The sequence below is a fragment of the Lactobacillus apis genome (assembly GCF_003150935.1).
Taxonomy (GTDB): Bacteria; Bacillota; Bacilli; order Lactobacillales; family Lactobacillaceae; genus Lactobacillus; species Lactobacillus apis.
The window spans coordinates 758,701-989,386 of record NZ_CP029476.1 but is presented as its reverse complement, the minus strand read 5'-3'; the positions used below and the strand labels follow the sequence as shown (position 1 = coordinate 989,386).

Sequence of the window (230,686 nt, the reverse complement as noted above, 5' to 3'; positions counted from 1 at the left end):
ATTAAGTCATCCTAATATTGTGATGGTTTTAGATGTGGGCACTGATCAGGGCTTGCCATACATGGTAATGGAGTACGTAGATGGACCTGATTTAAAAGACTATATTATTCAGAATTCACCACTTAATTTGCATGATGTGATTCGAATTATGGATCAAATACTTAGTGCAATGACATTGGCGCATAAGCATAATGTGATACACCGTGATTTAAAGCCACAAAATATTTTGATGGATAAACACGGTAATATTAAAATCGCCGATTTTGGCATAGCAGTTGCATTAAACCAAAATTCAATTACGCAGACAAACTCTGCGCTCGGTTCAGTGCATTACATGTCTCCTGAACAGACACGTGGTGGGTTAATTACTAAACAATCAGATATTTACTCACTTGGAATCATTCTCTATGAGCTGATAACTGGCTCAGTTCCATTTAATGGTGACTCTGCAGTCGCGATTGCTCTTAAACATGCCCAAGAGCCAATTCCATCGATTAAAGAAAAAGATGCGAAGGTTCCGCAAGCTCTAGAAAATGTTGTGTTAAAAGCAACCGCTAAGGATCCGCGGGATCGCTATGCTTCAGCGAGCGCAATGCGTGCAGATATTGACACTAGCTTGGATCCTGCTCGAGTTAATGAACCTGTTTTTGTACCAACACATGGCACAAGTGATGATGAAACTATAATTTTACCTGATTTTAAGGCTAATCGTCAGCGAGAAGATAGTAATCAAGTAAAAGAAGAGACATTAGACGATAAAAATAATAAGTCCTCAACAAAAGGCAATTTTTTGCAGACATTAAAAACTCATAAATGGTGGTGGCTTTTTATGGGTCTGGCAGCTGTTTTAGTGGTTGGTTTATTGCTTTTAGTTGTTACCAATAACAGTCAAAGTGAAGTAAGAATTCCAGATGTTACTAATTTATCCGAAGAATCTGCGCGCCAAAAAATTGAACAAGTCGGTTTGAAGGTTGGTAGAATAAGGCATCAAAATTCAGAGCGAATTGGTCGAGGTAAAGTTATTTCAACATCACCACCAGCCGGTAGAATGACAAAAAAAGGCAGATTTGTTGACTTAAAAGTTTCTGATGGCGTTGGAATGGCTAAAGTGCCGGATGTGTCAGGCGATTCGTATCAAGTAGCGGTTGCTAAACTAGAAAAAATGGGTTTTGACGTTATCCGCGAAAACCAATTTTCTGATAGCGTTCCAATTGATCATGTGGTTTCGCAAAGTATTGCTGCTGGAGTAGAAGTAAAGCCAGCGGAAACAACGATCACCTTGGTCGTTTCAAAGGGACAAGATGATCACGAAAAAAATGATACTGTTAAGCTTCCAGATTTTAAAGATTACACTCTGCGAGAAGTTCAAGAATATGTTCGTCGGCATGATTTGATTTTGCAAGTCAGTCCTGCTTATTCAAAGAAAGTAAAGAAGGGCATGGTTATTTCCATGAGTCCTGCCCCTGGAACACATGTCCCTCACGGAAGTACAATAATGGTTAGTGTTTCTGAGGGTCCAAAAATTGAACGAGACCATACTGCGATTAAAACATTTACAGTAACGTATCAAGATAATGATGATGATGATTCGCCTAACAGAAGAGGTAATCACATTCAAATCTATGTTTCTGATGACGATCACTCAATTAATAATATTTACCGTGATTTGTACATAAAAAGAGACATGAACTTCTCAATTCCATTTTCGTTAAAGGATGGAGCAGGTGAATTACGTGTTGTCAGGGATGGTCAAACTATACTAAACGAAAAGGTAAATAGATGATTAAACAAACTGATGGGATAGTTGTTGGACTAATTTCTGGTTTTTATGATGTTCAAACTGGAAACCAAATTGTTCGCACAAGAGCGCGAGGACTTTTCCGTAAAAATAAGGAAAAGCCCACTGTTGGTGACCATGTAAAAATTCAAGTAGACGAGCAGGGTACAAGCTATTTAACAGAAATCCTGCCTCGAGTTAACTTGATTGGCCGTCCTGCACTAGCAAATGTAGATCATGTTTTACTGGTGATTTCAGCTGTTGAGCCTGATTTTTCGCTTCAATTATTAGATAGGTATCTAACCTTCTTTTCTTGGCAAAAAGTTGCAGTTAGTATTTATCTTTCAAAAAGCGATTTGGTCGATGAAGAAAAATTGGCCGAAATTAAAGCTAGTTTGTCTTACTACGTAAAAATAGGCTATCCAGTTTTTTACCAATGGGAAGAACTGGCAAAGAAATTGCCGTCAGCAATTGAGTCTCAACAAATTTGGACTCTGGCTGGTCAATCTGGTGCTGGAAAATCAACATTGATTAATCATCTGAAACAAGATATAGAGCAGGAAACTGCTGCAATTTCTACCAGTTTGAACCGTGGTAAGCATACTACTAGAACAGTTCAACTGTTCCCACTTGGTGAGGGCTTTTTAGCTGATACACCAGGCTTTTCTGCGATTGACTTTACACCAATTAAGATTAATGATTTATGTAATTACTTTGTTGAATTTAAACGAGCAAGTGTTAAATGCAAGTTTCGTGGCTGCCAACATATCAAGGAACCTAAATGCGAGGTCAAAAATCTGGTTGAAAAGCAGGAAATCACACAAAGCCGTTATGAGAATTATTTACAGATGCGCTCAGAAATTGAGAATGGTAGGATGCCAGAGTATTTAAAATAAGGAGACAATAATGATTGCACCATCAATTCTAAATATTAATAATTTGAATTTGAAGGATGATATTGCCACTGCTGCTGAAAATGGGATTACGCGTTTTCATATTGATATTATGGACGGCCATTTTGTACCAAATCTGTCATTTGGCCCGCAGCTAGTTAGTGATTTTAAAGCTGAATTTCCTGATTTAGAAGCAGAAGTTCACTTAATGAGTAATAATCCTGATGTTTTGGTACCAGAATTTGCTAAAGCAAAAGCAGATTTAATCTTGCTTCATTATGAAGCAATGACTGAAGAAAAGCTGAATCACTGGATTGATTTTTTACATTCAAATGGGATAAAGGCCGGCATCGTTCTTAATCCTGATACACCTGTTTCAGTTTTAGAAAAATTCCAAGCTAAAATAGATCAGGTCTTAATGATGACTGTTTATCCGGGATTTGGTGGACAAAAATTTATTTTGGACTCATGTGAGCGAATTAAAGAAGCGAATGAACTTTTAGCAGGAAGGGTTCCGATTGAGGTTGATGGTGGTATTAATGACCAAACTGCTCAACTGGCTAAGGAAGCAGGAGCTAATATTTTTGTTGCGGGGTCGTATTTATTCTGCCAAAAGAGTATCCAATTCCAAATTGAAAAATTAGAAAAAGCTGTTGAAGAATAATGAAGGCTATTGCACTATTAGGCGGTCCAAATATTTCTTGGCCTATTGATATAAAGGATAAACTAGTAAAAGCTCGTGAAAAAGGAACTTTTATTATTGGTGTCGATCGAGGAAGTTTGTTATTGGAAGAATTAAATTTAACTCCTGATCTTGCGGTAGGTGATTTTGATTCTCTGAAAAAAGAAGAGCTATTGCGGATTAATCAGACTGTTTCTGATATTCGTTACTCAGTGCCTGAAAAAGACTTAACCGATACCGAACTTGCTTTGCATTATGCTTTTGATGATTATTGCGTCGACTCACTATCTTTAATTGGTGCAACTGGTGGAAGACTAGATCATTTTTTGACTAATTTATTCATGCTGCTAAAACCTGAATTCAGGCAATATGCTGAAAAGGTACAAATAATTGATCAGCAAAATTATATTTCATTTTTAAACCCAGGCAAGCATGTTGTTAAACGTATAGAAAATTACACTTATTTTGGTGTCGCTCCATTGAATGAAGTACAGGAACTGAATATCTCAAACGCCAAGTATAATCTTGCTGGCTATTCAAATACTAATCCAGTTTCCCTCAGTTCAAACGAGTTTTTGCATAAACAGGACACGTTTAATGTATCATTTAAGAAGGGGTTAATTGCAATAATCCAATCGCGTGATCTTGACCGTTTTCAAAACATTCAAAAATAAAGAAAAAGCCACTTACTCAGCTTAAAAGAGAAAGTGGCTTTTTAAGTACAAAAAAAAGACCGACAAACTATTTGTCAGTCCATTTATTAGGCACGAGTAACTTTACCAGACTTTAAAGTCTTAGTTGATACCCATACGCGCTTTGGTTTACCATCAACAAGAATACGAACTTTTTGAAGGTTTGGCTTCCACGTACGACGTGATGAATTCAGTGAGTGTGAACGTGTGTTACCAAAAGTGGTCTTTTTACCAGTGATATAATCTTTTGCCATTTGCTAAACCCCCTTTATTTGTGTTTTCATACTTAGTTAAGATAGCATATTCTCTAAATCATTGCAACCTGAAAAGTATTTTTTATAAATGGATTTTTGTATTATTACTTGATTACTATGATAAAATAGATTCATAATATTGAGAACAATGATTCGGAGGATAAACATGGCTGTTAAAATCAAAACAAAAGATGGTTTGATTGATATTTCAAACGGAGTAATTGCAACTGTTGTTGGTAGTGCAGCTACATCCAATTACGGTGTTGTTGGGATGGCATCTAAGAATGCCATTCGTGATGGCTTTGACGGAATTCTTAATCGAGCAAACTATAAACGTGGTGTTGTTGTTAAGTCAGAAGATAATAGTATTACGGTTGATGTTTATATTATTGTGGGCTACGGACTAAAAATTTCTGAAGTTAGCCGCAACGTACAAACTAGCGTTAAATTCAATTTGAAGAATCAACTTGGAATTGATACTAAGGCTGTTAATGTCATCGTTCAAAGTGTTAAAGTGCTTGACGAATAACTCAAGCGGAGGTTATAAATTTTGGTTTTAAAGGAAATAGATAGTAAAAAGTTCAGAGACATGGTTCGTGTGGCAACACACAGACTTGGTCGAAATGCAGAGTTTATTAACTCCTTGAATGTTTTTCCAGTTCCTGATGGTGATACTGGAACAAACATGAATTTAACTATTGAAAGCGGAGCAAAGGCAGTTAGCGAAAACCCAAGTAATAGTGTCGGAGATCTAACCGAAAGCTTAGCTAAAGGGATGCTAATGGGTGCCCGTGGTAACAGTGGTGTTATTTCTTCCCAGCTCTTTAGAGGTGTGTACAAAGCTACTCAAGGAATGCAGACTTTAAACGCTCAAGAACTTGCAAATGCCTTTTCTAATGGTGTTGCTACAGCTTATAAGGCTGTGATGAAGCCAGTCGAAGGTACAATTTTAACTGTTGCCCGTGTAGCAGCTCAAGAAGGTGCTAATAAGGCCAATGAGACGGACGATGTTGAAGAAGTAATGAAGGCGATTGTCGAAGGTGCCAAAGCAGCTTTGAAGACAACACCTGATTTGTTACCTGTTTTAAAACAAGTTGGTGTAGTTGATTCTGGTGGACAGGGCTTGCTCTTTATCTATGAGGGATTTTTGGAAGGACTTCTTGGCGAAGATTTTGCAGATCGCTACCAACCAGATGAAGGTGAAATGGATGAAATGATTAATGCCATGCACCATCAATCCGTTCAATCACAATTAGCTACTCAAGATATTGACCATGGTTATTGTACAGAAATTATGGTTGATTTGACTGCTGATATACCTGATAAAAAGCCATTTAACCTTGAAGAATTTAGAGATCATTTATCTAAATTAGGTGATTCGCTTTTAGCTGTTTCTGATGATGAAGTAGCTAAAGTTCATATTCATACTGAGCACCCAGGTGCAATTTTTGAATATGGCAGCCAATTTGGGCAATTAGGTAAAATCAAAATTGATAACATGCGTATTCAACACGAGACGATTGTTAACAATAGCGAAGAACAGCAAGAAAGTGTTGACTTTGCTGTAATCGCAGTTGCTTCTGGTAACGGTATCCGTAAGCTGTTTGAAAGTGAAGGGGTAAACCGGATTATTTCTGGTGGACAAACAATGAATCCCTCTACTCAAGACATTATCGATGCAATTAAGAAATCAGGAGCCAAGAAGGCAATCGTTTTACCTAACAATGGCAACATCGTAATGGCAGCAAAACAAGCAGCAGAAGTTAGCGATATTCCAGTTGGCATTGTACCTACTAAGACAATTTCGCAAGGACTAACTGCAATGCTGTCTTTTGATGCAGATGATACATTGGAAAACAACGTTGATAATATGACTGATTCACTTGAAGATGTCGTTTCAGGAGAAGTTACTAAAGCTAACCGTGATACAACAATCAATGGTATTGAAATCCATGAAAATGATTTTTTAGGTATTATTGATGGTGATATTCAAGTTGCTGAAAAAGATCTAGTTCAATCTACCGTTGATATGGTTGAAAAAATGCTTGATGAGGATTCAGAAATTATTACTGTGATGTTTGGTCGTGATTCTAACAAAGAAGAGGCCAATCAAGTTGTTTCTGCGCTAGAAGAAAAGCACGACGATCTTGAATTTGAAGTGCACAATGGTGGGCAACCAGTTTATAATTTCTTGATTTCTGTAGAGTAAAATGGATGCAAACAAACTATTTGCTCCTGTGACCAATTTAAAAGGCGTAGGAACAAAAACTGCTGCTGCTCTTGGTAGCTTAGGAATATATAGCATATATGATTTGTTATTTTATTTTCCATTTCGCTACGATGAATTGCAGACGATACCACTTGATCAGATCATGGATGGTCAAAAGGTAATGCTAAAAGGGATTGTTGCGACTGATGCCTTTGTTAGCAGATTTGGTTACAAAAAAAGCAGACTTAGTTTCAAAATGAGAATTGACCATGATGTAATCTTGGTCAATTTTTTTAATCAGCCATGGCTAAAAGAGAAAATTGAAGTTGGAAAAGAAGTAGCAGTTTATGGCAAATACAACCTTGCAAGGCAAAGTTTGGCTGGCTTTAAATTTGTTGCTGCAAAGGAAAATGACAGCGGAATGGCTCCGATATATTCGGTTAACCATCATATTAGGCAAAAGAAGCTCGTTGAGTTGATAGATTTAGCTTTGGAGGATTTTTTGCCAGACGTAATGGATATCGTTCCCAAACCAATTCGTCAAAAGTATCGCTTACTTCCCGAGCAACAAATAATTTTGCAAATGCATCATCCAAAAAATGGCCGTGAAGCAGAATTAGCGAAAAGAAGCGCAATTTTCCGCGAATTTTTTATTTTCCAAACAGAACTTGCTGAATTAACTAGACATAATTCTAAAAATACTGGAATAGCAAAAAAGTATGATTTGGAAGAAATCAATGAACTGACCAAAGCATTGCCATTTGATCTTTCAGATGATCAAAAAAGGGTTATAAATGAAATCTTTGCTGATTTGCATTCTACTAAGCAAATGAATCGCTTGCTGCAAGGGGATGTTGGGTCAGGTAAAACGATTGTTGCAATCTATGCGATGTATGCAGCTGTTACTGCGGGGTTTCAAGCAGTTTTAATGGTGCCAACAGAAATCTTAGCTACGCAACATTTTAAGAAGATAGATGATCTTTTGCGGCCGTTTGGAGTTAGGACAGCACTTTTAACTGGAACTACTAAGACACTCGAGCGTCGAGAAATATATCGTGAATTGACTGATGGCACTATCAATGTGGTTGTTGGAACTCATGCATTAATTCAACCAAGTGTTATTTTTAAAAGCCTAGGACTCGTAATTATTGATGAGCAACACCGCTTTGGAGTTGGACAACGTCAAGCTCTGATTAATAAGGGTAATGCACCTGATACTTTGGCAATGACTGCAACTCCAATTCCAAGAACCCTAGCCTTAACAGTTTATGGCGAAACTTCTGTTTCAGAAATTCGTCATCTTCCGGCGGGCCGAAAGCAAATTAAGTCCTTTTGGAAGACTGGCAACCAGATGAGTGATGTTTATCGTCTAATGCGCGAGCAGCTGGAGCAATATTTTCAGATTTACGCGGTTACTCCACTGATTACTGAATCTGAAGCGCTTGATTTAAAAAATGCAGAGGAACTTTTTGAAAAGCTAAGCCATGATTTTCCTGATCAACGTGTTGAACTTCTTCACGGCCAAATGCCGGGAACAAAAAAAGAAGAAATTATGTCAGAGTTTGCAGCTGGTGAGATTAACATTTTAGTTACTACTAGTGTGATTGAAGTTGGAGTCGATGTCGCCAATGCAAATTTAATGATTATCTACAATGCCGATCGTTTTGGAATTAGTCAGTTGCACCAACTTCGTGGCCGAATTGGACGTGGAAAAACGCAAAGCTATTGTGTCTTTTTAGCAGATCCAAAAACGGAAGCCGGGAAGGCGCGAATGAAAATAATTGCATCAACAACCGATGGCTTTAAACTGGCCGAAGAAGACTTAAAGCTTCGTGGTGAAGGTGATCTTTTCGGGCGTGCACAATCTGGTTTGCCAGAATTTCAGGTAGGAAATGTGGTCAACAACTACGAAACAATGGTTGTGGCTCAACAAGTAGCCAACAATATAGTTGAAAAAGATCCAGAATTATCTGATAGTGAGCACAAAAATTTAAAACAAGTGATAGAATATAAAAAATTACAGCAAGAACGTACTTAGAAAAGATTGTGGAAATAAATGAGAACAATTGCAATTGATGCAATGGGTGGCGAAAATGCGCCAGAAGCCATTGTCCAAGCCGTTTTGCAGGCAAAAACAGAATTAAAAGAAACCAAATTTATTTTATTTGGTGACCAAGCAAAAATTAAAAAACTGGTCGGTTCCGATACTGACCAAATAGAGATAGTTGGTACAACAGAAGTTATTAATGATGAGGATGAACCTGTTAAAGCAATCAGGACAAAGAAAGATTCTTCTTTGGTTGTCGCAGCGCAGTATATTAAGCAGGGAAAAGCGGACGCACTTTTATCATTAGGAAATTCTGGTTCAATTCTGGCTAGTGGTATTTTTATTATTGGTCGGATTAAGGGGATTGCTCGTCCAGGATTTATGCCAACTTTACCTGTTAAAAATTCAGACGATGGTTTTAACATGATTGATGTTGGGGCAAATGCCAAGACCAAACCTGAGTACATCCTTAATTGGGCTAAAATGGCATCATATTATGCTGAAAAAGTACGCGGTATTAGAAATCCACGCGTTGCCCTTCTTAACAATGGGTCTGAAAGTGATAAGGGTGATGATGTTCATCAAGAAGCCTATCAATTATTGCTTGATAGTGAGTTAAACTTCATTGGTAATATTGAAGGAAATGAACTTTTAGATGGTAAAGCCGATGTTGTCGCAACAGATGGTTTTACAGGTAATGCCGTCTTAAAGAACATTGAAGGAACGTCTTCAGTTCTAATTCATTTATTAAAAGACAATTTGCTAAATAGTGGTTTTTTGGTTAAAATTGGTGCTTTATTAATAAAAAATGCCTTGAAAGGTTTAGTTTCAAAATTTGACGTTGATAAGTACGGTGGAGCAGTTTTACTAGGCCTGGATGCCCCTGTAGTAAAGACTCATGGACGTTCAGACCAGCGAGCAGTCTATTTTACAATTAAACAGGTCGATAAAATATTAAAAGAGAATATTATTGACAAATTTAGGGCTGAATTTGCTACTGATAAATAAAAAGTAATAAAGGAGAATTGATAATGACTGAACAAGAAATTTTTACTAAAATAAAGGACATTTTAGCCGATAATTTTGAAGTCTCTAAAGACAAGATTACAGAAGAAACTAATTTTACAACTGATTTAGATGCTGACTCAATTGACTTAGTAGAGTTCATTTTACAATTAGAAGATGAATTTGGTGCAGAAATTTCTGATGAAGATGCTGAAAAGATAAAAACAGTTGGCGATGCAGTTAGTTACATTGCTTCACATCAAAATTAATTTCAACAAATTTCAGGTTGATATTTGCATATAGCCATTTTGATGTATATAATTAGAAATTAAATAAATTTATTAAGTATCTTTAATAAACTTGTTGAAAAATTGAGAGGGGAAATGGCCTTTGGAAAAACAAAGTGATCTCTTGCTAGATATCCAGCATCTTCATACTGCTTATCGTCTAAACGGAAAGTTTTACGATGCAGCAGACGATGTCAACATTACTCTGAAGCGAGATGAAATTTTATCAGTCGTTGGTGAATCTGGCTGTGGTAAGAGTACAATAGCCGCAAGTATTATTGGTTTATATGACCATAAAAATACAAAAGTAACTGGAGATATTCTATATAATGAATTAAACCTGGTCGGTTTAAATGAATCTCTATTTGATAAGATTCGTGGAAATAAGATTGGTATGATCTTCCAGGATCCACTAGCCAGTTTAAACCCACTTATGCGTGTAGGCGACCAAGTTGCAGAAACTCTATACTACCACACCGATATGAATGAAAAAGAACGTCATGAACGCGTTATCGAATTGTTCAATCAAGTTGGTATGCCAAAGCCGGAAGAAACATACTCAATGTATCCCTTCGAACTTTCAGGTGGCTTGCGTCAACGTATCGTGATTGCCATGGCAATTGCCTGCAAACCAGAAGTTATTATTGCTGACGAGCCGACTACAGCCTTGGATGTAACTATTCAAGCACAAATTCTTGATTTACTTGAAGATATTCAAAGACAATCTCATTCAGGCATTATTTTGATTACGCACGACTTGGGTGTTGTGGCAGAAACAGCTGATGAAGTCGCTGTTATGTATGCCGGTCAAGTAGTTGAAAAAGCAGACGTTAAGACAATTTTCAACAATCCGTTACACCCATATACACGTTCATTATTGAACTCTATGCCTCAATCTGATGATACAGATGAAGATTTACACGTTATTCATGGAACCGTTCCATCATTGATAAACATGCCACGTGAAGGGGATCGTTTTGCGGATAGAATTCCGTGGATTCCTGCGAGTGCCCATGAAAAGGAACCAGTCATGCATGAAGTTGAGCCAGGTCACTGGGTAAGATGTACATGCTGGAAGACGTTCCACTTTGATGATTCTGAAGCAAGTGGGGAGTAATTATGGCAAAAGAAATTATTCAAGTAAAAGATTTAAAGGTACACTATCCAATTAGATCTGGTTTTTGGAATCGTATTACTGATTATGTTCGTGCGGTTGATGGTGTCAGCATCACTATTAACGAAGGTGAAACATATGGCTTAATTGGTGAGTCAGGTTCCGGTAAGTCAACAACTGGAAAAGCAATTGTTGGTGTTGAACCAGTAACAAGCGGCGAAATTATTTATCATGATGTTGATATTACAAAGTCTAAGAATCGTCGTAAGTTAAACTATAACAAAGATGTCCAAATGATCTTTCAGGATTCAATGTCTAGTTTGAATCCCAGAAAGCGAATCGAAGACATTATTGCTGAACCAATTCGTAATTTTGAGAATTTAACCACTGATCAAGAACGTGATCGTGTACAAGAGTTATTGGACATCGTTGGTATGCCAAGTGACTCAATTTATAAGTACCCACATGAATTTTCTGGTGGTCAGAGACAAAGAATTGGTGTTGCACGTGCGGTTGCAACAAATCCAAGGTTGATTGTTGCCGATGAGCCAACAAGTGCTTTGGATTTGTCGGTTCAGGCGCAGGTTTTGAACTTTATGAAGCATATCCAACAGCAATATAACATTGCATATTTGTTTATTTCTCATGACTTAGGTGTTGTTAAGCACATGTCTGAAAACTTGGCTATTATGCACCGTGGTCGTCTAGTAGAAATTGGTAGTCGTGAGGACATCTACAACCATCCAATGCATATCTATACTAAGCGGTTGCTTTCAGCAATTCCTGTTGTTGACGTTGAACACCGTGCAGAAAACAAAAAGCATCGTGAAGAAGTCGATCAAGAATTTCAAAATGACCAAAGTAAGTGGTACGATCAAGAAGGTCGTGTCTTCCCACTGCAACAAGTTTCAGGTAAGCACTGGGTTGCTTTGCCAAAAGATGAACTTGAACGTGAAGAGCTAAAAGAAGAAGGGAGAAATTAATAATGTGGAAAACAGTCTTAAGACGAGTATTAATCATGATTCCTCAGGTGATTATCTTGAGTATTTTGATCTTCTTCTTAGCTAAAATGATGCCTGGAGACCCATTTAGTGGCCAAATTAATCCTAATACTGATCCAAAACAACTTGAGGCTTTAAAACGTGCTGCTGGTTTGTACGATCCGATACCAGTGCAATATGGTCGCTGGGTTGGTAACTTATTTAAAGGTGACTTAGGTACTAGTTATATCCAACATGTTCCAGTAACTTCACTAATTGCTGACCGTGCTGTAAATACTTTTTGGCTCGCGCTGTTAACTACTACCATAAGTTATGGAATCTCAATTCCTTTGGGCATTACCGCTGGTCGTCACCAAGACGAATGGCAAGATCAAGCAGTTCAAATTTTTAACTATGTAACTTTTGCGGTACCACCATTTGTCTTCTACATCTTAGGAATTTGGCTATTTGGTTTTACTTTAGGTTGGTTCCCAATCTCAGGTTCTGTGTCACCTAATGCTTCTGGTTTCTGGGGTACTTTAGGTAGTCAAATCTATCACATTATTTTACCTGCTTGCTTGGTTGCCTTAATTACAACCACTTCAATTGTACAGTATTTAAGAACTGGTATTGTTGATAATAAGGTTGAAGATTACGTTCGTACAGCCCATAGTAAGGGTGTTCCAGAAAATGTTGTTTTCCGTAAGCACATTTTACGTAACTCACTTTTACCAATTGCCTCTTCATTTGGTACAACAATTACTGGATTATTAAGTGGGTCAATGATCGTTGAGTCAGTCTTCAGTTATCCAGGAATGGGTAAATTGTTCCTTGACTCAATTGGTCAACGTGATTACACAACCTTAACAGCATTAATTTTAATCTTTGGTATTCTTACTTTACTCGGTAATTTATTATCAGATATTATTATGAGTATAGTTGACCCACGAATCAGAATTAAGTAAGGAGGAAAAGAAATGTCTGAAAAGAAAGAAAACACTTCAACCGAAGAAGTTAACAAGAAAAAAGTTTCTGCTCCTGCTTCAAGCATTAAAGTGATTGCGCGAGAAATTTTTAAAGACAAAGTTGCTTTAACTGCATTTATTGTTATAATTGCAATTTTACTATTTACCTTTGGTGGTTCACTTTTCTTGAACGCCGAAAAGGTTACTGAAACTAACATTATTGATGCCTACTATGGTTGGGGAACCAATGGACACTTATTAGGTACTGACGACGGTGGTCGTGATATTGTAAAACTATTGATTATGGGTGGACGTAACTCAATTCTTATTGGTATGGGTGTTACTGCTATCTGTGAAGTTGTCGGTTTGGTTGTCGGACTAGTTTCAGGTTATTATGGTGGTTACATTGATGCAATTATCATGAGAATTGTTGATTTTATCCAAGTTTTACCTGTAATGCCAATCGAAATTGTTTTGGTAACAGTTATTCCTCACTATAGCCCGTTGAGTTTGGTTTGGATAATTTCAATGTTTGGTTGGACTGGAACGGCAAGGTATTTTAGGGCCTTCATTCTTTCCCAACGAGGTCGTGATTATGTGTTAGCGTCAAAGACTTCTGGCTCGTCTGACTTTAAGATTATGTTCCGTGAAGTGTTACCTAACATTACCTCAATGATTATCATCGACGTTGTTATTGCAATTGCAAGTAACATTGGTGTTGAAACAACTCTTTCATTCATCGATTACGGTTTACCATCTTCTGTGCCTTCACTCGGTACATTAATTGGCTTTGCAAATGACCCAGTTAATGTTGTTAGTCGGCCTTGGTTGTGGCTTCCAGCAACGGTTATGCTGTTAGCTATTTCACTTAGTATTAACTATGTAGGTCGAGCATTACAACGTGCAGGTGATGCAAGACAACGTGAAAACTAAAAATAAAAAGACTTGTGAGAGCAAGTCTTTTTTGTTGCAGTGAAAAAGAGTAGGAAGTGGTCACATTTAAAACTAGCGGTAAATATGTTAAAATTATTACATTAGCTTATTCCAAGAACATACGGGAATTTATTATTCATTGATTAGATAGGAGTTTTTAAATAATTATGAATAAGTCAAAAATTCTTCGTTCCATAGGTTTAGTGTCTGCTGCGGCTTTGACACTAGTAGCCTGTGGTAAAAGTAATAATACTGCTAATGATGAAAATGCTAAGACGGCAAGTAAATTTCCTCAAGCAGTGCCAGAAAAAGAGGCTAAGCAAGGTGGTACTTTAAAGTACGCTATTAAAACAGATACACCATTTACTGGTATTTTTTCAGATGAATTATCGACTACTGCAATTGATAGTTCAGTAGCTGAACCTGGTGAGGAATCATTATTTGATACTGACGACAGCTACAAAATCACTAATAAAGGTCCAGCAACTTTTAAACTAGACCGAAAAGCTAAAACAATTACAATTACAGTGAAAAAGGGTGTGAAGTGGTCTGATGGTAAGCAAGTAAATGCTAAGGACCTCGAATACCCATATGAAATCTTAGCAAACAAGAAAACAAAGGCACAAAGATATAGCAGTCAATTTGAAGAAATTGTTGGTATGAAAGAGTACCATGATGGAAAAGCCAAAACAATTTCAGGAATTGAAATGCCAGACGGTGAGTCAGGTAGAACTATTGTTTTGCACTTCAAAGAAATGAAACCAGGGATGCTTTACAGTGGTAATGGTTACTTCTGGGAATCAGCAGCGCCATACCACTATTTGAAGGATATTCCTTTTGATAAATTACAATCATCTGATCAAATCAGAAAGAAGCCGATGTTCTTTGGTCCGTTTAAAGTTCAAAAAATTGTCCGTGGACAATCAGTTACTTGGGTTCCTAATAAGTACTATTGGCGTGGTGAACCAAAACTAGCAAAAATCGTTTCACAGGTAGTTTCCGATAACTCAATTTCGCAAAGTATTAAAAGTAATAAATTTGATGTTACAGAAGTAGTTAATTCACAATGGAATGAAGTTAAGGATACTAAAAATGTTAACTTTGTAGCGCAAATCCCTCTTAGCTATCACTACTTAGGCTTTAAAGTAGGTAAATGGGACGATAAGCAAGGCAAGAATGTTACTAATCCTAAAGCAAAGATGAATAACAAGGCATTGCGTCAAGCTATGGGCTATACAATGAATGTTTCATCTGTTGATCAACATTATACTTCTGGTTTAAGCTTCCGCATCCCAACTCTAATCCCTGCTCAATTTGGTGATTACTACGATAAAAGTGCCAAAGGTTATGATTATAACTTGAAAAAGGCAAATCAGCTACTTGATAAGGCTGGCTATAAGAAGAAAGGTAAATGGCGTGTTCAACCTAACGGTAAGCCATTAACCATTAACTTCTTGGCAATGACCGGTAGTTCTGTTCAAGAGCCAACCGTTCAAAACTATATTCAACAATGGCAAAAAGTTGGCTTGAATGTAAAGCTTGTCGGTGGCCGTTTGAGTGAATTTAATTCATTCTATGATAAGATTCAAAACGACAACCCTCAAGTTGATGTGTTCATGGCTGGCTGGAGTTTAGCGAGTGAGCCATCGCCAGCAGCGCTTTATGGTGAAACTTCTCCAATGAACTACACTAGATTTGTTACGCCAAAGAACAATAAACTATTGAAAGAAATTGATTCGCAAAAATCATTCAATCATAGCTACCGTGTAGATAAGTTCCATGAATGGCAAGATTACATGAATGACGAGGCTTACGTAATTCCTCTAGATAACTCATACAAAGTAATAGCTGTTAATAAAAAGATAACTGGCTACTCAACAAATCCATCTGAAAATTCAAATGGACACCAATTATGGTATAAAGTTGGCTTTACTAAATAACTAAGTTTATGGCAATACCTCAAGATATTATCTTGGGGTGTTTTTATTTGCTATTTTATTTTAAAAACAGAACTACCGGTTGACATTTTTAATAAAATTAAAATAATATTAATAAAAGTGATTGACACGTTTAATTTATTCATATAATTTTAACAAAACTAATTTTAATTCTGAATTTGAAGGAGTACTTTTATGAAAAGAGCAAAACTAGCTGGATCGGCAGGAATGTTGAGCCTTGCTGCGTTGACTTTGGTAGCATGTGGCAAAAACAATAATGCGGACAACACTAATAATGCAAAAACAGCAAGTCGTTTTCCTAGTGCAATGCCCAAAAAAGAAGCTAAACAAGGCGGCACTGTACGGGTGGCATTGGAAACAGATACCCCGTTCACAGGGATTTTTTTAGATGAACTGTCTGTCACTAGTTTTGATGCTCAAGTTGCTTCTCCAGGTGAGGAATCATTATTTGCAACTGATGACTACTACAAGATAACTGATGACGGTCCTGCTACAATGAAATTGGACAAAAATAAAAAGACCATCACCATTACAATCAAAAAGGGCGTTAAGTGGTCAGATGGTAAGCAAGTAACCGCTAAGGACATGGAATATTCATATGAGATTTTAGGTAATGCAAAAACTAAGGCACAACGATATTCAACCAAATTAGAGGCTCTTAAAGGGCTGAAAGAATACCATGAGGGAAAAGCTAAAACAATCTCCGGAATCGAATTACCAGATGGTGAAAACGGTAGAACAATGGTTTTACACTTCGATTCCATCAAGCCCGGCATGGCGTATAGTGGAAATGATTATTATTGGGAAGGCGCTGCACCGTATCATTATTTGAAAAATGTTCCTTTTGACAAACTTGAATCTTCAGATGAGGTCAGAAAAAAGCCTTTGTACTTTGGCCCTTATAAGTTGGACAAACTAGTTCGTGGACAGTCAGCAACTTGGGTTCCTAATAAGTACTATTGGCGTGGTAAACCAAAATTGGATAAGATTGTTTGCCAAGTCGTTTCAACTAATTCCACAACTCAAGCAATTAAGAGCCATAAGTTTGATGTTGCTAAGGTAATTAACTCTCAATGGAAGCAAACCAAAGATGCTAAAGGTGTTAATTTTATAGCAAAGATTCCATTGTCATATAGTTATTTGGCTTTCAAAGTTGGTAAATTTGACGCTAAGACAAGTAAGAACGTCATGAATCCAAAGAGCAAAATGAGTAACAGGTCTCTTCGTCAGGCTATGGCATATGCCATGAACATAGATCAAGTTAACAAGAAGTACAATAGTGACTTAAACTTCCATATTCCAACTTTGATTCCAGCGCCATTTGGCGATTACTTTGACAAAGATGCTAAAGGTTATAACTACAACCTTAAAAAGGCAAATGAAATTTTGGACAAAGCTGGCTATAAGAAGAAGGGTAAGTGGCGTGTTCAACCAAATGGCAAGCCTTTAAAGATTAAATTCTTAGGTATGGCAGGATCAGCTGTCCAAGAACCAATCATCCAAAACTATATTCAACAATGGCATAAAATTGGTTTAAATGTTAGCTTGTATAATGGACGTTTAATAGAAATTAACTCATTCTATGATAAGGTCCAAAATGACGATCCTGGTGTTGATATGTTTATGGGTTCTTGGAGTTTGTCAAGCGAACCTTCACCTGCTGATATTTACAATGAAGGTGCACCATTTAACTTCAGTCGTTTTGTAACTCCTGAAAACACTAAGCTTTTGAATGAAATAGATTCACAAAAAGCATTTGACCACAAATACAGAGTTGAAAAATTTCATGAGTGGCAAGAATATATGAATAAAGAAGCTTATGTAGTTCCAGTTAACAATTCGTATGAAATTACTGCTGTTAATAAGAAGCTGACAGGGTACACATTAAAACCTTCACATTCTAATTCAATTTGGTATGAAGTTGCATACGCTAAATAAGCAAAAAACTCGAGTAAAACTCGAGTTTTTTATTGTTTTTGAAAAAGAATAATATAAAAAGCTTAACTTTTAATTAACTAAATTATTGCAATTATCATTTTTAATGCTAAGATAAAATTATTAACTTGTTTCGAGAGCTCAGTTAAATTCTTATTTATTTAAGAAGGAGAATCTCGCTTATGAAAAAGAGTAAGTTTTTAAGTTCGTTAGGAGTTGTTACTGCTGCAGCCCTAACACTGGTTGCATGTGGTAAAAGTGAAAGTTCAAACAATGAAAGTGCCAAAACAGCAAGTAAGTTTCCAATAGAAACTAAGAGTTCAGCTGTTAAAAAGGGTGGCACTATCAAGGTTGCTGAAGAAACAAATACACCTTTTACAGGTATTTTCAATGAAGAATTGCAAATGAGTCAGCAAGATGCTGATGTTGCAAGTCCAGGTCAAGAATCACTTTTTGATACAGATGATCATTACAAGATTAATGATAAAGGTCCAGCCACTTTAAAACTTGATCGTAAAGCTAAAACAGCTACAATCACGATTAAAAAAGGTGTAAAGTGGTCAGACGGTAAACAAGTAACCGCAAAAGATGTTGAATATGCTTACGAAATTATTGCGAATAAGGCTACTAAGTCACAACGTTATGCATCACAATTCAACATTATCAACGGCATGGAAGAATACCATGAAGGTAAAGCAAAGACCATTTCTGGTATAGAGATGCCTGACGGTGAAGATGGCCGAGTAGTTGTATTGCACTGCAAGGAATTAAAGCCAGGTATGTATTACAGTGGTAACGGCTATATTTGGGAAATGGCTGCACCATATCACTACTTAAAGGACATCCCATTCTCTAAACTTGAAAGTTCAGATGAAGTTAGAAAGAAACCTTTGTACTTTGGTCCTTACAAGGTTCAGAAGATTGTTCGTGGTCAATCTGTAACATGGGTACCAAACAAGTACTACTGGCGTGGCACTCCTAAACTAGATAAAATTATTTATCAAGTTGTTTCACCTAACTCTGCTTCACAATCAATCAAGAGTGGGAAGTTCGATGTTACTCGTGTTATCAACAGTCAATGGAAGCAGGTTAAGGATACTAAGGATGTAAACTTTGTAGCACAAATTCCTTTAGGTTATCGTTATCTTGCCTTTAAAGTTGGTAAGTGGGATGCTAAGAAGTCTAAGAATGTCATGAATCCAAATTCTAAGATGCATGACAAGTCACTTCGTCAAGCTATGGCTTATGCAATGAACACAGATGCTGTATACAAGCACTATACAGATGGTCTTAGTTTCCAAATCCCAACTTTAATTCCAGCACCATTTGGTGACTATTTCGATAAGAGCAATAAGGGTTATACATATAACCTTAAGAAAGCTAACCAAATTTTGGATAAAGCTGGATACAAGAAGAAGGGTAAGTGGCGTACAACTCCAGAAGGTAAGCCTTTAACAATTAACTTCATGGCAATGTCTGGTCAAGCAATCAACGAACCAATTGTTCAAAACTTTATCCAACAATGGAATAAGATTGGTTTGAACGTTAAATTGCTTGGAGGTCGTTTAACTGAATTCAACTCATTCTACGATAAGGTTCAACATGATGATCCTAAGGTAGATGTCTTTATGGCTGGTTGGACGTTATCAACTGAACCATCACAAGAGCAGATGTTCAGTGAAGGTACAATGTCGAACTACTCACGTTTTGTAACTCCTGAAAACACTAAGTTGATTACGGAAATGGATTCACAAAAAGCCTTTGATCACAAGTATCGTGTTGACAAGTTCCATGAATGGCAAAAGTATATGAATGATGAAGCCTACGTCATTCCAATGTACAATGAGTATCAAATTGATGCTGTTAACAGCAAGTTAGTTAACTACTCATTGAAGCCTTCTAAGTTAAACAATGGTCACCAATTATGGTACAACGTTGGTTTTGCTAAGTAAAAAATCAAATAAGCCTAATATATGAAAAGAGTTAAGAAATCTAGATTTCTTAACTCTTTTTTTGTGGTAAATTTTTATCAAAAACGTCCTTATTAACGATAATTGCTAAAATGATAAAAATAAATGAAATAAATATTAGTTTTTTATTGATTTTATAATTTTTGATGGTATTATTTTATTATTAACTTGTTTCTAATACTCAATTAAAATTTTACGAATTAAGGAGGAACACGCTTTATGAAAAAAGGTAAATTTATCAGTTCCCTTGGTATTGTGTCAACAGCTGCTTTAGCACTAGTTGCTTGTGGTAAGAGCGGTAATGGAGGCAATGAGGGCGCTAAGACGAATAGAAAGTTCCCAATTGAGTCTCCCAATAAGACTGCTAAGCAAGGCGGAACAGTTAAAATAGCGTTAGAATCTGACACACCATTTATTGGAATTTTTAACGAAGAGTTGCAAAATGATCAGCCTAGTGCTGATATATCAAGTCCTGGTCAAGAATCTCTTTTTGATACGGACGACCATTATAAAATTAATGATAAGGGGCCAGCAACTCTAAGACTTAACCGCAAAGCGAAAACTGCTACAATCACAATTAAAAAAGGTGTAAAGTGGTCAGACGGTAAACAAGTAACCGCTAAGGATGTTGAATATGCTTATGAAATCATTGCTAATAAGGCCACTAAATCGCAGCGTTATTCCTCTCAATTTAATATCATCAATGGTATAGAAGAATACCATGAGGGCAAAGCCAAGACAATTTCTGGTATTGAAATGCCTGATGGTGAAGATGGTCGAGTAGTTGTAATACACTGCAAGGAATTAAAACCAGGTATGTATTATTCAGGTAATGGATATATCTGGGAAAAAGCTGCACCATATCATTATCTTAAAAATGTACCTTTTTCTAAGCTAACCTCATCTGATCAGCTTAGAAAAAAGCCACTATATTTTGGACCATATGAAGCGCAAAAAGTTGTTCGTGGTCAATCAGTAACTTGGGTGCCTAACAAGTACTATTGGCGTGGTAAACCGAAATTAGACAAAATCGAGTATCAAGTGGTTACTACAAATTCTGCTTCACAATCTATTAAGAGTCATAAATTTGATATTGCGCGGGTTGTGAACAGTCAATGGAAAGAAGTAAAAGACACTAAGGATGTAAATTTTGTTGCCCAAATACCATTAGCCTATTTCTACATGGCGTTTAAGGTCGGGAAGTGGGATGACGCAAAGTCTAAGAATGTAATGGATCCTAAAGCTAAGATGGGTGACAAGTCACTTCGTCAAGCAATGGCATATGCATTAAACACGGATTCTGTATATAGGCACTATACTGACGGCTTAAGTTTCCAAATTCCGACCTTGATTCCTGCGCAATATGGCGATTACTTTGATAAGAGCAACAAGGGCTACACTTTTAATCTTAAAAAGGCTAATCAAATTTTAGATAAAGCTGGTTATAAGAAGAAGGGAAAATGGCGCACAACTCCTGATGGTAAGCCGTTAACAATTAACTTGTTGGCTAAGGCTAAGACACCAATTGACGAGCCGATTATTCAGAACTATATCTTGCAGTGGAAAAAGGTTGGTTTGAATGTTAAGTTAGTAGGAGGTCGTTTAGCCGAGTTCAACTCATTCTATGACAAGGTTATACATGATGATCCAAATGTTGACGTCTTTTTAGGGGGATGGACACTTTCATCTGAACCGTCACAGGCCGAATTGTATAGTGAAGGAACCATGCAGAACTATTCCCGTTTTGTAACTCCTGAAAACACTAAATTGCTAGAAGAAATGGACTCTCAGAAAGCCTTTGATCATAAATATCGTGTTCAAAAATTCCATGAATGGCAAAAATATATGAATGATGAAGCATATGTTGTTCCAACATACAACGTGTACCAGATTGATGCTGTTAACAGTAAGCTGACTGGATATTCATATAAGCCATCTAAGATGAATAATGACCATCCATTGTGGTATCGAGTAGCTTTTACTAAGTAAAAGTATCTTGCTTAAGGTAGATAGGCCAAATATTTATAGAAAACTATTACATGAATTTGATGTAATAGTTTTCTTTTTCATTTTTGAAGGTAAAAACTGGTATAATCTATAAAGAAAAAGGGGCTGAAAAGATGGTCAGTACAAAATTTATTAATCAATTAAAAACCAAATACAAGATTAGCTTTAATAACCCAAAATTATTGGAGGAAGCTTTTACACATTCATCGTATGCCAACGAGCATCCGAACGATGGCGTTCGTGATTATGAAAAGCTAGAATTCTTGGGCGATGCAGTTCTTGAATTAGCCATTTCAGATTATTTGTATCGTAATTTCCCTCAACTTAATGAAGGGGAACTAACACGGATGCGGTCAAATATTGTGGATACCGAGGGCTTTGCTAGGTTTGCACAAGAATTTGGCTTTCCAGCTGAAATTAATTTAGGTCATGGTGAGGAAAAAGCAGGAGCAAGAGCCAGAAAAACGCTCTTGGAAGATGTTTTTGAAGCATTTAACGGTGCACTTTTTCTTGATCAAGGCATGAATGCAGTTGAACACTTTCTAAGATTGACGGTTTTCCCAGAAATTGATGCCGGTCATTTTGACGCATCGCGGGATTACAAAACAGACTTACAAGAATTTTTACAACAGGACGGACCGGTTAAAATTGAATATCAAGTAATAAAAGAAGTTCAGACACCTTCTAGTTTTACTGTTCAGTTAGTTGTAAATGGGAAAGTGATTTCTCAAGGTAATGGGCATAATAAAAAAGCGGCTGAACAAGAAGCTGCTAAGGTTGCCTTAAACGAACTCAATTAGGAGGATAAGTGTTTGCCATTAACAGAACTTATCATTGATGGTTTTAAATCATTTGCTGAAAAAACTAAAATTGAATTTGACACTGGTATTACCGGAATAGTTGGCCCAAACGGTAGTGGAAAAAGTAACATTACTGAAGCAATACGTTGGGTAATGGGTGAATCAAGCGCCAAGTCGCTACGTGGGTCAAATATGAAAGACGTCATCTTTGCAGGTAGTGAATTTCGTAAGCCCGCTAATCGCGCTGAAGTTTCAATGATTTTTGATAACAAAAAACGTGAACTTAATTTTGATGATGACCACGTAATTGTTACCAGAAGAATACTGCGTTCCGGGGATAATGAGTACTTAATCAATAAGCGTAGTGTTAGGCAAAAAGATGTCCGTGCTTTATTTTTGGACTCAGGAATTTCTCAAGATAGTCTTGCAATTATTTCGCAGGGGCGAGTAGATCAGATTCTAAATTCCAGACCGGAAGAAAGACGAAGTCTATTTGAGGAAGCTGCTGGAATACTCCATTTTAAAAAGCAAAAAGAAGAAGCCAGTGCTCAATTAGACCAAACTACTGAAAATCTAATCAGAATTAACGATTTGGTCAAGGAACTGGAACAACGAATTGAACCGCTACATGAGCAAAGTTCACTTGCTAAGGAATATCAGTTTCAAAAAGATAGTTTAGATGAAGATTTAAAAACCCTATTAGCATTTGAAATTGAAGACTTAGATGAACAAAAAAAGGCAGTTCAAGAAAAAGCTGATCAAAACCAAGTTCTTTTATCAAAGCTTGATAGTGAAGTGAAAGAATCTCAAGCAGCGGTTGCTGCCAAGCGTTCAGAGTATAAAGCTGCAAATGATGAACGCGAACAAATTCAGGAAAAACTACTTGCTTTGACAAAGAAACTTTCTGATTTGAATACTGAATTGCAGGTTGCTGAGCAAAGCAAACAGTATAGTGAAGCAACAAAGAAAGAGTATCAGAAAGAGCTAGCAGATCTAAAAAAGCAGATTGCTGACTTACAAGAAGAATCTGCGGCGCTACTTCAGCAAAAAAAGGAACTAGCTGAAGAACAAGCTCAGCTGAAAGATAAAAGAACTAAGCTAACCGAGCAATTGGATGAAAATCCAGAGCAATTAAATAAGAAATTAGACGATCTAAGAGCAGATTATATTCAACTTTTGCAAGATCAAACTTCTAATAATAATGAAATTGTTTATTTAAATTCAGAACTTAAGCGCACTAGCGATGATAGTGATTATCAGAATGATGATGTAGTTAATCAGCTTGAAAAAGCGGATAGTGAGCTTGAACGGCTACGTGAGCAAGGAAAAAAATTAAAAGAAAAACACCAAAAGGCTAGAGCCGATGTAAAGCAATTGACTGACAAACAAGCTAGTCAACAAGCAACTTTAGCTAATTTGCGTCAAGTAGTCAGTGATAATAACCAGCGCTATAGTCAGGTTAATGCTAGGTATGAAGCACTTAAAAACATTAGAAACCGGCATGAAGGCTATTATTATGGTGTAAAAAACGTGCTTAATAATTTAAGTGATTTTCCAGGAGTTATTGGTGCGGTTGGAGAACTAATAACTTTTTCGGCTGAATTTGAAGCGGCAATGACTACTGCTTTAGGCGGAGGAGTTCAAGATCTTGTGACCACTTCTCGCACTAGTGCGCGTGATGCGATTAATCGATTAAAAATGAATCATAGTGGTCGTGCCACTTTTTTACCACTCGATGGTTTAAGAGTAAATGAAATACCTTCCTCAACAGTTAAGATTGTTGAATCTTATGACGGCTATCAAGGGGTAGCAAGCCAGCTTGTCAAAAGCTCTACTGAAGAAGATATTAGTGCTGCAATCAATTATTTGTTAGGCAGCACAATTGTGGTTGACACAATCGATAACGCAATGAAAATTAGGCAACGAGTTGCTCGGTATCGTATTGTTACACTCGATGGTGATATTATTTCGCCTGGTGGTTCAATGACAGGAGGAGCGCGAAATCAAAAAAATAATTCCCCGCTTCAGACTGTTTCTGAACTTAACCAATTAAAGAAAACACTTGCTCAACTGAAAGAGCAAATGGCAAAAGATCAAGTGCAGTTTACTGAATTATCTGATTCTAGTGATTCTTTAACTGAAGAAATTACTCAGCTACAAAACAAGGAACGAGAATATAGCAGAGACTTAGGTGAGGCCGTTCTTTCTTTTCAAAATCAGGAGAAGGAAGTTAATCGATTAAAGGCTGCCAAACGTTTGCTGGAAGCTCATCAACAAGAACGTGACGAGCAAATTGCAAAGATTAAAGAAAAGATTTCGTCAGCTGAAAAACAAAAAGCTGATTTTGTCAAAAAAATTGACCAACAAAAAGAATTAATTAGCAAGATACAAGATAGAATCAAAAACTTTACCGAGCTTAATCAAAAAGTTCAGGCGCAGCTTTCTGAATTAGATCCGCAAATTGCTGTTTATACTAATAAGTTGGAAAACCTAACTAGACAAGAAAATGACAAGGCCGTAGGCTTGAAACAGCATCAAGCTCAGCTCAAGTCTTTGTCCGAAAAATTATCTTCCCTCAGTCATAGTGGCGAGCTAGACCAGGCTAAGAAAAAGCAAATGGATGAAGAAATTAAGCAAGGCTCTGTTGAAAAAGAAGAATTACAAGCTAGTTTAAATAATCTTAGTTCAAAGCTGGGACAATTTGATGCTAAGATTAATCAGCTCGATCAAGTGGCAAGTAGAAACTATGATTTGCGCAAAGATGCAGCAAGTGAACAAGAAGACTTCTCAGTTAAGATTGCTCGTCTAACTAGTCAAATTGATCAGCGACTTGACCAATTAAGTAAAGATTATTCTTTGAGTTTTGAAGCTGCTTTGAATCAGGCGCAAAGCCCAAATAGTCAAGAAACCCGTGAACAACTTCAAAAGAGTGTAAAATTACACAAAATGTCACTTGAAGATATTGGGCCAGTTAATTTAAAGTCAATTGAAGAGTATGAGAACGTTAAGAAACGGTACGACTTCCTTAACAATCAACAAAATGACTTAATCAAGGGTCGTGACAATTTGCGCGAATCGATGGCAGAATTGGATCAAGAAGTTAGTTCAAGATTTGAAGCGACATTTACCGCAGTTGCTGAGAGCTTTAGTCAACTATTTCCAGTAGTTTTTGGCGGCGGTAATGCTAAACTTGTTTTAACTGATCCGGACGATATGTTAACTACTGGAATCGAAATCATGGCAGAGCCACCTGGTAAAAAGTCACAACGTTTAAGCTTACTTTCCGGTGGTGAGCGTGCTTTAACTGCGATTACGTTATTGTTTGCGATGCTAAAATATAAACCTGTTCCGTTCTGTGTTTTAGATGAGGTTGAGGCCGCTCTTGATGATGCTAATGTAACTAGGTTTGCCAACTTTTTGGAAGAATATGATATGCATACTCAGTTCATTGTTATTACGCATAGACGTGGAACGATGGAACGCGCGGATCAGTTATATGGGGTAGTAATGCAGGAGTCGGGAGTTTCGCAGGTACTTTCGGTTTCATTGAAAGAACTAAAAGATGAGGTGAATTAACTTTGGGTTTATTTGATAAGATAAAAAAATCTTTATTTGGTGAAGATGAAAATACAGATAAAGAAACGAAAAAAGATGAGAAAGCCGAAGAAGAAAACGCTGAAAAAACAGCTGATGGTGAAGAATCGGCACAAGACGAAAGCATAGAAGAAGCTGAAACAGCAGAAGAAAATCTGGAAGATGATTCTTCGAATCAATCTAACGATGTTGAAGAAGATACTGCCCAAGAAGATGTTGATTCTGACTCAACAGATAATGAGGAAAATGAAGTAGAGGATCAAACATGTTCTGAAGAACAACAATCTGAAAATCAAACTGAGTTATATGAAAAGGGATTAGAAAAGACGAACAAAGGTTTTGGTGCTCGTTTGAATCGCTTTTTTGCTCAATTTAGAACGGTTGATGAAGATTTCTTTGATGATCTAGAAGAGCTGTTGATTGAATCAGATGTTGGTTATGAGACAGCAGAGCAGTTAACCGATGCTTTGAGGGATGAGGCTAAACTACAAAAGGCTAAATCTCGCGATGATCTTAAAAAAGTTATTGTTGAGAAAATGGTTGAGCTATACGATCAAAATGGTGACAGCGAAAACGAAAAACTAAGTCATCATGATGATGGCAAGACTAACATCTATCTTTTCGTTGGTGTTAATGGCGCTGGTAAAACTACCACAATTGGAAAATTGGCCAAACGTCTTAAAGATGAAGGTAAATCTGTTTTACTCGCTGCTGCAGATACTTTCAGAGCTGGTGCAGTTGAACAATTAGTTGAATGGGGTAAACGTGTCGATGTTCCTGTTGTTACCAGTAAAGAGCAAGCCGATCCAGCCTCGGTAGTTTATGATGCAACTAAGAGAGCAATAGACGAACAAGTTGATTACTTGCTAGTTGACACTGCTGGACGCTTGCAAAACAAAAAGAACTTGATGAATGAGCTTGAAAAAATAGAGCGAACAATTAAAAAATTAGCTCCTGACGAACCAACAGAAACGTTGCTTGTTTTAGATGGTTCGACTGGTCAAAATGCATTACTTCAAGCAAAAGACTTTGACAAAACAACTAAATTAACGGGTTTAGTTTTGACTAAATTAGATGGTTCCTCTAAAGGTGGGGTTGTTTTGGCAATTAGAAACGAAATGAAATTACCTGTGAAATTGGTTGGTCTTGGTGAAAAAGCAAGTGATTTAGCCGATTTTGATGCCGCAGACTATGCAGTTGGTCTTTTTCACGATTTGGTTTAAGATAGAAAGATAGAACAAAAAGAGGAGATACTTGATGAAAGAATATAGCGCATGTACCACAATTTTAGTAGGTAAAAATGCTTCTGTTGACGGTTCGACTATGATCTGCCGAAACGATGATACTTTTCGTCCAATAACACCACAGAAGTTCATTATCGAACCTGCTGCAAAAGGTGAAAAGGGCCGTAAAATTAAGTCTTGGCTAAACAAATTTGAAATGGATTTGCCAGAAGATGCTCAAGCAGTTCCAGCAGTTCCTAATGTTGATTATAAAAATCGTGGTTACTACGATGAAAGTGGAATTAATCAAGAAAATATTGCAATGTCGTGTACTGAATCAACTTATGGTAATGAACGTGCATTGGCCTATGATCCACTTGTAAAAGATGGTCTTGATGAAGATTGTATGCAGACAGTTGTTTTGCCATACATTCATTCTGCTAGAAACGGTGTAGAGTACTTAGGGAAATTAATTGCTAAATATGGTTCACCAGCTGGAAACTCTGTTCTGTTTGGTGATAAGGACGAAATTTGGTACATGGAAATAGTTACCGGTCATCATTGGGTAGCTGAACGTATACCAGATGATGCATATGCTGTAGCAGCTAATCGTGTTTCAATTGAGCAAGTTGATTTTGAAGATACTGACAACTTCATGTGGAGTGACGGTATTCGTGAGTTTGTTGAGGAACATCATTTGAATGTCGATCATGAAGGCTGGAACTTCCGCCATATTTTTGGTACTTACAGTCAACAAGATCGTTTTTACAACACTAACCGTGTTTGGTATGGTCAAAAGTACTTTAATCCAGAGATTGAACAAGATCCAACAGACGGTGATTTGCCATTTATTAGACGTGCTGCTAAAAAAATCACTCGTGAAGATATCGAATTTGTTTTAGGTAGTCATTATCAAAACACTCCATATGATCCTTTTGGTAAGGGTACAGAAGAAGAAAAGCATCGCTTCCGTCCAATTGGACTTAACCGTACCCAAAATGCACATATCTTACAAATAAGAAATGATGTACCAGATGACAAGGCTGCTGTAATGTGGCTTTGTATTGGTGGTCCAACTTTCACACCATTTGTTCCATTTTTTGCTAATATGAATGATACTGATCCTTCATATAACAATACTTCAATGGATTACAATATGGATGACGCTTGGTGGTACTACAAGTCACTTGCAGCGTTGGTAGAGAGTCATTACCCACAATTTGTTCAGTTAGATACTGATTACTTGAATGAACTGAACCAATACTATCGTCACCGTGTACATGACATTATTGAAGGTGCCGGTGAAAAATCTGGAGCTGAATTGACTGCTTACTTAACGAAGGCAAATCAAGAGACCGTTGCGTATACTAGAAAACGTTCAGAAAAATTATGGGCACAAATGATGATTGATTCTATCAATATGTCTAAGCTAACCTTTAATATGGATGCTAATCTATAAGTCACTTTTAGAGATAAGTGAAAAACCTCCTAGTTTTTACTAGGAGGTTTTTTAATGCTGTTTAATTTCGTTTATCCATCGTTGAGTGTCTGATTCCGTAAAAGCAATAAATAATAAGCCCAATAATGGTCCAGAAGAACATGTATTTTTTAGCTTGCATGTCTAATCCCCAGAAAACGGCGAAAGATCCCAAAAATGCTAAGAACGGTAAAACCGGATACCATGGCATTTTAAAGGCTGGATCAGTAATATCTTTTCCTTCACGCGGACGTAAGCGATAAATTCCGATTGAAACGAACATAAAGGCAATTAAAGTTCCTGCAGATACCAATTGCGTTAAAAAGGTAAACGGTATGAAGGCAGAAATAAAGATAGCAATAATTGCAACTGTCCATAGCGAACATGTTGGACGACGAGAAGCCGATAATTTTCCTAATTTTTTAGGTAGCATCCCATCACGACCAAACGAATATATCAAACGTGAACTAGCCAAGCAAAGGCCAATCAAGGCGGTAAACATGCCTAAAACCGCGACAGATTGGACAATTACTGCGACCATCCCATGACCCGTTTGCCTTAATGCGTAGCCAACTGGTTCTGCTGAATTAAGATATTGTTGATAAGGTACCATTCCTACTAGAACTAGACTAACAGCAACAAATAATGCAACTGAAATAAGCAAGGAACCGATAATTCCACGCGGCATTGTCTTTTGCGGATTGACTGCTTCAGCTGAATTTGAAGCGATTGTGTCAAAACCTAAAAAAGAAATGTAAATCATTGAAACGCCAGCATATATTCCTTGCCAACCACCAAAAGCACCGTGGCTAGTAGGCCGGTATGAAGGAACAAAAGGAATGAAATTAACTTTTTGTACTGCGGTTAGACCAACAACAACAAATAAAAGGATTGCCAGAACCTTTGTTACAACTAAAACATTTTCAATTTTTGAAGCTTTAGATACACCGCAGCTAACAATCAGAGCAGCTAGTGTAATCGCAATTAAGGCAATAAGATCAAAGAAGCCGCCGTTTACTCCTAAAGGGTTAGCTAACGCATTTGGTAGTTGCCACCCAAGTGGAGCAATTAAAGCGCGGAAATTGGCTGAAAGCCCTGAAGCAATAAAGGCCATTCCAATAAGATATTCAGCAAGTAGTGCCCAGCCAGAAATCCAGCCCCAGAATTCGCCGAAGATAACATTAATCCATGAATAAACTGAGCCTGCAAATGGCATTGCTGCTGCCATTTCAGCGTAGGCAAATGCAACCAAACCAGCAACGATTGAAGCAATTACACAGGAAATCGCGACAGCAGGACCAGCGTGCAGGGCAGCAACTTCACCAGGCAGGGTGAAAATTGAGGTTGAAACAATTGTTCCAACACCTAAAGCTAAAAAATCTCGGACTTTTAATGTGCGGATTAAGTGACCATCTTTTTTTTGATAAATGGCCGGATTTTCTTTCCGATTCATTTTTTTCCAAAAGTTCAAACAAAAATCTCCTTAGTGTTATGTTAAATTTAACAAGCAAAAGCTTGTCATTACTGTATTCTTACCTTTTAGTCAAAATAGCACCGTAATGATACAAGCTATTATCTTTGAATGCAAGAAACTTTAATTGGATTTTTTAGGTAAACTCATCTTTCTAGATCGTCAAGTACGCGCATTTTTGCTATACTGGTTCAAGGTGAACGCAATGGATGAACTAACAAAAAATGAAGTCCTAGGTGATTTATACGCCTATTATGGAAAATTATTGACTAAAAACCAGCAAAGTTATTTTGAAGATTATTATTATAATGATCTTTCTTTGGGTGAAATTGCTCTGAATCATCAAGTTTCGCGGCAAGCAGTTTATGATAACTTACGGCGTTGCCGCACGCTGCTAGTCAATTATGAGGAAAAACTGCATATGCAAAAAGACTATAATGAAATTGAAGAGAAGCTAGGTCAAATTTCCATTGCAATTAAAGAAAAACAGCAAAATCAAGCTTTAAATGATATTAACGAGTTATTGCATAAAATGAGGGGAGAATAATTCATGGCGTTTGAGAATCTAAGCGAAAGAATTCAAAAAGCTCTACGCAATTTATCTGGTAAGGGTAAAATTTCTGAAGAGGACATCAATAACGCTAGTCGTGAAATCAGACTAGCTTTACTCGAAGCGGATGTTAACTTTAAGGTTGTCAAAGACTTTATTAAAAAGATTAAGCAAGAAGCCTTAGGAAAAGAGGTTCAAGAAAGCTTAAATCCGGGTCAACAAGTCATTAAGATTGTTAATGATGAATTGACTAAGATGATGGGCGAGAGTGCTACAACACTCAACAAATCTAAGCACATTCCTACTATTATTATGATGGTTGGTTTGCAAGGTACCGGTAAAACAACAACTGTTGGTAAGCTAGCCAATCGCTTGATTGAAAAAGAAAAAGCCCGTCCCTTATTGATTGCAGGCGATATCTACCGTCCTGCCGCAATTGATCAGCTTGAACAAATAGGTGATCAATTAAAGGTTCCGGTTTATAGTCAGCGGGATGAAAAAGACGTTGCGCAAATTGTAAAAAATGGTCTGCAGCAGGCTGATCAAAATAAAAATGACTATGTCATTATCGATACGGCTGGTCGACTAGAAATTGACGAACCATTGATGGAAGAGCTTGAGCAAGTTAAAGCAGTTGCACATCCAGATAATATTTTGCTTGTAGTTGATGCAATGACTGGTCAGGCAGCAACAGATGTAGCAAAGGGGTTTGATAGTCGCTTAGACATTACCGGCGTCATTTTGACCAAATTAGATGGTGATACTCGAGGTGGTGCAGCTTTATCAATTAGAGCTGTGACTGGAAAGCCAATTATTTATACTGGGCAAGGTGAAAAATTAACTGACCTTGAACAATTCCATCCTGACCGGATGGCCTCCAGAATCTTGGGCATGGGTGACATGCTGACTCTGATTGAAAAAGCTCAGCAAGATTACGATGCCAAAAAAGCTGAAGAAGTAGCAGAAAAGATGAAAGAGAATACCTTCGACTTTAATGACTTCGTTGATCAGCTTGAACAAGTTGAAAAGATGGGACCACTTGACCAAATTGTTAAGATGATTCCTGGAATGGCTAACAACCCTCAGCTAAAAAATGTCAATTTTGATAAAAAGCAAATCGTCTATGTTAAAGCAATTATTTCTTCAATGACAGAAGAAGAGCGTGAAAATCCTGAATTGTTAAATCCAAGTCGCAGAAGGAGAATTGCTGCTGGATCTGGTAGACCGATTGTTGAAGTTAATCGAATGATTAAGCAGTTTAAGCAAGCTCGTGACATGATGAGTAAGATAACCAAAGGGAATTTAAAAGGAATGGAAAATATTCCTGGTATGGATTCACCAATGGGAAGAATTGCAATGAGAAGAATGGGTAAGAAATTTAAGAAAAATAAGAAGAAGCGAATGAAGGTCAAGCGTTATCATTCTTAGTTTTTACCTGTTAAGGGAAAAAGCTTTACACCCTCAAAAAAACATGCTATATTATTATTCGTAAGTTTTAGGAGGATATTAATTTATGTCAGTAAAAATTCGTATGCGCCGTATGGGTGCCAAAAGAAAACCTTTCTACAGAATAGTTGTTGCAGATTCAAGAATGCCACGTGATGGTCGTTTTATTGAAGAAGTAGGTTACTACAATCCAGTTTCAGAACCTAAGGAATTGAAGCTTGATGAAGACAAGATTTTTGAATGGTTGAAGAAGGGTGCACAACCTTCAGATACTGTACGTTCACTTCTTTCAAGCGCTGGCTTAATGAAGAAGTTGCACGAATCAAAATTCAACAAATAATTGAATTTGTTAGAAAAAGTTTGGAGTAGTTTGCTTCAAACTTTTTTCTTGGTTTAAATTTAGGAGAAAAGATGCAGTTTTATGACGTTGCGCGCATATTGACGACACATGGTTTAAATGGAGAAGTCAAAGTAACGCAAATTACCGATTTCCCAGATGAACGGTTTGCTCCCGGGAGCAAGTTATCACTGAAAGATGATCTGCAAACGGAATTAACAATTAAGAGTAGCAGACCGTTTAAACAATTTTGGCTTATTCAATTTGAAGAGATCAATCAAATTGAGCAAGCAGAATTACTCAAGGGAAAAATCTTGGTTGTTAGTGAGACTGAACAGCATGAACTGCCACAAGGCTACTATTATTACCGTGACATTTTAGGGTGTTCGGTTATTGATAATCAAGATGGTAGTGATTTGGGTAAAATCACTGGAATTGAAACCCCAGGAGCCAATGACGTTTGGGAAGTTACTGAAGAATCAGGCAACGAGTATTTAATTCCTTATATTGATGATGTTGTTAAAAAAGTCGATGTCGACGCAAAAAAAGTTTATGTAGAACTATTGGAGGGGTTGCGAGATGAAAGTTAATATTCTGACACTTTTTCCGGATATGTTCACTCCTTTAACAACTTCAATGCTTGGCCGTGGTCTTGAAGACGGTAAATGGGAATTAAATTTAGTTAACTTTCGTGACTTTACTTCTGATGTTCATCATCATGTTGATGACACGCCATACGGCGGCGGCGCAGGCATGGTCTTACAAATTATGCCAATTAAAAAGGCACTTGATTCACTTGCCAATAAAGGTAAAGTAATTATTACTGCACCACAAGGAAAGACTTTCAATCAGAAAATGGCACAGGAATGGTCAAAAGAAGATAATTTGACTTTTATTTGTGGCCATTATGAGGGTTTTGATCAGCGTGTTTATGATTTAGCGGATGAAACTGTTTCAATTGGAGATTATGTTTTAACTGGTGGAGAATTGCCAACGATGAGTATGGTAGACGCAACTGTACGGCTATTACCTGGTATTTTAGGTAACGCAGCCTCTCCAGTTGAAGAAAGCTTTGCACATGGCTTATTAGAATACCCGCAGTATACTCGACCAGAAGATTTTGAAGGGATGAAGGTCCCAGCTGTTTTGACTTCAGGTAATCATCAAAAAATTGATGAATGGCGTCATAAAGAGTCGCTACGAGCAACGTATTTGCATCGGCCTGATTTACTGGAAAATTATGAACTTAGTTCTCAAGAAAAAACCATGTTAGAAGAGATTAAACAAGAAGACACAAGAGCTTGATTTTACAAGCTTTCTTTGCTAAGATAACAAAGGTGCAATTGTAATGTACTAATAGTTATGGGTGTTCCGCTGGCGTAGATAATCGTTGATGAATGCCGAAGAAGGAGAAAAATATGGATCCATTAATTCAAGAATTAACTAAAGAACAATTACGTGATGATATTCCTGACTTCCGTGCTGGTGACACTGTTCGTGTTCACGTACGTGTTGTTGAAGGTTCTCACGAACGTATTCAGATGTTCGAAGGTGTTGTAATCAAACGTAAGGGGGCAGGTATTGCTGCAACTTATACTGTACGTAAGATTGCTTCTGGTGTTGGTGTTGAACGTACCTTCCCAGTAAATGACCCTCGAGTAGCTAAGATTGAAGTATTACGTCACGGTCGTGTACGTCGTGCTAAGCTTTACTACTTACGTGAACGTCATGGTAAATCTGCAAGAATCGCAGAAAAGCGTCGTTAATTCACGCTTAAATAAAAAAGAATCACTCCGTAAAGGAGTGATTCTTTTTTGTTTATGTTAAAATATTCATTAAAATATTTTTAATGAGGAAAAGAATTATGAAAGAACCATTTTTGTTAGAATTTGATCCTGAACCGCGGGCGGTTTTAGAACCAGATCATGAAAAAAAGATTAATAACTTTCGCTTTCAGCCTAAGTTACTGTTTGCATTCCTAACTCCTGATGTGATTGGTGATTTCTTGGCTCGTCATCCTCATAAAAAAATTGGGTTCTTTGACTGTTTTGAAGGAGAAACTCCAATTTATGAGGTTGATTTGGACGAAGAAAAAATTACTTTTTGTCAAGCGAAGATAGGTGCTGCAGCTGCTGTGATGCTATTGGATTGGTTAATAAGTTACGGTGTCAAGCAAATTTTAGCAATAGGATCAGCAGGCTGTTTAATTGATTTACCAGAGAACTATTTTCTAGTGCCTACAAAAGCTATTAGAGACGAGGGCACATCCTTTCATTATATGAAACCAGGAACGTATATTGACTTAAAGTCAGAGTTTTTAATTAAGACCAAAAAATTGCTGAATGAAGAAGGTCTTAAGGTTGAAGAAGTAACTACCTGGACTACTGATGGCTTCTTTAGGGAAACTGTCAAGAAAGTAAAGCAGGCTAAAGAGTTGGGAGCCTCTTGTGTAGAGATGGAATGTGCAGCAATGGCTGCGTGTGCACAATTTAGAGAGGCAGATTTTGCACAAATATTATTTACGGCAGATTCTCTTAAAGACATAGAAAAGCATGACGAAAGAGGTTGGGGCAGTGATGCTCGTGAAAAAGCCATCAATTTAGCAGCAAATATTATAGCCAACATTTAATTTCCAACTTTGTGAAAAATGGAAGTGTGAAACCGATGTGAAACTATGCTGCATTTCACAAAGTTTAAAACAAATATTGATATAACAGCATTCAATACCGAAATAACTTCAAAAATTTGTGAATTACATTTTAATAATTGCTGTGGAAAGATAAAAGGACAAATTTTGCATTTCTGCTTTATTTAGATGCGACTCAAAAATGTAGAAAAAAACCATTGAATTCCGAATAAAACTAGTTCGTAAATTTCAATGGTGTAATAAATAGTTTCTAAATAATGTTGTTTCGATATAAGCCAACAACTTTACCTAAGATATGAACGCTGTTCAAGAGTATTGGTGCCATACTATCATTTTCTGGCTGTAAACGGTAATGATCTTTTTCTTTATAGAACCGCTTGACGGTTGCTTCATTTTCATCGGTCATTGCAACAACAATCTCACCGTTAGTAGCAGAGCTTTGTTTACGGACAATTACATTATCTCCGTTTAAAATACCAGCGTTAATCATGCTTTCACCGTGAACTCGTAGCATGAATAAGTCGCCAGCATCATTAGCTAAATCAGGGGGAAGTGGGAAATAATCTTCAATATCTTCAACGGCTAAAATAGGCTGACCTGCTGTGACATCACCAACAACGGGAATATCAGTAGGCTTGACACCAAGTGCCTTTTTGCCTTCTTCTGTTATTTCTAGTGCTCGAGGTTTAGTTGCGTCCTTAACAATTAAGCCTTTTCTCTCTAGTCTAGAAAGATGACCGTGAACCGTAGAAGTTGATGAGAGTTCAACTCCTTGGCAAATTTCTCTAACAGTGGGAGGGAATCCGCGTTTTTCAACGGTATCATATATATAACGAAGAATTTGTAGTTGCTTAGAACTTTGCTTATTGGTCATTTTTTTCTCCCATTCGTTAGTTAATTCTTTGTATTAACTACATTCTAACAAATAATGTTGCCTAATACAAACAGGCGTTCTAAATAATTATTCTTTTTTTTATCCAAAAAGTAAGGTAGACTTTTACAAATGAGAGGTGCAAAAATGACTGAAAACAATGAACAAAGATTAACTGAAGAGCAAGAAAAAAAACTAACTGATAGAATCAATGAGTTATACCATAAGAAAGAAGCTCAGGGATTAACTAAAGAAGAGGAAGAGGAGCGACAAAAGCTTCACAAAGAATTTATCAGAAATTTCCGTGCTGGCTTTAAACAAGACGTCGAAGACTTGGTTATCGTAGATAAAAATGGTAAAGAAGTAACTTCCGAAAAAGCAAAAAAGGCACAGCGTAAGAAAGGCTTGAGAAAAGACTGATTTATAGCTTTTAATTTACTTATTTTTTAGGTAAGATATAACTATTGGACAAATTGAGGTGATTATTTTATGAGTTTAGGATTAGCAATTGTATTAATTATTGTAGCGCTGCTAATAGGTCTTGTTGGCGGATTTTATGGTGCTAGAGCATACATGAAGAAATATTTTAAAGATAATCCACCAATCAGTGAAGATATGATTGTTGCCATGATGTCACAAATGGGTCAAAAACCTTCTGCTAAAAAGGTAAACCAAGTGATGAACATGATGAAACATCAAAAATAAAATCTTAACTAGATTGACATCAGACGGAGGATTATTTCTTCCGCCTTTTTATTTTGAAAGACAGGTGAAAAATGGGTATATTTTTTAAGTTAGGCTGGTTTTTTAAAAAGGAAAAGAAACGCTATTTAATCGGTGTTGCTTTTCTAGCACTAACTTCAATAATTAACTTAGTACCACCAAGAATTTTGGGTTTAATGGCTGATCAATTAGATAAAGGTCATATTTCTTGGCAAGAATATGCGACTTTAATCTTAGCCATTGTACTAGCTGCGTTAGTTTTATATGCTTTCCGCTATTTTTGGCGTCGTCAAATTTGGGGTGGTGCAGCCGAATTAGAATTGCAAATGCGCTCTAAACTGTTTGAGCACTTTATGGAAATGGATCGTACATTCTATCAACGCCATAGAACAGGTGACCTAATGGCACACGCCACTAATGATGTTTCAGCGATTCAGGAAGTTGCGGGTGAAGGTGTATTGACATTAGTTGATTCACTTTTGATGAGTGTAACAACAATGGTCGCAATGATAGTATTTGTTGATTGGCGGTTAACAATCGTTGCACTTATTCCATTACCATTTCTTGCCTGGGGGGCATGGAAATTAGGCGATCAGCTATACGGTGCGTTTGATGAATCACAGGCTGCTTTTTCTCGTTTAAACAATAAAACTCAGGAATCGATTTCTGGGATTAAGGTTCTAAAAACCTTTGGTCAAGGAAAAGAAGATACTGAAGCCTTCAATGACATGGTTAATGATACGATTAAAATCAATAAACGTGTCTTTAAGTGGGATTCATTATTTGACCCATTGGGAACGCTTCTTATTGGACTGACCTATACAATAACTATTATTTATGGTGGATTGTTGGTTAGCCACAAGGCTTTATCAATTGGGCAACTTGTATCATTTATTGCCTATATCGGGAATATGGTTTGGCCTATGTTTGCAATTGGTTACCTATTTAATATCCTTGAGCGAGGTAGCGCAAGCTATGATCGAGTTGAAAAACTACTTGATGAAAAACCTGAAATTACCGATCAACATGCTGATCAAAGTCTCCAAGCTCAAGATATTGCAGGTGATTTGAAATATCAAGTAAAATCTTTTGCTTATCCTGATGAGCCACAAATTCCAGTGCTGCACAATATTGATTTCACTCTAAAAACAGGGCAGACACTTGGACTAGTTGGGAAGGTCGGAGCAGGTAAAACTACGATTATTCAGCTGTTGCTGCGTGAATTTGATAAATATGATGGGAAAATAACATTAAATGGTCACGATATTAGAGAAATACCATTAAATGTTTTATTGCGTCAGATTTCATATGTTCCGCAAGATAATTATCTTTTCTCAACAAGTATTCAAAAGAATATTGCTTTTTCAGATGCAAATTCAGATGAGAGTGCGATTGTGTCAGCTGCTAAAAAGAGTGATTTGCACAATGATATTTTGCAAATGCCTGGTGGCTACAACACTCTTGTTGGTGAAAACGGCGTTTCTCTTTCTGGGGGACAGAAACAAAGAATGTCAATTGCACGAGCTTTGTTGAAGCAAAGTCAAATTTTAGTCCTAGATGATGCTTTATCCGCTGTTGACGCAAAAACTGAGATGGCAATTTTGAAATCACTAAGTAAAGAGCGTGAAGGTAAAACTACTTTAATTGCTACGCACAGACTGACCTCAGTTATGAATGCCGATTTAATTTTGGTTCTAAAGGACGGTCAAATTGTTGAAAGAGGAACACATGATCAGCTTTTAGCAGAAAATGGCTGGTATGCAGACATGTGGCAACGCCAAGAATTAGAAGCAAAGGTAGGTGAATAGGATGGACGAACAAAGTAATTATGAATCTGTTTGGTCAAAGGAAATACCTGTAAAAGAACAAATCAGTATCTTCAAGCGTTTAATGCGTTTTGTAATGCGGTTCAAAAATGAAATGATTATTGCAGGTATCGGAGCATTTTTGGTTAGTGTAATCAACATGCTTCTACCATATGGATTGCAGTTCTTTTTGGACAATTACTTAGTTAAAGAGAGTGTTACAACCCAAATCATCTTATTTGCTGGTTTCTTATATGCTTTTGGTTCGGTTATCAAAGCGGTTTTGCAGTTTACTTACGAGTACTTTTTTGCTTTAGGTTCTGAAAAATCGCTTGAGAGTTTACGGTCAGCATTATATAAGCAATTGCAAAGCTTGGGAATGCGCTATTTTGATCAAACTCCAGCCGGGTCAATCGTTTCGCGTGTTACTAACGATACGATGACTTTGAGCAACTTCTTAGTTGTACTTTCAAGTGTAGTCATGTCATTCTTCTCAATTATTTCCGCTCTAGTAGCGATGTTTACGACTAACTTCTATGCTGGTTTAATTGTTTTGGCATTTTTACCCATTTTATTGCTAATTATTTGGCAATATTCTAAGAGAAGTTCAAAGTTATACCGAAATTATCGCGAGCGCTTAAGTCGCATTAATACGAATTTAAACGAATCAATTGAAGGGGTTTCTTTAATTCAGCAATTCAAACAAGAAAAGCGGATGACTGATAATTTTGAACATGAAAACACTTCTTTAATGAAGACGCGTTTTAGTATGATAAACCTTAATTCATTACTTTTATCACCGTTAACGAGTATGCTTTACTCGATAGCACTTGCTTTAACCTTGATGTACTTTGGTTTTCCACTACGTGAGACTTTTGTTCCTGCAGGTGTGGTTTATGCATTTTCACAATATATCTCGCAATTCTTCAATCCAATTGCTAATATGATGGATCAAATGACCTTCTTTCAAGATGGAATTGTTGCAGGAAAGAGAATTTTTAGAATTCTTGACAATACAGACTTTGAACCTAAGCAGCAAGCTGAAAAAGGCTTAACAATTACTAAAGGTAAAATTGAATTTAAGCACGTAAGCTTTTCATATGATGGTAAAAATGAAATATTGCATGATATTTCTTTTACTGTTAATCCAGGTGAAACCTTGGGAATTGTTGGACACACTGGTTCCGGTAAGAGTTCAATTATCAACGTAATGATGCGTTTTTATGAATTCTACAAGGGGCAAGTACTAATTGATGGTGTAGATATAAAGAAGTATCCAAAAGAAGAGCTTCGCAAAAAACTGGGTCTAGTTTTACAGGAGCCATTCATGTTTTATGGTGATGTGAATTCTAATATTAGACTTTATAATAAAAATATCACTGATGAGGAAATTAAGGATGCAGCTAAAACTGTTCAAGCAGACGGCTTTATCGAAAATCTACCTGGTAAATATCATGCCAAGGTTGGTGAAGGCGGTAGCGAGTTCAGTCAGGGACAACGACAACTGATTTCCTTTGCACGTACTTTAGTCACTGATCCGAAAATTTTAGTTCTTGATGAGGCAACGGCTAATGTTGATACTGAAACTGAAACATTAATTCAAACTGCCTTAAAGAGTTTAAGAAAAGGCCGAACTACTTTGGCCATTGCACACCGATTGTCGACAATTGTTGATGCTGATCAAATTATCGTTTTAAACGATGGAAAAATAGTTGAACATGGAAATCATGAACAATTATTAGCTCAAAAAGGTTATTACTACAACTTATATAAGTTGCAAAACAGTCAAAAATAAGTTTATGCACGGGTTATTTAATTATCCCGTGCTTTTCTTTTACACCAATTGTTGACAGCGGTTACATAAAGATGTAAATTAATTATAATAACAATTAAAAATATTTATGTTTTAGAAATAGGAAGTTTGAAATGGAATACCATCAAATTAATGATACTGATCGTGAAAATTTACGTAAATTTATTTCAGAACCTGAGCGTTTTGTTACAGAGCCAACTAAACATTGGGATCATGACCAATTTAGAACAGTAACAGCAATGCCAGAATTAGTAATTCAACCAGTTACTAATCAAGAAGTAGAAAATGTTGTTAAATATGCGAGTGATCATCATATTCCTTTGGTACCACGTGGTAATTCAACTGGGTTAATGGGTGCCAATTTATCTGTTGATGGTGGTATCTCACTCGATATGGTTAAAATGAACCGTATTTTAGAATATGATCCGGATGGGTTAACTATGACAGTTCAAGCAGGAATCAGATTAAAGGATATTGAAGAATATCTTGCTGATAAGCCATTTACTTATATGCCTGCACCTGCTATGCACTGGGCTACAATCGGTGGTAATGTTGATACAAATGCCGGTGGTTTAAAAGCAATCAAGTATGGTGTTACAAGAGAGCACATCCGCGAATTGAAGGTTGTTTTAACTAACGGAAAATTGTATAAGTTTGGCTCTAAAGCAGTTAAATCTTCATCAGGTTATTCTCTAAAAGATTTGATTATTGGTTCAGAAGGTACGCTTGGCGTTGTTACTGAAGTTACATTGAGATTGTATCCAAAGCCACGCAAATCAATTAATGCAATTATTCCTTTCCCAACTTTGAATGATGCAATTAGATCAGTTCCAGCAATTCTTGCTTCCGGTGTTGTTCCAACTACAGTTGAATTCATGGGACGTAAAGTGATTAACTTATGGGAAAAATACGCAGACGATGAATTCCCAATTAAAAATGGTGATGGTTTTATTATCATGGGCCTCGATTCATTTACTGAAGAAGAGTGGCAAGCAGAACTGAAACAAGCATTGGAAGCTGTAAAAGAATTTAAAGCTGAAGATGCAGTTATCTTAAGTGCCGATTCAGAAGAAGCTAAGAAAATTTGGAAATGTCGTGAAGAATTACTTCTTGCAATTCAAAAGTCAACTCCAAAGATGGATGAAATCGATGTCTGTGTTCCGATTAACCACATTCCAGAGGTTTTAGATCGTATTGAAGAGCTTGAAAACGAATTGAATATTAGAATTCCAAACTTTGGACATGCTGGCGATGGAAACCTACATATTTATCTTTGCTCTGACGACATGTCTGATGAAGAATACGCCAAGACAAGTGATAAAGTAATTTCAGAATTATACAAGACAGCTAAATCACTTGATGGTAATATGTCCGGCGAACACGGTATTGGTTATGCTCGTGCTGGTTACTATGAAGATTTCTATGGTCACGACTACACTGAACTTTTACGTCAAGTTAAGAAGTTGTTTGATCCTAATGAAGTTGTTAACCCTGGCAAAATCTTTAAGATGTAAGAATGTAAAAGTTAAATAGTTTATAAAGCAACTTTCGATATCATAATTGAATTCGAAGGTTGTTTTTATTTTTAGCAAAAATTTCTAATTCAAAATAAAAAAGACTAGTTACGATGAAATACGTAACTAATCTTTTAAAAATTGAGTTATAGCTCATTTGTTTTAATTTTTAAGCATGTAATCACGAGTCATTGGTAAGTTTTTACCAGACGGCCCTTTGGTTAGGAGATATTGAACTACATCAATATTTCCCGATTCAAAGGAGGCAGCACATGCTTGTAAATAAAGGTCCCACATTCTAGTGAAGCGTTCACCCATGTTTTTTTGAATAACATCACGATGATTGTTAAAGTTTTTATCCCAAATTTCAATTGTTCGTTGATAATGGCGTCTTAACATTTCAATGTCATCAATTTGCATGCCATTTTCGACAATATGATGAACATTTTCATCTAGTCCTGGGATATAGCCACCTGGGAAGATGTACTTATCAATCCAAGCATTGCTAGCGCCACCTTGTTGGCGGGTAATTCCGTGGATTAGGGCAACGCCGTCTTTTTTAAGGTATTTTGCAACGTCATTAAAATACTGACCAAGATTTTCTTTACCAACATGCTCAAACATGCCAACTGAAGTAATGTAATCCCATTGTTGATCGCCAAGTTCGCGATAGTCTTCTAGCCTAACTTCTACCTGATCCTGTAGATTTTCATCGTAAATTTTCTTTTGAACAAGTTTATATTGTTCTTCGCTTAAAGTTACACCAGTAACCTTAAGATCATATTCTTTGGCCGCAGTCAACATAAGCGTTCCCCAGCCACAACCTATATCTAAAAGAGTTTTACCTTTTTGTGGATGTAGTTTATCAAGAATGTGATTGATTTTATCAATTTGAGCCTTTTCAAGGTCGTCTTGATTACCTTCCTTGAAGTATGCACATGAGTAGGTCATCGTAGGGTCAAGCCACAACTTATAGAAATCATTACCGATATCATAGTGACTTTGAACGTCTTTTTCACTCTGTTGTTCAGTATGATTTTGCTTAGGCATAAATTTGCGGAATTTACTAGACCGCATAAAACTGTTTGGGCTTTCATAAGCTCCAAGGATAAGTTCCTGTATACTGCCCTTGATTTCAATCTTTTTATCCATGTATGCTTCGCCGAGTGCTAATGAAGCATTACGGGTGATTTCATTAACTGGAATTTTTTCATTAAAAATGATTTCAATGTTTGGGTTGCCATTGCCATAAACTTCACTCTTACCATCCCAATAGGTTACTTTCACTGGGAAAGGAAAAGATTTACTTAACATCATTTTATAAAATGTTTTCTCTAACAATTTTTTGACTTCCTCCATTCAATTACAGTCGTAATTATTTTAACACTACAAAAAAAGATTAAACTTATTAAAGTTTAATCTTTTCATTTTGTCTGTTTTTACTTTGGTTGATAATGAAAATTAGGATTCTGTTCTTGATCAATCTTATTCCAAGCTTCTTTAAGCTGATCATCTAACATTGCTTCATTTTCATGTGTTAGTTTGATTTTTCGATCAACTTGAATAGGGTCGCCAAAGCAAACCTCAAGTGGTTTTCTCTTTAGAAGTCCTGTAAAGGTCAGAGGACCTTGATAAACAACGGGAACAATTGGCTTACCGGATAGCTTTGCAATTGCAATAGTTCCGCCTTTTAGTTCGGCGGAATGTCTGGTTCCAGATGGAAAGATAATTAATGAATAATTCCCATTTCTTAGGCCCTTGATAGGTGTCTTTAGAGCAGATGGACCAGGATTTTTACGGTCAACTGGAAAGGCATGTGCATGCTTTAAAATGAAATTTAAAACAGGATATTTAAATAATTCAATTTTTGTCATAAACATGAATTCTTTCGGACTTGCAGCTAAAGCAAACAAAATCGGTTCCCACCACGTGCGATGCGGAGCTGCCAAAATATAATTCCCATCTGGGATACGTTCTTTATGATTAACATGTAAATGCCCATTTAGTAGCCAGACAATAAAGCGGGCAATTGGGCGAATGATATGATAAAACATTATTTCCTCCAATGATGTAAAATATTATAACAGAGCTTGAGGAGAGGAAGAAATTTTTATGGTAAATTTGTCAAAAAATGAACGAATTGATTATATGTATAGCGATAATCTTAAAATTGTTCAGGACAAAGATGCCTTTAGCTTTTCGTTAGACACATTATTACTGGCGTCAGAAGCTAAAGAATCAATTAAAGATAGTTCGAAAGTTGCTGATCTCTGTGCAGGAAACTGTGCTGCAACAATTTATATGGCATATTTTAATCGAGCTAAGTATGATGCAATTGAAATTCAAGATGAGGCTGCTTCACAAGCTAGGCGATCGGTTGAATTAAATCAAATGGAAAACCGTATTCAAGTTCATCAAAAAAATGTTAAGGATGCACCTAAATTTTTACGTAAAGATTCTTATGATGTAGTTGTGGTTAATCCACCATATTTTAAAGTGGCAAAGAATCATAAAGTAAATCCTGATCCTAAAAAAGCAATTGCACGTCATGAATTGTTAATTAACTTAGAAGAAATAATTATGGTTGCCAGTGATCTTCTTAAGATGAAGGGAAAAATGTATATGGTACATCGACCTGAACGTCTTAACGAAATTGCATATTTTTGCATAAAGCACGATTTAAGTATCAAATTTGTACAGCCGTATGTATCTCATCGTGGAGATGATGCAAATTTAGTTATTATTGAAGCTGTTAAGCACACGGCAACAGATGGCTTGGTTTTGAGGGATGCGATTGAAGTTCATGATGAAAACGGTGATTTTTTACCTGTGATTCAAAAAGTAATTCGTGAAACTGAGGAAGAGCGGCAAAAACATGATGAAGGAAAAAGTTACTATTTTTATGTTTTGTTGTGCAATGACGGTAGTTTTTATGGCGGCTTTACAAATGACCTACAAAAACGGTTAACTGCACATAACACTGGTAAAGGGGCAAAATATACTAAGACTAGAAGACCTGTCAAAATGATTTATCACGAAAAATTTCAAGATAAGCAATTAGCATTGAAAAGAGAGTACTGGTTTAAGCATCATACACGCCAGTGGAAGGAAAATTTTTTGCGTGAACGATCAGTTGATTTTTAGCCTTGATTCTTAAGCCTAAATTTAGTATTATTTTACTTGTGTGTTAAACACACAAGTAAGAAACATCAAGAGTGATCAACGTTTTGGTGCCACACACTGGTGAAACGTTGAAATGATCGCTTGAGAGGTATAAAACCATAGGAGGAAGTTAATTATGTCAGTAGTTTCAATGAAACAATTACTTGAAGCTGGTGTCCACTTCGGTCACCAAACTAGAAGATGGGATCCAAAAATGGCTCCTTACATCTTTACTCAAAGAAATGGTATCTACATCATTGATTTGCAAAAGACAATCAAGATGTTGGATGACGCATACTCATTCGTTAGAGCAGTTGCTCAAGACGGTGGTGTAATTCTTTTTGTAGGTACTAAGAAACAAGCTCAAGACTCAATTGCTGAAGAAGCAACTCGTGCTGGTCAATATTACATTAACCAACGTTGGCTTGGTGGTACTTTAACCAACTGGAAGACTATTCAAAGTCGTGTGCAAAGATTAAAGGACCTTAAGAAGATGTCAGAGGATGGTACTTTTGATGTATTACCAAAGAAGGAAGCATCTTTATTAACTAAGGAAAAGGACAAGCTTGAAAGATTCTTAGGTGGTATTGAAGACATGCCTAGAATCCCAGACGTAATGTTTGTTGTTGATCCTAAGAAGGAAAAGATTGCTGTTCACGAAGCAAACGTTCTTGGTATTCCAGTTGTTGCAATGGTTGACACTAACACTGATCCAGATCCAGTAGATGTTGTTATTCCTTCAAACGATGACGCTATTCGTGCTATTCGCTTAATTTCAGGCGCGATGGCAGATGCTGTTATTGAAGGTAAGCAAGGTCAAGACGACAATAACGCTGACGTAGAAGCTGAAATGACTAAGAATGCTGCAGCTGATGGTGCTGAAGAAGCAACTGAAGCTGAAGAAACTTCAGACGAAGACTAGTTAAATATCTTTTATTTGAAAGGATACATCAATGGCAAATATTACTGCTAAACAAGTTAAAGAGTTACGTGATCGTACTGGTGCCGGAATGATGGACTCCAAGAAAGCTTTAGTTCAAGCTGATGGAGACGTTGAAAAGGCAATTGATATTTTAAGAGAAAACGGTGTTGCAAAAGCTGCTAAGAAGAGTGGTCGAATTGCAGCTGAGGGTTTGGCTGAATTTGCATTTTCTGGTAACACAGCTGCATTAGTTGAAATTAACTCAGAAACTGACTTTGTTTCATCAAACGATAAGTTTATCAAATTAGTTGATGATGTAACTAAGGCAATTCTTGCTGCAAAGCCTGCTAATGTAGAAGAAGCTTTAAAGGCTCCAATGGCTGGTTCAACAATCGGTGAAGAAATCACTAACTTAACTGCTGTTATTGGTGAAAAGATCACTTTAAGAAGATTTGATCTAATCAGCAAGAACGACGATGAAGTATTTGGCGCTTACAAGCATAATGGTGGATCAATTGTTGCTGTTGTTACTTTGAAGGGTGACAATGAAGAAGCAGCTAAGAATATTGCAATGCACGTTGCTGCTATCAATCCTGAGTACTTAGATAAAGCTTCTGTACCAAAGGCTGATTTTGATCGTCAAAAGGCAGTCTTCACTAAGGAAACTGAAAACGAAGGTAAACCTGCAAACATTATCCCTAAGATTGTTGAAGGTCGTGTTAACAAGTACTTAAGCGAAATTTGCTTGGTTGACCAACCTTACGTTAAAGATGGCGATATGACTGTTGCAGAATACGCAAAATTTGAAGGTTGTGAAGTTGCTGCATACACTCGCTACGAAGTTGGCGAAGGTATCGAGAAGAAGCAAGAAGACTTTGCTGCTGAAGTTCAAGAACAAATTAAATAGTCGTTAAAATCAAAAAACGATTTTCTAAAAACCTTATCCATTAGGATAAGGTTTTTTATTCTTAAAGAAAACTAAAGTTACTAAAGTAATTCTAAAATAAAACTAAACGAATTTACTGGCTAATTTCTATATGGAAAAATATAATTAGATGAATTTTAAAGCGAGGTAAAGTATATGGGCTTTGACATAATGATGATTGCAGTGGTAGTTGGAACAATATGTATATATTTAAGCGTTGAAAAGTCCTTTTCTAAGTTAAGCAATAATTTAGTTTTTGTTATGGGTATCATTCTAGATGCGCTAGCATTTTTCTTAGCTGTCGGATAAAATTTTTGTCTAAAATAGAAACGTTTTTCATAAGATAGAGAAAAAAGAACCCTCCTTAAAGGAGGGCTCTTTTTGTACTACAGTAGTTAGATATTAGTTTCTATGAGTAAGTTCATGAAGATAAGAATAAACGTGATCCACAAAGTAAGATTGCGATTTTTAAATGCAGTTTTTGAAGATTTATGATACAGTAGAATTCTTGATTGTCTAAAAGTAATGCAATCAAAAATTGAGTTTTAGTTTATAATCTTTTATGTGGCTCTTATGGCTGTAACTTTTAATTTATCTATTGGTGAAGGATGAAGATGAAAAATTATTTAAGTATTGATATTGGCGGAACAGAAATTAAATACGCACAAATAGACCAAGCTGGTAATATTATTGAAAAGGGTAAAGTAAGTACTCCTGACAATAAAGCTGACTTTTTAGTTGCAGTAGATAAAATTGTTAAAAAATATACAGATAGAATCAAAGGCTTGGCAATTTGTGCTCCTGGAAAAATCGAAGGAACAAAAATACGTTTTGGAGGTGCAATTCCTTATCTTGATGGCATTGATTTTGGAGAAATCTATCAAGATAAGGACTACCCTGTAACTGTTCTTAACGATGGTAAAGCAAGCATTCTGGCAGAAAACTGGCTAGGAAGTTTAAAAGGAGAAACTAACTGTGCAGCACTAACATTAGGCACGGGTGTTGGCGGTGGCATCATAGTTAACGGTCATCTTTTACAAGGCTCCCATTACCAAGCTGGTGAATTGAGCTTTATGATTGTTGATTTGACCCACCCGGAAAAAATGCAAGGTAGCGTCGGTAATCTATGCTCTGCTGTCAACTTCGTTAAGCATGTAAATAAAAAAACAGGTTATTCTGAAATCAATGATGGAATTCATGCTTTTGAAGAAATTAAAAACGGCAATGAAGACGCAATTAAGATTTTCAACGATTATTGTTTAAACATTGCAGCTTTAATTTTAAATATGAATACAGTAGTTGATATAAATAAAGTGGCAATCGGTGGCGGCATTAGTGCTCAACCAATTCTACTTTCTGGCATCAATCAGGCTTATGATAAGTTAGTTGGCAAAATGAATTCAATCATTGGCCAAACATTAGTCAAACCGAAAATAGTTGCAGCCAAGTTTAGAAACGACTCTAATTTATATGGAGCCTTATATAACTTGTTATTAACTGTAGATAACGAAACTGATTATTAATAGTAAAACCTCACTTAATTTTAAGTGAGGTTTTTTATTAGCTTAAAAACTGATGGATTAATTTTTTCTTTTCCGTATTCTTTTGATAAATAGCTTGGACATGGTAATTTTGCGCACTGTTGTTGCCTTCCAATGGTAAGTACTTAATTTTTTCATTTGTAGAGTTTGTAGGTTGAAGTAAGCCATCTGGATAATATGCATTAGCTTGATTAGAGGAAACAAGAATTTGCATTTGTTCAATAGTTGAAATTCTAGCGACCGGTAAATTTTGATAAGCTTCAGGTAAGGTGGCAAGAAAGGCATGCTTTAAATAATTGGTTTTCTCAGGTCCATAATATAAAATAGGTTTTTCTTTAAGAGCAGTTAATGGAAAAACAGAGCCGCTACTTAAAGGATTGAGTTTACTGACGCCAATCACCATTTTGCTTTGAAAAATACTCTTGTTAGTTAGGTTCTTAGTCAAAAATTCTTGTTCTCCATAATCTAAGATAAAAGCTAAATCTAATATGCCGAGAGAAACGTCTGATATTAAGTGTTCAATACTCTCCTCGGTTATCTTGATTTTTAATTCAGGCTGTTTTTGATTTGCATCAAAGATTTTTTGTAGCAACAATGCCCCTTCAAAAGGAGAAAAGTAGCCAACTTTTAGTTCTTGATAGGTGGTGGCAGCTTCATGCCGCAGAGAATTGATTTCTACAGAAAAGCTATGTAATATTTCCTTAGTTTTCAAGAAAAATTCCTGTCCTTGAGAGGTGATTGAAATCTTGTTTTTGCCGCGCTCGAACAATTTAAAGCCTAGTTCGTTTTCAAGCTTGCTAATTGACTGTGAAACTGCGCGTTGACTAATGTACTGTGTTGCAGCAGCTTTTTGAAAACTCCCTGTTTCGACTACCGTAATGAAAGTATTTAATTGAGTGAAATTCATCTTTATCCGAACCTTTTACTTCTAGTGTTGAAAAATAAAGTGTCTATATTTTTTATTTGTAAGCACTTACTATTAAAGCATAAATAGTTTTAAAGAGGTACACGGTTATGAAAATTTCAAAGAAAGAAAATTATGATGTTGTAGTTGTAGGTTCGGGTGCTGCTGGTCAAGCTGCTGCATTAACTGCTGTCGAGAACGGTAACAGTGTTTTGATGCTTGAAAAAGGGCGTCACACTGGTGGTTCTGCAAATTATAGCGAGGGTCTTTTTGCAGTCGGTTCATATTTACAAAAAGAAAAAGGAATTAATGTTTCAACTTTGGATGTTTTAAAAGAAGAAGTTGAGTATTCTAGCTATAAAGCTGATTCGAGGATTTGGCGTAATTACTTGGATACTAGTGCCGAGAATATTAAGTGGTTACATGATGAAGGCGTTGAATATGAAGGCGTTCAAGCAATGGGTGCTGGTGAAGCAACATGGCATATTTATAAAGGATACGGCGATGGCGCAATGCACAATGGTTTGGAACCTCGTTTCAAAAAATTGGGAGGAGAACTTTTAACTTCTACATCAGCAATTAACCTAGAAATTGATTATGATGGCAATAAAAAGGTAACAATCAAAAATGAAGCTAATGGTGACATTGAAACAATTACAGCCAAAGTAGTGATCCTGGCAACAGGAGGCTATTTAAACAATGACGAAATGATGGCAAAAGAAACCAATTATGATTTATCCAGATTGATTACAGTTTCATGTGGCAAAGGCACTGGTGATGGTTTGAGACTAGGATGGCATGTTGGTGGTCAAAAATATGGCATGGGTACAGCAATGCTATTTGGTGGCTATCTTAAAGATCCAGGCCAACCATCGTTCAAGATGATGCGGAGTCAGATGAATGTGGCTGCAGGACAACAACCTCTTTTATGGGTAAATGAAAATGGTGAGAGATTTGTTGATGAATCAGTCGTTTATAACTTTTCATATGCTGGCAACGCTCTGTACAGTCAAAATAAGGTTTACAGCATTTTAGATAAAAAGATCATTGATGAAATGGCTGAAAAGGGTAACTTTATGGGACTAGGTGTTTACATTGAACGTGGACACAAGATGGATAAGTTACAAGAAGAAATTGATCAAGCAATTAGTGAAAACAAACCATTTATCTTTAAGGCAGATACGCTAGAAGAATTAGCAGAAAAAATGAACTTGCCAAGAGATAAGTTTGTTCAAAATATTGAAAAATTCAATGAAGATGTAAAATCTGGTGAGGACAAGTCATTTGGCAAGGATCCAAAATATTTAAGAACTGTTGAAGACGGTCCATTTTATGGCTTTAAGTTAACAGTTGGTGCATATTGCACGATGGGTGGTCTAAGAATAACCCCTGATAATGAGATTGAAGATGAAAAAGGTCAACCAATTAAAGGTGTATATGCAACAGGTAATGATGCAAGTGGTTTAACTGGAGATACATATGGTCCAAATATGCCAGGAACTTGTGCCGGATATGCATTTTATTCTGGAAGAAATGCAGCGCAACATGCACAAAAATATTTGAAATAATAATAGATTAAAAAGCTCTGTTTAATACGACAGTGCTTTTTATTTTCAACAAAAAATAATAAATAAGTAGTGCGTTTTTCTTCTATTAAAATAAGCTTTTAAAGAGAAAATAAATTTCTTGATAAAATTCTGCTCTTTTGTTTTGTAGTCCTACATTTGCCATTTTTATATGGTAGAATAACTAAAGTTAATAGAGGAGGTTGTCATGACTCAAGTTAAATATAAGCGAATTGTTTTAAAGATTTCTGGTGAAGCATTGGCTGGTAGTCAAGGTACTGGAATTGATCCTACAGTTATCAGCCATTTAGCCGAAGAAATTAAATCAGTTCACGACCTAGGCGTTGAAATTGGAATCGTTTGCGGTGGCGGTAACATGTGGCGTGGTGAAACTGGTGAAAAACTGGGAATGGAACGTTCACAAGCAGACTATATGGGTATGCTAGCAACTATCATGAATGGTTTAGCTCTTCAGGATGGTCTAGAGCATGTAGGTGTGCCAACAAGATTACAGACATCAATCGAAATGAGACAAATTGCTGAGCCTTACATTAGAAGAAAGGCAATTCGTCACCTTGAAAAAGGCAGAGTAATAATCATGGGTGGTGGAACCGGTAACCCATACTTTTCGACTGATACCACTGCAGCTTTACGTGCAGCTGAGATTAATGCAGATGTCATTTTAATGGCTAAAAATGGTGTTGACGGAGTTTACTCCGCTGATCCAAAAATTGATCCAAGCGCTAAAAAGTACAATGAGTTAACTCAACTTGATGTAATCTCCAAAGATTTGAAAGTTATGGATAGAACTGCTAGTTCACTTTCAATGGATACAAATATTCCGTTAATTGTATTTAACGTCAATACAGAAGGAAATATTAGAAAAGTCGTTATGGGTGAACATATAGGAACTGTAATTGAAGGTGGAAAATAATGAATAACGAAACGATTAAAAAAGCGCAAGATAATATGGAAAAATCTATCAGCGTTTTTGAAAAGAATCTCGGCTCTATTCGTGCCGGTGTTGCCAATGCAGCCTTGCTTGATGGCGTTCAAGTTGAATACTATGGTGCGCCAACCCCATTGACTCAAATGTCGAGTGTGACTATTCCAGAACCTCGTGTTCTCTTGATTACACCATATGACCAAAACAGTGTCGATGATATTGAGCATGCTCTTCTTGCCTCAAATCTCGGCTTAACACCAGCAAATGACGGTAAAGTTATTAGACTAGTTATTCCTCAATTGACTGGTGAAAGACGTCAAGAAATTGCCAAAGAAGTAAATAAAATTGCCGAAGAAGGAAAAATTGCTGTTAGAAACGTAAGACGTGATGCAATGAACTCACTTAAGAAGCAACAAAAAGATGATGAAATAACTGAGGACGAGCAACATAACCTTGAAAAAGAAGTTCAAAAGGTAACGGATCAAGCAACTAAGAAGATTGATGAATTAGCTGATAAAAAGCGTAAGGAAATTACTCAAGGCTAAAAATGGCAGAAAAAAGAAATCAATTAAATCATCTTGCAATTATTATGGACGGTAATGGTCGTTGGGCTACAAAGCAAGGTAAGCCACGTGTGGCTGGTCATTACGAAGGGATGAACAATGTTGAGAGAATCACTCTAGCAGCTGATCAACTTGGAATAAAAGTCTTGTCTCTATATGCTTTTTCAACTGAAAACTGGGCAAGACCAAAAGAAGAAGTTGCGTATTTAATGAACTTGCCTGTACGCTTTTTTGACCACTTCATGCCGACGTTAATGGAAAACAATGTAAAAGTTAATATTATGGGCTATTTGGATGAATTACCTCATAAAACATATGATGTAGTTCAACGTGCAATGGCAGAAACTGCGCAAAATACTGGTTTAATATTAAATTTTGCTTTTAATTATGGCTCAAGAAGAGAAATAACCACAGCGGTTAAAGAAATTGGTACGTTAATTGAGACTGGGCAGCTTACCAGTGATCAAATCACTGAAGAACTAATTTCGAATCGACTAATGACCGCAAGTTTCAAAGAATTTAGGGATCCTGATTTGTTAATTAGAACCTCTGGAGAACAACGCATCTCTAATTTTATGCTCTGGCAATTGGCCTACTCTGAACTTGCATTTAGCCCTAAAAATTGGCCTGATTTCACAAAAGAGGACTTGCAAGAATTTGTTAGTGATTTTCAAAATCGTCATCGCCGCTTTGGCAAATTAGATGAAACGGATAGTTAGGTAGTTATTATATGAAACAACGTGTAATTACAGCAGTTATTGCTTTGATTTTATTTATTCCAATCGTCATTGCGGGCGGTTTGTGGATGGATTGGCTGACAGTCGCTTTTGCTGCAGTTGGAATAAGTGAAATCTTTTTAATGAAAAAGCAGATTTTAGTTTCTGTTAACTTTTTGCTAGCTTTATTGGCAACAATCACTTGGGCAGTTCCCGATAGTTTTATCAAGAGCATGCCGTTCCACTGGACTAAATACGGTATTTACTTTGCTCTAATTATGTTAATGCTAACTTGGACAGTTTTATCAAAGAATAAGACAACTTTTGATGATGTTTCAGTGTACACACTTGGTTCACTGTATATCGGCACCGGTTTTCACTACATGGCAAGCATCAGAAATAGTTCAAACGGCTTAGCTTTACTTTGCTATGTTTTTGTTGTCGTTTGGTTGACTGACACAGGTGCTTACATGATTGGACGTAAAATAGGTAAACACAAGTTATGGCCAGTGATTAGTCCTAATAAAACATGGGAAGGGTCAATTGGCGGAACTATTTGCGCGGTCATTTGTGCAGCTATCTATGTATATTTCGTCAATGTCGATTATCCGCTATGGCAAATGGTTGTTTTTGCCCTGATTCTATCAATTGTTGGTCAAATGGGTGACTTAGTTGAATCCGCATATAAACGCTATTATGGTGTTAAAGACTCAGGTAAGATTTTACCGGGTCACGGTGGAATTTTAGACCGATTTGATAGTATGCTATTTGTTTTGCCGGTATTCGCGGCATTACTAGGAATTATACATTAGGAGTATTCCATGAAAGGTATACTGATTTTCTTAGTAGTTTTTGGCTTATTAGTGTTTGTTCACGAATTCGGGCACTTTATTGTTGCAAAAAAGTGCGGTATTTTAGTTCGTGAATTTTCTATTGGAATGGGTCCTAAGCTATTTCAAGTAAGACGGAATCCAACCACTTATACTATTCGCTGGCTACCTTTAGGTGGGTACGTTCGTTTAGCAAGTAAGGACGATGAAACTGAACTTTCACCTGGAATGAATGTAGTTCTTCAACTAAATGATCAGAATAAAGTGGTCAAAATTGATGCCTCAGAATCAGATATTCCGGTGGAAGGAATTCCAGTTCAAGTAATAAAGGCTGATTTGGTAGATAAACTGGTAATCGAAGGCTATGAAAATGGTGATGAAGAAAAACCGGTTAGGTATTCGGTTGACCATGATGCAACTGTCATTGACCAATCAAAAACTGAGCTAATAATCGCACCTCGTGATACACAATTTCAAGAAGCAAATGTTTGGCAAAAACTTGCTACTAATATTGCTGGACCCTTAATGAACATCTTGCTTGGCTTTGTGGTTTTCATGATTTGGACGTTTACAATTCCAGGTCCTGCAACTACAACAATTCAATCAGTGTCACCTAATTCACCAGCTGATATAGCTAAGATTGAAAAGGGATCAAAGTTTGTTTCGATTAATGGTCACAAGACGAGTTCATTTGAGGATGTCTCTAATATAATTGCTCAAAGTAAGGGCCAGAACTTAAAGATAGTTCTGGAAAAAAACAATCAGACTACTACAGCTACGGTAAAGCCAAAGGTTGTAAAAGTCAGTGGTCAAACGGTTTATCAAATAGGAATTAAAGCTCAAAGTGACGATCGAGCTATTTCAAAAGCTAAACGTGGATGGAATACAGCTGTGTCAACCACAGGAATGATTTTTAACGCTTTAGGTGGTTTAATTAGAAACTTTAGTCTGAATAAATTGTCTGGTCCTGTTGGAATTTACTCTCAGACGGCACAAGTTTCGCAAATGGGCTTTTCATACCTTTTGGCATTTTTAGCAATGATTTCAATTAACTTGGGAATTGTGAACTTAGTACCGATTCCTGGACTTGATGGCGGAAAGTTCTTACTTAATATTATTGAAATTTTCCGTGGGAAGCCTATTTCTGAAAACCATGAAGCTATTGTTGAATTGGTTGGATTTGGTCTGCTCTTACTTTTAATCATAGCAGTTACTGGTAACGATATATATCGCTACTTTATTAAATAAAGAATTTGGGGAGAATTTAATGCGACAATCTAAAATATTTATACCTACTTTAAAAGAAGCACCAACAGATGCGGTTGCTGAAAGCCATAAGTTAATGCTTCGTGGTGGCTATGTAAGACAAGTTACTGCCGGAGTTTATGCTTATTTGCCATTGGGTTTTCGAGTTTTAAATAAAGTCGAAAAAATCATGGAAGAGGAAATGGAAAAAATTGGTGTTCCAGAAATGGAAATGCCTGAGCTTTTACCAGCAACTCTGTGGGAAGAATCTGGTAGATGGCAGAAGTATGGTCCTGAAATGTTTCAGTTAAAAGATCGCCATGGACGTCAAAGCCTCTTAGGACCAACCCATGAAGAAACTTTTACCGAAATTGTTGCTAAAAATCTCAAGAGTTATAAGCAAATGCCAATTGCGCTTTACCAAATTCAAACTAAGTTCCGTGATGAAAATCGTCCTCGGTTTGGTTTGCTTCGTAGCCGTGAATTTATTATGTTAGATGCATACAGTTTTGCTGCTACTAGCCAACAATTAGATGAGCAGTTTGATGATGAGAAAAAGGCATTTGAAGCGATTTTTAATCGTTGCGGTGTCAAAGTAACCCCAGTAATTGCTGATTCCGGCACAATGGGTGGTAAAAACTCAATGGAATTCCAAGCTCCAGCTGCAATTGGTGAAGATACCATTGCAACTAATGAAGCAGGTACTTATTCCGCAAATCTGGAAATGGCTCAAAGTATTGATACATTTAAACAAGATCCAGAACAGGTTGCCGAACTAGAAGAGGTTGCAACTCCTGGTCAAGAAACAATTGCTGATTTAGCTGAATTTTTGAAAGTACCAGAAACAAAAATAGTAAAAAGTGTTTTATACATTATTAATGAAAAAGAGCACGTTCTAGTTTTAATTCGTGGTGATAAGCAGATAAATGAAGTTAAGTTAACTCATTTGTTAGATGCTGACTCTGTTCGTGTTGCTACTGATGAAGAATTAAAGGAAATTACAGGTGTTGGCAAGGGTAGTGTTGGTCCAGTTGAAGCAAATTGGGCTGATAAGATTATTGCAGACGATACTGTTAAAGACTTGGCTAATGTAATTGTCGGGGCAAACAAAGATGGATTCCAATTTAAGAATGCTAATCTGAATCGTGATTTTAAAGTTGAAGAATTCAGTGATTTACGTGTTGCAAATGAAGGTGAACCAGATCCTGTTGACCATTTACCATTAAAATTCACTACTTCAATTGAAGTTGGTCATATCTTTAAGTTAGGAACCTACTATACCGATAAAATGGGCGCAAGTTTCCTTGATCAAAATGGGAAGGCTCAACCTGTTATCATGGGTTCATATGGAATCGGCGTAACCAGAGTTCTATCTGCAGTTATTGAACAACATTTAACTGAACGAGGAATTTCTTGGCCTAAAGAAATTGCTCCGTATGATCTTCATATTGTTCAAATGAAGATGAAAGATGACGACCAAACAAAATTGGCTGAAAGTCTTGAACAAAAATATAGTGCTGACTATGATGTTTTATATGATGATCGTAACGAACGCGCAGGAGTTAAGTTTGCTGATGCAGATTTAATTGGTGCGCCTCTTAGAATCACAATTGGTAAAAAAGCTAGTGATGGAATTATTGAGGTTAAGCGTCCAACTGATGAAAAATCAATAGAGCTGAATGTTTCTGAACTCGATGATTTTGTAAATAAAGAGTTAGGATAATTTCTGTGGCTAATAAAAACGAACTTTTCTTAAGACTGTTAGACCAAATTCATTTTCCAGATCAATTTGAAGACAATGCCTTATTAAGGAAAGGTGAAATTAAGAACGTGGATGTATATGCTAAAGAACATAGATGGGATATCCATGTTCTTTTTGCTACTCCGCTTAAATTTGAAACATATGATGCTTTAAATAAAGCAATAGAAGCAAATTTTTCATCTTTTGTAAAAACCAGGCTTTTTGTATCTACTCAAGATGGACTTGATGACTATTTAACCGATTACTGGAAGTATGCCGTTCAAAATTCTGATATTTTACAGCCAGTTGCGCGCGAATTTATTTCTAGTCATAAACCAAAAAAAGAAAATGGGCGTTGGATTATTCCAGTAGATAACTTGGTGGTTGATGGCCTTATTGAACAAAAGATGCTGGACCAACTTGCAGAAGAAATGCGCGATTATGGTTTCTTCAATTTGAAGTTTGTTACTGAAGTTGATGATGCCAATTCACTAAGTAATTTAGAGAGTTTGCAGCAACTGCAAGAACAGCATGAGCAAAGCATGCAGGAAGTATACGAAGCTGCGCCGGTTAAGGAAAGACCAAAACAAACTACTTACCAGACCAAAAAGACTCACTATGGCAATCGTAAATTAGATGAAAGTTTACCTATTACTCAGATTAAGGATGTTATTGATGGTACAAGAAATGTTGTCATAGAAGGGAACATTTTTAATACTGATAGTAAAGAGTTAAAAACAGGTACAATCATCTTTACTGGAGAAATAACTGACTATAGTGATTCAATTTCCTTTAAAAAGTTTATTTCAGATAAAGATCAATTGGAATCGATTAAAGCTTTAAAATCAGGAACTTGGGCTAAAATGCAGGGTTCTGCTGCAGAAGACCAATGGAGTCATGATGTCGTATTCAACATTAACAGTTTTGAAGCAGTTGAGCATATTGGAAGACAAGAAAAATATGAGGGTGATGAAAAGCGCGCTGAGCTTCATCTTCATACTAATATGAGTCAGCTAGATGCGACAAACACAGCCACTGATTTTGTTTTAGCTGCTAAAAAGTTTGGTCAAAAAGCAATTGCAATTACAGATCACGCTGATGTACAAGCCTTTCCTGAAGCATATAATGCCGGCAAAAAGAACGGTGTTAAGATTGTTTATGGTGTTGAAGCAAATATGATTGATGACCACGCCATGCTTGTTCTTAATCCGGCACCAATGAAATATGAAAATAGAGAGTTTGTTATCTTCGATGTTGAAACAACTGGTTTGTCATCAGTTTACGACACAATTATCGAAATTGGTGCAGTCAAAATGAAGGATGGCGAGGTACTTGAACGCTTTGACAAGTTCATTAATCCTCATCATGCGCTAAGCGAACAAACAATCAATCTAACTTCAATTACTGATGAAATGGTAAGTGCTGCTGATGATGAAGCAGTTGTCATTAAGCAGTTCCAAGATTTTTATGGTGACCGACCATTGTGCGGACACAATGTTCAATTCGATGTGGGCTTTGTAAATGCTGCGCTAAAAAGAGCAGGGTTGCAAGAAATCACACAACCAGTAGTAGATACACTAGAAGTATCTCGTTTGCTTCATCCTGAGCAAACAAGACATACTCTAGATTCTTTAGCTAAAAAGTACAACGTTGTTCTTGAACATCACCATCGTGCTAATCAAGATGCGGAAGCAACTGGCTATTTAATGTTCAAACTACTTGAAGCCTTTACCAAAAAATATGGTGAAGATGATATGGGTAAGATGAATGATTATGCGGCTCATGGACAAGTTTTCAAAAGAGCTCGTCCGCAGCATATGACTATTTTGGCTAAGAACCAGGCTGGCTTAAAGAACATGTATCGGCTAGTTTCAATTGCTAATACAAAGTACTTTTACCGTATTCCGCGTACCCCTAAATCCGATTTAACTGATAATCATGAAGGATTGTTATTTGGTTCCGGTTGTTCAGAGGGGGAAGTCTTTGTTGCAATGATGCAAAAAGGCTATGACGAAGCTCGTGAAAAAGCTAAATTCTATGATTATTTAGAAGTTCAGCCACCAGCAAACTATTCGCAGCTAATTGAAGACCATTTAATTGCGGATGAGGCTGAATTAGAAGAAATATTAACTAACATATACAAGTTAGGAAAAGAATTAAATAAGCCTGTTGTTGCAACAGGGGATGCACATTATGTTGAAGAGCATGATGCAATTTATAGAACAATTTTGATTTCAGCGCAGCGTAGTAATCCAGATCGCAATAAAAAGCAACCTGATTTACATTTTTATACTACACAGGAGATGCTTGATGCATTCAGTTTCCTAGGTGAAGATGTTGCAAAAGAAATTGTTATTACTAATCCAAACAAAATTGCAGAATCGGTTGAAGAAATTGCTCCAATTAAAGACGGTTTATATCCACCTCATATTGAAAATTCAGATGAGGAAATGAAAAAATTGACTTACGATAAGGCTTACGAGCTTTATGGTAATCCTCTTCCTAAAATTGTTCAGGATCGTTTGGATATGGAACTAAATTCGATTATTTCAAACGGTTATGCAGTCATTTACCTGATTTCACAACGTCTTGTTGCCAAGTCAAATAAGGATGGCTACTTGGTTGGGTCTCGTGGATCTGTTGGGTCTAGTCTGGTCGCTACTATGTCTGGAATTACTGAAGTAAATCCACTAGCACCTCATTATCGATGTCCAAAATGTAAATATTCGCAATTTTTTGAAAATGGTGAGTATGGCTCAGGTTATGACCTTCCTGATAAAAAATGTCCTGAGTGTGGGGCAGACTTGGTGAAAGATGGTCAGGATATTCCGTTTGCTACTTTCTTAGGCTTCCATGGAGACAAAGTTCCTGATATCGATTTGAACTTCTCAGGTGACTATCAACCTGTTGCTCATAACTTTATTCGGGTTATGTTTGGGCCAGGTAACTCATATCGTGCTGGTACTATTGCGACTGTGGCTGATAAAACTGCTTATGGTTATGCGAAACACTATGATGAAGAAAAAGAACTGAACTTAAGAAAAGCTGAACTTGATCGTTTGGCTGCCGGAGTCAGTGGGGTAAAAAGGACTACGGGGCAGCACCCTGCTGGTATCGTTGTTGTGCCTGATGATATGGACATTTACGACTTTACACCAGTCCAATATCCTGCCGATGATGTGGATGCTGCATGGAAAACGACTCATTTTGATTTTCATTCAATTCACGATAACATTTTGAAATTCGATATCTTAGGTCATGATGATCCGACGATGATCAGAATGTTGCAAGATTTATCCGGTGTTGATCCATTGACAATTCCACCCGATGATCCTGGCGTCATGTCATTATTTTCCAGTCCGGATATCTTGGGTGTCACGCCAGAACAAATTCAATCTAAAACTGGTACTTTGGGTGTCCCAGAATTTGGAACTAGATTTGTCCGCGGAATGCTTGAGGAAACTAAGCCAACTACTTTTTCTGAACTACTTCAAATTTCTGGCCTTTCGCATGGTACTGATGTTTGGCTCGGCAATGCAGAAGAGCTGATTAATAACGGTACCTGCAAGTTGAAGGACGTGATTGGTTGTCGTGACAACATTATGATGGACCTTATCCACTGGGGTGTAAAACCAGAGGTTGCCTTCTCAACGATGGAATCTGTTCGTCATGGTCGCGGAATTAGTGATGAAGACATGGAAGTTTTGAAGCAAAATGATAAAATTCCAGACTGGTATATTGAATCTTGTTTGAAAATTAAATACATGTTCCCTAAGGCACATGCAACAGCCTATATCCTAATGGCTTTACGGATTGCTTGGTTTAAGGTTTACTATCCTGAAATATACTACACTGCATACTTTTCTGTGCGTGCTGATTTGTTTGATCTTGTAGCAATGAGTCACGGTAAAAATACTGTGAAAAAAGCTATGGCAGACATTCAGGAAAAAGGAAATGACGCTTCTGCTAAAGATAAAAGTTTACTAACTGTTTTAGAAATCGCTAATGAATGTTTAGAGCGAGGTATAAAAATTAGGATGGTTGACATCAATGAGTCAGAAGCGACAAACTTCAAAATTATTGATCAACATACTATTTTAGCCCCATTTAATGCCGTTCCTGGCTTAGGAAATAATGCAGCTAAGCAAATTGTTGCAGCTAGAGCAGAGCAAGAATTCCTATCAAAAGAGGACTTGGCTAAAAGGGGTAAGGTTTCGCAAACAATTATGGATTATCTGGAAGAAAATGAGGTCTTGGAAGGGATGCCAGACCAGAACCAGTTATCACTTTTTTAATTTTTTGCAGCAAGAATATAAATATGGTATACTGTTAAAAGAAGTTCGAATAAATGATTCGGAGTGAGCAAGTTTTGCTCACTCTTTTTATTACGGAGGAAAGTACTTGGCGAAAGTTGAAGATTCTGTACTTGCAGAAATCAAACCAATCATTGAACAACGCAATGATGAATTTGTTGATATTGAATATGTTAAAGAAAAGGGTCAAAATTATTTAAGAATATATGTTGATCGCGAAAATGGAATTGATATGGATGAAATTGCTGGCCTTAGCGAATTGATTTCTGAAAAACTCGACGAAATCACACCAGATCCTTTTCCTGATCCATATATTTTAGAATTATCATCTCCTGGTATTGAGCGTCCTATCAAAACTGAAAAAGATTGGCAAAAGGCGCTTAAAAACTATATTCATGTCGGCCTTTACCAAAAAATTGAGGGCGAAAAAGAATATGAAGGTACTCTGAAAGCCTTTAGTGACGAAGAAATCGAACTTGAAGTAAAGGTAAAAACAAGGCGGAAACAGTTAACTATTCCCCGGAAGTTGATTGCAAATATTCGTTTTGCAATCGAATTTTAGAAAGGCTGATTAAAAACTTATGTCTAAAGAAATGCTAGAGGCCTTTGCGACTCTAGAAAAAACCAAAGGTATAAAACAAGATGTGATTGTTGAGGCTATCGAAGCAGCACTTGTTGCAGCCTATAAGAAAAACTATAATCAAGCAACTAACGTGGTAGTTGAATTTGATGAACGTAAAGGTGATTTTAAGTTAATGACTGAAAAGGAAGTTGTCGATGAAGTTCACGATGACCGACTTGAAATCAGCTTAAAAGATGCTTTGACAATTAATAAAGCTTATGAAGTTGGAGATAAAATCCGCTTTGAAGTTGCGCCAAAGAATTTTGGTCGAATTGCCGCACAGACTGCTAAGCAAGTTATTATGCAACATTTACGTGAAGCGGAAAGAAATCATATTATTGATGAATATTCGCAATATGAAGATGAATTGATTACTGGTACCGTGGAAAGACGTGATAATCGCTTCGTTTATGTTAAAATTGGTAATGTCGAAGCTGTTATGCCACGTAATGATCAAATGCCAAATGAAAATTATAATCCGCAAGATCAGATACGTGTTTTGGTAACTCATGTTGGCTCAGACACCAAGGGAGCACAAATTACGGTTTCACGTACTGCTCCAGACATGGTTAAACGTCTATTTGAACAAGAAGTTCCTGAAATTTATGATGGGACTGTTGAGATAGTTTCAATAGCTCGTGAGGCTGGCGATCGAACAAAAATTGCGGTAAAATCTAACGACCCTAATATTGATCCAGTTGGTACTTGTGTTGGTCAACGTGGTGCTCGTGTGCAAAACGTTGTTAACGAACTAGGCGGCGAAAATATTGACGTTGTCAAATATGAAGAGGATCCTTCAGATTTTATTGCCAATGCGTTAAATCCAGCAGAAGTTATTGCTGTTCAGTTTGGTAATGAAGAAGACGAAAAGAGTGCACTTGTGATCGTTCCTGATTATCAATTGTCACTTGCTATTGGTAAAAAAGGTCAAAATGTTAGATTAGCTGCAAGATTAACTGGTTACAAAATTGACATTAGACCAGAATCTGAAGTTGAATTTGTTGATGAAAACACAACTGAAGCAAACCAAGAAAATGCTGAAGTTGAAACAGAGGAAATTGTTGATTCAGTTGCTGACGGCATAGATGAAGATATTTCGGCTGAAGCTGTTGATCAAGATGATGTTGAAATTGAAGACTCTGCCGATAGCGACGAAGAGGCTGATCAAGAATAAAGCGAGGGGTGAGTTCTTTTGAAAAAAAGAAAAATTCCAATGCGCAAAGATCTATTAACAAATAGTATGCAACCGAAAAAAGAATTAGTCCGTGTCGTAATTGATAAGGAAAAAAATATTTCGGTTGATCCTACTGGGAAAAAGCCAGGCAGAGGTGCATACGTATCTTTAGATCCGAGCAAAATAAAATTTGCCCAAGAAAAAGGGTTATTAGATAAGAGCTTAGGTACAAAGGTTCCTGAGTCCTTTTACGAAGAACTCTATTCTTACGTTGATCATCAAAAAGCAAGAAAAGAATTGTTTGGTGATAAATAAATTTGCAAAATAGAACAAAAGCATTAAATTTACTTGGACTATGTGAGCGAGCTGGAAAACTGGTTTCTGGTGTAGATATCGTTCTTGCTTCACTTAAGTCGAAAAAAGTAAAAGTAGTTATTTTGGCTAATGACAGTCATGCAGACACCTGCGAAAAAGTCACTAGAGCTGCTAAGCAAAATGACGTAACAGTAATAGATGATTTTAGCAGCGATGAAATATCACATGCGGTAGGCAAAAACCGAAAAGTATTGGGAATTACTGATACAGGTTTTGGTAAAGCACTAATACAAAAAATACATAAAGGAGTGTGATTTGATGACTAAGAAAAGAATTTATGAAATTGCAAAAGATTTAGGCATCGATAATAAAGACGTGGTCAAAAAGGCGAAAGACCTTGGCTTTGATGTAAAAAATCATATGTCATCACTAGAAGATTCTCAGGTGAATCAATTGAAGGGTAGTTTTAGCAACCCCGCTCCCGCTAAAAAGCAAGAGAAGCAAGCCAATAAAAAGAGCAGTAAAATCAAAATTTCTGTTACTTCAATTCGTAAAAACGAAAAGAATCACGAAGAAGCCAAAAATACTAATGGCCCTCGACGTAGCAATAATCGTAAAGCGAATAACCGTAGTCAACAAAATCAAGACCGTTCTAAGCAAGCTACTAATCAGAATCACGCGCAAAAAGTTACCAAACCAGCTGCTCAAGATTTGCTTAAACAGTTGAAACAAAAGCAAAGAGTTGAACAAAGTTCATTAAACAAGCAGACAGAAAAAGCGCGCGAGTCATATCATAAAGATATAAATAAGCCTGATAGTACAAAAGAAGAAAAGAAATCAACTGAAAAAACAGAATCTACTGTTTCAAAAGTAACTAAGGTGGAGAAAACAACGTCTACAGTAACTGGTCCAAAAATCATTAAACCATCACCAGCCAGATTGAAGCAAAATCAAGAAACTTCTTCTAACCAAGTTAGAAAAATTGACAATGCTGCAGCTCCTGAACCTGCTAAAGATGAAAAAAGACGCGGTAACGGTCATAATTCTCGCAACGCAGGAAAACCAGGACGTAAGGGTAAAAATCAGTCATTTGGCAATAACAGCAATGGTTTCTCAAAACGTCAAGAGAAGCGCAAGAATAAAAATAAAAAACATCAGGTTGAGCAAGTGCCTAAAAAGCAGCCAACGCAAAGAAAAGAGCGTCCATTACCAGAAACTCTTGTATACGAAGTAGGAATGAATGCCCAAGACTTAGGTAAAATTTTACACCGTGAACCTGCTGAAATTGTTAAGAAATTGTTCATGCTTGGTGTGATGACCAACCAAAATCAATCATTAGATAAAGATGCAATTGAATTAATTGCTGCAGAATATGGTATCGATGCTGAAGAGAAGGTACATGAAGATATAGCTGATATCGACAACCTTTATAGTAAGCGGATGGAAGCTTCTAAAGAGTCGAAACATCAACACAAACGTCCACCAGTTGTCACAATCATGGGTCACGTTGATCATGGTAAGACAACTTTACTTGACCGTTTGCGTCATACTCATGTTACTGATCATGAAGCAGGTGGTATCACGCAGAAGATTGGTGCATATCAAGTCAGAATCGATAACCAACCAATCACATTCTTGGATACCCCAGGACACGCTGCATTCTCAAACATGCGTGAACGTGGTGCTGAAGTAACTGATATTGTTATCTTAGTTGTTGCTGCAGATGATGGTGTAATGCCACAAACTATTGAGGCGATTGACCATGCCAAAAGTGCTAAGGTTCCTATTATTGTAGCCATCAACAAGATGGATGCTCCAGGTGCAAATCCACAACACGTTACTGAACAGTTAATGAAATATAATTTAATTCCTGAAGATTATGGTGGCGACACAATTTTCGTTAACATTTCTGCTAAAACTGGTGAAAATGTTGATGAATTGTTGCAGATGATTTTATTGCAAGCTGATATGATGGAATTAAAGGCTGACTCCACACAGATGGCAATTGGTACTGTAATTGAAGCACGTTTATCTCGTGGTCGTGGTCCTGTAGCCGATGTTCTTGTTCAACAAGGAACTTTGCGTACAGGTGATCCAATTGTTGTCGGTAACCGCTTTGGTCGTGTCCGTGTAATGACAAATGACCGTGGTCGTCAAGTAGAAAAAGCAACACCGTCAATGCCAGTTGAAATCACTGGATTGAACGATGTTCCTGAATCAGCTGATAAGCTTGTTGTCTTTGAAGATGAAAAGACTGCTCGTAGTGTTGGTGAACAAAGAGCTCAACAGGCATTGCAACAATCACGTGAAAACGTTCAACATGTCACTCTTGATAACTTGTTTGATACAATGAAGAAAGAGAACATGAAGGAAGTTGATGTTGTTTTGAAGGCTGATGTTCAAGGTTCGACAGAAGCATTACAACAATCACTTGAAAAGATTGAAGTTGAAGGCGTTCGCGTTAATATTATTCACGCTGGTGTAGGTGCTGTTAATGAATCAGACGTTACACTTGCTGGAGCTTCTAACGCATTTATCATTGGGTTCAATGTTCGTCCAACGGCAACTGCCAAATCACAGGCCGAAGCTGATGGTGTTGATATTCGTTTGTACAGTATTATCTATAAAGCAATTGATGATGTTAAGGCCGCTATGCAAGGTATGCTTGAACCAACATACGAAGACAAGGTTGTTGGTAATCTAACTGTTCGTGAAACTTGGAAGGTTTCAAAGGTTGGTACAATTGCCGGTGCATTTGTTGATTCAGGTTACGTTTCTCGTGATGCTGATGTCAACTTAATACGTGATGGCGTGGTTATTTACTCAGGTAAAGTAGCTTCTCTGAAACACTTTAAAGATGATGCCAAAATTGTTAAGCAAGGATTTGATTGTGGTTTAACCATAGAAGGCTACAATGATATTAAAGTAGGCGATGAACTTGAAGCCGTTGAGCAACAAGAGGTAAAGCCTAACAACTAGTTTAACTAGGAGGAAAACATGAAACACAGAGTAGGTCGTGTTGAAGGAGAAATCCTCCGTGAATTAACTAAAATTTTGCGGAAAAATATTCGTGATCCGCGTGTAAGTGATGTTACAATTACAGCAGTTGAATGCACTAATGATCTATCATATGCAACTATTTATTACAGTATTCTTTCTGAAAGTGTTAAAAAGGAAGAGGAAGCTGCAGCTGGTTTAGAAAAAACAAAAGGGATGATGAGACACCTGTTAGGACAAGTGTTGACAGTCTATAAAGTTCCTGAGCTGATTTTTAAACGCGATAATTCAGTTAAATATGGTAGTAAGATTGACCGTTTGATTGCTGAAGTAAAGAAGCAAGATGAGGATCGCAATAATTAATTAAGAAGCGCTTGCGAGCGCTTTTTTTATGGAATAGGAAAATATGATAAACGGAATTTTAGTAATCGACAAAGATAAAGGCATGACAAGTGCTGATGTTGTCTATCATTTGCGAAAAGCATTACATATCAGAAAAATTGGTCATGCTGGTACACTAGATCCAGATGTGACAGGTGTACTGCCAATTGCAATTGGCCAAGCTACTAAGCTAATTGAATTAATGCACACACAGAATAAAAAGTATGAAGGCACAGGAATTATTGGTTATGCGACTGATAGTTATGATGTAAGTGGGACAGTTTTAGAAAGTGAAAAAATCACAGCCCCAATTTCAAAGGAAGCTATCCAACAAGCAATGCAAAGCTTTGTGGGAGAAATTGAACAGGTTCCGCCAATTTATTCTGCTGTTCGCGTTAATGGTAAGCATTTATATGAATATGCCCGTGCTGGTATTGAAGTAGAGCGACCAAGGCGGCAGGTGCAAGTTTATCAATATGATATTAAAAATGATCCAACCTTTGATAAGGAAAAAGGTGAGGAAAGTTTTGACTTTCAGATTGAATGTAGTAAGGGCACATATGTCAGGTCTCTGGTCAACGATCTTAAAACTGAATTGAATGTTCCTGCAGTTATGGAATCATTGAGAAGAACTGCTAGTTCAGGTTTTGATTTGAGCCAAGCAGTTAAATTGGATGAAGTAATTAATGCACCGGAAAAGATTGCCGATTTTATTCAACCAATTGATGCCTTTTTCAAGGATTATGAAAGTATCAACTTGAATGATCCGCAATGGCTTAAGGTGAAAAATGGTAATGCAATAGTTTTGAAAACGAATGCAAAAAAAGTTGCGTTAAGGTACAATAATAGCATTAAAGCAATATACGAAAAGGATGACCATATGTATCATCCGTTTTTAATGCTATTACAAAACCAATAAGATGAAATGAAGGCTTTATTGTGCAAATTATCCATTTAACTTATCCAATTAAGGAGAATATTTTCCCTACTAAGATTGTGCTTGCTTTGGGCTTTTTTGATGGCGTACATCGTGGTCATCAACATTTAATTAGAACTGCTAGAGAAAAAGCAACTGAGAAAAAGCTTCCTCTTGCAGTGATGACATTTGACCGTCATCCCAAGTCAGTTTATCAAAAAGCAGATGTTAGCTATATCGATAGCTTAGACGAAAAAGCATACAAAATGGAAAAATTGAATGTCGATTATCTTTTGGTAATGCACTTTAGTGATGCTTTTTGTAAGTTAAGTGCTCAACAGTTTGTTGATGAAATTATTGTAAAACTTGAAACAGATACAGCCGTAGCCGGATTTGATTATACATATGGTCCAAAAGACGTAGCAAATATGGAAAATTTTTCTAAGTTTGCTAAAGGCAGATTCGATATCGTCAATGTGCCACAGCAGTCATATGGTGGACAAAAAATTGGTTCTACTGAAATAAAAAAAGCCATTGTTAATGGTGACATGGAACTAGCTAATGAACTTCTTGGCTTTCCATATATGATGTCTGGAAAAATTGGTCATGGTTTGCGCAACGGGCATAAGCTCGGTTTTCCAACTGCTAATTTGGTTTGGCAAGATAATAAGGTTATTCCAAAAATTGGTGTTTATGCCACAAAAACAAAGATTGATGGGCATTGGTATGATTCAATGACTAGTGTTGGATACAATGTAACTATCGGCGATGGAAAAAAAGTTTTAATTGAATCAAATTTATTTGGCTTTGATGAAGAGGCCTATGGCAAAAAAATGACTATTAAATGGTACAAGTATACACGTGGTGAAATTAAATTTGCTAATTTGGATGATTTAAAGAAACAAATGGAAGCAGACGAGACCGAAATTAAGGCTTATTTTGCTCAGCAAAGTTAATTTTAGTTAAACAGTAATTCAAGTTAAAATTAATTGCGGAAAAATTAGCACTCAGCTTGACATTCTGCTAAAAGCTAGTATCATAATAATTGTTAGCACCAAAAAAGTATGAGTGCTAAAAGTGAGGGCGATATTTATGTTGACCGAACGTCAAGAATTAATTTTAAAAACAATTATTAATGATTTTACTCAGACGCATGATCCTGTTGGCTCAAAAACAGTGATGAATCAGTTACCGATGAAAGTCTCAAGTGCGACAATTCGAAATGAAATGGCTGTGCTTGAAGATAAGGGTCTTCTTGAAAAAACACATCTTTCAAGTGGACGAATTCCGTCGATGGACGGTTATCGGTACTATTTAGACAACTTGCTTGAGCCACTTAAGATACCATCCTCTGTTTACAAGAGAATTGTTAGTCAACTTGATCAACCATTTCATCAAGTTAATGAAATTGTTCAAGAAGCAGCAAAGATTTTATCTGATTTGACTAATTACACAGCTTTTGCAGAAGGGCCAGAAAATAATGATATCACAATAACTGGTTTTAGAATTGTCTCTTTAATTAATAGACAAGTGATGGCAATTTTAGTTACTAGTGATGGTGATGTTCACAACCAAGTTTATAACTTGCCACGTAACATCAGTGGTGATGAAATTGAAAAAGCAGTCCGAATGATTAACGATGAGTTAATTGGCAAAACGCTAAATGAGGTTACATCATCTTTGCTTAATCGAACTTTGGGTAAGAAGCTTGCTAATTCTCATGCAAGTGACTTACTTGAGTTGGTTGAAGACGTCATTAAAGATGCTACAAGTGAGCAAATGTATGTTGATGGTCAGATTAATTTACTTAATAATACTTCTTTGGATGATGTCTCAAGTTTACGCTCTGTTTATGAGTTAATTGATCACAATGATTTGATTTCAGATATGGTTGATCAATGTATGAACTCAGACAGTGGTAAGTATCCAATTCGTGTTAGTATGGGTTCAGATTTGCCAAGTGATTTACTTAAGGACTATAGCCTGCTCACTGCGGAATATAGTGTTGGTTCACATGGTAAAGGCGTAATTGCTTTACTTGGTCCTAACAATATGCCATATTCGCAAGTAATTGGTCTTTTGGAATATTTTAGAAATGAACTTGCTAAGAAACTACTTGAGTATTATGGTAGATTCAAATAAAGGAGGTTAGCCGTGAGTAAAGAAAAATATGCTAGTGAAAAAGATCTAAACAAAGATCAAACTAAAGCTGAAGAAAAAAAGTCTGATACAAAGGCTAATACTACAGATAAAAGTAAGAAACCTGAGACTTCGAAGAAGCTTGAAACAGAATTAGCAAAAATAAAAGAAGAACAAAAAGAACTAGAAGACAAGTACCTTCGTAGTCAAGCGGAAATGCAGAATATGCAAAATCGCTACAACAATGAACGTGCTCAATTGATTAAGTATGAGTCACAATCCTTAGCTAAAGATATTTTACCAGCGATGGATAATTTAGAAAGAGCATTGGAAACTAAGGTAGATGATGAGGCTTCGCGTCAACTTAAAAAGGGTGTTCAAATGACTTTGGATGCGCTTGTTAAAGCCATGAAGGATCATGGAATTAGCGAGATTGATGCTGAAAAAGCACAGTTTGATCCGAACTTACATCAAGCAGTTCAGACTGTTGCAGCTGAATCCGATGATCAAAAAGATCATGTCGTTCAGGTTCTACAAAAGGGATATTTATATAAAGATCGCACATTAAGACCAGCAATGGTTGTTGTTGCTCAATAATTGAAAGGATGATTATTAATGTCAAAAGTTATCGGTATTGACTTAGGAACTACTAACTCAGCAGTTGCAGTTCTTGAAGGAAAAGAACCTAAGATTATTACTAACCCAGAAGGTAATCGTACTACTCCATCTGTTGTTGCTTTTAAAGATGGTGAAATTCAAGTTGGTGAAGTTGCTAAGAGACAAGCAATCACCAACCCAAACACAATTTCATCAATCAAGCGTCACATGGGCGAAGCTGACTACAAAGTTAAAATTGGTGATAAAGCTTATACTCCTCAAGAAATTTCAGCAATGATTTTGCAATACATTAAGAAGTTTTCTGAAGACTACTTAGGTGAAAAGGTTACTGAAGCTGTTATTACAGTTCCTGCATACTTCAATGATGCACAACGTCAAGCAACTAAGGATGCTGGTAAGATTGCTGGTTTAGATGTTAAGAGAATCATCAACGAACCTACTGCTTCTTCACTTGCTTATGGGCTTGATAAAGATGCAGAAGATGAAAAAGTTTTAGTATACGACCTTGGTGGTGGTACTTTCGATGTTTCAGTTTTGCAATTAGGTGATGGCGTCTTCCAAGTATTGTCAACAAACGGTGATACTAACCTTGGTGGTGACGACTTTGATAACAAGATTATCGATTGGCTAGTTCAAAACTTTAAGGATGAAAATGGTGTTGATCTTTCTAAAGATAAGATGGCTTTGCAACGTCTAAAGGATGCTGCTGAAAAGGCTAAGAAAGACTTATCTGGAGTATCTTCAACTCACATCTCACTTCCATTCATCTCAGCAGGCGAATCAGGTCCACTTCACCTTGAAACAGATTTAACTCGTGCTAAATTTGATGAATTAACTGCTGATTTGGTTGACCGTACAAAGATTCCATTTGATAATGCCTTAAAGGATGCAGATTTAACTGTAAATGACATTGACAAAGTTATCTTAAATGGTGGTTCAACTCGTATTCCAGCTGTTCAAGAAGCTGTAAAGAGATGGGCTGGCAAAGACCCTGATCACTCAATTAACCCTGATGAAGCTGTTGCCCTAGGTGCCGCAATTCAAGGTGGTGTCATTTCAGGTGACGTTAAGGATGTTGTTTTACTTGATGTTACTCCACTTTCACTTGGTATTGAAACCATGGGTGGTGTCTTCACTAAGTTGATCGAAAAGAACACAACTATCCCAACTTCAAAGAGTCAAATCTTCTCAACAGCTGCTGATAATCAACCAGCCGTAGATGTTCATGTTTTACAAGGTGAACGTCCAATGGCTGCAGATGACAAGACTTTAGGTCGTTTTGAATTAACAGATATTCCTGCAGCTCCTCGTGGTGTTCCTCAAATTCAAGTTACTTTCGATATCGACAAGAACGGTATCGTTAACGTATCTGCTAAGGATATGGGTACTGGTAAGGAACAAAAGATTACTATCAAGAGTTCATCTGGTTTGTCTGATGAAGAAATTCAAAAGATGCAAAAAGAAGCTGAAGAGCATGCTGAAGAAGACAAGAAGAAGAAAGAAGAAGTTGATCTTCGTAACGAAGTTGACCAATTAATCTTCTCAACTGAAAAGACTTTGGAAGATGTTAAGGATAAAGTATCTGAAGAAGATACTAAGAAAGTCAAAGATGCTCTTGAAGTTTTAAAGAAGGCTCAAAAAGATAACAACTTGGACGAAATGAAGACCAAGAAGGATGAATTATCTAAGGTTGCTCAAGACTTGGCTGTTAAGCTTTACCAAGCTAATGGTGGTGCTCAAGGTGCTGAAGGCCAAGCTGGTCCTCAAAACCCTGGTTCACAAGATGGCAATTCAACAGGTGGTTCTGCTGACGAAGGTGAATTTCATAAAGTAGACCCAGACAAGTAAAGGGTTTATAATTAAATAAATTAGAAAAGAACTGCCGCAATAGTAGTTCTTTTCTTTTGTAAAGTAAGGAGCTTTTAGATGGCACAAGAAGATTATTATGACGTGCTAGGTGTTAGTCGTGATGCCAGTGATAAAGAAATCAACTCTGCTTACCGTAAATTAGCTAAAAAGTATCACCCTGATATAAACCATGAGCCAGGTGCTGAAGAAAAGTATAAGAAAATTAATGAAGCTTATGAAGTTCTTCATGACCAACAAAAGCGCGCACAGTATGACCAATTTGGTTCTGCTGGTGTAAATGGTCAAGGTGGCTTTGGCGGTGGAGCAGGTCAGGGCTATGGTGACTTCAGTGGTTTTGGTGACTTTAGCGATATTTTCGGTGATATCTTTGGTAATGGTGCGCGTCAGCAACATGTTGATCCAACTGCACCTACTAGGGGCGAAGATTTAGATTATACTTTAACCATTGATTTTATGGATGCAATTACTGGTAAGAAGACTCAGGTTTCATATACTCGTAGCGAAACCTGTTCAACTTGTCAGGGTAGTGGCGCTGAAAAAGGAACACATCCAACAACATGTGACAAGTGTCAAGGAACTGGTTATATGACCATTACGCAACAGTCTTTAGTTGGTGTTGTACGAAGACAAACGACATGTGACAAGTGTCATGGCCGTGGTGTAATTATTGAGCATCCATGTCAGACATGTCATGGTAATGGTGTTGTTGATGGCAAGAATACGATTGAAGTTAATATTCCTGCAGGCATTGATAATGGCCAACAATTGCGCTATGAAGGTCAAGGTGAAGCTGGTAAAAATGGTGGACCTTACGGGGACCTATACATCAGTTATCGAATTAAGCCTTCAAAAGAATTTGAACGTAGTGGTAACACAATTTATACAACAGTACCGATTTCATTTGCACAAGCTACTTTGGGTGATGAAATTAACGTTAAAACCGTCCATGGTGAAAAGAAGTTGAAGATTCCAGCTGGTACTCAGCCAAATAAGAAGTTCACTTTACATGGTGAAGGTGTACCATACTTACGTGGCAACGGTAATGGTGACCAAGTAACCACGGTTCAGGTTCAGATTCCTAAGTCAATTAATGAAAAGCAAAGAGAAGCACTGGTTGAATTTGTCAAAGCCGGTGGAGGATCAATTACCCCACAGGAGAAGGGTTTCTTTGAACGCTTAAAAGATAAATTACAATAAACTATCAAAGCAATGAGTTTAATAACTTGTTGCTTTTTTGTTTAAGCGGGATTAAAAGATTAGCTGAGATGGCAATTAAAAGTTTTATCCCTTTTAGCGAATTTGCTATAATAGGAAAGATAGAGTAAAGGGTGCAATTTATGGATATTAAAAAATTACAAGATTATCAAGAACACATTCGCAATTTTTCTATTGTGGCACATATTGATCACGGAAAATCAACAATTGCTGATCGAATTTTAGAGCTGACTGATACAGTTTCGGAACGACAATTAAAAAATCAAATGCTGGATGACATGCCACTTGAGCGTCAACGTGGTATTACCATCAAAATGAACTCCGTAGAAATTAAGTATCATGCTAAAAATGGTGAAGACTATATTTTCCACTTAATTGATACACCAGGACACGTCGATTTTTCTTATGAAGTTTCGCGTTCTTTGGCCGCCTGTGAAGGAGCACTGCTGGTTGTAGACGCTTCTCAGGGGGTTCAAGCACAGACGTTAGCTAATACATATTTAGCAATTGATGACGATCTGGAAATTTTGCCAGTAATCAATAAAATTGACTTACCTTCCGCAAATCCAGAGCAGGCTAAGGAAGAGATCACTGAAATGCTAGGTCTTGACGCTTCAGACGCTGCCGAGGTTTCTGGTAAGACTGGACAGGGAATTGACGAATTACTTGAACGGATCGTAAAGGATATTCCTGCTCCGTCAGGTGACTTAGATGCTCCTCTTAAAGCATTAATTTTTGACTCAAAGTATGATGATTATCGAGGCGTAGTTCTTTCCGTTAGAATAGAAGAGGGAACAGTAAAACCTGATGATCAGATTAAGATTATGAATACCGATCAAGAGTATGAAGTTACTGAAGTTGGTGTCTCAAGCCCTTATCCAGTTAAAAAAGATTTATTGATTGCTGGTGATGTTGGTTACTTAACGGCTAATATTAAATCTGTTCGAGAGACACGAGTGGGTGATACAATTACTTCAGCTGAACAGCCCACTGCAGAATCTCTTCCTGGCTATCGGCAAATACCACCAATGGTATACTCTGGTATGTATCCAGTTGACAATGCTAAATATGACGACTTAAAAGAAGCTCTCCAAAAGCTGCAGTTAAATGATGCTGCATTGGAATTTGAACCAGAAACTTCAACTGCTTTGGGATTTGGATTTAGATGTGGTTTTCTTGGCTTACTACACATGGATGTGGTTCAAGAACGGTTAGAACAAGAATTTGATTTGGATTTAATTATGACCGCGCCTTCGGTTGATTATCATGCAATTATGAATGATGGTTCAACCAAAGTAATTGATAATCCAGCCGATTTGCCATCAGCAGGAGAATATAAGGAAGTTCAAGAACCTTATGTTAAGGCTGAAGTAATGGTTCCAAACGATTTTGTCGGACCAGTAATGGAACTTTGTCAACGTAAGCGTGGCGAATTTGTCACAATGGATTATCTTGATAAATACCGTGTCAATGTGATTTACAATATGCCACTTGCTGAAATAATCTATGACTTCTTTGACGATTTGAAATCTTCGACTAAAGGTTATGCATCACTTGATTATGAAATTACGGGATATCGTGCAACTGATTTAGTTAAAATAGATATTTTGCTTAATAAGCAGGTAATTGATGCATTGAGTTTTATTGCGCATAGGGATGAGGCACAAGATCGTGCACGTCAGATGACCTCTATGCTTAAGAAGCTGATCCCGCGGCAAAATTTTGAAGTTGATATTCAAGGAGCAATTGGTGCAAAAATTATTTCACGAGCTACAATTAAGCCTTATCGAAAAGACGTTACCTGGAAAATTCACACGGGTGACCCAGACCGTCGTGCTAAGTTATTAGATAAGCAAAAACGTGGTAAGAAACGAATGAAAGCCGTTGGTCGTGTAGAGGTACCACAAGATGCTTTCATGGCTGTCTTACGAATGAATGATGACGATTTAAACTCTAAATAATAAATTGTTTAACAAAATAAGCAAGGCTGCGACTCTATTATCTGATGGATATTAATCCTTATGTATTTTTAGAATATAATCAGATAATGGCGTCGCAGTTTTAATCTGGTATTTTTTATCAAGCAGATAAAGATAAGTGTAAATAGAAAAAGGCTTAATTAATTTAATGATAGATTGGAAACAGCGCACAGGAGAAGAGCTAGCTCCTGAACTAGTTGAAAAATACCAACTTGGCAATACTGAGGCAAAATTATTTTCTTTACGTGGTATTAACACTGATGAAAAACTGAATTTTTGGTTTAATGCAACAGAAGAAGACTTAGCGGATCCCAGCTTAATGCACGACTTGGATAAAGCAGTTGCAAGAATCAATGATGCAATTGACAACGGAGAGAAAATAACAATCTATGGTGACTACGATGCTGATGGCATTACTGCAACCAGTATTATGATGGAAACCCTTGCTATCTTAGGTGCAGATGTTCATTTTTTCATTCCTAATCGTTTCCGTGATGGTTATGGTCCCAATATGGCAGCTTATGAAAAAATCGTTGCAGACGGAACCAATTTAATTATTACTGTAGATAATGGGATAACAGGGGTTGAAGAGGTAGCTTACGCTAAGTCTCACGGGGTCGATACGATTATTACTGACCACCACAAAATTCAAGAAGATGTACCGGATAGTTATGCAATTGTGCATTGTAATTTTCCTGGACAAGATTATCCCTTTGACGACTATTGTGGTGCCGGTGTAGCTTATACAATCTGTCGGCAATTAATGCAAGATCCAATGCCGGAACTATTAGAACTTGCAATGATTGGAACAATTGGTGATATGGTAAAAGTTTCTGGTGAAGGTCATATCATCGTAAAAAGAGGACTCCAGCAGCTTAATCAGACTGAGCGGCCTGGATTACGTGCTTTAATTAAAAATTCTGGCTTAAATTTTGGACAAATCAACGAAACAGATATCGGTTTCAATATTGCTCCACGACTTAATGCGGTTGGTAGACTGGCTGATGCAAGCTTAGCTGTAGAATTATTACTAAGTGAGGATGAAGAAGAAGCCCAAGAAATTGCAGACCAGGTTGAGAAGCTAAACGATGAACGTAAAGAACTAACGGTCGAGGTTTATCAAAATTGTTTGGAGCAAATCAAAGCAAAGGGCTGGCAATCCAAAGGGACACTAGTAATTTATAATCCTGAATTCCATGAGGGCGTTTTGGGCCTTGTTGCAAACAAGGTTGCTGAGCAGGTGCATAAACCAACAATCGTTTTAACTAAAAATGATGATGGAATTATTAAGGGATCTGGACGCTCTATTGCAGGTTTCAACCTATTTAATGCTCTCGATCCGCTTAAAAAGGATCTATTCTTAAAGTTTGGTGGCCATGATTTTGCCTGTGGTCTTTCTATGGAAGAGAGTAAAATTGAGGCGCTAAGAAAGGCATTTGAAGATAGCTATCATGGCGTTCATGAGCAAATTGTAAAGCCATATGATATGGAATTGCCTTTTGAAGAACTTACGATTGATTTAATTGATAAAATCGATCAAGTCGGTCCATTTGGAACGGAAAATCCGCAACCCATTTTCTGCATATCTCAACCACAAATTAGTGGCTGCTTTTATATGGGCAAAGAGAAAAATCACATTAAAGTAACGGTAACTAAAGGAAATGGAAAACTTGAGGTTGTTGGCTTTAACAAAAAATATCTGACAAAAGTTCTGTTGCCGTACATTGATCAGATGTTTATTCAACTCGGCAAGAACACTTATCGTAATCAAGTTAAGCTGCAAGGCATTATGAAAGGGATGACTTTTGCTGCACCTAAACTGGCTATTCCTGCTCCAGTAGTTGATTTAAGGCAAGAAAAATATGTCATGGGTTTTGCTGACCGCTACCTGTTATTCGATAAGAAAAACAAGTTTGCAGCAATGAATAATTTCGACCTAGATGAAACCAAAATTACTTTAGCCAGTGAATATGATGAAGATGGAGAAGTGGTCGTTTTACTTGATGCTCCTCACAATCAGAATGAGTTAGATTTTGCGCTTAGCAATAACTTTGAGCAACTGTACTTGCGCTTTTTAATGGATCAGCTACCTGTAAAGAATATTCCAGATAATAATGCATTTGAGAGTGTTTTACGCTATGTTTATTCCCATCCTGGACTAAGTGCAGAAGATTACCGTCAGGTAGGGCCATTTCTCAATCTAGACTATAATAGTATTCTATTCATTCTTCGGGTACTTTTTGAACTTAATTTCGTTGAAATGAAGCAAGGCAAAATTGTAGGCGTTAAAAATCCGGCTAAGAAACCTCTGATTGCTTCTAAATATTATAATGGAATTAACTCACAGTTGAGCTTTATTAAACAACTTCGACAAATGCCAAGCAGTCAATTGCTAATGTACGTGAATAAGCAATTAAAGCAGCATTAAGACAGATGCGCAAATGTGCAAAAAATGGTAGAATGAGTAAGTAAAACAGCTTAAGTTATAAGATTGTATTTTTGGAGGTTTTTCTTCTTTTGGCAAACGATTTTAAAGAACACATTGCAAGTGTTAATAATTTCCCTAATGAAGGTATTGTATTTCGCGACATTACCCCGATTTTACAAGATGGAAAATTATTTCGAGAGGCCACTCATGAGTTGGCTGAGTATGCTAAAAATAAGGGTGCTGACGTCATTGTTGGCCCTGAGGCGCGAGGATTTATCGTTGGTTGTCCAGTTGCAACTGAATTAGGTATTGGCTTTGTTCCAGCCAGGAAGCCGCATAAATTACCTAGGGATGTTGAACGTGCTTCTTATGATTTGGAATACGGTTCAAATAGTTTAGAGATGCATAAAGATGCCCTTAAGCCAGGGCAAAAAGTGGTGATTTGTGACGACTTACTAGCGACTGCAGGAACACTAACTGCTTGCAAGCAGTTAATTGAAAACCTAGGAGCTGAACTAGTTGGCGCTGCTTTCTATATTGAATTACCTGATTTGCATGGTAGAGAAAAGTTACCTGATTTGGATGTCTTTTCATTAGTTCAATATCACGGTGCTTAAAAAATAAAAAGATTGCACTTTCATAAGTACAATCTTTTTTTGTACTCTTTTTAGAGCAAGATTTTTAACATCAGTGAAAAAGCAAACTATACTAAATATGTCTGAATGAAAAAGTGCTAGCAAGGAAAATGCCATGATCTTTTCATTTAATTTAGGTTGTCAAAATGCTGTTAAAAAAGAATTAACCAGCAAAAATAATTCCTAAATGAAAATAATTTTAAGTTCCAAAAAAAGTGTTCAATTTTTTTTACAAGTGAGACTTGAGTGGATATAATGGTACGGTATTTCAAAAAAGGGGATAGAGTAATTTGCAATTAAGAAAAGCAACAATGGCCGATTTTGACCAAATTATCACTATTTTAAAAGACGGTGCTAACCAGTTAGCCGAACGTGGAGTCAATCAATGGCAAGGTGATTACCCTTCAAAAGGCCAAATTGAAGAAGATATTGAACACGGTTGGGCTTTTTTAGCTGAATCTGATGATCATGAGACAGTTGGTGCTATTGCAATTGTTGATGGTCCAGATCATGTTTATGACCATTTAGATGGCAAGTGGATATGTGATACTGATAACTACGTAGTAATTCATCGTGTTGCAATTAAATCGAACCATGCTGGAAAAGGCTATGCTACTCAACTTTTGCAAGCTGTAATTAACGACATTAAGGACAATCGTGACGAAATTGATTCCGTCAGAATAGACACACACGAAGATAATAAGGCAATGCAACATTTAATAGATAAAATGGGCTTCACCAAAGTTGGTCTCCTTCATGGGGTTTATCGGCCAAATGAAACCTCATACGTCTATGAATTGAAAAAGTAAATAATTAATTTTGATTGAAGACTCTCAAGTATTTGGGAGTCTTTTTTCTACTAGAAATAAAAAACGCACCGAATTAACTTGGTGCGTTTAAAAAATATGTATTTAAATTTGCTTACTCTTATCTATTCTTCATTATTGGTTGGTAAAAGAGGTCAATGACAATTGCAGCTACTAGTGCCACAAAAAATGTAATTGCCAGATTAGTCCAGCTAATCTTATCCATTGCAATCCCCAAGATTGCTAAGATGACTGTTAGGATGATGTCACCTAACTGAGTTAAACCGACAGCTTTGGAAGGATAATCTTGCCAAAAGTAACGTTTTGTTCTTGTAATTAAGATCAGGAACATTGCACTCAAAACAAGATATACGTAAACCATAGTTGAAATCGTCCCATGATTCCAGCCATGAGTATTCAGATAGGCAACGGCTAGGATACCAATTAAAGTCCAACCAGAAGCTAGTGAAAAAGCAATTTTTGCCAATCTAGCCATATTCCAATTTTCTGGTTTGTAGGTAATATGAGTTCGGTCAGTACCAATCATCATCGTTACCATATTATTCATAATAGTATAAATAACCATTGCGTTTAGAGCCATTGGAATGTAACCAAAGAAGAGGTAGCCAAAAGTTAGTAACATGGTCAGTTCAGCTGTTCTTGCGAGCTTGGTAAGAGACCAAGTAGTCATTCGTTGGTATACGCGATGTCCCGCGTCGAGAATTTTAACGATTGAAGTTAGTCCATCCGTTAAAAGAACCATTTTACCAGAGCGTTTTGCAACGTCGGCTGCATTTGAAACAGCAATTCCGACTTCGGCCTGTCTAAGGGCAGGTGAGTCGTTCACCCCATCGCCAGTCATTCCGACAATATAACCTTTTTGCTGGAAAAACTTAACCATTTTTAGCTTATCTTCTGGTAAAACGTCTGCGATTCCGGCTAACTTGCTGGTATCAGTTTGATCAGTAAAATCATGAATTGAAATTACTTCTCCTTCTAAGCCAACTTCTTTAGCAACCGCCTCAGCAGTTTTTTGGTTGTCACCAGTTAACATAATAGGCATAACACCACGTTTTTTAAGTTCAGCCAAAGCTGCTTTTGAGTCGGAGCGAACTTTGTCTTGTAAAATAAAGACACCGGCTAACTTGTCATCAATTAGTAAGGCAACGGAACGGCCTGCACCAAAATCAATGTCCTTAACTTTATCAGTAGCGGATACATCAATAAGTGACAGCTGCTTAAAAGAACCTAATTTGACATTATGTCCATCAATATTAGCCATTGAATAACCAGTACTTGAAGTAAACGGTGTAAAGTCATCAGGTGCTTTAACCTTTAGGCCAAGACTAGAAACGTAATCATCGATTGCAGAATCAATGATTTTTTTATTACGTTGGTCAGTTGCAGCAGCAGCTAGTTCTAGAACTTCGCTATCAGTCATCTGACTAAAATTGGTCCAATTGGCAACTGCAGTCTTGTTTTCAGTAATAGTTCCAGTTTTATCAAGTAAAATTAGATTTAAGTTGGCAGCATCTTGAATACCAGTTAAATCAGCTGTCAAGACACCTTCTTTACTTAGTCGAGTTGCTTCAAATGAGTTCGAGAGGGCAAAGGTTGAGGGCATTGCAACCGGAATAGAGGCAATAAACATCATTGCCAAGAAAGGCAACATTTCAATAAAATTGCTTATCTTTCCACCCTTAAAGAAGAAAGCAATGACTATTACTAGGGTCAAGATACCATCTAAAATACACAAATAATAAATAATTTTGGTTAAGAGCTGTTGTAAGTGTCCTGGAGCAGCAGAGTTGTTAATTAGATTAACGGTCTTGCCTGAGCGGGAATTAGCACCAGTTGCAGTTACTGTTGCCAAGCCGCTACCTTCTACAACCGTGGTTCCAGCATAAGCAGTGTCTTTTACCTGCTTTCTAACAGTTTTTGCTTCACCTGTAATTGAGCTTTCATCTGTAGAAATTTGTCCGTCGATTAGCTTCACATCAGCTGCAAGGACGTCTCCAGCTTGAATACTAACTAAGTCACCAGGTACAAGGTACTTTGAATCAATATTTTGCCATTTACCATCGCGCATTACGGAAACAGTTGGAGTTAATTTATGCGAGATATTATTTAAAACGCGTCTTGACTGTTTCTTTTTAGATGCTCCGTTCCAAGCCGCAAATAATAGCATGAGTAGGACAAAGAGCGACTGAATCCATTTGCCTAAAATGCATTCTAGTAACAATGCTGCTTCCAAAATCCATGCCGATAAATTCCATAATTTTGATAAAAATTCCTTGAAAAAGTTGAATTGAGGTTCGAGGACTTCATTTAAACCATTTTTAGTAAGGAGTTCATCTGCTTTGGCTTGAGTTAAACCTTTAATATTTTCAGACATAATTTATCCTTCCTTAGTTTTTAAATACTTATCTAAATTAGCATAAAAGGGGCTTTTTTTCTAGCTAAAGGGTTAGCTCATATTAGTTTTTTACCGACATTATACATAACTGAAAAGTAATTTTATCTGCATACAAAAAGCCTGCATTGCTGCAGGCTTTTTTCAGGTTAACAAATTAGTCTTTGTCAACGCTGTCTGGGAAAGTAGCTAAACGCTCGCCTTCACCAAGTTCTTCTTCGATTTCAAGTAAACGGTTGTACTTTTCAACACGTTCTGAACGAGCTGGGGCACCAGTCTTCAATTGTCCACCGTTGATAGCAACAGCGAAGTCAGCGATGAATGTGTCACCAGTTTCACCTGAACGGTGAGAAATCATAGTGTTGTAACCATTCTTACGTGAAAGACGAATAGTTTCCAAAGTTTCAGTAACAGTACCGATTTGGTTCAACTTGATCAATGATGCGTTACCAGCACCTTCCTTGATAGCTTTAGTTAAAAGCTTAGGGTTAGTACAAATAAAGTCATCTAAAACAATTTGAATTCTGTCTTTGTGGCTTTGAGTGAACTTGATCATACCTTCAACGTCGTTTTCGTCGTAAGGGTCTTCGATAGAAATTAATTCTGGGAATTCATCAAGTAACTTGTCGTAGTATTCAGCTAATTGATCATCATCGAATACTTTGCCTTCAAAGTGGTACTTGCCATCTTCTTTGTTGTAGAAGTATGAAGCAGCACAGTCACAAGCAATAGCAATATCTTCGCCAGGCTTGTAACCAGCTTTAATGATAGCTTCGTGTAAAGCTTGTAAAGCTTCTTCAGAGTTCTTCATGTTAGGAGCGAAACCACCCTCATCACCAAGGCCAGTTTCGTAACCCATATCTTCAAGAACTTTCTTCAAAGTATGGTAAGTGTTAACGATCTTTTCAAAACCATCACGGAAAGAAGTCTTCTTAACTGGAGTGATCATGAATTCTTGAACGTCAATACCGTTGTCAGCGTGCTCACCACCGTTAATAACGTTGTGGAAAGTTTGTGGCATTTCAAGGTCAGTACCGCCAAGGTATCTGTACAAAGGTTGGTTGCTGTCCTTAGCAGCAGCGTCAGCTGTAGCCATTGACACACCTAAAATTGCGTTAGCACCAAGTTCAGCCTTGTTTGGTGTACCGTCTAATTCGATCATTACACGGTCAATGTTAGCTTGGTCATGAGGGTCTAAGCCTTTCAAAGCTTCAGCAATCTTAGTATTAACATTGTTAACTGCTTTAGAAACACCTTTACCACCAACGCGATCGCCACCGTCACGTAATTCAACAGCCTCATTTTCACCAGTTGAAGCACCTGATGGAACTTCAGCTTTACCTACGACACCGTTTGAAAGGGTAACAAAAGCCTCTACAGTTGGGTTACCACGTGAATCATAGATTTCCAGTGCATGAACATTTTCAATGACTGATTTTAACATCTAAAAACCTCCTAAATAATACATGCTGTACCAAGTAGGTACATACATTAAGAGGAGCAAAGGGCTCCATCTCTACATGACAAATTTTAGCCTAAGTTTGTGATTATGTAAACATTTGTAAACGATTTCTAGCATTAAAAAAATTTAAAAAATAATTAGTCGCTTTTTTAATTCAATTGAATTATTATTTAGCTATACATTTTTTAAAAAAATCAGTTTATTTTCTATACAAGGTGTTTATTATGGAAGAAGTAAAATTAATAATCGATTCTGGTGCCAATGAAAAAGCCAGTGAGAATTTAACCGTTGTACCATTGACAGTTACTATAGCGGGTAAGGATTTTCTTGATAATGAGGACCTTAACATGGAAGAATTTCTTACTAGTATGGAAGAAAACACTGAGGGAGGCAGAACCTCTTGTCCAAGTATTGATGAATGGCTAAAAGCCCTTGAAGGAAGTAAAAGAGCGGTTATGCTAACTATTACCAGTGGACTTAGCGGCAGTTTCTCATCCGCCTATCAGGCAAAACAAATTTATGAAAAGGACAATCCGGGTAGTAAGGTAATTGTTGTTGACTCAAGAACTGCGGGTCCAGAAATATCGGTTATTCAACGTGAAATTAAACGCTTAGTAGAAGATAAATCAGTTCGTTTTGTAGATATTGATCAAAAAATTTCAGAGTATAAAACCCATACTCACTTATTGGTTATTTTGCAATCATTACACAATTTGGCCTTAAACGGTCGGGTCAACATTGCTGTAGCTAAGATGGCAAAAATGTTGAATATTGATGTTGTCGGCACTGCAAGTGAAGAAGGTAAGCTAGAACCAATTTCAAAAGTGCGAGGAATGAAACGAGCTTTTAAAGAGCTTTTGAAGTTAATGGATGAACGGAAATACAAAGGTGGACCTGTCATTATTGACCAGTGCAATAACGAAAAAGATGCCAATAGTCTTAAAGAAAAAATTCTTGCTATATATCCCCAAGCAGAAATAGTCATTCGTCCAATGCGTGGTTTGTGTGCATTCTATGCTGAGGAAGGAAGTCTGATGGTTGGCTTTGATGATCTATAAAGTCCTAATAGCTGCTTACCAATTTTGTAATTGCACATAAAATAACAGCATAGTAATAGCCCTAATTATGATAAACTAGGGCTTTTTGTCAGGAAGATTATTTATTTCTTATGATATTTCAAAAAATTGTTCTTAATTATCTTTATAGTTGGTAAGCTACTTAGATATCTTTAATTTTAAAAAAGAATAATAAAAATACCGCAGTATTGTTGTAATGACTGCGGTATTTTTTTACAAACTTAAATTACTAATAATAGAAATTGTTGACAAATACTAAAACAAAAAACAGCCAGAGAAGTTGCCCCTAGAATATCAGAAGGAAAGTGGGCTTTTAAACTAATACGAGAAATTACAACCATCATCCAAATTAAAATAAGAATCAATAATAATTTGCTACCTAATGTATCTGCAAAAAGTCGCCAAACGATTAAAGCCATGATTGTCGTTCCCAAAACGTGTCCGCTAGGGAAACTATAACCGTCTTCTAAACTAGAATGCATGATTGGTCTTTTTCGGTGCATCCATTTTTTTAAAACAATGCCGACAAAGTCGGTAAAGCCAAGAGTAAATAAAGCCCAGAATGCTAATAAAGTTTCATTTTTACTCATTAAAAAGCTAGCAAGAAATACATCCCAAACCACTAATAATTTAGGATCATTAATGAAAGCAACGATTTGCCAACTAATTCCGTCACGCTGTCTGACCAATTTGTGATGTAGCCAATGATCTAACAGGTTAAAGCGCCGTGAATTTCTAACATTGAAAATAAGTAACAGCAGAATTAAAGCGGATAAGCTGGCAAGCCAAATATAAATATCCAAATTACAACCCTACTTTCAGATAAATACCGATTGTATTTTATCAGCTTGATAGTGTTAGTTCCAACTAGTTACATAGCCTTGAACAAAATTTAAGAAATAAAAACCTTGTAACTAAATTGGATAGTTTCAAAAAACTTTTGTTGTGTATTCTATTTAGTAATATAATTTCATAAGAAAACATTTGATAGTGGGGTATAGAATGAAGAAGTTTATTAAGAAAAACCAAGTGGTAATCATTGCAATCTTTTTTTCAATTGCTATACCACTAGTTATCTTTTTATTTGTTGGTGATAAAACTAGTATAGGTGACTGGTTGGGATTCTTAGGGTCTTATATTGGAAGTATTATCACAATTATCTTTTCTTACGTGAATACGCAATATCAATTAAAATCAAGTGAACGGCAAAAGGACATGCTAGCTTTGCGCGGTTTGTTTAATTCCTCTAAAAAATTGTCATTAAGATTCACACGCTATATAGTTCTATTAAATCAACTAATGCAAAAATCAGATAAGCCGTTAGATAAAAAAGTTCTTGCAGTCTTTTTTGAGCAGTCAGAAAAATTCTTTGATGAGTCAAAAGATTATCTTGATAACTACAATTCTGCAATCATGGCAACAACCGAGGAAATATCTGGAGAATTGAAGTCTTACAATAGTAATTTTAGTAAAGAAGCTGGCAAGACATTTCTGACATTTACAAAAATGCTTAGTGCAGGAGATAAGAAAAATACTCAGGGTAATAAAGATGTAGTTGAAGTAAGAAAAGACTACTTAGAAGAAGTAAAACGACTAGAGAAGGAACTAACAATAGTCCATAGAAAAATTAGGAAGCTATATAACCAACTTAAGTCAGGCAAATAATAGTATAAAAATGGGATTGGAGTATTAATAGTAATGAATAAAGTTTATCGATTTCAAAAGCAAAAAGGGAATACAACAATAAAAATAAAAATAGATTTGAGAGTAAAGACAATTTTAAAAACGATAATCATTAGCATGATTGCAGTAGCTGCGATTTTCAGTTTGGTTAAACTGTAGGGCTAGTTCTAAATGATTTTGCAAATATAATGAGAGAGCTCAATTTGATTAGATCGCAAGTTTAGACAGATTAAGAAAACAATAGAATTGCTTTTTACTCTTGGGCAAATTTTACTGCCAAAGAGTAAATGAATAGAACCAAGTAGATAATAAACTACTTGATTTTTCTTTTGCCGTAATATAATAGGAGATTTTTAAGGATAATAATGTTTACTTGACATTAATGAAGGAAAAATTAGAATAACTGTATAGAATAAAATACTGAACAAAAGGAGATAGAAATTGAATAATAAAACAAACAAGCATGAAACTGTTGGTGAAGCTTTACGTGATATTGCACATCATGAACATGCTTTTGCGCTTGCAGACAATTCTACTAACCACATGGGAGATTTGGTTATATATGGACTTACCTATCTTTTCTTAATCCTATTACCTACTGATATCTTTGAAGTTGGCTGGCTATTTATTCTTGCAACACTCGTAGCAGCTATTAGTTTGGTTCGTTTTCAGAACTTTTTAAAGCATAAAATAGCTTCTGGTAAAATGACGACTTTTTGGGTAAATGCTAGCTTGCTTTCAACAGGAATTCGAAGTTTTGTAGTTGTTAATGCTCCTTTAACTTTTTTGAGTATTTCTATGAAATCAAGTGCTAGCATGTTTTTTTCGTTAGTCATCGGTTTAATTACCGGATTTGGCGGAATAGCACTACAGTACCACTATTTAGTAAGGAATAAAGTTATCGACAAACAGAAGGAGTCAAGAAGACAAACGGCCAAAAATTTAGGCAACTATATCAGTGAAGCTGCTAAAAAGAGTTATGCTGATCGCTTTTATTTTTTTGATCTTGTATGTGGCTATGTGATTTGCCTGAATTATTATTCATATTATAGTATCAACGTAACTAGTTATAAAGTCTGGCAGTTTGGCTTCACAACAGTCATAGTGCTTTTAGGTACTTGGTTATTTCAAAAGTTCCTATGTTACCGAATTAGCAAAAACCAAATTAGTAAAAGTTTTAAGTGGTGTTCTTTATTAATGACAGGAGCACGTGGTTACTTGATAGTCACAGCACCCTGGATTGAAATTTGTTTACTTACAAATGCTTCGATCAATCAGTTGATGGTTAATCTCTTTGGTTGTCTTGCTGTAATAATCGGAGTAGGTTTACAGTATTTATTTTTATTAAAAGTAGGAATATTTAAAGGCTTAGTTTAAAAAATCAGTAAAAGTAATTTCTTTTACTGGTTTTTATTTGATGAATGAAGGCAAATCCCCTTCGAGTCCTTATACCTTTACATTTTTCAGGTTAATGTATACACCAAAGTAATGATTGCTGACTATTTTAGCAAGGCAATTGACGAAGCGGTATATAAGAGAATTATGGGTGATGACTACGTGGCACCGTTTGCTTAGTAATATTAATGAAAATTTAGAACAAACATTAACGGAAGAGTCAATTAGTAAAATTGGCCCTTCTCTTTGGTTTGAGCATGGTTTTTTCTAGCAGCTCGAACTCGCATTGCTTACGGTGCCGGTAGGACATATTTGTTAAAAAAACAGCTAAAAGTGCCGACAACAAGTCCAACAGTCTTTAAAAACCGAAACCTTTAGTTTAGGTAAAGCATTTAAAATGCACACTTCACCATATATTTGTGCACCTGCGATTGCTAAATTGCCCAAGGGAGTGCAAAAAAACGATGACGCATTACAAGTTGTCAAGCGTCTATGGTTAAGGCAGCCACGAGCAAGCGGATACGGCTATATTGTTGGCGGGGACAAGTGCTGTAAAGTGGGACATTTTTAGATAATATATAATTACGCTACTCAGATTTAATTTCTTAGAGACTTCTTTTGTTGGATTAAAGTATTAGATTTACAGACTTTTAACAGTATACACACTATATATAGAGGGATATTTTAAATAGTCTACTATATATTCCAATGATTTAAAAAGTAATTGACTTCATTAAATTAATACTATTAAATTAACTCAGATTAAATTACATTAAGGGAAAATGAAACACATGAAATATTATAATCAAGAGGATTTTCCAGATTCTATCGAATATCAATGTCCACCTAAAGAAGCTAAGCAATTTCAAGGAAAAATTTATAGATTTTCTAAAAAAGTCAATAATAAAACTGATAGCAAAGATTGGATATCAGACTCAAAAATTAAAAATGCATACAATAAATGGAGCTCTGTTAATAATTATGAACTAATGTGTCAGTCATCAGGGTATTCGTGCTTTCTCTCAGAGAAACAAGCTAAAACAGCATTTAATGAAATGACAAAAAAAAATAAAGCACTTAAAAAGAAATTTAAAAGTTTATACTATGTAGCGGTGAACAAGACTGACGGTGTTCTACTTGATACCACCAATCCAAAAAAAGAGTATGAACATTTTACATTCTGGATGTCATGTAAATCAGATATAGCTACACATCATTTTCAAGTAACCAAATTACAGGCATAATTATGAAAAAAATAAAATATACTCCTTTTAAACAAATTAATATTTATCATATTTATGACTATTATGATGAACCTATTCTTTATTCTTTTACTAGTGATACTGGGCAACTTTATATCGCTAATTTTATAGATTATGAAGAAAAAAGCGATACTGATGTGTGGGCTTTTTTACCAGTAACATTTGATAAGTTACGTCATTTGGAAAATAGTGATATTTCTTTACTTGATTTATATAAGAATCCAGTTTCAAAAATTACTTTTATTGAAAAGAAAAACACTGATCAAGATGAATTTTTTATTCAAGAAACATCTGAAATTAGCTCAAGTTGTTTACCAGATGAAGATTCTTTTATAGAGTATGAAGACATTTCAACATTAAAAAATTCAATGGTATCTGATCAAATTAATACAGATAATAGATATGGCATAGATTTTTCTATTCAGCCGATCCAGTATAAGCATGAAGTTTCTATTGGTATATACACAAGATTGTTAAATGAAATTCAAAATTTATTGACTGCTATTAAACAGCCCAAAAAATCCAAAACTTTGTTAAAGAGCTATGTGGAAGATAGCACAACACAGCTTCAAGTTGTAGGAACTTATCCTGGATCTTTTGGTACAAAATTGCTATCAAGTGGTATATCTTCATTAATAAATGACGATGAGGCATTACCATATAAAGAGCTTGTAGAGCTATTTCAAGACACACAAAATGGCAATGAAATAGAGCCCAATGAGATAGTAGAGAAATATGGCTGGCTTGTTCTCGAGCATCTAAATAAATTTTCTGAATGTATTACAGGAGTGAAAGGAGGCAAGATTAAGGCAGAAATACCACGACCAGGAGAAAATACTGAGATTGTGAATTCACATTTTACCCCTAATAATATTAGTAAATTTATAAGTAAAATTGATAAATTATCTCATACTATAAACGAAGAAACTAAAAATTTGAGCGGATACTTAACACGTTATGATTTTAACCAAAAGAAGTTTACTTTAACTGTTATAGATGGGAATGATAAATCTTTTAATTATAATGGAATTGTAAAAACAGAGAGAGAAAAATTTGTTATCCCAGCTTTTGGTCATGCAAAATTAAAAGTAACTGTAAGTTCAGATCATCTTAATAGGGTTAAAGAACGTGTTACATATGAGCTCTTATCATGGGAAAGTAGCGACGATTCAGATTAATATAATTAAAAGCCACTTCAGTTTTAACTAAAGTGGCTTTTTTGAACTTTTAATCAGTGTATTATATTTATATAGGGTGGTGAGTCTTGGGTAGCAAGAAATAAAAAATGATTTCAACGATAGCCGAATAAACAATTGCTAAATATGACAATACCGGCCGTATTAGCAGCTTAATTCATGAAATTATTAAAGTATTTTTAAAATAAATGAAGATGTGGATCCATATTCCACTTTCTGCTATCTATTTTTATAATATGAGTAACAAAGAAAAGAAGTACTATAAATTAGCGATAATTGCTATATTTCTTGGAATATTGGTGTTTGCAATAGGGGAATTAATATGACGCTAAGTGATGCGCAGATACGTGCGAACAAAAAGTGGAATGATAAAAACAAAGATAAAATGAACTACTTTCGAAGAAAATCTGACTCTAAAAACTTCATTTTGAAGTATGCTAATGAAGAAGATCTAGACAAGACACTAGAATATATTAAGCAACGAAGAAATGAATTAAAAAGTTGAAGTCATTTAGCATAATAGACTGGCACGAGCAATGGTTAAAACACTCTTAGACTAATAGTTTAAGGGTGTGTTTTAGTAACTAACAAATAAATATTGTTTCTTGCCTTTTTACCTTTATGCTATGTTTTTACCGAGCAAACAAAAAAAGACTGTAACATCAACTGTTACAGTCTTTTTAAATAAATACAAGGAGAGTACAGGATTTGAACCTGCGCGCCAAGGAAAACTTGGTTCGCCGGATTTCGAGTCCGGTGCATTACCACTCTGCCAACTCTCCATAACGAATATCATTATACCTTATTTAAATGTTTTTTCAACTTACTATTTTGAATACTAGCCAATACCAAAAGTACATTTGCTTAGCATTTTACTAGTATAAGGTACGAATTTTGCTTCACCCTTGCTCAATTATCAGTGTATAATAAGAACGTATGTTTGCTGTGGAGGCGGAAAAGTGAAAAAAAGACACGATCAAAAAGAATTTGATCAAGTTTTAGACGATTTTTTTAGAACATATCAAGACCGTGGAATGAAAAAATGGCAAGGCTTTATGCTAAGCGACTATACATCAACCGTTAGTAAGATTGATAAAAAACGCGCTCAAGTTTATGAAAAAAAGCAACCAATGTCCCAGGAGGCAATTAGTGAGTTGCTTCTTAGTGCATACGCTAATCATCATCCCGTATCAGTTCAACTTAAAGTCATCGATAGTGAAGATGATTTTTTGCCTAATCTAGTTGGTCTAGTTCAAGGCTATCAAGCAGATCATATTGTCATTTCAGATACATGGGTCGAATTAGAAAATATCAATCACGTTGAGCTATGCTAGTACTTTTATAAGTTCAAGGTGTGATAAACGTGATGGTACAGGGAAGGTATGCTCTTATTCTTTTAAATCCCCAAGGGTCTTAAGATATGTTTTGATTTTTCCCTCTATAAAGGCAATACTATCATCAATTTCTTTTTCTTGCTTATGCAAATTATCTAACTGATTAAATAGCAAAACAAGCCTGTCAGGAATAGTTTTATCACCTTCATAGCGCAGCTTTGCATATTTTTGCATCTCTTTAATACTCATATCTGTCTTTTTTAAGCGCGAAATAAACTTAATCCAAGCCACATCTTTTTCATAATAACAGCGACGATTATTTTCATCCCGACTTGGAAAAAGTAGTTCTTGTTTTTCATAATAGCGTAGCGTATCAATTGAAAAGCCACTAAGTTCAGAAAACTGACCAATTGAATATTTCATCTTATTTCCTCCAGCAATAACTCTATTTCAGTATAGTACTTTATCATATTTTAGCATGACAAAATATTTTTAAAATAGCGGTTGACATGGACTACACTCCAGCAATTATTCTATTAACTATTAAAAATAAGTTTGTAAAACGAAAAGGGGAAAGCTATGGAAAATAATGAACGCTATAAAAAGGGCTTAGAAAATTTGGAAAAAGTTGACGGTGAAGGCGGTAAGTCAGTTATTGATTCATTAGCTGGTTTATCCGAAGATGTGGGTCGTTACATCATTGAATTTGCCTTTGGCGATGTATATGATCGTGGTGTCTTAGACCTTAAGCAAAGAGAAATGATTACAATCACATCTTTGCTTTCACAAGGCGATACTGAACCTCAACTAAATGTTCATATTAATGGTGCCTTGAATGTAGGTCTAACACCAGAAGAAGTAATTGAGACTTTTATTCAAACTATTCCTTATGTAGGATTTCCAAAAGTATTGAATGCGATTAATGTTGCTAAAGAAGTATTCAAAGATCGTGGAATTGATTTTACAAAATCAAGTAAAGATTAATAAGTAAAGTCATAAATAAAACTAGTTGCTATAGATGGGCAACTAGTTTTTTAGTTCAATGCTTTTAGCGTCTAACTTAAATTGGACCTTATTAAACGATGAATGTAAATTTGCTTCGATTTATTTTAAATTAATATTTATAGCTAAGGAGGCGTAAGGTGGACAATTCATTAACTAAGCGAGCTGCAGTAGTTGATACTCTTCCAACAGTTTTTGGTTACTTAGGAATTGCTCGTGCCTCGGGATTTTCGACCATTACAGTAATTTTAATGTCAGTCATAATCTATGCCGGTTCAGCACAATTTACCACTGTTAGTATGCTGGCAGCGGGTAGTCCGATTGCTTCAATCGTTTTTGCTACCTTTATGGTTAATTCAAGAATGATTTTAATGAGTACAACCGTTGCACCATATTTTAAGAAAGATAGCTTGGGTAAAGGGATGCTAATTGGTACGCTTTTAACTGATGAAAGCTTTGCTCTAGCAATGAATAAACTTAATTATACTAACGGGAAAATGAATTTTAGCTGGTTCAATACCAAAAATATTATTTCTTATTCAACTTGGGTAATTGCCACAATGATTGGTGCCTTGCTAGGTAACTTTATCGAGGATCCAAAGAAATTAGGGCTTGACTTTGCAAATGTAGCAATGTTTATTGGCTTGCTATATTTACAGGTAAAGAGCGATAAAGATTTAAATAAGTTATTACAAGTAATAGTAGTTTTATTGACATTGGTATTAACTTACATTTCAACCATAATTTTGCCAGCTAGTCTAGTTATTATTGCTGTAACACTTATTGGATGTATATTGGGGATGGTAATAAAACATGTCTTCTTCTAATTATCTATTTTTAACTATTGTCGGCTGTGGAATTGCGACGTGGTTATCACGTGTACTTCCATTTATTTTATTAAAAAAATTCACTTTGCCTAAAGCAGTGGTTGAATTTTTATCCTTTGTACCAATTGTTATAATGTCTACAATGTGGTTTAGCAATTTATTCACTGCTCAACCGGGGCAGTTGCCAGAAATTAACATGGAATACCTAATTGCTTCAGTACCAACATTGGTATCAGCGGTTATTAGTAAATCACTTTTAGTAATCGTTATTGTAGGAATAGCTTCTTTAGCTTTGCTGCGATTGTTTTAATAAAATAGCTAGGCTAAGAGTTTTCCGTCTTTCAAAGTTTGTATTTAAAAAATTGTGAGTTATACTAATAAAAGTTGCCAATTTATGCTGATAAAGTAAATTGGTCATTAAAAAGAATCAAATAAAAATTTGGTTGGAGTCTAAGACTTTCAAGAATTGTCCTCAGGTTTGGGTTGCCTGAGCAATTTTGAAAGTCTTTTTTGTTCATTTCAGAGAGTGGAATTAATAATGCAGATTATGGGAATTTTATGTTTAATTTTGCTATTTGCCTTAATTGGCGGACAGATTGCTAATCGCTGCGGTTTACCAGCTGTAATCGGAGAATTGCTAGCCGGAATTGTTATTGGCCCAGCTATGCTTAACTGGGTACAGCCTAGTGGTTTAATTAAAAGTTTTTCCGACATTGGAGTTGTCTTGCTAATGTTTTTAGCTGGACTTGAAAGTGATCTAGCGATTTTGAAAAAATTATGGAAACCTAGCTTCCTTGTGGCCACTTTTGGAATGATCGTGCCAATTGTAATTGCTTATTTAACGGGGATTGCTTTTAAATTCTCGCAAACAGAAAGTCTCTTTTTAGGTATTACGTTTGCCGCCACTTCAGTTTCAATTTCTGTCGCTGTTTTGCAAGAAATGAAAAAGTTAGAAACTAAAGAGGGGATGACGATTCTTGGAGCTGCTGTGATTGACGATTTGCTGTCAGTTATTCTCTTAAGTGTTGTAAGTAGCGTTACGGGAACCCACACGGACTCCGCGAACGCGAATCTTGGTCTAGGACTGACTTTATTATTACAGCTAGTTTATTTAGTCGTATTACTAGCTGCAAGTATTTGGTTATTTCCACGCATACTTAAACTGAGTGAACGCTTTTTACTACCAGCGGCTAAACCACTTGTTACGATAATTATTGTTTTACTGGCAGCGTTTGGAGCAGAAAAAGTGGGCCTGAGTAATGTCATTGGCGCTTTCTTTGTAGGATTAGCTTTCAGTAGATTACCTGATAAACAAAAACTGCAAAAAAGCTTTACGGATATCGGTTATAGCTTATTTATTCCTATCTTTTTTGCCAGCATCGGTCTAGAAATGTCAATTACTGGAATTTTTAAGGATGGCTTATTATTTATCGTCCTATTTGTAGGAAGTGTTATCTCTAAATTAGTGGGTGCAAGTGTAGGAGCTAAAATGGCTGGTTTTTCTAGTAGTAGTGCTTACCAAGTTGGAACAGGGATGATTTCGCGTGGGGAAATGGCACTGGTTGTAGCACAAATTGGCTTGTCCAATCATTTGCTCGCTCCTGCTGCTTATTCAACTGTAGTTGGAGTAATAGTTTTAACCACACTAATCGCTCCAATAATGCTAAAAGGGGCGCTAATGAAAAAGAGATAAGGAAAAGCTGACAACAAGGGCTATTAATTGATTTGTATGATAAAAATGCTATGATAGAAAACGTGTTTTTGCACAAATTAAGAAAAATGGTGGGATAGTGGATAATGAATTTTCAACCAAATACCGACATCTTTAAGCCTAAATGGTATTTAGAACAAATGAGAGGATGGAGCTTTAAGACTTATATGCTTCTGATGCTAGGAATTGGAGTTATTATCGGAACAACAATTTCTACGCCGGTTAATCAAATTAGTTTAATTACGATGGTTGCTGCAATAATGGGTTTTACTTGTACGCTCGCAATTACTAATGCCAAACCGATTAATGGAGTTTTAGGTTTACTTTCTTCAATCATCTATGTAATCGTATCGATTTACGCACAAAATTATGCAAATGTTGTCTTGCAAGTGTCCTATATCTTCTTACTCGACTTACCGGTATTGTTGCTACCGGCATGGTCTAAAAACGCTGAAAAGCACATTAAGGGGCTTAAATTTAAACAATGGTGTTTTACTATGATCTTCTTTTTATTTGTGACAGCCATGCTTTATCTGATGGACACAAGAATATTTATTAGTCCTCGTCCGTGGATCGATGCAATTGCTGGAGCAATTGGGATTACTGGCTCTGTGTTATGTACTTTTAGATTTCGCGAGCAATATTATTTCTGGACGATTCAAGGGATTATGTCAATTATTTTGTGGGGTGTAACTGCATTTCAAGGAGACACAAATCTAACGTTATTTTTTACATACATCCTATACTTGAGTAATGACGTTCTTGCATTTACTGACAAGCATACGCATTGGTTCCATTAATTTTGATATAACTAAAAACAAGGTTCAATCATTTGAAACCTTGTTTTTTATTTTGCTAAATGTGCTTTAACTATTTTAATTAAGATCTTAGTTGCGCCTTTTCCTGCTTTATCATCGTAATATGACTGATAGCGCTCGTCTGTCTCATAGCCGTTAACAATACCCAAATGTATTTCTGGAGTATAATTTGGCATAATTATTTTAAGCCATTTTTGGTGGTTTTGGAAAATCGTATCGCTTAGTTCAGTTTCCTTACTAGGATCTTTTACTACTTGTTGCAGTTCCCGGACTAAGTCAGCTTCAGTTGCTTTCATTTGGTTAAATTTCTCTTCGGAAAAATTGTCAGCTTTACTATTCATTATCTTCTCCTTTTCCTTATTGATTTTATTTAACCACTATAGCAAATTAAATTACAGTATTTTTGCATGAAATGATTAGTGAAAAGGATTATTTAAAAATATGAGAATAAAATTGGTAGAGCTGTAAGCAAAGACTAGCCTTAAATGCGTAAAGCGCGCTATAATGGAGTTGGAGATGAAGTAATGATTACATTTATTTGGGCTGAAGATGAACAACACAAAATTGGTCTAGATGGACATTTACCGTGGTATATTCCTGAAGATCTGAAGCACTTTAAAACCTTAACGATTAACCATCCGATTATAATGGGACGAAAGACTTTTAATAGTTTGCCACGTATTTTGCCTCAAAGACGGCATATTGTACTATCACAAAATCAAGTTTTTAAAGAAGAGTATAAACATAATCCGCAAGTGGTAGTTGTTTCATCAGTTAACAGTTTAAATAAGTGGATTAATGCGCATCAAACAGAGCAACTGTATGTAATTGGTGGAGTTTCAGTCTTTGAAGCTTTAAAAGACCGCGTAGATTGTCTTGAAAAAACTGCAATTGCTGCAACTTTTCCTGCCGATACTGTAATGCCAGATCTTAATTATGATGATTTTAAATTAAGTAAAAAAGTGCATCATCAAGCTAATAACAAATGTCAATATTCATATGATTTTTTAACTTATCTAAGGAAGAAGGATTAGAATGAAGAAGATGATTATCGCTGCTATTATTCTGTTAATTTGTGTGTTGGTTTTGATTAGTAGCATTATACAAGCAGAGAGTATTAACCATAACTTTTGGTGGCAAGCTATTGGTATGGCTATTGTTACCTTTTTTGTAGGAAGAGTTAATGTCGACTTATTCCATAATTTAAAAATCGACCATCTTAAGTAATTTTTAAAATTTGTAGTTGACAGAACAAAAACTAGGTGCTAAATTAATAAACAATTAAATAATTAATACATCTTGAAAAGCAGAGTAACTATTATGATTACTGATAAAGAGAGCTGGGATTTTGGTGAGACTCAGCCAGTTAGTAGTGGTGAACATGGGCTGGAAATGATGACCGTTAGTGATATTTAGCTACCGGCGGAGTTGCATCCGTTAGCATTGCAAGCTATTGATTGATAGCTATTGAGAGATTTATTACGTGAGTAATAAATAATTTAAAGGTGGTAACGCGAAGCACTCGTCCTTATAGATAGGACGGGTGCTTTTTTAGTTTATTTTGGAGGTTTTTTTAATGTCGAAGAAGAGAAATAGGAATATTATCATTGGGGTAATAGTCGCAATTATCGTTGTCGCGATAGGTTGGTTTAGCTTTGGTCCTAAACCAAATAATCAAAAGAGTAGTAACCATGTTGTAACGGTCGGAATTGTCAGTGAAACAAAACCCAAACAGGATATTTGGAAGCACGTTGCAGCTACAGCAAAAAAGAAATACGGCGTAACTGTTAAAATTAAGAATTTTACTGATTATACTCAACCTAATAAGGCTGTCAAAAACGGTGATATTGATTTGAACGCTTTCCAACACTACGCATTTTTAGATGCTTGGAACAAGTCAAACCATGGTGGTGTTGTAGCAATTGGTCGAACAGAAATTAATCCAATTAGATTATATTCTAAGAAGTACCATAAACTTAGTGAACTGCCAGAGGGTGCAACAATTGCGGTTCCAAATGATGCAAGTAACGAATCTCGTGCACTTTTCGTTTTAAAGAATGCTGGTTTGATTACTTTACCTAAGGGTAAGAAATTACCAACAGTGGCTGATATCGTTAAGAACCCTAAGAAACTTAAGGTTAAAGAAGTAGCAGCAGACCAATGTGGTCGTGTAATTGATTCAGTTGACGCAGCGGTCGTTAACAATGACTTCGCTCGTCCTGCAGGCTTAGGTAAGAAACAGACAATTTTCGTTGAACCAGTTAATAAAGACTCATTAAAATGGGTTAACATCATTTGTGCTCGTAAAGGTGAAGAAAAGAAGAAGGATTACTTAGCAGTTGTTAAGGCTTACCAAACCGAAGAAACAAAGCGTTTGGATAAGAAATATTACGGTGACATGCAAAAAACTGCTTGGGATATCAAGTTTTAGTCATCTTTAACGAATGGAGAAGATTTGTATGGGTATTATTGAATTACAGCATGTTAATGTGGATTTTCCTGATAAGAAAAGAGAGGTTGTGCACGCTGTTCATGATGTCAATTTGACAATAGAAAAAGGCGATATATACGGAGTCGTTGGCTTCTCTGGTGCTGGTAAATCGACATTGGTTAGAACAATTAATCTGTTACAAAAACCAAGTGGCGGCAATATCAAAGTCAATGGCACTGATTTTATTAAAGATGGTAAACAAGTTATTTCTAATAAGGACTTGCAATTAGCTCGAAGAAAAATTGGAATGATTTTTCAAAATTTTAACCTTTTAAATGAAATTACTGTTGTTGAAAATGTCGCTTTTGCCTTGAAGCATTCTGGTTTAAAAGACAATGAGGTTGAAGAAAAATCATTGAAATTGCTTCAATTGGTTGACTTAAAAGAAAAAGCTGAATTCTATCCAGCTCAACTTTCTGGTGGACAACAACAGCGGGTAGCAATTGCTCGCGCATTAGCCAATGAACCAGATATTCTGATTTCTGATGAGGCAACTAGTGCACTTGATCCACAAAATACCCAACAAATTTTGGATTTACTAAAGAAATTAAAAGATGAACTTAATTTAACAATTGTTTTAATCACTCATGAAATGAGTGCTGTCAAGAAAATATGTGACAAAGTTGCGGTAATGCAACAAGGCAAGATTGTTGAAAAAGGTAACCTAAGAGACGTAGTTCTTCACCCGAAAAATTCTCTAACCAAGAGTTTTGTTGGTGGATCACTAGAAGTAATTAATACTCTTAAATCACTTAATTTAAGTAATTTAAATGATGAAGAGGCAATTTACCAACTTATTTATAGTGTCGCTAATGTTACCAAAACTATCATCATTGATCTTTACCGAGAAATTGGCGTTGAAGCAAGTATGCTTTATGGTAACGTCGAATTGTTAGACGATGAGCCAATTGGAACATTGCTGGTCTTAGTTAAAGGAGACAGTGAGAAGCAGCAACAAACTGTTCAATTTCTAGAGAAAGAAAAGGTTGCAGTTACGCGGTTAAATGAGAAAGGTGACTTATATGAGTAGTTGGTTTAATAAAGTTTTTCCAAATGTAATTAATTTAGGTTGGACTGGAGATACCGGCTGGGCATCCAGTATATATCAAACTTTGTTCATGACATTTTGGTCAGCAATTTTTGGGGGAATTCTAGGTATTGTCTTTGGGGTAGTCCTAGTTTTGACCAAAGAAAATGGTGTTAAGCCAAATAAATTCTGGTTTAATCTCTGTGATAAGATTGTCTCCATCTTTCGCGCAATCCCGTTTATTATCTTGCTAGCTTTTATTGCTCCAGTAACTCAAATAATTGCTGGAACCCAAATTGGAATGAATGCTGCACTTGTGCCATTATCTTTAGGAGTTTTTCCTTTTTATGCTAGACAGGTTCAAGTTGCTCTAGAAAGTGTAGATCAGGGTAAGATTGAAGCTGCACAAAGTTTAGGTGCAACAACTTGGGATATCATTTTCAATGTTTATCTGAACGAAGCGCGCTCTGAGTTAGCCAGAGTCTCAACTGTAACTATAATTAGTTTAATTGGTCTAACGGCAATGGCAGGTGCAATCGGTTCAGGTGGGCTAGGGAACACAGCTATTTCTTACGGTTATCAGAGGTTTAATAATGATGTTACATTCGTTGCCACTTTGCTAGTCGTAATCTTGATTTTTATTGTTCAAATTATTGGTGATTTCTTAGCTAAACATTTAAACCACCAAAATAGATAAACTAACTATAAATAAAAAACTAACAACAAAAAAACAACAGGCAAAACTGCCTGTTGTTTTTTATTTAAGAAATAAGTAATTATTTTACAGCATCCTTTAAAGCTTTACCTGGCTTGAATGCAGGAACTTTAGTAGCTGGAATAGTTAAAGTCTTACCAGTTTGTGGGTTACGACCTTTTCTTTCAGCACGATCACGAACTTCAAATGAACCAAAGCCGATGATTTGAACTTTTTCACCTTTAGCTAGGTTATCCTTGATTGATTCGATTAAAGAATCGATCACTTTTTCTGCGTCTTTTTGCTTAAGACCAGTTTTTGCTGATACTTCTTTAGTAAGTTCAGATTTGTTGATTGAAGCCATATTTTCTTCTCTTTTCTATAAAATTTTTTAAACAATTCGACAATTTTGAAAAAAATCATACATAAATGACGAAATGCTTTGTGTCGCTTGATATTTCGCAACTTTTTATATTTTAGCACAGTTCCTGTGTCCTTCAATAGTAAAAAATAAAATAATGTATCAGTTTATTTTATTTAGAACTCGATTAGTCATTTGTTGGTAGTTTAAGTACAGGGCTTTGAATCTTGAGTGCTTTTCTTTTTGCCATGGTTTAGGTTTACCACAAAAATGCAAAATACTGGTGTTTTCCATCACCCACTCGGTATTGTATTCGCCTGTACTTCGCGTGAGATACACAGAATAGGCTCTCGCGTCATAGTTCCAACGCGTTTCAGGAATCTTCAAAATATCCTCACCATAAAGATAGTTTAGAATATCCTGATCAGGTAAGATTAAAGAATCATGATGCTCTTCGATTGCCTGCGTAATATCTTCAATGTTCACTTTGTGACGCATCAGATCTAAATCCATTAGCATAATGCCAGAATTAAAATAGCCAGTTGTTGTCCCAAGTCTAATGTTATTAATTGAACTCATGATATCTGTTAGTCCTTCATGGACAGATGCAGCAAACATTTTATTCTGAAGATCTAAATCCCATAAAGGCTTAATTGAATTAATAACCAAGATATCAGGATCCAGATAAATAACTCGATGTAGATTATCTGGTAAAACTTGTCCCGAGAGAAGACGGAAGTACATTTCTTTAGGATAATCATGCAAGTTAAGTAGTGAATCTGGAAAAGTAATATTTTGATTCATTGCTACGGTTTCGAGCTTAACATTAATTTGCTCACAAAATTTTTCGAGTCCAGTTAGGGCAGAATCATCGATGTTATCGTGAATTAGCCAAACGCGGAAATCTTGGTCTAAATTGTTAAGTCTTACTGAATACATCATTACCTCAAGAGGCTTAAGATAGTTTTGGTCAATTGTGACCAAAATTTCAATTGGACTGGATTTTCGCTGTTTCATATAAATCTTCCTTAATAAAAAATATAAATGAGTTACCTTTCTAGTATAAAACAAAATAATAAGAGATACATTCATAGTATAAAAATTTTAATTACTCTAAATACAAGAATTAATTCCGTTAATGTAGTAAAATTAATTCTAATAAGATTATTTTATTAATGAGGTGTAAATATGAACAAGAAAACGCTATTTAGCTTAGTTGGTGCAGCTTCAATTGCTGTTAGTTTAAGTGCAACTGCTCCAGTTTTGGCAGCAGAAACTACTAATCCAAACACAACATCAACTACTACTAATACAGATCAAAAGGATACCACTACAACTACTCCTTCAGCAGGTCAAACTGGAACAACAGATACTTCAAAGACTTCTACTACAGGTCAAACTGGAACAACTGATACTTCAAAGACTTCTACTACAGGTCAAACTGGAACAACTGATACCTCAAAGACTCCTGCCACCGGAACAACTGATACAACCAAGCCAACAACTTCGAAGCCTATTAACACCGCGGACTTAAATAAGGCTATGAACCTAAATGGGAAGCTTGCTAAGTTGACTAAAAACTCCTATGTATATGATGCAAAGGGTAAGCGTATTAAAAATGCCAAACTAAAGAAGGGGACAATTATTCCCGTATCTGGTGTTACAACTCCAGATAACAAAGTTCTTATTGGGTATAACAAAAAGGGTAAGTACATTAAGGTTAATAATGTTGAACTTTTTAAGGCTGTTCAGTATAAAGTAAAAAAGAACGCCTATGTATATGACAGTAAAGGTAAGCAGAATATGAGAGTTTACTTACCTAAAGGGAAAAAGGTAACAGTTTTCAGAACCAAAAAAATTAAGGGCGTTAAATATGTTGCGGTTTCAGATTCACTGTATATAAAATGGTCAGTTTTAGATCATAAGAGTGGTAAAGTTGTTTCAGGCTAATCTTTCGCTCTTGAAAAGGGTACCTATCCAATAGGCACCCTTTTTTATTCTAAATTTGTATAGAATATGCATTTGAATTCCAAGTACATACTTTCACAATACAAAATTTTGTTTACAAAGTAACGGCAATGCAATACTATATATTTGTGAAGTATATTATTCTATAAATTTTATTTATAGAAATAACAAAAGTGGGAGAAGAAAAATGAATAATAGTTTGTCTATGCAGTTAATAGGGGAATTTCTAGGAACTGCAATGCTTGTTTTGCTTGGTGACGGTGTTTGTGCTGGAACTAATTTAAACAAGTCTAAGTCAAAAGGAGCAGGTTGGATTGTCATTGCTTTTGGTTGGGGTTTTGCTGTAGCATTCAGCGTTTATAGCGCACGTTGGTTGTGTTTAGGCCACTATAATCCTGCAGTTACTTTTTCAATGGCAATTGCTCATAAGTTACCATGGTCTTCAGTCCTACCTTATTTTGTGGTACAAGTACTAGGTGCATTTGTTGGAGCTATTTTAGTATGGTTAACTTATTACCCACACTGGAAAGAAACAACAGATGATCAAGAAGCAATTTTAGGCTCTTTTGCTACAGTTCCAGCAATTCGAAGCTATGCATGGAACTTTTTCACTGAAGCAATTGCTACTTTCGTTTTAGTATACGGATTGCTAGCATTGACTAATGGTGACTTAGCTGCCGGTTTAAATCCTTTACTAGCTGGTTTCTTAATTACATCAGTTTGTTTATCACTTGGTGGACCTACTGGTGTTGCTTTAAACCCAGCCCGTGATTTTGGTCCTAGATTGGCTCATCAGTTATTGCCAATCGCTAACAAGGGACAATCAGACTGGGCTTACAGTTGGGTTCCAGTTGTAGCACCATTAGTTGGTGGGGCACTTGCTGCTTCATTATTTAATGTGTTAGCTTAACAATCAAAAAAAGCACATGACTTAACTAGTCATGTGCTTTTTGTTTGCTTTATAAAAACTAAGGTTTAAAGTGCCGCAATATGTCAATTCCTTTTTTCTGATATTTGTTTGGTACGAAGCTCTTGCGCATTGCAATTTGCATATAGGCATATAATTTTTGTCCTGGCTTCAGTCTGATAACGTGTACACCAGTTTGGTCCTTAAGACTACTTTCCATCACAAGTGCGATACCAACATTTCTTTTAACTAAGTCTATCACCGTTTGCATTGTTTGCGCAGTGTATATGACATTAGGAATAAAATCACCTAATTTACCGACTTCTTCAAGACATTCTCTAGTTAAGAAACCACGACTACGTGCAACAAATTTTCTATTTTTAAGATCCGCCGCACTAATTTGATGAATATCTTTCCACTGATTTGTTTCACTGGTAATAATTACTAATTCAGTTCTGTTTAGGTTATGGATAAAATACTCAGAATCGTTAATTGGAACCATCCAAGAATAAATAGCGACGTCAGCATTTCCATTTTTTAATTCAGCGAACGCATTAGTGGAACGCTCAATATTGGTATCAATTAAATCAGTTAAGCCTGCCTGATAAAACTTCATGATAATGTCAGCAATGTAAGAATTGCCAGCTTCACCTGAAAAGGCCAGACGCAGTTTTTTATCGCTGGCGTGTCTAACATCATAATTGATATTAGACATGTCCTGCAATAATATTTGAGCTTTTTCATAAAGCATTTCACCCGCGGCTGTTAGTGTAATTTTACTTTTTCTGTTTTTCTGTAAAATTAGTGGATCATCAAACTTTTCAGATAGACGTTTGATTGCCATTGAGATAGTTGGTTGAGTTACATCAAAGAGAGCAGCGGTTGCTGTGTAATTACCAGTCTCTACTAGTTTACAAAAGTATAGAAGATCTTTTTCGTTCATATATATCTCCTAGTTATAATCAATAACTTTTATAATTCTCTATCTTTTCTGATTATATTAAACTCAAGTTAAACTTGCAAATATTCCTTACTAGACGCTTTATTTGACCTTTTTTGTCTTTAGCTTGTCACAATTTTAGGCCTAGTATAAGATTAACGATAAGAAATGGTAAAGGAAGGAAAAATTATGACCTGGGCAGCAATATCAACCTGGAGAATGTCATTTGATGGCTTAAGTGAAGCTAGTGTACTTTTAGATAAAGGAATTAATGCTGGTGATGCAGTTGAAAAATTAATTAATGTTGTAGAAAACAATGAACACTACAAATCTGTTGGTTTTGGCGGTTTGCCGAATGAAGAGGGCATAGTGCAAATGGATGCTGGCTTTATGGATGGCGATACATTTGCGCAAGGATCAGTTGCTGCAATAGAAAATGTTAAAAATGCCGTTTCAGTGGCGCGGAAATTAAGTGAAAATAAAACTAATAGTTTCTTAGTTGGTGATGGCGCAACGAAGTTTGCTGCCAAAAATGGTTTTGAAATGACTAATATGCTAACAGAAAAAGCCAAAAAAGAATGGCAAGAGCGTCTAAATGTTAATCAACAGGAGCAACTCCATGCCTACGATGGCCACGATACAGTTGGTGCGGTAACGCTTGATCAGCAAGGCTCGATGGCAGCCGCAACATCTACATCTGGTTTATTTATGAAAAAAGATGGGCGTATTGGAGACTCACCTTTATCTGGATCAGGTTTTTATGCTGATAGCCAAGTTGGTGCTGCTGCAGCAACTGGACTAGGTGAGGATATTATGAAGGGATGCTTGTCCTACGAGATTGTTCGTAAAATGGCCGAGGGACAGTCACCTCAAGATGCATGCGATCAGGCACTGTTTTCTTTTGCTAAAACTTTAAAGAATCGTTATGGAAGTTGTGATGCCATTTCGCTGATTGCCTTAAACTCTAAAGGAGAATGGGGAGTTGCAACAAATGTTGAGTTTGCTTTTTGTGTTTCTGATAATAAACACGAGGCAAAAATCATGATTGCTCAACAGGCGGCAAAAGATAAGACTGAAATTTTCCCAATGACGGAAAAGTGGTTGGCAGATTACCAAAAGAGAACAGAGTCGACAATTGATTAAGCAATATGGAAAAAGATTAAAAATGTTAAAAGAAGCTTGCGTTGAAAATTTTACTAATGTACCTAAAGTGATTGCCGAAGGAGCCAACCGAATTGAACTTAATAATGATTTGGCTGCTGGTGGTACGACACCCTCATTTGGAGTAACTAAAAAAGTCGTGGAATATGCGCATAACTTGAATATCCCAGTGGTGGTAATGATTAGACCTAGAGCAGGTAATTTCGTTTATACAAAAGATGAAATAGCCATTATGCTTTCAGATATTGAAATGGCTTCACTGGCAGGAGCAGACGGTGTTACTTTTGGGTGTATTGATATGAATGGTGATTTGGATCAAGAAAATATGAGTAAATTGATTCAACTAGCTCATGTCCTTGATTTAGAAGTTGTTATGCACATGGCTTTTGACGAGATAGCTGAGAATCAGCAACAAAATGCTATTGATTGGTTAAGTTCTAAAAAAGTTAAACGCATTTTGACGCACGGGGGCAGTTTAGAGCAAACTATTTTCGATAATTATCCTCACTTAAAAGAAATTATTAATTGGGCTAAAAATAAAATTGAAATTCTTCCTGGTGGTGGAATAACTGCTCAAAACATAGCTAAAGTAGCTAGAGACCTCGATGTTACTCAAATGCACGGGACGAAAATCGTGAGCTAACGCCAAAAAATTATTGACAAAAAATAAGACAATAATTAAAATACAATTAATATAAAAAGCAATGAAAAGAAGAGTAAGATTATTTAAAGCGTATTAGAGAGTTCTGTTTGCTGAAAATGAACCGTGAGAGTAGTCTGAAAGTAACTTTGAGCTATATGGTGAATTTTAGTAGCTAATATTGGTGACACCCATTATCGTGTTAGCGTATCGCAGTTATGCCGTACGTGAAGTGACCTAACGACATTTTGTTCGTTGGTAAAATAGGTGGTACCGTGCTAAAGCACCCTTGATGAAAATCAGGGTGCTTTTTTTATTGGTTTTTACAAAGTTCAAAGCTAAAGTACATGCTAGAAAGTGAGAGAAATGAAAAGTATTTTTTAAAGTAGAAATCTATTGAAGACATACAGAAATATGAAAAGGTAGGAGAGTAAAATGGAAGAATTTAAAGACGATATTAATAAAAAGCCATTAAGTTGGAAGGATTACTTAGTAGTCGCATCTTTATTATTTGGTTTGTTTTTTGGAGCTGGAAATTTAATTTTTCCAATCCATTTGGGCCAATTATCTGGAGCAAATTGGGGGATGGCAACTTTTGGCTTTTTAGTGACAGCGGTTTTGTTGCCATTACTGGCTGTCTTAGCGATTAGTGCTAGTCATGCTAAAGGTGTTTATGATATTGGAAAGCCATTAGGGCCTAAATTTGCATTGATTTTTATGGTTTTAATTCATTTGACGCTAGGACCATTATTTGCAACACCACGTACTGCGAGCATTTCTTTTTCAGTCGGGTTAGCACCAGTGCTGCCACAAAAGTATGCGAAAATTAGTTTATTAATTTTTTCGGCTATTTTCTTTATTTTAGCTTTTATCATTGCATATAAGCAATCAACCATTTTAAGCAGTATTGGAAAAGTTTTAAACCCACTATTTCTAGTCTTATTATTCTCGGTATTTTTACTTGCAGCTCATTCGCCAATGGGTGCTGCTAAAAATCAAAGTGCTACGGCTGCTTATCAAGCAATGCCATTTTTTAACGGCTTCTTGCAAGGATACAACACAATGGATGCTTTAGCTGGTCTTGCTTTCGGTTATACGATTGTGTCTGCCGTTAATCAATTAGGTAAGACATCTGCTAAGAGTAATGCTAAGGTAACCGCGAGAGCAGGTGTGATTGCTACAAGTGCGATCGGGGTTATCTATATCGGCTTAATTTGGTTAGGTGCAACTACATTAAATCACTTTAAAATTGCGCCCGAGGGTGGAACAACGTTTAATCAAATCGTTACTTATTATTTAGGGGATGTTGGCCATGCACTTCTTGCAACTCTAGTTACACTCACATGTTTGACTACTGCTGTTGGTTTAATTGCAGCATTTGCGCAAGACTTTCACCGTAGTTTCAAAAAGATTAGCTATCACGCATGGCTTGCTATCATGACATTTGTTTCCTTTATCACGGCTAACTTTGGCTTAGATACGATTATTGCTTGGTCCACACCAATGTTGATGTTTTTATATCCAATTGCAATGGTTTTAATCATTTTGTCAATTTCAGGTACTCTTTTTGATTATGATCCAGTTGTTTATTATTGGGGAGTGGGGTTAACACTAATTCCAGCTATTTTTGATATGCTTGCGTCATTTCCTCCAGCAATTAGTCAACAGGGCTGGGCATTAGCACTAAAATCGATTCAATATCGTTTCTTACCATTTTCAGACATTGGTATGGATTGGGTTATTCCAACTGTTCTTGGGCTGGCAATTGGTTTTGCTGTTCACTTTTATCACAAAGCTAAATTGCAAGATGCTTAACCATTCATATAGTTCAACTTTTAGAGCCTCTTCTTTGACATCACTGCTTGATAAAAGTAGATTTAACTTAAAGAGTTAATTAAATTGATGTAAAAAGAAGTGGGGGCTAATTATTTTGAACGATATGAATATGGGCAAGCAAGGTAAAAATAAAAGTGCTCAGTCTGGGACAAAAATGCACCACTCATCAATGCAAATGAGTGGTGGCAACATGATGATGCACGGAAATCAGATGATGGACATGGGAAATCTAAAACAAAAATTTTGGATTTCTCTAGTGCTTGCATTACCGATACTGTTTCTATCACCAGCAATGGGAATTAGTTTGCCTTTTCAATTTTCTTTTAACGGTTCTGAATGGATAGTAGCTCTTTTTGCAACTATCCTATTCTTTTATGGTGGCGAACCATTTTTAAAAGGTGCTTTTTATGAGTTAAAAGCAAAAAGACCTGAAATGATGACCTTAATCTCCCTTGGTATTGTTACGGCGTATGTTTATAGTATCTATGCTTTTGTGGAAAACAATATCTTACATAATCAAAATCAGGTAATGGACTTTTTTTGGGAATTGGCAACCCTAATTTTAATTATGTTATTAGGTCATTGGATTGAAATGTCTTCCATGATGAGTGCAAATAGTTCAGTAAATGACCTAGCTAAATTATTACCAGATAAGGTCCATCTTCAAGATAATGGTCAGACAAAAGATGTTTCAATTAACGATGTGCAAAAGGATGCAATTGTTTTAGTTAAACCAGGTGAGAGCATACCATTAGACGGAATTATCATTAATGGTTCCAGCGATATTAATGAATCCTTGGTTACAGGTGAATCACAAAGTGTAACACGCAAAGTTAATGATAAAGTGATCGGTGGTTCAATCAATGGTTCCGGCACAATTGTAGTTAAGGTATCCAGTTCAGCTAACTCAGGCTTTTTGGCAAACGTAAACAAGTTAGTTCAGTCATCGCAAATGAATAAATCTAATTTACAGAATTTGGCAGATCGCGTGTCCGGTTGGTTGTTTTATGCAGCACTAATTATTGGTGTCATTGCTCTAATTGTCTGGACTAGTTTAAAAGGAATAAGTAACGGACTGGAGCGGATGGTTACAGTGCTAGTCATTGCCTGTCCACATGCATTAGGTTTAGCTATTCCCCTTGTAAATGCAAAAAGCATGTCAATTGGTGCAAAAAATGGACTGTTGATTCGAAACCGCAATGTAATTGGTATTAGTCAAAAAATTAAATATGTTGTAATGGATAAGACGGGTACACTTACTGAAGGAAAATTTCAGGTTCGTCAGTTTGATACACTAAACCAAACAATCAATAAGGAAGGTGTATTAAGATTAATTGCCTCGCTTGAACAAGATTCAACGCATCCAATTGCAAAGAGTATTTTGCAATTTGCCGATGAAAAGAAAATTAGTCTTTTACCGTTATCAAATAGCAAAACTGCTTCGGGTAAAGGTGTTACTGGAACAATTAATGGCAAGGATTATCAATTAGTCAATGAAAAAACCGCTCGTTCTTTAGTTAATAATTTTCCTAGAATATCTGCTGCTGATTATACGGTAAGCTATCTTTTACAGGACGCAAAACTGCTCGGTTATGTTGCAGTTGGTGATCAAGTCAAGAAAACAGCAATTTCACTAATTAAAGAACTTAAAGCCCAAAACATTATTCCAGTAATGTTAACTGGCGATAATGAAAATGTTGCGGATAGTATTGCAGAAAAGCTGGGAATTACAGAAGTTTACTCAGGGCTTTTGCCAGAAGATAAACAAAAAATTATCGGAAAGTATCAAGCTAATGGCAATAAGGTAATGATGGTAGGGGATGGAATTAACGATGCTCCTAGCTTAGCAAAAGCTGATATCGGTGTAGCTATTGGTACAGGAACAGATGTTGCAATTGATTCTGCTGATGTCGTTTTGGTTAATAGTAATCCAATTGATATCATCAATTTTTTAAAGCTAGCTAAAAACACACAGAAAAAGACAGTTGAAAATTTATGGTGGGGAGCCGGCTATAACATTATAGCCTTACCACTTGCTGCAGGTGTTTTAGCTCCAATTGGAATTCTTCTCCCACCAGCAGTTGGCGCAATCTTAATGTCGCTTTCAACTGTGATTGTGGCTATCAATGCGGAAACAATCCGAATATAAAACTATTAAAAGGCATCTAAAGAAAGGTGCCTTTTGTTTTTTATTAACTTTTTAAATAATTAAAATGATAGCACTTTGATTTTAAAAATATTGAACAAAAATTAAATAACGCGTATCATAAATAGTGAGGTCGCGAAAGAAATATTTTTCAGTTAGAATAGAAATATAAGTTAAAAAGGAGAAGCAAATGAGCGAAGAAAAATACCGTGTTGAAAGTGACACTATTGGTCCTGTAAAAATTCCTAAGGACGCATTATGGGGACCCCAAACAGAAAGAAGTCGAAATAACTTTCCAAGTGGAGAACTCATGCCGCTGGCAATTATTCGTGCATTTTTAAACCTGAAAAAGGCTGCTGCTGAGTCAAATGTCGAAGTAGGCGATGAACCAGAAGAAAAAGGTGCAGCAATTGAAGATGCAGTTGATCATCTTTTACAATTAAATGATGAAGATTTGCGTAAAGATTTTCCACTTCACGTATTGCAAACAGGTTCTGGTACTCAAAGCAATATGAATGTTAATGAAGTTGTTGCCAATTTAGCTAATAAATTACACCCTGGCTTAAATATTTTGCCAAACGATGATGTTAACCGTGGTCAATCTTCTAATGACACTTATCCTACTGCAATGAATATCGTAGCTGTTGAAGCACTTGATAAGTTAGAGCCAGCTATTCAGCATTTAATTGACGAATTAAAGATTAAGCAAGATAAATACTGGAAGACTGTAAAAGTAGGACGTACGCACTTGCAAGATGCAACTCCAATTACCTTTGGTCAAGAAGTCTCTGGCTATATTTCTGCTCTGAAACATGACTTATTATACATTCAAGAGTTAAAACCTACTTTATATGAATTAGCAATTGGTGGTACGGCTGTTGGTACTGGACTGAATGCTGCTCCAGGTATGACAGAAAAAATTGTTGCTAAATTATCCGAAGTTTACGGTCATGAGTTCAAAGTTAAGACCAACAAATTCTGGGGCTTAGCTCATCATTCTGGTATTGATGTTGTTCATGGAGCATTAAAGACTCTAGCAGCAGATATGTTTAAAATTGCGCAAGATATTCGCTTCTTAGCTTCGGGTCCAAGAGCTGCTTATCATGAATTAAACATTCCTGCTAACGAACCAGGTTCTTCAATTATGCCTGGTAAAGTTAACCCAACTCAAGCTGAAGCAGTGACCATGGCTGCTGCTAAAGTTTTTGGTAATGATACAACAATCACTTTCGCTGCTTCACAAGGAAACTTCGAAATGAATGTCTTTAAGACAGTCATGATTGCTGCATTTTTAGATTCATGCGATATTTTGACAGGTACAATTGAAGGCTTTGCCGACAAGATGGTTGCTGGCTTAACAGTTAACTCAGAAAAGATGGATGAATTACTAGAAAATTCATTGATGACAGTTACTGCATTGTCACCTCATATTGGTTATCATGCTGCGGCTAAGATTGCACAAGCTGCAGATAAAGAAGGAACAACGCTTAAAGAAGCAGCTTTGAAGAGTGGCGAGTTAACAGAGGAACAATACGATCAATGGATGGATTACATGCAAATGACTAATATTGATCGAACAGAACCAGAAGATTAAATTTACAGGAGGAATTTGATGGCTAAATTTGTTTTTACACCCAATGATAGTTCTGAGATTGCCAATGAGTACGATGCTGTAATTATTGGCGCGGGTGGAGCAGGACTTACTGCTGCAATTCAAGCAAATGAATTAGGATTAAAAGTAGCCGTTTTTGAGAAAAACCCTGAACTTGGTGGTAACACTAATCGGGCTTCATCTGGAATGAATGCTTCTGAAAGTCTTGTTCAAATCAATGAAGGTATCATTGATAACAAAGAAGACTTTTATGAGGAAACGTTAAAGGGTGGGGGACGTTTGAACGATCCAGAACTACTTCGCTATTTTGTTGATCACTCAGCTTTAGCAATTGATTGGTTAAGTGATCATGGAATTGAATTAACTAATCTGACAATTACAGGAGGAATGAGTAAAAAGAGAGCTCATCGTCCCGCTTCAATGGCTCCAGTAGGTAATTATCTTGTATCAGGTGCGCTTGAACAGATTCAAAAAGAAAATATTCCTGTGTTTAACAATACTAAAGTGACGAAACTGATCCGTGCTGATAAGCAAAGAGTTACTGGTGTTGAAGTTGAAACACCTGCGGGTACTAAAACAGTAAATGCTAAGGCAATTTTACTAGCAAGTGGTGGTTTTGGTTCTTCTAAAGAACTTATCAAAAAGTATCGTCCTGATTTGGTTGATTTTAAAACTACTAATCAGCCTGGAGCAACAGGCGATGGCTTAAAACTAGCTGAAGAAGTTGATGCACAGCTTGAACAAATGGACTTTATTCAAGTTCATCCAACTGCACAGACCGATACTGATCACGTGTATTTAATTGGTGAAGGCTTACGTGGTGAAGGAGCAATTTTGGTTAATAAATCTGGTAAAAGGTTTGTTAACGAAATGAATACTAGAAAAATTGTTTCCAATGCAATAAATGATTTGCATGAAGGAGGAGCATATCTAATATTTGATCAAGGCATCAGAGAAAACTTTACTGCAGTCGAATTTTATGATCATGTTGGTCTGGTTAGCCATGGAAATACATTACAAGAAGTTGCGCAAGCAATTGATGTTGATGGTGATAATCTTCAGACAACTGTCGATACTTGGAATGATGCTATTAATCAAAAGAATGACGCTCAATTTGGTAGAACTACAGGAATGGATCGCTCAATTACAAAGGGACCTTTCTTTGCTATTCACATTAATCCTGCCATTCACTACACCATGGGCGGAATTCATATCACTCCGAAGACTGAGGTCTTAGATACTGACGGTAATGTGATTCCGGGCCTATATGCAGCTGGTGAAGTTTCTGGTGGGCTTCATGGAAATAATCGAATTGGTGGAAATTCAATTGCTGAAACAGTGATTTTTGGCCGCCAAGCGGGTATGCAGATGACTGATTACGTAAGAAATAATAAATAGTTTATTTAAACCAAAAAGTGCTTAGCCTAGTGCTAAGCATTTTTTACGAAGTTAGCTCTATACATCATATTTTGTAAAGAGCTATATAATACATATTTGAGAGGAATACAAGTTATGTCGAGAAAAGTTTTACTAGTTGGTGATGGAGCAGTCGGTTCAACTTTTGCCAACGACCTTTTGCAAAATACTCAAGTTGATGAATTAGTGATAACAGACGTGGTTAAAGAAAAAACAATTGGAGATGCAATGGATCTTGAGGATATTACTCCATTTGTTGGTTCATGTAATATTCATGCAGGCGAATATACTGATGCAAAGGATGCAGATGTTGTAGTTATTACAGCCGGTGTGCCACGAAAACCAGGTGAAACTAGGTTAGATTTAGTCAATAAGAATGTTAAGATTTTAAAGAGCATCGTTCAACCCATTGTGGAATCTGGTTTTGATGGTATATTTGTCGTTTCTGCGAATCCTGTTGATATATTGACCACCATAACGCAAAGACTTTCCGGTTTTCCTAAGAATAAAGTTATTGGTACAGGTACTTCACTAGACTCAGCTCGACTAAAAGTTGAGTTGGCAAAAAGACTGAATTTATCTGTCAAAGAAATTACTTCTATTGTGCTGGGAGAACATGGTGACACCTCATTTGAGAATTTTGACGAAACGGTTGTTGATGGTAAACCATTATCCAAATTTAGTGAACTGACTTCGTCAGATTTATGTAATATTGAAAGTTACATTCGTCAAAAAGGTGGGGAAATTATCAAAAACAAAGGGGCAACTTTTTATGGCATAGCAATGATGCTAGCGAAAATTGTTGGTGCTATTTTGGAAAATAAGGCAATTGTTTTACCTTTATCAGCGCCAATAAATGGTGAGTATGGTATTAAACATGATTTGTATTTGGGAACTCCTGCAGTGATTGATGGTACTGGAATTAGTAGCGTAATTGAAACCAAACTATCTGAAAGAGAATTAGCAAAAATGGTCGATTCTGCTGATAGAATGCAGAAAATTTTAGATGGTATTGAACTATACTAATACAGCTGATTATGAAACGTAAGTAAAAACTTTTAATGCAGGAAAATGATTAAAAGTTAAACAAAAAAGTGGGGACAAGCATCGCCTGTCCCCACTTTTGTTATAATGACTTGCTAAAAGGCTTCAACTAAAGCTTTTATTTTTACGTAAAACTTGTTCAGCGATTCCACTATTGGTTATCAGATGCGTAATCATGTCGCCTCTGAGTGCTCCAAGAAGTGCATCTTCTTTGAAATGATTTTTTACGATGATAAAACGATTAGGTACCTGCATTAAAGTATCTAAATTAATGCCGCAAATATGTGGTTCAATTGGTTTGTAAAAGTTACCATTAATGTCATAGGGACGACCGAAAACAATCCCTGCCACTTGATGACTATCAACATTTTGCAAGACGCTTTTAGCATAATTATCCATAAAAAACTCGTTAGAATCAAGAGATTGCATAGTTCCAAGGCTTGCACAGACCATGTCAAGTTGGTCAAACATTTCTTCGGCGTGGATATAAAATGGTTCTTTCTTTAATTCTGTTACTGTACTTGTATTAACAGAATAAAGTGGAGCAGGAAAAGTTAAACATTTAGCATTAAATTTGTCTGCAGCTTCCTGCACCAATTGATTTTTCCTTTTTCCTGCATTGACAGCTTGACCTAGGAGCTGCACGAATGTTAAATCCTCACGATTAACTTCAGAAAAGTCGTTAATAACATCGCGTAAAAGTGCGCCCCACGTTAAACCAACTACGTGCGCAGACTTTGTATAATTTTGAATTTGCTTTGCAGCATAGCTAACAATTACTTCATTATCTTGGTTTTTGGTTTCCAGATCTTCTAGGATGTAAACTTCCTTTAGATTGAATTGCTTTCGAAATTCACTTTCCAGTTTTTGCGATCTTTTTGGTGTTTGCGCGATACTAATTTTTACAATGCCCTTGTTTCTTGCGTCTTCAAGTGACTTTGTAATCAAATAACGCGATAAGTTATATTTCTCTGATATATCTGCAATATTCATTTGACTTAAAAAATAGTCATGTGCAATATTGGCAAGCTGGTCATCTGTTAATAATGTCATTTTTAGATTCCTCATCTTTGATCTTATTTTTAAATTATATTCGAAAAAAGCGCTTCATTCTAGATTAAAAACGGGATTTGGCTTAAAATAACAATTTAAAAAAATACATTTAATACTCTTATTTTCTATTCGAGTATATCACAGAAGGTTCCAGCGGTAATTTTTTGTAAATCATTTGGATTTAAAAAAACACTCCTGCCAATTTTTCCACTCGAAACCGCAATTTCCGTTTCTTTTTCCATACTTGAATCAAGAAAAATTGGAAAATGATGATTAAAATGGATTCCAATTGGCGTATTGGCACCGTGAACATAACCGGTAGTTTTCACAAGATCCTTTAAAGGAAGCAATTCGCATTTTTTGTTACCTGAATTTTTAGCTAGCTTTTTCATGCTTAAATGCTCAGTAACAGGAATAACCCCAACTAGAGGACCGGTCTTATTGCCTGAACAAACAAGTGTCTTATAGACCAAATGTTCATTCTCGTTTAAAATAGATGTATCCATTTGCGCTACACCACCAGAATCTTCGTGTGTAGCAAATTTTGCTGGACGATAAGATATATTGTTGCGTTCAAGTATTTTTTCTACTAACGTTTTTTCAATATTATTTTTCTTCTTAGACATAATTATCACCTTAGTTAAATATTAGCATTGATGAGGGTGGTTGAAAAAGGGAGTTTTGTCATGAAATTATTAGTTATAAAAATAGAAACAAGCCATGAAGTCGAAGATGCGCTTACTGTATTTAGTCAAGACGAATTGAAATGCCTAGGCACTGAAACACGTAAACGCTCTGATTTTGAAAATGCAGGTGAGCAGAGAGATTCAACCGTTGTACAACTTGATGAAATTGAAAATTTGCCTGAGGATTTAGAGTTCTTTTCATATTTTAATGAAGATGCGGACCGCGATAGTTTAATTGAAAGTTATCAAGCTAAATTAACGGAGTTAAAGTCTTATGGTTTAGACATAGGCTTAAATCAAATCAGTTCTTCTTATATTGAAGACAAAGACTGGAATACGGTTTGGCAAAAATTCTATCATGTAATCAATTTTTCGCGTCATTTGGCAATTGTTCCAGAATGGGAAAATTATCAACCAAAATTTCCTGATCAAAAATTAATCAATTTGGATCCAGGCTTGGCTTTTGGTACTGGCGGACATAAGACAACTCAGCTAGCAATGATGGGCCTAGAACGTGCGCTTATTGAGCCTAAGAGTGTGATTGATGTTGGAACTGGATCTGGAATTTTAGCAATTGCTGCTTCACTTCTTGGCGCAAACAAAGTTGAAGCAACAGACATTTCAGATGAGGCAGTTACATCAGCACAGACTAATATTGCACTTAATCACATAGGTAATATTGAGGTTAGAAAAGCAAGTTTATTAAAAGACGTCCATGGAAAATTTGATATTATCGTTGCTAATATTTTAGCGGAAATTTTGCTCGACTTAATCCCGCAACTAGATGAACATTTGAATGAAAATGGGCAAGTAATTTTTTCTGGGATTGATTATTTACAATTAGATAAAATCAAAGAAGCACTTATTAAAAGCGGCTTCCACATTGTTCTAACAATGCAACAGGATCGTTGGGTTGGATTGGTAATCGAGCGTATCGAAAAATAAAAGTTAAATTTAGATAAAAAGTACTATAATATTTAATTAAGTTAAGTAAGGAAAAAGAATTGATTGATAAATTAGAACAAATAGCACTAATTAAAAAAATGAATCAACATAAACCGATGCCGATTATTTGGTGGACATGTTTAGTACTTGTTTTGCCTCTCTTATGTAGTTTATTAAGAATTCAAACAATTTGGCGTGTAGGTTTATTATTTGGAGTTTTTAATTGCGCGGTCAGCTATCAAGTAGGAAAGTTAATTAAAACACTTACCCTGAAGCCATATTGGCTGCTTTTTTTACCGGTTTGTTTTTGTTTACTAGTATTATTAAAATATGCAAAATACAACCTGTTATTTGGACTAATTTATCTAATTTTTGAAGTCTTTGGCTTGATGGATAGACAAATCTATAAATAGAAGGGGCGGATTCGATGTCAAAATACGTTGAAATGACGCATGAGCAGGTAATTGATGCCTGTAAAAAATATCTCGATGATGAGCAGATTGCTTTTATCGAAGAGGCATATCAATTTGCAAAGAAAGCGCACGCAAACCAGAAACGTGCTTCTGGACAACCGTATATTGTCCATCCAACTCAGGTAGCTGGTACATTAGCTAATTTAGGTCTTGATCCAGATACAATCGCTGCAGGTTTTTTACATGACACTGTTGAAGATACAGATGTAACTAATGATGAATTAAAAGAAAAATTCGGAAAAGACGTTGCTTTTATTGTTGACGGTGTGACCAAGCTAAATAAATACGAGTACAAGTCTCACCAAGAGTTTTTAGCCGAAAACCACCGAAAGATGTTAATCGCAATGGCTAAAGATATTCGTGTAATTATGGTTAAACTAGCCGATCGTTTACACAATATGCATACGCTTGAGCATTTAAGACCTGATAAGCAACGGCGTATTGCTTCAGAAACGATGGACATTTATGCGCCACTTGCTGATCGTTTGGGTATTGGAACAATTAAATGGGAACTTGAAGACTTGAGTTTTCACTATTTAAATCCTAAGGAATATTACCGCATCGTTAATTTGATGAGTTTAAAGCGAAGTGAACGCGAAAACTATATCAATGATACGATAAATACCTTGAAAAGTAGTTTAGATAGCTTAGGAATCAAGTACGACATTCAAGGACGTCCAAAACATATTTATTCCATTTATAAAAAAATGGTTAATAAGCATAAGGATTTCAATGAAATCTATGACTTACTAGCTGTGCGCGTTATCGTGGATACTGTCAAAGATTGTTATGCTGTTCTGGGTGCAGTTCACACTAAATGGAAGCCAATGCCAGGACGCTTTAAAGACTACATTGCCGTACCTAAGGTTAACGGCTACCAGTCACTCCATACCACAATTATTGGGCCTGGTGGGCGTCCACTTGAAATTCAGATTAGAACTGAGCAAATGCATGAAGTTGCTGAATACGGTGTTGCCGCACACTGGGCATATAAACGTGGCAACTTTAACGGAGTTGAGCAAACCGATTCTAATGAAAAGCTTGACATGGTGCGTGAAATTCTTGAGCTTAAAGATGAAACTCAAGATGCCAGTGAATTCATGAAAAGCGTTAAGAGCGAGATTTTTTCTGATCGTGTTTATGTTTTCACACCAAAAGGTGAGGTATACGAATTACCAAAAGGTTCTGTAACTCTAGATTTTGCCTATGAAATCCACACTCAAGTTGGTAGTCATGCTGTTGGCGCTAAGGTTAACGGCAAACTTGTTCCACTTGATTACAAGTTGAAAAACGGCGACGTCATTGACATCATGACTCAGTCCAATGCCAGCCCTTCACGTGACTGGATTGATCTTGTAAAAACATCTCGTGCACGTAATAAGATTAGACGCTACTTTAGAAACCTTGACCGTGAAAATAGCATAGAACAAGGCGAGCAAATGGTAGCCGACAATTTGCGTGAGCAAGGTTTTGCCCCTAAAGAATTTATGGATAAGGAACATATCGATAAATTATTGGAAGACATGAACTATCACACGGTCGATGAAATGTACGCTTCTATTGGATTTGGTGATCTTTCGGCAATCAGTGTCGTCAACCGGTTGACTGCTGATATACGGCATGAAAATGAGCGAAAACGACAAAAAGAGCTTGAAGAAGAAATTTTAAATTCCGGTCAAAAGGCAGTTTCAGAGTCAAATGCCAAAAATAGTTCTGCGACAATGAAAATCAAGCATAAAAATGGTGTGATGATTCAAGGAATCAGTGACCTAATGCTTCATTTAGCCAAATGCTGTAATCCGGTTCCAGGAGACGACATAGTTGGTTACGTTACTAAAGGACGTGGAGTTACTATCCACCGAAGTGATTGTCGCAACATTGCAAATAATAAAGATAGTCAAGGGCGCCTAATTGAAGTTGAATGGGAAAACGTAGAAGAAAGTAGCGCACAATCATTTAACGCAAATATTGAAGTTTTTGGCTATAATCGCAGCAAATTACTTAGTGATGTGATTACGATGCTAAACTCATTGACTCCAAATATTAATAATCTTTCTGGTAAAGTGAATGAGGACAACATTGCCCATATTTATGCTACAGTTGCGGTTAATAACTCAGCTAAGTTAGATCGTATTTTAGCCAAATTACGCGACATTCCAGATGTTTATGAAACTAGAAGGGCAGATAATTAATGCGAGTTGTAATTCAAAGAGTTAATCATGCAGATGTTAAAATTGACGGAGAATCCGTTGGTAAAATTGAAAAAGGTCTTCTTTTACTCGTTGGCCTAAAAGAAGGAGATAACCTAGAAACAGTCAAAAAAGCAGCTGCTAAAATCTCTAAAATGCGTATTTTTGAAGATGAGAATGGCAAAACAAATTTAGGCATTAACGACGTTGACGGTAAAATTTTGAGTGTTAGTCAATTTACTTTACTTGCGGATACCAAAAAAGGAAATCGTCCGAGCTTTATTGAAGCTATGCGACCGCCAAAATCCAAAGAACTTTGGGAAGCTTTTAACCAAGAACTTGAAGATAATGGTTTAGAAGTTGCAACCGGAGAATTTGGTGCAGATATGAAAGTAAGCCTTGAAAACGATGGTCCGTTTACTATTGTTTTAGATTTATAAGAAGTTCAACCTAAATCTAGTTGACATTTTTACAGCAAAAATATATTCTTAAAAAAGAATTATCAATGACAAAGACTGAAGATTAGCATTTTTATTGACAGAGACCGTGGATTGAGCTGAAAAAACGGATAAAAGCTAACTGTGACCCCTTTACCAGATAATAAATCGTTTCGCGAGCGTTATTCGCAGCAGGTAAAAGGTGGTACCGTGCTAACTCAGAGCGCCCTTGATTTTATTCAAGGGCGCTTTTTTTATTAGAAGGATGATTAAATGAAAGTACAAAAGCCGAAAGGAACAGTTGATATTCTACCAGACCAATCTGGTTCTTGGGAAAAAGTAGAACAAATCCTGCGTGATTTTTTTAAACAGGCAAATTACCGTGAAATTCGTACACCTAGTTTTGAAAACTACGAAGTTTTTTCTCGTTCGAGTGGTGAAACTTCCGATGTAGTTGAAAAAGAAATGTATGACTTTAATGATAAAGGTGGGAGACATATTGCCTTAAGGCCAGAGGGAACTGCCGGTGTAGTTAGAGCTTACGTCGAAGATAAGCTTTATGCACCCGAGGTTGTTAAACCGCTTAATGTTTACTATATTGAGTCAACATTCCGCTATGAACGACCACAAGCAGGACGTCAGCGCGAGTTTCATCAAATTGGTATTGAAAGCTTTGGCTCCGACAATCCATTGGCAGATGTCGAAACAATTGTATTAGCTCATGATTTGCTAGCTAAATTAGGTGTGAAGAATTATGAATTGCACCTTAACACACTAGGCAATGAAGAAGTTCGTCAAAATTATCACGATGCTCTTGTTAACTACTTTGAACCATTAAGAGATCAATTATCTGATGATTCAAAAAGAAGATTGGAGAAAAACCCTCTTAGAATTCTAGATTCAAAAGATGAGCAAGATCAACAATTTTTGGATGACGCTCCTAAGATCATCGACTATCTCAACGATGAGGCAAAGGAAAACTTTGACAAAATTCTGGCAATGCTGGATCAGTTAGACATCAAGTATGTAATTGATAATGATCTAGTACGTGGGCTTGATTATTATACTGGCGTGATTTTTGAATTCATGGTTGAGGACAAGAGTATTTGGCAATCTAAATCAACAATTTTGGGTGGCGGTCGCTATAACCACCTAGTTGAAGAATTCGATGGCCCTGCTACACCAGCTGTTGGTTTTGGTATAGGCGAAGAGAGACTAATGCTTGTACTTCAAAAGCAAAATCCAGCACTATTTACTGATGAAGGAATTGACTTTTTCATTACTAATATTGGTGAAGGGACTGAAATTAAGACAGTAGAAATTGCACGTGCACTACGCAAGCAAGGCTTTAAAGTGCAATACGATGTTGACCAAAAGAAGCTTAAAGCTCAATTTAAAAAAGCTGATCGAGTTCACGCTAAATATGTAATTACCCTTGGCGAAAAGGAAGTTGAAAACGAAACTTTGAATATTAAACGCCTACAAGATGGTAAAACACTAGATTTAAAGTTTAGTGATATTGAGAACATGCAAGAAAATATAGCAAAATTAAAGGACTAATATAAATAATGGAAAAAAGAACAAATTATTGTGGCAACATTACCGCTGACTATTTAAACCAAGAAGTTAATCTTTATGGCTGGGTTCAACGCGTTCGGAACTTGGGTAACCTTGTTTTCATTGATTTACGTGATCGGGAAGGAATTGTTCAAGTTGTTGTTAACCATGATTCTGGTAAAGAATTAATGGAAGCAGCAGACTCACTTGGTAACGAATACGTTATTCAAGTTAAGGGTAAAGTGGTTAAGCGCTCCAGTGTTAATCCCGAAATGAAAACTGGTGAAGTTGAAGTTGATGCCAGTGAAATCATTGTTTTAAACAAGTCACAAAACCCACCATTTGAAATTAAGGATAATATTGAAGTAAGCGAACAAACTAGATTAAAGTATCGTTACTTAGATTTGCGTCGTCCTAACTTACAATCAGCAATTATTTTGCGGGCAAAAATCTTACAAGCTACCCATGAGTATTTCGATCAAAACGGATTTATTAATATTGAGACTCCTGTATTAGGTAAGTCTTCTCCTGAAGGGGCACGTGATTATTTAGTTCCTTCACGAATTTATCCTGGAAGTTTTTACGCTCTACCTCAATCACCACAATTATTCAAGCAACTATTAATGGGTGCAGGTTTTGATAAGTATTACCAACTAGCAAGATGTTTCCGTGACGAAGATTTACGAGGAGATCGTCAACCTGAATTTACCCAAATTGATATGGAAACTTCATTTACTGATGAGCAACAAGTACAGGATTATACTGAGGGCTTGCTCAAAAAGATCATGAAAGATGTTATGGGAATTGATTTGAAGACTCCAATTGACCGTATTTCATGGACTGACGCAATGAATAATTATGGTACTGATAAACCTGACATTCGCTTTGATATGTTAATTCATGATTTAAGTCCTATTTTTAAAGATAGTGATTTTAAGGTCTTTTCAGGTGCAATCGCTGATGGCGGCTTTGTTAAGGGAATAGCTGTTAAAAATGGTGCGCAGGCATATTCGCGTAAGCAAATTGAAAAGAAACAAGATTACATCAAACGCTTCCATGCTAAAGGTCTAGCTTGGGTTAAATTTGAAGATGGCGAATTTTCTGGTCCAATTGCACGCTTCTTGAATGATGAAAATCAGAGTGCACTAATTAAGGAATTTGGCCTTGAAGGTGGAGAGCTTCTTGTCTTCGTAGCTGATAAGTGGAAGGTTTGTTGTGACTCACTTGACCACTTGCGTCGTGAGTTTGCTAAAGAAACAGATATTATTCCTAAGCATGAATTTGATTTTGTCTGGGTGGTTGACTGGCCATTATTTGAATATGATGAAGGAATTGGTAGATGGATTGCTGCTCACCATCCATTTACGATGCCTGACGATGAGGGTATTGAACTACTTGATACGGATCCACATAAGGCACATGCGCGTAGTTACGATATCGTAATGAATGGTGATGAACTTGGCGGTGGTTCAATCCGTATCCATAAGCGTTCAATCCAAGAAAAAATGTTTAAAGCACTGGGCTTTACTAAGAAGCGTGCCTATGAACAATTTGGCTACTTACTTGAAGCCCTAGACATGGGATTTCCTCCACATGCTGGTTTAGCAATTGGATTAGATCGTTTTGCAATGCTCCTTGCCGAAAAAGATAATATTCGTGATGTACTTGCTTTCCCTAAGAATGCAAATGCCTCTGAACCAATGATGCATGCACCGGCACCTGTAGCCGAACAGCAGTTAACTGACTTAGGTGTTAAGGTAGAAGATCAGTACCGTGAAGCTGCTGCCCAAATTGATGCCAAGCTGCAAGAACAGGCAATGAAAGACTATGCATCTCATTCAACTTGGGAAGAATAAAGATTAATGAAAAGCATGAAAATGTACTTCATGCTTTTTTGTTACTTAAAAAAAGGAGGATTAGATTAATGACTGAAAAATATCATCGTGCATTTGGCTGTTACGGTATTATTGGTAATAAAAAGGACTTAGTTGTAATAAAGAAATTAGGAGGGCCTTATATTAATCGCTATGACTTACCCGGTGGTAGTCTTGAAAATGGGGAAGAATTAAACCATGCCCTTGTTCGTGAGGTGAAAGAAGAAACGGGACTTAGTGTTTTAGATTTTCACCAAATTGGAGTAACTTCATTCAGATATCCATGAGATTACGAAAAATGGCATTTCAATCAACATATTTGTGTTTTTTATGAAGTAACTAAAACTGATGGTAGTTTAGCAGCAGAAGTTGACCAGTTTGAAGGTCAAGATGCATTGGGTGCAGTCAGAGTGAGTCTAGATCAGCTTAACTTGGAAAACTCTTCGCCATTAGTATTGAAGGCTAAAGAATATTTACTTAAAAGAAATTCGTTTAGTCTAGCAGATCAAACATTTAAAAAATGGCCAATACTTAAAAAAGCTGTTTTTTAAAGCACAAAAAAATCAACTTGCTAATGCAGTGATCCCCAAAATTTAGGACAAATTTAATTTGCATTTTTTATTCCTTAATAAGCATGCCTTTTTCACCTAATTTTACTTGTACTGAAATCAAGAAATCTTGTGTTTGCAACAATATATAATTATTAAACCAAAATAAACTATAAATTGCGGACTATTTAACAAAATGATAAAATTTTTTATATGAATTATTTAGAGAGAATACAGGACATACTGAGTTGTGAGTCAGCAGAAGAAGATATTTATTCATCCTGCTACAAAGATTCTAATTAGATGGTCTTTCTAAGAATATCATAGTTGATTATGTCGATAGTGGACCGGAAGTTTTTAATCTTTTTGGTAACTATAAATACTATATTGCAAGTGTTATAACAAAAATATCCGAATTAAAAATAGAGGTAAAACAACTATGAAAATAAATAAAGTTTTAGTCACAGGTGGAACAGGATATATAGGCTCCCATACAGTTTTAAGACTGTTGGAAAGTGGTTATGAAGTTACAGTTATAGATAATTTGAGCAACTCTAGTGTTGAAGTATTAGATAGTATTAAAAAACTAACGAAAAAAACTGCAAAGTTTTATAGAATTGATTTGTTAAATAAAGCAGAGCTAGAAAATGTATTTGCTGAAAATAAATTCGATGCAGTAATTCATCTTGCTGCATACAAAGCCGTTGGTGAGTCAGTAAAAAATCCTTTAATGTATTATGATAATAACTTGATTAGTACATTGAATGTATTGAGCGTAATGAAAGAATTTAATATCAATAATTTTGTATTTGCTTCATCAGCAACTGTATATGGAGACCCTAATAAAATTCCTATTACAGAAGATGAAGCGATAAAGCCTGAAAGCCCTTATGCTAATACCAAGGCTATAATTGAAAGTATTATGAAAGATTTGTCAAAAGAAAAACTAAATTCAATTAGTTTACGCTTTTTCAATCCTTTAGGTGCTCATCCGAGTGGAGAAATTGGGGAAGAGCCTAGTGGAATTCCAAAAAATTTAGCTCCTTTTATTGCTCAAGTTGCTATTGGAAAAATTGAAAAATTGAAAGTATTTGGAAATGATTATCCTACCAAAGATGGCACTTGTATTAGAGACTATTTGCATGTAATGGATTTAGCGGAAGCCTTTGTGTGTGCACTTCGAAAATTAGATGAATCTCCTAATGGTTATGAGGTTTTCAATATAGGCAGTGGGTCAGGATATAGCGTATTTGATATTGTTCATGCGTTTGAAAAGTGTACTGGTAAAAAAATAAACTATGAAATTATCGGAAGAAGACCAGGGGATGTTCCAGAGTTAAGAGCTGATTCTAAAAAAGCCAATCATTTATTAAAGTGGCAGCAAACAAAGAATTTAGATGAAATGTGTAGAGACACATGGAAATGGCAATCAAGCCATCCTAATGGCTATGAAAGTAAATAACTATGATTGAATCAAATGTAGATTTTGATGATTTAAAATGGTAAAGTAACAAAATAAAAACTGTGAATTGACACCTTATCCTTTATGAATAGCGGAAATGGACAGAATGTCTCTAGCAAATAGGGGGTATTTTGTAACATATCCAAAATTTAATACGTCTGTTAAATTTTGGATTGTTATTTCCTATAATGACTTAAAAAATGCCGCAAGAATTTGATATATTTCTAAATCTAAGACAAGCTTAATATTATAAATGAAGACTAACACCTGATATTCAGATTGTGTTAGTCTTTTTAGTTTTATCTTAAATCCCTAATTACTTTTAAAGATGACGAAGAAAACGCTTGCTAGCTCGTTATCTTGCTCAAAACGACCATTTTCCTAATTGATTAATCCTTCACTTTTGTACTTTTGTTATGAGGCGTTACATTTTTGAGTTTAACATCATGATATCCATTTTCACAGCTCAATTAGCCAACGCTTAGGGGATTTCTCTATGAATCGCTGTGTGGTTTGATTGATGTTATCATAATAAGTCGCTCCTCAAGGTCACCAGAATTAAAATTAATCAACAATCAAGCTAAAAGGACTAACTTCGATTGAATATCGTAGTTAGTCCTCAGTTAACAGCTAATATAAAATGTCCTAATTTAGGGTTCACATCAATAGCAAGTTGCTTTTTTCTTACTTCAAATTATCTAAGAAAGCTAAAGCGGCGCTGTAATTTGGCTCATTAGTCATTTCTTGAATCAGTTCTTGATAGATAACTTCTTGATTGCCATCAACAATCCAGATGCTTCTAGAATCAACACCAGCTGACTCAATGTATAATCCCATCTTCTTACCAAAGTCAAGCTGTTCATCTGATAGTAGCTCCATTTTAGCAACACCTTCAGCAGCACACCAGTCTTTTTGTTCTTCAGGAGTATTAGTAGAAACAGTATAGAAGTCAATGCCTTCATACTTATCTACTTCACCATTAAAGCGCTTGGTTGAAATACTGCAGACACTAGTGTTAATGTTTGGCACAACACTAATCAAAGTTGGCTTAGTAATTAAATCAGCCATCTTAACTACTGATCCATCAGCCTTTTTAACTTCAAAATCAGGTAACTTTTCACCAACAACAGGTGGTTGACCATTAGTAGTTAATGGCTCATTTTTTCTTGTGATTTTCATTAATAAATCTCCCTTATATAAATAACATAACACCACTTATTTTAACTCAAAAAAGAGGAGATACCCAAACAATAAGTTTATTCTTTATCTAGAACGTCGTCCACATAGTTGGTAATTCTGTCAACTGCTGTTCGCAGATGTTCTTCAGAAGAGGCATAGGAGAGACGAACATAGCCTTCGCCGCCTTCACCAAAATAGCTTCCCGGAACAACACCAACTTTTGCTTTATTTGCCAAATCAGTTGCAAACGCGACATCATCTGAACCAAAATGTTCAGGAATTTTGGCAAAAATGTAGAAAGCACCTTCAGGTGTTGCCATTGTAAAGCCATTTTTTTCAAGACCCGTTTGAATGATGTGAAGACGCTTTTCGTAAATTACGCGTGCTTCTTCATAGTCTTGCTCACCATCTTCTAATGCTTTGGCAGCTGCAATCTGTACGTTATCTGTTACAGAAGTAATTAAGAAGGAACTTACTTTAACAACTGTCTTCATAATTTCGGCTGGACCAGCAATATAGCCAATTCTCCAACCAGTCATTGCAAAGCTTTTTGATAAACCAGAGAGTATAAGAGTACGTTCTGGAATAATTTGCGAAAGTGAATAGTGCTTCTTGTCGTTATAGGTTAATTCCGCATATATTTCGTCACTAAGTGCAAACAAATTGTAGTCTGTAATAACCTTAGCCAACTGCTCAAGTTCTTCTTTATCATATACTCGACCAGTTGGATTTGAGGGATCAGTAATAACTATTGCCTTAGCACCTTTGCCCTCATTTTCCATTACTTGCTTTAAATGCTTAGCCGTCAAAATGAAATTATCTTCTGAAGTTTCAACTTCAACCGGAATACCACCAGCCATTTTAATAATTCCAAAATAAACGCCCCAAACGGGTGTTGGAACAATTACCTTGTCGCCAGGGTTAAGTACGGACATCAATGCAACATTCAGTGCTGCTGTAACTCCGACAGTAGCACAAATTTCATTATCTGGATTATAGTAAACACCTAGACTATCATCCAAATATCTACTTACAGCGTTTAAATACTCTTTCTTACCAGCCTCAGGTGCATAGTGTGAGTCATCACTTTTTATATCTTCAATCGCGGCTCGTTTTATGCGTTCGGGTGTTTGAAGATCTGGCTCACCGACAGTCAGTTTAATAATTCCTGGAATCTGTGAAATTTTATTGCTGAAGGCACGAATTTCTGATTTTGGAATTTCATTAATCTTTTTGTTAATTGTATTGGATAAACTTTTTGCTAAAGTTGGCATAAAAACGAACCTTTCTTAATTTTTTTATTCAGATACAATTATAACCTAGTATCGTTCGAGGAAAAGTATAAATTAACATTAATTTATTAAGCTTTATGACTGGTTATTAAAAGAAACTTTGTTATAGTTGATTTAGAAGGTGAAAAAATGGATCAAGAAAAGAAAAACGAAAGACTAAAAAACCTGTCAAAAGACCAATTTGAAGTTACTCAACACGCCGCAACTGATTATCCTTTTAAGGGCAAGTACGATGATTTCTATCAAAAGGGCATTTACGTTGATGTCGTTTCCGGAGAACCTCTGTTTTCTAGTGAAGATAAATATGATGCTGGCTGTGGTTGGCCAAGTTTTACAAAGCCAATAAAAAAATTAGTTTACAATCGCGATCAGTCGCTAGGTATGGAACGTACAGAAGTAAAGAGTCCAGACGCTGACTCCCATTTAGGACACGTATTCAATGATGGGCCAGTCGACCAAGGTGGTTTGAGGTACTGCATTAATTCATCGGCTTTAACTTTCATTCCATATGATGAACTTGAAGAAAATGGTTACGGTGAATACAAGAGGCTTTTTGACTAAAAAGGCAATAAAAAACTGCATTTCAATTATTGAAGTGCAGTTTTTAGTTTAAACAATTTCTTGTTCCTTAAAGCTACCATATACTTTTTCTACTTCAGTGACACTCATGAAAGCATAGGGATCACTTTTCTTAACGATTTGTAAAACGTCGTACATATCGTAACGATCAATGACTGTAATCAAAACTTTTTTCTCAATATGACTATAGGCTCCTTCAACATCATGAAAAATTGTGATCCCACGGTGCATCTTTTCCTGAATACCATCAATAATTGCCTGAGGCTGATCAGTGACAATTGTAACTTGCAATTTTTGATGTTGGGTATAAATTGCATCTATTACTCGTCCGTTGATAAAAATTGTCAAAGCAGAATATAAGGCGCGATTCCAACCAAAAGCAAAGCCCGCCGCAGCAATAATAATCAAATTGATCATAATGCTAACCTTACCATAGCTTGCACCGGTTTTTTTCCGAATCACAATGCCAATAATATCTAATCCACCAGTTGAAATTCCGTTCTTTAGTGCAAATCCGGTTCCCATACCATTGATCATGCCACCAAAAAGTGCACAAACTAATGGGTCAACATGCATATCTATTGGATGAATTACACGCATCATAATCGAGCCCAAGATGACTGTGATTATTGTAAACAAGGTGAATTTATGACCTATTTTAAGCCATGCAATTAAAAGTAATGGCAAGTTTAACGCAAAGTACATTACAGACGTTGATAAAGTGAAAGGTAAAAAACGTGAACTCAGCGTATTAATCAACTGTGCAAAACCGGTAATTCCCGATGAATACATGTGGCCAGGCTGCCAAAAGAAATTTAAGGCAATCGCAACTGCTAATGAATAGAAAAAAGAAGCGGAGATTTTGGAAAGTAGGCTGTAACGCCTATTGAAAGTATCTAGTTTGTCCATTAAATTTTGAGTCCTCTATAGTTTATTTCATAATCTGGCAACATCAATTCAGTCATAATATCAGTTTCAGCAATTAATTTTAACAAAAAAGCAACCAGGTTTTAGACTGATTGCTTGATAAATGCAAAATTGCTTTTAGCTTAAGCTCACTGAACTTTATCTAAACCGTTGCACTTTATACTAACACTATTATTACTTGAAATAATCTCAATTTCTAAGATTTTAAAATTAATCTTGCCAATGTTCTTTTATAAAGGCATCACGACCACCGGATTCTTCTAGTTGGTATCTAAGTGGATCTTTTTTATAAAAGTCTTGGTGATATTCTTCAGCTGGGTAAAAGGGACTAGCCGGTTCAATACTTGTGACAATCGGATCAGAAAATTTATTACTATTTTGTAAATCGGCCTTGGATTTTTCAGCTGCCTCTTTTTGCGCAGGAGAATTATAAAAAATTACCGGACGATAATTATCACCACGATCTTGAAATTGACCGGAAGCATCAGTAGGATCAGTTACTTGCCAATAGTATTGTAGTAATTGATCATATGGCATAATTTCAGGATCAAAGGTAATCTCTACCGCTTCAGTATGTCCAGTTGTTCCAGAGCAAACTTCCTCATATGTTGGATTAGCAACGTGGCCACCAGTATAGCCAGAAACAACTTTTTTGATTCCAGGTAAGGAGTCGAATGGCTTTACCATACACCAAAAGCAACCACCAGCAAATATTGCTGTATCAAAGCCATGATTATCAGATTGTTTGTTAGTCATATGTCCACACTTTCTTTTTGAAAAGCACTTAAATCGATAATTAGACTAATTGTATTTCAAGGAGCAATAGTCCGCAACCAATACGGTTTAGGTAAGAATTCAAAATAGCTTCAATATTAATTAGTCTTCGATACCCAAGTGGTCTAAAATTAAAGCAGCAGTTTCTTCTATTGAACGATGAGCAACATTGATGACAAAGCAGCCCAATTTGTCGTAGAGCTTTTGAGCAGAGTCAAGCTCAGCCTTAATCGCATCAGTATTTGAATAAGTGGTATCTGGGTTTAAGCCATAAGAAATCATTCGTTGACGTCTAATTTCGTTTAGAACAGATAAATCATTTGTGAGACCGATGATTTTCTTTGGATCCACCTGATATATTTCCTTAGGAATATGAGTGTCAGGAACTAAAGGAAGATTAGCAACTTTCAAATTTTTATTTGCTAAGAACAGGGAAAGTGGGGTTTTGGAGGTTCTTGAAACGCCCAATAGCACAACGTCAGCTTCCAAAAATCCTTTCGGATCTTTACCATCATCGTACATAACTGCAAATTCCATCGCAGAAATACGATCAAAGTATTTTTGATTCATTTTATGTTGCGCACCAACTTTCATTTGTGGACGAAGTCCAGTAACCTTTTGGATTGCTTCGACAGCAGGGGAAAGAATATCGATGCTCTCAATATGATGTTCACGTACAAACCTAATAACTGGAATCTGCATTTCGTCTTTTACTAAACTGTAGATGAGAATTAGATTTGGATATTGCTCAATTTCTTTAAATGTTTCTTCAAGCTTTTCCTTGCTAATAATAAATGGGTATCTACGATAGTTGATTTCTGCATCAGGGAATTGGGCTGCAGCAGCAACTGCATTATTAAACGCTGTATCTCCCGCAGAATCGGAAATAATTACTATGTTAACTTCTTTTTTTGGTGTATTTTCAGCCATTATTTGCTCCTTTTTTATTTTAATTATACATTTTAATAAAAATCTTTTACAGATTTAGTAGAAAAAAATAAGAAATCGCAAAAAATATTGCTCTTTTGTATTGACCGTGGAGGATGGTTTGATATAATTGATGTAAATGTATGGCGGTAACGTCAAGAAATGGAAGGAGGGATCACATATGGCCAAGACAGTCGTTCACGAAAACGAGTCTATTGATGATGCTCTTCGTCGTTTCAAACGTTCCGTTTCAAGAAGTGGTACTTTGCAAGAATACCGTAAACGTGAGTTTTATGAAAAACCTAGTGTCCGCAGAAAGCTGAAATCTGAAGCAGCTCGGAAGCGTAAGCATTATTAATAACCAAAAACTTCTATCAAGCTGATAGAAGTTTTTTTGTGCCACAAATACTAGTTTTATTGCTAATTTGCTAATCATTACTTATAGAATTTGGTATAATTTAGCTATACTTTTTAGAAAGAGGGAGTTTACTTTGAGTTTATCTGAACAAATAATGTCTGACATGAAAGAAGCAATGAAATCTCGCGATAAGATTAAATTGAATACCGTAAGAATGATTAAGTCTGCTTTAATGAACGAAAAGATTAAGGTTGGTCATGATCTTACCCCAGATGAAGAACTAACAGTTCTCAACCGTGAGAAAAAACAACGTGAAGAATCAATCGAAGACTTTACAAAAGCTAAACGTGAAGATTTAGCTGAAGATACTAAGAAAGAACTTGCTGTTGTTGAAAGCTATATGCCAAAACAACTTTCAAAAGAAGAACTTGAGGACCTTGTTACTGAATCAATTAAAGAAGCAGGTGCAACAAGTAAATCTGAATTTGGCAAAGTAATGAAAGTGCTCATGCCAAAAATTAAGGGTAAAGCTGATGGTAAAGTAGCTTCTGACGCAGTTCGCAATCACCTTAACTAAAGAAAAGGAGCAATTATTTGGCTCAAACTACTTTTATTCCTAAAAATGCTGAAAATATTCAAAAACTTGTAGGGGTTAATGATAGAAACTTAAGCATACTGGGCGAAGGATACGATGCAACAATTGTTGATACCGGAAATCAAATCGTGATTGAAGGCAATGACGATAGTATTAAAAAGACGCTGGCTGTTTTGAAAGCTCTTGACAACATTGTTAGTGCTAATATTAATATTAGTGCTCCAGATGTTGTTAGTGCAATGAAAATGGCTGAAAAAGGCACAATTGAGTATTTCCCTGATCTTTACAAACAAATTCTAATTCGTGATGCTAAAGGTAAACCGATTAGAATCAAAAATATGGGACAGAAACAATATGTTGAAGCGATTGAAAAGAATGACGTTGTTTTTGGTATCGGCCCAGCTGGTACTGGAAAGACTTTTTTGGCAGTTGTTTGCGCAGTAGCAGCTTTTAAAAAGGGTGAAGTATCTAAGATTGTTCTTACTAGACCTGCCGTTGAAGCAGGGGAATCACTTGGCTTTTTGCCTGGTGATTTGAAAGAAAAAGTTGACCCGTATTTGCATCCAATCTATGATTCTCTCTACTCAATTTTGGGAACAAACACAACAGATCATTTAATGGAGCGCGGAGTAATAGAAGTTGCACCTTTGGCCTATATGCGTGGCCGTACACTGGATGATGCTTTTGTAATTTTAGATGAAGCACAAAACACGACTGACGCACAAATGAAAATGTTTCTAACTAGACTTGGCTTTAATTCAAAAGTGATTGTTAACGGTGATATGACGCAAGTCGATTTACCCGGTCGGCAACGTAGTGGCTTAATTGATGCGCAACATATCTTAAAGAATATTAATCAAATTAAGTTTATTCATTTCTCAGCTAATGACGTTGTAAGACATCCAGTTGTTGCTAAAATTATCAGTGCGTATGAAAAGGAAGAAGAAAAACATTGATTACACCAATCGATATTACCTATAACGATGAGGTTGGCTTTTTAAAAGATAGTAAAGAAAATTGGGAAGATTGGATTTCTAAACTTTTATTACTTGCTAAAAAGGAAATTGGCAAAAACACCAATTTGGAAATGAGTATTAATTTTGTTGATGAGGAACGTAGTCAAGAAATTAATAAAAAATATCGTGGAAAAGATCGCCCAACTGATGTAATTTCATTTGCTATTGAAGATGGTGGCGATAATTTGGATTTGGCTATTTTCAGCGACGATCCTGAATTTCGCGAAGACATCGGTGATCTTTTTATGTGTCCTAGTGTAATCAAGCGTCATAGTGAAGAATATGGCACGGGCTGGAATCGTGAATTTGGCTATACACTTGTTCATGGTTTCTTACATCTTAATGGTTTTGACCACATCGATCCAGCGGAAGCAAAAGAAATGTTTGGCATTCAGGGCAAAGTTTTGGAAACTTATGGCTTGCCATTATACCCTGATCAATTGGATGAAGGCAGAGGTAAATAATGTCTCAAGAAACAAAAAATAAATCAGGTTTTGTGGCCCTAGTTGGGCGACCAAACGTTGGCAAATCGACTTTGATGAACTTTTTAGTTGGTCAAAAAGTGGCAATTACTTCTAATAAGCCGCAAACAACCAGAAACAAGATCTCCGGTATATATACTACAGACGATATGCAGGTTGTCTTTGTTGATACACCAGGAATTTTTAAGCCACATTTAGAACTTGACGACTATATGGATAAGGCAAGTCTTTCAAGCCTAAAAGATGTCGACTTAATCTTGTTTATGGTGGAACCAGAAAAAATGGGGCGCGGTGATGAGTATATTATCGAACAGCTTAAAAAAGTAAATGTTCCGATCCTTTTACTTATCAACAAGGTTGATCAAGTTAATCCTAATGAACTTTTGCCAATAATTGATGAGTATCACAAGCTTGATGTATTCAAAGAGTTTTTACCAATATCTGCTACTCAAGGCATTGGAATTGCTGACTTAATCGAAGTATTGCGTGAATATTTGCCTGAAGGACCAGATTATTATGATCCTGAACAAATTACAGATCGCCCAGAGTACTTCATGGTTGCTGAACTGATTCGGGAGCAGATCTTAAAATTGACTGCTGAAGAAGTTCCGCATGCTGCAGCTGTTTGGGTTGAACGAATGAATCAACATGAAAATAACAAGCTACAAATTGAAGCAACAATTTATGTTGAAAAAAGTGGACAAAAAGGCATCATTATTGGTAAGGGTGGTGCCATGTTAAAACAGATAGGCATTAAATCTCGCAAACAAATTGAAGAACTCCTAGGTGAAAAAGTTAATCTTAAGCTATGGGTAAAAGTTCAGCGAAACTGGCGCTCTGATCCAAGATTTTTGAAGCAAATCGGTTATAATTCCAAGGATCTTTCATAAAAATGAGTAAAGAGCTAAAAGAAGTACAAGGAATCATCTTTAAACGTCAAAAATTTCATGAGGCAGACCTTTTAGCTAAAATAATAACGAAAAATAGCGGGATTATTACAATGATTGCTCGTGGTGCACTTAAGCCTAAGTCTAAATTAGGTGCGAGTCTGCTTAACTTTTCTTACGGTACATATGTGATTGTTTCTTCTGGACAAGGACTAAGCAATCTCCGCACCTATAAAAATGTTAAGCAGTTTGACGGCATCTTTAATGATCTAACCAAAAATGCCTATGCCTCATTTATTTTGGATTTAGTTGACCATGCTTTTGTCGAGTATCAGGATTTAGGTAAGTACTATGAATTAACAAGTCTAGCTCTCACAAAGATCAATGATGGTGAGGATGCTGAAATGATTACTCAGACAATCCAAATGCAACTTTTAGCAGCTTATGGAGTTGAACCTGAACTGCGTCATTGTGTAATTTGTGGTAAAGAGACTGGTGACTTTGATTATTCAATTGTTAAGGGTGGAATCATTTGTAGCAATCACTTCTATACTGATACTACCCGATTACATTTGCAGCCAAAAGAAACTGCAGTTCTAAGAACGATCGGCTTAATACCATTTTCACGTTTAGGCACAATAAAAATTAATCAGGATACAAAAAAAGCTACACGAAGAGCAATTGATCGAATATATCAAGAAACTATTGATTTAAACTTAAAGACAAAAAAGTTTCTTGATGAGCTTAATTTATTTACCTAATCCTTTAGATTAAAATATGATTATGGTAAAATACTATTGTATTTTGACGAAGATGAGGATTAAAAAAAGTACCAGCAAAGCGAATGTTAGATAGTGGAAGGACATCTGGGAAACGGCACCTCTAGTCAAACTAATTAAGAGCAGGGAAATATCCCTGAATTAGGGTGGAACCGCGATAAATCGTCCCTATGCAGTGTTGCATAGGCTTTTTTTATGGCCTGATGCAGGGAGGAAGAAAAATGGCACAGAAAAAAATAACAATTCAAGACATGATTTTTAAATTAGAAGAGTTTTGGTCTTCTAAGGGATGTATGGTAATGCCATCTTACGATGTTGAAAAAGGTGCTGGTACCATGAGTCCATATACTTTCTTAAGGGCTGTTGGGCCTGAGCCATGGGCCGCATGTTATGTTGAGCCTTCTAGACGTCCCGCTGATGGACGCTATGGTGACAATCCTAACCGTTTATTTCAACACCACCAATTCCAGGTAGTTATTAAACCTGCTCCTGACCAAATTCAGCAATACTATTTAGATAGTCTTAAGGTTTTGGGTATTAATCCATTAGAGCATGATATTCGTTTTGTTGAAGATAACTGGGAAAACCCATCAATGGGTTGTGCTGGTGTTGGCTGGGAAGTCTGGCTTGACGGAATGGAAGTAAGTCAATTTACTTATTTCCAAACTGTTGGTGAACTTGATGTTAAACCAACTATGAGTGAAATTACATATGGTGTTGAACGACTTGCTTCTTATATTCAAGATGTAAACTCCGTTTTTGACTTGGAATGGGGAAATGGAGTTTTATATCGCGACATCTTTAAAGAAGCAGAATACGAAAACTCTAAATACGCTTTTGAAGAATCTAATCAAGATGACTTGTTGAAGTTCTTTGACGTATACGAAAGAACAGCAAAAGAACTAATCAAGTTAAATCTAGTTCAACCAGCTTACGATTATATTTTGAAGTGCTCACATACCTTTAATTTGCTAGACGCTCGGGGAGCAGTCTCTGTTACAGAACGTGCAGGATATTTAGCTAGAATTAGAAATATGGCCCATGAAGTGGCTGTATGCTTTGTTGAAGAACGAGAAAAAAGAGGCTTCCCTTTACTGAAAAGCGCAGAAGACAAGAAAGCGGGGCTTGAAAATGACTAAAGACTATTTATTTGAAATTGGAACAGAAGAAATGCCAGCACATGTTGTTGCAAAAAGCGTTAAACAACTTGCTGACAGAACTAAAAAGTTCTTGAAAGAAAATGGCTTAAAGTTTAAGGATATCAAAACTTTTTCTACACCACGTCGATTAACTATTTTGGTTGAGGATTTGGCTGAAAAGCAAGAAGATATTGATGAAATAAAAAAGGGACCTGCTAAGAAAATTGCTTTGGATCAAGATAAAAATTGGACCAAGGCAGCTCAAGGTTTCGTTCGTGGTCAAAATATGACTACTGATGATATTTACTTTGAAGAACTAAAAGGGACAGAATATGCATATGTCCACGTCCAAAAAGAAGGTAAGAAAGCTACTGACATTCTTTTAGGTATGAGTGACATTATTAAGGCAATGACTTTCCCAACTAAAATGCGTTGGGGCGGTTCAAATGACTTTGAATTTGTTCGACCAATTCACTGGTTGGTTTCTTTGCTTGGCAATGAGGTCGTTCCTGTTCAAATTCTTGATATCACTGCAGGTCGAAAGACTGAAGGTCACCGCTTTTTAGGTGATTCAGTTGTTTTAGCCAATGCCGATGATTATGAAGATGCTTTAAGAGATCAATTTGTCATTGCTGACGCTAAAAAGCGTAAAGAAATGATAGTTGATCAAATGAATGAGCTAGTTAAACAAAACAATTGGAAAATCAAGATGGATGCTAACTTACTTGAAGAAGTAACCAATTTGGTTGAATATCCAACTGTCTTTGCTGGCTCCTTTGATAAAAAGTATCTTGAAATGCCTCAAGAAGTATTAATTACTTCAATGAAAGATAACCAACGTTACTTTGAAGTTTATAATCAAGATAACCAATTAATTAATCATTTTATTTCTGTACGAAATGGAAATAAGGATTACTTAGAGAATGTTATTTCTGGGAACGAAAAAGTTTTAGTTGCTAGATTAGATGACGCACAATTTTTCTACGATGAAGACCGTAAATATCCTCTTAGTCATTTTGTTGACAAGCTTAAGAATGTTTCTTTCCATGACAAAATTGGTTCTATGTCTGAAAAAATGGAACGTGTACGTATAATTGGTGACTACCTCGCAAAACAATGGAATCTTGATGAACAAACTATCAAGGACTTTGATCGTGCTAGTGAATTGTATAAATTTGATCTTGTAACCCAAATGGTTGGTGAATTTGCTGAATTACAAGGTGTAATGGGTATGCACTATGCAAAACTTGCCGGTGAAAAAGATGATGTTGCGGTTGCAATCAAAGAACATTACATGCCAACCACTTCGGAAGGTGAGTTGCCACAAACTGTAGTAGGTTCATTACTTTCAGTTGCTGACAAACTTGATACAATCATCACTTTCTTTGCTGTAGATATGATTCCAACTTCATCTAATGATCCTTACGCATTACGTCGTTACGCCTATGGAATTGTACGTATTTTAATTAATCAAAAGTGGTCATTAGCTTTCAACAAAGTTTTGCCTGAACTTGTTTCTGCATTGAACGGAAAAACACCGGCTAAATTACCTAAGTCGGATGAAAAAGAAGCAGAAATTGCATCCTTTATCCGTGACCGGATTAACCAGTATCTGACTAAAAACAACTACAAATATGACATTATCGATGCAGTACTTGCATCAAGTCAACAGGATCCAATTCAAATTTTGGCAGCGGCTAATGTCTTGCAGTTACATCATGATGATGAGCAGTTTAGACCTGTTGTTGAAAGTCTAATTAGAATCAATAATATTTTGAAAAAGGCTAAGCATAAAGGAAATAATGTCGTTAATCCAGACTTGTTTGTTAACGAGAGTGAAAAAGAACTTTACTCTGGCGTGAACAATTTGCAAGACTTAACTGATTTAACGCAGCTTTATGATGGTTTTGTTAAATTGCAACCGATTATCAATTTCTACTTTGAAAACAATATGATTTTGGATAAGGATGAAGCGATTAAGAATAACCGATTAAATCAATTAGGTGCAGTGGCACAACTTGCTGAACATTTAGGTGACTTAAGTAAGTTAGTCATTAAATAATTTATCAAAGTAGGTGAAAAGATGGCTGGATTGATACCTGAAGAGACGATTAGCAAGGTACGTGAGAACGTCAATATTGTTAATGTCATCAGTCAATACGTTTCACTAGAAAAAAAGGGGAAAGATTATATTGGTCTTTGCCCATTCCACGAAGAAAAAACACCTTCCTTTACAGTCAATGAAGGAAAACAATTCTTCAAGTGCTTTGGTTGTGGCAAAGGCGGCAACGTTTTTACCTTCTTAATGGAAAAAGAAAATTTAACTTTTCCGGAAAGCGTGCAAAAGGTTGCTGATTTTGCACATATTGAAATTGGTGAATATGGTCAACAAAAGCCAAAATATTCTAATATTTTAATTAAAATAAATGAGGAAGCTGCTGATTTTTATCATCGGGTTTTAGTTTCAACTAATGCTGGTAAACGTGGGCTTGAATATGCACGTGAAAGAGATTTGAGTGATGAGATTCTAAATCACTTTCGTATCGGGTACGCACCGAAACAGAATAATCTTCTCTTAACGTATTTACGTGGTAAGGACTATCGCGATGAAGATTTATTAGCAAGCGGTTTATTTGTTCAGTCTAAGAGTGGTGAGATGTTCGATCGCTTTAGAGATCGATTAATGTTTACTCTTACAAATGAGGGCGACTATGCAGTAGGCTTTTCAGGTAGGCGACTATCAACGGATAAAACTGAGGCAAAGTATATCAATAGCCCCGAAACTAAAGTTTTTGAGAAATCACAAGTCTTATTTCATTTTTCTGAGGCGAAAAAGGCGGCTAGATCTGAAAATCATTTAGTTTTGTATGAAGGATACATGGACGTAATTGCAGCTTATAAAGCTGGGGTAAAGTCAGGTATTGCGTCAATGGGTACAAGCTTAACTGACCAACAAGTTTACATGTTGAAACGAATCACTAAGAACATCATTATTAATTATGATGGTGATGATCCAGGAGTGCATGCGGAAGAACGGGCAGTTAAACTGTTTAATAAAGCTGGAGGTTTTGACTTGGGTGTCGTTGTCCTACCAGAAAAACTTGATCCTGATGAATATGTTCAAAAATATGGCGTTGAGAAATATCAAGAACAGATCAAAGGCGCATTAACACCGACTGACTTTTTCTTAAAGCGACTTGCTAAGAAATATAACTTAGATAATGATCGCCAGAAGCTTGCATATCTTGACGAAGCTATGCAAGAAATTGCACAGCTCTCAAATCCAGTTGAACAAGATTTATATCTGGATAGAATTGCTCAGCAGCAAAATGTTTCTAAAGATTCATTAAAAGTGAATTTGCTAAAATATCGTCGTCAATTTAATACTGCTAAGCAACATACAGGCGGACAAATTCCAAATGAAACAGAATTTCAACAAGATGAAGGTCCAGCACCAGAGTATCATCAAGATATTGCTATTAAGAATGATCCAGTCCAAACAAGGCTATTGTACTTATTCATTCATTCGGAGCATGCTCGCGATTATCTTTTACAGAACAAGTTCTTATTTCCTGATTCCGATTATCAAAAATTAGCGGAATTATGGTTAAATTTCAGCGAAACTCATGAAAAACCGACAGTAAATAGTTTTTTAAATTTTATTCCTGAACAACTTCAAGGTATAATAGTTAATGCCGAAATGGCAGATATGCCGCAGGATTTTTCAGACCGTGAGATTTGTGAACAAATCTATGCTTTAGAAATGCGTCAAGTTGACAAACAACTGAATAAGTTGATGAATGAACTTCAAGATGCAAAGAGAACTATGGATACGGACAAAATAATGTCTATTACGCAACAAATTTTACAGTTAAAGAGAATTCAAGGGCAGAGGGGGGCTTTATAGTGACAGAAAAGAAAAGCACTAGCGAAAAAGAACAACCATCTTTAGATAAAGTAGTACAAGAGGTTGTTAAAGCGGTTAAGAAAGATAAATCAATTACTGAAACTGAATTTGTTAATCGTTTGGTTAAGCCCTATGATTTAGAGGGAAAAGCAGTCGATCAATTAGTTCAAGAGTTTGAAGATAACGGCATCAGTATAGTTGATGAAAATGGTGATCCATCCAAACTAGCTTTGAAGAAGCAAAAAGATGTTGAAAAGGCTGAACTAAAAGATATGTCAGCCCCTTCAAGCGTCAGGATGAACGATCCAGTAAGAATGTACTTGAAGGAAATTGGACGTGTTCCACTTCTTAACGCAGATCAGGAAATTGCTCTTGCAAAGCGAATTGAAAAAGGCGACGAAGAGGCTAAGCAAGAATTAGCTGAGGCTAACTTACGTTTAGTTGTCTCAATTGCAAAACGCTATGTTGGTCGTGGTATGTCATTCCTTGACTTAATTCAAGAAGGAAACATGGGTCTAATGAAAGCCGTTGACAAGTTTGATTACAGTCTTGGCTTTAAGTTTTCGACTTATGCTACTTGGTGGATTCGTCAAGCCATTACTCGTGCAATTGCTGATCAGGCTCGAACAATTAGAATTCCAGTTCACATGGTTGAAACAATCAATAAGCTGATTAGAATTCAAAGACAATTGTTGCAAGACTTAGGTCGTGAGCCAACTCCAGAAGAAATTGGTGCTGAAATGGATATGCCAACTTCTAAAGTGCGCGACATCCTAAAAATTGCTCAAGAACCTGTTTCTTTGGAAACACCAATTGGTGAAGAAGATGATTCCCATTTAGGTGACTTTATTAAAGATAAAGATGCAACTAGTCCTGAACAACATGCTTCATATGAGATGCTCAAGGAGCAGCTAGAAGAGGTACTTGATACTTTAACAGATCGTGAAGAAAATGTTCTACGCTTGCGTTTTGGTCTTGATGATGGTCGGACAAGAACGCTTGAAGAAGTTGGTAAAGTTTTTGGCGTCACAAGAGAACGAATCAGGCAAATTGAAGCAAAAGCACTACGTAAGTTGCGTCATCCGAGTCGTTCAAATCAGTTGCGTGATTTCTTAGATTAAATAGCTAAACAAAAAGACAAGTTTTTTTGAAATCTTGTCTTTTTTATTATAACCTTATACTCCATAAGTATCAGCTATCAGCTAATCCCCATTGCTTCATGTTGTATTCAATAACACTTTTGCGTTTACCTGATAATAAGAAAACTGAAAAAGCTAGATAAACTAAGGTTGTTAAGATTAAATACTGCCATTCAAAATCAGTGGGGTTAGTCATGACAGTAGTACCTGAAGCCAAGAAAACTAGGATATCAAAAACTGCATGGTAGCCTATATTTATAAAAAAAGATCCAGTATAAAGATAAATTGCTGCAAAAGCAATACCAGCTATACTTGCATCAATCATTTGTAAAATTGTAGCCAGTAGGGGCTGATCTATTAGGTTAACAATATGGAGTGCTCCAAAAATCAAACCGTCTAATACAACCGCCCATGAGATTTGATGTTGCGCATTTTTAAAAGTTCTGAGTAAAATGCTTAAAATACAAAAACGCATCAACCATTCTTCAGCTATACCGGCTTCTATGCCTCTGCAAACGAGCTTTATCATATGTTTTGTAGTAATCTGAAAATTCCAGCTCGTGAGCAGTTGCCTCCAGTTATCTGCTTCATTAAAAGCATTAAACACGCAGTCAGCAAAAATAAATAAAGATATAAACGCTAGAACTGCATATTTAGCTCTTGAACTCAATCCCAAGCCAGGAGCTTGATAGCCCCATTTATTCATGACAACCACTGAAGTGATTACAAAACAAATTGCCCCAGTAACTTCAGTTTTATTAAGCATTTGTAGCAAAGAAGGGGAGCTGTTCATAGTCAACGTTCCCGGTATAGCAAGTATCAGACCTGAGAATAATAATAAAGTTATGATTTGCCCAATTACACTGCTTATTTTTCCCCAGGAAAGTTCTGCCATAGGAACCAGCAGAACTAGTTCATACAGAGTAAGTGGAATTATCAGCCAGATAAGGTTCTTAGTATTAAAAACTTTGATAAAATCTGCTCCGATTGCGAGGAGTACTAAAAAACATATTTGGATATTAACGGCTTGAAAATAATGATTAAATTGGACTATTTTTCTCGTAGGATGTTTTTCGCACAGAAGAGTTAGTTGTAGAGATACCAGTATGAACAAAACTGATAGAACTACCACTGCCTCATTTTTACTTTTGGTCAGGGGCTTGATTTTAAAAAATAGCACAAACGCCACAATGATCAAAATTTCTTGAACTATTATTTGTCCTAGGTGCCAACGCTTAATTGCTTGTTCAGAAGGCATTTCAAATTCTCCTTAAAATAATTCATCTCGACTATCATCCAAGATATGCTCATCAATATCGTCGTTAAAGTATACAAGTAAGTCACGATCAAAATTATAGGCCAATTGATGATTTAACAGTTCTTCTTTCGTCATCCAAACTAGGTTTCCTTCATGAGAAGCTTTTACAGTGCCTGTAAACTCTGTAGCAATATAGAAAAAAACTAAATAACGATGATCATTTTCATCGAAAAATTGCTTAATACCACTAAGACGTGGATTTTTAATGTCGAGATTGGTTTCTTCTTTAACCTCACGAACAACAGAATCATAAAAAGACTCATGTGCTTCAACATGTCCACCCGGAAAAGTTAAACCCGGCCAGGAGGGATCATTTCGATCAATGACTAAAATTTGTTCACCTTTTTTAATCATACACATATTTGTTAAAGTAACTGGTTCTGTTCGATCCAAATTTAAAATCCCCCATCTTTTTAAAACTATTTAACTTAAAACTATTTAACTTTGTGTTCTTTAAAGCTACTTCCCAAAAGGATGAAATGGAAAGTTTTTACCATTGATATTAATTGTTTGGCTGTTGCTGTCACTGATAATCTTTCCTTTTACAGTATTGGATGTGGACAGGTCAGATTTTTTCAAAGGAACATTAGTCCAAATTGCCCTTAAATCCGCTCCGTTATCAGTGCTCTGCAGATTATTTCTGAACAAATCAGGCTGTAGAATTTCTGGAGGTACAGCCACGTTAACCGAAGTTGGCATTACCGGCTGAATTAGTTCTCTATTTAGCTGATCTCGAATAAAGGGCTTGAGTTTATGAGTCTCTGATTTATTCATTAAAAAAAGTCCTCTCATTACAAAATTACGATATTTTTATTATAAATCTTTTATCAGTGAAAAATACAGCGGTTTCTAACTATTTTGAACAAAGAGCGGTAAGTGTATGCTAAAATTTTATACATGGAAAGTAGGTCGAAAAGTGAATTTACGTTTAAACAAACTCGCAACCATGGTGGATCAAGACGCGCGAATTGCAGATATTGGTACAGATCACGCATATTTACCAATTGAATTGGTCAAATCAGGCAAGGTCAATTTTGCAATTGCTAGTGATATTGGAAAAGGACCGCTTGATAATGCAAAACAGGATATTAAAGAGGCTGGCTTAGAAGGAAAAATAGAAACTCGTCTAGGCGCTGGACTCGAAACCATCTCAACCAAAGACAACATTGATACTGTAGTGATTGCTGGCATGGGCGGCAACTTGATGAGTCAGATTTTAAATGATGCCTTAGTTAACAAAAAAATGAGTTTCGACACCTTAATTCTTGAACCAAATGTTGGAGAATATGGTGTTCGTAAATGGTTGATGCAGCACAGCTATCAGATTGTCGATGAACAAATTGTGGCTGAAGCCGGTCATATATATGAACTGATTAAGGCTAAAAAAACTGAATCAAATATTCCATTAACTGAAAAAGAATTATATTTTGGTCCAATCTTAATTAAGACTAAAAATCAGATTTTTACTAGTAAATGGATGGGGCAGCTAAAGTACCAACAAAATTTGTTAGTCAATTTAAATAAGGCAAAAAGCAAAGATATATCCCATATCAAACAGGTTCAAGAACAGATTGAAATGATCAAAGGAGAATTAAATGACTAAAGTTAAAAACCTAGTGAAAGTTTTAAGCGATTTTTTTCCTGAAAAAATTGCAAGTGCTGGTGATCCCGTTGGCATTCAAATTGGTTCTTTAGAGCAACCAGTTACCAAGGTTATGACCACATTAGATGTTCGACCACAAGTTGTTGAAGAAGCAATAAAAGAGCATGTTGATCTAATTATCAGCCATCATCCTTTAATGTTTAGGCCTGCACCTAACTTAAACTTTGCTGACCCACAAAATGAAATGTATGGCAAAATAATTGCTAACGGCATTACTGTCTATTCAATTCATACTAATTCTGATAAAGCTCAAGATGGGTCTAGCGATTGGCAGGCAGAAGAATTAGGTTTGACTGATGTACAGCCTTTTTGTCTAGATAGTGACGGCATTGCTATTGGACGAAAAGGCAAGCTGCCTGAACCGCTCTCTGCAATTGATTTTGCATATTATGTAAAAGAGAAAATGAATATCAAAATGGTTAGATTGATTACTGCTGATAACCAGCAACAAATTTCAACTGTTTCACTTATTTGCGGAGATGGGGGTAAGTACTGGCACCAAGCGGTTAATGAAAAGATAGATGCCTTTATAACCGGAGACGTTTATTATCATACTGGTCACGATATGATTTCTTCAGGAATAACAGTAATTGATCCTGGGCACTATACAGAAAAATTATTTAAGGATAAAATATATGAAAAGTTAATTAAATGGAATGAAGAAAATAATTGGAATGTTAATATCATTAAGTCACACGTTTCAACTAACCCATTCCAAGATTTAGTTTAAATAGAGGAGTTTTTATGGAATACCCAAATTTATTACCCAGATTTTTAAAATATGTAAAAGTTAACTCGCGTTCGGATGAGCACTCAGACCGTTTTCCATCCACTAAGCGTCAAGAAGACTTCCAGAAAGAAGTTGTAATGAAGGATTTAGAGGATTTGGGCTTAAGTGATGTACATTACAACCAAAAATCCGGCTGTGTAATCGCTGAAATTCCTTCAAATATTGATTATGAAGTTCCAGTAATGGGTTTTCTAGCACATTGTGATACGGCAGATTTCAATGCGGAAAATGTTCGCCCACAAGTCCATGAAAACTATGATGGTAAATCAAAAATTCAATTAGGTGATTCTGATTTTTATTTGGATCCTGAGGTTTTCCCTAATCTCAAAAAATATGCCGGTAAAACGCTTATTACTACATCAGGTGATACATTGTTAGGTGGAGATGACAAGTGTGGTGTCAGTGAAGTAGTAACTCTAGCTGAGTATTTGATGAATCATCCAGAAGTTAAGCATGGAAAAATTCGTTTGGCCTTTACACCTGATGAAGAAATTGGCACTGGTGCGCCTCACTTTGACATTGATGAGTTTGGTGCAGACTTTGGGTATACACTTGATGGGGCTGCTCCAGGTAAGCTTGACTGGGGAACTTTCTCAGCAGCAACATTTACACTTAACATTCAAGGAGTAAACGTTCACCCATCAGTTGCTAAAAACCAGATGATCAGTGCAATTCAAGTAGGTATTAACTTCCAAAATCAACTTCCAGTAGACGAAGTACCAGAAAAAACTGATGGACGACAAGGCTTCTTCCATTTAACTGATTTCCAGGGAACCGTTGATAATGCATACCTTGAGTACATTGTCCGTGACTTTGAACGTGATGGTCTTGAGCGTCGTAAAAACTTGGTTAAAGACATTGTCACTAAAATGAATGATGAATTTGGTACTGAGCGAATCAAATTAACAATGAGAGATCAATATTACAACATGGCAGATGAGCTTGAAAAACACATGGATGTTGTTAACTTAGCAAGAGATGCATATCGTAAAGAAGGATTGACCGAAATCGACGAGGATCCAATTAGAGGTGGTACAGACGGTAGTCAACTGACTTATCGTGGTTTACCATGTCCAAACCTATTCTCAGGTCAGGAAAACATGCATGGTCGTTACGAATACACTGTTTTAGAATCAATGTACAAAACAGTTGACGTTATGATCAGAATGGTCGAAATGAACGCAACAAATAATAAATAGTGAAACAAAAAAGGTTAGAAAAGCACTTTCTCTAAAATTAACTTAAATGAGATAAGTGCTTTTATATCAATGATAATTACTGTTGGGTAATACCGGCTTAATTATGCACATCTACTCTAATAATCAAAAAATGCCGATTAAAACGTTGCTATTAATGAGTTAATCGGCTTTTTTGTTTGAAATCAAGTAAAAATGCAGAGTCGTGGAACACTGAAAAAATAATAAGACTCTTATAAATGATCAATAAGAACATAAAATTGCTTTTTAGAAGTATTTATTAGGAAGAAATAAAAAAGATTGCACTAACATATAAACTGCGGTATTATTACAGTGTATTAGAAATGTGATACAGTAAAAGGATGGTGGATTTGTGGAATTCAAGGATAATATTCCCATTTATCTGCAAATCAAGCAATATCTATATCGTCAAATTGTAACCGGCGAATTAAAGCCAGGGCAGAAAATTCCTTCTGTACGTGAACTAGCAGTTCAATTGACTGTTAATGTAAACACGGTACAAAGAGCTTTGCAACAAATGAACGTAGAGGGGATTTTGTATACTAAGCGCGGAGAAGGTAATTTTGTTACCGAAGATACAGACTTGCTTGAAAAGACAAAACAGGAATTGATTAATGATGAGCTAAATAAATTTGTTCAAAGTATGAATGATTTGGGTGTGTCAAATGATCAAATTCATGATATCTTATCAGCTTATTTAAAGTAGGGGAATAGTTAATGAGCAATCTCTTAGAAATTGAAAATTTAACATATAGAAAGAACCTAAAAGTAATTCTTAAAGATATCAATTTAAACTTAAAGCATGGCAAAATTGTTGCTCTTTTAGGCGAAAATGGAGCTGGTAAAACAACATTGATGCGCATAATCGCAGGAATTAATAAGAATTTTCGCGGTATGGTTGCGATTGATGGAGTTCAATCTGTTGCGGACCGTAAAAGGGTCATTTCTTTCTCTGACAGTTTATCAGGATTTAAGGAAAGTACTAAAGTTGCGAAAATAATTAATTTTTACGAATATCTTTATGATGATTTTGACAAAAATAAATTTAAGCAGCTACAAAAGTTCATGAGATTAAATGAAAACTTACGTCTGTCTGAAATGTCAAAGGGTATGCGTGAAAAGCTAATTATTGCTTTGACTTTTTCACGTCAAGCAGAACTCTATTTACTCGACGAACCTTTCTCTGGAATTGACGCGATGGCTCGAAAAAAAATTATTAGTTCAATTATTCTATGGAAAGCGGATGAAGCAACTATTCTAATCTCTGATCATTTCGTTAACGAAATTGCTTCTATGCTTGACGAAGTTGTTGTTGTAAAAGATAAAACAATCTACTGTCACAAATCAACTGAAGAAATACGTGAGAATAATCAAAGCATCGAAGAATTTTATGAAAACATATATGGAGAGGGTGACGAATAATGTTCGGTCGGCTTTTTGCTACTTTATTTACACGAAAAATTAAGAAGGCTAACTACGTACTGCTTGTCCAATTAATTGCAGCCATAGCAATTACTGTACTTAGTTTTACTACAAGTGGACATGTTTATTTTGGAAGGCAAGATTTAGGGGTTTTTCCATCGTTTTTCATGTTTGTCCTCTTTTTCTCCTTTATTGCAGCATTGGCTTTATACTGCATAACTTGTAATGAAAATGAGTCAATTAACGTGAACCAGTCTTTGCGGTTATTACCAATCTCTGATTCAAAGTATTATTTGGATAATATCTTCACTTCAATTGCAACATTAGCATATTTTGCATGTATAGAAGCCATTGGTATAGGCATTAGTTTTTTGTTGGCCTTTCAATTTGATGGCACATTTCATTCAGAAGTTATGACATCGTATGAAAAAAGTAGTTTTGTTTTCAATGTTGAAGATTTTATTGTTGTTATCCAGTCACTGATCTTACTTGTTTTATTTTGTCTACTTTTTTATTTAATGCTTAGTTTTTTAAACTTCTCAAGCCAAGCAATTATTAGTTTTTTACCAGGATCAATTAAAAACAAGTCTTTGTTGGGCTTCATCCGCGTTTTTCTAGTGTTCATTCTCATATGGGCATTAGTCAAAGGAATCCGAGCTCTAACGCCTATTTTTGATGCACCATTTGCAGTCTTTTTTCAATCAACGTCGTCAAATGATTTATTGGAGCCAATTTCAATATTCATTTGCTTTGACTTGCTTTTCATTGCCATTAATTTGTTCTTGTTCAATCAATATATTGAGCCAAAAGAAAAGAAATAACTATCAAACTACTCATTAAGAATATTAGTGAGTGGTTTTTTGTTAAAAAGGATTGCATGGCAGATTTTTTTAGTCTATCATAATAGTGTAATAGAAATATAATACAGTATAAACAGCTGATTTGATCTCCAAATTGAATTATCTCAGGGTATGATGATTGACAAACGTACTCGTATAAAGCAAAAGATTTAGTTGTTAATAAAGTGTATTAGAACTAGGAGCGAACTTAATGGGAAATCTACTAGAAATCAAAGATTTGACGTATCGAAAAAATCAAAAAACGATCTTAAATAATGTCAATCTAACATTAGGACCAGGAAAAATTGTTGCATTATTAGGAGAAAATGGTGCAGGAAAAACTACTTTGATGCGTATTATTGATAGCATGGCTAAAAATTATCATGGCACTGTAATGGTAGCAGGAGAGGATAATGAAGTTGAAAGGAAAAAGCACATATCCTTTACTGATAATTTATCTGGATTTTCTGAAAATACAAAAGTAGAACAAATTAGCAAATTCTATGAAGTTATTTATCAAGATTTTGATGTAAATGAATTCGAACAGCTACGTGGTTTTATGAAAATTGATTCTGAGATACGCCTTTCTGAAATGTCAAAAGGTATGCGTGAAAAACTAGTTATTGCACTAACATTTTCGCGTAAAGTAGATCTATATCTATTAGATGAGCCCTTTTCCGGAATTGATGCGATGGCTCGAAAAAAGATTATTAACTCAATTATTTTATGGAAGGCTAAGGAATCTACTATTTTAGTTTCTGATCACTTTGTTAACGAAATTTCTTCCATGCTAGATGAGGTTGTGATTATTAGAGATCATACTGTATATGAACATTTATCAGCGGATGATATTAGAGCTAAAAATCAGAGCATTGAAGAATACTATGAAGGACTTTATCAGGAGGAAGAAGAATAATGTCACTTTTTAATTGCTGCTTTACTGAACTATTCAAATTAAAAACTAAGAAGCTTAACACCTTGATGCATTTTCAGATTCTAACTTCAATGGCAATAACCTTTTTTTCTCTGTATAAATTTGAAAATAATCGCTTTATCCGCAATACTTATGTAAATGATTTTAATTTCATAACCAACTGGATGACGTCTTTCTTCTTTCTTGTTCTTGCTTTTGGATTTATTGCTGTTTGCTTGATAGCAATATTTGCTCAAAGGGTAAACCGCAGTCAAACCTGGCGGCTAATTCCAATGAGCAGCACCAATCTTTATCTTGATAATACGCTTAGTTCATTTGTCTCAATTGTTTATCTCGGAATCTTAGACGTAATTGGGCTTTTGCTTTTATTCGGGATGTCGGTACTAACGGATAGTCGTTTCAAAAAGAACGTGATTACAGGTTTCTCCAGTCCTTCAAATGCTATGTCTCAATTATTCAATGAACGAGCTTTCAAAATTTGGGGCTCTATATTACTATTGATTTTAATTACTCTTTTTGTCTTTTTTGTAGTTGATTTTTTAAACTTTTCAAGTCGTGCAATTTTAGAATTTTTACCCACTACAAGCGGTCAAGCTTTTCTCAGAGTCATTTTTATCATAGTCCTAATTGTTGCTTGTTGGGTTGCCTTTAGTGCTAATAGCTTCTTAGCGTCACTTATCGACTTCCCGATAAACTTTCTGTTTAGTAGTATTTTTGGCTATGAGTATAATGATAGGTATATAGACTTTGGTATTTCACTTATCATCATGTTAATCTTTGATATCTTTTTATTGGCAGCTAATACTTTGATATTCAACTACTTTTTCGAAGCAAGGGAAAAGAAATAGTGTATTTCTCTTCAAACAAAGAAAAATGACCCCAAGCAAGACTTGAGGCCATTTTTTATATTTATTTCAACTTAACGCTTGGTAGCAAGAAAGTCATACAGTTGATTAATTTCTTCAGGAGTGAATTCACCTTCACCAGCCTTCATTGCATGAATTTTCTCTACCGACAGGTGACTAGCAAATGCTAAATCTGTATCTGTAGTATGATGTTCTGTCTGGTAAGTAATAATTGCATCGGATAATTCTTCTATTTGCTGATTCATAATAAAATCTCCTTTACAATTATTTTAGCCAAAAAACCAAAAAATTCAAAGAAAAGTACTGCTAAAATCCTTGAATTTTATTAAAAGGCCAATATCTAAAGGTAACTTTACCGACTAGATTTTCTCTTTTTACAGGTCCAAAAATGTGGGAGTCTTTTGAGATATCACGATGATCACCCATTACCCAATAATAGCCTTTAGGCACTTTATAAGTAAAATTAGTGGTGTATGTATGTCCAGCATCATTGTCCGCTTTTTTGTATTTGTTATTAAGGTATGGTTCAGCTAGTCTCTTGCCATTAATATACATTTTGTCGTTTTTAGAAACGATTTTATCACCCGGCAAACCAATAACACGCTTAATATACATTGCTCCAGGAGTGTCGTTTGCGGCCTTAGGAGCTAATAAAACTACCACATCGTTACGTTTAGGCGTAAAGTTCCGTACCGAAATCAAGCGATCTTTATCTTCAAAAGTTGGCTGCATTGATGGACCAGAAACTTCATCATTTGAAAGAACGAAGTGGAAGACAAGATAGAAAGCACCAAGAATTACCACCATCATTATGACAACGTCTAAGATGAATTTTCCAAGACTTTCTTCTTCGTTATCTTGCTTTTTTGTTACATTTTTTGCCATAAAATATTCTCCTTTATTCAGTTACTTTTTATTATAACTGAAATCTAGTCATATGAATGGTAAAATCATTGTAGGTATTTGAAATGACAGATTATTTAAAGAAAATTAATCAATTAGATGCTCAGCTTGATAACCCAATAATTCATGACCAAGTTAAAGAAGTTAATCGAATTGATCGCTACATGAAAGAAAAGAAAATTTTACCGATTGCTCCTAAACGACTTGGTTTTTATCCAAATGAAGTTGAGAAGCTTGAAAGTTGTATGCCAAGGCTACAAAAGGACAATATAAAAGTTACCAATCAGCTTCTTAATAGCATGAGGCAGTACCTATCAATCAATTACGGTGTTTGGTCATTGCCAAATTTGGAAACTGCCAAACTAATTAAGGAGCAGTTTAAAATTAGCTCCGTTTTAGAAATTATGGCAGGAAATGCATATTGGTCTAAAGCTTTAACTGAAGTAGGTTTAAAGACAATTGCAACAGATTCATTAGAATGGTCAAAAACTTCAAAAACTGGAAGCCAGCAGGCTACAAAAGTTTTGAATTTAGCTGCACCTGAGGCAATTCAAGCGTTTCCTGACGTTCAACTAATTATTTGTGCATGGGCACCTAATTTTGACGAGAGTGATTTAAGTGCGATAGAAGCTTGGCAAAAATGCAATTCAACTAGTCGTTTGCTATTTATTGGTGAAAAAAATGGTGTAACTAACTCTGCTACTTTTTGGCACCAAATCCATTTCACCCATTCACCGGAATTACAGACAATTAATCATTCGTTTACAAGTTTTGATTTTATTGAAGAACAAATATTTGAGATAAAACATGAGATCTAAAAAAATCCTCTTACTATTTATTATTTTTTTGACATTACTTGGTACAGGTACAATGCTTTCAAATGTCCAGTCCCAAGAAGCTAACCAATTGCTTGAAGCTTATGGCTTGAGCAACAATACGCGCAGCTTTGAAATCAAGAATAACCAAAGTGTTAGCGACTTTTTAAAATATCTAGAGAAAACCTTTCCCCAAAATAAAATCCAACTTCACTTAACGAGTAAAAGAAGGGACAATCAGACATTAGTTTGGTCTAATCATGATGTTTTAACATTACCAACGGAATCTGGACGATATTTTACTTTAGATGACTTTAAGGGACATGTTTCATTTGGAGTTTTAGGCTTAAATGCTAAGGTTCCAACATTAAAAACACAAAATAATGAGTACATTATTTTAAATAATACTTATTATTCTGTGATTGGTACCCTGAAGCACTACCGCCGGATGAAACAAAATGGTTATTATTTAACAACCGGTACCAAGCAGCCTACAGGTAAATTCAAGCTTAAAGACTATACCATTATTATTGATAGCTCTAATAAGGTAATTAGAAAAATTGCCCGTCATTATGATGTTAAAGTTAAAACACCAGTATTTGTAAGAAAGCATCAAAAGCGTCAACTTTCCGTAATTAAAGAATTTCTATTCATCATTTTGCTAGTCTTTGTGGCCACTATTGCTAACATCATCTTGGCTTACTTGGATTGGCAAACCGTTAAGGCGACTCACTTAAAAGGTAGTTTATTACGCAATTGGCTTGCCAATCATGGCTTTAGAATAATATTAGTAGAGCTATTATTATCACTTGGAGCATATTTCTTCCTTTGCTGGCGTGCTTTTTATTCAAATCGAGAGCACCTTTTAATGCTTCTTTTGGGCAGTTGGGGCGTAGTTGCGCTTGTTTATAGCTTCTTCATCTTTTTATGTTGGCGAAAGGAAAACACACATGCTTAATTTACCAGCTGAATTTATTTCTAAATATCAAAAATTACTCGGTCAAAAGCAAGCACAAGAACTATTTGATGCGATGAGCCAACCCGCCAAAAAGGCATTTAGAATCAATACTTTAAAAGGGCAGCGAGAAGTCTCTTATTCTCTCGATCAACCGATTCCTGGACTTAAAAATGCATACTACGGCCAGATTAATGGTCAAGACCCGGAAGCTATCAGTGGCTTAGTTTATTCTCAAGATCCTGCAGCAATGTTTCCTGCCATGATTGCTGATATTCACCCAGGAGACAAAGTACTCGATTTATGCGCTGCTCCTGGAGGAAAAAGCACATTTATCGCTGAACAGCTGAAGGGTAAAGGACTACTTGTTGCAAATGAAATTTCTAATACACGAGTTAAAGCCTTAAGAGAAAACTTAGAGCGCTGGGGGGTAATTAATGCACTAATAACTTCTGCAAGTCCAGAAAAGTTAGTTCAACCGTTTACGCAATTTTTCGATAAAATCATTGTCGATGCCCCGTGTAGCGGGGAAGGGATGTTTCGAAAAAATCCTGAAGCAATTTCTTATTGGTCACAAGACTATGTTGTGACTTGCCAAAAAAGACAACAAGACATTCTGACCGAAGCAGTAAAAATGCTTAAACCTGGTGGCGAATTGGTTTACTCAACTTGTACTTTTTCGCCAGAAGAGGATGAAGAAATCGTATCCTGGTTAGTCGAGCAATTTGGCTTTAAAATTCTCCCAATCAAAGTAAATACCTCTGCTGTTGAACTAGGACATCCAGATTGGGCCAATAACGATCCTGCAATAAAGGGGACATTACGTTTTTGGCCAAACGATAATTTAGGTGAAGGGCAGTATGTTGCCAAATTACAATTAGCTGAACGAGAAAAAAGTACTAATACAAAAGTTAAAAAGCGAAGACCTCATCAAAACAAAGTCAAATTGACGAGGTCAGAAAATGCATTAGTTGCAGAGGTTTTAAAACCATTTAATTTACCCTTAGAACTTGCTAACTGGTCAGCATCTTGTTTAGTAAGTCAAAATCATGTTTATCTTCCTGCAATCGAGACTGACAACATGCATTTTAAAATTATTAGTAACGGATTAGAGCTAGGAATTTTAAAGAAAAAGCGCTTTGAACCGAGTCATCAATTAGCGCTGGTATTAGGACAAAGAAAACAAAAACAGGTAGTAAATTTAACTAAAGAAGATTATGCTAAGTATATTCATGGTGAAACTATTCGCCTAGAATCAGCTTTACACGGTTTTGTGCTAGTTAGTTGCCAAAGTTGCGTGTTCAGTTTTGGTAAAATAACTAATAATGTTTTAAAGAATTTTTATCCAAAGGGATTACGGAAGTAAAAGAAAGTAACTATTAAAGATGATTAAATTAATTGCCACTGATATGGACGGTACATGGTTAACCGATGAAAAAACCTATGATGAAGAACTATTTTTGCGCGAGTTTGCTTTAATGCAGGAACAGGGAATTAAGTTTGTAATTGCCAGTGGAAATCAATATGAGAATATTTATTCTCGTTTTCCTAAAACAGCTCAGCAAATGTATTTTATTGCAGAAAATGGGGCACTGGTTGCTAAGGGAAGACAAGTTCTTCATGTTGACAGCTTATCCGATGAAGATTTTCAAACCATTTTGGAAATTGTTCAGACATACTCAGATGAAAAGGTCACTGTTTCTGGTCTTGCAAGTGCATATGTTTTAGAAAAAGATGGTCAGCACTATGCAGAAGAGCTTAAAAAGTACTACCAAAAGCTGCGTATTGTCGAGGACTTTAACCATTTAGACGATCAGATTTTCAAGGTAACATTAGATGTTCCCGAAGACAGAATGCCGAAGTTGTTAAGTAAACTTCAACGCGATTATCCGCAAATTGGCTTTGTCTCTGGTTCATCGACCTCAATTGACATGTCAACTAAAGGAATGAACAAAGCTGTTGGCCTAGAATACTTAAGCAAAAAATTCCATATTAATTCGCGCGAAATGGTTGCGTTTGGCGACAGTGGTAATGACGTTGGGATGCTAAAATATGTTGGCCGGAGCTTTGTTACCGCCACCGCTTTGCCAGTTGCCAAAAGTGCAGCGGACCAAGTGATCGGATCAAGTAATGAAAGCGCCGTTCAAAAAGAAATATGGCATCTATTAAATTAAGACAAAAAAATATGCAAAGTAGAATTCTACTTTGCATATTTTTAATTATGTAAAATTAATTCAATTGATCAATTAAATTCTTCAAGGGCAGGTCGAAGTAATGCTTGATTTTACTTAAATTTGTTAAATCATTTTGACCGTAAATAGCTAACAAACTAGCTAATTCTTTTTGCCACGCCAAAATCGTTTGTAATAATGCATCTTCGCCTTGATCCTGATATGTCTGCAAAAAGACATTGGAAATGCCGATGTATTTTCCTCCCAAGCATAAACCTTTAAAAATATCTAATGGATTACGAACACCACCTGACACGATAAAGGTAACCTTTTCTTCAGCCGCCATTAAAGCAGAAACAACAGTTGGCAATCCAATCGTTTCAAGATAAGAAAGGTCATTTTGGTTTCGTGCATTTTCAATCTTAGCAAAATCCGTTCCGCCACTGCCAGCAACATCAAATAGCTCAAAACCTTCATTTTTTAGTAAATGAATTGTCGCTTGGTCTAAACCGCAGCCGACTTCTTTTATAATTATCGGAACGGTAACATTTTGACGTAATTCAATTAAGTTATCTAGCCACAAAAAATCGCGATCGCCTTCAGGCATAGCAATTTCCTGAACTGTATTCAAATGAATCTGTAAAGCATCAGCATTAAGTTCATTAACAATTTTTTGAGCATCCATAGCCTCAGTCTTCGCATTCACGTTTGCAATTATGACACCGTCAGGATTTTTTTCACGTGCAATCAAAAAGCTGTCAAGTTGTTCAGCTTCTTTAACTAAGATACTTGCAGAACCCAATGCAAGACCTATTTTAGCTTGCTGAGCAATTTTACCAAATGCTTGGTTAATAGAGAATGATTTTGCAGAACCACCGGTCATTGCGTTAATAAAAAAGGGCGCATTGACGTTTTTGCCAAACATAGTTGTTTTAATCGAACTTAAGTCAACTTTTGCTTCTGGCAAAGCAGGTCGTAAAAGTCCCATTTGGTCAAAGCTATTTGGCTTATTCGGTTCATAAAATTGGTTTGCTAAAGAAAGGTGTTCTTCCTTACGTTTTGATCTAATTGACATTTTTCTTCTTACTGCATTAGCTTTACTTGATGAACGTGAAGGTCAAGGGGTAAAACATTGTTTTTACGCCATTGCTGTTCAAGCTCATTAACATTAGTTTGTTCATCGGTTATAACGATGCCACAATCTCCGTTACCCGCACCTGATGTTTTTGCCGCACCACCAAATGACTCAGCAATATTGATCAATTTTGACAAACGGGGAATCTCAATTGCAATTTGATTTATTTGAGCAAAGTGCTGTAACAGTTTCCTGTTTTCTCGAATTTGCATCTTTATTAGGTCAATATTGCCTTGTTCAAAACCATCAATCATGCGTAATACGCATTTTCGCGATTGTTGTAAAAATTGTTTATATTCGACATTTAATGCTGCTTTATTGGCATTAGTTTCATCAACTAGGCGTGAAGTTGATGCAGGTTTTTGACTCCATCCAATCAATAAGTTCATCCCTTCAGGAGGGGTCAATAATTGAATTTTTAGCCCTGGCCATGCTTCATCAACAACTTCAGAAAGTGACTTTTGTGTTAATTCGCGTTTCAGCCATTTTTTATCAAATGTTTGATAGGCAATCCAGCCACCATAAACACTCGCAGCAATATCTCCTGCAGAGCCGTTTCCTTGAACAGAGTAGTGGGAAATAGCGGACAGTTTATAAACTAGTTCGTTACTAAAAGGCACGTTATAAAAACGTAGAATCGCTTTAACCGTGGCTACTGTGACTGCCGCACTAGAACCTAGACCATATTTTTTTCCGTCAGCTGAGTCAAGATCAGAATTGACGTGCAAATCATATACTCGTAATTTGATATGTTGTTCGAGGCAAAAACGTTCAGTTAAGTTAATTGCCGACAAAATATATTCAAAAGGATTATCACGGTTGTCAATCACCATTTGGGCACCGCGTCGTACCCAGTGAATTGAATCCTGCGAATATTGTTTGGAATGAATCGAACCAGTAGATGACTTAGATTTAGTAATCGAAACCCGGATAAATTGATTAACTGCGACCAAAATTGCGGGACAATCCTGTTCTAAAACTGCATATTCACCGGCGATGTATAACTTACCGGGCGCTTGTTCTGTTATCAAAGAATTTAATCTCCTAACCAATTTAAATACATTATTAATCCAAATATTTGATACCTGGACCAAAACTTGCATTTACTATCTTAACATTGTCAAATTCTGATATGAAACGCTTAGTAATTTCTTTTACATTTTTTAACCGAGTCATAACTTTTACATTTGGACCAGCGTCGATTGTATAGTAACATTCTATTCCTTCTCTTCGCAGCTGCTCAACAAGTTTGATTGCTCTAATCGTATCCGGCTCAAAATAGGTAAATCCAGGTTGAGCCGTTAAGTTAACAGCATGCATCTCATTAGCATTTAATTCGGCTAATTGACCCAAAGCCGTAAAGTCGTTTTGTTCAATTGCTTCAATCATTTTATCTATTTCTGCTTGATTGCGTTCTAGCCAAGGCTGGAAAAAGGGCGAGGTTTTGGCCAACTGCATTCCGTTAGTTGAAGATAATTCTTTGGGGTTAGGATTAAGTTCAACCGCTAATAAATGTAAGTCCATTTCAGGTTGCTCATTTATTGCATACGCATAAGAGGTCAAATCGCTATTTCCTTTCTGCCACATCGCAAAGCCACCAAACACTGAACGGCATGCCGAGCCTGATCCCATTCTTGCCAAACATGAAAGTTCTTGACGGTTAATTTGCAGATCATAGTACGAGCTAAATGCACCTGCTAAAGCAGCAAACGCCGAACTAGAAGAGGCGAGACCAGCTGCAGTTGGAACATGATTGGTAGATTCAACTTGCAAGTGTCCACTTAAACCAAATCTTTCTTGTAAAAATCTAAGATACGAAAAAACGCGCTGGGCACTTTTACCAGTTTGCTCAGTACCATTTAAAATGAAACGGTCTTTTTCACTATCAGAAATTTTGGTATCAGTATAAAATTCATCTAGTGTCATTGAAATACTCGCCATAGCAGGCAAGCGCATAGCCTGGTCTTCTTTTCCCCAATATTTTATTAGAGCAATATTTGTGTGTGCACGAACAGTTTTTTCCATTAAATTTCCTCGATCCAACTATTAACAGCAACATTTTGACATTTTTTTGCAATTGACTTTGCTACTTCAACTTTGTCGCAAAGTACAATGACGATTCCACCTAAACCACTTCCAGACAGCTTAAAGCCCAAGGCTCCATTTTCAAGAGCAAGTTGTTGTAACTGTTTAATTTTACTCGTGGCAAGGCCAAAAGAATCTAGTATTTCTTCAGCTTCATTAAAGATTTTGCCAACACTAACGCGGTCTTGGTTAACCCAAGCTTGTTTTGTATCATCGGCCAATTGACCCAACTGCTTAATCTTTTCATTAGCCACTGGGGATGACTGGACTTGCTGTTGAACTTGAGCAACAGCTTTTTTTGTACTACCTAATTCCCCTGTATCCATAATCAAGAGGGTGGCATTTAGCTTGGCGCGTAAAACACTGGGACCTGACTTTTTATTAAAAAAGATAAGGTAATCAGAATTAACGGTCGCAGCATCTAACCCTGACGCTTTTCCATGATTAATTGTTTCAGCATGATTCGTAACTTCAATTATTTCATCATTTGACAAGTTTAAATTAAAGTAGTCGTTCATTGCCTTGGTTGTTGCAAGGGCAACTGTTGCACTTGAGCCTAGTCCACGCTCGATTGGAATTTCTCCTGTATAAGTTATCCTTAAATTTTCGTTACTATTAGCTTTTGTAAGCATTGTTTTAACGACATACTTCAAACCGTCGTATTCATCTGGCGCCATAAAAAAAGGCCCATGATATGATGCAGTATCCATCCACATTTGTGGGCCCGGTTCTACGGTTGCTTTAATGTGTAAAGACATGATTGGCAAGGCTAGGGCATTATAGCCATAAACCACTGAATGTTCACCAATCAAAATCACTTTTCCGTGCGCTAAATAACTCGATTTCATTTTATTTAAGATCCTTAATGTTTGTGAAAAAAGTTTAGCTCCTATGCTAAAATATGTAGCAAAGGAGAAGAGAACAAATGATCAAAATTCTAGTCGGTCGTCAAACCGATCCAATGCAGGAAAAAGTTTTACAAGCAGCAGTTGAAAATTATCAAAAATTTCCAAAGCAACAAACTTTTGTCATTGTTCCCAATCACATTAAGTTTACCACAGAAATCAGAGCAATAAATAGGCTTGCTATTAGTCAAGGCAATACTGAGCAATCAGTTAAGAACTTGCAAGTGTTATCTTTTTCACGACTTGCGTGGTTTTTCCTAAAGGATTCAAAGCAGGTAATGCCCACTCAGCTTGACAACACTGCGGCAGCAATGATTTTAGCTAAAGTCATTGAACAAAAACGTGATCAGCTCCACCTCTTCAAAAATGTCAATGTTAGTCCTGGCCTAGTTAAGCAGCTTTACAGTACTATTTTGCAAGTTAGAGAAGGTAATCTAGACTTAGATGACTTTGATCAAGATAAGTTAGACCTTGAAACTAAAAACAAAGTGGCTGATTTGAAAATTCTTTATGAAGCTTTCATTGACACCATTAAAGATAAGTTTTCAACTTCTAACGAAATTCAGTTACAGCTAAATGAATTTCTGGCTAGTGGGATTGATTTGAGTAAGACTGACTTTTACTTTAGCGATTTTTCACACTTTTCCTTGCAGGAATGTTTGACTGTCAAATTATTGATGAAGCATGCAAATAGTGTAACTCTGGCTTTTAAAACAAAAACCGGTGAGCTTGACGCTAAAGCAGAACCCGGTGATTATGACTATGTCATTCAAAGAACGATTAACCAATTAGTTAAATATATCGAAGCAAACGAACTAAATTATCAGGTTGAAACAACTAAACCCTCGGCAGCGCCAACTAACCGAGAACTACTTAACTCATTTTGGACAGGTACCGTCCCTGAAGTGGGAAAATTAAATAATATCCAGCTAATTCGTGCCGACAACCGTTATGCTGAAGCATATTTTGTTGCTCGAACTATTTACCAGCAGGTGGCGCTTAATAATTACCGCTACCGCGATTTTTTAGTGCTTGCGCCAAATCTGCACGAATACGAAACCTATCTTTCGCCAATTTTACGGCAAAATGACATTCCATTTTTTAATGATTTACAACAGGAAATGAAGTATCATCCCTTAGTTGTTTTAATTGAGAATATCGCTCAGCTGTTAACTAGGCCACTTCAAACACAAAATATGCTTGCGATTATGAAGACACACTTAATTATTCCGGATTGGTATAAGGATGAGACTTCATACATTCATGATGTTGATGAGCTCGAAAATTTTGTTTTAGCCCACGGCATTAATCATAACTTGTGGAAGCGCGATTTTACAGATTATATTGCTGCTGAAGTTATTCGACTAGACAGAGTTCCAGATGAAGTTGCCAAAATTGAAAAACTAAAGGACTTTTTTGTTAAAAAGATTACTTCTTTGTTAAAAAAACTAGCAGAAGAAACAGACACGCAAAAGGCAATTACCATTTTCTTCAACTTTTTAGTTAACAATCACGTGCCCAAAGTGCTAGAAAAGTGGCGCCAAGATGCCCAAGAAGAGGGTGACCTTCAACAAGCAAGGCAATCAGAACAAGTTTGGGATTTGTTAATTACACTGCTTCATGACTATCTATTAATCAATCCTGATGAGTTTGAGCTTGATAGTTTCTTCAATGTACTAATCAATGGCTTTAAAGAAGCAACATTTGCCCAGATTCCTTCTACACTGGATGCTGTCAACATTTCTGAAACGGGAATTGTTCAACTCAGTGGCTACAAGCAGGTCTTTATCTTGGGCGCCACCAATACAGGTTTGCCTAAGATTCAAAATGTACCAGGCTTTTTGAGCTCTGAAAATTTACAAACTTTAACTAACAGTGGTGCATTTAAAGAAGATTCTTATATTGAAGACCAGCAACAAACCAGTAACCTTGATCAAAATTATCAATTTGGTCTGCTACTGGCGCTTGGTAGTGATATGACCTATGTTTCATACTCTGTAGTAAACGCAGAAAACGAGTCGGTTCAACCTTCTATTTATTATGAACGACTTAAACGTGTCGCAGGTGTCGATACCAGCGTGCAAAAAGCAGCTAATAAAAAAGAGACTGAAGAAAAGGAAAGAGTTGAATTTGCCCAACATAATCTTCCAGAAAAGCTAAATGATCTCTTGTCTTTTTTAACCAATCCGCAAGCTAGTCTTGGATATTTAACATACCTAAAGCAGGCACATCCAGAAGTTAATATTGAACACTTATTTGAACTGACTAAGGAGCGCATCCCTAAAAAGACTAAAATGGTGCTTGACGCAAGTCAGTTTGACAATCACCCACAAGATATCGGTGCAGAGCTTGCTCAGCAATTATACGGAGAAAACCTAAACTCTTCAGTTTCGCAACTCGAAACTTTTTATGAAAATTCTTATGAATACTTTTTAAATTATGGTCTTCGTTTACGCAAACGATTTGATAATGAATTTGATGTAATCCAAGCCGGAAATTATTTCCATGAAACTTTTGATCGTTTAGTGAAAGAGCTGAATAAGGAAAAGCTTGATTTGGCCGAAATTGATGATCTGAAGCTGAATCAATTGCTCGAAGTTGCTCGCGAAAAAATGAAGAGCGAAGCAAAATATAAACAACTTCGTAATGATCCATTTAATGTGTTCCTCTTTAAGTGTCTCGATCAAACCACTACTAATGTGGCTGTTAATTGGCATCGCGCGGTTAAAAAGACTCCATTAAGAGCAAAGTACTCTGAACTTAGCTTTGGCTTTGGTGAAAAAGTACCTGGACTAGACTTATTAGTACCAAATCTAGATGGGAAGCATTATGTCAATTTACGAGGAAAAATGGACCGGGTCGATTTGGCAAAGGTTAGTGATCAAAACGAGTACATTGCTCAAGTTATCGACTATAAGTCTTCCGCCAAAAAGTTTAATTTAGGACTGTTTTATCAGGGAATTTCACTGCAAATGGTCTCGTATATGGATGTACTAATGCGAAATCAACAGTTTTTTACTGGTAAAGAGCCGATGTCATTACTCGGAGCATTTTACCAAACCATTACCAGACAAACTGAACGTTTAAATGGTAAAGATCTATACGGCAATAACTTACAACTTAAGCAAGCTAACTTAGATGGAAAAACGAAGCTCAAGTATAACGGTCTTATTAACTATGATCAGGCCGTTATCTTAGACGCCGATCCTGCACTAAGTAATGGTGGAACTACTTCGGAAATCTATGCTGGGGTCAATAGTAAGAAAGATGGTTCATTGAGTTTTCGTGGCAACGCGTTTAATGATGAAGAAATTGAACTTCTTCTAAAATATGATGAAGAATTAATCAAAGATGCATCTAGTCAAATTCTCTCCGGTAAGGTTCAGCTCAATCCCTATAAATATGGCCAGCAAGTCACTGCTTTGACATACTCTGACTATCGGGATATCTTCTTCTTTGATGCAATGCTAAAAGAAAATAAATACCATCAAATTGATAATTTGAGTAAAACAGAATTAATGAACAAAATTAAAGAGAAACTGGGAAAGGAGGAATAAGTGATGCCAGATTATACGAATGAACAACAGCAAGCAATAGACGATCGTGACCTTGATATTCTGGTTTCTGCTTCTGCTGGGAGCGGAAAGACAACTGTTTTAGTAGAGAGACTTATGCAGGAAATTCTCACTGGAACGGGTGTAAATGAGTTATTAGTCGTGACCTTTACTAAAGCCGCTGCTCAAGAAATGAAAGCAAAAATTAAAAGTGCCCTTGAGCAGAGACTAAATAAGCATGAAAAACTTAAAGTTGACTTACGAGAGCAGCTTAACTTAATTGACGCTGCTAATATTTCAACGATTGATGCTTTCTGTCTAGATGTTATTCATCGTTTTTACTATGTCATTGACCTTGATCCTAGTTTTAGTGTTTTAACGGATGAGACTCAAGCAGCATTAATGCGTGAGCGAGCACTGCAAGAAATTGAAAGTGAATTTTTAGAAAACGATGATCAAGCTTTTATTGCTTTTTACGAGAATTTTGCCGGCGACCGTAGTGCTGAGTCTGCACGTGACTTGTTATTAGACTTATATAATTATGCAATGGCTAAGCCAGACTACCGTGACTGGTTAAAAAGCTTACCAACTCAATATGAAATTGGTGACGATGTCACTCATTCAAAGCTATGGCAGAAGAACATTAAGCCTTATCTTTTGACCACTTTTTCTGATTTAAAGGAAAAACTTGAGCAGTTGCTGGCAATGGCTGCCATGGAGACCAAAGAATTAGCAAAGGTTAAAGACAGCTTCCAACTCTTTGATAAGTGCTTGCAAAATTATCTGGCTAGTATTGAAAGAGATGAAAATTATGATAAACAAAGAGAGCTACTAAGAAGTTGCCTCTTTACCAGTTTTCGTAAATCGAGCAAATGGGATGAAGATTTACTTGATTTTTATGAGGAATGCGTTGAGTTAAAAAAAGATGCTTCCGAGCAAGTATTTACGTCTTTTACCTCCTTTTATGCTACCGATGAAAAAGAACAAATTTCCTTGCTAAACAAAGGGCATCAAATTATGGTTGCAATCGTTAAAGCAGAGCTGGCCTTAATTGAGCGATTTGACCAATTGAAGCGTGCAGAAAATCTGGTTGACTATAGTGATATGGAGCAATTTGCTTATCAAATACTGAGTCAAGATACTTCAAATTCGCAAATGGCGCGGTCGTTTTATCAAACTAAGTTCAAAGAAATCTTGGTTGATGAATATCAGGATATTAATCCCTTGCAAGAACGAATACTGCAGTTGATTAAAAAGGACGGACAAAATAATTTATTTATGGTGGGGGATGTTAAGCAATCAATCTACGGTTTCCGACAAGCTGAGCCTTCGCTTTTCCTCCATAAGTATCAAGAGGCAGCTAAAGATGAGAACAAGCAGGATGAACGGATTCTATTATCTGCAAATTTCCGTTCAACAAAGCCGGTAATTAAACTCGTTAACCAGGTATTTGATCATGTTTTGACTACTGACTTTGGTGGGATTGACTACCAAAAAGAAGGGCAGTTAGTTTTAGGTGCTAATTATTATCCCGAAAAACTGCCCCAAGCCAGTGAACTAATATACAGCGAAAAAGATGGCCAAGATGGTTCAACTAATACCGAAGATGAAGACGAAATCGATTCAGCTGAAATTGCAATGGTAATTAATCGAATTAAGCAGTTTAAAAACGAGAATTTGCAAGTTTACGATACTCAGACAAAGAAAAAGCGGAACTTTAAATACAGCGATATTGCGATTTTAACTAGAAGCCGTAGCGATAACTTAGCAATTATGCAGGAGTTTGCCAAAAATGACATTCCGTTACTGGTGACGGATGCAAAAAATTACTTCCAAACGCTTGAATTAACAATTGTGCTAAACTACTTGCGCATCATTGATAACCCAGATCAGGATATTCCGCTAGTTGCAGTATTGCGGTCACCACTATTTAATTTCACTGAAACTGATTTAGCCAAAATCAGAGTACATAGTAAAAATACCGGTTTTTATGATGCCTTAACTTCTTATGTTGCAGTCAATGATGAGCTGAGTCAAAAAACAAAGATTTTTCTAAATCAGTTAGAAGAGTTACGTCACTTTGCAGCTAATCATCGTATTTCTGAGTTAATTTGGAGCATTTACGAACGAACTAATTTACTTGAAATAATGACTGCTTTGCCAAACGGAAAGCAAAGACGCGTCAACCTTGAAGCACTTTATGAGCGTGCCAGTTCATATGAAAGTGCTGGCTTTAAAGGACTATATCAGTTTATTAACTTTATTGAGCGAATGAGGCGCAGTCAAAAAGACTTAGCACAACCTCTAGTTACTAAAGAAGCGGGGGACTCTGTTAGACTGATGACTGTCCATGGTTCTAAAGGGCTTGAATTCCCAATTGTTTTTTATATTGGTTTACAGCACCGCTATCAAATGCGTGATTTAAGCGGTAATTATATTATCAATGCAAATAATTTGGGTCTAACAATCAGGCAAGAACATTATCGCGCCGATACACTGCTCAAATCTTATGATAATATTGCTCAAAAGCAGCAATTGTTGGAAGAAGAGGCACGTATTCTTTATGTAGGGATGACACGTGCACGCCAAAAACTAATTCTTATTACAGAAGTCAAAAATTACGAAAAGACGCGCCAAAAATGGCAAAATCAGCTTAATGGTCGACAGAAATTGCCTTTAAGTAGTAAATTAAACGCTACTAGCTCAATGAGTTTTATTGGTCCAGCAATTAATTTTGACAAATATCCCGAAATCAAGATTAGTGATATCACGAATTCATTAGATGAAGAGACACCATTTTTGTTAGTCCATTATGAAAATGAAAAAATTTCTTCTGAAATAGCTAAAACAGAAGAAGTGGCCTCTGACCAAGATCATGCTTTATTAACAAGAATAGCTCCTAAGTTGTACGATTACGACTATCCTTTCAGAGATGCCAGTTCGACTACGGCTTATCAATCTGTTTCTGAAATAAAGAAAGCATTCAATGATCCATTGGAAACTGAGTTGGAAAATGCACACTTATTGGCTTCAACCAATCGTTATCTCCAGCCAATTGAAACTAAACCTGACTTTTTGTTTGAAACTAAATTTACTGGAGCAGAGATTGGTACTGCGACACACTTGCTTCTCCAGTACTACGATTACAATCAAAAAGGTGAGCCGGAACAACTTGAACTTGAAATAAAAGATTTAATTAAACAAGACAAGTTAAATCCAGAAATTGTCCCTAGCATTAATCAGCAACAAATCAATTGGTTCGTTCACAGTGATTTTGCTAAACCATTCTGGCAAAATCCTGCTCAACTTAAGCGAGAGGTTGAATTTTCCAGCTTGCTTTCTGCTAGTACCTTGTTCAACGATTTTAGTGATCCAAATGCTAAAATATTAATTCATGGTACAATTGATGGTTATTTCGTTGAAGATGATGGCATAATATTATTTGATTATAAAACTGACCACATTGATCAGCATAATTTAGATTTAGCAATTGCTAATATTAAGCAAAAGTATACTGGTCAACTGCGTTTATACGAGCGAGCACTTAACTCATTTGCTGAAAAACCAGTTAAACATAAGTACCTAATCTTACTTGACGCAGAAAAAATAGTAGAAATAAATTAATTGAAATGAAGGTGAACTGATGACTGCTTTTGCTAAGGATACCTTTGCAGTCGTTGATCTTGAAACAACAGGTACCCAGCGCGAAGACGATAATCATATAATTCAATTCGGTTGCGCGATTATTAAAAACATGGAAGTCGTCAAGACCTATTCTTTTATGATTAACCCTCATCGCGAAATTCCTTTAACGGTTCAAAATTTGACCCACATTCATGATAGTGATGTTGCCAACCAAAAGGACTTTTCTTATTACGCACCAAAAATTATTAAAATTTTGAAGGACACTGTGTTCGTAGCACACAATGTCAATTTTGATTTACCTTTTTTGAATTATGAACTTGTGCAACATGGTTATGAAGCTCTAACTAACCGAGCAATTGACACGGTTGAATTAGCTAAAATCGCTTTCCCAACATTACCGTCCTATAAACTAACAGATTTGACCAATCAGCTTCAAATAAAGCATCTTAATCCGCATAAGGCAGATTCTGACGCATATGGAACCGCAGTTTTACTAATCAAAATCATCAAAAAGCTTGAATCGCTACCGCAAGCAACTTTAAATACGCTGAGCTCACTAGCTCACGGTTTAATTCGTGATACGTCATGGGTTTTCTCGACAATCGCAGATGAAGCTCGCAAGCAAAAGCGACCACTAGATAAAAGTCAGATGCAAGTGCGTAACGTCGTTTTGCAAAAACAGGAAGTACATTCAACGGTTAAAAACGGTGACGCCGAAGCTGTTTTTCCAACTAATAATAAGGCGAAGTATAGTTTATTTAAAAACAAAATTAATTATCGTCAGCCGCAAGTTGACTTGATTAACCGAATTAATCTTTTTCTTGACAGTCCCGATCAACGGGCTTTATTGGTAGAAGCTCCAAATGGGACAGGGAAAACTTTCTCCTACTTGTTTGCATATTCATACCGGCTCTACACTAATCGCAAATTAGTAATTGCTACACCAACCAAAGTACTACAAGATCAAATTATTAGTCAGGAAGTGCCACAGCTACTAAATGTAACTAAACTTGATTTAGCAGCAGAAGTTGTTAAATCAAGTAGTCATTATTTGGATCTCGATGGGTTTTATCAAACCCTTTATCAGGGCACGCCTAATAAAATGACTTTAGTCTTGCAGATGCGGATTTTGGTTTGGTTAACAGAAACTAAGACTGGTGACCTAGATGAACTGCAATTAACCAATTATAAGGCACCGTTATTTGTTAAAATATCACATCCTGGTGACGCACGTGTTGGAAGTAGTTTTGCGGACGTTGACTTTTGGAATTTAGCACGCCAAAGACAAGAAGAAGCAGACATTCTTGTTACTAATCACGCATATTTAGCTAATCACTACAATGATTCAATTTGGGGACAAAATCCTTACTTAGTAATTGACGAAGCACACCGCTTCGTTGATAACGTTATTACTTCACGTAACGATTCGTTCCAATTTGAATCATTCTGGGGCACTTTGACACATTTACGCAATTTGCTCTTTTATGCAGATGATAGTGTTCTAAACCAGTATGGTGATGATGTGCAGTTTAATTTTTTACTAGCAAAATTAGACCCAGCAATCCTGAAACTAATCAATATTATCAACCAGCTGCAGCAAGAACTTTATCAAAAACGTAGTCAAGCAATTAGCAAAAACATGTTGCCGAATAGTAATTTGTTACTGAGTTTTCAAGCAAGCGACTTATTCGGCGAAGACAGCAAGTTTTTAGCTACTTTAGCCAAACTGCAAAAGAAACTTGAAGAAGTCCGCCAGCAAACAAACGAGATTTTGTTTAAGCTTTATAATGAAACAGACACTTCAGGCACTGATCGAGACGCTATTTTAAGTGAAATCACAGAGCAAATTGATCACCTTGATTTTTACATTACCAAAAGCTACCAGCTATCTGATTTATTGCAAACAGATACCAGTATGAGCCAAGAAGGCTTTATTGTTACTTTAACTAATCCAGCTGATCCACTAAGTGCAAATTTAAGTTGGTTAATGCTTGACGCTTCAGATGAACTAAAACAAATCTACGATCGTTTTGATCATGTTTCTTTTGTCAGTGCTACCTTAACAAGTGAAGGCAACTTTGATTATCTTGTTAAACAACTTGCCTTAACAGATATGCATCCCCAAGAATATGTTGGTAAAAGCACCTTCAAATTGGAAAGTCATTTGCAAGTACTTGCCGTTAGTGATCTACCTGATGTCGCCACTAACCAATTTGATCAATCACTGGCAGAAATACTAGAACATGATTTAAACCATAAAAATCACGTGCTTGTGCTGATGACCAATTTGAATAAAATCAAAGATGTCTACAGTATAATTTCGAATTCTCCAGCTCTACGTGATTTTGAAATTTTGGCTCAGGGAGTTTCAGGCTCTAACAACCGCATTACTAAACGCTTTGCAATTGCTCAAAAGGCAATTATTTTAGGAGCTGACAGTTTTTGGGAAGGAATCGATTTCCATGATTGTAATATCGACCTCGTAATTGCAGCAAAATTACCCTTTGAATCTCCAGACTTGCCTGAAGTAAAATTACGCCAGCAACAATTGCAAAAGCAAGGAATTGATATTTTTAAGACAGATGCAATCCCGCGTGCAATCATTCGTTTTAAGCAGGGGATGGGAAGACTAATCCGTGGTGAAAACGATCGAGGTCAATTTTTAATTTTAGATTCACGCCTTTGGACAAAAGATTATGGTAAAGTATTTTTAAATGCTATCCCTGTTAAAACAAACAAAATTAGTTTAAAAGAATTACGGAATAAGTTAGATAACTATGATAGAAGACGACACAAGACAAACGATTAAATTTGTAGCATGGCTAATTGGAATAATTATATTTCTCTATGCCGCTTCAGTTCTCATTTTTTATAAAGCGAGTAACCCCGAACGAAACGAAACAAAGCAATTAAATCAAATTGCATTAGCTAAGTCCCCAATTACTAAAATTGAAAAAAATTATCACTTAGATCGGGGAGTTAACAGTTATTCGTTAAAAGGTTCAAGTAAAAATCGCCAACAATACTATTTTATTTACCTGCCTGGTTCGAAAAAAGGCTACTTACTCTCAGCTAAAAAGGGCGTTGGTGAAGCAAAAGTTCGAAGTAGCTATCAGGCTCAAAATCCTAATAACAAAATTACAAAAGTTAATCTAGGCTGGTACCATAATCGAGCAGTTTGGGAAGTGACAGCAAAAGATTCGTCTGATCACTATCAATACCAATTATATGAATTTAAAAATGGAAATTTGCTAGGTTAAGTCGCTAAATAGCAAAATTTTTGGTATGATTAAATTGATTTGATAAGGAAAGTGGAACAAGAATTTATGACAAAATTAATTTCAATTGCTGATTGTTCTAAACATGTAGACGAAGAAGTTCAAATGCATGTTTGGCTAACAGATAAGCGCTCAAGCGGAAAAATTGTTTTCTTGCAGTTACGTGATGGTACTGCATTCTTTCAAGGTGTAATCAGAAAAAATGATGTTTCTGATGAAGTTTTTGAAACTGCTAAGTCTTTACACCAAGAAGCTAGCTTCTACATTACCGGTACTGTTCATCAAGATGAACGCTCACACTTTGGTTATGAAATTCAAATTTCTGATTTAAAAGTTGTTACTAATAGCGAAGGCTATCCAATTGGCAATAAGGAACACGGAATTGACTTTTTACTCGATCATCGTCATTTATGGCTACGTAGTAGAAGGCCATTCGCAATTATGCGTATTAGAAACATGATTTTTAAAGCCACAGTCGACTTTTTTGAAAACGAAGGCTTTGTAAAATTTGATGCCCCAATTTTTATGCATTCTGCACCAGAAGGCACTACTGAGTTATTCCATACTGAGTATTTCGGTGGGGATGCTTATCTTTCTCAATCTGGACAATTATATGGTGAAGTAGGTGCCGAGGCTTTCGGTAAAATCTTTACTTTCGGACCAACCTTTAGAGCTGAAGCATCTAAGACTCGTCGTCACCTAACTGAATTCTGGATGATGGAGCCGGAAATGGCTTGGATGCATCAAGATGAATCACTTGATATTCAAGAACGTTTTCTTTCATACGTTGTTAAGCAAGTACTAGATAATTGCCAATATGAATTAAGTTTACTTGGTCGTGATCCAAAGAAATTGGAACCAGCTGCTGAAGGAAACTACACCCGTTTATCATACGATGATGCTGTAAAAATGCTTCAAGAAGACGGTCGTGACTTTAAATGGGGCGATGATTTTGGTGCTCCAGATGAAGCTTTCATTTCCGAAAAATTTGATCGTCCATTCTTTATTGTTAACTATCCTACTTCAATTAAACCATTCTACATGAAGAAGAACCCGGAAAATCCAAAAGAATATCTTTGTGCAGATGTTTTAGCCCCAGAAGGATATGGCGAAATTATGGGTGGCTCTGAGCGTGAAAGCGATTATGACACCTTAAGAGAGCAAATTAAGGAAGCCGGTTTGAACGAAGATAATTACAGCTGGTACCTTGACTTACGTAAGTATGGTAGCGTGCCACACTCTGGCTTTGGAATGGGCTTTGAACGTGTAATTGCTTGGATTTGTAAGCTAGACCACGTACGTGAAGCAATTCCGTTCCCAAGAATGATTAACAGAGTTGAACCTTAAATTTGATTAATTAAAATAAGTTAAAAAGTTGGACTAAGTTACTTTAGTTCAACTTTTTTAAAAGGGAGAAATTGTCATGCAATATAATGACTACCGCTTTTTAGGATTTACCGTACTCTCAAACGGATTACTTGCGTATTATCCTCAACTTAAAATTACTAATTCTGAACTGATTTTAATTATCCAATTAGAGTTATTTGCACAAAAAGGAAACAAGTTTCCATCGAATGAACAGATGGCAGCCAATACTAATTTTTCAGCGACAGAAATTGCTAGTATCATTCAACAGTTAATAGATAAAAACGATTTAACGATAGATCAAGTGACAGATGAAAAAGGACGCATTGGCAACTATTATAATCTTGATCGGCTTTATTCAAAATTAGATAATTTGCTAGAAAAAAATGTCGCAACACCGAAGTCTGGGGAAGAAACTACAAACACTACTTCCGAAATTGACAATAGTCCTTTGAACCAATTAATGAGACAATTTGAGATTGAGTTTGGTCGTTACTTAAGTCCAATTGAACGTGAAGAAATTTCTGCTTGGTTAAACGTTGATCACTATGATCCAGAAATAATAAAACTTGCCTTACGAGAAGCAGTTTTATCGCAGGCATATAGCCTTAAGTACGTTGATCGGGTCCTACTTAATTGGCAAAGACATAACTTAAAGACAACAAGCGAAGTTCAGAAGTTTTTACAAAGGAATCGATAAAGAAATGCCTAAAGAAAAATTATTGAGTACAGAGGAAGCTCGTAAAGTATTGCGAACTATTAATCAAATGTACCCCGATGCTAAAAGTGAGTTGGTTTGGGACAATAAATTTCATTTATTGTGTGCTGTTTTAATGAGTGCACAGACAACCGACAAAATGGTAAATCGAGTAATGCCAAAATTCATTGAAGATTACCCAGATCCAGATGCATTAGCAAAGGCTTCAATTAAGGACATTGAAAACCATATATCAAAAATTGGTCTTTTTCATTCTAAGGCTAAGCATTTAAAAGAAACTGCTGAAATTTTGGTTGATAAATATCATAGCCAGATTCCTGAAGACAAAAAAGATTTGGTTTCTTTGCCTGGAGTAGGAGAGAAAACCGCTAATGTTGTTCTAGCAGATGGCTTTGGCGTCCCTGCTATTGCAGTAGATACGCACGTATCTCGCATCTCAAAAAGATTCCACATCGTTCCACAAAATTCCAAACCTTTGGAAATTGAAAAGAGGTTAGAAGAGATTTTGCCCAAAGATGAGTGGATTCATACTCATCACGCAATGATTCTGTTTGGTCGTTATTCGATGACTGCACGTGACAAAAATGATCCATATACATATTTGAAGACAAAGTAGAAAGGCTCTTTGTTAAGTCATGTGAATAAAGAGTAGGGATTTACTACTAATTAGTAAATTGCCCAATGCAATAAAAAACGTCAGCTCATAGATTGAGTTGACGTTTTTTTCTCTATTACTTAATGATGTTCATGCTCTTCAGGAGGCTGATTTTGTGAGTCAGATTCACTACCTTGATTGTTTTCAGTTGTATCAGAATTATTATTTTGATTTGGCTTTTCTTTGTTTTTATCCTTATCAGGCTTACCAGAATTATTATTTGCAGTGCCCTGATCACGATCATGTCCTGTATCATTTTTGTTATCATCCGAATGATTATCAGAAGACTTCTTTCTTGGGGCAACTGTACGCTTTTTCTCATTATAATTGGTTGAACTTGAGTCATCGTCTTTATCGTCGCTAGTGTCATCAACAATTCCAGCAGGAGCATGGCCACGAACAAATAGTTGCCATTCACCAGTTGAAGACACCATTGGCGGATTAGAGTTTTTGGCAATTTTGGCTCTAATTACCGAATTCGGTTTTTGCCAATCAACATTTTGCTTGTTTCTCATCATATAAGTCATCATGTTCTTATAGAAGAGTTGTGCAGATTGTTGGCCAATTCCTGAAATAGTACCATCTTTAAGATTATCGTAACCAGTCCATACCCCGATAGAGTAGCTTTGCGTATAGCCCACAAACCAAGAGTCTTTTGGCGTAGAACCGTAACTAGGGTAGCGAGCAAGTTCCTCATTGGAATACTTGACTGATCCGGTTTTTCCTGCTTGATATAAATCTTTAATCTGAGCATTAGTTCCTGACCCACGCTTAATAACGCCTTTAAGCATATCTGTAATCATATAAGCTGTGGACTTGCTCATCACTCTAATACCTTCAGAGTCATAATTTCTAGTCAAGCCATCAGGAGTCTCAATCTTCGAAACAAATTGTGGCTTATGATAGATTCCATTTGCTGCAAAAGCACCATAGGCACCAGCCATTTGCAAACTTGACGCATCGGCTCCAATTGCTACAGAAAGACCAGAATTTTTAGGAACATGGATATCCATTTGACCAGCAAATTTTGCAGCTCGCTTAACACCAACTTGTTTCAAAGTCTTAACAGCAGGAACATTTCGTGATTGTTCTAGCGCATGACGCATTGTCATTAGTCCATCATACTTGTTATCCCAGTCATAGAGTTGAATATCAGTGTTAGGGTAATAGTATTTACTATCATCTAACATTTTAGCCGTTGACCAGTTTAAATATTCAATTGCAGGACCATAATCAAGAACTGGCTTAATTGAAGAACCGGTGGACCGACTTGTTTGAACAGCACGATCAAGTCCTAATTGAACCGTGGAAGGTAAGTGGCGACCACCAATTATAGCTACCACATGACCGTTACTTGGATCTACAACAGATGCACCAATCTGCATTTTGTCATTGGTAAAAGGCACCTGATTGCTATTAGCTAACTCATATAGTTTGTTTTGGGCTTTTTGATCAATATTAACTGTAATCTTTAGGTTATCACGATAAGGGTCAAAGCCCTTAGCTTTTACTTCTTGGATAGTTTCTTTAATGTAAGGGTCATCTATTTTACGTAAATCAGATTGTGCACGTTGACGATGTGGCTTTATTCCCTTGGTAATGCTTTCATTTTTCGCCGTTTGATATTGTTCGTTAGTAATCTTCTTGTTATCGAGCATTGCTTTTAATACAAGATCTCGGCGATATTTAGCATATTTAGGGTAGACATATGGATTATATACTGTTGGTCGATTAGGCATTCCAGCAAGTAATGCCGTTTGTGCCAAGTCAAGTTCACCGATTTTCTTACCATAATAAAAGTTTGCTGCAGTACCAATTCCATAATTGCCGTAATTCATATATACCTTATTGATATAAAACTCGAGAATTTCATCATGTGAATATTCTCGTTGCACCCTCATTGCAAGCCATGCTTCTTGAGCTTTACGGCGAAGCGTTCTTTGGGAAGGGTCAGTTGAAAAGACGGTTAGCTTAACTAACTGTTGCGTAATCGTTGAACCACCCGCTGAAACACTTTGACTTTTGGCATTTGTTAACATTGAGCCAACGATTCTAATTGGATCAATGCCAAGTTTATCCTTATAAAAGCGTTTGTCCTCAACAGATACAATTGCATCCTTTAATAACTGCATATCTGAATTATCTTTAGCGTAAATTCTCTTTTCAGAACCCAATGAAAGTAGAAACTTGCCATCAGTATTATAAAGAGCAGTTGAACCACCACTTTGTAGTTGAGCTCTACTTATGTTGGGAGCATCCTTGGCATAATATGCAAAAAGCCCAACTCCTGAAAGCAGCAGTAGAAAAATAGCCAAAAATAGCCAGCTGATTATTCGTCGCCACAATGGTTTTGGCAGACTTTTACGGTAACTTTCTCGTGATTCGCGTCCATTATCTGAATTATAATTTCTGTTTGCCATTATTTAATTTCCTATCTGCGATGAATTGATCAACTGCCTCTAAATAGGGTAAAGTGGGTTGAAAACCACAATTAATTTCAATTGACCATTCTTCAACTTCTTCTATGGTTACTGAACTTTTGTCCTTTTCCCACCAAGCTTTAATAATTGCACTTGCAGGGGTAACAAAGTATCTATTAAGTGCAGTGAAACCTATAATCGTAAAACAAATCCCTTGCTGCTTTAAACATTGCTCCAAATGAATAATTTGGTGTTCGTGAAAGTTCTTTAAAGGAAAGTTCGTTTTATTTTTGGTTTCTTTAGCCTCAAAGTCGAGGTAATAACCCTTATATACACCATTATAGTCCGTTGTGGATTCTTGGCGAAAATAAGCTTCTTTTATAACAGCTCTTGAACGTTTAGGATAATCTACTTTAACAATTTGAATTGGGGTTGGCTTTTTATGAACAACCGCAATTTCTTTTGTTAGATAATATTTGTTTGATTCATTAATCATTTGTTCAAGAGTCATCCCGCGATCAGAAAAATTAATGTCATCTTTATGGACATACTTTTTTCTTTTTTTAGGTTTATCGCTGGATTTACGAAAAGCGGCAGAGCTGCCGCTCGGATATTTGACCATCAATCTCACTCCTGCTAGCATTATAGCAATAAAGGTAAACTTTTTGAATAAGGAGCCATCTCTTTCACTATGCAACGTCTTTGGATAACAGGATACCGAAATTATGAGCTAAATACTTTCGGTGATAAGGACCCTAAAATAAAGTTAATTAAATTACTAATAGAAAAGCGCTTAATCGATTTGCTAGAAAACGATCAGCTTGACTGGCTAATTACTGGGGCTAATCTTGGAATCGAGCAGTGGGCTTGCGAAGTCGCAATCAGCTTAAGAGAGAAATACCCTTTGCATGTTTCAATTATTATTCCATATGAAGAATTTGCTAATCGCTGGAATGAGGCAAACCAAAACAAATTTTTAACTCTCAAAAGTCAAGTTGATTTTTTTGCAGCTACTTCTAATCAGGCATATCAAAGTCCGGTTCAATTACGAAACTATCAGAATTTCATGTTATTGCATACCGACGGAGCAATGATGATTTACGATCCCGAAACCCCAGGCAAACCTAAGTTCGATTATACCGCAATTAAAAACTTTCAGGAAGAAAATGAGTATCCTTTGGAATTAATTGACTTTTATGATTTGCAAGATTTTGCTGAAGAATATCAATCGGACCATGATGAAAGCAATTTTATCAACTAAATATAAAACTTTTTCTAAGCTTAGCTTTTTAGTTTTAAGAAAGGGGGCTTTTTGCTAGAATAAAAGAGGAATATTAAAGGAGCTTTTATTCATGGCAGATTTAAATGATATCAAACTATCCACTCAGGATATTTTAAAAAAACAATTTAGAACAAAAGTTAAGGGAATTGATCCGGATGAAGTCGATGCTTTTTTGGATCAAGTGATTGCTGATTACGACACATTTGAACAAATCATTGAAGACTTGTACGGCCAGATTGGTAAACTGCAAGGTGAATTAATGAATAATCAGCCAAAGGAGACTCCCGCTGATTTGCAGAAAACAAGACGAATTACGCCAATTCATTCTGATGATACGGTTAAAGCATATAGCCCAAGTCAAAGCAGTGATGCGTTTAATTCACTTAGCGACGACTCACAAACAGAGAATTCAACAAATATGGCAATAATTCAACGAATTTCAGCCCTAGAACGTAAAGTTTACAACCTTGAGCAACGAGTTTATGGGTTACAAAAAGAGTAAGCTCTGTTATAATTTTTAATAGTGCAAATTTTGAGCAGTCGCGGTTTGACTTTTTAAGTCAGGCTGAGGAAAGTCCACGCACACACAAGCTGCGATGCTTGTAGTGATCGTATTTAGCCCAATAAGCTAAAGGATTTTAAACAATTACGGCGAAAAAAATGCTAAGTTAGTAATAATATGCATGAATATTCTGAAAAGTGCCACAGTGACGAAGCTTGAGTGGAAACACTCTTGGTGGAACGAGGTAAACCCTGCGAGTGTGCAACCCAAATTTGGTGGGGGCGTCTCAACCAAAAGGAAATGAACTAAATGGTTGGATTGCTTTTTAGCAAAGATAGATGGCTGCTGAAGGTAATTATGCCAAAATTACTGGAACAGAACGTGGCTTATAGAAATTTGCATGGCAGCGCTGAGCTTTTCAAAGGGCTCAGCGCTTTTTTTAAACGAAAGAGTTAATAAATGAAAAAATATCAACTATATACAACAATGGGTGCTGGCTTTGAAAGCGTAGTAGCAAAAGAATTACAATCACTTGGCTATGAAACACGTACTGAAAATGGTCGTGTCTTTTTTGAAGGCAATCAATCTGACATAGTTAAGACTAACTTATGGCTAAGAACTGCTGATCGGGTTAAAATTTTACTTAAAGAGTTCAAAGCAACTGATTTTGATACTCTTTATAATCAAGTTTATGACATTGACTGGGCTGAATTACTGCCTGTTGATGCAAAGTTTCCTGTTCAAGGCCGTTCAGTTCGTTCTAAACTACATTCGGAGCCAGGTATCCAATCAATCGTAAAAAAAGCGATTGTTAATAAAATGTCTGATCAGTATCATCGCCGTGGCTTTTTACCTGAAACAGGTAGTGAATATCCTTTGGACATTCATATCTATAAAGATCTTGCCCGAATTTCTCTTGATACCACTGGCGCAAGTTTATTCAAGCGTGGCTATCGTATTGAGCACGGTGGAGCTCCTTTAAAAGAAAATTTTGCAGCTTCTTTAATTAAGTTAACTCCTTATGATGGAACGCATCCCTTGATTGATCCAATGACTGGATCTGGTACCTTAGCAATTGAAGCAGCCTTAATTGGCCGAAACATTGCTCCTGGAACTTGGCGGAAATTTGCTTTTGATGATTTTGATTGGTTTGATTCCGATTTACATGATGATCTTTTAGAACAAGCCAAGTCAGAAGTTAGAACCCTTGACCAACCAATTTGGGCTTGTGATATAGACCAATCAATTTTAGAAATCGCCAAATTGAACGCTAATAATGCAGGGGTTTTACAGGATATTTATTTCAAGCAAGTAGCTGTTAAAGATTTTGCAACTGATTTAGAAAATGGTGTAATTATTGCTAATCCACCATACGGTAAGCGTCTTAAAGAGAAAAAGACTGCCGAAGAGCTTTATGTTCAAATGGGAGAAGCACTTTCTAAGTACGATGACTTTAGCCAATACTATTTAGTGGGTGATCCAGAGTTTGAACAATTTTTCGGAAAAACTGCTACAAAGAAACGTAAGTTATTCAACGGAAATTTACGTGTTGACTTTTATCAATATTGGGCTAAGAAAAAATGATTACTGACAGATTAAATGATGAATTTTGGGTTATAACCGACACTCACTTAATCGCAGATTCTTTGCATGATGGTGGGGAAGCTTTTAGAAACATCCAGAAAACAAGTCAAGGTAAGGACTTAGATTACCAGGAAATTGCCTTACGTGCTTTTTGTAAGATGGCAAACGAAAAAAAGCCAGCAGCAATTATTGTTACCGGTGATGTTACTTTCAACGGTGAACTAATTTCTGCACAAAAGTTTCAAGAGATATTTAGCTCCTTAACTGACACCAAGCTCCTAGTTGTACCCGGAAACCATGATATTTATGATGGCTGGGCGCGAGAATTTAAAAAAGATCAACAACTGTACACTGAACAAATTAGTCCTGTAAACTGGCGCAAAGTTTTTAATAGTTCTTATGAATGTGCATTAAAAAGAGATCATCATTCTCTAGCTTATTGTGTCCAGTTTAATCCTGACTATTTGTTTTTCATGTTAGATTCTAATATCTATGGTCAACATGAGGCAATCGGTGCACCATCTACAGCTGGTCAAATTAACGAAGAACAATTAGTCTGGTTTGGAAAGCAGTTAGATTTTGCAAAAGTTCATCATTTAAAACCTGTTTTATTTATGCATCATAATCTGTACGCTCATAATCCTGCAGTAAATCAAGGCTTTGTTTTAAATAATGCTCCGTTTATTCGGCAATTATGTAAGGAATATGATGTTAAAGCGGCTTTTTCTGGTCATATTCATGCTCAAAACATCGTTGATCCACAGTTTCCAACGCCAACTACTGAAATTGTAACTTCAAGCTTCTGCTCTTATGACCAAGCTTACGGTGTTGTCAAAATCACACCAGATTCACTTCAATATGAACGGCGTATTTTTAATATGACACCATATTTAACTACTGAAGAACAAAAAAATCCTACTTTAATGAATTTTCATCATTATTTAAAGGAAATTCAACTTCATAATTTAACGAATAATTCTAGTCAAAAGGATGACACCACAAACAATTCCGCGCTACTTCAAAAAGTGGATCACTTATTCATTGAAATGAATTATAACTACTTTACAGGGCATAACCACATTAGCCAAAGTGACTTGGCCAAACTTTATTCGTCATCAGAATTTAAGCTTTTGGTTATCCAGCGCCCACGTTTTTCCAAGTATTTAAAGACGCTGTATGATACTACTGATCATAGTAATTTACAGGTGCAAATAGATTATTAAGAGAGATATTAATGAAAAAACACCATTTTATTATTTTAGGAAGAGTCGGCATTATTTACTATAGCTGGCTGCTAATTGTTCTTTTCACAACCTTAACGCTAGCTTATGAAAGCACAAAAGCAGTAAATTGGCCTGCAATTTGTTTTGGAATTATTTTTTTACTACTAGTAATCTATACTTACTTAGCTTCATATTGGACTAAAATGATTTTAAAACTTCCATTTAAAAAGAAAATCAACTGTCAGGTTGCCCCAAAGTTACGCTACACTTGGCAGTTCTTCAATGTCTATGAAATTAAGATTTCTACTTTGCAAACATACTATCTGTTAGGAATTAGTAAGTTTAATTAACAGGAATATTAAGTTTTACTATCGTTACCAATAAGCGAATAATATTAAGCAAAATTTGTTATAATTAGTATTAAGTTATTAAAAGGGTGGGACCTAAATTCTAATATGAAAAGACTGAAAACATTTTAAACATTAACAATTAATTTTTTATATATAGAAAGGGGCATGTGCAATGAAATCAGACATTCAAATTGCTCAAGATGCTCAAGCATTACCTATTAAAGAAATCGCCGCTAAAATCGGCTTAAGTGAAAACGATATTGAGCCATATGGCAACGATAAAGCCAAAATCAATTGGAAAGCCATCAATAAAACAATGGCAAATGATCATTTAGGTAAATTGGTCCTAGTGACATCTATTTCACCAACACCTGCTGGCGAAGGTAAGTCAACCATGACAATCGGCTTGGGTGATGCTATCAATAATCAATTACACAAGAAAACTGTAATTGCCTTACGTGAACCCTCAATGGGACCAGTTTTTGGTTTAAAGGGTGGAGCTACTGGTGGTGGCCAAGCTCAAGTCATTCCAATGGAAGACATTAACCTTCACTTTACTGGTGATATGCATGCCTTGACGTCTGCAATTGATACTTTAGCTTCCCTAGTTGACAACTATATTTATCAAGGAAATGAACTAAACCTTGATCCGGATCGTATTTTGCTTAAGCGTGGAATTGACGTAAACGATCGTAGCTTGCGTAATATTACAATTGGCCAAGGTTCAAAATTTAACGGTGTTGAACATAAATCAAGTTTTGCAATCACGGTTGCAAATGAATTAATGGCCATTTTGTGTTTAGCAACTGACATCAACGACTTGAAGAAACGTATCGGTTTAATGCTAGTTGGTTACACTAAAGATGATCAGCCAGTTTACGTAAAAGATCTTCATTTCGAAGGCGCAATTGCTGCACTGCTATCTAATGCTCTTAAGCCTAACTTAGTTCAAACAATCGAGCACACACCTGCACTTGTTCATGGTGGTCCTTTTGCCAACATTGCTCATGGAGCTAATACCGTGATGGCAACAAACTTGGCTCTTCACTTAAGTGATTACACATTAACTGAAGCAGGCTTTGGTAGTGATTTGGGCGGACAAAAGTTTATGGACTTTGTTTCAAAACACTTAGAAAAGATGCCTGACGCTAGCGTTGTTGTTGCAACTGTTCGCGCTCTTAAATATCAAGCAGAAGGTTCAACAGACAATCTAGACAAAGAAAATCTTAAAGCTTTACGCGAAGGCTTTAAAAATCTAGAACGTCATATGAACAACATGCGAAATTACAATGTACCTGTAATTGTCTTGATTAATCGATTCGCTACGGATACAAAAAAAGAGCTTGAATTGTTGCAAGACCTTGTTAAAGAACAAGGAATCGATGCAATAGTAGTTGACTATCATGAAGAAGGCTCTAAAGGCGGTGTAGAAGCAGCTCAAGCAGTTATTGACTTAGCAAACTCAAACCAAGCCAACCTGCAATCAACATACAACGATGATGATCCAGTGAAAACTAAGATTGAAAAAGTAGCACAAAAGATCTACCACGCAAGTAACGTTGAATACACCGAAAAAGCTGAACGTGATATTCACGAATTAGAAAAAATGGGGAAGGACAAATTACCCGTTATCATTGCTAAAACACAATATTCGTTTACTGACAATCAAAAATTGTTGGGCGCTCCGACTGATTTCACTTTGCATGTCAAAGGTGCAAGTTTGAAGAATGGTGCAGGTTTTATCGTGATTACTACTGGACATGTTTTAGATATGCCAGGATTACCAAAACATCCAGCAGCACTTGATATTGACGTTGACAATAACGGTAAAATTAGCGGGTTATTCTAAGTTTAAAGTATGAGTTTTTTATACCTTATTATTACTGCGGTTGTCGTTAGCGGCGATCAAGTTCTTAAGCATTTTATCGCCACTAATTATGAAGTCGGTGAAGTCCATCAGATTATTCCTGGCATTCTATCTTTTAATTATCTTCAAAATAGTGGAGCAGCTTGGAATATTCTGACCGGTCAAATGTGGCTCTTTTACATTATCAGTGCCATTGCGATTTTTGTATGCCTTTACTATCTATTTAAAGCCAATGTTCATAGCAAATTATTTAAGTTTGGTATTGCTTTGGTTTTAGGTGGTATTATTGGCAACTTGATTGACCGTATTCATTTGAAATATGTTATAGACATGATTCAAGTCGATTTCATTCACTTTAATATTTTTAATCTTGCGGATTCTGCAATTACTGTTGGTATTGTTCTGGTATTTATTTACCTACTCTTTTTTGATGAAAGTGATAAAAACTAATGCCTGAAAGATATGAATTAGAAGTTGCAAACGAAAATGAACGTTTAGATAAGTTTATTGCTGAAAAAATAAGCACTTTATCACGCACACGAATCAAGGAACTGGTTAAAGAAAACCATATTCTTGTAAACGGCGTTAACGAAAAAGTTTCGTATAAAGTTCAACAAGGCGATCATATCGTTGTCGATGTTCCTGCACTGAAACCATTATCAATCGATCCGGAAAATATCCCATTGGACATTGTTTATGAAGATGAAGACGTTATAGTGGTTAATAAGCCGCAAGGCATGGTCGTTCATCCTTCAGCGGGGCATCCCGATCATACATTAGTCAATGCACTGTTGTTCCATACCAAAGATTTAGCAGCTAGTCCTGAAGGTTTTAGACCTGGGATTGTTCATCGAATTGATAAGGATACTTCAGGCTTATTAATGATTGCTAAAAATGCTCAGGCACGTGAGTGTTTAGAAGAACAATTAGCGCACAAAACAAATAAACGTTTATATCTTGCAATTGTTCATGGTAATTTTGGTGAAAATTCGGGCTTAGTTGATGCTCCAATTGGTAGAGATCATTTTAATCGAAAGAAAATGGCTGTAACTGAAACTGGTAAAAATGCTGTTACTCATTTTACGGTTTTAGAACAATTTCAAAATTATAGTTTGATTCAATGTCAACTTGAAACTGGAAGGACACATCAAATTAGGGTTCATTTAGCGTATATTGGTCACCCAGTAGCAGGCGATCCGTTGTATGGACCGCATCATACCTTAAAAGGGCATGGTCAATTTTTACATGCTGCAGTCTTAGGCTTTAATCATCCTAAAACAAATCAGTGGCTAGAATTCAAAGTTGATCCTCCAAAAATTTTTACTCAGAAACTAACCGAACTAAGAGAAACTAAGTGATTAAATGAAGCGATTTTTAATTCTTGAAGATGGTAGTTCATTTGCTGGAGAAGGCTTTGGCGCCTCAATTATTTCAACTGGTGAATTAGCAATTCAAACGAGCAACTTTGGATATCAAGAAGCGTTAACAGATCCGACCAATGCCGGTAAGATTCTGGTTTTTACTACCCCTATGATTGGTAGTAACGGAATTAATGCTATTGACTATGAGAGTATTAATCCCACAGTAAAAGGCATTATTGTCAACGATGTGGCTAAAAATATTTCTGATAGTGAGAATTTTCAAGATCTTGATTCTTTTTTAAAGGAAAAGAATATTCCTGCAATTTCGAATATTGATACCAGGGCTCTTGTCCATCGCTTAGTTAAAGAAAAAACAATTAAAGCTTCAATTATGGATACTGACGATGAACATGCTTTTGATCAAATCAAAGCCTTAGTTCTACCAAAGAATAAGTCTGCAAGTGTTTCTACTAAAAATCCGTATGCTGTACCAAATGTTGGTAAGACTGTAGCAATCATTGATTTGGGTTTGAAGCATTCAATGCTGCGCGAATTATCTTTGAGAAAAATAAACGCAACCGTTTTACCATATGACGTTTCTGTACCTGATATTAAAAATTTGCGGCCAGATGGTATCATTGTTTCAGGTGGTCCCGGTAAAGTTGAAGAAGTTATTCCTACTCTCAGCCCTATTTTTGAAGCCTTTTATGGTAAATCTCCATTATGGGGAATTGGCTTAGGCTTTTTGGCGTTGAGTGATTATTTAAATTTTGAACTTGTCAATTTATCCAGGACTTACAATGGAACTAATTTTCCAGTGATTGAGCAACATTCAAACAAAATTTGGCAAACTGCAATGAATATTGACCAGTTAGTCGCACCTGCTAGTATTCAACTAGAACTTGACCAATCATATCTTGATTTACATAGTAATCTAATAGCTGGTTTTAGTAGTAAAAAAGAAAAGGTAATTGCTACCGCTTTTAATGCAGAAGGGGCTCCTGGTAGTCTAGATGCACTGGAAATTTTTGACAGTTTTATAAAGATGATGGTGTAATTATGCCTTTAGATAATGATTTAAATAAAGTACTCATCATTGGATCAGGACCCACCTTAATTGGTAGTGTTTCTGAAACCGACATTTTAATTAGTGACGCAATCAAAGCACTAGTTGAAGATGATATTCAGGTTGTTCTGGTAAATCCCAACCCTGCAACAGTTTCAACTGACAAAAAGCCTAAAGTGACAACCTACTTGGAACCTATGACACTGGATTTCTTAAAACGAATTATCCGGATGGAAGAGCCGAGTGCTATTATTTCAGCTTATGGCTCCACGATGGGAATAAAAGTCACACGTGAATTGGTAAGCGATGGCATTCTGAGTCAAATGGGTATTCGGTTACTGACGATTAATGAACAGACTCTTCAAGTTAATACAGAAGAGAAGATGACCGCTTTTTTAACTAAAAACGGAATTTCAGCCAGCAGATACTTAAAATTATCTGGGCTTACAGCAGATGAAATTGAAAAGCAACTAACAGAACAAGTTAGTTATCCTGTTCTGTTAATTAAGGAAAAGCCATACTTAGACGATAAAAAAATGCTTTTTGATAATGCGCAAGATATTGCAGACTATCTTAAAGAAGAGCGTCAAAATGAAGATTTTCCTGAAAATCGCTACTATTTAACTGAAGATCTTTCTAATTGGGAAGAAATCATTCTCAATATTATCCGAGATAGTAATGGCAATGTTTTATTTACTAGTTTGGCGGACAATATTGAACCAGTTTCCATTGACTCTGGCGATTCAGCAGCAGTAATGCCTGCTTTAACGCTTAATAATGACCAAGTTCAAACTTTGAGAAAAATCGCCAAAAAAATTGCTGCTAATTTGAACGTTGTTGGGATTTTAAACATTCATTTTGCGGTCAAACACGATGGTACCAATTTTGCGGTGCGCGTCCTGTCCATTAAACCACGACTAACTCGTAGCGCAATTTGGTCACAAAGAATTGGCTTATATAGTTTAGGTTATGTTGTTTGCAAAGTAGCTATTGGATACCATCTAAATGAAATCACAGATCCAATGTCTGGACTCAACGCAGCGATTGAGCCAGCACAGGATAAAATAGCAATCAGATTGCCATTTTGGTCGTTAACTCAGTCTGGCACTAACCATTATCACCTTGGTAGTCAAATGCAGGCGAGTGGGGAAGCAATCGGAATTGGCCAAAATTTTGAATCAGCTTTTCTGAAAGGTTTAGCCTCAACCGTTAATGTCAAAATTGCAATTAATGAGTTCCGTAAAGAAATAGCAAAAAGTGACGAGGCCATAATTGAAGATTTACTTCATCCTGATGAACTTCACTTAATTAAGTTATTAGCTGCAATCTCTAAAGGCTTTACATACCAGGAATTGCAAAAAATCATCAGCATCCATCCAGTCTATTATCAAAAATTTGAACATCTTGCGCATCTTGGTCGTCAATTAGCCGAGGAAGAAGTTACTGACGACTTGTTAATCGAAGCAAAAAAGAGAGGTTTCCGCAACCTGTTAATTTCGGATTTAACTGGAATCAGTTTAAAAGAAGTAGAGAAGCGAATCGAACGGCTCCAATTAAAGCCAGCTTATTTGCAAATAGACGGTTCAGCTGGTGTTTATGAACCAAAGGTGCATGCTTTTTATAGTGCTTTCGGCGTACAAGATGAATCAATCCAGTTAGATTCAAAAAAGAAAATCTTAATCGTTGGAATGTTGCCTTCACAGGTATCAGTTACTAGTGAATTTGATTACATGGTAAGTCATGCAATAGATACTTTACATAATAATAAATATGACACTCTCATTATTTCCAATAATGACGAATCTGTTGCTACCAGCTATCAAAAAGCTGATAAAGTCTATTTTGAACCTATCACAGTTGAAAATATTGTTCATATTGCCGAGAAAGAAGGGATTAAAGAAGTTCTCCTTCAATTTTCAGGCAAAGAAATTAGTGGCTTAGCAAAAAGATTGATGAACAATGGCTTGAGTATTCTAGGAACGGGAGACGTTAATCCCAAAGATCGAATTGATCAAGTCTTAAATTCTTCATTAGACTCACTAAGGCAAACCCAAATGATAACCACTTTAGATCAAAAAGCTGGAGAAAAATTTATCGAAGAAAATGATTTTCCACTTTTAATTGGTGGTTTCAATAGCCAAGGTGTAAAGCAAAAATCTGCAGTTGTTTATGATAAGCCGGCTTTGGAAAAGTATTTAAATGAAAATCAGTTATCCAAAATTTCATTGTCACATTTTATTGAAGGCAATAAGTATGAAATTACTGCCATCTCAGATGGTGAAAATGTTGCCATACCGGGTATTATCGAGCACCTAGAACAAAGTGGTTCTCATGCTTCTGATTCAATCGCTGTGTTTAAGCCACAAAATCTGTCTACACGAGACCAAAAACGTTTGACTGAATATACCACTAATTTAATAAAACAAATTAAACTACGGGGAATTTTTACACTCCATTTCTTAATTGTTAAAGACAATGTTTACTTGTTACAGATAAAGCCATATGCTGGCCACAATGTCGCTTTTTTAACCCAGGCATTGGGTAAGGACATTACAGCATGTGCTACTGAAGTTTTAACTGGTAAAAACTTAAATGAGCTAGATTATGAACGAGGCTTATGGCACTCAAATAACTTCATTTATGTTAAAATGCCAGTATTCTCATACATCGACTATCACAGTGAGAACACCTTTGACTCCAAAATGAAATCTTCTGGATCCGTTATGGGACGTGATACTGCACTGTCTAAGGCACTCTATAAAGGATACGAAGCTAGTGGTATTCATATTCCTAGTTTTGGTACAATTTTCATGTCAGTACGTGATGCCGATAAAAAGAAAATGACTGAGCTTGCTAAACGCTTTTATCAGCTTGGTTTTAAGATAATTGCCACGGAAGGAACAGCTAATTGCTTGGCTGAAGCGGGGATTACTACCGGAGTGGTAAGTAAAATTCATTCGGACTCAAACAGTCTCTTAGACAAAATACGACAACGAAAAATTGTCATGGTAGTTAATATTACCGATTTATCTGATTCAGCTAGCGGAGATGCAACAAGAATTCGCGATGAAGCTTTAAATATTCATATTCCGGTGCTTTCAAGTATTGAAACAACAGAATTAATCTTAAGGGTTCTTGAATCTTTGTCACTAACCACTCAACCAATTTAAAAACTTAACTTTAAGCAAAAAGAGGATAAATGATTATCCTCTTTTTTAGTCTATTCTTTTACTTAAAACACGTTCTTCTTCTGGGGTTACTTCTATTGAGTTTTGCCCAGTATAAATTACAAAACCTGGTTTTGCACCATTTGGCTTCTTTACACGCTTATCTTGAACATAATCAACTTGCACGTGAGCTGAGTTTTTAGCTTTTGAAAAGTAAGCCGCAATTTCAGCTGCTTCCACGATATCTTTATCAGTTGGATCGTCGTCCTGTAAAATGACATGTGAACCTGGAATATTCTTAACGTGAAACCAGATGTCAGTCTTATTTGCCTTCTTTAAAGTTAGCCAATCGTTTTGATAATTGTTTTTACCAACTAAGACTGTTTTTCCAGAAGACAATTTAAACTTATTCAAATTTCGTTCTGATATTTTCTTCTTCCGCTTTTGTTTTTGTGGCTTTTTCAAATAGCCTTGAGCTGTTAGCTCATCTGTAATCTGGTCAATATCTTGCGGTTCAGCATTATCAATTGCAGTTTGTACTGAATCAAAGTAGGCTAAATTATCCTGAGCAATTTTAATTTGTTCCTTGACATGTTTAATTGAATCACGAAGCTTCTTATAACGCGTAAAATACTTTTGGCCATTTCGAGCAGGAGAGAGAGCAGCATCAAGCTTTATCTCAATCGGCTGATTATTTTCGTAATAGTTAGGTAATTCGATTTTCGTCATACCTGGTTTAACCTGATTTAAGTTGGCATTAAGAATTTCTCCTCGAATTCGGTAACCTTCAGAATTTTCAGCTAAATCCAATTGCTTATTTAGTTTACCAATTTTTTTGGTCAACTTTTTTTGCTCATTCTTTACTAGACGCTCTATTTGACCAGATTTTTGCTTAACCCAATCCTGGTTGGCTTGATCAAGATAAAAGTCCTCTAGAGCTTCATTAATGTCCGAATATGAGCGTTCCTTAGTTAAGTCAAGATGGTAGGGGAGGTATGAGAATATTTTTTGTTTATGCTCCGGAGTTTGTAAGATGAATGCTCCACTTTTATCAAATTGACCGATAAAAGTTGAAAAAGATGAGTAAGAGTAATCATCTTCTAAATAACCGGTTAGTTCATTCCTATCATCACGATCAAGTCCACCAATTTGGCGAGCAAAAGCTAGCGGTTCTTGCTCTGACTTTTGCTTATTAAATTCATTTTCAGTTAACTCAAAGCCATTAATACCAGGATTCAATGGTGGAAGTTCATATTTAGCTTTGGGTAACAACATTCTAGCCCTATTTTCATCAGGATTAATTCGTTTTAGCAAATCAATAATGTGACCATCATGTTCATTATAAAGAATAACATTACTGTGTCGTCCCATTAATTCAATCGATAAGACTAGTTTAACTTGGTCGCCAAGCTCGTTTCGATTGCTAAAATGCAGGTTTACAATTCGATCTACGCCAATTTGATCAATTCCTTGAAGCACTGATCCTTCAAGATACTTCCTTAACACCATAACAAAAGTAGGTGCCTTATCAGGATTACTTATTGATTGCTTAGTTAAATAGAAGCGTGGATACTGCGCGTTTGCAGAAATAAGTAATTGGTAGTTTTTTCGTTCTTTTCGAAAAGTTAAAACCAGATCCTGATCAAAAGGCTGGTAAATTTTAGAGAGTCTGCCACCAGTTAAAACTGGTTCAATACTCTCTAAAAGACTATGAATAAACAATCCGTCAAATGCCATAATATCACCTCAAAATACGCTTTCTATTATACCAATTATTTACAAATAAGTATCTAAAGAAAGTAGTCTCAACCTGAAAATAAGATACTAGTATTACTATATTAACTAATGGACCTTACGAAATTATTTATTGCAAAAAGCAGATATACTGGTAATATAGATTTATGGTTATCGTTGCTACATAACTATAAGCTAAAAATAATATAACAGCTTTTGTAGCAATTTGATTGCTACATATGGTTCATTTGTTTCACAGCATGGCATATATCATTCATGCTGATGGTCGTTTTAACAAATTGAATTAACAGGAAATTGTTTTTATTTGTTGCTTTATAAGAAAAAGGTAGTTAAATGGATATTTTATCTTTTAGTACAATTGCAGAAAGTATTAAAAAAGCTATTAGTAAAAAATGTGGCTTAAATCTTTCACAAACGCGCATTCTGCTATATTTTGGCAAGAATAATAATACTGCCCTCAAAATGGGTGACCTAGCTGACAAGCTTAAAATCTCTCTTTCCACATTGAGCAGACAGCTACAACAGAAAAAAACACTTGAATTAGTAATTATTACTCGCTCAGAAAATGATTCTAGTAAAACTGTTGTTCTTAATGAAAAAGGGATTGCCAAAATCAAAGAACTCAAAAGTTCTTTGAAAGAGATCGAAGCAAACTTATTTGCTGGTTTTTCCGATAAAGATATCTCAGTTTTTAATAGTATGTTTAATAAACTAGTCAAAAAAGCAGAGAAGAATTCACTTAAATAGAAAGTCGAACCACTTGTTTTTTTATGCTATAATTCATCTATGTTGTACAGATTAGAATCGAAAGGTTATTTAGATGAAAATTGCATTGGTTACTGATAGTACTAGCGTTATTACTAAAAAAGAAGCTGAAGAAAACAATATAGTTGTTGTTCCTATTCCAATTATCATAGGTGGAAAAGAGTACTTGGAAAATATCAATATCACACCTGATCAATTGTTTGAAATGCAAAGACAAGGAGCTGATTTTCCCAAGACTTCTCAACCAAGCATTGGCGATATGATTAAGCTTTTCGATGAATTACATGATGAAGGCTATGAAGCAATCATTGCGATTACTTTATCCAGTGGTATTTCTGGGTTTTATCATACTTTATGCAATATTGCGGAGAATCATCCAAAATATAATCTACATCCAATTGATACAAGAATGACTGTTCGTTTACAAGGTGATTTGGTTTTGGCCACTTCAAGAATGATTAACAATGGGTTAGATCTCGATACCATTCTTGAACGAGTTGAAAAAATTCGTTCCACAATTGACGAAATTTTTGTTCCTAATGACTTGAATAACCTTAGTAGAGGTGGTCGTTTAAGTAATGCTGGTGCATTTATCGGCTCAATGCTTAATATCAAACCACTGTTAACTTTTAAGGACGGTAATATCGTTGCATTTGAGAAAATTCGCTCAATGAAGCGTGCTTTTTCAAGAATTAAAAAGCTAACCACTCAAAAAATTGATGAATTACCTTATAAAGATAAAATCAAGCTTTTCATTATTGATTCAAATGATAGTGAGCAGGTCAATGAAGCTAAAGAGTGGATAGAGAAAGTGTTCCCTAACCAGAATTATTCTGTCACTACCTTTAGTCCGGTAATTGCTACGCACTTAGGTGAAAAATCGTTTGCAATTGGCTGGATGATTGATATTGATAAGATTGATTTGGGCTAAGTAGAAGCAGCTTATAGGCTGCTTTTTTTGTAATTTGAGGTAAATAAACATGGAAAAAAGAGATCAATTTACTAATTGGGCAATTGAACTTCAAAGTCTTGCTCAAGACGGATTAGCATACGGTCACGACCGGTTTGACCTAGAGCGATATACCAGAATTAGGGAAATTGCTACAGAAATTATGTCTGCTAAGACTGGTTTACCAATAAAACAGGTAAAAGAACTCTTTAGTAGCGATGATGGTTACCAGACTCCAAAATTAGCAGTTCGCGCCGCGATTTTTAACGACGAGAAGATCTTGCTTGTTAAAGAAACGACTGATGAACATTGGTCAATGCCAGGTGGCTGGTGTGATCCTAATTTAACAACGACTGAAAATTGCATCAAAGAAGTTAAGGAAGAAGCTGGACGCGAAGTCGAAATTGAAAAAGTAATTGCGCTAATTGATAAATCCGTTAATGTTCATAATCAAAAAAGAGTAGAGCGTGCAATTAATTGTTGCAGTGTCTTTTTCCTTTGCAAAGAACTTGGCGGTAAATTCGTTGTAAACACTGAAACGACCGAATATGATTATTTTGACGTTGATCATCTTCCACCATTATCAGTAAATCGTACTACTGCAGATGAAGTAAAAATGTGCTTAAAGGCTGCACATGATCCGCATTGGCAAGTTATTTGTGACTAACATAAAAAAGCTGGATAGTTAATCCAGCTTTTTTTCTCCTTGATTTTTAACATTAGCAATTTCATTTAAAGCATCACGTTGTTTCTTTTGGTCAACATGCGTATATAAGTCTGTTGCCGATGTGCCTTTTTGGCCCAATTGTTGCGCAACGAGCACTTGATCTTTAGTTACACCATAAAGTTCGGAGGCAAGCGTATGACGCAATTTATGCGGTGTTAACGGATGGCCAAACGCTGCAGAGTATTTATTAACCATTTTTTCAATTGCATTAGTTGTAATTCTCTTAGTTTGACCATGCCATCTGGTAAGGAAAAAGGCATTCTGCTTTTTATCAGCAAAATAACGCTTCTTACGTATTTCTCGATAACTGTTCAAATACTTAATCGTCCACTTTGCAATTGGCACGCTGTCGCGTTGACCACCTTTTCGGGTTACATCAAGTGTAGCTTTCTTTAAATTGATGTCAGCTAAGTCAATTCCTGCACACTCAGAAACTCTTATTCCAGTTCCTAAAATAAGGGCAATAATTGCCATATCGCGTTCTTTATTGATTTTAAAAGATGGCAGGGCATGCTTGTTGCACTGCTTTTCAAAATTTTTATCAATAAAATCCAAAAACTGATATTTTAAATCACCAGTATACATATGAGACTCCAAAATATGTGCGCGGTAGTTTAACGTTTTTGTATTGTTAAGTGAGTCAATCTTCAACATAACATTTCTTTCGAAATAAGGCTCACCATTGTTATTATCGGCTGTGATGGTTAAAAACTTAAATAAAGAGCGCAATGCATTGATTGAGCGGTTAATTGTAGTGGGGGAGTTCAAGTTACCCTGCTGATTTTTAACATGCCCCAAGTAATTGATATAAAGCATTATGTCGTTACGCTGAAGATTAGCCAAAGTATCAGTAGTAATATGCTGGTTGTCTTCAGCATCAGATATTCCTTCTTGCCTTAACCAATCAAAAAAACGCCTGATTTCAGTCAAATATTGGTAAGAGGTTGCTAAAGAGTGATTGGTACCAAAATTATACTCTTTAACAAAATCCGGCATTTTCTTCAATTCTTCTTCAATAAGGTCTAAGTACTTTTTAGTTTCCACGTAGTTCTCCTAACTATGCTTTTTAATCATTATAAAGCAAAAACGGAATGTATGTTTGTCTTTTTGCTAAAAAGAGTGATTTAATCCTATTTTGTAACTAGGGGAGCAGAAGGATGGGGGAGTGAGTAATAGTCAGACTACTTTACATAGCATTTATTTTATAAAGTACATCCTAACAAATTAATTCATCTCAACCATCATATAGCTTGACGCGTAAGGAATATTTACTTTAGGTTATCAAAACTCTAGAGGAGAAGGGGACGTTTTTTATCTATTTCATGAAGTAAAGTCTATTTTATTGTTAGTTTCCTATGATTTATTAGACTTTTACCCACGTCTCTAACTTATCAGCAAATCTATCTAAATCGAACTGACATTTTGTATTTTTACCGCAGAACCAGTTTGAATTGCTACGAAGAATTTAAAAAGCTGATCTTTAAACCTAAGATTAGCTTTTTAAATACGCGATAAAATTTTTGATAAAAAAGTTTAACTTGTTTTGACAACTTTAAACAAGTTAAACTCAAATAAATTTTACTAACAACTAATAGTGTACGCTTATACCTATCATTAAAATTATAGTTTTAATGATAGCAACTAAAAAAATAGTTGAGCTACTTCATTTTTTGACCCAAATTGAATATTTGACCATATGGAATCCTTTACGGAATAAATGCCCTAATTTCTCTACAAATATAATTAACTGAACAGTGAATTTCGACAATTTTCTACTTTTGTTCAAAAATCGTTTTCTACCTTAATTGAGTGAAAATTCTGCCGAATTAGCTAATCTTTTGATCAGTTATCGAGCAAAAATGATTTTGACGCGCTTAAAATCACTCTAACAGCACAGCAGAAGATAGTATCCGTAAACAAAAGTATTTTGGTCCTATTAAACTGATCTTTTTAGACAATTGAACTCAAACATTTGCTTAACAAAAAAGTTTGATGCTAGTACTAGTAATTTAAATACACGAGTAATGCTCTCACTGATAAATAATATTCTCTTCAGTTTTTTATATTTAACTTTACATAATATATATTATACGAAGTTATACATATGGAGAAATCATAAGTCCTACTTTTCAAATGAATTTTCTTTTTATTTCTTTTTTCCTACTAATCATTTTAAAAAACTAAAATGATGACCTGTTAATGCTTAAAAAGCTAAAACAGACAAAAATCGAATTAGTTGGTTGATTTATATTTTAGCGACACTTTCTAACCGGTATATATTAGTGAATTAGCACATTGCTTTTTTGAATGTTATTTATTTAAGTGCATCAATGATGCTACTTCATTACTATTTTTATTTTTGGTTTTGAAACTAAATAAATGGTTATAAAAAGCGCTTTCTGTATTTACTATTTCTAGTTTATATATTATTATTAATTGTCCAAAAACTGGTCTTAAAGAAATTTTGAATAGCATTGACAGTACCTCTTTTGGTGACTTAAACTATTATTTGCAAGCTTTTATCTCTTCACTTTAGGTTTATTTTTTTAGCCCTTTTTATTTGCTTTTTTTTGTTTTTGTCCTACAATACTATCTGGGGTATAGTTAAAAAACAATTTTGCTAATCTGTGGCTTTAGCTACATTATTAGTTAAGTTGTTTTGTTCATTATTTTTATTGTTTTAATTTTTAATTCTATAATTGTTCTGTTATTATGGAAGATGGAATTATATTTTTGAAAGGGTTGAATTTATTCCATGAGTATAAATTTAGGAAAAGAAATATGCCGTCGTAGACGTGAACAGAAACTGACGCAGGAGGATCTCGCTGAGTTAAGCGATTTGTCAGTTAACTTCATTTCACGTCTTGAACGCACTAAGAATCAGAATATTAGTATTCAGAAACTAGACTCAATTGCTAGAGCCCTGAACACTACTACTCCAGACATCATTATGAATGCTTACCGCTTTAAAGAAGTTAAAGTTGAAAATCATCATGATAATACACCAGTATTTATCAAAAAAGTTCTTAATGAATTAAGAAAGATGTCTCCAGAAAAAGCTGAACGAGTATGTAAATCTTTTATTGTTTTAGCTAAAGAAATAAATAAAGAATAATTGTTTTAAATTAAATATCAAACAAAAACGAGCTAGGTAAAAACTAGCTCGTTTTTTATTTACTATTTTAAATTTTTATTCAAAAGCTTCTGTTAATTGGGGTACTACCTGCTTCTTACGAGAAACAATACCTGGTAAGTCAATTTCAGAATCAACAACTTTGCCAAATGCTTTTTCAAAAGCAGCCTTAGCATTATCATTTCCTACCACAAGTGCTTTTGAATCTGAATCGAGTACATTAGTAATTAGCAACATGAATAAATCATAGTTCTCAGCTTCTGACGCATCTTCCATTGCCTTCAAGAAGCTGTCCTTGCGTTCCATTGCCTCAGGAAGATCAACAACGTTAATTTGAGCTACACGAGCAGTTTGACCGTTAAGTTCAAAACTCTTAGCATCAAGATCAATTAACTCTTCTTCAGGCTTATCAGCAATGTTCGTACCAGCTTTTAGTTCTTCTAGACCGTAAGATTGGTAATCGACACCTGCTATTTCAGCTAGAGCTTCAACAGCCTTTTTATCCTTATCAGTAGTGGTTGGTGACTTTAATAGCAAAGTATCGGAAATAATTGCTGACAGCATAATTCCGGCAATATTCTTTGGAATTTCGACATCATTGTATCTATATAAGTCATACATGATTGTACTTGTACAACCAACTGGTTCATCAAGATAGAATAATGGTGAAGTTGTGTTAAAGTTCATGATTCTATGGTGGTCAACAACGTGTGTAACTGTTACTTTGTCGATATCAGAAACACTTTGTTGTGGCTCATTATGATCAACCAACATTACCTTATCTACTTCATCAGCAGCAGTTTTAATTACTCTAGGCGCTTCAAAACCAAATTTCTTTAATGCAAACGCAGTTTCATCATTAGCTTCACCAAGTGCTACTGGTTCGGTATTATAGCCTAATTTATTTTGTAGGTATGAATATGCAATTGCAGTACCAATTGCATCTGTATCAGGATTTTGATGACCAAAAATTAGCTCTTTTTCCATTAATCTTCCTCTTTTTCTTTTATATTTATCTCTTTACTTAGTAGTTTACCTAATAATAGTTATTCGTCCAAGAACTTTTTCAGTTCCGTTAAAATGCTCATAATACGTGGCACATCAATCTTACCCTTACGATAAATAATTGAGACAGAATATTCTGGAGTACCTTCTATATATACAGGAGTTAAATTAATTTCACTCTTATGCAGTTGATAATATGAAGAACTGACAAATGTGTCATAACTTGTTTCTTCCGCAGTCTCTACTAATTGCTCAGTTAAAGAAAAACTCAATGGAACTTTCATACCATTCTTAGCATTAATTTTGCTACCAAATTTTTCCTTCATCAACTGTGTTAAGTAAAAGTTGTCTGGATATGCCACCCACTTTTTGTCCATAAATTTTGAAGAAGGGTAAGTCTTCCCTGCTTCTAATTCGTGATCATGCGTTAATACTGTAAGCCGGTCTTCACAAATCTGCATGTACTCATATTGATTATGCAGATTAACCTGACTTTTCTTTATATTTGCAGGTACATAGAACAACCCAAAGTCTATTAAATTATTATCGAGGTTATACCACAAATCTTTGCGATTAAAGTAACAAACGTTAATTGTGATATCTGGACTTTGCTGATTGAAACGAATTAAAAATTTTCTTAATAGCTCAGAACTAACACTGTCTAAAACTCCAATTGAAATATTACCTTTATCAGCTTGAGTAAACTCCTGAATATCATTAACAACAGAATTGATTGTCCCTAAAAGCTTAATTGCTCCCGTTTGTAATTGCTTGCCGGCTTCAGTTAGATAGAGTTTCTTGCCCATTTGCCCAAATAAAGGTGTCCCAATTGCATGTTCGATCTTTTTAATTTGTTGAGTTAAGGCTGGCTGCGTAATTCCTAAAATTTGCGCAGCCTGAGTGTAATTCATGGTATCGATTAATTGCAAAAAATAATGTAATGACTTTGTTGATAGTATTGTATCTGTTTTAGGCATATAAATTAATCCTTCTATCTTAACAATAATATAACTCTATTTATATGCTATTATCGTTCAAAAACCCCTTCATGTCAAAGAGCAGTTCAAAATATACTGCCGCAAACTCTATTAAATAACAGTGTATGTATAAATATTATTTACCGTGAACTAAGTGGGTTACCGATTCTTAAACTAACAGGTAAACCTTCACTTGTAGTATCTATCACAAATGAACCATTTGAATAGCGATCTCCAAGTGGGAATTCATTCGTATTCACTTTAATGTGTCGCTTACTTGAAGTCGTAATCATTAAAGTATGATCTTGACCATATGAAGCAACAGCAACAACACGATGCGGATTATTCTTCAGCTCACGTAGAACGAGAACCCCTCTTTTGGCCCGAGATACTTTATTAATCAAATTGGCCTTAAACTGCTTAAATGCTCCTCTCTGAGTGATTAATCCTACACGCATTAGATCAACGTAGTCAGGTTGAATTAAGATATAAGATACAACAAAGTCGTCATCTTTCAGATTAACTGATTTAACCCCAACGGCCTTTGCACCAGATTCAGGTATCTCACTAATATCATAGCGAATGGCATAGGCATTACGGGTAAACAAAATTATTTCTTGTTTAGAATCCAGTTGAACCAAGTCAACTCGTACAACCTTGCTATCATCGTTTTTCATCTTAATCGCAGTAATTGCACGCGATTTATATGTTCTGGTTGGCTGTAAGTTTGCTAATTGTAGCTGCTTAATATAGCCATCATCTGTTGCTATTAAGAAGTTAACTTTTTGATCCAACTGCTCAAAGTCAAAGACACGAATTATTTGTTCATCATTATTTAGACCTATTTCTTGTGATAAGTGCTGTCCAGTATCTTTCCATTTCGTCTCAATTAGTTCGTTAACGGGACGGAAAATCACATTACCACGATTGGTAAAGAGATATAGGCCAGTAAGTGTAGACAAAGTCTTCTCAAATACGACTTCATCCCCATCAGGAAGACCATTTTCTTTATCATCACTTGACTGCCATGATCTTAATGAAGAGCGCTTTAAATAGCCGTCTTTACTAATCAATACACGAACTTGTTCATCCGCTACTAACGCCTTTTCGTCAATTTTAATTTGTGCTGTTTCTGATGAAATTTCTGTTCTTCTCGGATTCCCAAATTCTTTCTTAACAGCTGACAGTTCTTTAATAATTTCCTTGTCTAAAACCTTTGAATCTGAAAGAAGTGTACGATATTGCTCAATTTTCTTATCAAGTTCTGCTTGCTCAGCTACCAAGGCATCAACATCGGTATTGGTTAAGCGATACAGTTGCAGAGAAACGATTGCTTCTGCTTGACGCTCAGTAAAATCAAATTGCTCCGAAATGTTTTTCTTAGCTTCAGTCTTATTCTTAGATGCACGGATAACCTTAATTACTTGATCTAAGATATCCATCGCATGAATCAGACCTTGAATAATTTCAAGACGTGCTTCTGCTTTATTCAAGTCATACTTTGTCCGTTTAATGACAACATCTTTTTCATGCTCCAAGTATGAAGAAAGAATATGCTTCAAACCAACTTGCATAGGCGTCATATGATCAATGGCAACCATATTGAAGTTATAAGAAACTTGTAATTCGGTGTTCTTGAACAAGTAGTTTAAAATGTTTTGCGCATCTGCACCCTTTTTTAGTTCAATCGCAATGGATAAACCATGACGATCAGTCTCATCACGTACTTCCGCAATACCATCAATTTCTTTGTTAAGACGGATTTCATCCATCTTTTTGACAAGTAAAGCTTTATTTACTGCGTAAGGAATCTCTGTAATGATAATTTCTTCGCGATGCCCGCGGATTTCTTGAATTGTTGACTTAGCACGAACCTGAATACGACCACGGCCAGTTTGATATGCTTCTCTTAAACCTTTTTTACCAAGAACAATCGCCCCAGTTGGAAAATCTGGTCCCTTAACAAATTTCATCAATTCATCAAGCGTCGCATCAGGATTCTTCAAGAGATAGATAGTCGCATCAATTACTTCAGCCAAGTTATGTGGCGGAATTTCTGTAGCATAACCAGCAGAAATACCTGTTGAACCATTAACAAGTAAATTAGGATAGCGCACAGGTAAAACTGTCGGCTCATATTCAGTATCATCAAAGTTAAGCACCATATTGACAGTATCTTTATCAATATCTTCCAAAAGCATATTGGAAATTTTGCTTAGACGAGACTCCGTATAACGCATGGCTGCAGGACCATCACCGTCCATTGAGCCATTATTACCGTGCATTTCAATTAGCGGCTCACGCATTTTCCAATCTTGAGAAAGGTGGACTAACGCGCCATAGATAGAGCTGTCACCGTGAGGGTGAAAGTTACCCATGATATTACCAACCGCCTTAGCAGCTTTTTTAAATGGCTTATCATAAGTATTATTATCTTGGTACATTGCGTACAAAATTCTTCTTTGCACGGGCTTCAAGCCATCACGAATATCAGGTAAGGCTCTTTCTTGAATAATATATTTAGAATACCTTCCAAAACGTTCACCCATGACTTGCTCAAGTGGCATTTCACGAATTCGTTCTTTTGTAGCCATTAATTAAACCCCTCTATTCATTTTCTTCTTCAAGAATTGAAGCATTTTCGCCTAATCTAAATTTGACGTTTTCCTCAATCCAATTTCTTCTAGCTTCTGCCTGATCACCCATTAAAGTAGTTACTCGGCGCTCTGCTAGTGCAGCATCATCAATCTTAACGCGAATCAGCATTCTAGTCTCTGGATCCATTGTAGTGTTCCATAGTTGTTCAGCATTCATTTCACCAAGACCTTTGAAACGCTGCAAGGAATAACCACGGCCCATTTCCTTTTCATCATTTACAAGTTCTTCATCAGTCCAGGAGTATTTAACCTGAGCTTTCTTCCCGCGACCTTTTTGTAAACGATATAGTGGGGGCAATGCAATATAAATTTTACCGTGCTCTATCATCGGTCTCATGTAGCGGTAAAAGAAGGTTAATAGCAAAATTTGAATATGAGCTCCATCGTCGTCGGCATCTGTCATAATGATTACTTTGTCGTAATTAGAATCTTCGACTTTAAATTCGGCACCAACACCGGCTCCGATAGTATAAATCATAGTATTAATTTCTTCGTTTTTAAAAATATCTTGTAATTTAGCCTTTTGGGTGTTTAAAACCTTACCACGTAAAGGCAAAATTGCTTGGAAACGACGATCTCGGCCTTGCTTAGCAGAACCACCGGCTGAGTCTCCCTCCACTAGGAAAAGTTCATTTTTCTTAGGATTGCGAGATTGCGCTGGTGTTAGCTTCCCAGATAGAACTTCTTTTTTACGACGTTTCTTGCCATTACGACTTTCATTTCTAGCTTTCTTGGCTGCTTCACGTGCATCCCTTGCTCGCTGTGCCTTTTTGACCAGCTCCTGAGCTAGTTCACCATTTTCCATCAAATAGTACGACATTTTTTCGTAAACAATCGCATCTACAACGGATCTTGCTTGAGGTGTACCTAATTTACCTTTGGTCTGTCCTTCAAACTCTAGCTGCTCTTCAGGTATCTTGACAGACAAAACAGCACTTAAACCTTCACGATAGTCAGAGCCATCAATGTTCTTATCTTTTTTGGTTAGTAAGCCTTGCTTTTTAGCATAGTCATTAAACGCACGAGTAAATCCGCTTCTAGCACCCACTTCATGGCTACCACCGTCAGCCGTCCGCACATTATTGACAAACGAAACCAAGTTTTCTGAATAACTATCACTGTATTGGCCACTGAATTCAACTTCAATTTCATCTTGCTTACCATCAAAGTAGAAGACATCATTAAGGGTTTCCTTACCTTCATTTAAATAGGATACAAAGGACTCAATCCCATTATCATACTTAAAGTCATCATGATGCTGTGGTTCGCGTTCATCAGTTAAAACAAAGCGAACCCCCTTTAGTAGAAAAGCAGATTCACGAATTCGTTCTTGAATTGTTTCGTACTTATATTTAATAGTAGAAAAAATTGTTTCATCTGGCTTAAAGGTAATGCAGGTTCCTGTTTTTTCTTTAGTTTTACCTAAACGTTTTAAAGTACCTACTGGATGCCCACCGTCTTTAAATTCTTCTTCATACGCAACACCATCACGAACAACCTTTACATCCATATAACTGGATAAAGCATTAACTACCGAAGAACCAACACCATGTAAACCACCTGATGTCTTGTAGTTCTGTTCAGTGAATTTTCCTCCAGCATGAAGAACCGTCAGAATAACTTCAATTGTTGGGCGACCAGATTTGTGCATCCCAGTAGGCATTCCTCGCCCGAAATCACGCACGGTGACACTGTTATCTTGATGAATTGTAACATCAATTTCCTGACCGTATCCGGCCATTGCTTCATCAACAGAATTATCGACAATTTCGTAAACTAGTTGGTTCAGGCCATGAATATCAGTTGATCCAATATACATTCCTGGACGCTTACGAACAGCCTCTAAACCATGAAGAATCTGAATCGATGAATCATCGTAAGAATTTGCGTTTTTATTTGTTTTAGCCAAATAAATTCCTCCAGTTTTCAATCATTTATATATTTTAATCCTCAAGCCAAGTAATCTTTGATAAAATAGCCTTAGACTTTAAGAGAGCAGGATATAAATGATAAATCTAAAATTAATACTGGTATTTATTCTAGCATACTTAATAGGTTCCTTCCCCACTGGGGTAATTATCGGAAAAATATTTTTTGCTGAAGACATTCGTGACTATGGTTCAGGCAACATTGGTACCACAAACTCTTTTCGAGTTTTGGGTCCTTTTGCCGGGAGCTTTGTTTTAGTAGTTGATGTTCTAAAAGGAACTTTAGCTACTAACTTGCCACGTCTATTTCATATTGCTGGTCCTAAATACTTACTATTAATTTCCGGTGGCCTAGCAATTCTAGGTCACACTTTTTCAATTTTTCTAAAATTTAAGGGTGGTAAAGCAGTTGCAACAAGTGCCGGTCTCTTTTTAGGCTACAACCTAAAGTTTTTCGGCGTTTGTGCCCTAATCTTTCTTCCACTTGTTTTCATTACTTCATATGTGAGTTTAGCCAGTCTAATTGCGGTTGTCCTAATTTTTATTAGCACTTTCTTTTTTCATGACCTTTTCCTTGAAATTATCGTTGGCTGCATTATGGTTATACTTTTTATCCGGCACCGCAGCAATATTAAGCGACTAATTAACCATCAAGAAAACATTATTCCGTTCGGATTATGGTATTGGTACAAGAAAAAACACAACAAGTTATAAACATTAAGTGAATAAATACAGCTAGCAACTATTTGCTAGCTATTTTATTATAGTTATAAGAACAAAAGTTCGCAACGGAATATTTTGGCATCTTTTTGCAGGAAAAAGATATCCTACTTTCGCTTAACCTCAATTAAACTAACTATACAAAGCACAGCTACAATAGCCGAGATTAACAAAAGCACCTCAAAACTTAATTTTAGACTGGCAAGTGTTCCGTACACAATATCCTTACTTTGGGCTTGACCCCAAGTCAAAAGTGACGCTGCCATAGCTGTGCCCATTGCACCAGAATAAGATTGAGCCGTCATAAAAATCACATTGCCGTCATTAGACTCCTCATTTTCAAGCCTTGCTAAACTAAACGTCATAATATTACTGTAGCTCAGACCCAAGCCAATCATAAAAACTACATAACTAATCACTATGATAGAAACCGATGACCCATTGAAACTTGCAATCAAAAAGCTAAAGCAAATAATAATTACACCTAAAATTATCGGCAGACGCGGATTAGTTTTATCGTAAATAATGCCGGCCAACGCTGCAACAATAGCATCTGTAATTGCGGCGGGAAGGATAAGCAGGCTAGTATTTGCAGTTGTCTGCGCAAATGCTGTTTGCAAAACGTTAGGAAGTAAAAAAGATAGGCATAGCGAAATCAATTGCAATAAGAAAAAGGCAATTAGTAGGCCATCAAAACGCGCACTTTTAAAAAGAGCTAGTTTAATTACAGCATGATCACTCTTTTGTTCGCAGTAAACAAAGACTAAGCAACTAATTAGCGCAACAAGCAGTAAAACAATCTGTCTTAAGCCAAATTGCTGGTCAGTTAAATCAAGTAGCAACCATAAAGTCGACACCAAAAATACACTTAAAAAAGCTCCACCTTGGAAATCAAATGGTACATGAACTGGCTGTTTGACTTGAACAATACTTCGTTCTCCTAATAACCAGGTAATAATGATTATCGGAATAATTAGAATAAATAAGGCTTGCCATGGTAAATAGTTCAAAATAAGCCCACCATATGCAGGACCAACAGCAGGGGCAAAGGCAATAACTAGTGTTCCGATGCCCATCAAAGTTCCAACTTTCTCTTTTGGTGCCTGCTCCAATATTAAAGAGAACATTAATGGTAGGCCAATTCCATCTGCAATTCCTTGTAGGAGACGGCCACCTAAGAGCATCGTAAAACTACTTGTAAATCCTGCCATGCTTGTTCCAATCAAAAAAGAGATGACCGCAACCCTAAACAAGGCAATTGCTTGATACCTTTTACGCAAAAATGACCCAAAAGGGATGATGATCGTTGAAACAAGCATATATCCTGTAGTTAGCCATTGAACTGTTTTTGCTGAAACTGCAAATTGCTTCATTAACTGCGGAAAAGCGATGTTTAGCGCAGTTTCAATTACAATTCCCAAAAAGCTCAGGACTCCAACTGCAATAATTGCTCCTACGAGTTTCTTATTGTTTGTCATTAATTTTTCCTTCCTTAACACTAAACTTTGACTCTTCTAGAATGTTATCACAATATATAGTGGTGCTGAATAGTAGGTCATTTATCAATAAGTGATTTGAATTATACAAAAAATTGCTAATTATAATTAAAATCAGTAGGAAAAATATTTTTATCATTCAATTTTGATCGCACAAAAAAAGTATGACTAGTCGCCATACTTTTTTGCTTAATTATAAGTTATTCATCTTTATCATGGAACGCCATACTGAAGCCAGCAGTGAATGTTTCACCTGCAGCCAAATGGTTCATCCCATATTTTTCTTCTAGCTTTTGATTGGTATCACTTCGATCAGCTATTCCCCACCAAGGTTCAATACAAACATAGTCAGCTGTTTTTGGATATTGCGACCAAACACCAACAAATGGAGCATCGCGTAACCAAACGTTAACGTGGAAATTGTTTGCATCTGTTCTAAGAGAAATCCGATTATCATGACCACGTAATTGGAAAATTAATGCATCATCCTTAAACAAATGATCACTCAGCGTAATCAGACTATTGGTTGAAGCTAAAGAACGATTTTGCCAATCCAAATAGGCTCCTTTTAAAGGAATCCGTACCCGCGCACGAGATGGTTTAGTACTAAAGTAGAAATCTTCCTTTGTTAGCTCAGAAGTAGTTGGAATATTAAAGCCAGGGTGACCACCGATACCAAAAATCATTTCACCATCAGACTTATTGATTACACTGAAATTCTCTTCCAATAAATTGTTGAGTAAATTATAGTTTACGCGCAATTCAAACTTAAATGGGTAGACTTTTCTTGTCTCTTCATTATCGGTCAGTAGAAGCGTAATACTTTCATCAGTCTGTTGCTCAACTTTAAATTCTTGATCACGTGCAAAACCATGTTGATTTAAATGATAGGTTTTGCCTTGATAAGTATATTCATCATTTTTTAGTCTACCAACAATTGGAAATAGAATCGGTGCATGTCGATTCCAGACCTCTGGATCGGCTTGCCAAATATATTCATACCCACTATGTAAACTTTTAACACTCTGGACTTCAGCACCTTTACTTGCAATTGTGACTTGCAAAATGCTGTTTTTAATTGTGTAATCCATGTTAAATCATCGCCTTTTGTTAAAGAATGAACTTAGTTAAATCCTTATTTGTTATTATATCACTAAGTTTTTCATCAACATATGCTTCAGTTATTGTAATTTCACCCATTGCCATGTCAGGGCCTTCATACAAAACATCTTCAAGCAACTTTTCCAAAATAGTTGATAGTCTTCTAGCACCAATATTATCCGTTCCCTGGTTAACATCAAACGCTATTTGAGCTATTTTATCAACTGCTTCTTTTGTGAAGACTAATTTGATGCCGTCAGCCTTCATCAATGCAACATATTGCTCAAGCAGAGAATCTGCTGGATCCTTCAAAATCTTCACAAAATCTTCCTTGGTTAAAGCATTTAGCTCAACTCGAATTGGAAAACGTCCTTGAAGTTCTGGAATTAAATCACTTGGTTTAGATTCTGAAAAAGCACCGGCAGCAATAAAGAGAATATGATCCGTTGATACAGGACCATACTTGGTTTGAACGGTTGATCCTTCAACAATTGGTAAGATATCGCGTTGAACACCTTCACGGGACACTTCTCCCGAAGTCTTCTTGTTTCCAGCAGCTATTTTATCAATTTCATCGATAAAAATAATACCATTGTTTGATGTACGCTCAATTGCCTTTTGATAGATTGAGTCATAATCAACTAACTTCTTTGATTCTTCTTGAATTAGAACTTCACGGGCATCCCTAACAGACATGGTCCGTTTAACACGTTTCTTTGGCATCATTTCATTAAGCATTGAGCCCATATCCACGCCCATTTGGTTCATCATGTTACCCATTGGGTTGATTTTTGGAGCTTGTTCTACTTCAATCGTCACATCACGGTCTTCTAGCAAGCCTTTGTCAAGTTGTTCAGCAACTGACAAACGCTCATTTCTGATTTCATCTGTTACTTCTTCTTGGTCAGCTTCAGGAACGTTATTAGCATTTTGCTCGTTTGGCATGAGCATTGACATCATGTCCTGCAATTCCTGCATTTGATTTCTTCTTTTTTCTTTTTTGATGCCAGGAACAAGCAAACGTACAATTGTCTTATTTGCTTCTTTTGCTGCTTGAGCACGAACATGGTCAAACTGATCCTTTTCTTCCATTCGAACAGCTTCACTGACTAAGTCACGTACCATTGATTCGACGTCACGGCCAACATAACCAACTTCAGTAAATTTGGTTGCTTCAACTTTAACGAAAGGTGCATCAACAATAATTGCCAGTCTTCTAGCAATTTCTGTTTTTCCGACCCCAGTTGGACCTGCCATTAACATGTTTTTAGGAGTAATGTCTTCCTGCATCTTTTTAGGCAGTTGCATGCGCCGATAACGGTTATAAAGAGCCACTGCAACAGCTTTTTTAGCTTCATCTTGACCAATAATATATTCGTCTAATAAGTTAACAATTTGTTTGGGTGTTTTGATCTCCATTACTTATTCACTCACCTTTAAAGTTCATCCGTATGAATTTGATCATCGGTAAAAATATCGATTCCAGAAGCAATTTCAACCGCTTCATGAGCAATCTCACTGGCTGACATATCAGAAGAATGTCTAATCATAGCAATCGCTGCAGCCTGAGCAAAATTACCACCAGAACCAATTGCAACTACGTTTTCATCTGGCTCAAGAACTTCTCCGTTTCCTGAAATTAGTAACAAGTCCTTGTCATCAAATGCAATCAACATTGCGTCTAGCTTTTGCAAAGTTGCATCTTTTCGCCAGGACTGCGCCATTTCAACTGCAGCACGACGCAAATCGCCACCAAACGCTTCAAGTTTACCTTCTAGCATATCTTGTAAACTAACTGCATCGGCAACACCACCAGCAAAGCCAATAACCACGCGATCATGGTATATCCGGCGAATCTTTTTTGCTGTTGCTTTTGCGATTACCTTTTCACCTAAAGTAACCTGACCGTCACCCGCGATTGCAGTTTTTCCGTTATATCTTACTGAACATATAGTTGTCATTATTTTGCCTCATCTTTCTTATCATTGCGTGTAAAGAACTGATCATAATTTGCCTGTAAATGACTCATTGTTACATGAGTATAAATTTGCGTTGTCGACAAATTAATGTGTCCTAATAACTCCTGAACACTACGCAAATCTGCGCCATTATTAAGCATAGCTGTCGCAAATGAGTGGCGTAATTCATGGGGATGAACTTTTCCATTTATCCCCGCATTATTAAATACTTTTTGCATAATATATTCAATTCCGCGCGTAGTTAGCGGCTTCCCTAAATTATTTAAAAAAACAGTTTTAGTATCGTCTGCATTTTTCAAAAGCTTAGGTCGTCCTTCATTCAGGTAGTTCGACAGTGCTTCTTCAGTTTGCTTGTCAAAAGCCACGTAACGATCTTTATTTCCTTTTCCATGAACTAGGATGATCTTTAACTCCAAGTCAATTTGCTCAATTTTTAGTTCACTTACTTCACTTACCCGCATGCCAGTTGTATAAAACAATTCAAACATTGCTAGATTGCGCATTGTTAATGGCTCATTGGACTTAAGTGAATCAAAAACTTGCTTGATTTCAGGAGCATAAAAGAACTGCGGTAGTTTATGATCTTTAGCGCGCAAAACAACCGTTTGCGTTGGGTCTATTTTAACAATTTTCCGCTTAGTTAGAAAGCGGTAAAATGACCGCAAACTCGACATTTTTCGTGATTGTGTGGACCTTGCTACTTTGCGCTCTGCGAGATTTTGTATAAAAAGCTCAACATCCCGTCTAGTAACCTCTTTCCAGCCATCAAAACCACCATTATCCTGCCAAAATGCTTTTGCCTCAAGCAAATCATTTTGATAAGAAATAACCGTATTTTTACTGTAATGTCGCTCATTTTGAAGATAAGAAATAAAAAGCGTTAGTTCATCACTTTCATTAGCACTGATCATTTTTACATCAATTCTTCCTGCTTAAAAGTTGCAAGATCTGCTAAACTACGTTCACTAATTTTTTCATGCCGTTCACGCTTATTGCGAATTTTCTTTCCTTCTAAACCAGGAATCAAGGCAAAACTGGCATTCATTGGCTGAAAATGTTTAACGCTAGTGGTTGTAACATAGTTAGCCATTGAACCAAGTGCAGTATCCTTTGGAAAGACAACGGGAGCCTGATCACAGGCGGTCTTTGCCGCATTAATACCAGCAACTAAACCACTGCCAGCACTCTCAACGTAACCTTCAACTCCAGTCATTTGACCAGCGAAAAAGAGTCCCGGTTGCTTTTTCGCTTCATAAGTAGCTGCTAAGACTTCAGGAGAAGCTATATAAGTATTGCGGTGCATTTTACCATAGCGAATAAAGCGTGCATTTGCCAAACCTGGAATCATCGAAAAGACTCTCTTCTGCTCACCATACTTAAGATGAGTTTGGAAACCAACAATGTTATACATTGAAGCAGCTGCATTATCCTGACGCAGTTGAACAACCGCATAAGGAGTTTTTCCGGTATGCGGATCCTCTAAGCCAACTGGCTTAAGTGGACCAAAGAGCATTGTCTTTTCACCACGACCGGCCATTACTTCAATTGGCATACAGCCTTCAAAAACATCTTCCTTTTCAAAACTATGCATTTCAGCAGTTTCAGCATTAACCAATTCATGAGCAAACTTTTCATATTCTTCTTGTGTCATTGGACAGTTAAGATATGCGGCATCACCACGGTCATAACGTGATTTTTTATACACAATATCCATATCAATTGAGTCTGCCGCAATAATTGGGGCTGCTGCATCAAAGAAATGTAAGCTATCAGTACCAGAAAATTGTTTAATTTGATCTGCTAATGCATCACTAGTCAAGGGGCCAGTTGCAACTACCGTAATACCATCTATAGGCAATTCAGTAATTTCTTCTCCATGAAAAGTGATATTTGGCAATGCATGAAGCTTTTGCGTGATATATTCACTAAACTCATCACGATCGACTGCTAAAGCTCCTCCAGCTGGAACTTGCGTTTTATCGGCAGCTTCAATAATTAACGAATCTAGTTGACGCATTTCTTCTTTTAATAATCCAACGGCATTGGATAGTTGATTGGATCTCATTGAATTTGTGCACACTAACTCGGCCAATTCACCCGTTTTATGTGCAGGCGTCATCTTTTTAGGACGCATCTCATAAAGATCAACTGGAATCCCGCGTTTTGCTAATTGCCAGGTAGCTTCACTTCCAGCTAAGCCACCACCAATAACAGTTACACTTTTTGGCATGTTTATATCTTCCTTTACTAAAAAATCAGTTAAATTAAGCTTAAATAAAAGAATATCATCAAATCAAAATGATTCTGAACGCTATATAATAGGAGGAAACACAATTAAACAATCCTATTAAATACGGTGCTTAATACAACTAGCTCTAACTGTTTTAAAAAGTTATTCGAACTTTTTTCGAATTATTCCAACGTTTTTATTCTTCCGTTTTTCCAACTTAAATTGTTGAAAAGACAAAAATTAGTTAGCTGATTTATACCACTTATACTTGTGAGAATCTAGCATTTTGGAGTGGCCAACTGCAATCTTTCCATAATAAAAGCTCAAGTGATGTCCTTGCTGGTCATCTTTAGGTTCGTAGTCGCTGTCAACCATTGAAATTCCAGCACCGACTACACCTTGTACTCTTTCAGCAACAGTATCTTTTTCATCATTTGAAAGATTGAAGAAGTCGTTGGTAACTTGAACCTCTATGCCGTCATTGCTATACTTTATTTTTTTAAGATATAGAGCATAGGCAAATTTTTCATTACCATTTGAAGCATCTTTCTGGTCATCCTTTAATAGCATAGTAATATTAGCGTTTGCTTCATTAGCGTCAACTTCACTATCATCTTCGGGATCGTTATCATCATCAGCTCGAGTAGCTTTTTTATATGTAGCTATTTGCCTTTTCTTTTTTCTTTTTGATTTTGCTACATCACTGCTATTTTCATTTTGTGCAGTATTATCAGTATTATCAAAAGAAACTACCACACCCATTACACAAAATAGCGCAAATATACTTACCCAATATTGCCACTTCTTTTTAAGTGGCTTTTCCGTTGATCCTGACTTTTTAAGCTTATAATCATGATACAACATATAAATAATAGAACCTGTTAAACAAAAATCTAGCACTACTGCGATAAAAGTAATCATTGTCTCCTGCCTATATCCTATCCTCTTAAAAATCTATTGTCGTTATATTTTATTCTACATTATTTATAAGTTAAATGTATGACCTTTTTAAATTAAATAGTAGTGATATAAGTATCTGCAGTTAAGATAATAATTGTGCTACATCATACGTGCAATTTTAGAGGCAGTCTAATAACTCAAGGCTGCCTTTTTTTATCTTCAATAGGTTTGATTTTAAAAATTAGCATTTTGAATCGAGTTTATCCGCCAAAGTACTTAGAACAAAAAAGAGTAGCTATCAAGAAAACTACTCTTTTTTATTTTATCTCCACATTATTAATATCTTCTAATTCAATCCACTCACCAGCAATAACTACATGGTCAACTTGATAACCGTCCACAGTACCAACTATGTCAGGTAGGAATTTATCATCAATATCAACCTGCTTCAACTGTACTGATACTGATCTATGATTTGCATAAGCAATCATCAATATTTCACTGATTGATTCAAGAGACATTGGTTTTTTCTTTTCATAAACCTGTGCGCGTTCCTTATCAATCTTACCAACTTTAGAAGTAAAGTCACTTAGCATAAATCCTTGCCACTTCTTCATTCCACGATCTTGATATGTCCTGAAAAAATCATCTACTCGTTTGTCAAATTCTTTACTCACTGCACATCACCCAAACATTAGTTTGGAATAATTGTAAAACCTAAGTGATAAAAAAGCAATTTTAGTGATCTAATTCTTTTCTTTTTTTGGCAATAGTTTTTTCCAAGTTGTCTAAATCTTCAAGGGTTGCAAATTTATTAATGAATTTTTGGATGTCATTGAATTGCCCCTTTTTTAGTTGATTTCTTTTGTTGTTAATGGTTTTTTCTAAGTTGTCCAAATCGTCAATGGTTTCAAAACTATTAATGACTTGTTCATCACCATTGTATTGTTCTTTTTTCTGTTTTTTTGATATTTTCCCCTGTCCTTTTCCATATTGAGTATACTCATTAATTGCAGTTTTAGCCATCTCAAAATCAGGAATAAGTAACAATAGCATAGAAAGACAGATTTTAATTGTATCATTGGGTAGCTGTAGCTTTTCACTTTTACTTGGTTTTAAAAAATAGAATAGGACTACAAATAATACTGAGCATTTACCTATTGTTTCTATGACAACGCCAAGTGTATCAAACCAAAACGTCTCTTTCTTTGGAGAATCAACTTCGATTAAAATTTTAAATTCCATATTCCCAATGTAAATCCACCCAAAAACCATCGTAAAAATATATGCCACTACTAAAGACCAAAAAACCTCTTGGTAATCTTTTAACAACACAATAAAAAGAAGTTCTATTAGCACAATCACAGAAGTGATTATGCTAATAAATTTTATATTTCCAACTTTCCCCACGACATTAAAGCTATTAAAAATATGAATTGACCATATTAACGCAAATCCTACAATAGCAAATACTACAATAGCAAAAGCTATTAAAAAAAATACTTCACATGCTTGCACAACAAATCCCCCTTAGTTTTTATGACAATACAATATAGTAAAAAAGACCACTCCAAGATGGCTTTTAATTATAATTATAAAAATTAAACTTCTTCTTCTCTTTTTCTTTTTTTATCAAATTCGTCAATTTTTGAGCGTGCATAAGTATACATATCTAATATTGGATATAAACTACTGATAAAGCAAATAATAACTTCAACAGGAGAAGGTTGAGATTGGCCATATAGAGAGAACCATGCTGTTGTAGCAATTAGCATAGCTTTAGTAGCAGTTACAACAAAAATATCACACTTCACATTAATACTATTGAGCATCCTTATGCAAAAATTAATATATACACTCCAGATGAACACCATATAGTAAAAAAGGATATAAAGAGAAGATAAAGCAATTTTTCCCCAAGAACATATTCCTATTACCAGAATCAGAAGAAAAACAAAACTATATATAGCATCTCTAGTTTCATTAGTGAAATGCTTTTTGTAATTCATATCCTTTAGCATGAAAGAATTCAGCATAAAGAACCCAAGCAACAAAAAAATAATAAAAAATATCTGTTCGTTTTCCTTAAGATTGTAGTTGGTAGATTCCCCCACTTTAACAAGCCTATAGAAATCGATAGCAAAAAGAACTACTGTGATAATAAAGTTAACATTGGTGTCATTAAATACTTTATTAAAAATAAATTTTAAATATTTATCCATTCCAGCACCTTATATAACAATTTTAATTTAATTATAATATAAAACAACAAAAAAGCCACTCCGGACATCAATCCAGAGTGGCCTATTTATTATTTAGTATTTTTTATGTTTTCGCCGCTAAAACCTTTTTCCAAATCTTTAGCAAATTGTGCTTTTGTAATACCTAACTTAGTTAGATAGCCACACGGATCAGTGTGATTAGTATCACTATATCCATTTTGCACTAACCATGCATGTGATTTGATACCAGTTGGCTTTTTATCATCAATTGTTAATGGGATACCATATTTTTTAGCGCTCCAACGTAACCAATTAACATAGTGTTTATAAGCTTTCATTGCTCGCTTATGATTTGTAAATTCGCATAGCTCAATTTGAACTGGTGCCATACTGTTAGCCGGCATACCTGCTCCCCATGCATCATAGCCAATTTCACCTACTTGATAAATATTATTATCATCGATTACCAAGTGTACATAGGTTTGGCTAGTATTAATTCCAGTTTTCATGTTTCTAGCTTCAGCCCAAGCTTCACCATTAGGTGTGGCTGTTGAATGAGCCACGATAAAGTTAGGCTTAGCTCTATGCGAACTTCCTTCATTATCACTTAATGCGTATTTATAATTTCTCTTCATTATTTGTTCTCCTTTTTAATCTTTGCTACTTCCTGTTCAGCAAATGCTTTAATCATCTCTATTACATAGTCTGGCACTGGTAAGCCTTGTTCTTTCAAAGATTGTGTCACCATATCAATAACCTTGTTCATTTTTTGCTTGCCTGTTAAATCAGTTGTTTCTTCCAGGTGTACAAAACCAATGGTTAACTGTTGGATTGTATCAACCAAGCCGTTAATTGTATTAACTACCTTGTTCTTGGATGGGCGCTTTTTAAAATAAAGTGACCATCCACCACATGCTAATAACACCAGTCCAACAATAATATATAAATTTGTTATCTTAATTCCTTTCAAACAAAAAAAGCACCTATTGGTGCTTCTTTGTTTCATCAAATTTTGCTTTTAAAATATCGTATTTCGCTTTTAAGTCATTAAACTTCACGCTTAACTTATCTAGTTTTACTTCTGCCTCTAATCGCTTGTCCCTTTCGGCGTGAAAGTACTCTTTGAATTCCCCCTTTTCAGTTTTTAGTTGTGTAATAAGCGTGTCTTTTTCCTTTATCAGAGAGTGATAATCTGCCCTGTTGGTCTTATGTGACACTGCTAATGCAGTCGCAATCGTACCAACGGCACCGGCTAACACTTGTACCCAGTTGTTAAAATCGTGCAAGTGATCGCCTCCTAATTTTTGTATGCACACCTAATTAACAGCGTTAATAACCCTGCATCTAAAATTACCGCCATTATCATTTCAACTTTATGTGCGCCCAGCACATGCCATACTTGCTCAGCCAACAGCATTGCTACTGCAGCACTTGATGCAATAAGTAGAATGCTCTGGAATCGTCTACTACGATTGCCAGTTAATGCAGTGAATAGTAAACAAACACCCAAAATAATAAAGATGATATCCGACCATTCGCTGTTCATCAGTGGACGAAGTTGAGGTGGCCAGAAGAAGTAATTCTTATCTGCCCACAAAAAAATGCCAATCACAATGATTTGATGATATTTACATAAATTTAATTTTATTTTGTTATTTTTTCATCCTTAGGTTCTTCTTTGTAGTCACCATTTGGACATGAAATTACTAAGCCCTTTTTAGTTTTCTTTTCAACTAAGAAATGTCCATCATTTGGACAATTACGGCTAATCGGCATATCCCACGAAACAAAGTCACATTCTGGGTAACGCGAACAACCATAAAATTTACGATTACGCTTAGATTTTTTCTCGACAACGTCTCCTTTGCCACATTTTGGACAAGTAACGCCAACTTTTTTGACAATTGCCTTAGTGTTACGGCAATCAGGGAAACGTGAACAAGCATAGAACTTACCATAGCGTCCCATTTTGATGACCATAGGGGCACCACAGATATCACAGTTAAATCCAGCAGGCTCATCCTTAATCTGAACTTTTTGAATCCCTGCTTCAGCTTTATCTAATTCTTTCTTGAATGGGTGGTAATATTCATCAACCACTTTTACCCAGTTCTTTTTACCGGCTTCAATACTGTCGAGGTCATTCTCTAATTGAGCAGTAAAGTCGATATTAACAATATCTGGGAAAAACTTTTCGATTAAATTATCAACGATTTCACCCAACTCAGTTGGTACAATCGACTTAGCCTCAAGCTTAACATAGTAACGTCTTTGAATCGTGTCAATAGTCGGAGCATATGTTGACGGACGACCAACACCATTTTCTTCCAGCGTGTGTACTAAACTTGCTTCAGTATATCTAGCAGGTGGTAAAGTGAAATGCTGCTTATTATCGGATTTTGCAAGTTTAACTTCGTCTCCATCATTTAAATCTGGAAGCTCAATATTCTTTTCTTGCAAGTTATCATAAACTTTTGTAAAACCAGCAAATTTCATTTTTGAACCAGTAGTCCTAAATGTAACACCATTTTGTTCAATATCTGCTCTAACAGTATCATAAACTGCTGGTGTCATTTCACTTGCAACAAATCGTGACCAAATCAGTTTATACAAACGATACTGTTCAGTTGTTAATACAGATTTTAGGGATTCAGGTGTGCGGTAAACACTAGTCGGTCTAATTGCTTCGTGGGCATCTTGCGCATCTTCCTGGTTTTTGAAATGTCTTGCACCTTTGGCCGCGTACTCTTTGCCATACTTTTCATTCAAAAACTTAGAAGCTTCTGCTTGAGCAACTGGTGATGTTCTCTTAGAGTCGGTTCTCATATAGGTAATCAAACCAACAGTCCCTTGTTTACCCAAGCTAATTCCTTCATAAAGCTGCTGGGCTATACTCATCGTTCTTCTTGTACGGTAGTTCAACCGCTTATTGGCTTCTTGTTGAAGCGTTGAAGTCGTAAAAGGAGCTGCGGGTTGCCGACGACGCTCACGTTTTAAAACATTGTTAATTTCAAACGGTTTCTTTTTATCAATTTTGGCTAAAACCTTTTGAACTGTTTCATTATTAGGTAGTTCCTGCTTTTTACCATCAACGCCCCAGAATGATGCTTTAAATGACTTAGTTTTCTTCTTAAACTCAGCGTCAATTGTCCAATATTCTTCAGGCTTGAAGTTTTTAATTTCTTTTTCGCGGTCAATTACTAGTTTAAGCGCAACAGATTGAACACGTCCTGCGCTTAAACCCTTTTTAACTTTTTCCCATAATATTGGCGAAAGTGAATAACCAACAATTCGATCAAGAATTCTTCTTGCTTGCTGCGCATTAACCGTGTCCATATCAATTGCACGCGGATTCTTAAAACTATTTTTAACTGCATCCTTAGTAACCTCATTAAAGGTTACACGGTTTTTGGCAGTATCATCCAAATTTAGTGTATGCGCAACATGCCAAGCAATTGCTTCTCCTTCACGATCCGGGTCGGAAGCCAAATATACTTCTTTAGCTTTTTTGGCTTCCGACTTCAATTCTTTAATCGTATCGCCCTTACCACGAATAGAAATATATTTTGGTTTGTAATCATTATCAAAATCAATTCCCATCTGTGATTTAGGCAAATCACGAATATGACCTTTAGAAGCAATAACTCGGTAATTACGACCAAGATATTTTTCAATTGTCTTAGCCTTTGCGGGTGACTCAACGATCACCAATGTCTTTTTTCGTTTACTTGGCTTTGATTTCGTAGGCATCAAAAGCCTCCTCATTAAAAATCTATTTAAAAATACTAGTCTGAGAATAGAATATTTGCCTACCACTTGTCAACTTATTCAAGCTAAAGAAGAAAAATCAGTTATTGGTGTTGCCCCTGCTGCAATTAACTTATTCGGACCAATCGAAAGTTGGCTATTAATCGGACCGGGAACTGCATAAATATTACGATTCTCTTGAAGCGCAATATTGGCCGTTATTAACGAACCCGACTTTTCTTTAGCTTCGGTAACAATTACGCTGTCAGCAATTCCAGCCAAAATTCGATTTCTTTCTGGAAAGCGAAAGGGCCTTGGCGGTGTATCAGGCAAATATTCACTAAGAACTAGACCTTCATTAATAATCTGCCTTTGAATTTGACTATTGCGTTCTGGATAAAAGTGATTTAAACCATTTCCAATAACGGCAATGGTTTTTCCTCCATTATTCAATGTAGCGCTGTGTGCCATTACATCAACACCCATTGCCAATCCACTAGCAATAACAAAGTTTCTTTTAACTAATTGCGGCACTATTTTATTCAAAACCAATTGACTATAATCAGTTGCCTGACGCGAACCCACAATAGTGATGACGTTTTCCTGCAACAATTTCAAATTACCTTGCGCAAACAAAATTAACGGCGGTCGATATATTTCCCGTAATTTTTGGGGATACACTTGATCAAAAAAACTAATTATCTGACACTGCTTTTTTATTCGCGCAATCTTTGCTTCAGCCTGTTGATCATAAAATGCTGTTAACGCTGACTTGATCAACTTACTTGGCAAATCCATTTGCTTAATTATTTCAGGATTAACTTCGCTAGTAGGCAATTGACTAGCAATTTGTAACATCTTAACATAACCGATTCCGTTTTGTAATTTTAAGCGCAAAAGAAAATTTGTTATCTTCATAAAAAGCCTCCTAATTAGAATTACGTAAAAAGGAGACAAAATTTCTTATTTATAAAAATCACTAACTGGTGCAAAAGTTTTTCGGTGAATTGGAGTCGGCCCATATTTTCTAATTGCAGCAATATGATCTTTAGTTCCATAGCCAACATTCAAATCAAAATGATACTCGGGATAAATTTCCGCATAATCTTCCATCAATTTATCTCTGAAAACTTTGGCCACAATTGATGCAGCAGCAATTGAATTTGACTTACTATCACCTTTGATTAATTCTATTTGTGGTAAATCAACTGGAACGTTCATTGCATCTACTAATAAGGCATCTGGACGAACGTCAAGATCATTAACTGCTTGGGCCATGGCCAAACGATCGGCTTCATAAATATTAACCTGATCAATTACTTCAGCATCTTTAACACCAATTGCTACACTGACAGCTTTTTCCAAAATTTCAGGATAAAGTTCCAGTCTTTTTTGTGCACTTAACTTTTTGGAATCATTAACATCAATTAGGTCAAAATTCTCATCAATGATTACTGCTGCCGTAACAACTGGACCTGCTAAGGGGCCCCGTCCTACTTCATCGACACCAGCAACCATTTGATTCTTAGCCCAAAAAGTTTTTTCATATGTAAATCTCTTTTCAAAGGAATCCCTTTTTTGAGCCAGTTTTTCTTTACGACGTCGATAGCTGTCCAAGAGCTTTTTGACACCTGCACGTGAATCATTTTCAAGTTCGGCAAGTTCAGTTTCATTTAATCGGTCATTGATCAATAGTTCTTTTATCTCATTAATTGTCATGGGCGGTCCAAAGTTATCCTTCCTACTTTACCTTTGCGCAAGCGCTGTAACAGATAAAGTGAAAAGCGGTCATAATCATCCCTCATCCCATATTGTTCCGTTAATGCAAGCAATAAATCAGTATCATTAATTTTGCTAACCTCTTCTTTAGTTGACCGAGCAAATTTAACGACATCGTTTAAGTAGTACTTACGCAATTTTGAAAGCAGGTATAGGGCAACATCATCAGCACTAAAAATACTATCTTTAATTGAACCAAGCGCTGCCAACTTATAGCCAACTTCCTGATCTTCAAATTTAGGCCAAAGAATACCCGGAGTATCCAAAATTTGAATGTTATACGGCGTTTTTAGCCAAGTTTGTCCCCTAGTGACTCCAGGCTTATTACCAACGGCAGCGACATTACGTCCAACCAATCGATTGATAATGGTTGATTTACCGCAATTAGGGACACCAGCTAAGGCAATTCTAATTACTGGATTGGAAGCACCCTTTGATTCAAGTTTAGCCACCTTTGAACTTGCAGCTTTTTTAATCATTCGGATTAAGACCTGCATATTAGTGCTATGCAATGAATCAAGGGCCATAACAACCTTACCCTTACCACTGAGCTTTTTCTGCCACATCTTAGTCATCACAGGATCAGCTAAATCAGCTTTATTTAAGATAATTAAATGTGATTTGTCACCCACCAGCTCACTAATCATTGGGTTTCGGGATGATTCAGGGATGCGAGCATCCAAAACTTCAACTAAGACGTCGATTAACCCCATCTTATCTTCCAGTTGGTTACGCGCCTTGTTCATGTGACCAGGATACCATTGAATATTAGCCATTATTTCGCCTTCTTTTAACACTAAAAGGCCCAAAAGGGCCTTTGTTAATACATCATTTTATCTCGATACATTTGATAAGCTTGATCAAAAATACTCATGCTAGACAAATATCCTGCATTTAATTCAAGATAGTCTGACAGCTTGTCATAGTCCTGTTCCTGTTTAGGAAAAGTTTGATCATTTTGAGCATTATTTGCAAATTGCGCAACTTCATCGTTTGAATCGGCGTCACGTAATGTCATTAAATATCGGTAAAAACTCTCTCGATAGGCCAATTATTTACTCCGTATAATACAAAATTGCATATGCATCCATACCAGCATGTGTTGCAATAATTGGACTGGTCTCACGAACCAAGACATCAATTTTTGAATTAATATCTTTGATTTTTTGAGCAAAATCGAGCAATTTTTGCGGAACACCATCTAGCGAAACATAAGAAATTCCAACTTCTTTAATTTTCTCTTTATTTGCTTCAATATCATCAAGGACTCGTTGGTCAAAAGCCATCATGAATTTCTTACCACGACCTTTTTTGGCCACCTTCAATTCGCCGTTAGGCATTTGTAACTCAATTCTAATATTAAGCATATTAGCGATTTTACCTGAAATAGGACCCAAACGACCGCCCTTGATGACATTTTCCAAGTTAACAATCATCAGCCGTAAACGCTGAGTCTTCTTAATTTTTTCAAGATGATCAATTATTTCGGAAATTGATTTACCTTTTTCGGCATCACGAGCTGCTTCTAAAACTTGCAGACCTTCGGCCCGATCCGTCAGCTCTGAATCAACAATGTGAACTTGGTCAGATTTACCGGTAAGCTTCGCTGCTTGACGAGCAGCATCAATTGTACCGCTTAGAACTTTCGCTAAGAAAATCCCAATAACTTCACTACCATCACTAGTTAAATCGTTAATTGTATCAACTAAGCGACCAATTGATGGTTGGCTTGTCTTAGGTAGTTCAGCTGACTCACTCATTTTTTTAACAAACTCTTGTCTGGAAATTTCAATACCATCAAGATAAGTATTTCCGCCAACTGTTACCGATAAGGGCACAACTGTAATATCATATTTTTCAATTTCTTCTGGTGTTAATTGTGCAGAAGAATCGGTCAAAATTTTTATTCTTGACAACTTACTCGACCTCAATTCTGAATTGCTTTACACATTCTATGATAGAATGTGAACTGAATCAATTATAAATTATTATATCAAAAAAACCAGTAAAAAAAAGAAAGCGGATAGATTGTTGCATCATGAAATTTAAAGAATTTTGGCAAGAACCGAAAAACAGAAGTAAGAATTATCAAATTTGGGACAATACACTAAGTGCAGTAACACATGGAATCGGTTTTTTCCTAGCCGTTATCGGTTTAATTCTGTTGATCATTAAAGCTATTTCTCTTCGCAGTCCACTCAGACTAATTACATTCACTGTCTATGGTGTCTGTTTGATTTTGCTATATCTTTTTTCAACTCTTTTTCATAGCTTGATTTTTACTAAAGCAAGAAATGTCTTTCAAATCTTCGATCATTCCTCTATTTACCTTTTAATTGCTGGCTCTTATACTCCATTTTCGTTAGTAGCCATAGGCGGAAAATGGGGTTGGCTATTATTCACTTTAATCTGGCTAATTGCGATTTTTGGAATTGTTTATTACATCTTTAACCGTGGCAAGCACGTGATTTTAGATACAGTCCTCTATGTCGGAATGGGCTGGCTAGTCATTTTGGCAGGCAACTATTTGTATGCTCGTCTTAGTCCAACCGGTTTTTGGCTACTAGTCGGAGGCGGGGTAGCTTACACAGTAGGTGCAGTTTTATATACGATGAAAAATGTACCATTTATCCATGTTATTTGGCACCTATTTGTTATCATAGGTTCTGCATTAATGTACTTTTCAGTTTTGTTTTACGTTTAGGCACTGAGTCCGTTTAAATAAACCGTAATTGCTTCTTCACTATTTTCAAGCTCACCTGTAATGACTTTTTGCTTAATTTCGGTTAAAAGTTCACCCAAGCTAGGTCCAGGATGAATTCCTGCATTAATCAAAAAGCGTCCATCAATTGCTAAATCAGCTGAAGACTTAATTGGTAAAGCAGTATAGCGGTCTACTAAAGCTTCTGAATTAACAGGCTGCCCAAGTATTTTAGCCACATCGATTGTGTTTAGCAAAACATCCTTACCCGCCTTAAATAACTCATAATCCGATGGACTATGTTCAGAAAGCAAGTCAAATAGTTCAACGATTCGTTCTACATTAGTTGTCATTGCATTTGAATTTTTCCAATCACGCATAAAACTGGTGATTTGCTCATTAGGCAATTTTAACAAAATGATAATAATTGCCCACAAGCTAGACTCCATGCTTGGACCAAATTTCAAACTAGGAAAAATACTTAACAGTTCTTTTTTACCTGCAAAATCAGGAACTCCTTCACTTAATTCTGTATCTAGGAAAACCTGAAATGCTTGACGTGAATTAGGACCGGTTCCCATTTTGATGAACTCATCGCGGATCCGTTCAACAGAGATTTTAGGCAAAAGATCATGTAAATTCTTAATTGCCTCTTTTGTCTCATCCTCAAGATCAAACTTTAGTTGGCTCATAAATCTAACTGCTCGCATCATTCGAAGCGCATCTTCGTGGAAACGTTCCATAGGGTCACCAACAGCTTTAATTAAGTGATTATTCAAATCCCCTAAGCCATTGAATAAATCAACAATTTCGCCTTCTGTATTCATTGCCAGCGCATTAATTGTAAAATCACGTCGTTTAAGATCTTCTTTTAAGCTACGGACAAAAGTAACATGGTCAGGTCGTCTAAAATCTTGATAACCGGATTCAGTTCTAAACGTAGTAATTTCATAACTTTCCCCTTCAAAAAGTACTGTTACCGTGCCGTGTTTGATACCGGTATCAATCGTTTTATGAAAAAGGGATTTTACTTCTTCAGGATATGCACTAGTGGCAATATCAATATCATGGATATGCCTTCCTAATAGCAAATCTCTGATTGAACCTCCAACAAAATATGCTTCATAACCAGCTTCTTCTAATCGCTTTAAGACAGGAATTGCTGATAAAAAAATTGGTGGTAATTCATTTATTTTTTTCATTAATAATCAACTCATTTGTTTCGTGTTTTTTAGATCAAAATATGTTACGTTTAAGGTGATGAAAATAAAAAGAAAGATGACAACTTTATGCATAAACTTACAAAAAGAAACATACTTGAATTATTCATGATAATGCTTGGTTGCGCCATATACGGCCTAAGCCTAGATATGGTTTCTGCACCTAATCAACTAACCGATGGCGGTATTAGTGGAATCACCCTTTTGCTCAGACACTTCTGGGGCATTAACATGGGACTTTCTTCACTTCTATTAAACATCCCTCTTATAATTCTTGGTTACCGTTTTATGGGTAAACGACTTTTAGCCTATACAATTTGGGGAACACTTTGGCTCTCTTTTTTCTTGTGGTTTTGGCGCTTAGTTCCTATTATATATCAATTAAACTTGGAACACGACCTCTTCCTGTCCGCAATTTTGGCTGGAACACTTTCCGGAATAGGGTTAGGTTTAGTTTTTCGCTATAATGGTACTTCAGGTGGGACTGATATTATCGCTAGAATTTGCCAGATAAAATATGGCCTATCTTCTGGGAAAGTTTTATTATTCTGCGATGCAATTATTTTATTTGCTTCCCTTTCATACTTAGACTTAAAACATATTATGTATACGCTAGTTGCATCATTCATTCTGTCTCGCGTAATGGATACAGTACAACAAGGGGCATATTCTGCAAGGGGTCTACTCATCATTTCTGATAACTATGAAAAGATTGCTGAAATGATTGATTTAAAACTAGATCGCGGTTTTACTTATCTTGAGGCCCGCGGCGGTTACAAAAAGACAAAGCGTCCTGTAATCTACCTCGTAGTTTCACCGCGTGAAATTCCTGCAGTTAAGGAACTAATCGCAGCAGAAGATCCTAAAGCATTTGTGAGCGTAATTGAAGTGCACGAAGCCTTAGGTGAAGGATTTACGTATAAGCAAAAACGACAACATTTACTGATTCGTAAGTAACTAAAATAAAAAACTCAACATGTCAATAAGGCCCCCTGTTCTTGCTGATCTGCGAAAACCAGGGGTTTTATTTTACGAATTTGCTCCTATTTAAAAATATTAGACAATAGTTTAAAAGGCATTTACGATAGAATTAGTTGATAATTTTTATTGTAGAAGGAACAAAAGTAAATGTTAATTGACGCACACTGCCATCTAGCAAACAATCAAGAGCTCGCACAATTGCAAATCAAACAACAAATAAAAGCCATTATAAACTGTCAAACTACAGAAGAATGGCAAATCAATTCTAAGTTAACCCTGCATAGACAGCCACTTAGTTTTGGTATTCACCCATGGGATGTTAACAAATTAAAGTTTGAGGAAATTGTTCCTTATTTAGAACAAGCCGACGCAGTTGGTGAAATTGGGCTTGATTCGGTTTGGACAAAAAATGATATAAAACTTCAAACAAAAACTTTTAGAAAACAACTTGCTTGGGCAGCTAAAAAGCAAAAACCGGTTATTCTTCACACCAAAGGCTGCGAAAAAGAAATTCTCGCAATAATTCGGCAATATCCCAATAATTACTTTGTGCATTGGTATGATTGCCTAAAATATCAAAAAGACTACATTGATCTTGGCTGCTATTTTAGCATTTGCCTTGATATTCTAGACAACCCTACGATTATTAAATTAGCCCAAAATGTTCCATTAGATCATTTGTTAATCGAAACTGACGGTTTGAATTCAGTAGAATGGCTACTAAATAAACCAGTTAGCATAGCCGACTATCCTGGTATCTTGAAACAAACGCTCACTGCCTTAGCTGACTTGCGCCATATTAATTCAAATCGGCTAGCTACAATAATAGGAGAAAATTTAACACATTTTCTTAGACAAGCCAAATAGCAAAAACTTCTTAACTGAATTTACTCAGTTAAGAAGTTTTTTAACTATCTAAAAGATCATTATTAAGTTCTTGCATTTCAGTATCTTCAGGCTCAAGTTTGAGATAGCGCATAAGCAATTCCTTAACTACCTGTTGGGAATTTGCTTCGGTATTAAAGAAGCGAATCATTTGTTTCAAGAAATCTGCATTATTTTGAAATTCGGGATAGGCAAGCAGAAATTCACTTTTTGCTTGCTCATTTTGATCCAAAGCTTGATATGACAATGCTAAGTTCCAGTGTGCCTGTGGATCAAGATCATCTTCATCTACATCTTTAAACAACTGCAAATTTTCGTCATACTTGCCTTCTTGCAAATAGACGTTTGATAACTGTAATAGTAAATCAATATCTTCTGGCAGGAATTTTAACCCCTTTAGAAGCAAATTCTCAGCAGTGGCAAAATCATTGAGTCGTACAGCAGCACTAGCCCCCTTAGAATACAGCACTGGGTCGAGCTCATTATAAGCAATCCCAGCTTGTGCTGAACGTAAGGTTTGATCATCATCATTTTTATTTTGATACGCTGTAGCTAATAAACGATATGCATTAACATAATCAGGACTTTGGTCAATTACTTCATCAAGATATTTAATCGCTTGATCATTTTTGCCAACAGCAAGCATAATTAGAGCAGCCTGATATTTACTGTCAATATCTAAGATATCGCTACCATGCTGATCGATTACTTCACTAGCTTCTTCATAGCGGCCCAATTTTGCAAGCGTCTGAAACAGGCGGTCACTCAAGTTGATCTCACTAAAAGTGCTTTGCCGTTTCAACAAGTCACGATACAAATCAAGTGCTTGTTCGTAGCGGCCACTTAGATAGTCTAATTCAGCCAAACCAAATTTAACAACATCTTCATCAGGGGCAATTTTAGCTGCTTTTTTCAGCTTGCTATATGCTGTTTCAAGCAAACCATTGGTTTGATAGTAATCAGCCTGTACCAAAAGACCATCTAGATATGAAGGGGAATCTTCTGGGATATCGTAAAGTAAGGACAAGCCATCATCATCTTTACCATCATTTAATAAAATCTCTGCTAAATAAATTTTAAACAGATCTTCTTTAGGAAACCTGGCAATTAAACTTCGGTATACATCCTTAGCCAAGTCAGTAAAACCAAGTCCCATTAAATTCTCAGCTAGCGACGCCAAAACTTCTGGTTCATCCTCGTCTAAAGCTTTTTTCAGTAAAACCTTTTCTTGCGAAAAATCTTGCTTCTCTATTGAATCAAGAAGTTGTTCGGAATAGCTCATCATTATCACCTTTTTAATTATGGAAATAGTTATAATCTAACTTTCTTTAAAAGAATAACAATCAAAAAAGATGATAGCAAGTACGCCATCATCTTTTTTGATAGAACCATTAGTTTTATTTAACAGCGTCTTTAAGCGCTTTACCAGGTCTAAATGCAGGAACAACACTAGCTGGAATTTCAATTTCATCACCAGTTTGTGGGTTACGTCCCTTGCGAGCTGCACGTTGACGTACTTCAAAAGTACCAAAACCAATCAATTGTACCTTTTCACCTTTAGCAAGGTCTTCTTGAATTGAGTTAAAAATTGCATCAACAGCTGTTGCAGCATCTTTTTTGGTCAATTTAGTTTTTGAAGCGACTTCAGTAACTAATTCTGCTTTATTTGCCATCTGGAAATTCACCTCCCAAAATTGAATTTCATAATAGAAATTCATACTTATTTCTCAATAGAGAAACAAGGAACAATGATTCTTTCCCAATCATTCTTTCCTTGTTTCAAAATAGCACAAAACCTATAGTACAACAAGTGATTTAGGCAAAAAATGCCATTTTTCTTTATTTGGCAGATACAAAGTTATTTCCTTTTACGTCCAATAACTTTGATTGGTGTACCGGTAAAGTCAAAGTTATCTCGCAGCTGGTTAATCAAAAATCTTTCGTAAGAAAAGTGCATTAATTCCGGATCATTGACAAAAACGACAAAAGTAGGTGGATTAACCGCCACTTGCGTCATGTAATATACTCTAAGTCGCTTTCCTTTGATCATTGGTGTTGGAACTAACTTACTTGCTTCAAGCAATAGATCATTTAGCACACTAGACCTAATTCTCTGAACTTGGTTTTCGTGTACACGTTTAACCATTTTCGGAATTTGATCAAGATTTTGACCAGTTTTAGCGGAAACAAAAATAATTGGTGCATAATCAAGATATTGGAATTCTTCTCTTATTGTTTGCTCAAATTCCTTGCCACTATTACTATTCTTCTTTGGTAAATCCCATTTATTGACAACAATAATAATGCCACGCCCCGCATCATGTGCATATCCGGCCACATGTTTATCCTGCTCTCGGATACCAGTACTTGCATCTAAAACTAAACAAACGACGTTTGAATGCTCAATCGCACTCATTGCTCTCATTACGGAGTATTTTTCAGTTTTTTCATATACTTTCCCGCGGCGTCTGATTCCTGCAGTATCAACTATACGATACTTAGTTCCATCCTCACCTTCAAATGGTGTGTCAACTGCATCTCTAGTTGTTCCTTCCTCATTGTTCACGATTACTCGTTTTTCACCGAGTAACCGGTTGACAATTGATGATTTGCCAACATTAGGACGCCCAATAACACTGAAAGAAATCTGATCATTGTCATTATTGTCCAAGTCTTTTGGTAATTCACTGACGATTCGATCTAGCAAATCACCTATACCAGTACCATGAACACTTGAAATTGGAATTGGCTCGCCAAGACCTAAACTGTAGAAATCATAAATATCCATTCTTTGTTCAGGATTATCGGTCTTATTAACTGCCAAAATTACAGGTTTTTTAGTCTGGTAAAGCATTTGTGCGATACGTTCGTCCAAATTGGTTACTTGATTAGTTGCACTAGTCAAAGCAACAATGACATCTGCTTCGTCAATTGCTATTTCAGCCTGCGCCCTGATCTCATCCTCTATCCGTCCGTCTTCCCAAGTAATACCACCGGTATCGATCAAATCAAATTTGTGCCCTAGCCATTCAGCTTGTGCGTAGTTTCGGTCTCGGGTTACCCCTGGCTTGTCTTCGACGATTGCCAAACGCTCATTAATAATCCGGTTGAAAAGCGTTGATTTACCAACATTTGGTTGTCCAACAATAGCAACTACGGGCAAAACCATATTTCCAGCCTCCTAACAATAAAAGAGCCGACTTAACAAAGTCGGCTCTTTTAATTAAAAACTAACGACGATCTTTCAATTGGTCACCAATTATGTCACCTAATGCAAAACCGCTGTCATCATTGCTCATATACTTCTTGTTAACTGCGTTTTTGTTGTATGAACTGTGTGAATGTGATTCTTCGCTATTTTCAGAACCCTTAGAATCTGCAGCCTTCATTGAAAGAGAAATTCTACGTTCACTAGGGTCAATGTTTAAAACCTTAACCTTAACCTTTTGTCCAACTTCCAAAACATCACTTGGCTTATCTACATGCTTAAATGAAATTTCAGAAACATGTACTAAGCCTTGAATGCCGTCAGCAACTTCAACAAAAGCACCGAAGTTAGTTAAAGACTTAACTTCGCCTTCAAAGATATCGCCTTCGTTTAATTCAGCAGTAGCTTGCTCAAATGGGGAAGGCTCAGTTTGTTTAATTGAAAGGGAGATACGATGTCTGTCATCGTCTATACCGATTACTTTAACTTTAACATCTTGACCAACCTTCAAAGCATCACTAGGTTTGTCCACGTGCTTGTATGAAATTTCAGATATGTGAACTAAACCGTCCACACCACCAACATCAACAAAGGCACCAAAATTAGTTAAACGAGATACTTTACCTTCAACCACATCACCAACAACTAGTTGTGATGCAACTTTATCAAAGGCTTCTTCACGTTCTTCTTCGATTAAGTCTTTGTGAGAAAGAATCAGACGGTTCTTACTTGGGTCAATTTCTGTAATCTTAAGCTTCATTGTTTTACCAATGTAAGGTTTAAGATCAGAAACATAACGGTTAGAAATAAGTGAAGCTGGTAAGAAACCTCTAGTACCAACATCAACTAATAAACCACCACGTACTGATGAAGTAACAGTACCCTCGATTGTTTTACCTTCTTCGAAGTCTTTTTGTAATTCGTCATAAGCTTCTCTTTCCTTAAGACGAGTTACTGAGAAGAAGAACTCACCGTTCTCCTTGTCACCACCAGCTTTTCTCAAAACTAAAGCTTTGAATTTATCGCCTGGTTTAACTGCTTCGCGTAAGTCTAAGTTGCGATCTGAAGTGAATTCACGACGAGGAACAACACCTTCGACACCAGCATTTTCTACACCAACATCGATTTGACCATCTTCAACGTCTAAAACTTCAACGTCTACAATATCGCCAACCTCAACTCCTTGCATTTGCTTTAATGCATCTAAAAATTGATTACTGTTTTCTGACATTATTTACCTCCCAATATCATAATCTAATTCTAAATGAAAGTAAGATATTTTTCTACTCTTTTAGCCTGTTTTTTAAATATTTTTTTGAGATTTTTTGATTTGTACTAAAATTGCTTCAACTACTTGGTCAATATTCATCTCAGTTGTGTCAATTTCAACAGCATCAGTCGCCTTTTTTAAAGGAGAAATTTGACGATGAGAATCTTTATAGTCTCTTTCCTGAATACTCTGCTCTATTTCTTGCAAGGTTTGGTCACTTTTAATTCCTTGTTGTTTCAAGTCAAGCATTCTTCTTTGTGCTCGAGAATGAGCTGTTGCAACCAAAAATATTTTTACTTCTGCATTTGGTAGAACAGTAGTTCCAATGTCTCTCCCATCCATTACCACATTCATTTCACCGGCCATTTTTCTTTGAAGGCTGACCATTTTCTCTCTGATTTTTGGAAGAGCTGAAACTTGAGAAACATTGGCAGAAATTTCAGGTAAACGGACATCACGAGTTATGTCCTTGTCACCAGCGTATACTTTTTGCCCACCGTCAACTGCTTTAAGTTGAATTTCATTGCGATCGATTGCAGCTAAGATGCCTTGTTCATTACCATAATCTATGTTATTTTCTTTTGCGATAACCGTACAAGCGCGATACATTGCTCCTGTATCGATATATGTAAAATTTAATTTTTGCGCAATAATCTTTGCTACTGTACTTTTTCCAGCTGAAGCTGGTCCATCAATTGCTACTTGCATGCCAATAAAAAAGGGACTGTATGTCCCAACCTTTCTACAATTTATTTTAATTTAAGAACTTGTCCAGCATTAACTTGACCGGTTGAATCAAGTTGATTAATCTGAATCAACTCATCAACTGTTAAATGGAATTTGTCCGCAATACTGGTCAGAGAATCCCCTGTTTGTACAGTATACTCTGTTGGCTGCGAAATTTTCTTTTTAGTTTTAATCTCATCTTGCGAGTTAACTTGCGTTTTTTTCCTAGTCTGTTTCTGGACAGTAGATTTAGTTTTTTTCTTGCGCATCTTTTTAAGCTTAGAATGCACCTTTTTCTTAGTTGACTTTTGCAATTCAACAACCCGTTCATTCGTCTTTTCAGCCGAAGACAAGTGATGAACTACTGGAACAAGTGCTACTAAGACAACAACCAAAAAAATAACCGTCACTTGCCATGCTCGAGAGCCAGTTTTATTTATTATTGCTCTTTTGCTGCTAGGACGTTCATAATGTTTATATGGTCCTTCATGGTTTTGCTGCATTTAAAAAACTCCTTCAACCTAGCTGGCTTAATTTTAGCATATTTACTAATTAAAATGGATAAAAAATAATCTAGAAAAATTCCTTTTTCTAGATTATTTGTCAGTTTACTTTACTTATCTTTATTTTTTTGCAAAATTTGATTTACAACTTCTTGTAGAGAAATCTCTTTCATTTTTTGTTGTGCACTTTGCTCAATTTCAGAATAGACATTCCCTAATACCTCCTGGATATTGCCACCAACAATACACTTAGGATTAGTCTCAGGATCAACATGCAAAAGATGATGATTGATATTAATTGCTTGGTAAATATCAAAAATACTAATTTCTGCAGGATTTCTGGTTAGAGTTGGTTTAGCTAAGCCTTGACGCCCAGTAATGATGTTGGACTTTTTCAAATCACTCATCAAACTTCTAATTACACTCGGATTTGCTTCAATACTGGCAGCGATTGCTTTACTGGATTGATCACAGTCCGAACATATTACTAGATAAGCTAGCAAATGAATCGCGTCACTTAATTTATATGAGTATTTGATTTGTCCTCACCTTACTTCGAAAGTATCTCTTTGATACCATCACTTAGAGTAGTCAATTCTCTTCCAAGTACGTTTTGCAGATCACTGCTGGTCTCACTTAACGAGCCATTGTCAATTGGATCCTGGAAGGAAGCATATAATGCAGCTGTTTGATTATCTAAGCCCTGATTTTCTAAATCAAGAGTATACTCCTGTTTAGAAACCTGCGCAACATCACATGGCTGAGCAAGTGCCTTATTTAAAGCCTCTCCTAGCACTTCATATGTAACTGCTTTGCCTGAAAATTCATAAATTGCTTGTGGATTTTCAGAAGTAAGAACTTTTGCAGCAGCTTCCGCATATTCACGCTCAAGCGCCCAACCTGCTTTATTACCTGCCCAATAAATAGCCTTTTGGCGTGTCTTTCCACTTTCAAAGAAGCCAGCCTCATTTTCTAGATACCAATTGTTTCGTAAAAATGAATGTGGGATGTCTGCTTCTTCAATTAGCTTTTCTGTCAGCTTATGGTCATCTGCCAATGCAGTTTTTGAAGATTGCGCATTAGCAAAACTAGTATAAGCCACAAAACTCACATGATTTTTTTGAAGTGCAGAAACAACATTCTGATGTTGAACACTACGCTCTACCGGACCACCAGGCTGTGATGAAATAAAGAGTACTCGATCAATTCCTTTAAGTGCGTCAGTCATTTCTTCTACACTATCATAATTGCCTTTTCTAATTTCAAAATCTGGGAAAAGTTGTTGAGCTTTTTGCTCATTTCTAGCGATAACAATAATATCTTTTGGATCAACTAACTTTGATAAATAATTGACTGCTAACAAACCAAAGTTGCCTGTAGCAGCAGTAACAGCATATTTCATTAATAAACGCCTTTCTTTCATGTTGATTTATAATTAACAAGTTATATTATACTAGATGTTGAAATAAAAACAACATGTTTAAGCAAAATAAAAGCGCTAGGAAAATCCCAACGCTTCTTATACTTATTTATTTAATTTGAAATATTTACGTACGAATGGTTTCAAGCTTCTCAGAACAGTTTCAAATAGTAAGAATACAACTACACCGTTAATTGCGCCCTTTAATAAATTAAACGGCACAATAATTCCGAAAATGTAAGCACTCATTGATGGAATATGAAGTAATTGCCCTAAATAAACCTTTTCTGTGAAGTTAAGTAAACCAGAATAACCGTGAATAGCAGGTAGATTTGGTACTGTTGATACAGCATAAATTGGTGTTAGAACAAGTGCATTCAATGTTGCCAAAACAATTGTCATTGCAACAATCCCAATTAATATTCCCAAAAGTGGCTTCAGGTGTCTTTTTGTTGCGTTTTTTTCGTCAACAGAAAGATCTTTGGTAACAAAGTAAAACGGTAATGCAAATGACATGGATGCAAGTAAAGCTGCTAATTGACCAATAATACTTGGCAACGCAAAACCATTATATA

At 36.1% G+C, this 230,686-nt stretch carries 212 protein-coding genes, 1 tRNA gene, 1 other RNA gene, 2 pseudogenes and 2 other annotated features (2 of these 218 running past the window's edge); of the genes and pseudogenes, 145 read left to right on the top strand and 71 right to left on the bottom strand.

Annotation, left to right across the window (positions count from 1 at the left end):
- The 4 genes in view from pknB to DKL56_RS04735 are tightly spaced (at most 7 nt apart) and all read left to right on the top strand, a layout consistent with a single transcriptional unit that may run on beyond the window.
- Nucleotides 1-1,783, top strand: the 3' portion of a protein-coding gene (gene pknB / locus DKL56_RS04750) for a Stk1 family PASTA domain-containing Ser/Thr kinase (protein WP_109715601.1). It extends 197 nt beyond the left edge of the window; 1,783 of the gene's 1,980 nt are visible here — the last part of the coding sequence; its start codon lies beyond the left edge, outside the window; its stop codon occupies nucleotides 1,781-1,783.
- The gene (gene rsgA, locus DKL56_RS04745; protein WP_109715600.1) at nucleotides 1,780-2,673 is read left to right on the top strand and encodes a ribosome small subunit-dependent GTPase A; all 894 of its coding nucleotides are present in this window, start codon (nucleotides 1,780-1,782) and stop codon (nucleotides 2,671-2,673) included. The genes pknB and rsgA overlap by 4 nt, the downstream gene beginning before the upstream one ends.
- Nucleotides 2,674-2,680: 7 nt before the next feature.
- A complete protein-coding gene (rpe, locus tag DKL56_RS04740) occupies nucleotides 2,681-3,334 on the top strand; it encodes a ribulose-phosphate 3-epimerase (protein ID WP_109715599.1) in 654 nt (217 codons plus the stop codon).
- Complete coding sequence (locus DKL56_RS04735) at nucleotides 3,334-4,026, top strand: thiamine diphosphokinase (RefSeq protein ID WP_109715598.1); 693 nt, start codon at nucleotides 3,334-3,336, stop codon at nucleotides 4,024-4,026. The genes rpe and DKL56_RS04735 overlap by 1 nt, the downstream gene beginning before the upstream one ends.
- An 86-nt stretch (nucleotides 4,027-4,112) precedes the next feature.
- Here DKL56_RS04735 and rpmB read toward each other — a convergent pair whose 3' ends face one another.
- Nucleotides 4,113-4,298, bottom strand: a complete 186-nt coding sequence (rpmB, locus tag DKL56_RS04730) for a 50S ribosomal protein L28 (protein ID WP_046307139.1) — start codon at nucleotides 4,296-4,298, stop codon at nucleotides 4,113-4,115.
- Between the two features lie 166 nt (nucleotides 4,299-4,464).
- On the opposite strand from rpmB, the gene DKL56_RS04725 reads away from it, so the two are divergent.
- From DKL56_RS04725 to DKL56_RS04645, 17 genes are all read left to right on the top strand, one after another.
- Nucleotides 4,465-4,827 (top strand): Asp23/Gls24 family envelope stress response protein, encoded by a 363-nt coding sequence (locus DKL56_RS04725; protein ID WP_046307138.1) that lies wholly within the window; start codon nucleotides 4,465-4,467, stop codon nucleotides 4,825-4,827.
- Nucleotides 4,828-4,848: 21 nt separating this feature from the next.
- Complete coding sequence (locus DKL56_RS04720; protein ID WP_074425155.1) at nucleotides 4,849-6,507, top strand: DAK2 domain-containing protein; 1,659 nt, start codon at nucleotides 4,849-4,851, stop codon at nucleotides 6,505-6,507.
- Between the two features lies 1 nt (nucleotide 6,508).
- Nucleotides 6,509-8,545 carry an ATP-dependent DNA helicase RecG gene (gene recG, locus DKL56_RS04715; RefSeq protein ID WP_109715597.1) on the top strand — a complete coding sequence of 679 codons (2,037 nt, stop codon included), beginning with the start codon at nucleotides 6,509-6,511 and terminating at the stop codon, nucleotides 8,543-8,545.
- A gap of 18 nt (nucleotides 8,546-8,563) precedes the next feature.
- Nucleotides 8,564-9,562, top strand: a complete 999-nt coding sequence (plsX, locus tag DKL56_RS04710) for a phosphate acyltransferase PlsX (RefSeq protein WP_109715596.1) — start codon at nucleotides 8,564-8,566, stop codon at nucleotides 9,560-9,562.
- Between the two features lie 23 nt (nucleotides 9,563-9,585).
- Nucleotides 9,586-9,828: an acyl carrier protein gene (acpP, locus tag DKL56_RS04705; protein WP_109715595.1), complete on the top strand. Its 243-nt coding sequence runs from the start codon at nucleotides 9,586-9,588 to the stop codon at nucleotides 9,826-9,828.
- A 121-nt stretch (nucleotides 9,829-9,949) separates the two neighbouring features.
- Complete coding sequence (locus DKL56_RS04700) at nucleotides 9,950-10,963, top strand: ABC transporter ATP-binding protein (RefSeq protein WP_046307128.1); 1,014 nt, start codon at nucleotides 9,950-9,952, stop codon at nucleotides 10,961-10,963.
- Nucleotides 10,964-10,965: 2 nt separating this feature from the next.
- Nucleotides 10,966-11,943 carry an ATP-binding cassette domain-containing protein gene (locus tag DKL56_RS04695; protein ID WP_109715594.1) on the top strand — a complete coding sequence of 326 codons (978 nt, stop codon included), beginning with the start codon at nucleotides 10,966-10,968 and terminating at the stop codon, nucleotides 11,941-11,943.
- A 2-nt stretch (nucleotides 11,944-11,945) separates the two neighbouring features.
- Nucleotides 11,946-12,905, top strand: a complete 960-nt coding sequence (gene opp4B / locus DKL56_RS04690; protein ID WP_046307121.1) for an oligopeptide ABC transporter permease — start codon at nucleotides 11,946-11,948, stop codon at nucleotides 12,903-12,905.
- A 12-nt stretch (nucleotides 12,906-12,917) separates the two neighbouring features.
- Nucleotides 12,918-13,838 carry an ABC transporter permease gene (locus DKL56_RS04685; protein ID WP_074425163.1) on the top strand — a complete coding sequence of 307 codons (921 nt, stop codon included), beginning with the start codon at nucleotides 12,918-12,920 and terminating at the stop codon, nucleotides 13,836-13,838.
- A 167-nt stretch (nucleotides 13,839-14,005) separates the two neighbouring features.
- A complete protein-coding gene (locus DKL56_RS04680) occupies nucleotides 14,006-15,778 on the top strand; it encodes an oligopeptide ABC transporter substrate-binding protein (protein ID WP_109715593.1) in 1,773 nt (590 codons plus the stop codon).
- Between the two features lie 192 nt (nucleotides 15,779-15,970).
- Nucleotides 15,971-17,734 carry an oligopeptide ABC transporter substrate-binding protein gene (locus tag DKL56_RS04675; RefSeq protein ID WP_109715592.1) on the top strand — a complete coding sequence of 588 codons (1,764 nt, stop codon included), beginning with the start codon at nucleotides 15,971-15,973 and terminating at the stop codon, nucleotides 17,732-17,734.
- A 179-nt stretch (nucleotides 17,735-17,913) separates the two neighbouring features.
- Entirely contained in the window at nucleotides 17,914-19,683 is a 1,770-nt protein-coding gene (locus tag DKL56_RS04670; RefSeq protein ID WP_109715591.1) for an oligopeptide ABC transporter substrate-binding protein, read from the top strand.
- Nucleotides 19,684-19,920: 237 nt separating this feature from the next.
- Nucleotides 19,921-21,690 (top strand): oligopeptide ABC transporter substrate-binding protein, encoded by a 1,770-nt coding sequence (locus tag DKL56_RS04665; protein ID WP_109715590.1) that lies wholly within the window; start codon nucleotides 19,921-19,923, stop codon nucleotides 21,688-21,690.
- 131 nt (nucleotides 21,691-21,821) lie between these two features.
- On the top strand, nucleotides 21,822-22,508 hold the full coding sequence (rnc, locus tag DKL56_RS04660) for a ribonuclease III (RefSeq protein WP_109715589.1): 687 nt from the start codon (nucleotides 21,822-21,824) through the stop codon (nucleotides 22,506-22,508).
- 12 nt (nucleotides 22,509-22,520) lie between these two features.
- A complete protein-coding gene (gene smc, locus DKL56_RS04655) occupies nucleotides 22,521-26,084 on the top strand; it encodes a chromosome segregation protein SMC (RefSeq protein ID WP_109715588.1) in 3,564 nt (1,187 codons plus the stop codon).
- Between the two features lie 2 nt (nucleotides 26,085-26,086).
- Entirely contained in the window at nucleotides 26,087-27,325 is a 1,239-nt protein-coding gene (gene ftsY, locus DKL56_RS04650; protein WP_109715587.1) for a signal recognition particle-docking protein FtsY, read from the top strand.
- Between the two features lie 34 nt (nucleotides 27,326-27,359).
- Complete coding sequence (locus DKL56_RS04645) at nucleotides 27,360-28,784, top strand: C69 family dipeptidase (protein WP_109715586.1); 1,425 nt, start codon at nucleotides 27,360-27,362, stop codon at nucleotides 28,782-28,784.
- A gap of 61 nt (nucleotides 28,785-28,845) precedes the next feature.
- On the opposite strand, the gene DKL56_RS04640 is transcribed toward DKL56_RS04645, so the two are convergent.
- Complete coding sequence (locus DKL56_RS04640) at nucleotides 28,846-30,273, bottom strand: APC family permease (RefSeq protein ID WP_162542503.1); 1,428 nt, start codon at nucleotides 30,271-30,273, stop codon at nucleotides 28,846-28,848.
- Between the two features lie 205 nt (nucleotides 30,274-30,478).
- Between DKL56_RS04640 and ylxM the strand changes: the two genes are divergently transcribed.
- The 7 genes from ylxM to DKL56_RS04605 all read left to right on the top strand — a co-directional run bounded on the left by ylxM (nucleotide 30,479) and on the right by DKL56_RS04605 (nucleotide 35,235).
- On the top strand, nucleotides 30,479-30,820 hold the full coding sequence (gene ylxM / locus DKL56_RS04635) for a YlxM family DNA-binding protein (protein WP_046307101.1): 342 nt from the start codon (nucleotides 30,479-30,481) through the stop codon (nucleotides 30,818-30,820).
- A gap of 3 nt (nucleotides 30,821-30,823) precedes the next feature.
- Nucleotides 30,824-32,251: a signal recognition particle protein gene (gene ffh, locus DKL56_RS04630; RefSeq protein WP_109715585.1), complete on the top strand. Its 1,428-nt coding sequence runs from the start codon at nucleotides 30,824-30,826 to the stop codon at nucleotides 32,249-32,251.
- Between the two features lie 85 nt (nucleotides 32,252-32,336).
- Nucleotides 32,337-32,609 carry a 30S ribosomal protein S16 gene (rpsP, locus tag DKL56_RS04625; protein ID WP_046307097.1) on the top strand — a complete coding sequence of 91 codons (273 nt, stop codon included), beginning with the start codon at nucleotides 32,337-32,339 and terminating at the stop codon, nucleotides 32,607-32,609.
- Nucleotides 32,610-32,680: 71 nt separating this feature from the next.
- Nucleotides 32,681-33,196, top strand: coding sequence for a ribosome maturation factor RimM (gene rimM / locus DKL56_RS04620; RefSeq protein ID WP_109715584.1), 516 nt, complete (start codon nucleotides 32,681-32,683; stop codon nucleotides 33,194-33,196).
- Entirely contained in the window at nucleotides 33,186-33,911 is a 726-nt protein-coding gene (gene trmD / locus DKL56_RS04615; protein WP_109715583.1) for a tRNA (guanosine(37)-N1)-methyltransferase TrmD, read from the top strand. Before rimM ends, trmD begins: the two co-directional genes overlap by 11 nt.
- Before the next feature lie 113 nt (nucleotides 33,912-34,024).
- The gene (rplS, locus tag DKL56_RS04610) at nucleotides 34,025-34,372 is read left to right on the top strand and encodes a 50S ribosomal protein L19 (RefSeq protein ID WP_046307093.1); all 348 of its coding nucleotides are present in this window, start codon (nucleotides 34,025-34,027) and stop codon (nucleotides 34,370-34,372) included.
- Between the two features lie 95 nt (nucleotides 34,373-34,467).
- Nucleotides 34,468-35,235, top strand: coding sequence for a nucleoside phosphorylase (locus tag DKL56_RS04605; protein WP_109716042.1), 768 nt, complete (start codon nucleotides 34,468-34,470; stop codon nucleotides 35,233-35,235).
- Between the two features lie 268 nt (nucleotides 35,236-35,503).
- Here DKL56_RS04605 and lexA read toward each other — a convergent pair whose 3' ends face one another.
- Nucleotides 35,504-36,127, bottom strand: coding sequence for a transcriptional repressor LexA (lexA, locus tag DKL56_RS04600; protein ID WP_109715582.1), 624 nt, complete (start codon nucleotides 36,125-36,127; stop codon nucleotides 35,504-35,506).
- Between the two features lie 144 nt (nucleotides 36,128-36,271).
- Here lexA and DKL56_RS04595 point away from each other — a divergent pair, with 144 nt between their 5' ends.
- The 5 genes from DKL56_RS04595 to DKL56_RS04575 all read left to right on the top strand — a co-directional run bounded on the left by DKL56_RS04595 (nucleotide 36,272) and on the right by DKL56_RS04575 (nucleotide 41,979).
- Entirely contained in the window at nucleotides 36,272-36,544 is a 273-nt protein-coding gene (locus DKL56_RS04595; protein ID WP_046307087.1) for a DUF896 domain-containing protein, read from the top strand.
- A gap of 69 nt (nucleotides 36,545-36,613) precedes the next feature.
- A complete protein-coding gene (locus DKL56_RS04590; protein WP_109715581.1) occupies nucleotides 36,614-36,829 on the top strand; it encodes a YneF family protein in 216 nt (71 codons plus the stop codon).
- Between the two features lie 71 nt (nucleotides 36,830-36,900).
- On the top strand, nucleotides 36,901-38,655 hold the full coding sequence (locus DKL56_RS04585) for an ABC transporter ATP-binding protein (RefSeq protein WP_109715580.1): 1,755 nt from the start codon (nucleotides 36,901-36,903) through the stop codon (nucleotides 38,653-38,655).
- A gap of 1 nt (nucleotide 38,656) precedes the next feature.
- On the top strand, nucleotides 38,657-40,447 hold the full coding sequence (locus DKL56_RS04580) for an ABC transporter ATP-binding protein (protein ID WP_109715579.1): 1,791 nt from the start codon (nucleotides 38,657-38,659) through the stop codon (nucleotides 40,445-40,447).
- Between the two features lie 131 nt (nucleotides 40,448-40,578).
- Nucleotides 40,579-41,979, top strand: coding sequence for an FAD-binding oxidoreductase (locus DKL56_RS04575; protein WP_109715578.1), 1,401 nt, complete (start codon nucleotides 40,579-40,581; stop codon nucleotides 41,977-41,979).
- A 162-nt stretch (nucleotides 41,980-42,141) separates the two neighbouring features.
- On the opposite strand, the gene DKL56_RS04570 is transcribed toward DKL56_RS04575, so the two are convergent.
- Both DKL56_RS04570 and DKL56_RS04565 read right to left on the bottom strand, forming a co-directional pair.
- A complete protein-coding gene (locus tag DKL56_RS04570; protein WP_109715577.1) occupies nucleotides 42,142-43,320 on the bottom strand; it encodes an SAM-dependent methyltransferase in 1,179 nt (392 codons plus the stop codon).
- A 98-nt stretch (nucleotides 43,321-43,418) separates the two neighbouring features.
- Complete coding sequence (locus DKL56_RS04565) at nucleotides 43,419-44,033, bottom strand: lysophospholipid acyltransferase family protein (RefSeq protein ID WP_109715576.1); 615 nt, start codon at nucleotides 44,031-44,033, stop codon at nucleotides 43,419-43,421.
- A gap of 58 nt (nucleotides 44,034-44,091) precedes the next feature.
- Here DKL56_RS04565 and DKL56_RS04560 point away from each other — a divergent pair, with 58 nt between their 5' ends.
- The 4 genes from DKL56_RS04560 to DKL56_RS04545 all read left to right on the top strand — a co-directional run bounded on the left by DKL56_RS04560 (nucleotide 44,092) and on the right by DKL56_RS04545 (nucleotide 48,511).
- The gene (locus tag DKL56_RS04560) at nucleotides 44,092-45,123 is read left to right on the top strand and encodes a GIY-YIG nuclease family protein (RefSeq protein ID WP_109715575.1); all 1,032 of its coding nucleotides are present in this window, start codon (nucleotides 44,092-44,094) and stop codon (nucleotides 45,121-45,123) included.
- Between the two features lie 154 nt (nucleotides 45,124-45,277).
- On the top strand, nucleotides 45,278-46,063 hold the full coding sequence (rpsB, locus tag DKL56_RS04555; RefSeq protein WP_046307068.1) for a 30S ribosomal protein S2: 786 nt from the start codon (nucleotides 45,278-45,280) through the stop codon (nucleotides 46,061-46,063).
- Nucleotides 46,064-46,094: 31 nt separating this feature from the next.
- Nucleotides 46,095-46,970: a translation elongation factor Ts gene (tsf, locus tag DKL56_RS04550; protein WP_109715573.1), complete on the top strand. Its 876-nt coding sequence runs from the start codon at nucleotides 46,095-46,097 to the stop codon at nucleotides 46,968-46,970.
- A 626-nt stretch (nucleotides 46,971-47,596) separates the two neighbouring features.
- Nucleotides 47,597-48,511, top strand: coding sequence for an ROK family protein (locus DKL56_RS04545; protein ID WP_204116339.1), 915 nt, complete (start codon nucleotides 47,597-47,599; stop codon nucleotides 48,509-48,511).
- Nucleotides 48,512-48,548: 37 nt separating this feature from the next.
- On the opposite strand, the gene DKL56_RS04540 is transcribed toward DKL56_RS04545, so the two are convergent.
- Together DKL56_RS04540 and DKL56_RS07980 are read right to left on the bottom strand one after the other, a co-directional pair.
- Nucleotides 48,549-49,241: a LysR family transcriptional regulator substrate-binding protein gene (locus DKL56_RS04540; protein ID WP_239440569.1), complete on the bottom strand. Its 693-nt coding sequence runs from the start codon at nucleotides 49,239-49,241 to the stop codon at nucleotides 48,549-48,551.
- A 21-nt stretch (nucleotides 49,242-49,262) separates the two neighbouring features.
- Nucleotides 49,263-49,436 (bottom strand): annotated as a pseudogene (locus DKL56_RS07980) (LysR family transcriptional regulator); the annotation flags it as partial.
- 107 nt (nucleotides 49,437-49,543) lie between these two features.
- On the opposite strand from DKL56_RS07980, the gene DKL56_RS04535 reads away from it, so the two are divergent.
- The 24 genes from DKL56_RS04535 (at nucleotide 49,544) to DKL56_RS04420 (ending at nucleotide 79,449) form a co-directional block, all read left to right on the top strand.
- A complete protein-coding gene (locus tag DKL56_RS04535) occupies nucleotides 49,544-51,001 on the top strand; it encodes a vinyl phenol reductase (protein ID WP_109715570.1) in 1,458 nt (485 codons plus the stop codon).
- A 205-nt stretch (nucleotides 51,002-51,206) separates the two neighbouring features.
- Entirely contained in the window at nucleotides 51,207-51,932 is a 726-nt protein-coding gene (gene pyrH, locus DKL56_RS04530) for a UMP kinase (protein WP_109715569.1), read from the top strand.
- Nucleotides 51,932-52,489, top strand: a complete 558-nt coding sequence (gene frr, locus DKL56_RS04525) for a ribosome recycling factor (RefSeq protein WP_109715568.1) — start codon at nucleotides 51,932-51,934, stop codon at nucleotides 52,487-52,489. The genes pyrH and frr overlap by 1 nt, the downstream gene beginning before the upstream one ends.
- Nucleotides 52,490-52,491: 2 nt before the next feature.
- A complete protein-coding gene (locus DKL56_RS04520) occupies nucleotides 52,492-53,226 on the top strand; it encodes an isoprenyl transferase (RefSeq protein WP_074425222.1) in 735 nt (244 codons plus the stop codon).
- Nucleotides 53,227-53,237: 11 nt separating this feature from the next.
- Entirely contained in the window at nucleotides 53,238-54,035 is a 798-nt protein-coding gene (locus DKL56_RS04515) for a phosphatidate cytidylyltransferase (RefSeq protein WP_109715567.1), read from the top strand.
- 9 nt (nucleotides 54,036-54,044) lie between these two features.
- Nucleotides 54,045-55,301 carry an RIP metalloprotease RseP gene (rseP, locus tag DKL56_RS04510; RefSeq protein ID WP_109715566.1) on the top strand — a complete coding sequence of 419 codons (1,257 nt, stop codon included), beginning with the start codon at nucleotides 54,045-54,047 and terminating at the stop codon, nucleotides 55,299-55,301.
- A 19-nt stretch (nucleotides 55,302-55,320) separates the two neighbouring features.
- A complete protein-coding gene (locus tag DKL56_RS04505) occupies nucleotides 55,321-57,021 on the top strand; it encodes a proline--tRNA ligase (RefSeq protein ID WP_109715565.1) in 1,701 nt (566 codons plus the stop codon).
- Nucleotides 57,022-57,026: 5 nt separating this feature from the next.
- Entirely contained in the window at nucleotides 57,027-61,334 is a 4,308-nt protein-coding gene (locus DKL56_RS04500) for a PolC-type DNA polymerase III (protein WP_109715564.1), read from the top strand.
- Between the two features lie 106 nt (nucleotides 61,335-61,440).
- A complete protein-coding gene (rimP, locus tag DKL56_RS04495; RefSeq protein ID WP_109715563.1) occupies nucleotides 61,441-61,914 on the top strand; it encodes a ribosome maturation factor RimP in 474 nt (157 codons plus the stop codon).
- A 19-nt stretch (nucleotides 61,915-61,933) separates the two neighbouring features.
- On the top strand, nucleotides 61,934-63,148 hold the full coding sequence (gene nusA, locus DKL56_RS04490; RefSeq protein WP_109715562.1) for a transcription termination factor NusA: 1,215 nt from the start codon (nucleotides 61,934-61,936) through the stop codon (nucleotides 63,146-63,148).
- 18 nt (nucleotides 63,149-63,166) lie between these two features.
- Nucleotides 63,167-63,463, top strand: coding sequence for an RNase P modulator RnpM (rnpM, locus tag DKL56_RS04485; RefSeq protein WP_101138666.1), 297 nt, complete (start codon nucleotides 63,167-63,169; stop codon nucleotides 63,461-63,463).
- Between the two features lie 2 nt (nucleotides 63,464-63,465).
- Nucleotides 63,466-63,777, top strand: a complete 312-nt coding sequence (locus DKL56_RS04480) for a L7Ae/L30e/S12e/Gadd45 family ribosomal protein (protein WP_074425229.1) — start codon at nucleotides 63,466-63,468, stop codon at nucleotides 63,775-63,777.
- Nucleotides 63,778-63,781: 4 nt separating this feature from the next.
- The gene (infB, locus tag DKL56_RS04475) at nucleotides 63,782-66,442 is read left to right on the top strand and encodes a translation initiation factor IF-2 (protein ID WP_109715561.1); all 2,661 of its coding nucleotides are present in this window, start codon (nucleotides 63,782-63,784) and stop codon (nucleotides 66,440-66,442) included.
- Nucleotides 66,443-66,460: 18 nt separating this feature from the next.
- The gene (locus tag DKL56_RS04470; RefSeq protein ID WP_109715560.1) at nucleotides 66,461-66,823 is read left to right on the top strand and encodes a ribosome-binding factor A; all 363 of its coding nucleotides are present in this window, start codon (nucleotides 66,461-66,463) and stop codon (nucleotides 66,821-66,823) included.
- Nucleotides 66,824-66,866: 43 nt separating this feature from the next.
- The gene (gene truB, locus DKL56_RS04465; protein WP_109715559.1) at nucleotides 66,867-67,760 is read left to right on the top strand and encodes a tRNA pseudouridine(55) synthase TruB; all 894 of its coding nucleotides are present in this window, start codon (nucleotides 66,867-66,869) and stop codon (nucleotides 67,758-67,760) included.
- A 20-nt stretch (nucleotides 67,761-67,780) separates the two neighbouring features.
- The gene (gene ribF, locus DKL56_RS04460; protein WP_109715558.1) at nucleotides 67,781-68,713 is read left to right on the top strand and encodes a riboflavin biosynthesis protein RibF; all 933 of its coding nucleotides are present in this window, start codon (nucleotides 67,781-67,783) and stop codon (nucleotides 68,711-68,713) included.
- Between the two features lie 136 nt (nucleotides 68,714-68,849).
- Nucleotides 68,850-69,899: a heat-inducible transcriptional repressor HrcA gene (gene hrcA / locus DKL56_RS04455; RefSeq protein ID WP_109715557.1), complete on the top strand. Its 1,050-nt coding sequence runs from the start codon at nucleotides 68,850-68,852 to the stop codon at nucleotides 69,897-69,899.
- A gap of 12 nt (nucleotides 69,900-69,911) precedes the next feature.
- Nucleotides 69,912-70,493, top strand: coding sequence for a nucleotide exchange factor GrpE (gene grpE, locus DKL56_RS04450; protein WP_074425234.1), 582 nt, complete (start codon nucleotides 69,912-69,914; stop codon nucleotides 70,491-70,493).
- A gap of 18 nt (nucleotides 70,494-70,511) precedes the next feature.
- Nucleotides 70,512-72,362, top strand: coding sequence for a molecular chaperone DnaK (dnaK, locus tag DKL56_RS04445; protein WP_109715556.1), 1,851 nt, complete (start codon nucleotides 70,512-70,514; stop codon nucleotides 72,360-72,362).
- Nucleotides 72,363-72,440: 78 nt separating this feature from the next.
- Nucleotides 72,441-73,580: a molecular chaperone DnaJ gene (gene dnaJ, locus DKL56_RS04440; RefSeq protein WP_046307029.1), complete on the top strand. Its 1,140-nt coding sequence runs from the start codon at nucleotides 72,441-72,443 to the stop codon at nucleotides 73,578-73,580.
- Nucleotides 73,581-73,720: 140 nt separating this feature from the next.
- A complete protein-coding gene (lepA, locus tag DKL56_RS04435; RefSeq protein WP_109715555.1) occupies nucleotides 73,721-75,559 on the top strand; it encodes a translation elongation factor 4 in 1,839 nt (612 codons plus the stop codon).
- 169 nt (nucleotides 75,560-75,728) lie between these two features.
- Nucleotides 75,729-78,005 carry a single-stranded-DNA-specific exonuclease RecJ gene (recJ, locus tag DKL56_RS04430; RefSeq protein ID WP_109716041.1) on the top strand — a complete coding sequence of 759 codons (2,277 nt, stop codon included), beginning with the start codon at nucleotides 75,729-75,731 and terminating at the stop codon, nucleotides 78,003-78,005.
- A gap of 89 nt (nucleotides 78,006-78,094) precedes the next feature.
- Nucleotides 78,095-78,622: an adenine phosphoribosyltransferase gene (locus DKL56_RS04425; RefSeq protein ID WP_109715554.1), complete on the top strand. Its 528-nt coding sequence runs from the start codon at nucleotides 78,095-78,097 to the stop codon at nucleotides 78,620-78,622.
- A 308-nt stretch (nucleotides 78,623-78,930) separates the two neighbouring features.
- Nucleotides 78,931-79,449 (top strand): GNAT family N-acetyltransferase, encoded by a 519-nt coding sequence (locus tag DKL56_RS04420; RefSeq protein ID WP_109715553.1) that lies wholly within the window; start codon nucleotides 78,931-78,933, stop codon nucleotides 79,447-79,449.
- A gap of 118 nt (nucleotides 79,450-79,567) precedes the next feature.
- On the opposite strand, the gene DKL56_RS04415 is transcribed toward DKL56_RS04420, so the two are convergent.
- Nucleotides 79,568-81,841 (bottom strand): HAD-IC family P-type ATPase, encoded by a 2,274-nt coding sequence (locus DKL56_RS04415; RefSeq protein ID WP_109715552.1) that lies wholly within the window; start codon nucleotides 81,839-81,841, stop codon nucleotides 79,568-79,570.
- Between the two features lie 175 nt (nucleotides 81,842-82,016).
- Nucleotides 82,017-83,303: a phosphopyruvate hydratase gene (gene eno / locus DKL56_RS04410; RefSeq protein WP_046307019.1), complete on the bottom strand. Its 1,287-nt coding sequence runs from the start codon at nucleotides 83,301-83,303 to the stop codon at nucleotides 82,017-82,019.
- 242 nt (nucleotides 83,304-83,545) lie between these two features.
- Between eno and DKL56_RS04405 the strand changes: the two genes are divergently transcribed.
- Nucleotides 83,546-84,379 (top strand): DegV family protein, encoded by an 834-nt coding sequence (locus DKL56_RS04405; RefSeq protein WP_109715551.1) that lies wholly within the window; start codon nucleotides 83,546-83,548, stop codon nucleotides 84,377-84,379.
- A 239-nt stretch (nucleotides 84,380-84,618) separates the two neighbouring features.
- Here DKL56_RS04405 and DKL56_RS04400 read toward each other — a convergent pair whose 3' ends face one another.
- Nucleotides 84,619-85,200: a phosphatase PAP2 family protein gene (locus DKL56_RS04400; RefSeq protein ID WP_046307014.1), complete on the bottom strand. Its 582-nt coding sequence runs from the start codon at nucleotides 85,198-85,200 to the stop codon at nucleotides 84,619-84,621.
- Between the two features lie 199 nt (nucleotides 85,201-85,399).
- Between DKL56_RS04400 and DKL56_RS04395 the strand changes: the two genes are divergently transcribed.
- The 6 genes from DKL56_RS04395 (at nucleotide 85,400) to DKL56_RS04375 (ending at nucleotide 90,438) form a co-directional block, all read left to right on the top strand.
- Nucleotides 85,400-86,062 carry a hypothetical protein gene (locus tag DKL56_RS04395; RefSeq protein ID WP_109715550.1) on the top strand — a complete coding sequence of 221 codons (663 nt, stop codon included), beginning with the start codon at nucleotides 85,400-85,402 and terminating at the stop codon, nucleotides 86,060-86,062.
- A 459-nt stretch (nucleotides 86,063-86,521) separates the two neighbouring features.
- Nucleotides 86,522-87,457, top strand: coding sequence for a hypothetical protein (locus DKL56_RS04390; protein ID WP_109715549.1), 936 nt, complete (start codon nucleotides 86,522-86,524; stop codon nucleotides 87,455-87,457).
- A gap of 415 nt (nucleotides 87,458-87,872) precedes the next feature.
- The gene (locus DKL56_RS07865; RefSeq protein ID WP_162542502.1) at nucleotides 87,873-88,046 is read left to right on the top strand and encodes a hypothetical protein; all 174 of its coding nucleotides are present in this window, start codon (nucleotides 87,873-87,875) and stop codon (nucleotides 88,044-88,046) included.
- 220 nt (nucleotides 88,047-88,266) lie between these two features.
- Complete coding sequence (locus DKL56_RS04385; protein WP_109715548.1) at nucleotides 88,267-88,719, top strand: hypothetical protein; 453 nt, start codon at nucleotides 88,267-88,269, stop codon at nucleotides 88,717-88,719.
- A 2-nt stretch (nucleotides 88,720-88,721) separates the two neighbouring features.
- On the top strand, nucleotides 88,722-89,915 hold the full coding sequence (locus DKL56_RS04380) for a DUF6575 domain-containing protein (RefSeq protein ID WP_109715547.1): 1,194 nt from the start codon (nucleotides 88,722-88,724) through the stop codon (nucleotides 89,913-89,915).
- Nucleotides 89,916-90,255: 340 nt separating this feature from the next.
- Nucleotides 90,256-90,438 carry a hypothetical protein gene (locus DKL56_RS04375; protein WP_109715546.1) on the top strand — a complete coding sequence of 61 codons (183 nt, stop codon included), beginning with the start codon at nucleotides 90,256-90,258 and terminating at the stop codon, nucleotides 90,436-90,438.
- Nucleotides 90,439-90,626: 188 nt separating this feature from the next.
- On the opposite strand, the gene DKL56_RS04370 is transcribed toward DKL56_RS04375, so the two are convergent.
- Nucleotides 90,627-90,715, bottom strand: a tRNA-Ser gene (locus tag DKL56_RS04370).
- Between the two features lie 177 nt (nucleotides 90,716-90,892).
- Here DKL56_RS04370 and DKL56_RS04365 point away from each other — a divergent pair.
- Nucleotides 90,893-91,267, top strand: coding sequence for a hypothetical protein (locus DKL56_RS04365; protein WP_109715545.1), 375 nt, complete (start codon nucleotides 90,893-90,895; stop codon nucleotides 91,265-91,267).
- A 54-nt stretch (nucleotides 91,268-91,321) separates the two neighbouring features.
- On the opposite strand, the gene DKL56_RS04360 is transcribed toward DKL56_RS04365, so the two are convergent.
- Nucleotides 91,322-91,690, bottom strand: coding sequence for a MerR family transcriptional regulator (locus DKL56_RS04360; RefSeq protein ID WP_109715544.1), 369 nt, complete (start codon nucleotides 91,688-91,690; stop codon nucleotides 91,322-91,324).
- 156 nt (nucleotides 91,691-91,846) lie between these two features.
- Here DKL56_RS04360 and DKL56_RS04355 point away from each other — a divergent pair, with 156 nt between their 5' ends.
- The 5 genes from DKL56_RS04355 (at nucleotide 91,847) to pnuC (ending at nucleotide 95,607) form a co-directional block, all read left to right on the top strand.
- Nucleotides 91,847-92,251: a carboxymuconolactone decarboxylase family protein gene (locus tag DKL56_RS04355; protein ID WP_046307004.1), complete on the top strand. Its 405-nt coding sequence runs from the start codon at nucleotides 91,847-91,849 to the stop codon at nucleotides 92,249-92,251.
- A 158-nt stretch (nucleotides 92,252-92,409) separates the two neighbouring features.
- A complete protein-coding gene (locus DKL56_RS04350; protein WP_109715543.1) occupies nucleotides 92,410-93,096 on the top strand; it encodes an AzlC family ABC transporter permease in 687 nt (228 codons plus the stop codon).
- Nucleotides 93,083-93,406, top strand: coding sequence for an AzlD domain-containing protein (locus tag DKL56_RS04345; RefSeq protein ID WP_109715542.1), 324 nt, complete (start codon nucleotides 93,083-93,085; stop codon nucleotides 93,404-93,406). The genes DKL56_RS04350 and DKL56_RS04345 overlap by 14 nt, the downstream gene beginning before the upstream one ends.
- A 228-nt stretch (nucleotides 93,407-93,634) precedes the next feature.
- The gene (locus tag DKL56_RS04340) at nucleotides 93,635-94,789 is read left to right on the top strand and encodes a cation:proton antiporter (protein WP_109715541.1); all 1,155 of its coding nucleotides are present in this window, start codon (nucleotides 93,635-93,637) and stop codon (nucleotides 94,787-94,789) included.
- Nucleotides 94,790-94,893: 104 nt separating this feature from the next.
- Nucleotides 94,894-95,607, top strand: a complete 714-nt coding sequence (gene pnuC / locus DKL56_RS04335; RefSeq protein ID WP_109715540.1) for a nicotinamide riboside transporter PnuC — start codon at nucleotides 94,894-94,896, stop codon at nucleotides 95,605-95,607.
- A 47-nt stretch (nucleotides 95,608-95,654) separates the two neighbouring features.
- Here the strand turns inward: pnuC and DKL56_RS04330 are convergent, their stop codons facing one another.
- A complete protein-coding gene (locus DKL56_RS04330; RefSeq protein ID WP_052726776.1) occupies nucleotides 95,655-95,966 on the bottom strand; it encodes a TipAS antibiotic-recognition domain-containing protein in 312 nt (103 codons plus the stop codon).
- A gap of 183 nt (nucleotides 95,967-96,149) precedes the next feature.
- Between DKL56_RS04330 and DKL56_RS04325 the strand changes: the two genes are divergently transcribed.
- From DKL56_RS04325 to DKL56_RS04305, 5 genes are all read left to right on the top strand, one after another.
- Nucleotides 96,150-96,659, top strand: a complete 510-nt coding sequence (locus tag DKL56_RS04325) for a dihydrofolate reductase (protein ID WP_109715539.1) — start codon at nucleotides 96,150-96,152, stop codon at nucleotides 96,657-96,659.
- A gap of 1 nt (nucleotide 96,660) precedes the next feature.
- The gene (locus DKL56_RS04320; protein WP_109715538.1) at nucleotides 96,661-96,852 is read left to right on the top strand and encodes a hypothetical protein; all 192 of its coding nucleotides are present in this window, start codon (nucleotides 96,661-96,663) and stop codon (nucleotides 96,850-96,852) included.
- Nucleotides 96,853-96,915: 63 nt separating this feature from the next.
- Nucleotides 96,916-97,158: a binding site (T-box leader), on the top strand.
- Nucleotides 97,159-97,201: 43 nt separating this feature from the next.
- Nucleotides 97,202-98,056 (top strand): MetQ/NlpA family ABC transporter substrate-binding protein, encoded by an 855-nt coding sequence (locus tag DKL56_RS04315; RefSeq protein ID WP_109715537.1) that lies wholly within the window; start codon nucleotides 97,202-97,204, stop codon nucleotides 98,054-98,056.
- A gap of 28 nt (nucleotides 98,057-98,084) precedes the next feature.
- Nucleotides 98,085-99,146: a methionine ABC transporter ATP-binding protein gene (locus DKL56_RS04310; protein ID WP_109715536.1), complete on the top strand. Its 1,062-nt coding sequence runs from the start codon at nucleotides 98,085-98,087 to the stop codon at nucleotides 99,144-99,146.
- A complete protein-coding gene (locus DKL56_RS04305) occupies nucleotides 99,139-99,840 on the top strand; it encodes a methionine ABC transporter permease (RefSeq protein WP_109715535.1) in 702 nt (233 codons plus the stop codon). The genes DKL56_RS04310 and DKL56_RS04305 overlap by 8 nt, the downstream gene beginning before the upstream one ends.
- 79 nt (nucleotides 99,841-99,919) lie before the next feature.
- Here the strand turns inward: DKL56_RS04305 and DKL56_RS04300 are convergent, their stop codons facing one another.
- Entirely contained in the window at nucleotides 99,920-100,201 is a 282-nt protein-coding gene (locus DKL56_RS04300; protein WP_046306988.1) for an HU family DNA-binding protein, read from the bottom strand.
- A 159-nt stretch (nucleotides 100,202-100,360) separates the two neighbouring features.
- Nucleotides 100,361-101,215 carry a glycosyltransferase family 8 protein gene (locus DKL56_RS04295; protein WP_109715534.1) on the bottom strand — a complete coding sequence of 285 codons (855 nt, stop codon included), beginning with the start codon at nucleotides 101,213-101,215 and terminating at the stop codon, nucleotides 100,361-100,363.
- Nucleotides 101,216-101,386: 171 nt separating this feature from the next.
- On the opposite strand from DKL56_RS04295, the gene DKL56_RS04290 reads away from it, so the two are divergent.
- Together DKL56_RS04290 and DKL56_RS04285 are read left to right on the top strand one after the other, a co-directional pair.
- Complete coding sequence (locus DKL56_RS04290; protein WP_109715533.1) at nucleotides 101,387-102,148, top strand: SLAP domain-containing protein; 762 nt, start codon at nucleotides 101,387-101,389, stop codon at nucleotides 102,146-102,148.
- Between the two features lie 205 nt (nucleotides 102,149-102,353).
- Nucleotides 102,354-103,076, top strand: coding sequence for an MIP/aquaporin family protein (locus DKL56_RS04285; protein WP_109715532.1), 723 nt, complete (start codon nucleotides 102,354-102,356; stop codon nucleotides 103,074-103,076).
- A 58-nt stretch (nucleotides 103,077-103,134) separates the two neighbouring features.
- Here DKL56_RS04285 and DKL56_RS04280 read toward each other — a convergent pair whose 3' ends face one another.
- Entirely contained in the window at nucleotides 103,135-104,016 is an 882-nt protein-coding gene (locus DKL56_RS04280; RefSeq protein WP_109715531.1) for a LysR family transcriptional regulator, read from the bottom strand.
- A 186-nt stretch (nucleotides 104,017-104,202) separates the two neighbouring features.
- On the opposite strand from DKL56_RS04280, the gene DKL56_RS04275 reads away from it, so the two are divergent.
- The 7 genes from DKL56_RS04275 (at nucleotide 104,203) to DKL56_RS04245 (ending at nucleotide 113,850) form a co-directional block, all read left to right on the top strand.
- A complete protein-coding gene (locus DKL56_RS04275; RefSeq protein ID WP_109715530.1) occupies nucleotides 104,203-105,156 on the top strand; it encodes a glycosylasparaginase in 954 nt (317 codons plus the stop codon).
- Nucleotides 105,157-105,178: 22 nt separating this feature from the next.
- Nucleotides 105,179-105,817 carry a copper homeostasis protein CutC gene (locus DKL56_RS04270; RefSeq protein WP_109716040.1) on the top strand — a complete coding sequence of 213 codons (639 nt, stop codon included), beginning with the start codon at nucleotides 105,179-105,181 and terminating at the stop codon, nucleotides 105,815-105,817.
- 52 nt (nucleotides 105,818-105,869) lie between these two features.
- Nucleotides 105,870-106,108, top strand: a binding site (T-box leader).
- 141 nt (nucleotides 106,109-106,249) lie between these two features.
- A complete protein-coding gene (gene brnQ / locus DKL56_RS04265; RefSeq protein ID WP_109715529.1) occupies nucleotides 106,250-107,629 on the top strand; it encodes a branched-chain amino acid transport system II carrier protein in 1,380 nt (459 codons plus the stop codon).
- 124 nt (nucleotides 107,630-107,753) lie between these two features.
- The gene (locus tag DKL56_RS04260; RefSeq protein ID WP_109716039.1) at nucleotides 107,754-109,799 is read left to right on the top strand and encodes a copper-translocating P-type ATPase; all 2,046 of its coding nucleotides are present in this window, start codon (nucleotides 107,754-107,756) and stop codon (nucleotides 109,797-109,799) included.
- Nucleotides 109,800-109,986: 187 nt separating this feature from the next.
- Nucleotides 109,987-111,390 carry a class II fumarate hydratase gene (locus tag DKL56_RS04255; RefSeq protein ID WP_109715528.1) on the top strand — a complete coding sequence of 468 codons (1,404 nt, stop codon included), beginning with the start codon at nucleotides 109,987-109,989 and terminating at the stop codon, nucleotides 111,388-111,390.
- Nucleotides 111,391-111,408: 18 nt separating this feature from the next.
- On the top strand, nucleotides 111,409-112,806 hold the full coding sequence (locus tag DKL56_RS04250; protein ID WP_109715527.1) for a flavocytochrome c: 1,398 nt from the start codon (nucleotides 111,409-111,411) through the stop codon (nucleotides 112,804-112,806).
- A 114-nt stretch (nucleotides 112,807-112,920) separates the two neighbouring features.
- Nucleotides 112,921-113,850, top strand: coding sequence for an L-lactate dehydrogenase (locus tag DKL56_RS04245; RefSeq protein ID WP_109715526.1), 930 nt, complete (start codon nucleotides 112,921-112,923; stop codon nucleotides 113,848-113,850).
- A gap of 123 nt (nucleotides 113,851-113,973) precedes the next feature.
- Here DKL56_RS04245 and DKL56_RS04240 read toward each other — a convergent pair whose 3' ends face one another.
- Together DKL56_RS04240 and DKL56_RS04235 are read right to left on the bottom strand one after the other, a co-directional pair.
- Entirely contained in the window at nucleotides 113,974-114,921 is a 948-nt protein-coding gene (locus tag DKL56_RS04240) for a sugar-binding transcriptional regulator (protein ID WP_109715525.1), read from the bottom strand.
- Nucleotides 114,922-115,046: 125 nt separating this feature from the next.
- The gene (locus DKL56_RS04235; protein ID WP_046306970.1) at nucleotides 115,047-115,547 is read right to left on the bottom strand and encodes an aminoacyl-tRNA deacylase; all 501 of its coding nucleotides are present in this window, start codon (nucleotides 115,545-115,547) and stop codon (nucleotides 115,047-115,049) included.
- Nucleotides 115,548-115,607: 60 nt separating this feature from the next.
- On the opposite strand from DKL56_RS04235, the gene prmA reads away from it, so the two are divergent.
- From prmA to galE, 8 genes and pseudogenes are all read left to right on the top strand, one after another.
- Nucleotides 115,608-116,552, top strand: coding sequence for a 50S ribosomal protein L11 methyltransferase (gene prmA / locus DKL56_RS04230; RefSeq protein ID WP_109715524.1), 945 nt, complete (start codon nucleotides 115,608-115,610; stop codon nucleotides 116,550-116,552).
- A 59-nt stretch (nucleotides 116,553-116,611) separates the two neighbouring features.
- The gene (locus tag DKL56_RS04225; RefSeq protein WP_239440567.1) at nucleotides 116,612-116,965 is read left to right on the top strand and encodes a hypothetical protein; all 354 of its coding nucleotides are present in this window, start codon (nucleotides 116,612-116,614) and stop codon (nucleotides 116,963-116,965) included.
- A gap of 14 nt (nucleotides 116,966-116,979) precedes the next feature.
- Complete coding sequence (locus tag DKL56_RS04220; RefSeq protein WP_046306966.1) at nucleotides 116,980-119,217, top strand: RelA/SpoT family protein; 2,238 nt, start codon at nucleotides 116,980-116,982, stop codon at nucleotides 119,215-119,217.
- On the top strand, nucleotides 119,217-119,654 hold the full coding sequence (gene dtd / locus DKL56_RS04215; protein ID WP_109715523.1) for a D-aminoacyl-tRNA deacylase: 438 nt from the start codon (nucleotides 119,217-119,219) through the stop codon (nucleotides 119,652-119,654). Before DKL56_RS04220 ends, dtd begins: the two co-directional genes overlap by 1 nt.
- A gap of 270 nt (nucleotides 119,655-119,924) precedes the next feature.
- Entirely contained in the window at nucleotides 119,925-121,211 is a 1,287-nt protein-coding gene (hisS, locus tag DKL56_RS04210; protein ID WP_109715522.1) for a histidine--tRNA ligase, read from the top strand.
- Nucleotides 121,212-121,219: 8 nt separating this feature from the next.
- The gene (gene aspS / locus DKL56_RS04205; RefSeq protein WP_109715521.1) at nucleotides 121,220-123,064 is read left to right on the top strand and encodes an aspartate--tRNA ligase; all 1,845 of its coding nucleotides are present in this window, start codon (nucleotides 121,220-121,222) and stop codon (nucleotides 123,062-123,064) included.
- Nucleotides 123,065-123,132: 68 nt separating this feature from the next.
- Nucleotides 123,133-123,633: pseudogene (locus DKL56_RS04200) on the top strand (NUDIX hydrolase).
- 442 nt (nucleotides 123,634-124,075) lie between these two features.
- On the top strand, nucleotides 124,076-125,092 hold the full coding sequence (galE, locus tag DKL56_RS04195) for a UDP-glucose 4-epimerase GalE (protein ID WP_442570785.1): 1,017 nt from the start codon (nucleotides 124,076-124,078) through the stop codon (nucleotides 125,090-125,092).
- Between the two features lie 684 nt (nucleotides 125,093-125,776).
- On the opposite strand, the gene tpx is transcribed toward galE, so the two are convergent.
- Entirely contained in the window at nucleotides 125,777-126,271 is a 495-nt protein-coding gene (tpx, locus tag DKL56_RS04190; protein WP_074425299.1) for a thiol peroxidase, read from the bottom strand.
- Nucleotides 126,272-126,348: 77 nt separating this feature from the next.
- The gene (locus tag DKL56_RS04185; protein WP_109715520.1) at nucleotides 126,349-127,545 is read right to left on the bottom strand and encodes an aminotransferase class I/II-fold pyridoxal phosphate-dependent enzyme; all 1,197 of its coding nucleotides are present in this window, start codon (nucleotides 127,543-127,545) and stop codon (nucleotides 126,349-126,351) included.
- A 147-nt stretch (nucleotides 127,546-127,692) separates the two neighbouring features.
- On the opposite strand from DKL56_RS04185, the gene msrB reads away from it, so the two are divergent.
- Entirely contained in the window at nucleotides 127,693-128,124 is a 432-nt protein-coding gene (gene msrB, locus DKL56_RS04180; RefSeq protein ID WP_074425301.1) for a peptide-methionine (R)-S-oxide reductase MsrB, read from the top strand.
- 48 nt (nucleotides 128,125-128,172) lie between these two features.
- Here msrB and DKL56_RS04175 read toward each other — a convergent pair whose 3' ends face one another.
- From DKL56_RS04175 to DKL56_RS04165, 3 genes are all read right to left on the bottom strand, one after another.
- Entirely contained in the window at nucleotides 128,173-129,051 is an 879-nt protein-coding gene (locus DKL56_RS04175; protein WP_074425302.1) for a YitT family protein, read from the bottom strand.
- Nucleotides 129,052-129,279: 228 nt separating this feature from the next.
- Nucleotides 129,280-129,825, bottom strand: coding sequence for a peptide-methionine (S)-S-oxide reductase MsrA (gene msrA, locus DKL56_RS04170; protein WP_074425303.1), 546 nt, complete (start codon nucleotides 129,823-129,825; stop codon nucleotides 129,280-129,282).
- 120 nt (nucleotides 129,826-129,945) lie between these two features.
- Complete coding sequence (locus DKL56_RS04165) at nucleotides 129,946-130,773, bottom strand: pyruvate, water dikinase regulatory protein (protein WP_046306951.1); 828 nt, start codon at nucleotides 130,771-130,773, stop codon at nucleotides 129,946-129,948.
- Nucleotides 130,774-130,951: 178 nt separating this feature from the next.
- On the opposite strand from DKL56_RS04165, the gene rpsU reads away from it, so the two are divergent.
- From rpsU to rpoD, 10 genes are all read left to right on the top strand, one after another.
- Nucleotides 130,952-131,128 carry a 30S ribosomal protein S21 gene (rpsU, locus tag DKL56_RS04160; protein ID WP_046306945.1) on the top strand — a complete coding sequence of 59 codons (177 nt, stop codon included), beginning with the start codon at nucleotides 130,952-130,954 and terminating at the stop codon, nucleotides 131,126-131,128.
- A gap of 133 nt (nucleotides 131,129-131,261) precedes the next feature.
- Nucleotides 131,262-131,705 (top strand): GatB/YqeY domain-containing protein, encoded by a 444-nt coding sequence (locus tag DKL56_RS04155; RefSeq protein WP_046306943.1) that lies wholly within the window; start codon nucleotides 131,262-131,264, stop codon nucleotides 131,703-131,705.
- A gap of 17 nt (nucleotides 131,706-131,722) precedes the next feature.
- Nucleotides 131,723-132,679 (top strand): PhoH family protein, encoded by a 957-nt coding sequence (locus DKL56_RS04150; protein ID WP_109715519.1) that lies wholly within the window; start codon nucleotides 131,723-131,725, stop codon nucleotides 132,677-132,679.
- The gene (gene ybeY, locus DKL56_RS04145; RefSeq protein WP_109716037.1) at nucleotides 132,679-133,203 is read left to right on the top strand and encodes an rRNA maturation RNase YbeY; all 525 of its coding nucleotides are present in this window, start codon (nucleotides 132,679-132,681) and stop codon (nucleotides 133,201-133,203) included. The genes DKL56_RS04150 and ybeY overlap by 1 nt, the downstream gene beginning before the upstream one ends.
- Nucleotides 133,203-134,111, top strand: a complete 909-nt coding sequence (gene era / locus DKL56_RS04140; RefSeq protein WP_074425305.1) for a GTPase Era — start codon at nucleotides 133,203-133,205, stop codon at nucleotides 134,109-134,111. Before ybeY ends, era begins: the two co-directional genes overlap by 1 nt.
- A 2-nt stretch (nucleotides 134,112-134,113) precedes the next feature.
- The gene (recO, locus tag DKL56_RS04135; protein ID WP_109715518.1) at nucleotides 134,114-134,869 is read left to right on the top strand and encodes a DNA repair protein RecO; all 756 of its coding nucleotides are present in this window, start codon (nucleotides 134,114-134,116) and stop codon (nucleotides 134,867-134,869) included.
- A 239-nt stretch (nucleotides 134,870-135,108) separates the two neighbouring features.
- The gene (gene glyQ / locus DKL56_RS04130) at nucleotides 135,109-136,026 is read left to right on the top strand and encodes a glycine--tRNA ligase subunit alpha (protein WP_074425307.1); all 918 of its coding nucleotides are present in this window, start codon (nucleotides 135,109-135,111) and stop codon (nucleotides 136,024-136,026) included.
- Nucleotides 136,019-138,088 carry a glycine--tRNA ligase subunit beta gene (gene glyS, locus DKL56_RS04125; RefSeq protein ID WP_109716036.1) on the top strand — a complete coding sequence of 690 codons (2,070 nt, stop codon included), beginning with the start codon at nucleotides 136,019-136,021 and terminating at the stop codon, nucleotides 138,086-138,088. Before glyQ ends, glyS begins: the two co-directional genes overlap by 8 nt.
- A 21-nt stretch (nucleotides 138,089-138,109) precedes the next feature.
- Complete coding sequence (gene dnaG, locus DKL56_RS04120; protein ID WP_109715517.1) at nucleotides 138,110-139,933, top strand: DNA primase; 1,824 nt, start codon at nucleotides 138,110-138,112, stop codon at nucleotides 139,931-139,933.
- The gene (gene rpoD, locus DKL56_RS04115) at nucleotides 139,933-141,054 is read left to right on the top strand and encodes an RNA polymerase sigma factor RpoD (RefSeq protein ID WP_074425311.1); all 1,122 of its coding nucleotides are present in this window, start codon (nucleotides 139,933-139,935) and stop codon (nucleotides 141,052-141,054) included. The genes dnaG and rpoD overlap by 1 nt, the downstream gene beginning before the upstream one ends.
- A 70-nt stretch (nucleotides 141,055-141,124) precedes the next feature.
- Here rpoD and DKL56_RS04110 read toward each other — a convergent pair whose 3' ends face one another.
- From DKL56_RS04110 to DKL56_RS04100, 3 genes are all read right to left on the bottom strand, one after another.
- Nucleotides 141,125-142,330, bottom strand: coding sequence for a CPBP family intramembrane glutamic endopeptidase (locus DKL56_RS04110; RefSeq protein ID WP_109715516.1), 1,206 nt, complete (start codon nucleotides 142,328-142,330; stop codon nucleotides 141,125-141,127).
- Nucleotides 142,331-142,342: 12 nt separating this feature from the next.
- Nucleotides 142,343-142,783 carry an 8-oxo-dGTP diphosphatase gene (locus DKL56_RS04105; protein WP_162542501.1) on the bottom strand — a complete coding sequence of 147 codons (441 nt, stop codon included), beginning with the start codon at nucleotides 142,781-142,783 and terminating at the stop codon, nucleotides 142,343-142,345.
- A gap of 66 nt (nucleotides 142,784-142,849) precedes the next feature.
- The gene (locus tag DKL56_RS04100) at nucleotides 142,850-143,164 is read right to left on the bottom strand and encodes a hypothetical protein (RefSeq protein WP_109715515.1); all 315 of its coding nucleotides are present in this window, start codon (nucleotides 143,162-143,164) and stop codon (nucleotides 142,850-142,852) included.
- 142 nt (nucleotides 143,165-143,306) lie between these two features.
- Between DKL56_RS04100 and DKL56_RS04095 the strand changes: the two genes are divergently transcribed.
- The 8 genes from DKL56_RS04095 to DKL56_RS04060 all read left to right on the top strand — a co-directional run bounded on the left by DKL56_RS04095 (nucleotide 143,307) and on the right by DKL56_RS04060 (nucleotide 150,103).
- Nucleotides 143,307-143,993 carry a tRNA (adenine(22)-N(1))-methyltransferase gene (locus tag DKL56_RS04095; protein ID WP_109716034.1) on the top strand — a complete coding sequence of 229 codons (687 nt, stop codon included), beginning with the start codon at nucleotides 143,307-143,309 and terminating at the stop codon, nucleotides 143,991-143,993.
- Nucleotides 143,986-144,783: a Nif3-like dinuclear metal center hexameric protein gene (locus tag DKL56_RS04090; protein ID WP_109715514.1), complete on the top strand. Its 798-nt coding sequence runs from the start codon at nucleotides 143,986-143,988 to the stop codon at nucleotides 144,781-144,783. The genes DKL56_RS04095 and DKL56_RS04090 overlap by 8 nt, the downstream gene beginning before the upstream one ends.
- Nucleotides 144,784-144,797: 14 nt before the next feature.
- Nucleotides 144,798-146,042, top strand: a complete 1,245-nt coding sequence (gene pepT / locus DKL56_RS04085; protein ID WP_109715513.1) for a peptidase T — start codon at nucleotides 144,798-144,800, stop codon at nucleotides 146,040-146,042.
- Between the two features lie 370 nt (nucleotides 146,043-146,412).
- A complete protein-coding gene (locus DKL56_RS04080; RefSeq protein ID WP_046306922.1) occupies nucleotides 146,413-146,766 on the top strand; it encodes a GntR family transcriptional regulator in 354 nt (117 codons plus the stop codon).
- Nucleotides 146,767-146,777: 11 nt separating this feature from the next.
- A complete protein-coding gene (locus DKL56_RS04075) occupies nucleotides 146,778-147,482 on the top strand; it encodes an ABC transporter ATP-binding protein (protein WP_074425317.1) in 705 nt (234 codons plus the stop codon).
- Nucleotides 147,482-148,303: a hypothetical protein gene (locus DKL56_RS04070; protein WP_109715512.1), complete on the top strand. Its 822-nt coding sequence runs from the start codon at nucleotides 147,482-147,484 to the stop codon at nucleotides 148,301-148,303. The genes DKL56_RS04075 and DKL56_RS04070 overlap by 1 nt, the downstream gene beginning before the upstream one ends.
- Before the next feature lie 229 nt (nucleotides 148,304-148,532).
- Nucleotides 148,533-149,237, top strand: a complete 705-nt coding sequence (locus DKL56_RS04065; RefSeq protein WP_074425319.1) for an ATP-binding cassette domain-containing protein — start codon at nucleotides 148,533-148,535, stop codon at nucleotides 149,235-149,237.
- An 89-nt stretch (nucleotides 149,238-149,326) separates the two neighbouring features.
- Nucleotides 149,327-150,103, top strand: a complete 777-nt coding sequence (locus DKL56_RS04060) for a hypothetical protein (RefSeq protein ID WP_162542500.1) — start codon at nucleotides 149,327-149,329, stop codon at nucleotides 150,101-150,103.
- 71 nt (nucleotides 150,104-150,174) lie between these two features.
- On the opposite strand, the gene DKL56_RS04055 is transcribed toward DKL56_RS04060, so the two are convergent.
- Nucleotides 150,175-150,366: an LBP_cg2779 family protein gene (locus tag DKL56_RS04055; RefSeq protein WP_109715510.1), complete on the bottom strand. Its 192-nt coding sequence runs from the start codon at nucleotides 150,364-150,366 to the stop codon at nucleotides 150,175-150,177.
- A gap of 61 nt (nucleotides 150,367-150,427) precedes the next feature.
- Complete coding sequence (lepB, locus tag DKL56_RS04050) at nucleotides 150,428-151,006, bottom strand: signal peptidase I (protein WP_046306911.1); 579 nt, start codon at nucleotides 151,004-151,006, stop codon at nucleotides 150,428-150,430.
- An 83-nt stretch (nucleotides 151,007-151,089) separates the two neighbouring features.
- Here lepB and DKL56_RS04045 point away from each other — a divergent pair, with 83 nt between their 5' ends.
- Genes DKL56_RS04045 through DKL56_RS04030 form a run of 4 tightly spaced genes read left to right on the top strand, consistent with a single transcriptional unit; the run spans nucleotide 151,090 to nucleotide 154,968 of the window.
- A complete protein-coding gene (locus tag DKL56_RS04045; protein ID WP_109715509.1) occupies nucleotides 151,090-151,842 on the top strand; it encodes an SAM-dependent methyltransferase in 753 nt (250 codons plus the stop codon).
- The gene (locus tag DKL56_RS04040; protein WP_109715508.1) at nucleotides 151,832-152,797 is read left to right on the top strand and encodes a hypothetical protein; all 966 of its coding nucleotides are present in this window, start codon (nucleotides 151,832-151,834) and stop codon (nucleotides 152,795-152,797) included. Before DKL56_RS04045 ends, DKL56_RS04040 begins: the two co-directional genes overlap by 11 nt.
- Nucleotides 152,790-154,160, top strand: coding sequence for an RsmB/NOP family class I SAM-dependent RNA methyltransferase (locus tag DKL56_RS04035; RefSeq protein ID WP_109715507.1), 1,371 nt, complete (start codon nucleotides 152,790-152,792; stop codon nucleotides 154,158-154,160). The genes DKL56_RS04040 and DKL56_RS04035 overlap by 8 nt, the downstream gene beginning before the upstream one ends.
- Before the next feature lie 19 nt (nucleotides 154,161-154,179).
- Nucleotides 154,180-154,968 carry an HAD family hydrolase gene (locus tag DKL56_RS04030; protein ID WP_109715506.1) on the top strand — a complete coding sequence of 263 codons (789 nt, stop codon included), beginning with the start codon at nucleotides 154,180-154,182 and terminating at the stop codon, nucleotides 154,966-154,968.
- Nucleotides 154,969-155,023: 55 nt separating this feature from the next.
- Here DKL56_RS04030 and fni read toward each other — a convergent pair whose 3' ends face one another.
- The 4 genes from fni to mvk are packed head-to-tail and all read right to left on the bottom strand — an operon-like array spanning nucleotide 155,024 to nucleotide 159,033.
- Complete coding sequence (fni, locus tag DKL56_RS04025; RefSeq protein WP_109715505.1) at nucleotides 155,024-156,040, bottom strand: type 2 isopentenyl-diphosphate Delta-isomerase; 1,017 nt, start codon at nucleotides 156,038-156,040, stop codon at nucleotides 155,024-155,026.
- Nucleotides 156,041-156,048: 8 nt separating this feature from the next.
- Nucleotides 156,049-157,131, bottom strand: coding sequence for a phosphomevalonate kinase (locus DKL56_RS04020; RefSeq protein ID WP_074425326.1), 1,083 nt, complete (start codon nucleotides 157,129-157,131; stop codon nucleotides 156,049-156,051).
- A 34-nt stretch (nucleotides 157,132-157,165) separates the two neighbouring features.
- The gene (gene mvaD / locus DKL56_RS04015) at nucleotides 157,166-158,125 is read right to left on the bottom strand and encodes a diphosphomevalonate decarboxylase (RefSeq protein ID WP_109715504.1); all 960 of its coding nucleotides are present in this window, start codon (nucleotides 158,123-158,125) and stop codon (nucleotides 157,166-157,168) included.
- The gene (mvk, locus tag DKL56_RS04010; RefSeq protein ID WP_109715503.1) at nucleotides 158,125-159,033 is read right to left on the bottom strand and encodes a mevalonate kinase; all 909 of its coding nucleotides are present in this window, start codon (nucleotides 159,031-159,033) and stop codon (nucleotides 158,125-158,127) included. The genes mvaD and mvk overlap by 1 nt, the downstream gene beginning before the upstream one ends.
- A 77-nt stretch (nucleotides 159,034-159,110) precedes the next feature.
- Here mvk and DKL56_RS04005 point away from each other — a divergent pair, with 77 nt between their 5' ends.
- From DKL56_RS04005 to nth, 7 genes are all read left to right on the top strand, one after another.
- Nucleotides 159,111-162,647: a PD-(D/E)XK nuclease family protein gene (locus tag DKL56_RS04005; protein WP_109715502.1), complete on the top strand. Its 3,537-nt coding sequence runs from the start codon at nucleotides 159,111-159,113 to the stop codon at nucleotides 162,645-162,647.
- 3 nt (nucleotides 162,648-162,650) lie between these two features.
- Nucleotides 162,651-166,268 (top strand): helicase-exonuclease AddAB subunit AddA, encoded by a 3,618-nt coding sequence (gene addA / locus DKL56_RS04000; RefSeq protein ID WP_109715501.1) that lies wholly within the window; start codon nucleotides 162,651-162,653, stop codon nucleotides 166,266-166,268.
- A 19-nt stretch (nucleotides 166,269-166,287) separates the two neighbouring features.
- On the top strand, nucleotides 166,288-169,098 hold the full coding sequence (locus tag DKL56_RS03995; protein WP_420812399.1) for a helicase C-terminal domain-containing protein: 2,811 nt from the start codon (nucleotides 166,288-166,290) through the stop codon (nucleotides 169,096-169,098).
- Complete coding sequence (locus DKL56_RS03990) at nucleotides 169,067-169,549, top strand: hypothetical protein (protein WP_109715499.1); 483 nt, start codon at nucleotides 169,067-169,069, stop codon at nucleotides 169,547-169,549. Before DKL56_RS03995 ends, DKL56_RS03990 begins: the two co-directional genes overlap by 32 nt.
- Nucleotides 169,550-169,615: 66 nt before the next feature.
- The gene (gene asnS / locus DKL56_RS03985) at nucleotides 169,616-170,914 is read left to right on the top strand and encodes an asparagine--tRNA ligase (protein WP_109715498.1); all 1,299 of its coding nucleotides are present in this window, start codon (nucleotides 169,616-169,618) and stop codon (nucleotides 170,912-170,914) included.
- 76 nt (nucleotides 170,915-170,990) lie between these two features.
- The gene (locus DKL56_RS03980) at nucleotides 170,991-171,632 is read left to right on the top strand and encodes a DnaD domain protein (RefSeq protein WP_109715497.1); all 642 of its coding nucleotides are present in this window, start codon (nucleotides 170,991-170,993) and stop codon (nucleotides 171,630-171,632) included.
- A gap of 4 nt (nucleotides 171,633-171,636) precedes the next feature.
- A complete protein-coding gene (nth, locus tag DKL56_RS03975) occupies nucleotides 171,637-172,266 on the top strand; it encodes an endonuclease III (protein WP_109715496.1) in 630 nt (209 codons plus the stop codon).
- A 119-nt stretch (nucleotides 172,267-172,385) separates the two neighbouring features.
- Here the strand turns inward: nth and DKL56_RS03970 are convergent, their stop codons facing one another.
- Both DKL56_RS03970 and recU read right to left on the bottom strand, forming a co-directional pair.
- The gene (locus tag DKL56_RS03970) at nucleotides 172,386-174,725 is read right to left on the bottom strand and encodes a transglycosylase domain-containing protein (RefSeq protein WP_109715495.1); all 2,340 of its coding nucleotides are present in this window, start codon (nucleotides 174,723-174,725) and stop codon (nucleotides 172,386-172,388) included.
- Nucleotides 174,706-175,347 (bottom strand): Holliday junction resolvase RecU, encoded by a 642-nt coding sequence (gene recU / locus DKL56_RS03965; RefSeq protein ID WP_046306885.1) that lies wholly within the window; start codon nucleotides 175,345-175,347, stop codon nucleotides 174,706-174,708. Before recU ends, DKL56_RS03970 begins: the two co-directional genes overlap by 20 nt.
- A gap of 69 nt (nucleotides 175,348-175,416) precedes the next feature.
- On the opposite strand from recU, the gene DKL56_RS03960 reads away from it, so the two are divergent.
- The 11 genes from DKL56_RS03960 (at nucleotide 175,417) to DKL56_RS03910 (ending at nucleotide 187,130) form a co-directional block, all read left to right on the top strand.
- Nucleotides 175,417-175,986: an SLOG family protein gene (locus DKL56_RS03960; RefSeq protein WP_109715494.1), complete on the top strand. Its 570-nt coding sequence runs from the start codon at nucleotides 175,417-175,419 to the stop codon at nucleotides 175,984-175,986.
- 91 nt (nucleotides 175,987-176,077) lie between these two features.
- The gene (locus DKL56_RS03955; RefSeq protein WP_109715493.1) at nucleotides 176,078-176,509 is read left to right on the top strand and encodes a DivIVA domain-containing protein; all 432 of its coding nucleotides are present in this window, start codon (nucleotides 176,078-176,080) and stop codon (nucleotides 176,507-176,509) included.
- 26 nt (nucleotides 176,510-176,535) lie between these two features.
- Nucleotides 176,536-176,903: RNase P RNA component class B (gene rnpB, locus DKL56_RS03950), an RNA gene on the top strand.
- Nucleotides 176,904-176,968: 65 nt separating this feature from the next.
- Nucleotides 176,969-178,093, top strand: a complete 1,125-nt coding sequence (locus tag DKL56_RS03945) for a THUMP domain-containing class I SAM-dependent RNA methyltransferase (RefSeq protein WP_046306882.1) — start codon at nucleotides 176,969-176,971, stop codon at nucleotides 178,091-178,093.
- Nucleotides 178,090-179,316 (top strand): metallophosphoesterase family protein, encoded by a 1,227-nt coding sequence (locus tag DKL56_RS03940; protein WP_109715492.1) that lies wholly within the window; start codon nucleotides 178,090-178,092, stop codon nucleotides 179,314-179,316. The genes DKL56_RS03945 and DKL56_RS03940 overlap by 4 nt, the downstream gene beginning before the upstream one ends.
- A gap of 11 nt (nucleotides 179,317-179,327) precedes the next feature.
- A complete protein-coding gene (locus DKL56_RS03935) occupies nucleotides 179,328-179,666 on the top strand; it encodes a hypothetical protein (RefSeq protein WP_046306880.1) in 339 nt (112 codons plus the stop codon).
- A 172-nt stretch (nucleotides 179,667-179,838) separates the two neighbouring features.
- Nucleotides 179,839-181,515 carry a formate--tetrahydrofolate ligase gene (locus DKL56_RS03930; RefSeq protein ID WP_109715491.1) on the top strand — a complete coding sequence of 559 codons (1,677 nt, stop codon included), beginning with the start codon at nucleotides 179,839-179,841 and terminating at the stop codon, nucleotides 181,513-181,515.
- Between the two features lie 9 nt (nucleotides 181,516-181,524).
- Entirely contained in the window at nucleotides 181,525-181,983 is a 459-nt protein-coding gene (gene lspA, locus DKL56_RS03925; protein WP_074425351.1) for a signal peptidase II, read from the top strand.
- Complete coding sequence (locus tag DKL56_RS03920; RefSeq protein WP_109715490.1) at nucleotides 181,983-182,891, top strand: RluA family pseudouridine synthase; 909 nt, start codon at nucleotides 181,983-181,985, stop codon at nucleotides 182,889-182,891. The genes lspA and DKL56_RS03920 overlap by 1 nt, the downstream gene beginning before the upstream one ends.
- A 4-nt stretch (nucleotides 182,892-182,895) precedes the next feature.
- Nucleotides 182,896-183,951 (top strand): carbamoyl phosphate synthase small subunit, encoded by a 1,056-nt coding sequence (locus DKL56_RS03915; protein WP_109715489.1) that lies wholly within the window; start codon nucleotides 182,896-182,898, stop codon nucleotides 183,949-183,951.
- A gap of 2 nt (nucleotides 183,952-183,953) precedes the next feature.
- On the top strand, nucleotides 183,954-187,130 hold the full coding sequence (locus DKL56_RS03910; protein WP_109715488.1) for a carbamoyl phosphate synthase large subunit: 3,177 nt from the start codon (nucleotides 183,954-183,956) through the stop codon (nucleotides 187,128-187,130).
- Between the two features lie 45 nt (nucleotides 187,131-187,175).
- On the opposite strand, the gene DKL56_RS03905 is transcribed toward DKL56_RS03910, so the two are convergent.
- Nucleotides 187,176-188,864, bottom strand: a complete 1,689-nt coding sequence (locus DKL56_RS03905; protein ID WP_109715487.1) for an Rqc2 family fibronectin-binding protein — start codon at nucleotides 188,862-188,864, stop codon at nucleotides 187,176-187,178.
- Nucleotides 188,865-189,215: 351 nt separating this feature from the next.
- Between DKL56_RS03905 and DKL56_RS03900 the strand changes: the two genes are divergently transcribed.
- The 3 genes from DKL56_RS03900 to DKL56_RS03890 all read left to right on the top strand — a co-directional run bounded on the left by DKL56_RS03900 (nucleotide 189,216) and on the right by DKL56_RS03890 (nucleotide 191,263).
- Nucleotides 189,216-189,629, top strand: a complete 414-nt coding sequence (locus tag DKL56_RS03900) for a MarR family winged helix-turn-helix transcriptional regulator (RefSeq protein ID WP_046306873.1) — start codon at nucleotides 189,216-189,218, stop codon at nucleotides 189,627-189,629.
- A 73-nt stretch (nucleotides 189,630-189,702) separates the two neighbouring features.
- A complete protein-coding gene (locus DKL56_RS03895; protein ID WP_109715486.1) occupies nucleotides 189,703-190,578 on the top strand; it encodes a DegV family protein in 876 nt (291 codons plus the stop codon).
- Nucleotides 190,579-190,627: 49 nt separating this feature from the next.
- Entirely contained in the window at nucleotides 190,628-191,263 is a 636-nt protein-coding gene (locus tag DKL56_RS03890; RefSeq protein WP_109715485.1) for an NUDIX hydrolase, read from the top strand.
- Between the two features lie 18 nt (nucleotides 191,264-191,281).
- Here DKL56_RS03890 and xerS read toward each other — a convergent pair whose 3' ends face one another.
- Both xerS and DKL56_RS07860 read right to left on the bottom strand, forming a co-directional pair.
- Nucleotides 191,282-192,367 carry a tyrosine recombinase XerS gene (gene xerS, locus DKL56_RS03885; protein WP_109715484.1) on the bottom strand — a complete coding sequence of 362 codons (1,086 nt, stop codon included), beginning with the start codon at nucleotides 192,365-192,367 and terminating at the stop codon, nucleotides 191,282-191,284.
- A gap of 1,266 nt (nucleotides 192,368-193,633) precedes the next feature.
- The gene (locus DKL56_RS07860; protein ID WP_162542499.1) at nucleotides 193,634-193,798 is read right to left on the bottom strand and encodes a hypothetical protein; all 165 of its coding nucleotides are present in this window, start codon (nucleotides 193,796-193,798) and stop codon (nucleotides 193,634-193,636) included.
- 280 nt (nucleotides 193,799-194,078) lie between these two features.
- Here DKL56_RS07860 and DKL56_RS03880 point away from each other — a divergent pair, with 280 nt between their 5' ends.
- Nucleotides 194,079-194,438 carry a helix-turn-helix domain-containing protein gene (locus tag DKL56_RS03880; protein WP_046306868.1) on the top strand — a complete coding sequence of 120 codons (360 nt, stop codon included), beginning with the start codon at nucleotides 194,079-194,081 and terminating at the stop codon, nucleotides 194,436-194,438.
- A 75-nt stretch (nucleotides 194,439-194,513) separates the two neighbouring features.
- On the opposite strand, the gene DKL56_RS03875 is transcribed toward DKL56_RS03880, so the two are convergent.
- The 4 genes from DKL56_RS03875 to parE all read right to left on the bottom strand — a co-directional run bounded on the left by DKL56_RS03875 (nucleotide 194,514) and on the right by parE (nucleotide 201,004).
- A complete protein-coding gene (locus tag DKL56_RS03875; RefSeq protein ID WP_109715483.1) occupies nucleotides 194,514-195,443 on the bottom strand; it encodes a manganese-dependent inorganic pyrophosphatase in 930 nt (309 codons plus the stop codon).
- 59 nt (nucleotides 195,444-195,502) lie between these two features.
- Nucleotides 195,503-196,438 (bottom strand): LysR family transcriptional regulator, encoded by a 936-nt coding sequence (locus DKL56_RS03870; RefSeq protein WP_109715482.1) that lies wholly within the window; start codon nucleotides 196,436-196,438, stop codon nucleotides 195,503-195,505.
- Between the two features lie 140 nt (nucleotides 196,439-196,578).
- On the bottom strand, nucleotides 196,579-199,032 hold the full coding sequence (gene parC / locus DKL56_RS03865; RefSeq protein ID WP_109715481.1) for a DNA topoisomerase IV subunit A: 2,454 nt from the start codon (nucleotides 199,030-199,032) through the stop codon (nucleotides 196,579-196,581).
- Nucleotides 199,033-199,045: 13 nt separating this feature from the next.
- A complete protein-coding gene (gene parE / locus DKL56_RS03860) occupies nucleotides 199,046-201,004 on the bottom strand; it encodes a DNA topoisomerase IV subunit B (protein WP_074425371.1) in 1,959 nt (652 codons plus the stop codon).
- A gap of 97 nt (nucleotides 201,005-201,101) precedes the next feature.
- On the opposite strand from parE, the gene plsY reads away from it, so the two are divergent.
- A complete protein-coding gene (gene plsY, locus DKL56_RS03855) occupies nucleotides 201,102-201,737 on the top strand; it encodes a glycerol-3-phosphate 1-O-acyltransferase PlsY (RefSeq protein ID WP_046306861.1) in 636 nt (211 codons plus the stop codon).
- Nucleotides 201,738-201,850: 113 nt separating this feature from the next.
- On the opposite strand, the gene DKL56_RS03850 is transcribed toward plsY, so the two are convergent.
- The 20 genes from DKL56_RS03850 to DKL56_RS03755 all read right to left on the bottom strand — a co-directional run bounded on the left by DKL56_RS03850 (nucleotide 201,851) and on the right by DKL56_RS03755 (nucleotide 219,113).
- Nucleotides 201,851-203,221, bottom strand: coding sequence for an MFS transporter (locus DKL56_RS03850; protein WP_109715480.1), 1,371 nt, complete (start codon nucleotides 203,219-203,221; stop codon nucleotides 201,851-201,853).
- Between the two features lie 218 nt (nucleotides 203,222-203,439).
- On the bottom strand, nucleotides 203,440-204,330 hold the full coding sequence (locus DKL56_RS03845; protein ID WP_109715479.1) for an aldose 1-epimerase family protein: 891 nt from the start codon (nucleotides 204,328-204,330) through the stop codon (nucleotides 203,440-203,442).
- 19 nt (nucleotides 204,331-204,349) lie between these two features.
- A complete protein-coding gene (hslU, locus tag DKL56_RS03840; protein WP_109715478.1) occupies nucleotides 204,350-205,759 on the bottom strand; it encodes an ATP-dependent protease ATPase subunit HslU in 1,410 nt (469 codons plus the stop codon).
- A 17-nt stretch (nucleotides 205,760-205,776) separates the two neighbouring features.
- Nucleotides 205,777-206,301, bottom strand: coding sequence for an HslVU peptidase proteolytic subunit (gene hslV / locus DKL56_RS03835; protein WP_046306853.1), 525 nt, complete (start codon nucleotides 206,299-206,301; stop codon nucleotides 205,777-205,779).
- Nucleotides 206,301-207,230 carry a tyrosine recombinase XerC gene (xerC, locus tag DKL56_RS03830; RefSeq protein WP_109715477.1) on the bottom strand — a complete coding sequence of 310 codons (930 nt, stop codon included), beginning with the start codon at nucleotides 207,228-207,230 and terminating at the stop codon, nucleotides 206,301-206,303. Before xerC ends, hslV begins: the two co-directional genes overlap by 1 nt.
- A gap of 2 nt (nucleotides 207,231-207,232) precedes the next feature.
- On the bottom strand, nucleotides 207,233-208,549 hold the full coding sequence (trmFO, locus tag DKL56_RS03825; protein WP_109715476.1) for a methylenetetrahydrofolate--tRNA-(uracil(54)-C(5))-methyltransferase (FADH(2)-oxidizing) TrmFO: 1,317 nt from the start codon (nucleotides 208,547-208,549) through the stop codon (nucleotides 207,233-207,235).
- Between the two features lie 240 nt (nucleotides 208,550-208,789).
- Complete coding sequence (locus tag DKL56_RS03820) at nucleotides 208,790-209,470, bottom strand: hypothetical protein (RefSeq protein WP_109715475.1); 681 nt, start codon at nucleotides 209,468-209,470, stop codon at nucleotides 208,790-208,792.
- Nucleotides 209,471-209,766: 296 nt separating this feature from the next.
- Nucleotides 209,767-210,126, bottom strand: a complete 360-nt coding sequence (locus DKL56_RS03815; protein ID WP_109715474.1) for a hypothetical protein — start codon at nucleotides 210,124-210,126, stop codon at nucleotides 209,767-209,769.
- A 61-nt stretch (nucleotides 210,127-210,187) separates the two neighbouring features.
- Nucleotides 210,188-210,967, bottom strand: a complete 780-nt coding sequence (locus tag DKL56_RS03810; RefSeq protein ID WP_109715473.1) for a hypothetical protein — start codon at nucleotides 210,965-210,967, stop codon at nucleotides 210,188-210,190.
- 83 nt (nucleotides 210,968-211,050) lie between these two features.
- Nucleotides 211,051-211,671 (bottom strand): hypothetical protein, encoded by a 621-nt coding sequence (locus DKL56_RS03805; protein ID WP_109715472.1) that lies wholly within the window; start codon nucleotides 211,669-211,671, stop codon nucleotides 211,051-211,053.
- Between the two features lie 89 nt (nucleotides 211,672-211,760).
- The gene (locus DKL56_RS03800; RefSeq protein WP_109715471.1) at nucleotides 211,761-212,306 is read right to left on the bottom strand and encodes a peptidoglycan recognition protein family protein; all 546 of its coding nucleotides are present in this window, start codon (nucleotides 212,304-212,306) and stop codon (nucleotides 211,761-211,763) included.
- Nucleotides 212,306-212,641 carry a hypothetical protein gene (locus DKL56_RS03795; RefSeq protein ID WP_109715470.1) on the bottom strand — a complete coding sequence of 112 codons (336 nt, stop codon included), beginning with the start codon at nucleotides 212,639-212,641 and terminating at the stop codon, nucleotides 212,306-212,308. Before DKL56_RS03795 ends, DKL56_RS03800 begins: the two co-directional genes overlap by 1 nt.
- 13 nt (nucleotides 212,642-212,654) lie before the next feature.
- Nucleotides 212,655-212,957, bottom strand: coding sequence for a hypothetical protein (locus DKL56_RS03790; protein WP_109715469.1), 303 nt, complete (start codon nucleotides 212,955-212,957; stop codon nucleotides 212,655-212,657).
- A gap of 11 nt (nucleotides 212,958-212,968) precedes the next feature.
- Nucleotides 212,969-213,283: a hypothetical protein gene (locus DKL56_RS03785; protein WP_162542498.1), complete on the bottom strand. Its 315-nt coding sequence runs from the start codon at nucleotides 213,281-213,283 to the stop codon at nucleotides 212,969-212,971.
- A gap of 32 nt (nucleotides 213,284-213,315) precedes the next feature.
- A complete protein-coding gene (gene topA, locus DKL56_RS03780) occupies nucleotides 213,316-215,421 on the bottom strand; it encodes a type I DNA topoisomerase (RefSeq protein WP_109715467.1) in 2,106 nt (701 codons plus the stop codon).
- A 78-nt stretch (nucleotides 215,422-215,499) separates the two neighbouring features.
- On the bottom strand, nucleotides 215,500-216,336 hold the full coding sequence (gene dprA, locus DKL56_RS03775) for a DNA-processing protein DprA (RefSeq protein WP_109715466.1): 837 nt from the start codon (nucleotides 216,334-216,336) through the stop codon (nucleotides 215,500-215,502).
- Between the two features lie 45 nt (nucleotides 216,337-216,381).
- Complete coding sequence (locus tag DKL56_RS03770; protein WP_109715465.1) at nucleotides 216,382-217,137, bottom strand: ribonuclease HII; 756 nt, start codon at nucleotides 217,135-217,137, stop codon at nucleotides 216,382-216,384.
- Nucleotides 217,134-217,973, bottom strand: coding sequence for a ribosome biogenesis GTPase YlqF (ylqF, locus tag DKL56_RS03765; RefSeq protein ID WP_109715464.1), 840 nt, complete (start codon nucleotides 217,971-217,973; stop codon nucleotides 217,134-217,136). The genes DKL56_RS03770 and ylqF overlap by 4 nt, the downstream gene beginning before the upstream one ends.
- Before the next feature lie 44 nt (nucleotides 217,974-218,017).
- Nucleotides 218,018-218,248, bottom strand: a complete 231-nt coding sequence (locus tag DKL56_RS03760) for a YozE family protein (protein WP_046306842.1) — start codon at nucleotides 218,246-218,248, stop codon at nucleotides 218,018-218,020.
- A 4-nt stretch (nucleotides 218,249-218,252) separates the two neighbouring features.
- Entirely contained in the window at nucleotides 218,253-219,113 is an 861-nt protein-coding gene (locus DKL56_RS03755) for a DegV family protein (protein WP_109715463.1), read from the bottom strand.
- A 122-nt stretch (nucleotides 219,114-219,235) separates the two neighbouring features.
- On the opposite strand from DKL56_RS03755, the gene trhA reads away from it, so the two are divergent.
- Nucleotides 219,236-219,901 carry a PAQR family membrane homeostasis protein TrhA gene (gene trhA / locus DKL56_RS03750; RefSeq protein WP_109715462.1) on the top strand — a complete coding sequence of 222 codons (666 nt, stop codon included), beginning with the start codon at nucleotides 219,236-219,238 and terminating at the stop codon, nucleotides 219,899-219,901.
- On the opposite strand, the gene DKL56_RS03745 is transcribed toward trhA, so the two are convergent.
- Entirely contained in the window at nucleotides 219,898-221,100 is a 1,203-nt protein-coding gene (locus DKL56_RS03745; RefSeq protein ID WP_109715461.1) for a CCA tRNA nucleotidyltransferase, read from the bottom strand. The genes trhA and DKL56_RS03745 overlap by 4 nt on opposite strands.
- An 87-nt stretch (nucleotides 221,101-221,187) precedes the next feature.
- Here DKL56_RS03745 and DKL56_RS03740 point away from each other — a divergent pair, with 87 nt between their 5' ends.
- Both DKL56_RS03740 and DKL56_RS03735 read left to right on the top strand, forming a co-directional pair.
- Nucleotides 221,188-222,075 carry a YitT family protein gene (locus DKL56_RS03740; protein WP_109715460.1) on the top strand — a complete coding sequence of 296 codons (888 nt, stop codon included), beginning with the start codon at nucleotides 221,188-221,190 and terminating at the stop codon, nucleotides 222,073-222,075.
- 171 nt (nucleotides 222,076-222,246) lie between these two features.
- Entirely contained in the window at nucleotides 222,247-222,966 is a 720-nt protein-coding gene (locus DKL56_RS03735) for a TatD family hydrolase (RefSeq protein ID WP_109715459.1), read from the top strand.
- Nucleotides 222,967-223,006: 40 nt separating this feature from the next.
- On the opposite strand, the gene DKL56_RS03730 is transcribed toward DKL56_RS03735, so the two are convergent.
- The 9 genes from DKL56_RS03730 to DKL56_RS03690 all read right to left on the bottom strand — a co-directional run.
- Nucleotides 223,007-224,266: a tetratricopeptide repeat protein gene (locus tag DKL56_RS03730; protein ID WP_109715458.1), complete on the bottom strand. Its 1,260-nt coding sequence runs from the start codon at nucleotides 224,264-224,266 to the stop codon at nucleotides 223,007-223,009.
- Between the two features lie 115 nt (nucleotides 224,267-224,381).
- Nucleotides 224,382-224,657, bottom strand: coding sequence for an HU family DNA-binding protein (locus DKL56_RS03725; RefSeq protein ID WP_046306834.1), 276 nt, complete (start codon nucleotides 224,655-224,657; stop codon nucleotides 224,382-224,384).
- A 185-nt stretch (nucleotides 224,658-224,842) separates the two neighbouring features.
- Complete coding sequence (gene der, locus DKL56_RS03720) at nucleotides 224,843-226,153, bottom strand: ribosome biogenesis GTPase Der (protein WP_109715457.1); 1,311 nt, start codon at nucleotides 226,151-226,153, stop codon at nucleotides 224,843-224,845.
- Between the two features lie 61 nt (nucleotides 226,154-226,214).
- Nucleotides 226,215-227,423 carry a 30S ribosomal protein S1 gene (gene rpsA / locus DKL56_RS03715; RefSeq protein ID WP_046306830.1) on the bottom strand — a complete coding sequence of 403 codons (1,209 nt, stop codon included), beginning with the start codon at nucleotides 227,421-227,423 and terminating at the stop codon, nucleotides 226,215-226,217.
- Nucleotides 227,424-227,495: 72 nt separating this feature from the next.
- On the bottom strand, nucleotides 227,496-228,170 hold the full coding sequence (gene cmk, locus DKL56_RS03710; RefSeq protein WP_109715456.1) for a (d)CMP kinase: 675 nt from the start codon (nucleotides 228,168-228,170) through the stop codon (nucleotides 227,496-227,498).
- A gap of 41 nt (nucleotides 228,171-228,211) precedes the next feature.
- On the bottom strand, nucleotides 228,212-228,691 hold the full coding sequence (locus tag DKL56_RS03705; protein ID WP_109715455.1) for a LysM peptidoglycan-binding domain-containing protein: 480 nt from the start codon (nucleotides 228,689-228,691) through the stop codon (nucleotides 228,212-228,214).
- A gap of 110 nt (nucleotides 228,692-228,801) precedes the next feature.
- Nucleotides 228,802-229,230, bottom strand: coding sequence for an Rrf2 family transcriptional regulator (locus DKL56_RS03700; RefSeq protein ID WP_109715454.1), 429 nt, complete (start codon nucleotides 229,228-229,230; stop codon nucleotides 228,802-228,804).
- Nucleotides 229,231-229,241: 11 nt separating this feature from the next.
- Nucleotides 229,242-230,093 (bottom strand): NAD(P)H-binding protein, encoded by an 852-nt coding sequence (locus DKL56_RS03695; RefSeq protein ID WP_109715453.1) that lies wholly within the window; start codon nucleotides 230,091-230,093, stop codon nucleotides 229,242-229,244.
- 123 nt (nucleotides 230,094-230,216) lie between these two features.
- Nucleotides 230,217-230,686, bottom strand: the 3' portion of a protein-coding gene (locus DKL56_RS03690) for an ECF transporter S component (RefSeq protein WP_420812398.1). Its footprint extends 214 nt past the window's final position; only the last 470 of its 684 coding nucleotides appear in the window; the start codon falls outside the window, past its right edge; its stop codon occupies nucleotides 230,217-230,219.

Excerpts from the sequence above, each read along its gene's own strand:
- DKL56_RS04385 (WP_109715548.1), top strand. The coding sequence starts at position 88,267 with ATGAAATATTATAATCAAGAGGATTTTCCAGATTCTATCGAATATCAA.
- DKL56_RS04405 (WP_109715551.1), top strand. The coding sequence starts at position 83,546 with ATGGAAGAAGTAAAATTAATAATCGATTCTGGTGCCAATGAAAAAGCC.
- DKL56_RS03875 (WP_109715483.1), bottom strand. The coding sequence starts at position 195,443 with ATGGAAAAAGAGCTAATTTTTGGTCATCAAAATCCTGATACAGATGCA.
- nth (WP_109715496.1), top strand. The coding sequence starts at position 171,637 with ATGCCTAAAGAAAAATTATTGAGTACAGAGGAAGCTCGTAAAGTATTG.
- DKL56_RS04470 (WP_109715560.1), top strand. The coding sequence starts at position 66,461 with ATGAAACACAGAGTAGGTCGTGTTGAAGGAGAAATCCTCCGTGAATTA.
- eno (WP_046307019.1), bottom strand. The coding sequence starts at position 83,303 with ATGTTAAAATCAGTCATTGAAAATGTTCATGCACTGGAAATCTATGAT.
- addA (WP_109715501.1), top strand. The coding sequence starts at position 162,651 with ATGCCAGATTATACGAATGAACAACAGCAAGCAATAGACGATCGTGAC.
- DKL56_RS03955 (WP_109715493.1), top strand. The coding sequence starts at position 176,078 with ATGGCAGATTTAAATGATATCAAACTATCCACTCAGGATATTTTAAAA.
- DKL56_RS04045 (WP_109715509.1), top strand. The coding sequence starts at position 151,090 with ATGACAGATTATTTAAAGAAAATTAATCAATTAGATGCTCAGCTTGAT.
- trmD (WP_109715583.1), top strand. The coding sequence starts at position 33,186 with ATGAAAGTTAATATTCTGACACTTTTTCCGGATATGTTCACTCCTTTA.
- DKL56_RS04040 (WP_109715508.1), top strand. The coding sequence starts at position 151,832 with ATGAGATCTAAAAAAATCCTCTTACTATTTATTATTTTTTTGACATTA.
- DKL56_RS04285 (WP_109715532.1), top strand. The coding sequence starts at position 102,354 with ATGAATAATAGTTTGTCTATGCAGTTAATAGGGGAATTTCTAGGAACT.
- DKL56_RS03770 (WP_109715465.1), bottom strand. The coding sequence starts at position 217,137 with ATGACAATTAATGAGATAAAAGAACTATTGATCAATGACCGATTAAAT.
- pyrH (WP_109715569.1), top strand. The coding sequence starts at position 51,207 with ATGACTCAAGTTAAATATAAGCGAATTGTTTTAAAGATTTCTGGTGAA.
- DKL56_RS04415 (WP_109715552.1), bottom strand. The coding sequence starts at position 81,841 with ATGTCTGAAAATATTAAAGGTTTAACTCAAGCCAAAGCAGATGAACTC.
- hslV (WP_046306853.1), bottom strand. The coding sequence starts at position 206,301 with ATGACAACTATATGTTCAGTAAGATATAACGGAAAAACTGCAATCGCG.
- DKL56_RS04325 (WP_109715539.1), top strand. The coding sequence starts at position 96,150 with ATGATTACATTTATTTGGGCTGAAGATGAACAACACAAAATTGGTCTA.
- msrB (WP_074425301.1), top strand. The coding sequence starts at position 127,693 with ATGGATCAAGAAAAGAAAAACGAAAGACTAAAAAACCTGTCAAAAGAC.
- DKL56_RS04275 (WP_109715530.1), top strand. The coding sequence starts at position 104,203 with ATGACCTGGGCAGCAATATCAACCTGGAGAATGTCATTTGATGGCTTA.
- DKL56_RS04345 (WP_109715542.1), top strand. The coding sequence starts at position 93,083 with ATGTCTTCTTCTAATTATCTATTTTTAACTATTGTCGGCTGTGGAATT.
- trhA (WP_109715462.1), top strand. The coding sequence starts at position 219,236 with ATGAAATTTAAAGAATTTTGGCAAGAACCGAAAAACAGAAGTAAGAAT.
- DKL56_RS04305 (WP_109715535.1), top strand. The coding sequence starts at position 99,139 with ATGAGTAGTTGGTTTAATAAAGTTTTTCCAAATGTAATTAATTTAGGT.
- DKL56_RS04645 (WP_109715586.1), top strand. The coding sequence starts at position 27,360 with ATGAAAGAATATAGCGCATGTACCACAATTTTAGTAGGTAAAAATGCT.
- DKL56_RS04695 (WP_109715594.1), top strand. The coding sequence starts at position 10,966 with ATGGCAAAAGAAATTATTCAAGTAAAAGATTTAAAGGTACACTATCCA.
- DKL56_RS04680 (WP_109715593.1), top strand. The coding sequence starts at position 14,006 with ATGAATAAGTCAAAAATTCTTCGTTCCATAGGTTTAGTGTCTGCTGCG.
- DKL56_RS04290 (WP_109715533.1), top strand. The coding sequence starts at position 101,387 with ATGAACAAGAAAACGCTATTTAGCTTAGTTGGTGCAGCTTCAATTGCT.
- DKL56_RS07865 (WP_162542502.1), top strand. The coding sequence starts at position 87,873 with ATGCACACTTCACCATATATTTGTGCACCTGCGATTGCTAAATTGCCC.
- DKL56_RS04300 (WP_046306988.1), bottom strand. The coding sequence starts at position 100,201 with ATGGCTTCAATCAACAAATCTGAACTTACTAAAGAAGTATCAGCAAAA.
- DKL56_RS03980 (WP_109715497.1), top strand. The coding sequence starts at position 170,991 with ATGCAATATAATGACTACCGCTTTTTAGGATTTACCGTACTCTCAAAC.
- DKL56_RS03740 (WP_109715460.1), top strand. The coding sequence starts at position 221,188 with ATGCATAAACTTACAAAAAGAAACATACTTGAATTATTCATGATAATG.
- DKL56_RS04310 (WP_109715536.1), top strand. The coding sequence starts at position 98,085 with ATGGGTATTATTGAATTACAGCATGTTAATGTGGATTTTCCTGATAAG.
- DKL56_RS04075 (WP_074425317.1), top strand. The coding sequence starts at position 146,778 with ATGAGCAATCTCTTAGAAATTGAAAATTTAACATATAGAAAGAACCTA.
- DKL56_RS04505 (WP_109715565.1), top strand. The coding sequence starts at position 55,321 with ATGCGACAATCTAAAATATTTATACCTACTTTAAAAGAAGCACCAACA.
- DKL56_RS03730 (WP_109715458.1), bottom strand. The coding sequence starts at position 224,266 with ATGAGCTATTCCGAACAACTTCTTGATTCAATAGAGAAGCAAGATTTT.
- infB (WP_109715561.1), top strand. The coding sequence starts at position 63,782 with ATGACTAAGAAAAGAATTTATGAAATTGCAAAAGATTTAGGCATCGAT.
- hisS (WP_109715522.1), top strand. The coding sequence starts at position 119,925 with ATGAAAGTACAAAAGCCGAAAGGAACAGTTGATATTCTACCAGACCAA.
- DKL56_RS04560 (WP_109715575.1), top strand. The coding sequence starts at position 44,092 with ATGGTAAATTTGTCAAAAAATGAACGAATTGATTATATGTATAGCGAT.
- DKL56_RS03735 (WP_109715459.1), top strand. The coding sequence starts at position 222,247 with ATGTTAATTGACGCACACTGCCATCTAGCAAACAATCAAGAGCTCGCA.
- rpsP (WP_046307097.1), top strand. The coding sequence starts at position 32,337 with ATGTCAGTAAAAATTCGTATGCGCCGTATGGGTGCCAAAAGAAAACCT.
- DKL56_RS04545 (WP_204116339.1), top strand. The coding sequence starts at position 47,597 with ATGAAGATGAAAAATTATTTAAGTATTGATATTGGCGGAACAGAAATT.
- dnaG (WP_109715517.1), top strand. The coding sequence starts at position 138,110 with ATGGCTGGATTGATACCTGAAGAGACGATTAGCAAGGTACGTGAGAAC.
- DKL56_RS04665 (WP_109715590.1), top strand. The coding sequence starts at position 19,921 with ATGAAAAAAGGTAAATTTATCAGTTCCCTTGGTATTGTGTCAACAGCT.
- brnQ (WP_109715529.1), top strand. The coding sequence starts at position 106,250 with ATGGAAGAATTTAAAGACGATATTAATAAAAAGCCATTAAGTTGGAAG.
- DKL56_RS03990 (WP_109715499.1), top strand. The coding sequence starts at position 169,067 with ATGATAGAAGACGACACAAGACAAACGATTAAATTTGTAGCATGGCTA.
- DKL56_RS03895 (WP_109715486.1), top strand. The coding sequence starts at position 189,703 with ATGAAAATTGCATTGGTTACTGATAGTACTAGCGTTATTACTAAAAAA.
- DKL56_RS04110 (WP_109715516.1), bottom strand. The coding sequence starts at position 142,330 with ATGCCTTCTGAACAAGCAATTAAGCGTTGGCACCTAGGACAAATAATA.
- DKL56_RS04585 (WP_109715580.1), top strand. The coding sequence starts at position 36,901 with ATGGGTATATTTTTTAAGTTAGGCTGGTTTTTTAAAAAGGAAAAGAAA.
- DKL56_RS04580 (WP_109715579.1), top strand. The coding sequence starts at position 38,657 with ATGGACGAACAAAGTAATTATGAATCTGTTTGGTCAAAGGAAATACCT.
- DKL56_RS04360 (WP_109715544.1), bottom strand. The coding sequence starts at position 91,690 with ATGAAATATTCAATTGGTCAGTTTTCTGAACTTAGTGGCTTTTCAATT.
- asnS (WP_109715498.1), top strand. The coding sequence starts at position 169,616 with ATGACAAAATTAATTTCAATTGCTGATTGTTCTAAACATGTAGACGAA.
- DKL56_RS04395 (WP_109715550.1), top strand. The coding sequence starts at position 85,400 with ATGAAGAAGTTTATTAAGAAAAACCAAGTGGTAATCATTGCAATCTTT.
- DKL56_RS03870 (WP_109715482.1), bottom strand. The coding sequence starts at position 196,438 with ATGCCTAAAACAGATACAATACTATCAACAAAGTCATTACATTATTTT.
- DKL56_RS04535 (WP_109715570.1), top strand. The coding sequence starts at position 49,544 with ATGAAAATTTCAAAGAAAGAAAATTATGATGTTGTAGTTGTAGGTTCG.
- prmA (WP_109715524.1), top strand. The coding sequence starts at position 115,608 with ATGAAATTATTAGTTATAAAAATAGAAACAAGCCATGAAGTCGAAGAT.
- hrcA (WP_109715557.1), top strand. The coding sequence starts at position 68,850 with ATGTTGACCGAACGTCAAGAATTAATTTTAAAAACAATTATTAATGAT.
- nusA (WP_109715562.1), top strand. The coding sequence starts at position 61,934 with ATGTCTAAAGAAATGCTAGAGGCCTTTGCGACTCTAGAAAAAACCAAA.
- DKL56_RS04255 (WP_109715528.1), top strand. The coding sequence starts at position 109,987 with ATGAGCGAAGAAAAATACCGTGTTGAAAGTGACACTATTGGTCCTGTA.
- DKL56_RS03960 (WP_109715494.1), top strand. The coding sequence starts at position 175,417 with ATGCAACGTCTTTGGATAACAGGATACCGAAATTATGAGCTAAATACT.
- xerC (WP_109715477.1), bottom strand. The coding sequence starts at position 207,230 with ATGATCAGTGCTAATGAAAGTGATGAACTAACGCTTTTTATTTCTTAT.
- DKL56_RS03850 (WP_109715480.1), bottom strand. The coding sequence starts at position 203,221 with ATGACAAACAATAAGAAACTCGTAGGAGCAATTATTGCAGTTGGAGTC.
- DKL56_RS03890 (WP_109715485.1), top strand. The coding sequence starts at position 190,628 with ATGGAAAAAAGAGATCAATTTACTAATTGGGCAATTGAACTTCAAAGT.
- DKL56_RS04735 (WP_109715598.1), top strand. The coding sequence starts at position 3,334 with ATGAAGGCTATTGCACTATTAGGCGGTCCAAATATTTCTTGGCCTATT.
- DKL56_RS03910 (WP_109715488.1), top strand. The coding sequence starts at position 183,954 with ATGCCTTTAGATAATGATTTAAATAAAGTACTCATCATTGGATCAGGA.
- DKL56_RS04060 (WP_162542500.1), top strand. The coding sequence starts at position 149,327 with ATGGCAATAACCTTTTTTTCTCTGTATAAATTTGAAAATAATCGCTTT.
- DKL56_RS03845 (WP_109715479.1), bottom strand. The coding sequence starts at position 204,330 with ATGGATTACACAATTAAAAACAGCATTTTGCAAGTCACAATTGCAAGT.
- DKL56_RS04270 (WP_109716040.1), top strand. The coding sequence starts at position 105,179 with ATGTTAAAAGAAGCTTGCGTTGAAAATTTTACTAATGTACCTAAAGTG.
- DKL56_RS04575 (WP_109715578.1), top strand. The coding sequence starts at position 40,579 with ATGGAATACCATCAAATTAATGATACTGATCGTGAAAATTTACGTAAA.
- DKL56_RS04245 (WP_109715526.1), top strand. The coding sequence starts at position 112,921 with ATGTCGAGAAAAGTTTTACTAGTTGGTGATGGAGCAGTCGGTTCAACT.
- DKL56_RS04675 (WP_109715592.1), top strand. The coding sequence starts at position 15,971 with ATGAAAAGAGCAAAACTAGCTGGATCGGCAGGAATGTTGAGCCTTGCT.
- DKL56_RS04165 (WP_046306951.1), bottom strand. The coding sequence starts at position 130,773 with ATGGCTGAAAATACACCAAAAAAAGAAGTTAACATAGTAATTATTTCC.
- DKL56_RS03820 (WP_109715475.1), bottom strand. The coding sequence starts at position 209,470 with ATGATTACTTTTATCGCAGTAGTGCTAGATTTTTGTTTAACAGGTTCT.
- era (WP_074425305.1), top strand. The coding sequence starts at position 133,203 with ATGTCTCAAGAAACAAAAAATAAATCAGGTTTTGTGGCCCTAGTTGGG.
- DKL56_RS04595 (WP_046307087.1), top strand. The coding sequence starts at position 36,272 with ATGACTGAAAACAATGAACAAAGATTAACTGAAGAGCAAGAAAAAAAA.
- DKL56_RS03995 (WP_420812399.1), top strand. The coding sequence starts at position 166,288 with ATGACTGCTTTTGCTAAGGATACCTTTGCAGTCGTTGATCTTGAAACA.
- DKL56_RS04240 (WP_109715525.1), bottom strand. The coding sequence starts at position 114,921 with ATGACATTATTAACAGATGACCAGCTTGCCAATATTGCACATGACTAT.
- plsX (WP_109715596.1), top strand. The coding sequence starts at position 8,564 with ATGAGAACAATTGCAATTGATGCAATGGGTGGCGAAAATGCGCCAGAA.
- glyQ (WP_074425307.1), top strand. The coding sequence starts at position 135,109 with ATGGCACAGAAAAAAATAACAATTCAAGACATGATTTTTAAATTAGAA.
- mvaD (WP_109715504.1), bottom strand. The coding sequence starts at position 158,125 with ATGGAAAAAACTGTTCGTGCACACACAAATATTGCTCTAATAAAATAT.
- DKL56_RS03800 (WP_109715471.1), bottom strand. The coding sequence starts at position 212,306 with ATGAAGAGAAATTATAAATACGCATTAAGTGATAATGAAGGAAGTTCG.
- pepT (WP_109715513.1), top strand. The coding sequence starts at position 144,798 with ATGGAATACCCAAATTTATTACCCAGATTTTTAAAATATGTAAAAGTT.
- DKL56_RS03920 (WP_109715490.1), top strand. The coding sequence starts at position 181,983 with ATGCCTGAAAGATATGAATTAGAAGTTGCAAACGAAAATGAACGTTTA.
- DKL56_RS04315 (WP_109715537.1), top strand. The coding sequence starts at position 97,202 with ATGTCGAAGAAGAGAAATAGGAATATTATCATTGGGGTAATAGTCGCA.
- rnc (WP_109715589.1), top strand. The coding sequence starts at position 21,822 with ATGGTCAGTACAAAATTTATTAATCAATTAAAAACCAAATACAAGATT.
- rpmB (WP_046307139.1), bottom strand. The coding sequence starts at position 4,298 with ATGGCAAAAGATTATATCACTGGTAAAAAGACCACTTTTGGTAACACA.
- DKL56_RS04355 (WP_046307004.1), top strand. The coding sequence starts at position 91,847 with ATGGAAAATAATGAACGCTATAAAAAGGGCTTAGAAAATTTGGAAAAA.
- DKL56_RS03900 (WP_046306873.1), top strand. The coding sequence starts at position 189,216 with ATGGATATTTTATCTTTTAGTACAATTGCAGAAAGTATTAAAAAAGCT.
- DKL56_RS04035 (WP_109715507.1), top strand. The coding sequence starts at position 152,790 with ATGCTTAATTTACCAGCTGAATTTATTTCTAAATATCAAAAATTACTC.
- acpP (WP_109715595.1), top strand. The coding sequence starts at position 9,586 with ATGACTGAACAAGAAATTTTTACTAAAATAAAGGACATTTTAGCCGAT.
- DKL56_RS03880 (WP_046306868.1), top strand. The coding sequence starts at position 194,079 with ATGAGTATAAATTTAGGAAAAGAAATATGCCGTCGTAGACGTGAACAG.
- DKL56_RS07860 (WP_162542499.1), bottom strand. The coding sequence starts at position 193,798 with ATGCTATTCAAAATTTCTTTAAGACCAGTTTTTGGACAATTAATAATA.
- DKL56_RS04295 (WP_109715534.1), bottom strand. The coding sequence starts at position 101,215 with ATGAAACAGCGAAAATCCAGTCCAATTGAAATTTTGGTCACAATTGAC.
- lepB (WP_046306911.1), bottom strand. The coding sequence starts at position 151,006 with ATGGCAAAAAATGTAACAAAAAAGCAAGATAACGAAGAAGAAAGTCTT.
- DKL56_RS03695 (WP_109715453.1), bottom strand. The coding sequence starts at position 230,093 with ATGAAATATGCTGTTACTGCTGCTACAGGCAACTTTGGTTTGTTAGCA.
- DKL56_RS04670 (WP_109715591.1), top strand. The coding sequence starts at position 17,914 with ATGAAAAAGAGTAAGTTTTTAAGTTCGTTAGGAGTTGTTACTGCTGCA.
- DKL56_RS04100 (WP_109715515.1), bottom strand. The coding sequence starts at position 143,164 with ATGAATAAATCAGAGACTCATAAACTCAAGCCCTTTATTCGAGATCAG.
- DKL56_RS04005 (WP_109715502.1), top strand. The coding sequence starts at position 159,111 with ATGATCAAAATTCTAGTCGGTCGTCAAACCGATCCAATGCAGGAAAAA.
- DKL56_RS03940 (WP_109715492.1), top strand. The coding sequence starts at position 178,090 with ATGATTACTGACAGATTAAATGATGAATTTTGGGTTATAACCGACACT.
- DKL56_RS04725 (WP_046307138.1), top strand. The coding sequence starts at position 4,465 with ATGGCTGTTAAAATCAAAACAAAAGATGGTTTGATTGATATTTCAAAC.
- DKL56_RS04340 (WP_109715541.1), top strand. The coding sequence starts at position 93,635 with ATGCAGATTATGGGAATTTTATGTTTAATTTTGCTATTTGCCTTAATT.
- tsf (WP_109715573.1), top strand. The coding sequence starts at position 46,095 with ATGGCAAATATTACTGCTAAACAAGTTAAAGAGTTACGTGATCGTACT.
- DKL56_RS04590 (WP_109715581.1), top strand. The coding sequence starts at position 36,614 with ATGAGTTTAGGATTAGCAATTGTATTAATTATTGTAGCGCTGCTAATA.
- lepA (WP_109715555.1), top strand. The coding sequence starts at position 73,721 with ATGGATATTAAAAAATTACAAGATTATCAAGAACACATTCGCAATTTT.
- opp4B (WP_046307121.1), top strand. The coding sequence starts at position 11,946 with ATGTGGAAAACAGTCTTAAGACGAGTATTAATCATGATTCCTCAGGTG.
- DKL56_RS04320 (WP_109715538.1), top strand. The coding sequence starts at position 96,661 with ATGAAGAAGATGATTATCGCTGCTATTATTCTGTTAATTTGTGTGTTG.
- frr (WP_109715568.1), top strand. The coding sequence starts at position 51,932 with ATGAATAACGAAACGATTAAAAAAGCGCAAGATAATATGGAAAAATCT.
- DKL56_RS04185 (WP_109715520.1), bottom strand. The coding sequence starts at position 127,545 with ATGCCAACTTTAGCAAAAAGTTTATCCAATACAATTAACAAAAAGATT.
- plsY (WP_046306861.1), top strand. The coding sequence starts at position 201,102 with ATGATAAATCTAAAATTAATACTGGTATTTATTCTAGCATACTTAATA.
- DKL56_RS03745 (WP_109715461.1), bottom strand. The coding sequence starts at position 221,100 with ATGAAAAAAATAAATGAATTACCACCAATTTTTTTATCAGCAATTCCT.
- lspA (WP_074425351.1), top strand. The coding sequence starts at position 181,525 with ATGAGTTTTTTATACCTTATTATTACTGCGGTTGTCGTTAGCGGCGAT.
- truB (WP_109715559.1), top strand. The coding sequence starts at position 66,867 with ATGATAAACGGAATTTTAGTAATCGACAAAGATAAAGGCATGACAAGT.
- fni (WP_109715505.1), bottom strand. The coding sequence starts at position 156,040 with ATGTCAATTAGATCAAAACGTAAGGAAGAACACCTTTCTTTAGCAAAC.
- rpsU (WP_046306945.1), top strand. The coding sequence starts at position 130,952 with ATGGCCAAGACAGTCGTTCACGAAAACGAGTCTATTGATGATGCTCTT.
- tpx (WP_074425299.1), bottom strand. The coding sequence starts at position 126,271 with ATGAAAATCACAAGAAAAAATGAGCCATTAACTACTAATGGTCAACCA.
- hslU (WP_109715478.1), bottom strand. The coding sequence starts at position 205,759 with ATGGAGATCAAAACACCCAAACAAATTGTTAACTTATTAGACGAATAT.
- DKL56_RS04030 (WP_109715506.1), top strand. The coding sequence starts at position 154,180 with ATGATTAAATTAATTGCCACTGATATGGACGGTACATGGTTAACCGAT.
- DKL56_RS03930 (WP_109715491.1), top strand. The coding sequence starts at position 179,839 with ATGAAATCAGACATTCAAATTGCTCAAGATGCTCAAGCATTACCTATT.
- rsgA (WP_109715600.1), top strand. The coding sequence starts at position 1,780 with ATGATTAAACAAACTGATGGGATAGTTGTTGGACTAATTTCTGGTTTT.
- dtd (WP_109715523.1), top strand. The coding sequence starts at position 119,217 with ATGCGAGTTGTAATTCAAAGAGTTAATCATGCAGATGTTAAAATTGAC.
- ylxM (WP_046307101.1), top strand. The coding sequence starts at position 30,479 with ATGGATGAACTAACAAAAAATGAAGTCCTAGGTGATTTATACGCCTAT.
- DKL56_RS04065 (WP_074425319.1), top strand. The coding sequence starts at position 148,533 with ATGGGAAATCTACTAGAAATCAAAGATTTGACGTATCGAAAAAATCAA.
- trmFO (WP_109715476.1), bottom strand. The coding sequence starts at position 208,549 with ATGCCAAAAAGTGTAACTGTTATTGGTGGTGGCTTAGCTGGAAGTGAA.
- msrA (WP_074425303.1), bottom strand. The coding sequence starts at position 129,825 with ATGACTAACAAACAATCTGATAATCATGGCTTTGATACAGCAATATTT.
- DKL56_RS04070 (WP_109715512.1), top strand. The coding sequence starts at position 147,482 with ATGTTCGGTCGGCTTTTTGCTACTTTATTTACACGAAAAATTAAGAAG.
- DKL56_RS03725 (WP_046306834.1), bottom strand. The coding sequence starts at position 224,657 with ATGGCAAATAAAGCAGAATTAGTTACTGAAGTCGCTTCAAAAACTAAA.
- cmk (WP_109715456.1), bottom strand. The coding sequence starts at position 228,170 with ATGCAAGTAGCAATTGATGGACCAGCTTCAGCTGGAAAAAGTACAGTA.
- DKL56_RS04685 (WP_074425163.1), top strand. The coding sequence starts at position 12,918 with ATGTCTGAAAAGAAAGAAAACACTTCAACCGAAGAAGTTAACAAGAAA.
- DKL56_RS04220 (WP_046306966.1), top strand. The coding sequence starts at position 116,980 with ATGTCAAAATACGTTGAAATGACGCATGAGCAGGTAATTGATGCCTGT.
- DKL56_RS04280 (WP_109715531.1), bottom strand. The coding sequence starts at position 104,016 with ATGAACGAAAAAGATCTTCTATACTTTTGTAAACTAGTAGAGACTGGT.
- recO (WP_109715518.1), top strand. The coding sequence starts at position 134,114 with ATGAGTAAAGAGCTAAAAGAAGTACAAGGAATCATCTTTAAACGTCAA.
- rimM (WP_109715584.1), top strand. The coding sequence starts at position 32,681 with ATGCAGTTTTATGACGTTGCGCGCATATTGACGACACATGGTTTAAAT.
- DKL56_RS04565 (WP_109715576.1), bottom strand. The coding sequence starts at position 44,033 with ATGTTTTATCATATCATTCGCCCAATTGCCCGCTTTATTGTCTGGCTA.
- DKL56_RS04250 (WP_109715527.1), top strand. The coding sequence starts at position 111,409 with ATGGCTAAATTTGTTTTTACACCCAATGATAGTTCTGAGATTGCCAAT.
- DKL56_RS04055 (WP_109715510.1), bottom strand. The coding sequence starts at position 150,366 with ATGAATCAGCAAATAGAAGAATTATCCGATGCAATTATTACTTACCAG.
- DKL56_RS04515 (WP_109715567.1), top strand. The coding sequence starts at position 53,238 with ATGAAACAACGTGTAATTACAGCAGTTATTGCTTTGATTTTATTTATT.
- dprA (WP_109715466.1), bottom strand. The coding sequence starts at position 216,336 with ATGAAGATAACAAATTTTCTTTTGCGCTTAAAATTACAAAACGGAATC.
- rplS (WP_046307093.1), top strand. The coding sequence starts at position 34,025 with ATGGATCCATTAATTCAAGAATTAACTAAAGAACAATTACGTGATGAT.
- DKL56_RS03905 (WP_109715487.1), bottom strand. The coding sequence starts at position 188,864 with ATGGCATTTGACGGATTGTTTATTCATAGTCTTTTAGAGAGTATTGAA.
- DKL56_RS04235 (WP_046306970.1), bottom strand. The coding sequence starts at position 115,547 with ATGTCTAAGAAGAAAAATAATATTGAAAAAACGTTAGTAGAAAAAATA.
- recU (WP_046306885.1), bottom strand. The coding sequence starts at position 175,347 with ATGGTCAAATATCCGAGCGGCAGCTCTGCCGCTTTTCGTAAATCCAGC.
- DKL56_RS04380 (WP_109715547.1), top strand. The coding sequence starts at position 88,722 with ATGAAAAAAATAAAATATACTCCTTTTAAACAAATTAATATTTATCAT.
- mvk (WP_109715503.1), bottom strand. The coding sequence starts at position 159,033 with ATGAAATCGAGTTATTTAGCGCACGGAAAAGTGATTTTGATTGGTGAA.
- recG (WP_109715597.1), top strand. The coding sequence starts at position 6,509 with ATGGATGCAAACAAACTATTTGCTCCTGTGACCAATTTAAAAGGCGTA.
- DKL56_RS04520 (WP_074425222.1), top strand. The coding sequence starts at position 52,492 with ATGGCAGAAAAAAGAAATCAATTAAATCATCTTGCAATTATTATGGAC.
- DKL56_RS04175 (WP_074425302.1), bottom strand. The coding sequence starts at position 129,051 with ATGGACAAACTAGATACTTTCAATAGGCGTTACAGCCTACTTTCCAAA.
- DKL56_RS04375 (WP_109715546.1), top strand. The coding sequence starts at position 90,256 with ATGACGCTAAGTGATGCGCAGATACGTGCGAACAAAAAGTGGAATGAT.
- DKL56_RS04090 (WP_109715514.1), top strand. The coding sequence starts at position 143,986 with ATGACTAAAGTTAAAAACCTAGTGAAAGTTTTAAGCGATTTTTTTCCT.
- lexA (WP_109715582.1), bottom strand. The coding sequence starts at position 36,127 with ATGACCAATAAGCAAAGTTCTAAGCAACTACAAATTCTTCGTTATATA.
- ylqF (WP_109715464.1), bottom strand. The coding sequence starts at position 217,973 with ATGGCTAATATTCAATGGTATCCTGGTCACATGAACAAGGCGCGTAAC.
- dnaJ (WP_046307029.1), top strand. The coding sequence starts at position 72,441 with ATGGCACAAGAAGATTATTATGACGTGCTAGGTGTTAGTCGTGATGCC.
- aspS (WP_109715521.1), top strand. The coding sequence starts at position 121,220 with ATGGAAAAAAGAACAAATTATTGTGGCAACATTACCGCTGACTATTTA.
- DKL56_RS04260 (WP_109716039.1), top strand. The coding sequence starts at position 107,754 with ATGAATATGGGCAAGCAAGGTAAAAATAAAAGTGCTCAGTCTGGGACA.
- DKL56_RS03935 (WP_046306880.1), top strand. The coding sequence starts at position 179,328 with ATGAAAAAACACCATTTTATTATTTTAGGAAGAGTCGGCATTATTTAC.
- DKL56_RS03915 (WP_109715489.1), top strand. The coding sequence starts at position 182,896 with ATGAAGCGATTTTTAATTCTTGAAGATGGTAGTTCATTTGCTGGAGAA.
- topA (WP_109715467.1), bottom strand. The coding sequence starts at position 215,421 with ATGCCTACGAAATCAAAGCCAAGTAAACGAAAAAAGACATTGGTGATC.
- der (WP_109715457.1), bottom strand. The coding sequence starts at position 226,153 with ATGGTTTTGCCCGTAGTTGCTATTGTTGGACAACCAAATGTTGGTAAA.
- rpsB (WP_046307068.1), top strand. The coding sequence starts at position 45,278 with ATGTCAGTAGTTTCAATGAAACAATTACTTGAAGCTGGTGTCCACTTC.
- DKL56_RS03970 (WP_109715495.1), bottom strand. The coding sequence starts at position 174,725 with ATGGCAAACAGAAATTATAATTCAGATAATGGACGCGAATCACGAGAA.
- ffh (WP_109715585.1), top strand. The coding sequence starts at position 30,824 with ATGGCGTTTGAGAATCTAAGCGAAAGAATTCAAAAAGCTCTACGCAAT.
- rseP (WP_109715566.1), top strand. The coding sequence starts at position 54,045 with ATGAAAGGTATACTGATTTTCTTAGTAGTTTTTGGCTTATTAGTGTTT.
- DKL56_RS04330 (WP_052726776.1), bottom strand. The coding sequence starts at position 95,966 with ATGAATAGTAAAGCTGACAATTTTTCCGAAGAGAAATTTAACCAAATG.
- rpsA (WP_046306830.1), bottom strand. The coding sequence starts at position 227,423 with ATGTCAGAAAACAGTAATCAATTTTTAGATGCATTAAAGCAAATGCAA.
- pnuC (WP_109715540.1), top strand. The coding sequence starts at position 94,894 with ATGAATTTTCAACCAAATACCGACATCTTTAAGCCTAAATGGTATTTA.
- glyS (WP_109716036.1), top strand. The coding sequence starts at position 136,019 with ATGACTAAAGACTATTTATTTGAAATTGGAACAGAAGAAATGCCAGCA.
- parC (WP_109715481.1), bottom strand. The coding sequence starts at position 199,032 with ATGGCTACAAAAGAACGAATTCGTGAAATGCCACTTGAGCAAGTCATG.
- DKL56_RS03945 (WP_046306882.1), top strand. The coding sequence starts at position 176,969 with ATGAAAAAATATCAACTATATACAACAATGGGTGCTGGCTTTGAAAGC.
- DKL56_RS03705 (WP_109715455.1), bottom strand. The coding sequence starts at position 228,691 with ATGCAGCAAAACCATGAAGGACCATATAAACATTATGAACGTCCTAGC.
- DKL56_RS03805 (WP_109715472.1), bottom strand. The coding sequence starts at position 211,671 with ATGGATAAATATTTAAAATTTATTTTTAATAAAGTATTTAATGACACC.
- dnaK (WP_109715556.1), top strand. The coding sequence starts at position 70,512 with ATGTCAAAAGTTATCGGTATTGACTTAGGAACTACTAACTCAGCAGTT.